This is a genomic window from Chryseobacterium sp. G0162 (assembly GCF_003815715.1).
Taxonomy (GTDB): Bacteria; Bacteroidota; Bacteroidia; order Flavobacteriales; family Weeksellaceae; genus Chryseobacterium.
Genome location: NZ_CP033922.1, coordinates 3,073,014 through 3,303,699, shown reverse-complemented (window position 1 = coordinate 3,303,699; position 230,686 = coordinate 3,073,014). Strand labels below are relative to the sequence as shown.

The 230,686-nt window shown below is 35.2% G+C and carries 209 protein-coding genes, 10 tRNA genes, 1 other RNA gene and 1 riboswitch (2 of these 221 only partly in view); of the genes, 110 read left to right on the top strand and 110 right to left on the bottom strand.

The window, feature by feature from the left end; translation table 11 throughout:
• On the bottom strand, positions 1 to 569 hold the 5' portion of the coding sequence (locus tag EG344_RS15010; RefSeq protein ID WP_123910106.1) for an alpha/beta fold hydrolase. Its footprint begins 1,087 nt before the window's first position; 569 of the gene's 1,656 nt are visible here — the first part of the coding sequence; the start codon lies at positions 567 to 569; the stop codon falls past the left edge of the window.
• Between the two features lie 149 nt (positions 570 to 718).
• Positions 719 to 1,231, bottom strand: coding sequence for a 5' nucleotidase, NT5C type (locus EG344_RS15005; RefSeq protein WP_123910105.1), 513 nt, complete (start codon positions 1,229 to 1,231; stop codon positions 719 to 721).
• A gap of 208 nt (positions 1,232 to 1,439) precedes the next feature.
• Between EG344_RS15005 and EG344_RS15000 the strand changes: the two genes are divergently transcribed.
• Entirely contained in the window at positions 1,440 to 3,335 is a 1,896-nt protein-coding gene (locus EG344_RS15000; protein WP_123910104.1) for an ABC-F family ATP-binding cassette domain-containing protein, read from the top strand.
• Positions 3,336 to 3,457: 122 nt separating this feature from the next.
• On the opposite strand, the gene EG344_RS14995 is transcribed toward EG344_RS15000, so the two are convergent.
• Positions 3,458 to 4,513 (bottom strand): Gfo/Idh/MocA family oxidoreductase, encoded by a 1,056-nt coding sequence (locus EG344_RS14995; protein WP_123910103.1) that lies wholly within the window; start codon positions 4,511 to 4,513, stop codon positions 3,458 to 3,460.
• Positions 4,514 to 4,696: 183 nt separating this feature from the next.
• Here EG344_RS14995 and EG344_RS14990 point away from each other — a divergent pair, with 183 nt between their 5' ends.
• The 3 genes from EG344_RS14990 to EG344_RS14980 all read left to right on the top strand — a co-directional run bounded on the left by EG344_RS14990 (position 4,697) and on the right by EG344_RS14980 (position 8,495).
• On the top strand, positions 4,697 to 6,982 hold the full coding sequence (locus tag EG344_RS14990) for a TonB-dependent siderophore receptor (protein WP_123910102.1): 2,286 nt from the start codon (positions 4,697 to 4,699) through the stop codon (positions 6,980 to 6,982).
• Between the two features lie 92 nt (positions 6,983 to 7,074).
• On the top strand, positions 7,075 to 7,590 hold the full coding sequence (locus tag EG344_RS14985) for a hypothetical protein (RefSeq protein WP_123857600.1): 516 nt from the start codon (positions 7,075 to 7,077) through the stop codon (positions 7,588 to 7,590).
• Between the two features lie 314 nt (positions 7,591 to 7,904).
• A complete protein-coding gene (locus EG344_RS14980; protein ID WP_123910101.1) occupies positions 7,905 to 8,495 on the top strand; it encodes an outer membrane beta-barrel protein in 591 nt (196 codons plus the stop codon).
• Between the two features lie 97 nt (positions 8,496 to 8,592).
• Here EG344_RS14980 and EG344_RS14975 read toward each other — a convergent pair whose 3' ends face one another.
• Positions 8,593 to 9,228, bottom strand: a complete 636-nt coding sequence (locus EG344_RS14975; protein ID WP_123910100.1) for a peroxiredoxin — start codon at positions 9,226 to 9,228, stop codon at positions 8,593 to 8,595.
• A 96-nt stretch (positions 9,229 to 9,324) separates the two neighbouring features.
• Here EG344_RS14975 and EG344_RS14970 point away from each other — a divergent pair, with 96 nt between their 5' ends.
• Positions 9,325 to 10,209: a mechanosensitive ion channel family protein gene (locus EG344_RS14970; protein ID WP_123910099.1), complete on the top strand. Its 885-nt coding sequence runs from the start codon at positions 9,325 to 9,327 to the stop codon at positions 10,207 to 10,209.
• Positions 10,210 to 10,588: 379 nt separating this feature from the next.
• Here the strand turns inward: EG344_RS14970 and sucC are convergent, their stop codons facing one another.
• Positions 10,589 to 11,779, bottom strand: a complete 1,191-nt coding sequence (gene sucC, locus EG344_RS14965) for an ADP-forming succinate--CoA ligase subunit beta (protein ID WP_034694875.1) — start codon at positions 11,777 to 11,779, stop codon at positions 10,589 to 10,591.
• Between the two features lie 572 nt (positions 11,780 to 12,351).
• Here sucC and EG344_RS14960 point away from each other — a divergent pair.
• Genes EG344_RS14960 through EG344_RS14950 form a run of 3 tightly spaced genes read left to right on the top strand, consistent with a single transcriptional unit; the run spans position 12,352 to position 16,727 of the window.
• Entirely contained in the window at positions 12,352 to 14,025 is a 1,674-nt protein-coding gene (locus tag EG344_RS14960; protein WP_123910098.1) for a peptidase domain-containing ABC transporter, read from the top strand.
• Position 14,026: 1 nt separating this feature from the next.
• The gene (locus EG344_RS14955) at positions 14,027 to 15,340 is read left to right on the top strand and encodes an HlyD family secretion protein (RefSeq protein ID WP_123910097.1); all 1,314 of its coding nucleotides are present in this window, start codon (positions 14,027 to 14,029) and stop codon (positions 15,338 to 15,340) included.
• Positions 15,324 to 16,727, top strand: a complete 1,404-nt coding sequence (locus tag EG344_RS14950) for a TolC family protein (protein ID WP_164464445.1) — start codon at positions 15,324 to 15,326, stop codon at positions 16,725 to 16,727. Before EG344_RS14955 ends, EG344_RS14950 begins: the two co-directional genes overlap by 17 nt.
• 85 nt (positions 16,728 to 16,812) lie before the next feature.
• On the opposite strand, the gene EG344_RS14945 is transcribed toward EG344_RS14950, so the two are convergent.
• From EG344_RS14945 to EG344_RS14930, 4 genes are all read right to left on the bottom strand, one after another.
• A complete protein-coding gene (locus EG344_RS14945) occupies positions 16,813 to 18,090 on the bottom strand; it encodes a chloride channel protein (protein ID WP_123910095.1) in 1,278 nt (425 codons plus the stop codon).
• 2 nt (positions 18,091 to 18,092) lie between these two features.
• Entirely contained in the window at positions 18,093 to 18,479 is a 387-nt protein-coding gene (locus EG344_RS14940; RefSeq protein ID WP_123857609.1) for a DUF423 domain-containing protein, read from the bottom strand.
• 1 nt (position 18,480) lies between these two features.
• Positions 18,481 to 19,566 (bottom strand): hypothetical protein, encoded by a 1,086-nt coding sequence (locus tag EG344_RS14935; protein ID WP_123910094.1) that lies wholly within the window; start codon positions 19,564 to 19,566, stop codon positions 18,481 to 18,483.
• 166 nt (positions 19,567 to 19,732) lie between these two features.
• Positions 19,733 to 21,061, bottom strand: a complete 1,329-nt coding sequence (locus EG344_RS14930) for a hydroxymethylglutaryl-CoA reductase, degradative (protein WP_123910093.1) — start codon at positions 21,059 to 21,061, stop codon at positions 19,733 to 19,735.
• A gap of 156 nt (positions 21,062 to 21,217) precedes the next feature.
• Here EG344_RS14930 and EG344_RS14925 point away from each other — a divergent pair, with 156 nt between their 5' ends.
• Both EG344_RS14925 and EG344_RS14920 read left to right on the top strand, forming a co-directional pair.
• On the top strand, positions 21,218 to 22,477 hold the full coding sequence (locus EG344_RS14925) for a putative DNA modification/repair radical SAM protein (protein ID WP_123910092.1): 1,260 nt from the start codon (positions 21,218 to 21,220) through the stop codon (positions 22,475 to 22,477).
• A gap of 26 nt (positions 22,478 to 22,503) precedes the next feature.
• Positions 22,504 to 23,265 (top strand): TIGR03915 family putative DNA repair protein, encoded by a 762-nt coding sequence (locus EG344_RS14920; protein ID WP_317126474.1) that lies wholly within the window; start codon positions 22,504 to 22,506, stop codon positions 23,263 to 23,265.
• Positions 23,266 to 24,417: 1,152 nt separating this feature from the next.
• Here EG344_RS14920 and EG344_RS14915 read toward each other — a convergent pair.
• Together EG344_RS14915 and EG344_RS14910 are read right to left on the bottom strand one after the other, a co-directional pair.
• The gene (locus EG344_RS14915; protein ID WP_123910091.1) at positions 24,418 to 25,218 is read right to left on the bottom strand and encodes a DNA alkylation repair protein; all 801 of its coding nucleotides are present in this window, start codon (positions 25,216 to 25,218) and stop codon (positions 24,418 to 24,420) included.
• Complete coding sequence (locus tag EG344_RS14910; protein ID WP_123910090.1) at positions 25,215 to 25,853, bottom strand: peroxiredoxin-like family protein; 639 nt, start codon at positions 25,851 to 25,853, stop codon at positions 25,215 to 25,217. The genes EG344_RS14915 and EG344_RS14910 overlap by 4 nt, the downstream gene beginning before the upstream one ends.
• A gap of 97 nt (positions 25,854 to 25,950) precedes the next feature.
• Here EG344_RS14910 and EG344_RS14905 point away from each other — a divergent pair, with 97 nt between their 5' ends.
• From EG344_RS14905 to gap, 4 genes are all read left to right on the top strand, one after another.
• Positions 25,951 to 26,337 carry a winged helix-turn-helix transcriptional regulator gene (locus EG344_RS14905; protein ID WP_123910089.1) on the top strand — a complete coding sequence of 129 codons (387 nt, stop codon included), beginning with the start codon at positions 25,951 to 25,953 and terminating at the stop codon, positions 26,335 to 26,337.
• A 316-nt stretch (positions 26,338 to 26,653) separates the two neighbouring features.
• Entirely contained in the window at positions 26,654 to 27,532 is an 879-nt protein-coding gene (locus EG344_RS14900) for a DUF4846 domain-containing protein (protein WP_123910088.1), read from the top strand.
• Positions 27,533 to 27,615: 83 nt separating this feature from the next.
• Complete coding sequence (pfkA, locus tag EG344_RS14895; RefSeq protein ID WP_123910087.1) at positions 27,616 to 28,602, top strand: 6-phosphofructokinase; 987 nt, start codon at positions 27,616 to 27,618, stop codon at positions 28,600 to 28,602.
• A gap of 33 nt (positions 28,603 to 28,635) precedes the next feature.
• Positions 28,636 to 29,640, top strand: coding sequence for a type I glyceraldehyde-3-phosphate dehydrogenase (gene gap / locus EG344_RS14890; protein WP_065399227.1), 1,005 nt, complete (start codon positions 28,636 to 28,638; stop codon positions 29,638 to 29,640).
• A gap of 102 nt (positions 29,641 to 29,742) precedes the next feature.
• Here the strand turns inward: gap and EG344_RS14885 are convergent, their stop codons facing one another.
• Positions 29,743 to 30,513, bottom strand: a complete 771-nt coding sequence (locus EG344_RS14885; RefSeq protein ID WP_123910086.1) for a hypothetical protein — start codon at positions 30,511 to 30,513, stop codon at positions 29,743 to 29,745.
• A 191-nt stretch (positions 30,514 to 30,704) separates the two neighbouring features.
• Between EG344_RS14885 and EG344_RS14880 the strand changes: the two genes are divergently transcribed.
• On the top strand, positions 30,705 to 31,517 hold the full coding sequence (locus EG344_RS14880) for a response regulator transcription factor (protein ID WP_228412744.1): 813 nt from the start codon (positions 30,705 to 30,707) through the stop codon (positions 31,515 to 31,517).
• A gap of 80 nt (positions 31,518 to 31,597) precedes the next feature.
• Complete coding sequence (locus EG344_RS14875) at positions 31,598 to 32,782, top strand: oxygenase MpaB family protein (RefSeq protein ID WP_123910085.1); 1,185 nt, start codon at positions 31,598 to 31,600, stop codon at positions 32,780 to 32,782.
• A gap of 33 nt (positions 32,783 to 32,815) precedes the next feature.
• Here EG344_RS14875 and EG344_RS14870 read toward each other — a convergent pair whose 3' ends face one another.
• A complete protein-coding gene (locus EG344_RS14870; RefSeq protein WP_123910084.1) occupies positions 32,816 to 34,030 on the bottom strand; it encodes a DUF3329 domain-containing protein in 1,215 nt (404 codons plus the stop codon).
• A 370-nt stretch (positions 34,031 to 34,400) separates the two neighbouring features.
• Here EG344_RS14870 and recA point away from each other — a divergent pair, with 370 nt between their 5' ends.
• Positions 34,401 to 35,402 (top strand): recombinase RecA, encoded by a 1,002-nt coding sequence (gene recA / locus EG344_RS14865; protein ID WP_123857667.1) that lies wholly within the window; start codon positions 34,401 to 34,403, stop codon positions 35,400 to 35,402.
• A 60-nt stretch (positions 35,403 to 35,462) separates the two neighbouring features.
• Here recA and EG344_RS14860 read toward each other — a convergent pair whose 3' ends face one another.
• Entirely contained in the window at positions 35,463 to 36,920 is a 1,458-nt protein-coding gene (locus tag EG344_RS14860; RefSeq protein WP_123910083.1) for a hypothetical protein, read from the bottom strand.
• 152 nt (positions 36,921 to 37,072) lie between these two features.
• Entirely contained in the window at positions 37,073 to 39,961 is a 2,889-nt protein-coding gene (locus EG344_RS14855) for an alpha/beta hydrolase family protein (RefSeq protein ID WP_123910082.1), read from the bottom strand.
• Positions 39,962 to 40,115: 154 nt separating this feature from the next.
• On the opposite strand from EG344_RS14855, the gene htpG reads away from it, so the two are divergent.
• Entirely contained in the window at positions 40,116 to 42,008 is a 1,893-nt protein-coding gene (gene htpG, locus EG344_RS14850; RefSeq protein ID WP_123910081.1) for a molecular chaperone HtpG, read from the top strand.
• A 427-nt stretch (positions 42,009 to 42,435) separates the two neighbouring features.
• On the top strand, positions 42,436 to 42,837 hold the full coding sequence (locus EG344_RS14845; protein WP_123910080.1) for a helix-turn-helix transcriptional regulator: 402 nt from the start codon (positions 42,436 to 42,438) through the stop codon (positions 42,835 to 42,837).
• Between the two features lie 513 nt (positions 42,838 to 43,350).
• Here the strand turns inward: EG344_RS14845 and EG344_RS14840 are convergent.
• Entirely contained in the window at positions 43,351 to 43,647 is a 297-nt protein-coding gene (locus EG344_RS14840; RefSeq protein ID WP_068944649.1) for an MGMT family protein, read from the bottom strand.
• 88 nt (positions 43,648 to 43,735) lie between these two features.
• Here EG344_RS14840 and EG344_RS23975 point away from each other — a divergent pair, with 88 nt between their 5' ends.
• Entirely contained in the window at positions 43,736 to 43,882 is a 147-nt protein-coding gene (locus tag EG344_RS23975) for a hypothetical protein (RefSeq protein ID WP_164464444.1), read from the top strand.
• 512 nt (positions 43,883 to 44,394) lie between these two features.
• Here the strand turns inward: EG344_RS23975 and EG344_RS14835 are convergent.
• From EG344_RS14835 to EG344_RS14815, 5 genes are all read right to left on the bottom strand, one after another.
• Positions 44,395 to 45,369 carry a deoxyhypusine synthase family protein gene (locus tag EG344_RS14835; protein WP_045500886.1) on the bottom strand — a complete coding sequence of 325 codons (975 nt, stop codon included), beginning with the start codon at positions 45,367 to 45,369 and terminating at the stop codon, positions 44,395 to 44,397.
• A 571-nt stretch (positions 45,370 to 45,940) separates the two neighbouring features.
• The gene (locus EG344_RS14830; protein ID WP_123910079.1) at positions 45,941 to 46,321 is read right to left on the bottom strand and encodes a GreA/GreB family elongation factor; all 381 of its coding nucleotides are present in this window, start codon (positions 46,319 to 46,321) and stop codon (positions 45,941 to 45,943) included.
• Between the two features lie 298 nt (positions 46,322 to 46,619).
• On the bottom strand, positions 46,620 to 47,258 hold the full coding sequence (locus tag EG344_RS14825) for an outer membrane beta-barrel protein (RefSeq protein WP_123910078.1): 639 nt from the start codon (positions 47,256 to 47,258) through the stop codon (positions 46,620 to 46,622).
• Positions 47,259 to 47,307: 49 nt separating this feature from the next.
• Positions 47,308 to 47,700, bottom strand: a complete 393-nt coding sequence (arfB, locus tag EG344_RS14820; RefSeq protein WP_123910077.1) for an alternative ribosome rescue aminoacyl-tRNA hydrolase ArfB — start codon at positions 47,698 to 47,700, stop codon at positions 47,308 to 47,310.
• Between the two features lie 57 nt (positions 47,701 to 47,757).
• Complete coding sequence (locus EG344_RS14815) at positions 47,758 to 48,786, bottom strand: AMP-binding protein (RefSeq protein ID WP_123910076.1); 1,029 nt, start codon at positions 48,784 to 48,786, stop codon at positions 47,758 to 47,760.
• A 99-nt stretch (positions 48,787 to 48,885) separates the two neighbouring features.
• Here EG344_RS14815 and EG344_RS14810 point away from each other — a divergent pair.
• Positions 48,886 to 48,956, top strand: a tRNA-Gln gene (locus tag EG344_RS14810).
• Between the two features lie 153 nt (positions 48,957 to 49,109).
• Positions 49,110 to 49,180, top strand: a tRNA-Gln gene (locus EG344_RS14805).
• A gap of 104 nt (positions 49,181 to 49,284) precedes the next feature.
• Here EG344_RS14805 and EG344_RS14800 read toward each other — a convergent pair.
• The 12 genes from EG344_RS14800 to EG344_RS14745 form a co-directional block, all read right to left on the bottom strand.
• Complete coding sequence (locus EG344_RS14800) at positions 49,285 to 49,491, bottom strand: hypothetical protein (RefSeq protein WP_123910075.1); 207 nt, start codon at positions 49,489 to 49,491, stop codon at positions 49,285 to 49,287.
• A gap of 146 nt (positions 49,492 to 49,637) precedes the next feature.
• Positions 49,638 to 49,838 (bottom strand): hypothetical protein, encoded by a 201-nt coding sequence (locus EG344_RS14795; protein ID WP_123857683.1) that lies wholly within the window; start codon positions 49,836 to 49,838, stop codon positions 49,638 to 49,640.
• A 67-nt stretch (positions 49,839 to 49,905) separates the two neighbouring features.
• Positions 49,906 to 50,220 carry a hypothetical protein gene (locus tag EG344_RS14790; RefSeq protein WP_123910074.1) on the bottom strand — a complete coding sequence of 105 codons (315 nt, stop codon included), beginning with the start codon at positions 50,218 to 50,220 and terminating at the stop codon, positions 49,906 to 49,908.
• 52 nt (positions 50,221 to 50,272) lie between these two features.
• Positions 50,273 to 50,560: a hypothetical protein gene (locus tag EG344_RS14785; RefSeq protein WP_123910073.1), complete on the bottom strand. Its 288-nt coding sequence runs from the start codon at positions 50,558 to 50,560 to the stop codon at positions 50,273 to 50,275.
• 120 nt (positions 50,561 to 50,680) lie between these two features.
• Entirely contained in the window at positions 50,681 to 51,127 is a 447-nt protein-coding gene (locus EG344_RS14780; protein WP_164464443.1) for a hypothetical protein, read from the bottom strand.
• 287 nt (positions 51,128 to 51,414) lie between these two features.
• Entirely contained in the window at positions 51,415 to 52,047 is a 633-nt protein-coding gene (locus EG344_RS14775) for an HdeD family acid-resistance protein (RefSeq protein WP_123857686.1), read from the bottom strand.
• Between the two features lie 363 nt (positions 52,048 to 52,410).
• Positions 52,411 to 53,514, bottom strand: coding sequence for an agmatine/peptidylarginine deiminase (locus EG344_RS14770; RefSeq protein ID WP_123910072.1), 1,104 nt, complete (start codon positions 53,512 to 53,514; stop codon positions 52,411 to 52,413).
• 4 nt (positions 53,515 to 53,518) lie between these two features.
• Positions 53,519 to 54,133, bottom strand: coding sequence for a hypothetical protein (locus EG344_RS14765; RefSeq protein WP_123910071.1), 615 nt, complete (start codon positions 54,131 to 54,133; stop codon positions 53,519 to 53,521).
• A gap of 102 nt (positions 54,134 to 54,235) precedes the next feature.
• Positions 54,236 to 55,024, bottom strand: coding sequence for a GyrI-like domain-containing protein (locus EG344_RS14760; protein WP_123910070.1), 789 nt, complete (start codon positions 55,022 to 55,024; stop codon positions 54,236 to 54,238).
• Positions 55,025 to 55,150: 126 nt separating this feature from the next.
• Complete coding sequence (locus tag EG344_RS14755; RefSeq protein ID WP_123910069.1) at positions 55,151 to 56,110, bottom strand: DUF2268 domain-containing putative Zn-dependent protease; 960 nt, start codon at positions 56,108 to 56,110, stop codon at positions 55,151 to 55,153.
• 85 nt (positions 56,111 to 56,195) lie between these two features.
• Positions 56,196 to 57,614 (bottom strand): amino acid permease, encoded by a 1,419-nt coding sequence (locus EG344_RS14750; RefSeq protein ID WP_123910068.1) that lies wholly within the window; start codon positions 57,612 to 57,614, stop codon positions 56,196 to 56,198.
• 228 nt (positions 57,615 to 57,842) lie between these two features.
• Entirely contained in the window at positions 57,843 to 58,142 is a 300-nt protein-coding gene (locus EG344_RS14745) for a helix-turn-helix domain-containing protein (protein ID WP_228412743.1), read from the bottom strand.
• 180 nt (positions 58,143 to 58,322) lie between these two features.
• On the opposite strand from EG344_RS14745, the gene ccoN reads away from it, so the two are divergent.
• The 5 genes from ccoN to EG344_RS14720 all read left to right on the top strand — a co-directional run bounded on the left by ccoN (position 58,323) and on the right by EG344_RS14720 (position 70,091).
• A complete protein-coding gene (gene ccoN, locus EG344_RS14740) occupies positions 58,323 to 60,602 on the top strand; it encodes a cytochrome-c oxidase, cbb3-type subunit I (RefSeq protein WP_123910067.1) in 2,280 nt (759 codons plus the stop codon).
• A gap of 18 nt (positions 60,603 to 60,620) precedes the next feature.
• Positions 60,621 to 61,508: a cbb3-type cytochrome c oxidase N-terminal domain-containing protein gene (locus EG344_RS14735; protein WP_123910066.1), complete on the top strand. Its 888-nt coding sequence runs from the start codon at positions 60,621 to 60,623 to the stop codon at positions 61,506 to 61,508.
• Between the two features lie 291 nt (positions 61,509 to 61,799).
• Positions 61,800 to 66,827 (top strand): translocation/assembly module TamB, encoded by a 5,028-nt coding sequence (locus tag EG344_RS14730; protein ID WP_123911826.1) that lies wholly within the window; start codon positions 61,800 to 61,802, stop codon positions 66,825 to 66,827.
• Complete coding sequence (locus tag EG344_RS14725) at positions 66,827 to 69,154, top strand: BamA/TamA family outer membrane protein (RefSeq protein ID WP_123910065.1); 2,328 nt, start codon at positions 66,827 to 66,829, stop codon at positions 69,152 to 69,154. The genes EG344_RS14730 and EG344_RS14725 overlap by 1 nt, the downstream gene beginning before the upstream one ends.
• A gap of 1 nt (position 69,155) precedes the next feature.
• Complete coding sequence (locus EG344_RS14720; RefSeq protein ID WP_123910064.1) at positions 69,156 to 70,091, top strand: YihY/virulence factor BrkB family protein; 936 nt, start codon at positions 69,156 to 69,158, stop codon at positions 70,089 to 70,091.
• Between the two features lie 57 nt (positions 70,092 to 70,148).
• Here the strand turns inward: EG344_RS14720 and argS are convergent, their stop codons facing one another.
• Positions 70,149 to 71,909 (bottom strand): arginine--tRNA ligase, encoded by a 1,761-nt coding sequence (gene argS / locus EG344_RS14715; protein ID WP_123910063.1) that lies wholly within the window; start codon positions 71,907 to 71,909, stop codon positions 70,149 to 70,151.
• 163 nt (positions 71,910 to 72,072) lie between these two features.
• Between argS and EG344_RS23970 the strand changes: the two genes are divergently transcribed.
• The gene (locus tag EG344_RS23970; protein ID WP_164464442.1) at positions 72,073 to 72,228 is read left to right on the top strand and encodes a hypothetical protein; all 156 of its coding nucleotides are present in this window, start codon (positions 72,073 to 72,075) and stop codon (positions 72,226 to 72,228) included.
• A gap of 87 nt (positions 72,229 to 72,315) precedes the next feature.
• Here the strand turns inward: EG344_RS23970 and EG344_RS14710 are convergent, their stop codons facing one another.
• Genes EG344_RS14710 through EG344_RS14700 form a run of 3 tightly spaced genes read right to left on the bottom strand, consistent with a single transcriptional unit; the run spans position 72,316 to position 77,255 of the window.
• The gene (locus EG344_RS14710) at positions 72,316 to 72,765 is read right to left on the bottom strand and encodes a lipocalin family protein (protein WP_123910062.1); all 450 of its coding nucleotides are present in this window, start codon (positions 72,763 to 72,765) and stop codon (positions 72,316 to 72,318) included.
• A gap of 55 nt (positions 72,766 to 72,820) precedes the next feature.
• Positions 72,821 to 74,290 carry a SusD/RagB family nutrient-binding outer membrane lipoprotein gene (locus EG344_RS14705; RefSeq protein ID WP_123910061.1) on the bottom strand — a complete coding sequence of 490 codons (1,470 nt, stop codon included), beginning with the start codon at positions 74,288 to 74,290 and terminating at the stop codon, positions 72,821 to 72,823.
• A gap of 4 nt (positions 74,291 to 74,294) precedes the next feature.
• A complete protein-coding gene (locus tag EG344_RS14700) occupies positions 74,295 to 77,255 on the bottom strand; it encodes a SusC/RagA family TonB-linked outer membrane protein (RefSeq protein ID WP_123910060.1) in 2,961 nt (986 codons plus the stop codon).
• Between the two features lie 623 nt (positions 77,256 to 77,878).
• Here EG344_RS14700 and EG344_RS14695 point away from each other — a divergent pair.
• Complete coding sequence (locus EG344_RS14695) at positions 77,879 to 78,463, top strand: ribonuclease HII (RefSeq protein WP_123910059.1); 585 nt, start codon at positions 77,879 to 77,881, stop codon at positions 78,461 to 78,463.
• 78 nt (positions 78,464 to 78,541) lie between these two features.
• On the opposite strand, the gene yidC is transcribed toward EG344_RS14695, so the two are convergent.
• From yidC to EG344_RS14675, 4 genes are all read right to left on the bottom strand, one after another.
• Positions 78,542 to 80,335: a membrane protein insertase YidC gene (gene yidC, locus EG344_RS14690; RefSeq protein WP_123910058.1), complete on the bottom strand. Its 1,794-nt coding sequence runs from the start codon at positions 80,333 to 80,335 to the stop codon at positions 78,542 to 78,544.
• A gap of 255 nt (positions 80,336 to 80,590) precedes the next feature.
• Positions 80,591 to 82,201: a CTP synthase gene (locus EG344_RS14685; RefSeq protein WP_123910057.1), complete on the bottom strand. Its 1,611-nt coding sequence runs from the start codon at positions 82,199 to 82,201 to the stop codon at positions 80,591 to 80,593.
• Between the two features lie 189 nt (positions 82,202 to 82,390).
• Complete coding sequence (locus EG344_RS14680; RefSeq protein ID WP_123910056.1) at positions 82,391 to 84,043, bottom strand: right-handed parallel beta-helix repeat-containing protein; 1,653 nt, start codon at positions 84,041 to 84,043, stop codon at positions 82,391 to 82,393.
• 163 nt (positions 84,044 to 84,206) lie between these two features.
• On the bottom strand, positions 84,207 to 84,776 hold the full coding sequence (locus EG344_RS14675; RefSeq protein WP_123910055.1) for a YceI family protein: 570 nt from the start codon (positions 84,774 to 84,776) through the stop codon (positions 84,207 to 84,209).
• A 140-nt stretch (positions 84,777 to 84,916) separates the two neighbouring features.
• On the opposite strand from EG344_RS14675, the gene radA reads away from it, so the two are divergent.
• The 5 genes from radA (at position 84,917) to EG344_RS14650 (ending at position 89,435) form a co-directional block, all read left to right on the top strand.
• On the top strand, positions 84,917 to 86,266 hold the full coding sequence (gene radA / locus EG344_RS14670) for a DNA repair protein RadA (RefSeq protein ID WP_123857706.1): 1,350 nt from the start codon (positions 84,917 to 84,919) through the stop codon (positions 86,264 to 86,266).
• A 12-nt stretch (positions 86,267 to 86,278) separates the two neighbouring features.
• Complete coding sequence (locus EG344_RS14665) at positions 86,279 to 87,385, top strand: AraC family transcriptional regulator (RefSeq protein ID WP_123910054.1); 1,107 nt, start codon at positions 86,279 to 86,281, stop codon at positions 87,383 to 87,385.
• An 84-nt stretch (positions 87,386 to 87,469) separates the two neighbouring features.
• The gene (locus tag EG344_RS14660) at positions 87,470 to 88,141 is read left to right on the top strand and encodes a class I SAM-dependent methyltransferase (protein ID WP_123910053.1); all 672 of its coding nucleotides are present in this window, start codon (positions 87,470 to 87,472) and stop codon (positions 88,139 to 88,141) included.
• A complete protein-coding gene (locus tag EG344_RS14655) occupies positions 88,138 to 88,845 on the top strand; it encodes a VanW family protein (protein WP_123910052.1) in 708 nt (235 codons plus the stop codon). The genes EG344_RS14660 and EG344_RS14655 overlap by 4 nt, the downstream gene beginning before the upstream one ends.
• A complete protein-coding gene (locus EG344_RS14650) occupies positions 88,842 to 89,435 on the top strand; it encodes an ACP phosphodiesterase (protein ID WP_123910051.1) in 594 nt (197 codons plus the stop codon). The genes EG344_RS14655 and EG344_RS14650 overlap by 4 nt, the downstream gene beginning before the upstream one ends.
• Here EG344_RS14650 and EG344_RS14645 read toward each other — a convergent pair.
• Both EG344_RS14645 and EG344_RS14640 read right to left on the bottom strand, forming a co-directional pair.
• Positions 89,432 to 89,953, bottom strand: coding sequence for a DUF6702 family protein (locus EG344_RS14645; protein WP_123910050.1), 522 nt, complete (start codon positions 89,951 to 89,953; stop codon positions 89,432 to 89,434). The two genes, EG344_RS14650 and EG344_RS14645, sit on opposite strands and share 4 nt — an antisense overlap.
• Positions 89,954 to 90,037: 84 nt before the next feature.
• Entirely contained in the window at positions 90,038 to 93,271 is a 3,234-nt protein-coding gene (locus tag EG344_RS14640; RefSeq protein WP_123910049.1) for a S8/S53 family peptidase, read from the bottom strand.
• A 150-nt stretch (positions 93,272 to 93,421) separates the two neighbouring features.
• On the opposite strand from EG344_RS14640, the gene EG344_RS14635 reads away from it, so the two are divergent.
• Positions 93,422 to 94,000: a HupE/UreJ family protein gene (locus EG344_RS14635; RefSeq protein WP_123910048.1), complete on the top strand. Its 579-nt coding sequence runs from the start codon at positions 93,422 to 93,424 to the stop codon at positions 93,998 to 94,000.
• Between the two features lie 67 nt (positions 94,001 to 94,067).
• The gene (locus tag EG344_RS14630; protein WP_123910047.1) at positions 94,068 to 96,452 is read left to right on the top strand and encodes a M1 family metallopeptidase; all 2,385 of its coding nucleotides are present in this window, start codon (positions 94,068 to 94,070) and stop codon (positions 96,450 to 96,452) included.
• 113 nt (positions 96,453 to 96,565) lie between these two features.
• Here EG344_RS14630 and EG344_RS14625 read toward each other — a convergent pair whose 3' ends face one another.
• The gene (locus EG344_RS14625) at positions 96,566 to 97,264 is read right to left on the bottom strand and encodes a LytR/AlgR family response regulator transcription factor (RefSeq protein ID WP_123910046.1); all 699 of its coding nucleotides are present in this window, start codon (positions 97,262 to 97,264) and stop codon (positions 96,566 to 96,568) included.
• Positions 97,264 to 98,292: a sensor histidine kinase gene (locus tag EG344_RS14620; protein ID WP_123910045.1), complete on the bottom strand. Its 1,029-nt coding sequence runs from the start codon at positions 98,290 to 98,292 to the stop codon at positions 97,264 to 97,266. Before EG344_RS14620 ends, EG344_RS14625 begins: the two co-directional genes overlap by 1 nt.
• A gap of 229 nt (positions 98,293 to 98,521) precedes the next feature.
• On the opposite strand from EG344_RS14620, the gene EG344_RS14615 reads away from it, so the two are divergent.
• The 13 genes from EG344_RS14615 to EG344_RS14565 all read left to right on the top strand — a co-directional run bounded on the left by EG344_RS14615 (position 98,522) and on the right by EG344_RS14565 (position 111,659).
• Positions 98,522 to 99,214 (top strand): DUF2490 domain-containing protein, encoded by a 693-nt coding sequence (locus EG344_RS14615; protein WP_123910044.1) that lies wholly within the window; start codon positions 98,522 to 98,524, stop codon positions 99,212 to 99,214.
• A gap of 19 nt (positions 99,215 to 99,233) precedes the next feature.
• On the top strand, positions 99,234 to 100,520 hold the full coding sequence (locus EG344_RS14610) for a CitMHS family transporter (protein ID WP_123857718.1): 1,287 nt from the start codon (positions 99,234 to 99,236) through the stop codon (positions 100,518 to 100,520).
• A gap of 88 nt (positions 100,521 to 100,608) precedes the next feature.
• Positions 100,609 to 101,829 (top strand): dicarboxylate/amino acid:cation symporter, encoded by a 1,221-nt coding sequence (locus tag EG344_RS14605; protein ID WP_123910043.1) that lies wholly within the window; start codon positions 100,609 to 100,611, stop codon positions 101,827 to 101,829.
• 81 nt (positions 101,830 to 101,910) lie between these two features.
• Complete coding sequence (locus EG344_RS14600) at positions 101,911 to 102,633, top strand: hypothetical protein (protein ID WP_123910042.1); 723 nt, start codon at positions 101,911 to 101,913, stop codon at positions 102,631 to 102,633.
• 362 nt (positions 102,634 to 102,995) lie between these two features.
• A complete protein-coding gene (locus EG344_RS23965; protein ID WP_164464361.1) occupies positions 102,996 to 103,169 on the top strand; it encodes a hypothetical protein in 174 nt (57 codons plus the stop codon).
• A gap of 289 nt (positions 103,170 to 103,458) precedes the next feature.
• Positions 103,459 to 103,593: a hypothetical protein gene (locus EG344_RS24390; protein WP_262484685.1), complete on the top strand. Its 135-nt coding sequence runs from the start codon at positions 103,459 to 103,461 to the stop codon at positions 103,591 to 103,593.
• 181 nt (positions 103,594 to 103,774) lie between these two features.
• Complete coding sequence (gene groES, locus EG344_RS14595) at positions 103,775 to 104,053, top strand: co-chaperone GroES (RefSeq protein WP_045500963.1); 279 nt, start codon at positions 103,775 to 103,777, stop codon at positions 104,051 to 104,053.
• 54 nt (positions 104,054 to 104,107) lie between these two features.
• Positions 104,108 to 104,464, top strand: a complete 357-nt coding sequence (locus EG344_RS14590; RefSeq protein WP_123910041.1) for a four helix bundle protein — start codon at positions 104,108 to 104,110, stop codon at positions 104,462 to 104,464.
• A gap of 68 nt (positions 104,465 to 104,532) precedes the next feature.
• Complete coding sequence (groL, locus tag EG344_RS14585; RefSeq protein ID WP_123910040.1) at positions 104,533 to 106,158, top strand: chaperonin GroEL; 1,626 nt, start codon at positions 104,533 to 104,535, stop codon at positions 106,156 to 106,158.
• Between the two features lie 214 nt (positions 106,159 to 106,372).
• A complete protein-coding gene (locus EG344_RS14580; RefSeq protein WP_123910039.1) occupies positions 106,373 to 108,250 on the top strand; it encodes an ATP-dependent nuclease in 1,878 nt (625 codons plus the stop codon).
• A 474-nt stretch (positions 108,251 to 108,724) separates the two neighbouring features.
• Entirely contained in the window at positions 108,725 to 109,126 is a 402-nt protein-coding gene (locus EG344_RS14575; protein ID WP_123910038.1) for a hypothetical protein, read from the top strand.
• Positions 109,127 to 109,381: 255 nt separating this feature from the next.
• The gene (locus tag EG344_RS14570; RefSeq protein WP_123910037.1) at positions 109,382 to 110,368 is read left to right on the top strand and encodes a GTP pyrophosphokinase family protein; all 987 of its coding nucleotides are present in this window, start codon (positions 109,382 to 109,384) and stop codon (positions 110,366 to 110,368) included.
• A 406-nt stretch (positions 110,369 to 110,774) separates the two neighbouring features.
• A complete protein-coding gene (locus tag EG344_RS14565; RefSeq protein WP_123910036.1) occupies positions 110,775 to 111,659 on the top strand; it encodes a restriction endonuclease in 885 nt (294 codons plus the stop codon).
• Positions 111,660 to 111,783: 124 nt separating this feature from the next.
• On the opposite strand, the gene EG344_RS14560 is transcribed toward EG344_RS14565, so the two are convergent.
• Entirely contained in the window at positions 111,784 to 112,041 is a 258-nt protein-coding gene (locus EG344_RS14560) for an XRE family transcriptional regulator (RefSeq protein ID WP_123910035.1), read from the bottom strand.
• Between the two features lie 260 nt (positions 112,042 to 112,301).
• Between EG344_RS14560 and EG344_RS14555 the strand changes: the two genes are divergently transcribed.
• Together EG344_RS14555 and EG344_RS14550 are read left to right on the top strand one after the other, a co-directional pair.
• On the top strand, positions 112,302 to 112,535 hold the full coding sequence (locus tag EG344_RS14555; RefSeq protein WP_123910034.1) for a hypothetical protein: 234 nt from the start codon (positions 112,302 to 112,304) through the stop codon (positions 112,533 to 112,535).
• A 26-nt stretch (positions 112,536 to 112,561) separates the two neighbouring features.
• A complete protein-coding gene (locus tag EG344_RS14550) occupies positions 112,562 to 113,116 on the top strand; it encodes a hypothetical protein (RefSeq protein WP_123910033.1) in 555 nt (184 codons plus the stop codon).
• Between the two features lie 23 nt (positions 113,117 to 113,139).
• On the opposite strand, the gene EG344_RS14545 is transcribed toward EG344_RS14550, so the two are convergent.
• Positions 113,140 to 113,487, bottom strand: a complete 348-nt coding sequence (locus EG344_RS14545) for a winged helix-turn-helix transcriptional regulator (protein ID WP_123910032.1) — start codon at positions 113,485 to 113,487, stop codon at positions 113,140 to 113,142.
• Positions 113,488 to 113,572: 85 nt separating this feature from the next.
• Here EG344_RS14545 and EG344_RS14540 point away from each other — a divergent pair, with 85 nt between their 5' ends.
• From EG344_RS14540 to EG344_RS14390, 31 genes are all read left to right on the top strand, one after another.
• The gene (locus EG344_RS14540; protein ID WP_123910031.1) at positions 113,573 to 114,082 is read left to right on the top strand and encodes a dihydrofolate reductase family protein; all 510 of its coding nucleotides are present in this window, start codon (positions 113,573 to 113,575) and stop codon (positions 114,080 to 114,082) included.
• Positions 114,083 to 114,297: 215 nt separating this feature from the next.
• Complete coding sequence (locus EG344_RS14535) at positions 114,298 to 115,269, top strand: Kelch repeat-containing protein (protein WP_123910030.1); 972 nt, start codon at positions 114,298 to 114,300, stop codon at positions 115,267 to 115,269.
• Between the two features lie 100 nt (positions 115,270 to 115,369).
• Positions 115,370 to 115,936, top strand: coding sequence for a hypothetical protein (locus EG344_RS14530; RefSeq protein WP_123910029.1), 567 nt, complete (start codon positions 115,370 to 115,372; stop codon positions 115,934 to 115,936).
• A 71-nt stretch (positions 115,937 to 116,007) separates the two neighbouring features.
• Positions 116,008 to 116,517 (top strand): YegJ family protein, encoded by a 510-nt coding sequence (locus EG344_RS14525; RefSeq protein WP_123910028.1) that lies wholly within the window; start codon positions 116,008 to 116,010, stop codon positions 116,515 to 116,517.
• Positions 116,518 to 116,683: 166 nt separating this feature from the next.
• Positions 116,684 to 117,244, top strand: coding sequence for an SHOCT domain-containing protein (locus tag EG344_RS14520; RefSeq protein WP_164464441.1), 561 nt, complete (start codon positions 116,684 to 116,686; stop codon positions 117,242 to 117,244).
• 211 nt (positions 117,245 to 117,455) lie between these two features.
• Positions 117,456 to 118,628, top strand: a complete 1,173-nt coding sequence (locus EG344_RS14515; RefSeq protein WP_123910026.1) for a T9SS C-terminal target domain-containing protein — start codon at positions 117,456 to 117,458, stop codon at positions 118,626 to 118,628.
• A gap of 96 nt (positions 118,629 to 118,724) precedes the next feature.
• On the top strand, positions 118,725 to 119,384 hold the full coding sequence (locus tag EG344_RS14510) for a DUF2461 domain-containing protein (RefSeq protein WP_123910025.1): 660 nt from the start codon (positions 118,725 to 118,727) through the stop codon (positions 119,382 to 119,384).
• 123 nt (positions 119,385 to 119,507) lie between these two features.
• Positions 119,508 to 120,419: a serine hydrolase domain-containing protein gene (locus EG344_RS14505; protein WP_262697350.1), complete on the top strand. Its 912-nt coding sequence runs from the start codon at positions 119,508 to 119,510 to the stop codon at positions 120,417 to 120,419.
• Between the two features lie 26 nt (positions 120,420 to 120,445).
• Positions 120,446 to 120,850 (top strand): NUDIX hydrolase, encoded by a 405-nt coding sequence (locus EG344_RS14500; RefSeq protein ID WP_123857736.1) that lies wholly within the window; start codon positions 120,446 to 120,448, stop codon positions 120,848 to 120,850.
• 57 nt (positions 120,851 to 120,907) lie between these two features.
• Complete coding sequence (locus tag EG344_RS14495; RefSeq protein ID WP_123910023.1) at positions 120,908 to 122,278, top strand: hypothetical protein; 1,371 nt, start codon at positions 120,908 to 120,910, stop codon at positions 122,276 to 122,278.
• A gap of 8 nt (positions 122,279 to 122,286) precedes the next feature.
• On the top strand, positions 122,287 to 122,712 hold the full coding sequence (locus tag EG344_RS14490; RefSeq protein ID WP_123910022.1) for a DUF1801 domain-containing protein: 426 nt from the start codon (positions 122,287 to 122,289) through the stop codon (positions 122,710 to 122,712).
• Between the two features lie 19 nt (positions 122,713 to 122,731).
• Positions 122,732 to 123,499, top strand: a complete 768-nt coding sequence (locus EG344_RS14485; protein WP_123910021.1) for a hypothetical protein — start codon at positions 122,732 to 122,734, stop codon at positions 123,497 to 123,499.
• Entirely contained in the window at positions 123,480 to 124,244 is a 765-nt protein-coding gene (locus EG344_RS14480) for a phosphodiester glycosidase family protein (RefSeq protein ID WP_228412742.1), read from the top strand. Before EG344_RS14485 ends, EG344_RS14480 begins: the two co-directional genes overlap by 20 nt.
• Positions 124,245 to 124,338: 94 nt before the next feature.
• Positions 124,339 to 124,878, top strand: a complete 540-nt coding sequence (locus EG344_RS14475; protein ID WP_123910020.1) for a dihydrofolate reductase family protein — start codon at positions 124,339 to 124,341, stop codon at positions 124,876 to 124,878.
• Positions 124,879 to 124,891: 13 nt separating this feature from the next.
• Complete coding sequence (locus EG344_RS14470) at positions 124,892 to 125,341, top strand: nuclear transport factor 2 family protein (protein ID WP_123910019.1); 450 nt, start codon at positions 124,892 to 124,894, stop codon at positions 125,339 to 125,341.
• Between the two features lie 45 nt (positions 125,342 to 125,386).
• Entirely contained in the window at positions 125,387 to 125,761 is a 375-nt protein-coding gene (locus tag EG344_RS14465; RefSeq protein WP_123910018.1) for a VOC family protein, read from the top strand.
• 89 nt (positions 125,762 to 125,850) lie between these two features.
• The gene (locus EG344_RS14460; protein WP_123910017.1) at positions 125,851 to 126,633 is read left to right on the top strand and encodes a hypothetical protein; all 783 of its coding nucleotides are present in this window, start codon (positions 125,851 to 125,853) and stop codon (positions 126,631 to 126,633) included.
• Positions 126,634 to 126,674: 41 nt separating this feature from the next.
• The gene (locus tag EG344_RS14455) at positions 126,675 to 127,193 is read left to right on the top strand and encodes a hypothetical protein (protein ID WP_123910016.1); all 519 of its coding nucleotides are present in this window, start codon (positions 126,675 to 126,677) and stop codon (positions 127,191 to 127,193) included.
• Between the two features lie 339 nt (positions 127,194 to 127,532).
• Positions 127,533 to 129,143 carry a serine hydrolase gene (locus EG344_RS14450; protein WP_123910015.1) on the top strand — a complete coding sequence of 537 codons (1,611 nt, stop codon included), beginning with the start codon at positions 127,533 to 127,535 and terminating at the stop codon, positions 129,141 to 129,143.
• A 108-nt stretch (positions 129,144 to 129,251) separates the two neighbouring features.
• Positions 129,252 to 129,635 (top strand): 5-carboxymethyl-2-hydroxymuconate Delta-isomerase, encoded by a 384-nt coding sequence (locus tag EG344_RS14445; protein ID WP_123910014.1) that lies wholly within the window; start codon positions 129,252 to 129,254, stop codon positions 129,633 to 129,635.
• Positions 129,636 to 129,667: 32 nt separating this feature from the next.
• Positions 129,668 to 130,171 (top strand): DinB family protein, encoded by a 504-nt coding sequence (locus EG344_RS14440; RefSeq protein WP_123911824.1) that lies wholly within the window; start codon positions 129,668 to 129,670, stop codon positions 130,169 to 130,171.
• A gap of 179 nt (positions 130,172 to 130,350) precedes the next feature.
• Positions 130,351 to 131,409: a hypothetical protein gene (locus tag EG344_RS14435; protein ID WP_123910013.1), complete on the top strand. Its 1,059-nt coding sequence runs from the start codon at positions 130,351 to 130,353 to the stop codon at positions 131,407 to 131,409.
• 41 nt (positions 131,410 to 131,450) lie between these two features.
• A complete protein-coding gene (locus EG344_RS14430; protein ID WP_123910012.1) occupies positions 131,451 to 132,440 on the top strand; it encodes a DUF2268 domain-containing putative Zn-dependent protease in 990 nt (329 codons plus the stop codon).
• A 428-nt stretch (positions 132,441 to 132,868) separates the two neighbouring features.
• Positions 132,869 to 133,624 carry a CHM family subclass B1 metallo-beta-lactamase gene (blaCHM, locus tag EG344_RS14425; RefSeq protein ID WP_123910011.1) on the top strand — a complete coding sequence of 252 codons (756 nt, stop codon included), beginning with the start codon at positions 132,869 to 132,871 and terminating at the stop codon, positions 133,622 to 133,624.
• A 108-nt stretch (positions 133,625 to 133,732) separates the two neighbouring features.
• A complete protein-coding gene (locus EG344_RS14420; protein WP_123910010.1) occupies positions 133,733 to 134,509 on the top strand; it encodes an alpha/beta fold hydrolase in 777 nt (258 codons plus the stop codon).
• 18 nt (positions 134,510 to 134,527) lie between these two features.
• On the top strand, positions 134,528 to 134,878 hold the full coding sequence (locus EG344_RS14415) for a DUF2200 domain-containing protein (protein ID WP_123910009.1): 351 nt from the start codon (positions 134,528 to 134,530) through the stop codon (positions 134,876 to 134,878).
• 129 nt (positions 134,879 to 135,007) lie between these two features.
• A complete protein-coding gene (locus tag EG344_RS14410; protein WP_123910008.1) occupies positions 135,008 to 135,961 on the top strand; it encodes a DUF2157 domain-containing protein in 954 nt (317 codons plus the stop codon).
• Positions 135,951 to 137,021 carry a DUF4401 domain-containing protein gene (locus tag EG344_RS14405; RefSeq protein WP_123910007.1) on the top strand — a complete coding sequence of 357 codons (1,071 nt, stop codon included), beginning with the start codon at positions 135,951 to 135,953 and terminating at the stop codon, positions 137,019 to 137,021. Before EG344_RS14410 ends, EG344_RS14405 begins: the two co-directional genes overlap by 11 nt.
• A complete protein-coding gene (locus tag EG344_RS14400) occupies positions 137,008 to 137,496 on the top strand; it encodes a GDYXXLXY domain-containing protein (protein ID WP_123857755.1) in 489 nt (162 codons plus the stop codon). The genes EG344_RS14405 and EG344_RS14400 overlap by 14 nt, the downstream gene beginning before the upstream one ends.
• Before the next feature lie 207 nt (positions 137,497 to 137,703).
• Positions 137,704 to 137,829: riboswitch (FMN riboswitch) on the top strand.
• Between the two features lie 92 nt (positions 137,830 to 137,921).
• A complete protein-coding gene (gene ribB / locus EG344_RS14395; protein WP_123910006.1) occupies positions 137,922 to 138,569 on the top strand; it encodes a 3,4-dihydroxy-2-butanone-4-phosphate synthase in 648 nt (215 codons plus the stop codon).
• 133 nt (positions 138,570 to 138,702) lie between these two features.
• A complete protein-coding gene (locus EG344_RS14390; protein WP_123910005.1) occupies positions 138,703 to 139,701 on the top strand; it encodes a T9SS type A sorting domain-containing protein in 999 nt (332 codons plus the stop codon).
• A gap of 122 nt (positions 139,702 to 139,823) precedes the next feature.
• Here the strand turns inward: EG344_RS14390 and EG344_RS14385 are convergent, their stop codons facing one another.
• Positions 139,824 to 141,908 (bottom strand): TonB-dependent receptor plug domain-containing protein, encoded by a 2,085-nt coding sequence (locus EG344_RS14385; RefSeq protein ID WP_123910004.1) that lies wholly within the window; start codon positions 141,906 to 141,908, stop codon positions 139,824 to 139,826.
• 183 nt (positions 141,909 to 142,091) lie between these two features.
• Here EG344_RS14385 and EG344_RS14380 point away from each other — a divergent pair, with 183 nt between their 5' ends.
• The 5 genes from EG344_RS14380 (at position 142,092) to EG344_RS14360 (ending at position 147,717) form a co-directional block, all read left to right on the top strand.
• Positions 142,092 to 142,844, top strand: coding sequence for a DUF3575 domain-containing protein (locus EG344_RS14380; protein ID WP_228412741.1), 753 nt, complete (start codon positions 142,092 to 142,094; stop codon positions 142,842 to 142,844).
• Positions 142,845 to 142,944: 100 nt separating this feature from the next.
• The gene (locus tag EG344_RS14375; protein ID WP_123910002.1) at positions 142,945 to 143,622 is read left to right on the top strand and encodes a response regulator transcription factor; all 678 of its coding nucleotides are present in this window, start codon (positions 142,945 to 142,947) and stop codon (positions 143,620 to 143,622) included.
• The gene (locus tag EG344_RS14370; protein ID WP_123910001.1) at positions 143,619 to 144,899 is read left to right on the top strand and encodes a sensor histidine kinase; all 1,281 of its coding nucleotides are present in this window, start codon (positions 143,619 to 143,621) and stop codon (positions 144,897 to 144,899) included. Before EG344_RS14375 ends, EG344_RS14370 begins: the two co-directional genes overlap by 4 nt.
• A gap of 91 nt (positions 144,900 to 144,990) precedes the next feature.
• Positions 144,991 to 146,403 carry a porin gene (locus EG344_RS14365; protein ID WP_123910000.1) on the top strand — a complete coding sequence of 471 codons (1,413 nt, stop codon included), beginning with the start codon at positions 144,991 to 144,993 and terminating at the stop codon, positions 146,401 to 146,403.
• 21 nt (positions 146,404 to 146,424) lie between these two features.
• The gene (locus tag EG344_RS14360; protein ID WP_123909999.1) at positions 146,425 to 147,717 is read left to right on the top strand and encodes an MFS transporter; all 1,293 of its coding nucleotides are present in this window, start codon (positions 146,425 to 146,427) and stop codon (positions 147,715 to 147,717) included.
• Positions 147,718 to 147,827: 110 nt separating this feature from the next.
• Here EG344_RS14360 and EG344_RS14355 read toward each other — a convergent pair whose 3' ends face one another.
• The gene (locus tag EG344_RS14355; protein WP_123909998.1) at positions 147,828 to 148,043 is read right to left on the bottom strand and encodes a hypothetical protein; all 216 of its coding nucleotides are present in this window, start codon (positions 148,041 to 148,043) and stop codon (positions 147,828 to 147,830) included.
• Between the two features lie 435 nt (positions 148,044 to 148,478).
• On the opposite strand from EG344_RS14355, the gene EG344_RS14350 reads away from it, so the two are divergent.
• Genes EG344_RS14350 through EG344_RS14330 form a run of 5 tightly spaced genes read left to right on the top strand, consistent with a single transcriptional unit; the run spans position 148,479 to position 152,837 of the window.
• Positions 148,479 to 149,330, top strand: coding sequence for an alpha/beta fold hydrolase (locus EG344_RS14350; RefSeq protein WP_123909997.1), 852 nt, complete (start codon positions 148,479 to 148,481; stop codon positions 149,328 to 149,330).
• Complete coding sequence (locus EG344_RS14345; RefSeq protein ID WP_123909996.1) at positions 149,330 to 149,800, top strand: RNA polymerase sigma factor; 471 nt, start codon at positions 149,330 to 149,332, stop codon at positions 149,798 to 149,800. The genes EG344_RS14350 and EG344_RS14345 overlap by 1 nt, the downstream gene beginning before the upstream one ends.
• Positions 149,790 to 150,383, top strand: coding sequence for a hypothetical protein (locus tag EG344_RS14340; protein ID WP_123909995.1), 594 nt, complete (start codon positions 149,790 to 149,792; stop codon positions 150,381 to 150,383). Before EG344_RS14345 ends, EG344_RS14340 begins: the two co-directional genes overlap by 11 nt.
• Positions 150,380 to 150,994: a class I SAM-dependent methyltransferase gene (locus EG344_RS14335; RefSeq protein WP_123909994.1), complete on the top strand. Its 615-nt coding sequence runs from the start codon at positions 150,380 to 150,382 to the stop codon at positions 150,992 to 150,994. The genes EG344_RS14340 and EG344_RS14335 overlap by 4 nt, the downstream gene beginning before the upstream one ends.
• A 58-nt stretch (positions 150,995 to 151,052) precedes the next feature.
• Positions 151,053 to 152,837 carry a M43 family zinc metalloprotease gene (locus EG344_RS14330; RefSeq protein WP_123909993.1) on the top strand — a complete coding sequence of 595 codons (1,785 nt, stop codon included), beginning with the start codon at positions 151,053 to 151,055 and terminating at the stop codon, positions 152,835 to 152,837.
• Positions 152,838 to 152,900: 63 nt separating this feature from the next.
• Here EG344_RS14330 and EG344_RS14325 read toward each other — a convergent pair whose 3' ends face one another.
• The 3 genes from EG344_RS14325 to truA form a co-directional block, all read right to left on the bottom strand.
• Complete coding sequence (locus EG344_RS14325; RefSeq protein WP_123909992.1) at positions 152,901 to 154,661, bottom strand: ABC transporter ATP-binding protein; 1,761 nt, start codon at positions 154,659 to 154,661, stop codon at positions 152,901 to 152,903.
• Positions 154,662 to 154,834: 173 nt separating this feature from the next.
• A complete protein-coding gene (locus tag EG344_RS14320; RefSeq protein ID WP_123909991.1) occupies positions 154,835 to 155,188 on the bottom strand; it encodes a hypothetical protein in 354 nt (117 codons plus the stop codon).
• Between the two features lie 22 nt (positions 155,189 to 155,210).
• Positions 155,211 to 155,963: a tRNA pseudouridine(38-40) synthase TruA gene (gene truA, locus EG344_RS14315; protein ID WP_228412740.1), complete on the bottom strand. Its 753-nt coding sequence runs from the start codon at positions 155,961 to 155,963 to the stop codon at positions 155,211 to 155,213.
• Between the two features lie 87 nt (positions 155,964 to 156,050).
• Between truA and lpxK the strand changes: the two genes are divergently transcribed.
• The 6 genes from lpxK (at position 156,051) to EG344_RS14285 (ending at position 161,938) form a co-directional block, all read left to right on the top strand.
• Positions 156,051 to 157,076: a tetraacyldisaccharide 4'-kinase gene (lpxK, locus tag EG344_RS14310; protein ID WP_123909990.1), complete on the top strand. Its 1,026-nt coding sequence runs from the start codon at positions 156,051 to 156,053 to the stop codon at positions 157,074 to 157,076.
• Entirely contained in the window at positions 157,060 to 157,875 is an 816-nt protein-coding gene (locus EG344_RS14305; protein ID WP_123909989.1) for a purine-nucleoside phosphorylase, read from the top strand. Before lpxK ends, EG344_RS14305 begins: the two co-directional genes overlap by 17 nt.
• A 247-nt stretch (positions 157,876 to 158,122) precedes the next feature.
• A complete protein-coding gene (locus EG344_RS14300; RefSeq protein ID WP_123909988.1) occupies positions 158,123 to 158,638 on the top strand; it encodes a TlpA family protein disulfide reductase in 516 nt (171 codons plus the stop codon).
• A 77-nt stretch (positions 158,639 to 158,715) separates the two neighbouring features.
• Positions 158,716 to 159,171 carry a GNAT family N-acetyltransferase gene (locus EG344_RS14295; RefSeq protein ID WP_123909987.1) on the top strand — a complete coding sequence of 152 codons (456 nt, stop codon included), beginning with the start codon at positions 158,716 to 158,718 and terminating at the stop codon, positions 159,169 to 159,171.
• A gap of 151 nt (positions 159,172 to 159,322) precedes the next feature.
• Positions 159,323 to 160,417, top strand: a complete 1,095-nt coding sequence (gene dinB / locus EG344_RS14290) for a DNA polymerase IV (RefSeq protein WP_123909986.1) — start codon at positions 159,323 to 159,325, stop codon at positions 160,415 to 160,417.
• Between the two features lie 48 nt (positions 160,418 to 160,465).
• Complete coding sequence (locus tag EG344_RS14285) at positions 160,466 to 161,938, top strand: alpha-amylase (RefSeq protein WP_123909985.1); 1,473 nt, start codon at positions 160,466 to 160,468, stop codon at positions 161,936 to 161,938.
• A 51-nt stretch (positions 161,939 to 161,989) separates the two neighbouring features.
• Here the strand turns inward: EG344_RS14285 and EG344_RS23960 are convergent, their stop codons facing one another.
• The 3 genes from EG344_RS23960 to EG344_RS14275 form a co-directional block, all read right to left on the bottom strand.
• On the bottom strand, positions 161,990 to 162,157 hold the full coding sequence (locus tag EG344_RS23960; RefSeq protein ID WP_164464440.1) for a hypothetical protein: 168 nt from the start codon (positions 162,155 to 162,157) through the stop codon (positions 161,990 to 161,992).
• Positions 162,158 to 162,292: 135 nt separating this feature from the next.
• Positions 162,293 to 163,654, bottom strand: coding sequence for a carboxylesterase family protein (locus tag EG344_RS14280; RefSeq protein WP_123909984.1), 1,362 nt, complete (start codon positions 163,652 to 163,654; stop codon positions 162,293 to 162,295).
• A 165-nt stretch (positions 163,655 to 163,819) separates the two neighbouring features.
• Positions 163,820 to 164,722 (bottom strand): helix-turn-helix domain-containing protein, encoded by a 903-nt coding sequence (locus EG344_RS14275; protein ID WP_123909983.1) that lies wholly within the window; start codon positions 164,720 to 164,722, stop codon positions 163,820 to 163,822.
• 128 nt (positions 164,723 to 164,850) lie between these two features.
• Between EG344_RS14275 and EG344_RS14270 the strand changes: the two genes are divergently transcribed.
• On the top strand, positions 164,851 to 165,255 hold the full coding sequence (locus EG344_RS14270; RefSeq protein ID WP_123909982.1) for a cupin domain-containing protein: 405 nt from the start codon (positions 164,851 to 164,853) through the stop codon (positions 165,253 to 165,255).
• A 36-nt stretch (positions 165,256 to 165,291) separates the two neighbouring features.
• Positions 165,292 to 166,344, top strand: a complete 1,053-nt coding sequence (locus EG344_RS14265; RefSeq protein ID WP_123909981.1) for an NAD(P)-dependent alcohol dehydrogenase — start codon at positions 165,292 to 165,294, stop codon at positions 166,342 to 166,344.
• Between the two features lie 49 nt (positions 166,345 to 166,393).
• On the opposite strand, the gene EG344_RS14260 is transcribed toward EG344_RS14265, so the two are convergent.
• Complete coding sequence (locus tag EG344_RS14260) at positions 166,394 to 166,822, bottom strand: winged helix-turn-helix transcriptional regulator (protein WP_123909980.1); 429 nt, start codon at positions 166,820 to 166,822, stop codon at positions 166,394 to 166,396.
• A 168-nt stretch (positions 166,823 to 166,990) separates the two neighbouring features.
• On the opposite strand from EG344_RS14260, the gene EG344_RS14255 reads away from it, so the two are divergent.
• Positions 166,991 to 167,869 (top strand): NAD(P)H-binding protein, encoded by an 879-nt coding sequence (locus EG344_RS14255; RefSeq protein WP_123909979.1) that lies wholly within the window; start codon positions 166,991 to 166,993, stop codon positions 167,867 to 167,869.
• Positions 167,870 to 168,013: 144 nt separating this feature from the next.
• Here EG344_RS14255 and EG344_RS14250 read toward each other — a convergent pair whose 3' ends face one another.
• The 46 genes from EG344_RS14250 to rpsU form a co-directional block, all read right to left on the bottom strand.
• A complete protein-coding gene (locus EG344_RS14250; RefSeq protein WP_123909978.1) occupies positions 168,014 to 169,297 on the bottom strand; it encodes an ectonucleotide pyrophosphatase/phosphodiesterase in 1,284 nt (427 codons plus the stop codon).
• A 107-nt stretch (positions 169,298 to 169,404) separates the two neighbouring features.
• Positions 169,405 to 170,241: a GNAT family N-acetyltransferase gene (locus EG344_RS14245; RefSeq protein ID WP_164464439.1), complete on the bottom strand. Its 837-nt coding sequence runs from the start codon at positions 170,239 to 170,241 to the stop codon at positions 169,405 to 169,407.
• Positions 170,242 to 170,271: 30 nt separating this feature from the next.
• Positions 170,272 to 170,667 carry a cytidine deaminase family protein gene (locus EG344_RS14240; protein WP_123909976.1) on the bottom strand — a complete coding sequence of 132 codons (396 nt, stop codon included), beginning with the start codon at positions 170,665 to 170,667 and terminating at the stop codon, positions 170,272 to 170,274.
• 11 nt (positions 170,668 to 170,678) lie between these two features.
• Positions 170,679 to 171,281 carry a GrpB family protein gene (locus EG344_RS14235; protein ID WP_123909975.1) on the bottom strand — a complete coding sequence of 201 codons (603 nt, stop codon included), beginning with the start codon at positions 171,279 to 171,281 and terminating at the stop codon, positions 170,679 to 170,681.
• A 138-nt stretch (positions 171,282 to 171,419) separates the two neighbouring features.
• On the bottom strand, positions 171,420 to 172,166 hold the full coding sequence (locus tag EG344_RS14230; RefSeq protein ID WP_123909974.1) for a T9SS type A sorting domain-containing protein: 747 nt from the start codon (positions 172,164 to 172,166) through the stop codon (positions 171,420 to 171,422).
• A 3-nt stretch (positions 172,167 to 172,169) separates the two neighbouring features.
• The gene (locus tag EG344_RS14225) at positions 172,170 to 172,694 is read right to left on the bottom strand and encodes an ankyrin repeat domain-containing protein (protein WP_123909973.1); all 525 of its coding nucleotides are present in this window, start codon (positions 172,692 to 172,694) and stop codon (positions 172,170 to 172,172) included.
• On the bottom strand, positions 172,691 to 173,233 hold the full coding sequence (locus tag EG344_RS14220; protein WP_123909972.1) for a YceI family protein: 543 nt from the start codon (positions 173,231 to 173,233) through the stop codon (positions 172,691 to 172,693). Before EG344_RS14220 ends, EG344_RS14225 begins: the two co-directional genes overlap by 4 nt.
• 11 nt (positions 173,234 to 173,244) lie before the next feature.
• Complete coding sequence (locus tag EG344_RS14215) at positions 173,245 to 173,781, bottom strand: hypothetical protein (RefSeq protein ID WP_228412739.1); 537 nt, start codon at positions 173,779 to 173,781, stop codon at positions 173,245 to 173,247.
• A 1-nt stretch (position 173,782) separates the two neighbouring features.
• A complete protein-coding gene (locus EG344_RS14210) occupies positions 173,783 to 174,625 on the bottom strand; it encodes a DUF5777 family beta-barrel protein (protein ID WP_123909971.1) in 843 nt (280 codons plus the stop codon).
• Between the two features lie 126 nt (positions 174,626 to 174,751).
• Positions 174,752 to 175,399, bottom strand: coding sequence for a Crp/Fnr family transcriptional regulator (locus EG344_RS14205; RefSeq protein WP_123909970.1), 648 nt, complete (start codon positions 175,397 to 175,399; stop codon positions 174,752 to 174,754).
• A gap of 215 nt (positions 175,400 to 175,614) precedes the next feature.
• Entirely contained in the window at positions 175,615 to 175,920 is a 306-nt protein-coding gene (locus EG344_RS14200) for a DUF3467 domain-containing protein (protein ID WP_027375539.1), read from the bottom strand.
• A gap of 87 nt (positions 175,921 to 176,007) precedes the next feature.
• Positions 176,008 to 180,273, bottom strand: coding sequence for a DNA-directed RNA polymerase subunit beta' (gene rpoC, locus EG344_RS14195; RefSeq protein WP_123909969.1), 4,266 nt, complete (start codon positions 180,271 to 180,273; stop codon positions 176,008 to 176,010).
• A gap of 122 nt (positions 180,274 to 180,395) precedes the next feature.
• Positions 180,396 to 184,217: a DNA-directed RNA polymerase subunit beta gene (gene rpoB, locus EG344_RS14190; protein ID WP_123909968.1), complete on the bottom strand. Its 3,822-nt coding sequence runs from the start codon at positions 184,215 to 184,217 to the stop codon at positions 180,396 to 180,398.
• Between the two features lie 426 nt (positions 184,218 to 184,643).
• Positions 184,644 to 185,177, bottom strand: coding sequence for a hypothetical protein (locus tag EG344_RS14185; protein ID WP_123909967.1), 534 nt, complete (start codon positions 185,175 to 185,177; stop codon positions 184,644 to 184,646).
• A 13-nt stretch (positions 185,178 to 185,190) separates the two neighbouring features.
• Positions 185,191 to 186,429, bottom strand: coding sequence for a hypothetical protein (locus EG344_RS14180; RefSeq protein ID WP_123909966.1), 1,239 nt, complete (start codon positions 186,427 to 186,429; stop codon positions 185,191 to 185,193).
• 190 nt (positions 186,430 to 186,619) lie between these two features.
• Entirely contained in the window at positions 186,620 to 189,220 is a 2,601-nt protein-coding gene (locus EG344_RS14175; protein WP_164464438.1) for a T9SS type A sorting domain-containing protein, read from the bottom strand.
• Positions 189,221 to 189,255: 35 nt separating this feature from the next.
• Positions 189,256 to 190,410, bottom strand: a complete 1,155-nt coding sequence (locus tag EG344_RS14170) for a hypothetical protein (RefSeq protein ID WP_123909964.1) — start codon at positions 190,408 to 190,410, stop codon at positions 189,256 to 189,258.
• A gap of 130 nt (positions 190,411 to 190,540) precedes the next feature.
• Positions 190,541 to 191,029 (bottom strand): hypothetical protein, encoded by a 489-nt coding sequence (locus tag EG344_RS14165; protein ID WP_123909963.1) that lies wholly within the window; start codon positions 191,027 to 191,029, stop codon positions 190,541 to 190,543.
• A 273-nt stretch (positions 191,030 to 191,302) separates the two neighbouring features.
• Positions 191,303 to 191,671 carry a 50S ribosomal protein L7/L12 gene (gene rplL / locus EG344_RS14160; protein WP_123909962.1) on the bottom strand — a complete coding sequence of 123 codons (369 nt, stop codon included), beginning with the start codon at positions 191,669 to 191,671 and terminating at the stop codon, positions 191,303 to 191,305.
• A gap of 46 nt (positions 191,672 to 191,717) precedes the next feature.
• Positions 191,718 to 192,305 (bottom strand): 50S ribosomal protein L10, encoded by a 588-nt coding sequence (gene rplJ, locus EG344_RS14155; RefSeq protein ID WP_045501111.1) that lies wholly within the window; start codon positions 192,303 to 192,305, stop codon positions 191,718 to 191,720.
• 17 nt (positions 192,306 to 192,322) lie between these two features.
• On the bottom strand, positions 192,323 to 193,015 hold the full coding sequence (rplA, locus tag EG344_RS14150; protein WP_045501112.1) for a 50S ribosomal protein L1: 693 nt from the start codon (positions 193,013 to 193,015) through the stop codon (positions 192,323 to 192,325).
• 11 nt (positions 193,016 to 193,026) lie between these two features.
• A complete protein-coding gene (gene rplK, locus EG344_RS14145) occupies positions 193,027 to 193,473 on the bottom strand; it encodes a 50S ribosomal protein L11 (protein WP_027375531.1) in 447 nt (148 codons plus the stop codon).
• Between the two features lie 292 nt (positions 193,474 to 193,765).
• On the bottom strand, positions 193,766 to 195,388 hold the full coding sequence (locus EG344_RS14140; protein ID WP_123909961.1) for a T9SS type A sorting domain-containing protein: 1,623 nt from the start codon (positions 195,386 to 195,388) through the stop codon (positions 193,766 to 193,768).
• A 143-nt stretch (positions 195,389 to 195,531) separates the two neighbouring features.
• Positions 195,532 to 197,088 carry a tetratricopeptide repeat protein gene (locus EG344_RS14135; RefSeq protein ID WP_123909960.1) on the bottom strand — a complete coding sequence of 519 codons (1,557 nt, stop codon included), beginning with the start codon at positions 197,086 to 197,088 and terminating at the stop codon, positions 195,532 to 195,534.
• 169 nt (positions 197,089 to 197,257) lie between these two features.
• A complete protein-coding gene (locus EG344_RS14130; RefSeq protein ID WP_123909959.1) occupies positions 197,258 to 197,926 on the bottom strand; it encodes a hypothetical protein in 669 nt (222 codons plus the stop codon).
• 10 nt (positions 197,927 to 197,936) lie between these two features.
• Positions 197,937 to 198,584: a hypothetical protein gene (locus tag EG344_RS14125; protein ID WP_123909958.1), complete on the bottom strand. Its 648-nt coding sequence runs from the start codon at positions 198,582 to 198,584 to the stop codon at positions 197,937 to 197,939.
• A 15-nt stretch (positions 198,585 to 198,599) separates the two neighbouring features.
• Positions 198,600 to 199,211 (bottom strand): hypothetical protein, encoded by a 612-nt coding sequence (locus EG344_RS14120; RefSeq protein WP_228412738.1) that lies wholly within the window; start codon positions 199,209 to 199,211, stop codon positions 198,600 to 198,602.
• 679 nt (positions 199,212 to 199,890) lie between these two features.
• A complete protein-coding gene (nusG, locus tag EG344_RS14115) occupies positions 199,891 to 200,433 on the bottom strand; it encodes a transcription termination/antitermination protein NusG (protein WP_065395256.1) in 543 nt (180 codons plus the stop codon).
• Between the two features lie 18 nt (positions 200,434 to 200,451).
• Positions 200,452 to 200,658, bottom strand: coding sequence for a preprotein translocase subunit SecE (gene secE, locus EG344_RS14110; protein ID WP_002976410.1), 207 nt, complete (start codon positions 200,656 to 200,658; stop codon positions 200,452 to 200,454).
• A gap of 12 nt (positions 200,659 to 200,670) precedes the next feature.
• Positions 200,671 to 200,741: transfer RNA gene (locus EG344_RS14105), tRNA-Trp, on the bottom strand.
• A gap of 54 nt (positions 200,742 to 200,795) precedes the next feature.
• Positions 200,796 to 202,001 (bottom strand): elongation factor Tu, encoded by a 1,206-nt coding sequence (gene tuf, locus EG344_RS14100; RefSeq protein WP_045501120.1) that lies wholly within the window; start codon positions 201,999 to 202,001, stop codon positions 200,796 to 200,798.
• 266 nt (positions 202,002 to 202,267) lie between these two features.
• Positions 202,268 to 205,366, bottom strand: coding sequence for an efflux RND transporter permease subunit (locus EG344_RS14095; RefSeq protein ID WP_123909956.1), 3,099 nt, complete (start codon positions 205,364 to 205,366; stop codon positions 202,268 to 202,270).
• A gap of 62 nt (positions 205,367 to 205,428) precedes the next feature.
• Positions 205,429 to 206,514 (bottom strand): efflux RND transporter periplasmic adaptor subunit, encoded by a 1,086-nt coding sequence (locus EG344_RS14090; RefSeq protein WP_123909955.1) that lies wholly within the window; start codon positions 206,512 to 206,514, stop codon positions 205,429 to 205,431.
• Positions 206,515 to 206,516: 2 nt separating this feature from the next.
• Entirely contained in the window at positions 206,517 to 207,758 is a 1,242-nt protein-coding gene (locus EG344_RS14085) for a TolC family protein (protein WP_123909954.1), read from the bottom strand.
• 220 nt (positions 207,759 to 207,978) lie between these two features.
• Entirely contained in the window at positions 207,979 to 209,343 is a 1,365-nt protein-coding gene (locus EG344_RS14080; RefSeq protein WP_123909953.1) for an ATP-binding protein, read from the bottom strand.
• Entirely contained in the window at positions 209,344 to 210,024 is a 681-nt protein-coding gene (locus EG344_RS14075; protein ID WP_123909952.1) for a response regulator transcription factor, read from the bottom strand.
• 274 nt (positions 210,025 to 210,298) lie between these two features.
• Positions 210,299 to 210,370, bottom strand: a tRNA-Thr gene (locus EG344_RS14070).
• 40 nt (positions 210,371 to 210,410) lie between these two features.
• Positions 210,411 to 210,483, bottom strand: a tRNA-Gly gene (locus EG344_RS14065).
• Positions 210,484 to 210,572: 89 nt separating this feature from the next.
• Positions 210,573 to 210,653: transfer RNA gene (locus tag EG344_RS14060), tRNA-Tyr, on the bottom strand.
• A 20-nt stretch (positions 210,654 to 210,673) separates the two neighbouring features.
• Positions 210,674 to 210,747: transfer RNA gene (locus tag EG344_RS14055), tRNA-Thr, on the bottom strand.
• Between the two features lie 90 nt (positions 210,748 to 210,837).
• Positions 210,838 to 210,910 (bottom strand) — tRNA-Gly (locus tag EG344_RS14050).
• 87 nt (positions 210,911 to 210,997) lie between these two features.
• Positions 210,998 to 211,078, bottom strand: a tRNA-Tyr gene (locus EG344_RS14045).
• Positions 211,079 to 211,097: 19 nt separating this feature from the next.
• A tRNA-Thr gene (locus EG344_RS14040) sits at positions 211,098 to 211,171 on the bottom strand.
• 109 nt (positions 211,172 to 211,280) lie between these two features.
• Complete coding sequence (locus EG344_RS14035; protein ID WP_034693158.1) at positions 211,281 to 211,571, bottom strand: HPF/RaiA family ribosome-associated protein; 291 nt, start codon at positions 211,569 to 211,571, stop codon at positions 211,281 to 211,283.
• The gene (locus EG344_RS14030; RefSeq protein WP_123911821.1) at positions 211,568 to 212,455 is read right to left on the bottom strand and encodes a tyrosine-type recombinase/integrase; all 888 of its coding nucleotides are present in this window, start codon (positions 212,453 to 212,455) and stop codon (positions 211,568 to 211,570) included. Before EG344_RS14030 ends, EG344_RS14035 begins: the two co-directional genes overlap by 4 nt.
• A gap of 78 nt (positions 212,456 to 212,533) precedes the next feature.
• Complete coding sequence (gene rpsU / locus EG344_RS14025; RefSeq protein WP_045501128.1) at positions 212,534 to 212,731, bottom strand: 30S ribosomal protein S21; 198 nt, start codon at positions 212,729 to 212,731, stop codon at positions 212,534 to 212,536.
• Positions 212,732 to 213,047: 316 nt separating this feature from the next.
• Between rpsU and ssrA the strand changes: the two genes are divergently transcribed.
• Positions 213,048 to 213,449: a transfer-messenger RNA gene (gene ssrA / locus EG344_RS14020) on the top strand.
• A 56-nt stretch (positions 213,450 to 213,505) separates the two neighbouring features.
• Here ssrA and EG344_RS14015 read toward each other — a convergent pair.
• The gene (locus EG344_RS14015; RefSeq protein WP_123909951.1) at positions 213,506 to 214,066 is read right to left on the bottom strand and encodes an NADPH-dependent FMN reductase; all 561 of its coding nucleotides are present in this window, start codon (positions 214,064 to 214,066) and stop codon (positions 213,506 to 213,508) included.
• Positions 214,067 to 214,173: 107 nt separating this feature from the next.
• Positions 214,174 to 214,803, bottom strand: coding sequence for a type B chloramphenicol O-acetyltransferase (gene catB / locus EG344_RS14010; protein WP_123909950.1), 630 nt, complete (start codon positions 214,801 to 214,803; stop codon positions 214,174 to 214,176).
• Between the two features lie 394 nt (positions 214,804 to 215,197).
• Here catB and EG344_RS14005 point away from each other — a divergent pair, with 394 nt between their 5' ends.
• Genes EG344_RS14005 through pyk form a run of 5 tightly spaced genes read left to right on the top strand, consistent with a single transcriptional unit; the run spans position 215,198 to position 219,379 of the window.
• Positions 215,198 to 215,437, top strand: coding sequence for an acyl carrier protein (locus EG344_RS14005; protein WP_002976354.1), 240 nt, complete (start codon positions 215,198 to 215,200; stop codon positions 215,435 to 215,437).
• Positions 215,438 to 215,471: 34 nt separating this feature from the next.
• Positions 215,472 to 216,716, top strand: a complete 1,245-nt coding sequence (fabF, locus tag EG344_RS14000) for a beta-ketoacyl-ACP synthase II (protein WP_123857890.1) — start codon at positions 215,472 to 215,474, stop codon at positions 216,714 to 216,716.
• A gap of 9 nt (positions 216,717 to 216,725) precedes the next feature.
• Positions 216,726 to 217,490: a ribonuclease III gene (gene rnc, locus EG344_RS13995; RefSeq protein WP_123909949.1), complete on the top strand. Its 765-nt coding sequence runs from the start codon at positions 216,726 to 216,728 to the stop codon at positions 217,488 to 217,490.
• Positions 217,468 to 217,941 carry an IPExxxVDY family protein gene (locus EG344_RS13990; RefSeq protein ID WP_123909948.1) on the top strand — a complete coding sequence of 158 codons (474 nt, stop codon included), beginning with the start codon at positions 217,468 to 217,470 and terminating at the stop codon, positions 217,939 to 217,941. Before rnc ends, EG344_RS13990 begins: the two co-directional genes overlap by 23 nt.
• On the top strand, positions 217,934 to 219,379 hold the full coding sequence (gene pyk / locus EG344_RS13985; RefSeq protein WP_123909947.1) for a pyruvate kinase: 1,446 nt from the start codon (positions 217,934 to 217,936) through the stop codon (positions 219,377 to 219,379). The genes EG344_RS13990 and pyk overlap by 8 nt, the downstream gene beginning before the upstream one ends.
• 70 nt (positions 219,380 to 219,449) lie before the next feature.
• Here pyk and EG344_RS13980 read toward each other — a convergent pair whose 3' ends face one another.
• The 6 genes from EG344_RS13980 to hutI form a co-directional block, all read right to left on the bottom strand.
• Positions 219,450 to 221,387, bottom strand: a complete 1,938-nt coding sequence (locus EG344_RS13980; protein WP_123909946.1) for a WG repeat-containing protein — start codon at positions 221,385 to 221,387, stop codon at positions 219,450 to 219,452.
• 3 nt (positions 221,388 to 221,390) lie between these two features.
• On the bottom strand, positions 221,391 to 222,686 hold the full coding sequence (locus tag EG344_RS13975) for an aldehyde dehydrogenase family protein (protein WP_123909945.1): 1,296 nt from the start codon (positions 222,684 to 222,686) through the stop codon (positions 221,391 to 221,393).
• 138 nt (positions 222,687 to 222,824) lie between these two features.
• Positions 222,825 to 223,748, bottom strand: coding sequence for a formimidoylglutamase (gene hutG / locus EG344_RS13970; protein WP_123909944.1), 924 nt, complete (start codon positions 223,746 to 223,748; stop codon positions 222,825 to 222,827).
• 125 nt (positions 223,749 to 223,873) lie between these two features.
• Positions 223,874 to 225,889 (bottom strand): BCCT family transporter, encoded by a 2,016-nt coding sequence (locus EG344_RS13965; protein ID WP_123909943.1) that lies wholly within the window; start codon positions 225,887 to 225,889, stop codon positions 223,874 to 223,876.
• Between the two features lie 428 nt (positions 225,890 to 226,317).
• Positions 226,318 to 227,394, bottom strand: coding sequence for a DUF695 domain-containing protein (locus tag EG344_RS13960; protein ID WP_123909942.1), 1,077 nt, complete (start codon positions 227,392 to 227,394; stop codon positions 226,318 to 226,320).
• Positions 227,395 to 227,414: 20 nt separating this feature from the next.
• Positions 227,415 to 228,641 carry an imidazolonepropionase gene (gene hutI / locus EG344_RS13955; protein ID WP_123909941.1) on the bottom strand — a complete coding sequence of 409 codons (1,227 nt, stop codon included), beginning with the start codon at positions 228,639 to 228,641 and terminating at the stop codon, positions 227,415 to 227,417.
• A 251-nt stretch (positions 228,642 to 228,892) separates the two neighbouring features.
• Between hutI and ruvB the strand changes: the two genes are divergently transcribed.
• The 3 genes from ruvB to EG344_RS13940 form a co-directional block, all read left to right on the top strand.
• Entirely contained in the window at positions 228,893 to 229,915 is a 1,023-nt protein-coding gene (gene ruvB / locus EG344_RS13950) for a Holliday junction branch migration DNA helicase RuvB (protein ID WP_123909940.1), read from the top strand.
• Positions 229,916 to 229,981: 66 nt separating this feature from the next.
• On the top strand, positions 229,982 to 230,593 hold the full coding sequence (locus EG344_RS13945) for an FMN-binding negative transcriptional regulator (protein ID WP_123909939.1): 612 nt from the start codon (positions 229,982 to 229,984) through the stop codon (positions 230,591 to 230,593).
• A 12-nt stretch (positions 230,594 to 230,605) separates the two neighbouring features.
• Positions 230,606 to 230,686: the 5' end (the start) of an MBL fold metallo-hydrolase gene (locus tag EG344_RS13940; RefSeq protein ID WP_123909938.1), read on the top strand. It continues 786 nt past the right edge of the window; the window shows 81 of its 867 coding nt (coding positions 1-81); its start codon is at positions 230,606 to 230,608; its stop codon lies off the right edge, out of view.

The window sequence follows — 230,686 nt, the reverse complement described above, 5'->3', positions numbered from 1 at the left end:
AGATTTTTATCTGGAAAACCGTCTTTTTCACTATAGATACTATACCGCATCAAAACGGGTTCTGTGGAAGAATATTTGGCAATATTCAGATTAATGTTTTTGATCTTAGATCTTTTCTTTGTATTAAATTGCAAAGCAGTTTCTCCCAGGAAGCCCGCTTTGTCCCCCGCCGGATTAACAAAATACAAAACACTTTTGGTTTTCGTAGTGACACCCCAATTTTTATCTACTAGTTTTTTAGGCTTAATGGCGATCTCCTTGATTGCTTTTGTTTTCTCATTTAGAAATATTTTCTGGAGATTATGTGTTTTAAAATTCTGTACGGATTCCTCATACAGCTCATACCCCGGTACTTCTATTTTCACCTTTTGCTGCGGATCCAATCCCGTAAGATCTATTGAAAAATTTCCTTTTCCATCTGAAATGGTTCCGGTAGTCTTTTTTTCCACCCCAATTTTCACATAAGGAACGGGCTGGTTTTCATTTTTGGATATAATGGTTCCGGAAATCACCTGTGCGTTGAAGGCTGAAACCGCTAGAATAAAGGATAAAACGCTAAGTTTTTTCATGTTAAAAGTTTGATGCAAACTTATTTATTTTACAACCATCGATATTCATAAGGCATTATTAAATTTAATACGCATTTAGTTAAATTTATTCTAATTATTTTATGTTTTAGTGCATTAATTCTAAAAAACTTCTAAATGTTACTTTCTCCTTACAAAATCTCCATAATTTCTTCCCACGAATTCACTCTTTTATAGGTTTCATTTTCGATCAGTTCGTTATGAGGTTGTGTAAAAATCAATCGCTGTCCTGAAAAGTGATCTAAATTCTTTGGATAATCATCAATCATTACATCTCCTGATACTACTTTTTTACTGCCACACAGAACAATCTGCTCCCATGTAATGAATGGAAAATGTTCAGCCAGCCAGTCATATTTTTCTCTTAAGCTATTGGGAAATTCCATTCCCGCAGAAACAATGTACAGTTCATATTTGTTATTCAAGTACTCTATTGCCTCCCTACTTCCTTTCATTACAGGCAATGTTCTGAAAAACCCAATTTCATTTACATGTTGCTTTCCATTAGGAAAAGCTTCCAGTTCAGGTTTCCCTGCTATTCCATCCAGTTCAATATTTCTCCCGGTATCTCTTTTTTCAAATTGAATCAGCTGATGATATACATCCGCCATCACCCCATCCATATCAACAATCACTTTTTTCATTTGACTTTAATTATTTTTATCATTAGTTTAAGTTTAAATTGTATCAGCTCTCATCAAATTTACCAAATCATTTTTTGAGACAACGGACACAGTTTATTAATAAATTATAAATATTCATTTTTATAAAGAGGCTTGCAGAAAGTTTTATGGTTACATTTTCGTATTTTTGCGGCTCAGTTCAAAATTAAAATCAAACTATTAATTCCCAATGAATTACGTTTCTGCAGAAAATCTCACCAAATCTTACGGCATCAAAGTTTTGTTTGAAAACATTTCCTTTCACATCAATGAAGGAGACAAAATTGCCATTGTTGCCAAAAATGGAAGTGGAAAATCTACCCTTCTGAAAATTTTAATGGGTAAAGAAATTGCAGACAGCGGTACTGCGATCATTAATAAAGATATTCAGGTTGTTTTATTCGACCAGGAAATTGATTTTGATTCCAATCTAAGCATTGAGGAATTCATGATGGCCCTGGAATCTGAGCCTATTCTTGCTTTGAAGAACTATCACAAATCTCTTCATTCTACAGATCATGATTTCATTGAAAAGGCATTGGGTGATATGGAAGTCCACAAAGCTTGGGATCTGGAAAATGAGATGAAGCAAATCCTTTCCCAGCTTAAGATCACTGATCTTGATGCTAAAATGGGAACTCTTTCCGGAGGGCAAATTAAACGGGTTGCATTAGCTAAGCTATTGACAGAAACCAGAGCTGAACACAAGCACACACTCCTCATCATGGATGAGCCTACCAACCACCTGGATGTAGATATGGTGGAATGGCTTGAAAATTATCTGAACAAAGCAAAAATTACCTTGCTGCTTGTTACTCACGACCGATATTTCCTGGACAGCGTTTGTGATATTATCTGGGAAATGGAAGATAGAAATCTTTATGTTCATAATGGTTCATATGCAACGTATCTTGAAAATAAAATGATTCGTGAGGATAATCTTAACGCCACCATCGATAAGGCCAATAATCTTTACAGAAAGGAATTGGAATGGATGCGAAGACAACCTAAAGCAAGAACTACAAAATCCAAAAGCAGAATTGATTCTTTCTACGAAACAGAAAAAGTAGCCAAAACCGATACGAGAAAACAAGGTTTGGAACTGGATTTTGAAATGAAACGTTTAGGAAATAAAATTCTTGAATTGAAGCATATTGATAAAAGCTTTGGAAATAAAGTATTATTAAAAGATTTCAGCTACCAATTTCAACGGGGTGAGAAAGTAGGAATTATCGGAAAAAACGGAGCCGGAAAATCTACACTGCTGAATATTATTCAGGGATTGGAAAAGGTTGACAAAGGAGAAATTGAAACGGGAGAAACCATTTCTTTCGGGTATTTTGCACAGAAAGGTCTTACTTATAAAGAGGACGAACGTGTGATTGATTTCATTAAGGAAATTGCAGAATTCTATCCTTTAGCCAATGGAAAAAGTCTTTCTGCATCACAGTTCCTGAGGTTATTTTTATTTGACGATCAAACACAATACTCTCCTATTTCAAAATTATCAGGAGGTGAAAAGAGAAGACTTCATCTCATGTATATTTTATATCAGAATCCTAATTTCTTGATTTTTGATGAACCTACGAATGACCTGGATCTTCCTACATTAACCGTTCTTGAAAACTTTTTGCAACAATTTCAAGGGTCTTTAATCATCGTTTCCCACGACAGATATTTCATGGACAGAATTGTAGATCACGTTCTTGCTTTTGAAGGAGATGGAAAAATCAGGGATTTTGTAGGAAATTTCTCTGAATACCGTGAAGCGAAAAGCCGCGAAGAAGTTTTAGAAAAAAATACTGCTGTAAAATCTGAACCTGTAAAAGAAGTGGTTGCCGTTACAGAAAATCCTTCACCTTCTCATACTCCTAAAAGAAAATTAAGTTTTAAAGAACAAAGGGAATTGGAAACCATTGAAAAAGAGATGCCTGAACTTGAAGAACAGCGTGCAAAAATTCTAGATCAGCTCAATAATGAAACCGATTATGAAAAGATAGCCAAGCTTTCCTCTGAACTGGAAACCATTTCTGAAAAACTGGAAAACCATGAGATGAGATGGCTTGAACTTCAGGAAGTCATGTAAAAAATATAAGGGATGAATGAGTTCAAAGTTTAAGGTTTAAAGTTCAAGGTTAATAGTAGTCAGAAAGAGTACTATTCTTTCATTCTCAAACGCTTTGAATTCATTCATCACTCATCTTTAATTTATAATATAATTACCTTTTCTTCTTTTGCACTTTTCAGTGATGCCTCTATAATATTCATATTCTGAATCACTTCTTTTCCGGGTGAAGGTAAAGGATATCCGAAAACAATGTGTTCATAGATTTGCTGGTAATAATCCATGTAATTTCCGGCTTCGCTTGAAGTCAATATTCGCTCCGTTTCAGAGTTTTCATTCAAATAGTTTACAATCCCGTCTGTTTCTTTCAGAGGCTGCATCCATTCTTTTCCATAAACAGGAATGGCTCCTGCAACCAATTCGGTTTCCTGATTATCGGTTCTTTCCTGTAGAAAACTTCCTCTGTCGCCATGTATTTTATAAGCATAATGATCTTCTTTAGTGAAAACCGAAGATTTTAGCCGTACTCTCAGATCATTTTTATAGAATAACAGAATCTCAAAATAATCATTTGCAAACTCAGGCCCTTTCATAGAAAATACATCAGCAAAAAGTTTTTCAGGATACCCGAAGTACTGTACTGCCTGATCTACAAGGTGTGCTCCAAGATCATGCAATGAACCTGAACCTATCTGGTCCGGATTTTCCTTATGCTGCTTTCCACTAGGTGTAGTACGGAATCTGTCAAAACGGATTTCTACTTCTTTAATGTTTCCTAATTTCCCTTCATTTAAAACTTTTTGTACCTGCTGGAAGTCACGATCAAATCTTCTGTTCTGATATACACTTAAAAATAACCCTTTCTCTTCTGCCAGCTTTACCAGTTCTTCTGCTTCTGCTACATCTACTGTAAATGGTTTTTCAACAACAATGTTTTTTCCAGCTTCCAAAGCTTTTTTAGCATATTCATAATGTGTCTGAACCGGAGTATTGATAATCACCAATTCTATCTCTGCATTTTGAAGCATTTCTTCCACCGACCTATAGATATTAGCTTCAGGATACTTTTCTTTGGATTCTTCCTTGCTTCTTTCTACTACAGCAGAAATGAAAAATCCCGGATGTTCTTTTAAAAAAGGAGCATGAAATACTTTTCCACTCATTCCAAAGGCGCAAAGCCCAGCTCTTACCAGTTGCATATTTTAATTTTTCAACAAATATATTCATAAAAAACTTCGGATTATGAGTCCACAATCAGCATAGAAACAATCCATATATTTCACCCTTAAAAGACATGACGAAAATCATAAATTAATTTTTATTCATTCTAAACAAATACTTACATTTGCGCCTTATTTAAAACTGTTCTACATAAAAATAAAATGAAAAGACAACTACTTTCTTTAGGTCTTCTATTTGCCGCTGTTTCAGTGGGTGCACAGCTTAAAAACGTTGAAGCAGATACGATCAGAACTCAAACGATTGAAGACATCAATCTTCATAAAACGGGGAATCCAAACCAAGCAAGAACATTATCTACAAAGTCTAACCTGACGGTAATGGAAAACCCTCAGCCGATTGCTATCGTGACTCACGAAATCATTGAGCAGCAACAGGCAAAACAATTGAGCGATGTTCTTCAGAATGTCAACGGGGTATATGTTACTTCATCAAGAGGAAATTCTCAAGATAGCTTTGGTGGGCGTGGTTTTGCTTTAGGAAATGATAATATTTTCAAGAATGGTTCACGAATAAATAGTGGAATTTTCCCTGAAGTAAGTGGTCTGGAAAGAGTAGAAGTTTTAAAGGGAGCCAATGCTATGCTTTTTGGTAATACCGCTGCAGGTGGTGTTATCAATATGATTACCAAAAAACCTAAATTCAATTTTGGAGGAACTATAGGATTAAATGGAGGAAGTTGGAATTCTTATAAGCCAACCGTTGATATTTATGGACCTTTAGCTAAAAATATTGCATTTAGAGTAAATGGTGCTTATGAGTATGCAGAAAGCTTCAGAGATGTTGTACAATCAGAAAAATACTACTTCAATCCTTCATTTTTATTTAATTTAAGTGAAAAATCTCAGTTAATTGTTGAGGCAGATTATCTTAAAAATAATTTTACTCCGGATTTCGGAATTGGATCTATTACTGAAAAAGATCAAAGCTATAGATTAAATAACTCTGTTGCAAGAAGTACTTTCTTTGGAACTGACTGGCAATATCAAAATGTACAGCAAGCTTCTACAAATGTAACTTTCAACCATAAATTTAATGAAAGATGGTCTTTAAATGCTACTGCTTCTTATCAAAACTATACTAAAGACTATTTCTCTTCTGAAAGAGTACAGTGGATTTATGATACTAAAGATGCCAATGTAGACCCTAACAGATTATCTTGGAAAAGACCTTTTGGTAGAACCTACAATGAACAAAATTATACTTCTGCGCAAGTAAACATCAATGGTGAATTCAATACCGGAAAAATAAATCATAAGGTATTAATTGGTGCAGATGCAGATTATAGTCAGGCAGATGCTTATACTTATAATGTTACTGATCCAAAAAATCTTCTTTATTTAGATGATCCTTCAACATGGGGAAATATTGGTATGCCCAATTCTACTCTTAGTACGAGAAATAGAATCAACACGAGAAGAATTGGAATCTATGCACAAGATTTTATTAGTATAACAAAGCAACTTAAAGTAATTGCAGGATTAAGATGGTCATATGTAGAAAATATGCCAACCCTTACAACCCGTTTTACTTTAAATGATAAAATTGCGGTAGCAAATTCATCAACTTCTGACAACGCACTTTCTCCAAAAGTAGGTTTAGTGTATGCTCCAAATGATAACCTTTCAGTGTTCGCAACTTATACTAATTCATTTGCTTCGAATGCAGGATATACTTCAGATCAATTTGGTACGGTAAATACCAATCAATCTACTACACAAGTTCAAAATCAATTAAATAATTTATCAAAGCAAAGTATAAAACCTTCAACAGTTGATCAATATGAAATTGGTATAAAAAAGAACTTCTGGAACAATGCTTTAGCTGTTAACTTAACGGCTTACCAGATCATGTACAACAATTATTATCAAACGTATTGGTTTGCCTCCAGTTCAAACGGAGCACCTATAACCTCAACGGATACCAATCTTAAAGAATTTGCAGGTAATATGAGAAGCCGTGGTGTAGAATTAGACATTACAGGAAATCCAACGGAAAACTTATCTATAATCGGAGGTTTCTCATATAACAATTCTGTTTATATTGACACGCCAGATAAAGGATATGTTGAAAACCAAAGATTAGTAAGAACGCCAGCTACCACAGCAAATGCTTCTGTTTTCTATAAGTTTACGAATTATGTAAAAGGATTAAAAATTGGAGCCGGAGTATATTATATCGGAGACAGAATCGCTGGATGGAATGATACAAAATCTACAAACTCCAGTAGAAACAATGTAAGTAGAATGTTTGATCTAAAGGACTACACTACCGTCTCTGTATCAATTGGTTATGAATGGCAAAAATTCTCAATCCAAGGAAGAGTGGGTAACCTATTTGATGTTGTAAACTATAATGTTCACGAGAATTATTCAGTAAATCCGATTACTCCAAGAAATTATTATTTTACATTGACATACAAGCTGTAGAATTAAATATATAATTACTTCTTTATTAAAAGTGGAAGCTGCATTTTTGCAGTTTCCACTTTTGAAATTTAAAAACAAAACAAAAAAACGATATGGATAAGATTAAAGACACTAGAAGTTTCATGAGAATTACACACCGCTATCTGGGATATTTCCTGGCTGGTATTATGGCTGTGTATGCTGTAAGTGGAATTATTCTGGTCTACAGAGACACAGATTTTCTAAAGAGCGAAAAAAAGTATGAAAAGACTTTATCTGCTAATCTATCTGAAAAAGAACTGAAAAAAGAATTAAAGATGAAAGGCCTTGAAGTAGAAAAGACTGAAGGTACCGTTCTCCATTTTAAAAAGGGAACTTATGATTCTTCTACAGGAATCGCTAAGTATTCTAAAATGGAACTGCCTTTTGTGTTGGATAAAATGGTTTCTCTTCATAAATCACAATCTAAAGATGCCATAGCTCCACTAAGTGTATTTTTCGGAGTTGCTCTTTTCTTCTTTGTGATCTCAAGTTTCTGGATGTTTAATCCGAAGACAAAAGCTTTCAAACGCGGGATCAAGTTTACGATTGCAGGACTTGTTATCTCCATTCTTCTTTTACTTATTTAATTAATAGATAAAGATGAAAATAAAAAAACTGCAGATTTTATAAAATTATTAATAACATCCCTACTTTTTCTGTCTGAGTAATAAAAACAGAAATAATAATTCTTTGAGACTTTAGCAATTTTTCCTCCATCCCTTAAACTTTTATATTATTTAATTATGAAATATACAATAATAAAGTTATATATACATATCCTATCTTGTTGATATTATTAACATTAATTTAGAAAAATTGTCTAAAATTAAGACTCTGGCACATTTATTGTTTTTTCTATAATTCGTGAATAATAAACATTTAATTATTAAAATAATAAATTATGAAAAAACTTATTTTAACAGGGATATTAGCTGTAGCAGGTTTAACAGCAACTGCAAACGCTCAGATTCAGAAAGGTAATTGGATGGTAGGGGGTAACCTTGCAGGCGCCAACTTTGGATTAAACAAAGGAGGTGGTTATGATTTCAACATCCAGCCTAAAGGAGCTTACTTTATTGAAGATAACATTGCAGTGGGTGGATATGTAGATTTAGGCTTCAAAGGAGCTAAAGATGCGCCAACTACATTCACTTATAATGTAGGAGCATTAGGACGTTACTATCTTAACCCGGGAGAGCAGGGAGTAAACAACCTGTTACACCACGGAAGATGGTTCTTGGAAGGTAATTTAGGTGTTGGAGGAACATCAATCTCTAAAGGAGGTTCTTCTTCTAACGGTCTTAATTTTGGATTCGGTCCTGGTTATTCTTACTTCATTACACCAAATATTGGTTTAGAAGGTTTAGTTAAATATGATGCGAATGCTGGATTCGGAAACGGTGGATATACTAACAAAATTACTTTTGGTTTAGGATTCCAGATTTATCTTCCTACTTCTAAAGGAAAACAAATCATCAACGACGTTAAGTAATCACTGAAATACTTATAAAAAATTGAAAGCGCCCCGGAATTTTATTTCGGGGCGCTTTTCGTACAAATTAAAACTAAACTATAAAAAATCAAATAAATCATGTATTAGGTTGGGGCGTATATCTTAAATACGGTTTTATCTCAGTCACCCCTTTTGGAAATTTTTTGATGGCATCTTCTGTAGAAACTGTGGGTGGAATAATAACATCATCTCCGTTTTCCCAATTTACCGGAGTAGCTACCTGATAACGGTCCACCAACTGTAAAGAATCCAATACCCTCAGGATTTCATTAAAATTTCTTCCTGTAGAGGCAGGATAAGTAATAATAAGCCTCACTTTCTTAGCAGGATCAATAATCAATAAGGAGCGCACTGTTGCCGTGGCTGATGCGTTCGGATGGATAAAATCATAAAGCTCAGACACTTTTCTTTCCTTGTCAGCGATGATCGGAAACTGTACATCAGTATGCTGAGTTTCATTAATGTCTTTTACCCAATTCTGATGATCCTCTACCCCATCCACACTTAATGCAATCACTTTTGTATTTCTTTGAGCAAATTCGGATTGTAATTTAGAAGTAAATCCCAGCTCTGTAGTACATACCGGAGTATAATCTGCCGGGTGTGAAAATAAAATCCCCCAGGAATCTCCCAGATAATTATAGAATCTGATATCACCTACAGATGATTCTGCATGAAAGTCCGGCGCTGTATCTCCTAGTTTGATTGACATAATATTTCGTGTTTGTTAGTCTACAAATTTAGTAGACTTTTTGATACTGGCAAAATTTTTGTTGAAAATTTATATATTTAATGTAAAATTTTATTCATGGAGAAAACCGGACTCACCTACATAGACTTGGTGTATAAGGTATTAGAAAGTTGGTATGTAACGTTCGCAGAGCTTACTCCTAAACTGATTGTCGGCATTTTAGTATTTACATTTTTTCTTATTACAAGTAAATACCTGAGCCAGATTGCCGTAAAACTATTTCACAAATTCTTTCCCAAAAGTCAGAAAGAGAGCTCACTGGTTACCTTAATCAGTATATTCAGATTCCTGATTATGCTGATGGGAACATTTATTTCCCTTGAAATTATGGGCTTCAGTGGTTTCCTGTGGAAATTTATAGGAAGTCTGGGAGTAGCCGGGGTTATTGCCGGAGTTGCTTTGAAAGATCTTGTTTCCAGTATCTTTTCAGGAATGCTTATTGGTATTGACAAAGCTTTTAAAGTGGGGGATTATATTACCATAGGGAATCATTCCGGGACCGTACAGGAGATTGGATTTTTAACAACTAAAATCCTTACAGACGATGGAAAGAAAGCTTATATCCCCAATCAGGTGGTTTTTAATGCTCCGTTTTATAATATTACGGCATCCCCTCAGCGCAGAATTATCTTAAATTTTGAAATTCCTGCCGATGAAGACATTAGTAAAGCCCAGAAAGGAATCCTGGATGTGATAAAAAATCTTGATAATGTTGATAAACTGGATACTGCAGAGGTAATATTTACTGATTTGAAACAAGGATCTTTTAATCTTCAGGTAAAATTCTGGATCAAAATTGGAGCAAATCTGGCACAGGTAAGAAGTAAGGCCTATCTAAATATTAAAGAGCGATTTGATGTGGATAAAATTCTGCTGGTAACTCCTACAAGTATCAGTATTACAAATGGAGAAAGCAATCCACCTGAAAGCCAGGATAAATAGTTCATTTTTATTTCCCACAGACTTCACAGATGTTTGTGAATAAATTACTACTAAGCTACTTCGATTTGGAGTGGCTTTTTAGTAATGCAAAGATTTTAGGATATATGAATGTTTTTAAGGCGTGATGATTCTATCCCTATAAAATTATATAGTACTGATAATGGTTACAAAACGAGTCCATAAGCCTATGTGCCTATGTTGTTCCATTTTATATAATCAATAAAACAAACTCGTGCATTTGCAGCAAATAAATAGTGGACGTTAACCGAAAATTTTTGATTTTATTGCGCCTTCATTATTTACAACAAAAATTAGTTTTTAAGCACAAAAAAACCGTTCCAAAAATGAAACGGTTTCTTATTTATTTGAAAATTTTAGATTACGCTAAAACTTCTTTTACTTTGTTTGCAGCTTCTTCTAAAGTAATTGCAGAATGAACCGGAAGACCAGACTCATCGATCAATTTTTTAGCTTCTACAGCGTTAGTTCCTTGTAATCTTACTATTAATGGAACCGGAAGGCTACCCATAGCTTTGTAAGCGTCTACAACACCTTGAGCAACTCTGTCACATCTTACGATACCTCCGAAGATGTTGATTAAGATTGCTTTTACGTTTGGATCTCTTAAGATGATTCCGAAAGCAGTCTGTACTCTCTGAGCATCAGCTGTACCTCCTACGTCAAGGAAGTTAGCAGGGTTACCACCAGATAATTTGATGATATCCATAGTTGCCATTGCCAGACCAGCACCGTTTACCATACAAGCAACGTTACCGTCTAGTTTTACGAAGTTAAGACCAGCTTCACCAGCTTCAACATCCATTGGGTCTTCTTCTCTTGTATCTCTTAATTCAGCTAAGTCTTTGTGACGGAACAATGAGTTGTCATCTAAAGTTACTTTAGCATCTACAGCGATAATTTTGTTATCAGAAGTTTTCAACACTGGGTTGATTTCGAAAAGAGAAGCATCAATTCCTGTGTAAGCATTGTAAAGAGATGAAATAAATTTCACAAATTCTTTAAAAGCATTTCCTTCAAGACCTAAGTTGAAAGCTATTTTTCTAGCCTGGAATCCTTGAAGACCGATCGCTGGATCAATAAGTTCGTTATGAATTAAATGAGGAGTTACTTCTGCAACGTGCTCAATATCCATCCCTCCTTCAGTAGAATATACGATTGTATTTTTCCCTTCAGCTCTATCTAAAAGAATAGAAACATAAAATTCTTTAGTTTCAGATTCTCCAGGATAATAAACATCTTCTGCAACCAAAACAGAGTGTACTTTTTTACCTTCAGCAGAAGTTTGTGGTGTTACCAACTGCATTCCGATGATATTCTGAGCATTTTCTTTAAGCTTGTCCATGTTTGGAGAAAACTTAACACCTCCACCTTTACCACGACCACCTGCGTGAATTTGTGCTTTTACAACCCAAGCCTGAGCTCCAGTTTCAGCAGTCAATTTTTCAGCAGCTGCTACAGCTTCGTCTACGTTGTTTGCAACGAAACCACGTTGGATAGCTACTCCATACTTTGATAAAATCTCTTTTGATTGATACTCGTGAAGATTCATATTATTTTTATTATTTTATTTTAATATTTAAAGGTTGACAAATTTACTAAAAATGAACAAGGTTAAAAAGAAATTTGTTGAACTTTTAATTCATTCTTTAAGTTTCCTGCTGATCTTTTCAGATTCAAAGCGGTGAATCTATAAATAATATGATAACGATCATAAAAAAAACAAATCCAACCATCATATTCTAATGACATTTTAATCTCATTCTAATGTAGATAAGAATATTAACAAATTTCATCTTTTATCTTTGAAACCCCAAAATAAGAGATATACATTATATAATTTTTCAGATGAAATACAGAATCGAAAAAGGCTTTGTTTTTACAATTCAGAAAGAGTAGGCTTCGAAAAATGGGTAAAAAAAATACAAGATGAATCATTAAACCTGAATTCAAAAAATGTATTTATTACTTTTATCAACAGGGCATTTTCAAAAAATAATTTCATCTATCCTGTATAAGTATTCTAAAAAAGAAGAGCATCCAGTCTATCTTTTCCAAAACCAATCCGGTATTCATTGGAAAATCTAAAGATGGAAAAATCTGTAACCTCAGCAAAAAAGAAAAATGGAAATAACCGCAAATGAACAGGGCAAAAGACTGATCCGGTACATTACAAAAGAGAAAAAAGATGTCACTAATATTTATTTTTATGCTGTCCTCAACGGTCTTGTTTTATTGAGTGTTCCGTTGGGAATACAGTCTATAGTAAGTTTTGTAATGGGAGCTACCATGACGACTTCCATTTACCTCCTCATCTTCTTTGTAGTCATCGGAACATGGCTTGCCGGATATTTCAGGTTAAAGGTGATACAAATCATTGAAAAAATCCAGCAGAAAATATATGTAGAGTTTTCCATTGCCATCGCTGATAAGATTCCAAAGGTCGATCTTTCTTATACCAGAAAGTATTATCTCCCGGAGCTTGTTAACCGTTTTTTTGATATCCAAAATTTACAAAAAGGAATTTCAAAGATTTTGCTGGAGATTCCCACCGCGTTGATTCAGATTGTTTTTGGAATTCTTTTACTTTCTTTTTATCATCCCTGGTTTCTGGCATTTGGAGGGCTGGTGGTTATTTCTGTAATTATTATTTTCAGATATACGATGGAAAGCGGGATTAAATCCAGTATTGAAGAAAGTAACAAAAAATATGATACGGCGGCATGGATCGAAGATATTGCCGGATCGGTAAAAACCTTTAAGATGCATTCTGAAAATGATGCTCATCTAAAAGGAACCGATGAACGCGTTGTAGAATATCTTAAACATAGGACATCCCATTTTAAAGTTCTTGTTTTTCAGTACAAAACGATTATTGCTTTTAAAGTGATTATTACTTTAGCGATGCTTGCTATTGGAACTTATCTTCTGATTAATCAAAAACTGAATATTGGGGCTTTTATTGCTACAGAAATTGTTGTTCTAAGCATTATGTCTGCTGTAGAAAAACTGATTGTAAGCCTTGAAAGTTATTATGATCTTATCGCTTCTTTTGCCAAACTTTCTAAAATTACAGAGCTTAAAGAGGAACAAAACGGTGAAATTATATTATCACAGAAAGAAAAAGGGGCAGAGATTGAATTTAAAAATGTAAGTTTTTCATTCAACGAGCATAGCCCCATCCTTTCGGATGTGAATTTTAAAATTCGGGAAAATACCATTAATGTTTTAACAGGAAAGTTAGGAGCCGGAAAAACACTTCTCCTCAATATGATCACAGGTTTTTTTGACCCTAGCTCAGGAACCATTTTATTTGACAGAATTCCATTAAAAAACATTGAGAAACAACTGCTGAGAAACGACATAGGTCTTTATCTTGAAAATATGAAGATCATTCAGGGAACAGTGAAAGAAAATATCATATTGGGGAATAGTGAAAGCCATACGGAAGACATTCTGGAGCTTTCTGAAAATATCGGAATAGAAAATATTTCCAGTATGTTCAGCAGTGGATTTTTCACCGAAGTCAGTGAAACAGATCCTGAAATCACCTTCAGCTCAAAAAAGAAAATTCTACTTCTGCGGGCACTTTTGGGTGAAAAGAGGCTTATCATTCTGGAAAACCCTTTTGCAGGAATCCGTGAAGAATATCAGGATAGAATGATACAGTACCTTTTGAAGATCAAAGAAAAAACAACGATCATCATTGTTTCACAGGATGCAGAACTTTTGCAGCATGCGGATCAGCATATTCATCTGGAAGGGGGAACTTTAAGAACATCTCATAAAAATCAGTAAAATGGAACTACAGTCATTTGACAAAATATATCATATTCATAAGAAATCAAGGGTGAAAAGATGGTTTCTCTTCATTTTTATTGGAGGTATTATCACTTTATTTCTTCCCTGGACACAGAACATTAAAGTGAAAGGAAATGTAACTTCTCTTTATCAGGAACAGCGGCCCCAGCAACTCCATTCTCCTATTCCGGGAAAAATTATCAAGTGGTATGTAAAAAACGGGGATTATGTAAAAAAGGGAGATACCCTGATGCAGCTTTCGGAAATCAAAGAAGATTATTTGGATCCGCTTTTGGTACAGAGAACTCAGGAACAGGTGAATGCCAAAAAAGGAGTCCGGGATTTTTATGAAGCGAAAGTAGGAACGGTTAAAAGCCAGCTTCAGGCTTTACATTCGGCAAGAGACTTAAAGCTTAATCAATTAAAGGGAAAGATCAGTCAGCTTAATAACAAGCTTTCAGGGGAAGAGGCAGAACTGGCTGCTGCTACCAATGAAGTAAGACTTTCTGAGGATCAGTTTACCCGACAGAAAAAAATGTATGAAGAAGGTCTGGTTTCTCTGACTCAATTTCAACAAAGAAGTATTTCTTATCAAAATGCCATTGCTAAAAAAACAGCTTCGGAGAATAAAGTTGCTCAAACCCGCCAGGAAATTATCAATACCGGTATTGAGCAGAATTCAGTAATCCAGGATTATACAGAAAAACTAAGTAAAATAGAGGGAGAACGGTTTCAAAATATGGGACAAATTGAAGGCAGTGATGGAGATATTGCAAAACTTGAAAATCAGGTTGCCAATTATAAAGCAAGACAGGGTTTATATTTCATCATCGCTTCCCAAAACGGGCAGGTCATACAACTCAACAAAGCAGGTATTGGGGAGGTTTTAAAAGACGGAGAAAACATAGGAACCATTGTTCCTACTACGGTAGATTATGCAGTGGAAATTTATGTAAAACCGGTAGACCTTCCTCTTATCAAGGAAAAGCAGCGTATCATGTGTATTTTCGATGGTTTTCCTGCTATTGTATTTTCGGGATGGCCCAACTCCAGCTACGGAACATTTGCCGGAGAAATAGTTGCCGTAGAAAGCAATATCAGTGCTAACGGGCTTTTTAAAGCTCTGGTCATTGAGGATAAAGATGAAAAAAGATGGCCGCCAAAAATTAAGATGGGAGCCGGAGTACAGGGAATTGCCATCCTGAATGATGTTCCGATCTGGTATGAACTCTGGAGAAATATCAATGGTTTCCCTCCAGACTATTATGAAGTGAAAAATGACCAATCCGGAAAATATGAAAAAGCAAAGTAAAATTCTTTTTATCCTGATTCTATCTTTTTTCCAAGATGGTCTGGCTCAGGATTCTCTCACTATTTCGGCTCAGGAATTTATATCAGTGGTCAAAAATTATCATCCACTCGCATTGAAATATCAGCTGCAGAATAAAATTGCTCAATCTGAAATTACTAAAGCCAGAGGAGCTTTCGATCCTGTTTTGGGTGGAAAAATCGGAGAAAAAAATATTGATGGAACCCAATATTACAGACAGAAAAACCTGGAACTGGGCATTCCTACCTGGTACGGAATTGATCTTACCGCAGGATATCAAAATCTGAATGGTGAAAAACTAAATTCCAGTGACACTAAAGGTGGTTTGTACAGCATGGGAGTTACTGTACCTTTAGCCAAAAACCTTTTGTATGATAAACGTAGAGCGATCTTGGATCAGGCAAAATTTGCCGTAAAAATGACTGAAGCAGAACAGACTATTCTGACCAACGAACTTCTTCTTGAAGCTGAAAATACATATTGGGAATGGGTACAAAGTTTTGAGATTTATCAACTACAGGCTAAAGCGGTAGAAATCAATAAAAAACGTTTAAACCTCACCCAAAAGACCTTCGAATATGGAGAAAGAGCAGCGATAGATACAGTTGAAGCCAGCTCACAACTGCAAAGTTTTGAACTTCAGCAGAAAGAAGCCTATCTAAACTTTGTCAGAAACACACAGAAGCTGCAGTTATTTTTATGGAAAGATAAGCAAGAGATTTATGAAATCTCCAATATTATATATCCTTCCAATCATCTTTCGGATCATCCTGCTTATTCGGATTTTGAATTTCTCCTTCAGGAGCTTAGCACAAAGGAAATTGATACTCATTGGTCTGTTCTTTATTATGATCAGAAACACCAAATTTTAGAAAGCGAACGTAAACTGAAGTGGCAAAGTTTTCTTCCTAAACTCGATTTTACCTATAATTTCTTCAACAAAGAAAATTATCAGGCAGATTATCTTCCACTTTTTGACAATAATTTTCAATATGGCTTAAAGCTTGAAATTCCGGTATTCCAAAGAGAAGCCAGAGCGAATTATCAGATTGCTAAAATCAAAATACAGCAAAACCAGCTTGATACCCAAGTTAAAAAGAGAGAACTTCATACCAAGATTGAAACCTATAAAAACGAGCTTGTCAATTATCATACACAAATTAATCTTTCTAAAAACAATCTTGTGAATTATCAGAAATTACTTACTGCTGAAGAAATAAGGTACACGAATGGTGAAAGCTCTCTTTTCCTCATTAATTCGAGGGAAAATAAGATGATTGATGCTCAGGAAAAATATATTTCTCTACAGGCAAAGTTTCTGAAAAGCTTCACTAAGCTTAAGTGGATGAAAGAAAGTTTCTCTTTATAAAAATCAAAAAAAGCTCAGGAACTACCTGAACTTTTTTGATACCTTCTGATCTTAAAAATAGATCAGCATTTATTTATATAAGATATTATTCTTGTACTAACTTTTCCGACTGGGAACCAATAAACGGAATCCTAGGAGCCAGGAAATATCCTGTAAGACTTGCGAACAAAATCGGAACAAAATAAGTAAACCCCGTTAGTGTTCCCAGAATAATGGTAGTACTCATCGGAGTTCTTGTCACACAGGCATTGATTGCAGCCATGCAGCTTACAATGGCTAAGGTAGTATCTACACTCGGAAATAAATTATGAATAATTAATCCTAATGTAGTTCCCACAAAGAACAGCGGGATAATAAAACCACCTCTCCATCCTGAAGTTACTGTAATGGCAATAGCTAATATTTTAAAGACCAAAACCAGAATCAGGAAGTTCAATCCGAAATTCCCTCCGATCAACTGATTGATCTCGTTGTGTCCAAAATATCTTGTAATCGGAAAATTGTAAGCAATAATCCCTAAAAGAATCCCTCCTACTAATGTTTTGATATAGATCGGAAATTTTTTGTATTCAAAAATCTTTTTGAAAAACTTCACTACAAAGATGAAAATCCATCCAAAAAGAGTTCCCACAATTCCAAATAAGGTAGCATATAAAAAATCATATACTCCGGTGTAATGATAGGCTTTCAAATCCCAGGTTGCTCCAATTCCCAAATGGATAATCAAAGCAAACATCAGATAACTGAAACAACTTGCTACCAAAGCCGGAATAATGGCTTTATAATATTCAACCGCATGTTTATGATGCAGAATTTCCAGTGAAAAAAGACTTCCTCCAAGCGGAGCACCAAAAAGAGCCGTAAAACCTGAAGCCATCCCTGCAATACTTAGTGAGCGTAACTCTTCACCTTTTAATCTAAAAATTTTCCCTAGCCAGGTTCCTGTAGATCCGGTAACCTGTACCAAAGGTGCTTCCGGGCCTAAACTTCCTCCTGATGCCACACAAAAAAGTGAGGACAAAATCATGGATGGATTATTTTTTGGTTCCAGTTTTCCTTTATTAAACCTGATATTATTCACAATCAGATGGATTTCTCCCGGATCACCAATAAAATGGATCACCAATCCTGCCAGCAGGCCACAAATTGCCATCGTAGGAATTACCTGCCAGCCTTGAAAATGGGCTAAAAATTCAGTAAAATGTTCCAGTACAATCCAATATCCACCGGCAATAATGCCTCCTACAAGTCCTGTAAAAGCCCACATGAAAAAAGTACGGCTGAACACAAACGGATTAAACCTGATGGGCTGATCCAAAAGATTGAACGTTCTTATAAGCCGTCTTCTTCTATTGATTTTCATTCTTAGATTTTGTTTTTAACAAAATAAAGAATCAACATTCCCCAGCTTAAGATCATCATCAAGCCTCCAAGCGGAGTGATAGGTCCTAAAAATTTAAGATTCATTCCCAGATAATCCTGCATGCTCAGGAAATAGATACTCACTGAGAATAAAAGGGTACCTGCAATCATTAAAATTGAGGTCCATCTTTCAGCAGAAGTTTCAAATTTCAAGATATACCCGATAATCAGCAGGAAAAAGGCTGCATACATCTGATATCTTACTCCTGTTTCAAAACTTTCCAGTCTTTCCACAGCTAATATTTTCTTTAAAGCGTGTGCTCCAAATGCACCCAGGATTACAGACACCATTCCGTAAACCGCTCCAAAAACTAAAGTAATTGTTTTCATTTTATAACTCTTCTAATTCTAGGGTTAAATATTTTTTTGTTTTATAATCCTGCCAGGTTCCTGTAATTGTATTCCCTTTCATTTCTGCCTCTACAAAAGCTCTCGGAATCCATTGGCTTGTAACATCATCATACCGGTCATTTTCAGTGATAGAGATATGATTTCCTTTCAACTGTCCATCCCATTGGATGAGTTTTTTGCTTTTATCATACCAATATTCTGCATGAAAAGAACTTATTCCAGAGCTATCATTATTAGGATAAAACCTTGATACAAGAACTGTAATGGGATATTTTCCATCTATTTTTCCTTTATACAGTTTATTTCTGAAACTCGTTTTCTCTATTGTACCAGAGCCTTTCAATAAATTTCTTGCATAAGGACTCCAGTATTTATCAAGCTCCTTATAGGTAAATTTAAGTTCATGACTCCCAAGATCATCCAATGCTCTCATCGCATGATTGGAACATCTTCCAGCCACAAATGTCAGTTTATCTTTTCCAAAAAAATATCTGATATCATCCAGTGATTCTCCTGTAGAACAACCTTCATATATTCCGATCTGGTCTTCTGTTTCTGCCGACGGGTTTTTCTCAGACTTTAATTCAGCCAGATAATTATTAATTCTTTTCTTAACTTTTTGTTCAATCAAACGCTCTACAGCTTTAATTGAATTAGGTTGAAACAAATCCTGAGCATTAATGAAATTTCCGGTTCTCAAATCAAAATTTTTCCAGTCTGAGAACCCTTCCGGATAAGCTCCTGAAGCTTCACCCTCCATTCCGATAGTCAGAATGTTTTTAGGAGTTTCCAACTTTTCCCAACTATAGAAATAAACATAGTTAGCATAAGAAGTCGTTCCGGAAGAAACCAATTTAAAAGGATTAGGACCTGAGTTCGGAACATATTCCAATTCATTGACCTGTAGAAATGTATTTATTTTATTTTCAACTAAAGGATTTTCAGCATAGGAAACCACTGGAAAAGTAGAGTCTTCAGTCTTGGGCTGTAAATCCGATATCTTTAAATTTTTCTGTGAAAAACTTAAACCGGAAACCAACATGAAAAATAAAACACTTCTTTTCACTATTTCGACTTTAAATACATTAAAATAAACTTGGCCACCAAAGTAGAAATCCCCAGTATGATAAACATATTGGCAAATCTCTTGGAACTTTGAAAACCAGGTGATGTTGTTTTCTTTAAAAAGAATCCAAAGCAGAGAAATACGATAGGCAGTATGATCTGTAACATTAGTTTCCTCTCATTCTGTTAAACTCATTGATTACCTCATGGTGACTCACTGTTTTATCCTTAAAGTAAGTCACAAAATGCTGTTTTTCTTCTTCAGTAGCTCCCAGTTGGTTCAGAATGTTTAGTAAGTGCATTTTCATGTGTCCTTTCTGAATTCCTGTAGTTACCAATGAACGCAATGCCCCGAAGTTTTGAGCCAATCCTGAAACAGCCAAAATACTCATCAATTCCTGAGCAGATGGTTTTCCAAGTAATGCTAGAGAGAACTTTACCAATGGATGTAGGTTCGTTAAACCGCCTACTACTCCCACAGAAATCGGAAGATCTATCCAAAATCTGAAAACTCCGTTATCGGTTGTACAATGTGTCAAAGATCTGTATTGTCCATCTCTTGCAGCGTATGCATGAGCACAAGCTTCCGTTGCTCTGAAGTCATTTCCGGTAGCAATTACTACAGCATCTACTCCATTCATCACTCCTTTATTGTGAGTGGTGGCACGGTAAGGTTCAATTTCAGCAATCGTTACTGCCTGTTTAAATTTAGAAGCAAATTCTTCAGGAGAAATTCCGCTGTCATCTTTTAAGTCTTCCATTTTACAGGAAACCTCAGCTCTTACAATACAATCAGGGGTAAAGTTAGAAAGGATATTCATTACGATCTGTAATGAATTCTTTTCATCCTGAGTAAAATCCTCGCTTGTGGCAACTTCCTGCCTCAATGTTTTTCCAAACTGTTCAAGACATGAATTAATAAAATTAGCTCCCATTGAATCTACAGTATCAAAACTTGCTTTCAATTGGTAGTAATTCGGCATTTCTGACGTTTTATCCACAAGGCTGATATTCAGAATTCCACCTCCGCGTCTTCTCATATTAGCTGTAATGTCTTCTGTAGACTCAAGTAATTTTTTCTTTAAACTGAAATTAAAGAAATGTAATAATTTATGAGGTTCTACATTGAAGATAAAATGAGTATGCCCTAATTTTTCTGTGTTGATGATGGTTGTTTTGAAACCTCCTTTATCAATCCAGAATTTTGCAGCTTTGGAAGCGGCTGCAACTACTGAACTTTCTTCAACGGCCATTGGGAGTGCCAATAATTTTCCGTCAATTAAAAAGTTAGGCGCAATTCCGTAAGGCATATAGAAATTGGAAATTGTATTTTCAGAAAACTCTTCGTGAAGTTTCTGAAGATCTGCATCCTCATTCCAATATTGTTTTAATATATTTTGATATTCCTGATTACCTTCAAGATATTCGTTTACAAGCCAGTCGATTTTCCCATGCTTTGGAAGCTTAGAAAAACCTTCGATCGGTTTATGATTCATGATATAAACTTTAATGAGGCGTAAATATAATGATTTTGAGACTCTTTTTTGTTGATAACTTCTATGAAAAAAGGTTGACATTTATCAATTTTGGAACTAAATTTGAACACAATTAGAATACAATTCAGATACAAATAATATCAACCCCTTTACTATATGAATTTTGACCGCCTTAAAGAAAAACTTGAAATCCTGGCTGATGCTGCGAAGTATGATGTTTCGTGCTCATCAAGCGGAGGAACGAGAAAGAATAAAAAAGGGGCTTTGGGAGATAGTTCCATAAGCGGAATTTGTCATACTTATACCGAAGATGGCAGATGTGTTTCTTTACTCAAGATTTTATTGACTAATCATTGCATTTATGATTGTGCTTATTGTGTATCCAGAAGCTCAAATGATATAAAAAGAGCTGCATTTACGGTAGAAGAGGTGGTTGACCTGACGATTAATTTTTACCGTAGAAATTATATTGAAGGTCTGTTTTTGAGTTCCGGAATTTTCAAAAATGCAGACACAACAATGGAACGGCTTGTAAGGGTTGCCAAAAAACTGCGTCTGGAAGAGAATTTCAATGGATATATTCATTTGAAATCCATTCCAGGAGCCAGTGAAGAACTCATGCAGGAAGCAGCATTATATGCAGACAGACTTTCCATAAATCTGGAAATCCCAACTGAAAGCGGCCTAAAACTATTAGCCCCTGAAAAGAACCGGGAGGATATGATTAATCCTATGAGATATATTCAGAAAGGGATTGTTCAATATCAGGATGAAAAAAAGATTTTAAAGAAAGTTCCCAAATTTGCTCCGGCGGGACAATCTACTCAAATGATTGTAGGAGCTACCAATGAAAATGATCTACAAATTATCAAAGTTGCAGATCATTTTTATAAAAACTTTAACCTCAAAAGAGTCTATTATTCGGGATATGTTCCGGTTTTAGAAGATAACAGGCTTCCTTCTTTAACTACCGAAGTACCCATGCTTCGGGAAAACAGACTTTATCAATCTGACTGGCTTATGAGATTTTATGGTTTTAAAGCGGAGGAAATTTTAGACCCAAATGTTCCTTTCCTTGATTTGGAAATGGATCCAAAACTGAGTTGGGCACTCCGAAATTTACATCAATTTCCAGTAAACATCCAGACTGCCGATTACCAAATGATTTTAAGAATTCCGGGAATTGGAGTTAAATCTGCTCAGAAAATTGTAAGTGCGAGACGTTTTCAGATGTTAACACTGGATCATTTGAAACAATTGGGAGCAGCGGTCAACAGAGCCAAATATTTTATTGATTTCAATGCCGGGAATGCCTATCTGAAATATTTGACAGATAAAAATTTTAGAAAACTATTGGTTGGGGGAAGTTCTTCCAAATTCCACAATCAATTTTCGCAGCAACTGAGCTTATTTTAATATGAAAACAAAAATTCTATCTCCCAATGATAACAACCCTGCTCTATGATGGAAGTTTTGATGGTCTTTTCACTGCGATATTTGAAGTATTTGAATATCGTTATCAGGATGTGGAAATTGTCTGTAGAGAAAAATTCCATCAGGAAAATATTTTTGCTGAAATCCATGAAACCGTTACACAATCCGAAAAATCGGAAAGAGTTTTAAATAAACTGGAACAAAGTATTGGAAAAAAGGGTATTCATCAGCTTCTGAAAGTTTATTTATCTGAAAATACTGAATCCGAGAAAGTAATATTATCAGCAGTAAGACAATCTATAAAGTATCCTGAAAAAAACATTCTGGAAAATTATGCCGATGCTGACATCATGAAAATCTCCAAAATTTGTAAATCCGTAGACAGGGAAAGTCACCGAATGACTGCTTTTGTCCGTTTCGAGAAAATGCAGGATGATCTATTCTTTTCAAAAATAGATCCTGACTTCAATGTACTCCCTTTAATAAGAAAGCACTTTAGTGACCGCTACCAGGATCAGAAATGGATGATTTATGATTTACGAAGAAATTATGGAATTCTTTATAACCTGGAAACCTCTGATTTCTTTTATCCCGATGAAAAACTGGAGATTAAAAATTATCAGGAGAAGTTTCATAATGAGGAAAAGAATTATCAAACGCTTTGGCAACGGTATTTTACCAAAACCAATATTGTTGAAAGAAAAAATATTAAACTGCATGTACAACATGTCCCCAAAAGGTATTGGAAGTATTTAACTGAAAAGTGGTGAATTTAATTAAGCAATGCTTTTTTATCAAATTTCACTCATTATTCATCCACAAGCCTCTGAAAACCAAATCAAAAAATCATATTGTGGATAACTTTTTCAACCACAGATTGTACAGATTTACACAGATGATTTTTTCTTTTAAACTGATATTTTGATCTGGGAAATATTGATAGAATTCTTAATTCATATTCTCATATTGTGGATAACTTTTTCTTACTGTAAATTAGACTTATTTTCGAAAAACCTTTTCCACAGGCATATTTCATAACCTATTAAATTTGTGTTAGATATAACAGTATTTATTATACAATATCATATTGTGGATAACTTTTTCAACCACAGATTGTACAGATTTACACAGATAATTTTTTCTTTTAAACTGATATTTTGATCTGGGAAATATTGATAGAATTCTTAATTCATATTCTGACATTGTGGATAACTTTTTCTTACTGTAAATTAGACTTATTTTCGAAAAACCTTCTCCACAGGCATATTTCATAACCTATTAAATTTGTGCGAGATATAAAACTATTTATTATACAATATCATATTGTGGATAACTTTTTCAACCACAGATTGTACAGATTTACACAGATAATTTTTTCTTTTAAACTGATATTTTGATCTGGGAAATATTGATAGAATTCTTAATTCATATTCTCATATTGTGGATAACTTTTTCTTACTGTAAATTAGACTTATTTTCGAAAAACCTTTTCCACAGGCATATTTCATAACCTATTAAATTTGTGTTAGATATAACAGTATTTATTATACAATATCATATTGTGGATAACTTTTTCAACCACAGATTGTACAGATTTACACAGATAATTTTTTCTTTTAAACTGATATTTTGATCTGGGAAATATTGATAGAATTCTTAATTCATATTCTGACATTGTGGATAACTTTTTCTTACTGTAAATTAGACTTATTTTCGAAAAACCTTCTCCACAGGCATATTTCATAACCTATTAAATTTGTGCGAGATATAACACTATTTATTATACAATCTCATATTGTGGATAACTTTTTTAACCACAAATTGCACAGACTTACAAAGATGATTTTCCTTTTAAACTGATATTTTGATCTGGGAAATATTGATAGAATTCTTAATTCATATTCTGACATTGTGGATAACTTTTACTTACAAATGGTACGCAAGGCTTTCTTGACAATATATTGAGTTTCCTTTGTATTACTTTCCCGTAGCCATTCATCACAGATTTCCACTACAAATTCCGGCTGGGATTTACTGGCATCATTCAGCCAATTGCCGACACTATCCTGTACATATCTTGATGAGTCTGATCTTAATGGCTCTAAAATTTCCAGCCCTAGTCCTGGATTTTGTTTTAATGCTTCAATATGCTCACACCATACTCCTCTCGGTCTTGTTGATTCACTCGCAAAACGTCTGATATTTTCATTGTCGTGCTTCGTCCATTCTGATAAAATAGCTATACATTCTTTAAGATTTTTCGAAATATCCGGACGTACGGTCATCCAACAAATTTCTCTTACCCCAAAATGAGAGTCTGCAGCAAAAGACTGAATCTTTTTAATTTTTTCTACTGTATTAAGACCATTATTTCTTCCAATAGTATAAGCTGCCCAACAACGAACCAGATCAGACTGATGGGTAGATAACTTCGTCAGAAATTCTTCATCTTTGTTTTTAAGTGCAAGATCAAGAATTCCTAATCCAATTGCTTCATTGATGGTGTTGACCGTTTGTTTTTTCAATTGGTCTACATTTTTGAGGATAGGCTGGAAATATTCTGACCGATTATTCTGTATTAATAGATTTTCCAGCAACAGTCTTTGATCAACGGCCAGCCATTCTGTAAGATTAGCTGTTTCAATTTCACCTCTGTTCAATTGTATTAAAATATCAGCAGGAATATCTTTTATAGAACGGGCTCCTTTTCTTTTTTCTGTCATAATACTTTTATTAACTCTTCCACATCTACTCTATTCGTGTAATTTACATCTAAAAATTTATATGTGACGACTCTATTTTCATCCACAACCAAAACAGCAGGAACCGGTAAAACATTACCATTATTTTTATTGAAATCAGAAAGATTAATTCCAAGTTTATGATAATAAGGAAGTACAAAATCCTGCAATTTAAAAGTTATACCTAATTGTTTAGCAAAATGATTATCAGTATCTGTTAATACTTCAAACTCAAGGTCATTTTTCTGAACCATACTTAGAGAATGATCTGGATTTTGTGGAGAAATAGCAATTAAAGCAGCTCCTTTTTCTTTTATTCTGGAAAGATTGTCCTGTAAAAATTTTAATTCCAGATTACAATAAGGACACCAGCTCCCTCTGTAAAAAGCCAAAATTATTTTCCCCTTGTTAAGAAATTCTTTGGAACTTATTATTTTCCCCAAAGCATTGGACAATAGAAATGCTGGCATCTGATCTCCTATCTGAATACTATTTTCTTCAATCTTCCTTGTTTTTAAATCCTGAATAGATTTTCCAAATGTTTCCAATACCTCCTGTGGAAGCTGCGAAGATAATTGCTGATTCAACTGTTCGATCTGTTTTGCCAGTGTACTCATTCTTTTTAATTTTTATTATTTTTACAAAGGTCTAAAAGCCTCTATAAATAAGCAATAACGCATATTTTTCACCCATAGGGATAAAAAAGTCAATTTTATGGAAATAAAGGGAAGAGCTGAAGAAAATAAAATTTGTCCGTTGGAAGTTGCCGTCAATACCATCAGTGGAAAATGGAAAATTCCAATTGTTTGGCAAATTAATGAAGGAAAAAAACGTCCAAGTGAATTTTTGCGTGGAATCGCAAAAGTAGATCGCAGAGTTCTTAACCAACAGCTTACAGAAATGGTTGACGATGGTATTTTGACAAAACAGTCTTTTAATGAGCTTCCCCCTAGAGTTGAATATACCCTGACTGAGCTCGGTAAAAAACTGGTAACGATTCTTTGGCAGCTGAATGATTGGGGAAAACTGTTGATCCCTGAAGAGGAAAATGCAGATGATTATCTATTGGAACACTCAAAGACGCAAAAGTATTCTGAATAAGCAGTGTTTTAAGGTCCGCAGATTTTATCTTTGATAAAATTATATACTGCAAAAAAATCGCCACGAATGCGCGAATAATTTAATTTACACTTATCGTCTATGTACCTATTGGTTCATTTTTTTGCCACATAGACATATAGATCTTAGAGTTATCCTTATAAATATTAATAAAAATAAATTCGTGCATTCGTGGCTAAAAAACACTTGTAAATCTATTTGTTTCTTAGCGTTTTCCAACAAAACCAAAGGTAGGTCAACTCACAGTTTCAATATCTCACAAAAATTCTCATATTTGTAGCCTAATCAAAAAAACACCATGAAGAAAATCACATTGAGTCTTATCATTATCTTACTGGCCATAAGCTGTGGCAAAGAAAAATCCGGTGACAGACTTTTAGAAGAACCGGATAAGGATGAACATCTCATCACAGAGAATGCTGTAAAAATCAATAAAGATAAAAATACGATCAAGGAAAGATTCTCTTCTCCGAAAGATTATGAATGGATAGAGGAAAATCCGGATTCCTTCGGCTATTTCATTGAAAATTTTAAACTGAAACCTTATGGAAGCCAGATTTTGAGATATGACAACTCGCCTATTTCCACACAACATCTTCATGAAGCCGTTTTTGATATTGATACGGGAAATAAAGATCTTCAGCAATGTGCAGATGCAGTGATTCGTCTGAGAGCTGAATATTTATACAAAATAAAAAAGACGGATGATATTAAATTTCATTTTACCAGTGGACATCTCCTTAGCTGGAATGATTATAAAAATGGAACAAGAGCTTTTGTGAATGGGAATTCCGTAAGCTTTAGAAAAACGGCTGGTTTTGATGATTCTTATCAGGGTTTCCGGAATTATCTGGACCTCATCTTTAATTACGCAGGAACAATTTCTCTTAATAAGGAAACTCAACCGGTGACCAAAAGCTCAGATTTAAAAACCGGAGACATTCTGATCACCCCTGGAAGTCCGGGCCATGTAGTTTTTATTGCCGGAGTTTGTAAAAATAAAGAAGGAAAAAAATTATTTTTACTGGGAGAAGGGTTCACTCCTGCTCAATCTATACACCTGTTATCCAATCCTTTTCAGAAAAATATTTCGCCGTGGTATGATCTTGATGTGAATGCTCCTGAGACCAAAACAGCGCGATATATTTTCAAACCAACAAATTTCAGAAGTTTTTAATTCTATATATTCAAAACTAATGGAAAGTTACTACGATAATCTGAACTTGTTTTTGTAAATTTGTGTTCGAAATTTTTTACTAGATGAAAGAGAGTGCTGTAAAAAAGATTGCAGTTCTTACTTCAGGAGGAGACTCTCCAGGTATGAATGCAGCATTAAGAGCGGTAGTAAGAACCGCCAATTACTATAATATTGAATGCTATGGAGTAAGGGAAGGCTACAATGGCCTTATCTGCAATGATTTCCTAAAAATGGGAGCCCGTTCCGTAAAAAATATAATCAACCAGGGTGGAACGATTCTAAAGTCTGCCAGATCCGCTGAATTCAGAACCAAAGAAGGCCGTCAGACGGCTTATGATAACTGCGTAAAGCTAGGTATCGATGGTTTGGTGTGTATTGGTGGGGACGGAACTTTTACAGGTGCCAAGATCTTCAGTGAAGAATTTGGGATCAGAGTAATTGGTATTCCGGGAACGATCGATAATGATATCTTCGGAACAGATAATACCATCGGATATGATACTGCGTTGAATACCGCCATGGACGCGATTGACAAAATCCGTGATACGGCCACTTCTCACAATAGAGTTTTCTTTGTAGAAGTGATGGGTCGGGACGCAGGATTTATCGCTTTAAACAGTGGATTAGCAACAGGAGCTTTGGATATTTTAATTCCTGAGAAGAAAGACAGCACAGATGATCTTTTTGAGAAATTCAGAAAAGCTGGAAAAACAGGAAAGGCATCCAGCATTGTTGTAGTAGCAGAAGGAGAAAAACTAGCCAACGTTTATGAACTAGCAGAAAAGACAAAGCAAATATTCCCTGATTATGACATTCGTGTAGCGGTGTTGGGGCATATGCAAAGAGGAGGATCTCCTAGTTGTGCAGACAGAGTGCTTGCCAGCAGACTTGGATATGGTGCAGTAGTAGGATTAATGGATGGTCAAACGAATGTAATGGCTGGAATGCGTTCCAACGATGTGGTGTATACACCTATCGAGGAAGCTATTAAAAAACATAACGAAATCAATAAAGATTTAATGTTGATTTCAGAAATCTTAGCAATCTAATTATTTTTATAAATCTAATAAAAACAAACTATTATGTCAACAATTAAAGTAGGTATCAACGGTTTTGGTAGAATTGGACGTCTTGTTTTCAGAGCAATGACTGAAAGAGACAACATTGAAGTTGTAGGAATCAATGACCTAATCAATGCAGAATACATGGCTTACATGTTAAAATATGACTCTGTACACGGTATTTTCCCAGGTGAAGTTTCTGTAGAAGGAAATGATCTTGTAGTAAACGGAAAAAAAATCAGAGTAACTGCTGAGAAAGATCCTAACAACCTTAAGTGGGACGAAATTGGTGCTGATTATATCGTAGAATCTACAGGTCTTTTCTTGTCTAAAGATTCTGCTCAGGCTCACATCAACGCTGGTGCTAAGAAAGTAATCCTTTCTGCTCCTTCTAAAGATGATACTCCAATGTTCGTAATGGGAGTAAACCACAAGGAACTTACTGATGATATCAAAATTTTATCAAACGCTTCTTGTACTACCAACTGTTTAGCTCCTTTAGCTAAAGTAATCCACGATAAATTTGGAATCGTAGAAGGTTTAATGACCACTGTACATGCTACAACTGCTACTCAAAAAACTGTTGACGGTCCTTCAATGAAAGACTGGAGAGGTGGTAGAGCGGCTCTAAACAACATTATCCCTTCTTCTACAGGTGCTGCTAAAGCAGTAGGAAAAGTAATTCCTTCATTAAACGGAAAATTAACAGGTATGTCTTTCAGAGTACCAACTGTTGATGTTTCTGTAGTTGACCTTACAGTAAGATTAGAAAAAGCGACTTCTTACGATGAGATCTGTGCTGCAATTAAAGAAGCTTCTGAAGGTGAATTGAAAGGTATCCTAGGATATACTGAAGATGCAGTAGTATCTCAGGACTTCGTAGGAGATAAGAGAACTTCTATCTTCGACAAAGATGCTGGTATCATGCTTTCTCCTAACTTCGTGAAACTTGTTTCTTGGTATGACAACGAAATGGGTTACTCTAACAAGTTAGTAGATATGCTTGTACACGCTGCTTCTTTATAATAAGTAATGAGTAATCAGCAATAAGTAATATAAAGCCTTCCCGATGGGAAGGCTTTTTTGGTTACTATATATAATTTATTTAAATAACTTTTCATAAAGAGTTTAGGGATTTGATGTAGGTTTGGCTGTTTTCTCATTATCTTTAAAAATACTTATACCTACTCCAAAAGTTAACCACGGCTTTCCTTGATTTTTCCAATCATAAATGTTACTATCAAATATATTGTCAACTCCTCCTGAAACTCCAAATTGAACAAATTCATATTGATACATTAAATTCAAGGAGAATGTTACAGCGGCAACAGATATTTTATTATCTAAAGGCTTCTCTAATACTGTAGTATTATATTTATCCAAACTTACAGAAGAGGGTCCCACTCCAAACAATGCCGAAAAAACATGTTTATTTGTCCTCCACGGATTAAATTTCACACCACCTGCTATAGCTAATGCAAACGTTGGTTCAAAAGTACCATCATTTGGTCGCCATTTGAAAGGATAAACAAATGTTCCCCAAGCTGGGGCTATTCGATTATATATTTTTACTGAGGACACATCAATTAATTTTTTTTCGATTAAAAAGTATCTCTGCGCATCTGTTGTAATATTAAAATTATATTTATTATAGTCGGGAGAGCCTTTTTCCCAATCCCAAAAATATATTTTATAATATTCACCTTCTTCACCTACAATTGTAAATTTTGAATTACCATAAACAGAAATAGTGGATGCTGATTTTTTTGATGTTGAAGAGGCTTCATACTGATGTAAATCTGTGGGGCCATTCAACATTCTACTTTCATTTATTAAACTCTGCCCCAAAATTATTTCCACCCAGCCAAGTAGAAGAAGCAACATAATTTTTGTTTTCATGATTAATTGTTTTTCAGGTTAAAGTTTTTTTATTGGAAATAAAGAAGATAAAGAGAAAGCTTCAACCGTAAAACAAGAGGCTTTAGAAATTGAGCTTCCATGGTCATTAGTTTCACATAAAGCTACAATACTTTGAGGCTACATGAAATACCACAAAAGGGGGATTTTTTTATCAAAATTTTATTAATTTTATGAAAACATCAACCATGGATAAAAAATTTATACCCCAGGCTAAAAAGCCACATCTTCTGACAAGGGTCTGGAACAATTATCCGGAGCTCTTTCATAACGAAAGCACAATGATGACGATCCCTTCCATTGAACGTCTTATCGGAGAAGTCTTTGCTCCCGGAAGATTTTATCATTACATCATCAACTTTGCAGACAGCACGATCTACAACCACCATGAAGACATTCTGAAAATACATGGATTGAGTAAATATCCCATACATCTTAAGGAAATCATAGATCTCATCCACCCTGATGATCTGGAGTTTGTCATGGAAGCTGAAAGAATGTGCATGGCGAAAATGATAGAAATAAATGCTTCCGACCGACTTTCAGAACTGAAATTCAGCTATTGCTTTCGGATGAAGACCTTCAAAGGAAATTACGAACTTTTCCATCATCAGTCTTTACATGCTTATAGGGATGAAAGTGGCAGAATTTTGCAGGCTATTAATATCCATACCAATATTGAGCATATCACCCATCAGAATTCTTACACCGTTTTAATCTCCGGCATCAACGGCAGTGAAGATTTTCATCAAATGCAATGGCAAAAAAATGATAAAATAACCGAACCTCTCCTTGTCAACTTTACCAAAAGAGAGGTTGAAATTATTACCTATATCGCACAAGGCTATTCTGCCGGAAAAATCTCTGAACGATTGAATATTTCCGAAGAAACTGTAAGAACCCACCGAAAAAATATTTTAAGGAAAGCAAATTGCAAAAACTGTTCTGAGCTCATTAAAATGGCCTTTGAATGGGGATATTTATAGAATCTACTTCCCAGCCTGATAAATCTCACGATACCATTTCGGTGTAAAACTTGTACTTTTATATACCTAAGGAATGAACAATGATACAACCGCGGTTTAAAGATGCTCCACATTTTAGAAATTTTTGGGAAAAAGGTAATGGAAAACAGCTTATTGAGTTTTCCGGTGCTGAAGTAAGCTTTAAAAATTTTGAAAAATACGCTCCTTTCTTTTATCATGTAGATGAAACCGGAGATGATGTGGTAAAAGAGGTTTATTTTACTAAAAAGTTCCACGAAGCATCCAAAGAAATTGAAGGGTATATCCGAAATGGAATTTCTGAACATGATCCTGTGCCCGAAAGTGTAAAAAAATTGTTCGCTCAAACCCAAAGTATTCCAGATTGGCTGGATTATAACTTACTAAAAAGCGGTGCTGAGCTCTGCATGCGCAGCAACCTCGATTCATTGATTTCTTTAAGAGACTATTGCCTGATAGGAGGCTATGATTACGCTTACCTCAACAAACCGCTTATTGTTACAGAAGCATTAAAAAAAGGAGCGGTAAAACGTCTTTCTGAAACCTTAGATTTCTGGGTGAACGTTACCCGTTATCATGCATTGGAAATTCACGCCAAAGGCTATGAATTTGCTATCAAAACCCGCTTGATCCATTCCTATGCCAGACTTTCTATCAAAAAACATTATAAAGCATGGGATACTGAAAACTGGGGTGAACCCATCAATTCCTGGGATATGATGGCAACCTATATTGGTTTCAGTTTAGTTTTTCTTCACAGTCTTCAAAAATTAGGAAATACATTTTCCATTGAAGAAGAGCAGGGCATTTTTCACCTGTGGAAATATGTAGGATATCTTCTTGGAATCCCGGAGCAGCTTCTTCCTGATGATAAAAAACAGGCTACAGAATATTTTCATTTATGGACTTCCGTGCAGCCACCGTCAGATAAAGATTCTGTTCTCTTGGCTCATTCTCTATTAGATGAATCGTTGGAAAATCCGATTTTAAAATTTGAATTCCAAAGAAAAAATCTGAGATACCTTCACGTCTGTTGCACCTGGTTTCTGCTGGATGATGAAGTCTGCAAAAGACTACAAATCCCTGAAGTTTCCAACAGAATGTTGTTTCCAAAATCAAAAATACTTTTCAACAGAATTTATGATCGTCTTGTGAGCAGAGATTCAAGGATAAAAAGAGGAAATAAAGATCAGATGAAGGTATTGAAAGATTATCTGAACATTACTAAGAACTCAAATTTTCATTAAACTCAGCCTTTTAAGGAAACGAAAAGGGGAAAATTACATTTGTTCATCTTCCTTAACACTATCCGAAGAAAGTTTTCTGTTTCTGAAATTCCAGATCAGGTACAATAAAAACAAAATAAACCAGACACCAAAGACTGCACTAATGAAAAATCCCACAATAGAAGGGTGTAGATAGTTCGGTTTGTAAAACAGACGATCAAGGATTGCAAATTTTTCTTTTAACTGGCCTCTTTCGTAAGTATTTCGTATTGCATTAAGAGGTTCCTGCTGATGATCTCTGTAATAAAAAACATCTTTAGTCAGATCTTTCGGAACGATCTTCGTTTCTATATTATATTTTTTTAAAAGGACATCCAGTTTCTGAAATGAGGCAAGCAGTGAATCCTGGCTATATTTGTAAAGCAAATTGTATCTTTTTGTCGCATTTTGATACTTTTGTTTCTGTTCAGGAATGTTATGCAATGGAGAGAACAAAATATTATTTTTAAGAAAAATACACATTTTATCATCGTAATCGGGATGTACTACTGTTCCTTTAAATATAATTTGAGTACTATCCCCTATATTCTTTTTAGAAATAATCCTTTTTTCCATCTCACTGGTATCAAGTCCAAGAATGTCGAGTACTGATCTTGCTTTATCGCTTATTTTTTTGTGATCGGTACTTAGCACAGTTAATGTATCAATACTGTAATAAGTTGATTCTATTGAATAATAATCCTTATTGTCCGGATAATAATACAGGGTATCTCTCTGTTCTATCACAGGATAAGGTTTGGGATATAAAATATTTTCGGCGTTAAACAGTTTCTCTGAACTGTAGGAAGTATAGTTATATAGAAAAGGCTGTAAGACATTCAGCAGCGTTTTATCTTTATTAAGGTCCTTTTCAGGCAATTCAGTTCGAAGTTTTGCATTTAATCCGAAACTGTAACTGATGAAAAAAGTCAGGGACAAAAAGGATATCAATAAAAGCACAATACCTATTCCCAATTTTTTTGATAGATCATATTTCTTTTGGGAATGATTCCTAAGGAGAAAAATAACAAAGAAAAACAGAAAAAGACCTGATATGAAAACGTGAGAAATGGAAACGTCATCATAAAATTTGAACCTGTAAAATTCTGTATAAATATAAATTCCCTTAAGGCCCTCAAATTTTACATATCCGTAAATAAAGTAAGCCAGGTGGATGACAGCTAATACAGCAAAAGATTTAATCAGGAATAATTTTAATTTTCTGTCCATAAGAATGATCTTAAAAATAATGTTTTAAGATAAGCATTTTTTATATCAGACGGATGAATTTCTGGTTGAACCCATCAATATAAAAGTAATATAATCATTAAAAAATAGGCTAACTCAATAGGTTATAAAGACTATAACTCTTAGAAATTATCCGGTCAATATTAACTTCCAGCCTCCTGTTTCCTGCTTCCAACCCTAACTTTCTTTATTTTTTCAATATCTCCATACCACATTTTGCATCTCCTTCGTTATGAATAACATCAGTCTTAAAATTTTATCATTTTTTAACTCTAAAAACCGGTTTCAGGGATAAATAATATTAGTTTTTGATCTATAAATTATGTATTTTTGAGAAATTATTTTAATAGAGATGAGTAACATTGATGATAAGAAAAAAGCACTCGCATTGGTGCTTGACAAGCTAGATAAAACATACGGAAAGGGAACGGTAATGACTTTAGGTGATGATTCTATAGACAATACCATAGAAGTAATTCCTTCCGGATCTTTAGGATTAGATATCGCATTAGGTATAGGAGGATATCCAAAAGGAAGAATCATTGAAATATATGGACCTGAATCTTCAGGTAAAACAACATTAACACTTCACGCTATTGCTGAAGCTCAAAAAGCTGGTGGTATTGCCGCATTTATTGATGCTGAGCACGCCTTCGACAGAACTTATGCTGCGAAATTAGGAATTGATTTAGAAAACCTTATCATTTCTCAGCCAGATAACGGAGAACAGGCTTTAGAAATTGCTGATAATCTGATCCGTTCAGGAGCAATTGATATTGTTGTTATTGACTCTGTTGCAGCGCTTACTCCAAAAGCGGAGATTGAAGGGGAAATGGGAGATTCTAAAATGGGTCTTCATGCAAGATTGATGTCTCAGGCATTAAGAAAATTAACGGCTACCATTTCAAGAACGAAGTGTACTGTAATTTTCATCAACCAGTTAAGAGAAAAAATCGGTGTAATGTTCGGTAACCCTGAAACAACTACCGGTGGTAATGCTCTTAAATTCTATGCTTCTGTAAGAATTGACATCAGAAAAGCAAGTGCACCAATCAAGCAAGGTGATGAAGCCATCGGAAGCCGTGTGAAAGTTAAGATTGTGAAAAACAAAGTTGCTCCACCTTTCAAACAGGCAGAATTCGACATTATGTATGGAGAAGGAGTTTCTAAAGTAGGAGAAATTCTTGATACAGCGGTTGATATGGGAATTGTGAAGAAAAGCGGTTCTTGGTTCAGCTACGAAGAGTCTAAATTAGGCCAAGGGCGTGATGCTGTAAAAGATGTTTTAAAAGATAATCCTGAACTTGCCGAGGAATTGGAAAACAAGATCAAAGAGGAGTTGAAAAACAAATAATACATAAAAAACGGTCTGAATGTTCAGACCGTTTTTATTTTATATAGATATTATCTTATTTTATTCTGCAATCTTACCCTGTAACTGCATAGCTCCTGCAACCTGCATTCCTAGCCTAAGGGCAGCAAATCTCATATTTTCTTTACTTACAAAAGCATCAACTGTGAAGAAGTCTTCCACTTCTGTATTGGTAATCAGTCTTAGTTTCAGAATAAATCCTTTTACACTTCCATCCGGCAGCAATTCACTCTCTTTAATATCCAGTACTTTACCAATAAAGTCAATACATCCATAATCAGGAAGATCCTGGCTTGGTTTATAAGCGGTAAATTCTTCATCAGTCTTCGTACCATCCGGTAAATCAAAACTTTGATGGAGATCTAGCACGAAAATAATTCCACTCAAATTAATATTTAACTTATTCTGTGTCTGATATTGAGTTTTATTTTCTGAATAATCCGTAGGGAAAAACCAAAGTCCGAAAGTATCTCTTCCAAGACCTCCTACGATAGCTTCATTATTATCTACATTTTCCCATTCACGAATTTCTTTAGTCTCGAAATCAAGAGAGAAATTGGTTTTTACTTCCGGATAAATGGTATTAAAATCTTCAGAGATAATCGTTTTGAATCTTATATCTGCAAATTCTGTATGCTTAGCCTTTTCTTCCGCAGGTATTTCATCTACTCTGCACAAAGCCATCGTTTCCATCAAATATTGAGAATATTTTTCTTGAGTCTGGAAATTTTGAAAACCAAAAATCCCACCCCACATATTCGCAAGAGAATGAACATTTGATTTCTTCATGATAATTCCAGCCTCATTTGTACTTTCCGGGCTTTTGATCTCTTCTCTGTTTGTAAAATAATCTTTACCGTCTACCAGCTGGTTATTCATGATCTCATTGTTTTCTTCATGAGAGAATTCAGCAAAGCCTTTGAAAGTAACATTTTCATTCTCGAAAGCATAAGGCAATGCAATATTATTTTGTTCACCATCATTAAAATGGTAAGAAACTGTAATCGCTTTAAGATCTTCCGGGTTTACTGCCAATGCATGGTTACCATCATTATTGAACTGAGAATGATAAAGAATAGCATACGACTTGATTTTCCCTTCTTTCAACTCGTTTTCAAACTTTTCCTTCATGTTGCTAAGCACGACTTGTGGTGAAAGCCCATAAGTAGGATCTGTAATCATATAAGCAAATCCTTCTACTTGACCATCTTCTTTTTCAAACGCTGAAATTGGAGCAAAATCTCCTCTTAATTGAAGGGCAATAGAATACACGATATAATCACTATAAATCTTGATCTTTTCATATAATTCATTCACCTTTTTCTCTTCCATAGGTTGTGGTGGTACTGGCGTTTCCAATACTGGATCCTGTATTACCTCTACCACTTCCTCTATTTTCTCTTCTACTATTTTCTCCTCTGGCATTTCTTGCTGCTGAACCGGAGCACTGACATTTTCCTGTCTGTTGTCTTTCTTCTTAAAAAAATCAAAGATTCCCATATTGTTGTTAAAATTGGCGGTAAATATAATAAAAGCTCGCAATAGGCCCATCATAAAAAAAATGCCATTGTGTCAGTTTATTATTTGTTATGATATTCTCAAAATAGGATTAAAATAAACTCGGCGGAGCCTTTGGCTCCGCCGAGTTTATTTTAATTAGGTTTATCATCTGTTAACTCAAATCCCCAATCTTTTCCTTTTTGGGTCGCCGGAATTCCTTTAGTCATCCAGACCGGAGCTTTAGCTCCTTTAAGATAATAATCAAAAAACTGCTGTTCTCGAATTTGAATATCTTTTCTGTTCTGGCGTTTGATAAGGTTATGATCGTCACCATTATAATTCAGAAGCCATGCCGGTTTTCCGAGACGGCGTAATGCTGTAAACATTTCGATTCCCTGATACCATGGCACTGCACCATCCTGATCGTTACTCATAATAGCTACCGGAGTTTTTACTTTATCAATAGCAAAAAGCGGTGAATTTTTAATATAAAGATCCGGTGCTTCCCATAGATTCTTTCCAAGTCTGCTTTGCGATTTTTCATATTGAAACTGTCTGTTCATTCCTGAACCCCATCGGATCCCTCCATAGGCAGAAGTCATATTGACTACAGGAGCACCGCTCCAGGCAGCGGCATACATATCAGTATGCGCAATAAGATAAGCTACCTGATAACCGCCCCAGCTTTGTCCCTGAATTCCTATTTTAGTACCATCTACCCAAGCGTTTTGCTTCAGTTTTTCAACTCCGGAATTAATATATTCCATTGCTGATTCTCCGGGAAGTCCGTCTGTGTAAGAAATATCAGGTGTAAAAACCAAATATCCGTTGCTCACAAAATAAGAAATATTTAATCTTGAAGGGGTTGGTGAAGGAGCCACATAACGGTTCAGATTATCAGAAAGTTTTTCATAAAAATAGACAATCATAGGATATTTTTTGTTCGGATTGAAATCTTCCGGCTTGTATAAAACTCCTGTAGACGTGTTTCCTTTTGGTGTTGTCCAATGTACCAACTCGTCCGTTCCCCAATTATAAAGGTTTTGTTGCGGATTGGTGTCGCTTATTTTTTGTTGTTTTGAGAAATCTGATGTTGTAAAAATATTCGGTGAATCTGTATAGGATTCTTTTACTACAATATATTCTTCTGCATTTTTTGCTTTTTGAAGACTACGATATCCCCATACCTCTTCCATTTGAATTTTTACAGGATCTGTATTTGACTGGATAGAAGTTTTAAAAATCCCGTTTGCTTTAGTTGTATTATCAAATGCAGACAAATAGATAGAAGATTTTCGGTTTAGACTCTTAATATCTTTATCTAAATCGTAAGTATCAAATGTTACTTTATTTTTACGTCCAAATCCATTCGTAATATTTCTTGGTTTCTTTGAGCCGTTCAGGAAAAATTCCCAAAGGTCATAGCGGTCTCTGATAATGACAGACTCATCATTATCCGTCCAGGAAGCAATTCCGTAAGCGTTTGGAAAATCCGGCATATCAAACTCTTCATCCACAAAAGAAACCGGCAATCCACTAGTAAGAGGCAACGTTTGTTTTGTTTTAACATTATAGCTCAACCATTTTCCTTTTTCACTATCAAAAATTACAACGAATTTCCCCAATGGAGAGACAGCAACCGAACCATCTAAGTTTTTAATGATTTCTGTTCTTTCTCCTGTTTTGTTATCAATCACAAAATAGGTTTTCTTTGTTGAACCTTCCCATTGCGAAGAAATACGATTATTCAAGCTGGTAACTCCCAATGCAAAATCAGCATTTCCTTCGTTTACCAATCGTAAAGTATCCAGATCTGCCCCATCAATATTCCTAAAGAAATCAGGTTTCTCTGTTTGCATTACTGCAGCGTAAGATTTTTTCAAATCATTTTTCAATTCTTTAAGCTGTACCGTTTGTAGATAATCATCTCTGTAATTCCAGATATCCACCACAGCATGGTCATTCGCAATCATTGCGGTATCTTTTGCAATAGGTCTTGGAGCAACACCGAAATACAGTTGCTTTCCATTTTTACTGAATAGAGGTACACGATTTTCAGAAATTACCCAGTCTTTTTTCATTTGGGTATTTTGATTGGTGATTAACTCCTGCTTATTTCCTTTAAAATTAAAGTAATACAAATTGTACAGCTTTACTAAATCATTTTGTGCAGAAGAAGTGCCTACGAATGCCAATTGGCTTCCTACCTCATCAAAAGATAATTGTGAAAAATCACCTTCCATTTCCGAAATTTTAGTTACCGTTCCTTTTTGCAAATCTACTATCTGTACGGTTTCAAGAGTGTATTTCTTTGGTTTTGATTTATCAGTATCTTTATCTTTTTTATCTTCAGATTTTCCATCCGTTGAATCCTTTTCCTCTTTTTTATCCTTTTTCTCCTCCGGTTTCTTGGTCACAAAAGCGAGTTGCTTACCATTTTTACTGAACTCATAGCGGATTACATTATCATACGTTGTAATTTTTCCATCCAGAAGATTTCGTACTACCAGTTGCAATGGTTTTGCATTTTTATCTTCCTCCTTATTTTCGTCATTGTCATCCTTATCTGCAGATTTATCTTTGGTATCTTCCAGAAGATAGGCCACATAAGAACCCATTTTTTCAGGAATTTTAAATGTTTTTACATTAGGAATTTTCTCCGTCTTGCCATTCAAAACATCCATTATTGCAAGACTGTCTTTTGTGAGTTTATTCTTTTTAAGCTTTTTATCTTTTACCGCTTTTATATCTTTATACAATGGGCGGATCTGAAAAACAGCAAATCTGGAATCACCTGTAAAATCAACTTTTGTCCCTCTCTCAAATTTCTTTGAAATTTTATTTTTAACTGAATATAAAAAAAGGTTAGGATTTCCCTCCTGAACATCTACAGAATAGGCAATCCATTTTCCATCATCTGAGATTTTTCTCGCACCTATATTTTGCCAATTGTCATAGACAGAATGGTCCAAAGGCTTCTTCTGCCCATACAGACTGCAAGCCATGATGAACAGAATAAAAATTGTACATTTCAACTTCATTTTTAATTTTTTTTAAAGGATTAAAAATAGCGTATTTCTTTGACAAATCCACATCATTCCTCGTTTCTATCATTCAAAAAAATGTCATTCTGTCACTTTCTTCTTCGTGGTATTTTTTTTGAGAAAGATTTGAAAATTAAAAATCTAAAATATTATGACGAAAGGAAATATTAATGTATCGGTGGAAAATATTTTCCCACTTATTAAAAAGTTTCTTTACAGTGACCACGAAATATTCTTAAGAGAGCTGATTTCTAATGCTACGGATGCTACTTTAAAACTAAAACATTTAACAAGTATTGGTGAAGCAAAGGTAGAATATGGAAATCCTAAGCTTGAAGTTAAAATTGATAAAGAACAGAAAACGTTACGTATCATAGACCAAGGTATTGGTATGACCGGTGAAGAGGTTGAAAAATACATCAACCAGGTTGCATTCTCAGGAGCTGAAGAGTTTTTGGAAAAATATAAAGATACCGCAAAGGATTCAGGAATTATCGGACACTTCGGACTTGGGTTCTACTCTGCTTTTATGGTAGCTGAAAAAGTAGAAATCCTTACCAAATCTTATAAAGACGAACCCGCAGTAAGATGGATCTGCGACGGAAGCCCGGAATTCACCCTTGAAGAAACAACTGATAAAACTGATAGAGGAACAGAAATCATTCTTCACATTGCAGAAGATTCTGTAGAGTTTTTAGAAGAAGCAAAAATCCGTGAATTGTTATTAAAGTATAACAAATTCATGCCTGTTCCTATTAAATTCGGAACAAAAACACATACACTTCCTTTACCGGAAGACGCACCGGAAGATGCGGTTGCTGAAACTGAAGAAGTAGATAATATCATCAACAATCCTACTCCAGCATGGACTATCGCTCCAAGTGATCTGACCAACGAAGATTATATGAAGTTCTACCATGAATTGTATCCAATGCAGTTTGAAGAACCTCTATTCCATATTCACCTGAATGTTGATTATCCATTTAACCTTACAGGAGTTTTATTCTTCCCCAAATTAAGCAACAACTTAAATATTGATAAGGATAAAATCCAGTTATACCAAAATCAGGTATTCGTAACGGATGAAGTAAAAGGGATCGTTCCGGATTTCTTAATGCTTCTAAGAGGGGTAATTGATTCTCCGGATATTCCGTTGAACGTATCCCGTTCTTATCTTCAGGCAGATGGTGCAGTAAAGAAAATCTCTTCTTACATTACTAAAAAAGTAGCTGATAAAATGGCTTCTTTAATCAATGAAAACCGTGAAGACTACGAACAAAAATGGAATGACATTAAAGTAGTCATCGAATACGGAGTGGTTACAGAAGAGAAATTTGCTGAAAAAGCTGATAAATTCACATTATATCCAACAACAGACGGAAAATATTTCCTTTGGAATGAGTTAGTTGATAAAATCACGCCTACTCAAACTGATAAAGACAACAAGCTTGTAATTCTTTACGCAACCAATGCGGATGAACAGCACAGCTATATTCAGTCTGCAAAGGATAAAGGATATGAAGTCCTGTTATTAGATTCTCCAATCATTTCCCACGTTATCCAGAAACTGGAAACAACGAAGGAAAACATTTCATTCGCAAGAGTGGATGCAGATCATATCAACAATCTGATCAAGAAAGATGAGCCCGTTATTTCAAAACTGAATGAAACTGAAAAAGAATCTTTGAAAAAGAATGTAGAAGAAGCCATTCAGGATTCTAAATTCACGGTTCAGCTTGAAGACCTTGACAGCAATGATGCTCCATTTACCATTACTCAACCCGAATTCATGAGAAGAATGAAAGAAATGCAGGCAACCGGTGGTGGTGGCATGTTCGGAATGGGTGGGTTCCCGGAAATGTACAACTTAGTTGTAAATTCCAACAGTGAACTTTCTAATCAGATTTTAAAAACTGAGAATGCTGAAGAGAAACAAAGCTTAATCAAATACGCTTTAGATCTTGCTAAACTTTCTCAAAACCTACTGAAAGGAAAAGACCTGACTGATTTTATACAGAGAAGCTATAAGCAACTTGAAAAATAATTTACTGAAGACTGTTTCGAATGAAGCAGTCTTTTTTTGTATTAAATGTTGGAAAACGCTAAGGCGCAAGTTTTTTTCATACAGGATACTTTAAGGCGCAAAGATTTTTTCTACGATAAAATTGTATAACGCTGAAGACTGCCACTAATGCACGAATAATTTTAATTACATTTATAACCTATGTATCTATGTGGTAAAAAGATTTGAAACCACATAGGTACATAGAATATAATGTTTCATATCTGAGCATTAAAAAAAAAATCGAGTGTTTGTAGCAAAAAAATCAATGTAATTTTTGTTAAAGACGTGTTTTATCATAAAACTTTTGTGGTTTATCTTCCCACAATAGTGAAACTTCATCAGTATTTTTTCAGTTTTCTATTGTATACATTGTGCTTTTTTGCCATTTTTGTATAAAATGTCGGTCATGCAAAAAGAAAAATTACGTCTTATCAGAAAGCAAAAAGGCTATACTCAGCAGCAGGTAGCTGACTACATCGCTACGGATGTATCTAATTACAGCAGAAAAGAAAGTGGTGATGTAAGAATCGTCCAGGATGAATGGGATAAACTTGCCCGTTTCTTAGACGTTCCAGTTGAAGATATTTATGAAGATGAGACAGCTGCAGTAGTTGTTAATTATGACCATCCTGTTTTCAATGATAAATCTATTTCTGCAGGGGCCATCACTAACCAGAATAACTATGATAATATTCCAGGGGCTGTTATTGAAAACCTGCAAGGATATATTACTCTATTAAAAGAAGAAAACGAAAGGCTTAAAGAGGAACTAAAGAATTCTCAAGCTCCTACAAGAGCTAAGAAATAATACGGTTTTAAGCTGTAAAAATATTTGGGTCACTCATATCAATGATATGAGTGATTTTTTTTACTTATTTTTTCACGCAAGAATTAGCGATTCGAACGTTTTATTTTAGAAAACTAAGAGAGTTCAGCTTTGTTGCTGATTAAGCTTTATAGTTATGCGTTCGCTTAATAAGAATCAATTCCATTGATTCCCTCTTTGCTTTCTCAAAATATTGCGGGATAAAATTAGAAACTTTGCGTTACAATAGGCACTTATTTTTGACCACGAATGCACAAATCTATTTTGTATCTGATAGTGTTATGAAAAACTTATTATAAAGCCTGATTAAACTTAACCACAGATATACACAGATGATTGAGAATAATTTTTTACCCGCCGATCAATACTCAGACAAAAAATCTTTGATTTTTTTAACTTAAGTGCTCTTCTCAACATTTAGTTTGTCACTAAGACAGACTAAAGTGTCTAAAATCTTTTGTGCCTTTTGTGGTTTTATAAAAAGTTTAAGCAGCTTTATAGTTCGTTCATCGGGTCCCAAAATAATTTCTTGAAACCTTTTATTCTTAAGTTTTCTACAGTAATTCCTTCCGCTTCCAACTTCTTCTGGAACTCCGGAACAGATAATGTTCCTGAGCTTGAAATGACGCGGTGAGCTGGAACATCTTCAGGACAACCTCCCATCGCTTTTCCTACATGGCGGGAATGATTGGGATAACCTACAGCTTTTGCTATAGCTCCATAGGTAGAAACTCTTCCTTTTGGAATAAGTCTGGCTACTTCGTATACCTGTTGTTTGAAAATTTCGTCCATATCTAAAGTCTTATGAAAAAGAAGTTGAGCTTTTGCATCATTTTTGAACGCTTATAGCATTAATGATGTTTCATTAAAAGATAAAGATATGAAAAAATCGCTTTTCCGTTTACTGAATGTAATTAATAAAAAGGTTCTTCCGAAGCTGAGTAATAAGGACCCAAACACACTGACAAAGGTTGAAAAGGGAATTCTGGCGTACCGATATTTTGTACTGGTTAATTCTTTGGATTGATTTTATTTCAATCAATTTTCACAGATCTTGATTAGAATAAATCTATTGACTCGCAGATTTAGCGGATAATGCTGAGTTTATTTTATATTAATCTCAGTTTGTTGGAAATCGCTAAGACGCAATTTTTTTTTACCTACATAATGCTTTAAGGCGCAAGGATTTTATCTACGATAAAATTGTATAATGTCGAATATTGCCACGAATACACGAATAATAATACTTATTACCTATGTGGTTCAATTTTTTTAAACCACATAGGCACATAGAATATTACACTTCATATATTCGTGCATCCGTGGCAAAAATATCTACGTGGTCATTGCTGACATTAATTCTTATACTACTGATAAGATATTTGTGTCTTACAGTTTATAACTTATTAAAGAGAATCTGCTTCATCTGCAAAAGCTGCAAAAGCTGCAAAAGCTAAAAGAGCATCAGAGGTTTAAATAAAAAAAGCGCTCCAAAAAAAATGAAGCGCTCCTATCGTGATCTCGTAAAGAGTTTATTTATTAAGCATTCTCTAGGATATAAGAGAACATTAGTGGTGCACAAATTGTTGCATCACTTTCAACGATAAATTTCGGTGTAGTGATATCTAATTTACCCCAAGTGATTTTCTCATTTGGAACTGCTCCTGAATAAGAACCGTAAGATGTAGTAGAATCAGAGATCTGGCAGAAATAAGACCAGAAAGGAATGTCATGCATTTCCATATCCTGATATAACATTGGAACTACACAGATAGGGAAATCTCCTGCAATACCACCACCAATCTGGAAGAACCCAACTCCTTTTCCAGCTGAATTTTTAGTATACCAATCAGCAAGGTAAGTCATATATTCGATACCTGATTTCATTGTCGTAGCCTTAAGCTCTCCTTTGATACAGTATGAAGCAAAAATGTTACCCATTGTAGAATCTTCCCATCCAGGAACTACGATTGGCAAATTAGCTTCTGCTGCAGCAATCATCCAAGAATTTTCTCTAGGAATTTCATAATACTGCTCCAATACTCCTGAAAGAATCATTTTATACATGAATTCGTGTGGGAAATATCTTTCTCCTTTAGCTTCGGCATCTTTCCAGATTTCTACGATGTGCTTTTGTAATCTTCTGAAAGCTTCTTCTTCAGGAATACAAGTATCTGTAACTCTGTTTAGACCTCTTTCTAAAAGATCCCACTCGTCCTGAGCAGTCAAATCTCTGTAATGAGGAACTCTTTCATAGTGCGAGTGTGCTACAAGGTTCATTAAATCTTCTTCAAGATTGGCACCTGTACAAGAGATAAAATCTACTTTCCCCTGACGGATCATTTCAGCAAGAATCTTTCCTAGCTCAGCAGTAGACATTGCTCCTGCCAAAGTAATCATCATTTTTCCGCCATCTTTAAGATGTGCAACATATCCTTTAGAAGCATCCACCAATGCAGCTGCGTTGAAGTGCAGGTAATACTTTTCTATGAATTCAGTTATCGGTTTGCTCATTTTTTTAATTTTTGCAAAGATAAAACTTAAAAACGGAATGCAGCCCAAGCACTTGAAGAAAGTCTCATACCAAGATGCTTTTTTATCATTTGTTAAATAATCAGGCTAAAATTTGTACTAGAGTATATTTTATTGGATAAACGCGAAGGCGCAAAGGCCTTATCAGGATTATGTATATTTTAAGGCGCAAAAAGATCAAAGATCTTCAGCAAGAAAAATGCTTATTTTTAGCTACGAATGCACGAATTTCTTTTATAAATGCTTTTTATATTAAATCCAACAACTCCTTATCTTCTCTAAAATCTATGTGCCTATGTAGTTTAAAATCTTTCACCATATAGGCACATAGAATATTACACTTCATCTATGCGCCTCAATAAAAAATTCATGCATTCGTGGCATTTTTCAACAGCATACAATTTTATCGCAGATAAAATCCTTGCGCCTTAAAACATCATGCATGTAAAAAACTTGCGCCTTAGCGTTTTCCAACGTTTGTTCTCAAGAAACAGAAAACGCAGCCCAAAATGGACTACGTTTTCTTCGTAAATTCAACCCTATATGACAAAGTTTAGCCTTCCCAGGCTTCCACTTTTACAATTTCAATTTTTCTTTCGCCTTCTCTGAAAGGCCAGTCGATGATATCCCCTACTTTATATCCAACTACAGCCAGAGCTATATTGGAAAGAATGGAGTGCTTATTTTTTTTAAGCTTTTCTCTGGTAGAAGGCACAAAAATATATTCGTGTTCAACATCCAGTGTATGATCTTTTAAAGTTACTTTTCTGTTAACTGTTACGATATCTTCCGGCAGGTTTCTTCTCAGTACCTGTTTGGCTTTTCTCAATTCTTCAGTTAATCTTTTCTCTTCCCCGATGCTTACCTTTTTTCTTCTAAGTGTATCTTTTATAGCATCATAAATCCCTGTGGTTACCGTAATATGTTCGGACATTTTTTTAATTTTTAAGATTAAAAATGCAGTATTTCCCAAACGATCCAATGTAGAATCCAGACATCAATCTGCCTCCTTCTATAGAAAACCGCAAAAAAAACAATAAATAAAAAATCCGGAATAATTCCCTGTCTTGAATCCTGACAGGGCTTAATTGATAAAGTCCTTGGAACTTTTAAGAAAAGAATCAGTATGTAAATACAATAATGACAGCAACAATCCTGCTCGTCGGCGATCCTCAGATAAAAAGATGGTTGCTGTCATTATGATGTTGTTTTAATTCTAACAAAGATAGAACTTAAAAATGGAATGTAACGACTCCACTTAAAGAAACTCTGGTTAATCCTTCTTTTGCATCACCTAGCTCAACTGTTGTTCCATTAATTTTCATTTTGGTTAATGTTCCTGCTGTTACACTTAATTTAGGTCCTATAAAAATATGGTCAGACAATGCATATTGATAACCAAAACCTGCATCTAATCCTAGATTAGATCCGGTTCCTTTTACATTACCTGTTTTTGTAGTGTATGAAATAACCCCTAATGCAGCATCAAGAATCAATTTGTGTTTCGTTGGCTCACTATAATTGGAATACATGATAGAAGGTCCAATAAAGGTTATATTATCTGTTGTACTTATAGGTATGTAGATTGTATTCCTCTGAGAATTCTCTACAGATAGCATTCCATTGCTTGATGCGCTATAATTGGAAAATTTCACCCCGATTCCAACGTTGTTCACGTGATAATAAGCAGAAATATCAAAATGAAGTCCGCTTTTTAATCCTTTGATGTAATCTTTTTCCTGTTTTGAAAGTCCCGAAGGTGTTTCAGCAACTCTCCAACCATATCCTACAGAGGGGATAAATGAAAATTTTTGGGCGTAAGAAAGTAAAGAAGTCGAAATAGCTCCCAGTAGCATTAGTTTTTTTATCATTTTAAAAAAAAATTTCCGGCAAAAATAGGGCTTTCCGTGAAACGGACAACTAAAATTTAAATCTTCTATTTTCTTTTTTATCAGAAAGCTTCTTTTTGCTGTCCAACCGCTTTTGTTTTTGAGCTCTGGACGGCTTTGTAGCGGTTCTTTTTTTAGGAACAATAAGGGCTTTATTTACGATCTCTATTATTTTCTCAATAGCTTTGTTTTTATTCATTAATTGAGTTCTGCTTTCAGAAACAGTCAGGAATAAAAAACCTTCAGCGTTGATTCTATTTTTAAGTTTTTCCTGAATCAATGCTTTTTCATCTTCATTAAACAATTCAGAAGCTGTGACTTTCCAAAGTACAGTCACGGATGTCTCTACTTTATTGACATTCTGCCCGCCCGCTCCACTGCTTCGGGAAGTTTTGAAACTGAGTTCTTTTGAAAATTCTTTCATTGTTTAAAATTTTGATCATTTAGATCCCGAAGATCATAAATCGGGAAACAAACATTCTTAAATATTTTCTATAATAAGTTTATACAATTCCAGCCTGTTTACCTTTCCATTCGGCGTTCTTGGAATTTTACCTATAAAAATAATTTCTTTGGGTTTGTGAAAATTCTTATCAAAAGGAACTGTAGAAATTTTCTGAATAATCGCATCAGACTGATTTCCTTCAATGATTAAGACCAATTTCTGGCCTAAACTTTCATCAGGCAATCCTAAAAAGACGGCTTCGTTTGGAATTTCTTTTTTGATTAATGCCTCCAAAGCTTCCGGAAAAATTTTCGCTCCACCTGAATTAATTACATTATCTATTCTTCCCAAAAATTTAAACTGTCTATTATTTTTAATTTCAACTAAATCATTAGTTACCAATACTTCTGCATTCACATCAGGAGCAAAGATAGTCAGACAGCCTCTTTCATCTAAAGAAATGGAAACATTTTCAAAAACGGTGAAATATTCTTCCGGTTCAGGCATCAACTGTTTTAAACCAATATGTGAAAGTGTTTCAGACATTCCATAGGTTTCAAAAATCCGGTTTGAACGGTCCAGATTCATCTGAAGAATTTTATTTTTTAAACTCTCAGAAACGGCTGCTCCACCGATAATCAAATTTTTAATCAGATGTAGTTTATCCAATGAGTTTTCTACCTGAAGCGGAGTCATAGCACAAAAATCTACTTCCTGGTTCAGGTTTTCCACAGGACGTAACGATGGTTCTCTGACTATTAACTGTAATTTCCTTTCCATAGAACGCACCACCATCATTTTACCTGAAATATATTCTACAGGCAGGCATAATAATGCTACATTCCCGTCTTTTAAACCTAAAAAATTGCAGGTCATGACTGCGGAATTCATCATTTTTCTTTTTTCGATCCCGAAAATTTTAGGAACTCCTGTAGAGCCTGAAGTCTGTACTTTTACAGTTTCTCCTTCAGAAGCCCATTCTTCTAAAAAATTTTCAACTTTTTTTTCAAATTCCGAATGAAAGGATAATTGATTAATATTGAGATTATTGAAGTCTATCAGCATGTTTTCCGTAAATAAAATCCTCAGTAAATTTAAAAAAAAAATCAAAAAGTTCTTGCATCTAAAGAAAAAAGCTGTAAATTTGCACCACCAAAATAAAACAGACCTATAGTGTAACGGTAACACTCCGGTTTTTGGTACCGTCATTCGGGGTTCGAATCCCTGTGGGTCTACAAACCATCCTTTTTAAGGATGGTTTTTTTTACTTTATATATCTAATTTTCCTATAAAAATTAAATCCTATTTTAAATAAAAAATCAGAATTTTCAAGAAAGAAATTTGTAAATAAGAAAAAAATATATAAATTTGCAAAACCAAAATAAAGCAGACCTATAGTGTAACGGTAGCACTCCGGTTTTTGGTACCGTCAGTCGGGGTTCGAATCCCTGTGGGTCTACAAAACCACTCTTTAAAAGAGTGGTTTTTGCTTTTATCTATGTAATCTGAAAACAAATAAAAAACAGATACTACAAGCATCTGTTTTGGTTCTCCTTCAAATTTTCAGTTACATTTTCTACAATAACTCTTATCAACATATTCCTTATTTCCTCCGGAAGATAGATAATAGCACCCTCCTTTTTCACCCGTATAAAGTGTATGCCCATTATAGGTACAATATCCTGCAGATTCTGATTCCTCGTTACTTCCTCCACAAGAATAAACGACAGTAGTTGATACCAATACCAGCCATAATAAAACTTTTTTCATGTTTCTAGTTTTTAAATTTTCAACAAAACTAGAGTAAGGTTTAAATAAAAAAATACGGAAACCCATAACAAAAATAAACCCGGCTCGTTTTTAGAGTCGGATTTTTATTGATTGTTCGCGGCAGGCAGTATTAATGATAAGTACTTTTATGCAATGAAATCTATAGCATTCTTAAAAAGAGCTGCCAAAGAAACCACGATTAATAAAACAGCAACAACCCATCCTCTATAATAAAGCATTTCATCATACATAGAATCATCATATCTTTTCACGTTAAAGACATTTTCTTTAGAGCTTAATTTAAAATAAATAAGAACTAAACCTATCAATAATGTTATCAATGCCATTGTATTTAATCACTATTTTTTATTCTTGTTGTTTTTGATAATGGGTAATTTTACAAAAAATAAGATACTACTTTTTCTTCATAATATTATTCTTTCCCAGAAACTTTAATATTGAAGCTAATTTATACAAATCATAATCAATCATCTCCCGTCCTCCGCTTCGAAATTTTTGTAAGAATTCCCAATCTTCAGTAAGACTTCCTATTGTAAGTTTTGCAGGTTCATGGTAAGGATTATATAATTCATTATCCAGAATATTCCAATATAAATCATCATGTAATTCTACCCCATCTGCATCATCCAGTTTATTCAATTCATCTGAAAGATGCCTGATAAGATTTTTGATATCTGAAACTTTCAAAACCGGATTATTGTTTTCCATAAATGTATTCTTTTTTAAACAACTTATAAAGCCTTATCATTTATAAATAGGATCACTCACTTTCATCACTATCTGATTGGTCATAACAAGCTAATTGATATAAATATTGATCAAAATCTTCATTGAGATTATTTTCAAGAAAAGGTTTTAATTTCTCAACCTGCTCCATTGTTAACTCATATTGATCATAAATTTCATTTTCATCATCATCTTCATTGAGTACAAAATCATCTAAAACGTGTATAATTTCCTCTGCTGTAATAGTTAGTGGATAATCTTTATGGATATATCCATCATCTATACTATATTCTTCTATAGCTCTTTGTATTTTATATTTCATCTGCGTTTACCTTATCAACTATTATCATAAAAAATTACTTCAAAATGAGACTGATTTTTTTATTTTCAGATCTGCGGTGAGAAGATACTTTGATAGATCAGATAGTTTATTCTGTAATTATTAATTTTTATAACGAAACGGAATTCTCACAATATCTACCACTTTCTCTCCTTTACTATTCTTTCCTGCAACCCATTTTATTTTCTCTGTCGATTTTGTAGCAGCTATTTTTACTTCATTATTAAATATCTCATTTTTCCCATAAGTTGAAATATTGATAACATTACCCTCACCATCTACTTTTACAATCAGTTCTGTGGTAAGGCCTTTCGACAAGGAGATCAAAGCATCCTTATTTAAGTTTTGCTCAATCTTTTTTATAAATGCTTTATTTCCATCAGGAAACTGAGCTGGAAAAGGATTAACCGGTGGTGGGGGAACAGAGAAATCCTGAGGCTGTCTTGTTTCATATTTGTTGACCAGTTTAGTTTCTCCTTTACTTGAGGTTTTTTGAGAAAATGCTATTGTAGATATAGCCGTACAGGTTATTAGTACTATTTTTTTCATATTTCTATGGAGTATTTAAAAGTAGTTCATTTCTAACACTATCATCAAATAATTAGCTATTTCAGACTAAAGCTAATTTAATAAAAAACAAGGGAAAGAAAAGCCTGGAAAATAAGAATTAAAAATTCCGGCAAATTGCCCTTGAAAAAATATTTTAAGTATAGTGAAGATTCACTAGGAAAGACTCAATAGTCTTGTCAAGGCTATCGAGTTCAAAATCAAATTTTATTCTCATTAAAAACAAAAAAGACCTCCCTTGGAGATCTTTGTTATTATTTGCTAATCAGTTATTTTTTAAGGTCATCAATTTCATCCTGAATAGATTTTATCTTATCCCTAAGCTCCTGACTTACTTTTCCAGGAATCTTTTTAACTTTTCTAAGATCTAAAGCTAACATAATAGAAGCAATTCCCATAAAAATAAACGAAACACCAGTTAAGGTTACCAAAGAAATTCCTGTAAACACAGGATTGAATATCAACAATAAAGAAAAAATTATTCCTCCTACACTTGCCAAAGCAACATTTCCCCAGCTCATTATTTTCATACTTTTCAGATCAAAAGCGAATCCCAGTAGCTGAAAAGAACGGAATAAAAGGGTAAATCCTACTACAAACGGAAGAATAGACATTGAAATCTGTGGATAAGCGATCAGATAAATACCAATTGCTGTAGTCAAAAGTCCACTTACAAGAAACCAGCCCCATCCCTGAAGAGATTTGCTGTTTTGTATGGAAAAGAATATTTCCGTAATCCCCGAGAATAGGAATGAAACACTGAAAAAGATAGAAAGTGTTACATACGTTGCAAGCGGTACACTGAATACATAAAAACCACAGATCAAAAAAAGAATTCCAAAGATCAATGGAATATACCAATGTTTAACGGTGTTGGTAAGTGTTTGAAATAGATTAGCCATAGGAGTATTTTTTGGGTCTGCCTACTTTGTGATGCGGTGTTCGGCTTGTCCGCCGGAATTGAAAAAAAGGATTATAATTTTCACTTGAATTTGAATAACCCTTCATTACTAATTTACAAAAAAATAACAGACCAAATCATAAAACATTATGTAAATCATTGAATAACTGACATTATATCTTAAACATACAACCAACTTAACAACTAATTTCCATATCTTTTTACTAACATTTTCTACAAATAAAGAAAATGAAATAGGTAAATATATATTTTCCATAAAAAAATTAACACAAAAAAACATTATGATACACCCAAATTCATAATATTATAGGAGGTATCATAATGCTCTAATGAAGACCTTATCTTACTTCATCAACTTTCCGGCAGGCTGCTGTTGAGTAACACAATGTACCATACCACCATTTTCATATAAGTTTCTTACATCTATCCCTATTACTTTTCTGCCAGGATATTGCTTCTGAATAATCTGATTAGCTACCTGGTCATTAGGATCTCCATAATTAGGAACTAAAACTACGGTGTTGGCAACATAATAATTAACGTAAGACCCTTTTTCATCCAGCTGTTTACCATAAGCTGTCTTTACTTTATTTTTAGTAGCGGGCAAATATACTTTCTTGTACTCTTTCCCTTCAGTATTAGAAGCAGTATAAAGTGTATTAATATCTTTATCGGAAAGTCCGAGTTCTAAAAGGTCATCCTCATTCATGGTTATCATCGTAGAAGCGTTGACAAACTTCATGAAACCATCAATATGCATATCTGTAACATCTAATCCGGTAACACCATCCAGCCATATCACTTTAGATACTCCATAATAGGTTTCAAACATTTCTTCAGCTTCTTCCTGTGTAATCCCTTTATTTCTAGTAGCTCCTTTCTTCTGGCTGATTACTGAACTTTTACAAGCCATCAGAACTCCGTTTCCATCTGTTTCTACTGATCCGCCTTCGTTAACCATTTCTTCATTCAAATTAATAACCTTTACTCCGAGATCTGTCCCTATGCGTTGTGGAATTTCATCACAATTTTCAAAGTCAAACTTTTCGCCCCAGCCATTGAATCCCCAATCTTCAATCAATACATTTCCTTTATTATCCTTTACGAAGATCGGTCCGTTATCCCTGATCCATACATCATCAGTAGGATAAATTCTAAAATCCACATTCTTCATCGGAATCTTATTTTCTTCTAAAATCTTGATGATTCTTTTTTTCTCATCCTCATTATAAGCAATAATGTGGACCTTTTCCCCTGACTGTAATGCTTTTGTCATATCAACCCAGGTCTTTTCTACTCTTTCACGGTACGTATTACCATGCTGGTAATGATGAGGCCATTGAAGCCAGGTTCCTTCGTGCAGTGAAGATTCTTCAGGAAAATGATAGGTTTGTCCCATAGTATACATAAAACCTAATATAAAAGTAAGTGTGAATAATTTGTTCATATCGTTAAAATTTCTTTCCAATAAATACTCCGAAGTTGACATCAGTCTCATAACTGTTTCCTGTCTGGGAAATGTTACTTCCTATTCCGAACTGCATTTTCTTTTTATTCTCTAATCCCAGACGAATAACCTGGCTGCTAGCTTGATGTTCTTTAAAACTGAAATCAGCCTCTACAATCAACATGCTGTAAAAATTTAGCCTTTCATTAATCTTTGGAGTGTATTCCATTAAAGTATATAAACCTAATCCAAGTTCTTTTGCATCCGTAGAATACGTTAATGCTGGAAATACACTTATTCCAAAAACATCATTTGCTTTTCCGTACGCCAACCCAACAGAGGGCATAATATCTTTATCAGAAATATGGATACCCGCAGAAATCCCCAGATTCTTCCCAATTCCATAATTAATATTTTGATAGAGTTCAGGATTTACTTTTTTCAGAGTATAGTCATAACCTATAGTTCCCGATGCAAAATAATTCCATTTATTTCCGAAGTCTTTATCATAGATCCCCAATATCTCAGTTTCTTTATTGCCGGCATACGCCTGGATAGAAATCTGCGATTTGCCACTGAAAGGAATCAGCAAGATGAGGAGAAATACATATTTTTTCATTGTTTTTGTTTTTTAAATTTTGCTTGATAAACTCCCGTTACCGTCATTTACTGATGCAAAATTAAAGACTCAAAAAATCAATTCTTGTCCTAAAAGGACATCTTACTCATACAATGGAAAATAAATATGAGTAACCTCTGCGTCTTCATACTCTTCAATAACATCGGAATTATCCAACAAAAACTCCTTCCCGGAAAGCCACGATTGATAGAATGAACGATAAGTCTCCAAAATATTTCCATAAAGGCCATGGTGGGTGAACTTTGCATATTTCCCACCAAAAATTTCGTTTTTTACCAATCCTTTAATCTCTTCATCTGTAATTACTGCCGCACCATATCTACAGTGTGAATGACTGGTTATCAGAGGTTGGTCACGGATGATTCCATAAGCGGCTTCAAATATCTCAGCATCCGGTTCAATTTCTTTCCATAATGCATCAATTTCCTGATTATTATAATCTTTAGCCTTTATAAATTTACAATAAACGGATACTGTATCTTTATATTTGATCTCAATTTTCAGATCTGTATCATGGTTCTCTATAAATTCTTTGAAGATATCCTGTTTCTGTTTCCTTGCTTCTGCCGGAGAAATAGAATATTGTTTTTTAAATGCCTTTGAAAAGGATTGAATATTAAAATATCCCACCTGCCATGCTATTTCAGAAAGACTATCTTCTGTATAGATCAGTTTTTTATAAGCGTTCTCCAAACGCAGACGTTTTTGAAACCCGGAAATCGTTTCATTAAAAAGTTTAAAAAAAATGCGTTGAAAATTACGGTAAGAATAATGAGACATTGATTCTATCTCATGAGCAGTTACTTCCCTATCAAAATTGGCTTCAATATGGTCGATAATTTTTTGTATCTCATTAAAATTAACCTGCATACCATAAATTTTCGCTATGAAACTGTTTTAATCTCTATGAGGCTATTCATACAAGTATTACTATAGAAATAACAAACAGATCATATTATTCTTTTACTAAGGTAAGAAAAAGAGGTGTTTGCTATTTTACTTTGCTTCAGTTTTATATCCTGACTTATCTAAAAATTGCTCTGTTTCAGTTGTATTACTGAAATCCAGATTCATGATAGTATTGATCGCCAATTTTTTATTTCCAGATCTTTCATAAAATCTTTTGGTGATGATATATCCCATAAAATATCCCAGATCCGCAGGTCTGTCTTTGATGACAGCAGTATTGGATAACCAGTTTTGAAAATTATCAGCTTTCATTTCTTTTTGAAAATCATTCCACAGAGAATCTTGATGATGCATTCCATAATCTATATAAGGAGCTTCAACTTTTTTCCCGGTTAATAGCTCTGCTATAAAATCTGCAGATCCCTCTTTCAAGCAAAGCCCTAATAAATTGGTTTTTGTTCCTCTTAAATTTTGTTGAGTATGGACCAGTTCATGGGCAGTAAGAAAAATAATTCCTGAATTGATCTTCATCCTGTCCTGATAGTTTTTGGACAGCTCAGAATAGTCCACTGTCTTATCTGAAGCAGCCAGTTCAGAACCTATGATAAGATTCCCGTTGATTACTGTTCCGCCACCTTTAAGGTTTCCCATCGTAAAATAAATCTTAGGTGGTGAAAAATCAGCATATAACCAACTGAAATTTTGATAAAGGCTTTCTATATTTTTAAAATCTTTTTGAATTTGCTCTGTTTTACTTCTGATAGATTTCCAGAATTTTGGCTTTGATTCAAAAGATTCAATCCATTGCTCAGAAGTAAAGTTCCTTGATTGAACAAAATCTTTTAACCCGGGAGTTGCTTTATCAACATATAACTTTTGAAATGTGGATATCTTTTCTTCCGGATTATTAAACCTCTCAATCTCATCATAGGCTGTCCAGAAATTCCGGATATCGGAAGTCTCAATATAAGTATTAAAATCATGCTTCTGAGCAACAGCCAAAACTGAAAACAGGCAAATGAGCAGCAGACAGAATAAACGTTTCATCTAGGGTACTTTTAAAATAAAATATGGTTTCTGTACTACTTAAAAAGTTTCCAAAAACCATATCTTTTATTGTAATTTAAACCTGTTAACTCGGTTTATATAATTTATACATGGCGAATAGAAATCCTATCCAAATTGGAATCAGGATCACCTGGATTTCCATTCCTGTAATGCTCATTAACCCTAAAATCAACACTAAAAACGCAATACAAATGTAATTGGATATTGGGTAAAATATCGATGGAAACTTTGATTGAATTCCTTCTTTAGTGATTGATTTTTTAAATTTCAAATGGGTATAGCATATCATCAGCCAATTGATAATTAATGTAGACACCACAAGAGCCATCAAATACTGAAACGCTTTTTCCGGCACCAGTTTATTAATGATAATACAGATTCCTGCAAAACATGATGAAACAATGATCGCGTTAATAGGAACTGAGTTGTTATTCAATTTCTTCAGAAACTTAGGAGCATTTCCTTGTTGAGCCAATCCGAAAAGCATACGGCTATTGCTGTAAACACTGCTGTTATACACAGATAAAGCGGCAGTTAGTACAATAAGATTAAGAACATTCGCAATCAAAGTATTGAATTGAATCACTTTACCGAAAAGACTGAATTCTAATCCATTTAGATTCTGAAACACCATTACAAACGGGCTTGAACCTTCTGTAATTTCTCTCCAAGGGCTTAATGAGAAAAGAATTACTAAGGCTCCTACATAGAAAATCAGAATTCTGTAGATTACCTGATTGGTAGCCTGTGGAATTGTCTTCTCAGGGTTTTTAGCTTCAGCAGCAGTAATCCCAATGAGCTCCAATCCTCCGAAAGAGAACATAATCATGGCCATTGCCGCAAATAATCCGGAAAATCCGGTTTCAGTTTTATTAAATAGTCCTTTCGGAAAAAATCCACCGTCATTCCATAAATTTGAAACGGTAGCTTTTTCTCCTCCGGTTCCGCTAATCAACAGATAAACCCCGAAAACAATCATTGCAATGATTGCAATCACTTTAATAATGGAAAACCAGAATTCAGTTTCTCCATACACCTTTACAGAAGCAAGGTTAAGTGCAGTGATGACTATAAAAAAGAATAAACTGGACACCCAGAGTGGTATTTCCGGCCACCAGAAGTGAATATAATGACCAATGGCAGTAAGCTCGGCCATACTTACAAGAATATAAAGAATCCAGTAGTTCCAGCCTGAGGCAAAACCTGGAAAATTTCCCCAATATTTATAGGCAAAGTGACTAAAACTTCCCGATACAGGTTCCTGAACTACCATTTCACCAAGCTGACGCATGATAAAAAAGGCAATGATACCTGCTAAGGCATACCCTAAAATCACTGAAGGTCCAGCCAATACCGCTGCAGGCCCGATTCCCAGAAATAATCCGGTTCCTATGGCACCTCCAAGGGCAATTAATTGTATATGTCGATTTGTTAATCCTCTAACTAAAGTCTCGTTTTGTCCTGTTTTATTTTCGTTGCTCATTGAATGAATTATTCGGTCGCTAAATATATAAAAACTTTTCAGAGAAATTCACATTCCATGGGGTAAATTGAGAATTCAGGTAAAGCGAAACATGAAAAATAAATAGACTCCCCTTTCTATTGGAGGGGTTATCAGGAAACTGTTATAAAAAATAGCCCTAACATATTGTTAAGGCTTGTATAATAATTTATTGTATTAATTTCTATGGTATATATTTCCCAAAGTATCCTATAAATATTCTTTCGGAACTGAAATATTATTCTTTTTCATATACTCCAGAAGTCCCTGATATTTATCTTCATATCCATCATCAGTTCCACATTTATGGGAGATGCTGCAAATATCGGAAGGCTTAATCTCTAAAATATCTGAGATTTTAGTCAGGATTTCCAGATTGATCTTCACTTTGGAATTCTCAATATCGGAATACGCTTTTTGGGAAATCCCCATTTCAAAAGCCATATATTCCTGGGTAAGATCTTTGCCCCTACGGATTTTCCTGATATTTTGTCCACATATTTTCATCATTTCTGTTTTAGTAGTTTTCGGTATATTTTAGAAGATTATCTATTAGCCTCCAACAAAGTTAATAAATACCTTTGGCAAAACATTATACACGTTACATGATATTTACTTTTAATATAGAAAACGGCAAAAAATAAACCTTTTTCAGAGCAAATATCACCTCGGTAAACACTATTGGAATTTATGGAGACGCAAAAATTTAATTATGACAATAATATTGTCAGAGCATTCCTCTATGCAACAATCGCATTCGGACTTGTCGGATTTCTGCTGGGACTTACTGCCGCATTGATGCTTTTTTATCCTGAATTACCTGAATTTTTATTCGGTACAGATGATACAACTATTAAAAGTTTAGCTTCGGGCAATATTCAGGGACTAATCAATACTCAGGGAGCGATGGGCTTCGGAAGAATCAGAATGCTTCACACCAGTGCTGTAATTTTTGCCTTCGTTTGTAATTCATTCTTCTGTGGTGCTTACTATAGCATGCAGCGATTACTGAAAACAAGAATGTATAGCGATACGCTTTCATGGATTCACTTCTGGTCATGGCAGTTTATGATCGTTACCGTAGTGATTACCTTCTTAATGGGAATCAATACTTCTAAAGAATATGCTGAACATGAATGGCCTATTGATATATTAATTGCCTTCTCATGGATCGTATTCGGTATCAATATGTTCGGAACAATTGCGAAAAGAAGAGTAAGACATTTATATGTAGCGATCTGGTTCTACTTAGCCACATGGATTGCCGTAGCAATGCTCCACATCTTCAATAACCTGGAAGTTCCGTTATCTTTCACAAGCTGGAAATCTTATTCAGTATATGCAGGTGTAAAAGATGCATTAGTACAATGGTGGTATGGTCACAATGCGGTAGCATTCGTATTAACAACCCCTGTACTAGGTCTTATGTATTATTTTATGCCAAAAGCAGCTCAGCGACCGGTATTCTCATACAAATTATCCATTATTCACTTCTGGTCGCTGATCTTTGTATACCTTTGGGCTGGGCCTCACCACCTGCAATATACAGCATTACCAGCATGGGCACAAGCAGTGGGAACCGGTTTCTCTATCATGCTGATCGCACCATCTTGGGGAGGGATGCTAAACGGGCTTCTTACCTTAAGAGGAGCTTGGGATAAAGTAAGAGAAAATCCGATCCTTAAATTCTTCGTGGTAGCAGTTACCTGTTATGGTATGGCCACTTTCGAAGGACCATTACTAGCAACAAAATCTTTAAATAAAATTGGACACTATACTGACTGGGTTATTGGTCACGTACACTTAGGAGCTCTTGGATGGAATGGTTTCATGGCATTCGGGGTGGTATATTACCTGGTACCCATTATGTGGAAAACAAAACTTTGGTCTGTAAAACTTGCGAACTGGCATTTCTGGTTAGGAACATTAGGAATCATTTTCTATGCAGTACCAATGTATATTTCAGGATTCACACAAGGTTTAATGTGGAAACAGTTCAACCCGGACGGAACCCTCTTGTGGAAAAACTGGTTAGATACTGTTACAGCGATCATTCCTTACTTTAAAATGAGATTCTTAGGAGGTATCTTATATCTATCTGGAGCGATTTTAATGGTAGTCAATGTTATCAAAACCATTAAAGCTGGTTCATTCCAGAAAAATGTTCCTGCGGAAGCGCCTGCATTAGCCAATATCGGGGGATCAAGAAAAGAAGGCGAAGGCGTACACCTTTGGTTAGAAAGAACACCTACCCTACTTTCTATCCTGGCTTTCATCACCATAGCGATTGGTGGACTTGTAGAAATTGTTCCCACCTTATCACTGAAGCAAAGTGTTCCTACGATCACAGCAGTGAAACCATACACCCCCTTAGAGCTTGAAGGAAGAGATTTATATATCCGTGAAGGATGTAACTCCTGTCACTCTCAGATGATCCGACCTTTCCGTGATGAAGTAGTAAGATTTGAAGGAAAGAACGGACAGTACTCTAAAGCTGGAGAGTTCATCTATGACAGACCCTTCCTTTGGGGCTCTAAGAGAACAGGACCGGATCTTCACAGAGAAGGAGGCCGAAACCCGGATTCATGGCACTTTAAGCACATGTACAACCCAAGAATTACCTCTGCAGGTTCTATTATGCCACGTTTCCCTTGGTTAATTACCAATAAACTAGACCGTACTCAAATGGTGGATAAAATGAAATTAATGAAAAACTCATTTGATGTTCCTTACACAAAAGCGCAGATCGACTCTGCTAATCAATGGGCAGACAACCAGTCAAAAGCTATTGTACAGAGAATTTATTCTGAAGCTACCGATGTAAAAGATCAGATGGCTAAAGAAAAAACCACAAAAGGAGGAGCATATATCCCGCTTGAGCAAAGAGAAATCGTAGCAATGATCGCTTACCTGCAAAGATTAGGTACAGACATTAAAACGACACAGATCCAAACCGCAAGTGCAGAGTAATCATTAAAAATTGATGTAATGAAAACGAGAACCCCAATTTCAATATATATCGCAACAACCATTGGCTTAACAATCATGGCCTTTGAAATGTTCGCCAGTGATTCAGGATATTTTTCCTCCCCATTTTTCTGGGCACTGATATTGATTGCGATTATCCTTCTGATGATTATGAACTCCATTGGAGACATGATTGAAAACGAAAGCTTCAGCAGACTTTCGGAGGAAGAGAAAAAACAATACCTTGAAGAAAAAAGCGTTCCCTATTACCAAAAACTTTGGAATTCTGCCTTCAAAAAGCAATCTGCTACGGAAGAAAAAGATATTCTGATCGACCATGGTTTCGATGGAATTACAGAGCTTGACAACTCACTTCCAAAATGGTGGATAGGCCTGTTCTGGTTCGGATGTATCTTTTGTGTGGTATACCTGATGGCCTTTTCATTCACAGATTATGCCCATCCGGAAGCTGAATACACGAAAGAAGCCAAGACCATGCTGGCATCTATCGCAGAGTATGAAAAAACAGCTCCGCAGATCAATCTGGAAAGCGCAAAATATAGTGCAGATAATATCGCAGAAGGACAGGAATTATTCAAAACCAACTGTGTAACCTGCCATGGAGACGGAGGAAAAGGAGGTATTGGTCCTAATCTTACGGATACTCATTGGATCAATATTAAAGAAAAAAGTTTATTTAAAAATGTTTTCTGGATGCTTGAAAATGGTTCTCCAAATAATCCTACCATGAGACCTTTCATCAAAGAAGGAACCATTACCGGAAGAGATGCAGAAAAAATTGCAGCCTATATTTATCACATCAACCAGGAAACTGCTCCTATTACAGAAGCTCAAGGCGGTGCCGCACCACAGGGAGAAGATGTAAAATGGGAAAACGGAAACAACTAGAAATTTATTATTTCATATAAACCATGCCAAGCCCCCTTTGCAACTACACTAACATTTGAATTTTCATTTTTGCTAACTAACCTTTTCAACATTAAAAAATGATTTAAAAGGGGGCTTTTTTCAAATACAATCCACACCTTGGCTCGTCTTACTCAACTATTCACTTGACAACTACACAACTAAAAATTCCATAATAAGGCAGCCAAGGCAGGATTTTTGCATTCATAAGGGATACCACAACAAAGACAGAATAAAATAGTATTATTATCTTTGTTAGAAACCTTCTCACTTTTGAAACTGAAAATCAACACTAGCAAACTTTTAAGGCGTATTGCAATAACCTTTATTTCAATATTGGTTCTTCTTACCCTGTTGATCCTAAGCCTAAGACTTCCAGCCGTTCAAAACTTCATCAAAGATCGATTGATTGTTTACCTGGAGAAAAAAATTAAAACCAAAGTAAGTCTGGAGAGAGTCTACATTGGCTTTCCTAACAGTCTTGTGATGGAAAATCTCTACCTCAAAGGCAAGGATGTAGATACTCTTTTAGCCGTAAAAAAGCTGGATGTGGGTTTACATATGCTTAAGCTTATCAACTCTACTGCGGATATTACCTCTGTAGACATGGAAGGTGCCCGCGCCAACGTAGTCAGAAAACCGGATGGCAAATTCAATTTTGATTATATTATTGATGCCTTTGCGAGCAGTGATAAAGAAGAAAGTTCTTCCAAGCCTTTCATTATTTCTCTGGATAAAATCAATTTAAAAGATATTGGGGTTACCTTCAATGACCAACAGTCGAAGAATGATATTAATCTCTATTTTAAATCGTTTGATACCAGGGTCAAAAAATTCGACCTTAATAAAAATACCTACGCTGTCAATGATATTAATCTTGATGGGTTAAAATTAAAACTGAAACAGGGAATTGTAGAAGAAGTTTCTAAGAAGGTGGAGAAAAAAGTAGATTCCCTGAATCAAAAAAAACCGATGAATATTGGGTTGAGAGGAATCAAACTGACTCACTTTGATATTGATTATGGTGATGAAAACACCAAAACCTATGCTAAAGTTTTATTCAAAGAATTAAGTACAAAGGTCAACAAACTTGATCTTGAAAATAATGCTTTCAACGTTGGAAATGTATTCCTTTCAGGAGCAGATATCAATGCTAACCTTTATCTTCCTGCTCAAAATGCCAATCCAAAAAATAAAAAAGAACCTGAAGTTTCAAAAGTTTCCGAGCAGGATAAAGCAATGAGCCTTCTGTTAGGAAAACTGGTTTTAAATGATGTAAAGGTAGCCTACAATAATACCGCAATTGCCCCTACCAAACAGGGAATAGATTTCAACCACCTAAATTTCTCCAAAATGAATGTTGAGGTGAGAAGTTTTAAAATGGAGAATAATACTTTCGCGGGAACAGTTAATTCAGCAGAAATTCAGGAAGCAAGAGGACTGGATATTCAAAAATTCAATACGGATTTTGTGTATGCTGAAAAAGAAGCTTATCTGAAAGATCTGTACCTACAGACTCCAAAGACTTTATTACGCGATGAGGTTATTTTAAATTATAATTCCATCGATCAGCTGACTTCAAATTTAGGCGCAGTAAAAATTTCTGCCAATATCAAAGATTCAAAAATCGGATTTTCTGATATTTTAAATCTGGTTCCTACTTTAAAAAATACAGTTCCATTCAATAAATATCCAAACGCCATCCTGAATGTTAATGCCAATGTGAAGGGAAGTGTTAATGACCTTTTCATTCAAGACTTAAAAGTTTCAGGACTGGATCAATTGAGAGTGAATGCATCCGGAAGAGTTAAAAATGCAATGAATCCCGATCAGTTGTATTACGATCTGAGAATCGGAGAATTTTCTTCTAACGCTAAGACGATTTTCAATTTAGTTCCAAAGAATACGATTCCTTCTAATATTTCTCTTCCTTCAAATTTCAGTGTCAAAGGAAATGCCAAGGGAACTACAAAAATGGTCAATACAGACCTTAACCTCTACTCTACCCTTGGAAATGCAGCTATTGTTGCCAATGTGGATATGCGTAGAAAAAATCATGAATTATATGATGTAAAAGCTAACCTTCAGGGTATACAGGTTGGGAAAATCATTCAAAATAAAGACATTGGCCCTATCACAGCTCAGATTTCAGCTAAAGGAGAAAGCTTTGATTTCAAAAATGCCAGGGCTAACTTGAATGGACATGTTGCTTCCGCCGTGTACAAAGGGTATCGATATCAGAATATGAACTTAACAGGTAAGATCAATAAAGGGGCTTATGATGTTATTTTAAATTCAAAAGACCCGAATGCTGATTTACTTTTGACAGCATCGGGAATTTATGATGAAAAAAATCCTACCGTAAAAGTCAATGGGGAGGTGATCAAATTAGATGTCAACAAGCTTGGCTTCTACGAAAAACCAATGATCCTGGCCGGAAAAATAGATGGAGACTTTACAAGTCTTGATCCGAATAATCTGAATGGTTATTTAAACCTTAAAGATTTTGCTTTTTCTGATACCAAAGAAGTCTATCCTGTACAGGAAGTCAACCTGAAAGCCTCTTCTACTACAGATTCTACACAGATTATTTTCAACTCTCAGATTGCAGATGTTGAATTGAAGGGTAAATATAAACTTACACAGATCTTTGGAGCTTTAACGCAGACCATTAATCAGTATTATCAGTTCCAAAAACCGGATAAAACGCAAAAAATTACTCCGGGACAACATTTTACCTTTACGGCAAAGATTAAAAATGATGATCTGATCAGAAAATTTGTACCGGATCTGAAAAGTTTTGAAACCATTAATCTGGCAGGAAACTATGATGCCGATTCTCAAAAAATTGAAATTGATGGTCAGATTCCTCAATTATTATATGGTGAAAATACGATTGAAAAAGGAGCTTTAAAAGTAACTAATGAAAATCAGGCATTACAATATAACCTGAATGTTGCAGCTTTAAAAAGTTCAAGCTTTTCACTGAAAAAAATTAACATTGACGGGGATGTTGCTGATAATACCATCAACTATAATATCACTACTAAAGATGATAAAGATGCTACTCAATTCCTGATTGCAGGACATGCAAAATCACTTAACGACATTACAGAAGTTTCCCTGAATCCAAACGGTTTAAAACTAAACTACAGCGATTGGAATGTTGCTGAAAACAATAAAATCCAGATCAGCAGCAAAGGAATTTTGGCAGATAATTTCACGCTGAGCAATGGTGCAAGTGAAATTTCTATTCAGTCAGAAAGCAATAGCCCAAGTAGCCCTTTGAACATCGCTCTGAAAGATTTTAAAATCGAAACGATTACAGAACTTATCAAAAAAGATACGGTCCTGGCTAGAGGAACCATCAACGGAACAGCCCAACTTCGTGATGTGATGAAAAATATGACTTTCACCTCTGATTTAAATGTTTCCAACCTTATTGTTTATGGAAGTCCTGTTGGAAATCTGGCTGTAAAAGTAAATAATTCTTCACCGAAACTTTTAAATGCTGACATCGCCCTTTCCGGAAACAATAACGATGTAAGAATTCTGGGTGATTACAATACTGCTTCCAGCTCTTTTGACCTGAATATGGCGATCAATCAACTTCAGATGAAGAGTATCCAAGGATTCTCTATGAATGCCATTACCAATACAGAAGGTTATCTTTCCGGAAATCTGAAAATCACGGGAACAACAAGTCAGCCGAATATTCTTGGAAAAGTAAAGTTTAATGATGCAGGATTGGAAATTGCAAAAATAGGAAGTGACTTCAGAAACCTGAATGATGAAATTGATTTTACCAACCGAGGTATTGAATTTAATAATTTCAAGATCAAAGATAAGGATGGAAATGCTCTGGTTGTAGATGGCCAGGTTCTTACTCAAACTTACAGAGATTTCGCGTTTAATATGAACGTCAATGCCAAGGATTTCAAGGTAGTGAATTCACAGAAATCAAACGACGCTATGATGTATGGAGTTCTTGCAATTGACGCAGGTCTCCGTATCCGTGGAAACCTGGACTTACCAAAAGTAGATGGAAGACTGAGTGTTGCAGATAATACAGATTTCACTTTTGTTCTTCCTCAATCTAACCCTTCATTACAGGAAAGAGATGGAATTGTAGAATTTGTGGATCAGGATCAGGTGGTTTTAAACAAAACAATTAAAACAGATTCCCTGGATGCCCAAAGCCGTATTAAAGGAATGGACGTAAGCGTCAATATCGAAGTAAGTAAAGAAGCAAAACTATCCATCATCATTGATAAAGCCAATGGTGACTTTGTACAGCTTCAGGGAGAAGCGGAATTAACCGGAGGTATTGATCCATCAGGAAAAACAACATTGGTAGGAGTTTATGAAGTCAACAAAGGAAGTTATGATCTTTCGGTAAGTTTCCTGAAACGGAAATTTGATATCCAGAAAGGAAGTACCATCACCTGGACAGGAGAGCCTACAACCGCTATCATGGATATTACAGCGGTATATAAAACTGAAGCTGCTCCAATTGATCTCGTAGAACAACAGATCAGTGGTGAGAGTGCTTCCACAATGAATCAATATAAGCAGAGAATACCTTTTAATACCCTATTAAAAATGAAGGGAGAGCTGCTGAAACCGCAACTGACTTTCGATATTACCACGGAAGAGAAAAACAATGCGGTATCCTCCAATGTTAAGGATGTTATTGATCAGAAACTGGCTCAACTTAGAACTCAGGAATCTGAATTGAATAAACAGGTGTTTGCTTTACTGCTCCTAAACCGTTTCATCGGCGAGAATCCGTTTGAAAGTGGTGCCGGAATGTCTGCGGAAACTATGGCAAGACAGAGTGTGAGTAAAATTCTTTCTCAGCAATTAAATAATCTGGCATCTGGACTTATTAAAGGAGTAGATCTTAATTTTGGATTGGATTCTTCGGAGGATTATTCCACAGGACAAAAAAATACCAGAACCGACCTGAATGTTGATATCAGTAAAAAATTATTGAATGACAGACTGAAAGTAACCGTCGGAAGTAATTTTGGATTAGAAGGACAGGCCCGTCAGAATGAGAACATGACGAATATTGCAGGAAATGTCTCTGTAGATTATAGTCTGTCCAAAGATGGAAGATATATGTTACGAGCTTATCGTAAAGATGAATATCAGGTAGCTCTTCAAGGGCAAATCATAGAAACCGGAGTTGGATTTATCATTACTTTAGATTATGACAAATTCCGTGAGATTTTCCAAAAATCCAAAGAGAAGAAGCCTAAAAAGAATCAAAACAACCAAGTGGTAGAATTTAAATAATGAGTACTATATTTCCAACATACTGTAAATATCTGTTGATTTCCGGATTAGCTTCGGCAGTAGTTTCCTGCAGCAATACAAGGTTTCTGAAAGAAAACCAGATGTTGTATACAGGCGCTGAGGTAAAGATTGATAGTGACACTATTTCCAAAAAAGAAAAAAAGGATCTTCAGGCTGCTTTAGAAGCGAACCTTACTCCTAAACCAAATTCTACATTTTTAGGAATGCGTCCCAAGCTTTATTTCTACAATATTGCGAAAGAACCTAAAAAAGACAAAGGGTTTAATTATTGGCTTAAATATAAGATGGGTGAAAAACCTGTATTATTGGGAGATGTAGACCGTGAGTTTAATAAAGACATCATTGAAAACTATTCTGAAAACAAAGGATATTTCAATGCCCGAGCCACCTATGATACTGTTTCAAAAAATAAAAAAGCAAAGGTTATTTATACCTTAAAGCCAGGTGCGAGGTATCTGATTGATGGTGTAAAATTTCAAAAAGACTCTAGTCTTGTTAATCAGGAAATTCAGAATGTAGCCGGAAAAACACTTCTTAAAAATGGAAGACCATTTGACCTGGATGTTATTAAAGCAGAAAGAGAAAGAATTGATAACAGGCTAAAAGAAAGAGGATTTTATTATTTTCATCCGGATAATATCATTGTACAGGCAGATAGTACCGTCAACAAAAACCATAAGGTAGAGTTGAATGTAAAGCTTAAGGAAAACACTCCTGATCTGGCGACTCAACAGTTCAGCATTGATAAAGTTATTGTATTCCCGAATTATAATATTCAGGATGTAAAAGCTGGTAAATATAGCGTTCCTATGAACACAGATTCTTTGAGTAAATATGCATTTGATGATATTTACGTCATTGATCCGCAGCATAAATTCAAACCGAAAATTTTCGACAGAGCTTTATACTTTAAAAAAGGAGATCTTTACAACCGTTCCAATCATAATCTTACCTTAAACAGGTTGATTAGTTTGGGAGTATTTAAGTTTGTGAAGAATGAATTTGTAACTTCGGATTCTTTGAATCATAAATTTGACGCTTATTATTTATTAACTCCAAGACAAATTCAGTCTTTACGTCTTGAAGCATTAGGAAGAACCAACTCCGCCAATTATGCCGGTAGTGAACTTAACCTGAACTGGACACATAGAAATTTCTTAAGAGGGGCAGAACAATTTAAAGCTGCCATTTTTGGAGCTTTTGACTTCCAGATGGGGGGCGCTCAGAATGCGAATAATATCTTCCGCGCCGGAACTAATGTTCAACTTTCCATACCAAGAATTGTGGCACCGTTCCGCTTTCATTCTTCCAGTGAATTTGTTCCCAGAACAAATATTACATTAGGATATGAATTCCAGAACAGAACCCAATATTATACGCTTAATAATTTTACTGGTTCATTTGGATATGTGTGGAAGGAAAATGCCAGAAAGGAACATGATCTGAAAGTAATTGATATCACTCTTGTTTCACCACAAAAGGTTACTGCAGAATATGAAGCCATTGCAGCGACTAATCCTGCAATGAAGCGAATTGTTGAAAAACAGCTTATTTTTGGTCCTACTTATTCGTATACTTATACCAATACTATGTTTCCGAAAAAGAATACCTTTTATTATAAAGGAACTCTTGATCTGGCAGGAAATATCACTGGCTTGGTGACAGGGGCTAATGTAAAAGAAGATAAGCAAAAAAAGATTTTTGGAGTTCCTTTCAGCCAGTACGCTAAGATTGAAAATGACTTCAGATTCTACCATAAATTCACGGAAAAATCGTCATTGGCAACAAGAGTTATTGCAGGAATTGCTTATCCATACGGAAATTCAGAATTTGTTCCTTTTTCCAAGCAATTTTTCTCTGGAGGAAGTAACAGCATCAGGGCCTTCCGTGCAAGAACATTAGGACCGGGAAGTTTTGATCCGAGAACAATACAACAGGGTGCTTATTTTGATCAATCCGGAGATATTAAATTGGAATTAAATGCAGAATATCGCGCCAACTTATATAAATTTTTAAACGCAGCCGTCTTTGTGGATGCTGGAAATATCTGGTTATTAAATAGTGATCCAGACAGACCGGGAGCTAAGTTTTCAAAAGACTTTTTGAATGAAATTGCTGTAGGAGCCGGAGTTGGTCTAAGACTTGATTTCTCTATCCTGATCTTAAGATTAGACCTGGCTATGCCATTGAGAGTACCTTACTATGAGAAGGGAGACAGATGGGCCTTCGATAAAATCAATTTCGGAGATTCAAGCTGGAGAAAAGATAACCTTGTTTTAAATATTGCCATCGGATATCCTTTTTAATATGATTAATAATGCTAAATTTTTCTGGGAAGTTTTAAAAGAAACCTTTACTGAGTGGAACAGTTCTTCTGCATCCAAAGATTCAGCGAGCCTAGCTTATTATGCCATTTTTTCTATCCCGGGATTATTAATTATTATTATCTGGGTATTGGGTAACTTCTTTGGTGAAGAGGCTATCCGTGGACAAATCAGCACTCAGATCAGTGGGATTATGGGACCTGATGTAGCCAAAAGTATCGAAGGAATGCTTGCCGGAGCCTTAATTGACAAAAAAAATATCTTCATGAAAGCTGTAGGAGTAGGAGCGTTGGTTTTTGGTTCTACTACTCTATTCTTCCAACTTCAACATACCTTGAATTCGCTTTGGGATGTAGAGTCTGCTCCCAAAAAGGCCTTACTCAAGTTTTTACTGGATAGAGCTAACTCCTTAGGAATGATCCTGATTCTTGGATTCCTCCTTATGATTACCATGGTCCTTTCTTCATTAATCAGCCTTTTTAATACAATCATCACCCAATATTTTGGATTTGAAACGTATCTACTTGTTGAGGTCGTCAATTTTTCCATCGGATTTGGTCTTGTCATGCTTTTATTTGCCCTAATGTTTAAAGTGCTTCCGGATGTACAAATCACCTGGAAATCTGTTTGGCGAGGTGCTTTTTTAACAACAACATTATTTACGCTGGGGAAATTTTTACTGAGTCTTTATTTCAATCAGTTTAAACCTACTTCAGCATTTGGAGCTGCCGGAACAGTAATTTTAATCATGATGTGGATCAACTATTCTTGTATGCTCATATTTTTTGGTGCTAAGTTCACTAAAGTATACACCTATAAAAAAGGTTACAAAGTTATTCTCTCTAAGCATGCAAGATGGACTCCTGCAAAACTCTATGCGGATAGTTTGAAGCAGATGCATGGTGAGAAAAGTGAATGATTATTGTGCAGCTATCATTAAAATACAAAAAAGCCTCCTGAAATCAGGAGGCTTTTTTTACATTCTGTTTACTGTTCCAATTCCCAGTAATTCTAACGATTTTTTGATCGTCTTTGCTGTAAGGTCTGATAAATTCAGACGGAATTGTTTAATATTTTCATCATCCTGATTCAAAATAGGATTATTCTGATAGAATGAGTTATAAGATTTTACAAGGTCATACACATAGTTAGCCACTAAAGCAGGGCTCAATGTTTCTGCAGACTTAGCCACTACTGTTTTAAAGTTAGCCAATTGCATAATCAATTCTTTTTCAAACTGATTCAAAGTTACATCAGCAGTTTCTGCGTATGCGAACTCTGCCTTTGTCAACAATGACTGAATACGAGCATAGGTGTATTGAATAAACGGTCCTGTATTTCCATTAAAATCAATACTTTCTGCAGGGTTGAAAAGCATTTTCTTCTTAGGGTCCACTTTCAGCATGAAATACTTTAAAGCTCCCAAACCTACTGTTTCATAAGATGCTTCTTTATCTTCTTCAGAAAGAGATTCAAGTTTTCCTAGTTCCTGAGCTTTAGATTTTGCGGTTTCATACATTTCCTGCATTAAGTCATCCGCATCTACTACAGTTCCTTCACGGGATTTCATTTTTCCTTCCGGTAATTCAACCATTCCGTAAGAAAGGTGGAATAACTGATCTGCCCATTCATATCCTAATTTTTTCAGGATCTTAAATAAAACCTGGAAGTGATAATCCTGTTCATTACCTACGGTATAGATTAGCTTTTGGATATTGTTCTGCTTAAAACGTTCCACAGCCGTTCCTAAATCCTGAGTCATATATACTGAAGTACCATCAGAACGTAACAATAGTTTTTGATCAAGTCCTTCATCTGTAAGATCACACCAAACAGAACCATCTTCTTTTTGGTATAATACTCCTTTATCCAAACCTTCTTGGATAAGATCCTTTCCTAAAATATAAGTATTGCTTTCATACTGAACCTGATCAAAGTCAACCCCTAGTCTTTTATAAGTATCATTGAATCCTTTGTATACCCAGGAATTCATTTCTGCCCAAAGACTTCTTACCTTTTCATCCCCATTTTCCCAATCCAGAAGCATTTTTTGAGCATCTTTCATTACCGGAGCATCTTTTTTAGCTTGTTCTTCGGTTACTCCCTGGTTCACAAGTTCGGCAATCTCTTTCTTATAGTTTTTGTCAAATTCTACATAGTAGTTTCCGACAAATTTATCTCCTTTAGTATGGGTTGTCTCAGGCGTTGCTCCATTTCCAAATTTTTCCCAGGCCAACATTGATTTACAGATATGAATCCCTCTGTCATTAATGATCTGAGTCTTGATAACATCATAACCCGCCTCTTTTAAGATCTGAGCCACGGAAAACCCTAACAGATTATTTCTGATATGCCCTAAATGCAGCGGTTTGTTAGTATTTGGGGAAGAATATTCCACCATTACGGTAGCATTTTTCTTATCTATTGTTGAAAAACCATTGTGAACAGATCTAAAGTTATCTACAAACAGTTGATTTTTAACTTTAACATTAAGGAATCCTTTAACCACATTAAAGCTTTCGAAAAGATCCGTCTGCTCTGTTAAAGCTTCTCCTAATTCAACCCCGATACTTTCTGGGTTTTTCTTCAATTGTTTTACCAACGGAAAAGTAACGATTGTAAAGTCACCTTCAAATTCCGTTTTATTTTCCTGAATTTCCAGATTGATGTCTTTTAACTGAAATACATTTAAAATGACCTCTGAAAGTTTTTGTTCTATAATATCTTTAATATTCATCTCAAAATTTAAAGTACAAATTTAGTGAAATTAAAAAGACAAGTCTATAATGCAAAGACCTACATTCAATTATTTGATGATTTTTTTGAACAATTATTCTGAAAACCAAAATCTTATCTATATTTTCCATATATTTATTATAGTCATCAAACAAAACTTTATCATGAAAAATCTAAAAAAATTCACTAAAACTGACCTTAAAAAAATTACTGCCGGAAATGCACCATGCTGCGAACCATGGGGAAGATGTCCTGATGGGTACAAACAATGCCAGGAATGGGGAGCTTGTGTGCCTAAATCTGTAAATTGCGGTGGATAAAAAAGAGGTCATAAAGACCTCTTTTTTTGGTATCGATACAAAAAATAAAAACCGCCCGAGGGCGGTTTTTTAATTATCATAAGATTTTTATCCTTTTCTAAAAACTAAAGTTCCTTCATCATTTCCAGGTACATTATCTAAGTTTTTACTGTTGTCAAGTATTCTGAGTTCAGTCTCTGAAAATGTTTCGACTTCTTTTTTTAATGTTTTAGAAGTTCCTGCTTCCGTATAAGTAAGTGTAAGAATATGATTCATTTTATCATAACTCCACTTCCCTGGGTAAGATTCAACTTTATTACAGTTGCCGGTTGGTTCTACAATAGCATATCTTTCATATACTCCAGAGAAATCAGCATTGATCGCTAACTGTCCTTTACGATCACAGTCATTGAGCTGCACATCTTTACCCCTGTACTCATATTTATAAGGGATCCAGTTTCCATTAATCTGTACCTCCTGATTAATTACATTTGCATCATCATCACTTGAACATGATGCAACTCCTACTAACAAAAGAATTCCTATAAAAAATCTCATATATTTCTTTTACATTATTTAAACAAAACTCTTTTGTTTAAAACTATTATTTAATTTAAAATTTATCCCAAAATATTTTTGTGGTTACTTTATCACCGCCAATTTTAGCAGCAGCAGCCTTAACATTAGTGCTATTTACAAGATATTCATCAACAGGATAAAACATTCTGACAGGAACTCCCTCTACTCTTGAACCTGGAGGATTCACAAATACAGGAAAGTCTAGCCTTCTGGTAAAATTCCATGCCTGGAACCCTTTATTAAACATCGCCACCCAAGACTGTTCTCCGATAGATTTTTTCCAGTTCGCAGCATTAAATGGATTATTAGCAATAATGGTAGCAGCAACAGTATCAGGATCAGCCATCCCATATTCTAATACAGAAGCTTTAATTGCCGCGTTATATAAATTACCAGCAGAATCTCCAACGTTAAAATTTCTAGCAGCAGCTTCTGCTCTCAAAAACGTAATCTCAGTATAATCTAATAAAAATCCTTGAGCGTTTTCCCCTGAAATAACATCTGTAAAGTGAGAATACTTATCAAAAACATTATTTTCTCCATAAGGACCACCAACATATGCACCATTTAATTTAGTGAACCAAACATCTCTTCTTGGATCATTGGTAGCATTCATAAAATCAACCAACACATCTGAAGGTAAAAAGTCATTTCTACCAGACTGAATTACATCCTGATAAACTGGGTTAGATAATAATCCTGAAGGGAAAGTCTGCAAACCGAAGTTATCACTTTTATCAGTGAATAGCCCTCCGCTAAATGCAGCCTCTGCATAAGTCTTAGCAAGTGCCGGCTCTACGTCTGCCAATGTAACAGCCATTCTGAACTTTAAAGAGTTAGCCATTTTCTTCCACTTGTTCATATCTCCTTTGTAAATCAGATCTTTATCATATCCTTTTACAGAGATATCCATCATAGCAATAGCAGCATCAATTCTTTTGATAAGATCAAGATAGATCGTTTTAGCATCATCATAAGGAATTTCAGCAACATTATTTGGATTATCTGCTGTAGCTTTTAATGCTCCAAAATAAGGAATATCTCCAAAAGTATCTACTAAATTAGCCCATGCATACACATTTACCAATTCTATCATTGCGATGTTATTCTTTTTCTGAGCAGGATTTACATCTTCCCCATCAAGAAATCTTCTTGCATCTCTTAGTGCAGATAAAACTCCTGGAGAAGGGATTGTAGCAGATGCTGACGCCATCATACGATTGTAATGATTACCAGGAATTGGTCTTGCTGTCATATTGTAGTTCGTCTCATCCGGATATGTTGTTTCAGACCATTGCTGAGTAAAAAATCTGGAAATATTACGGTTCACACTTGCTGATAACATCTGATCCATCAAAGCCTGTTCAGCACTGGCGAAAAGTACTCCTGAAGGAACTTCTGTCGGGTGTTTTGGGTCTTCATTCAGAGAAGTAATGTCTCTTTCGCACGAAGTAAACGTTAATGCTAATGAAGAAAGCCCTATGATTAAAAATATTTTTTTCATTTTTTTAGAATTTTAAAGTTACATCAATACCAATATCACGAGTTGTTGGCAGCGATCCAATCGACTGTCCTTTAGCAGCCAATCCGTTACCAGTTCCCGTTTCCGGATCTGCATAAGGTAAATTTTTATGAATAATCCAAAGGTTTCTTCCTACAATAGAAATTTTTGCATCTCTGATACCTGTATTGGCTAAAACTGACTTTGGTAAATTATATCCGATACTAGCTTCTCTTAATTTCACATAAGAAGCGTCATATACAAATCTCTTATTTGGCATTGCGTTATACCCATCTACACGTCCTCCGATATTAGGTTGAGCTGTAGGGGTAGTATTTACGTTTCCATTTGGATTCACACCAGGATTCACCACTCCGCTTTCTCTATAATCTGCTGTTTCTACATAAAGCCCGGTTGCGATCCCATATCCCATATCCGGAGAGAAAACATCTCCACCTTGTTTAACATCAATCAGGAAGCTAAATGAAAAATCTTTATAACGGAAACTGTTTCTTACACCTCCTACCCAGTCTGGTGTAACATTTCCGATAATTTGATTTTCATTTTTCAAATATCTTCCGTTTGTTGCACTTACAATCTTTTGTCCATTAGCATCGTAAAGATAATCTGATCCTACAAGTGCTCCAAAAGCTTCTCCTACTCTAGCATTAAGGGTCACTCCATTTTGATATCTTGCCAATAGGTAGTTTTGGGAATTTCCATTCAATGCAATTACTTTGTTTTCATTCTTAGACCAATTAACATTAACCTCCCATGTAAAGTTATCTGATTTAAATGGTACACCATTTAATTGTACTTCAACCCCTTTATTATCAATTTGTCCAGCATTTACAAGGAATGTTCTATATCCTGTAGCTGGAGATACTGGTAAGTTGATGATCTGATCGAATGTTTTTGTTTTATAAATTGCCACATCAAATCCTAACCTGTTTTTGAAGAACTGTGCCTCCATACCAAATTCGGTTTCTTTTGATCTTTGTGGCTTCAAATTCGGATTGGCAAGGAAAGATGGCTGATCAAATAACCCTTCACCTCTAGCTTTAAATGTATTAACCAGTCTATAATTATCCGTAGAAGATCCTACTTCAGCATAGTTGGCTCTTACTTTCCAGAAGCTTAACCATGGTTCTTTTACTAATTCAGAAAGTACTACAGCTCCTGTTACAGATGGGTAACCATAGCTGTTATTTGCCTTAGGCAGGTTTGAAGACTGATCGCGACGATAAGTGGCATCTACGAATAAGAAATTTTTATAGCCGAAAGATGCTGTTGCATAAAAACTTGATGTTACCCATTTTGAGTAATTTTCATCCGGAGGAAGTATGGTTCTTACTGAATTGGAGATTGCAAACAATCCAGGTTTTGACAACCCACCTTCAGTACTCATATATACATTATCAATCAAATTTCTTCTAACATTCCCCCCTGCAATTCCACTCACATTCAAATCTTCAGTAATGTTGAATTTATAGTTGAAGAATAAATCGAAATTTAATTCGGAGTTTTTCACATTAGTTCTGGCATATCCGGAACCTACATTCAGTCCTGATGCTCCAAATACCTGTGGTAAAGATCCGTTCATTACTCTTTCCTCTACAACCATTTGTAAATCATCATAGGACAACTTCCCTGTGATTCCAAAATTCTTGGAAATATCATATTTTAACTGTGCATAGCTAAATATTCTGGTTCTGCTATCAGACTGATAGTTTTGATATCTTTGGAAATAAGGGTTATTCCAATACTGAGGCGTAGCTGTTTCAGATGACAATCTATTCCATGAGAAATTACTGTTCCCATTGTTTTGATAAGCATTTTTTAATGCCAGTACATCTACGTTAGTTTGCCACCATTGTCTGAAACCTGAAATAATATTATCAGAATATCCTGTTTCATTTCTACCTTTTGTGTCTTGTAACGTTAAAGTAGTGAAAACGGAAGCATGTAATTTATCTGTAAAGTCATGGTTAAACCTAGCCGATATGGTATTCTTTCTCAATTCTGAGTTTGGCATTAAACCATTAGAAAGCATATTGGAATAGGATAAAGAGAGATTTGAAGTTTTATTTCCTTTCTCTATAGTAACTGTGTTAACATAAGTTACTGGTGTTTCAAAAAATTTGATTGGCCCATTTTTCGCCGCAACCCAAGGCGTTGCTTTCCCAAAATTAGGAGAAGAAGGATCATAGTAATCCCATTGATATACTAATTGATTAGGATTAAATCTAGGTCCATAAGATGCGTCATCTACAAAATTGGCATAGTTATAACCTCCTGGACCAGGATCTTCATTCCATGAGTCACTTACATATCCTGCACCATATTTTGTTTGGTACTTAGGAAATGTAGATTTATCAATAAATCCAGCTGTTATTCCTGAAGTTAAAGTAACTCCCCAGCTACCATCGTCATTTCCTTTTCCGCTTTTAGTAACAATCAGGATTACCCCGTCACTACCTCTTTCTCCATAAAGAGCTGATGCTGCAGCACCTTTTAAAACGTTAATGGATTCGATATCTTCCTGGTTAATATCAGACAGGAAGTTTCCATAGTCAAAGGAAGCTCCTGTGGTAACCGTTGTGTTATTTACAGGCGAACCATCAATTACAATAAGTGGAGATCCTCCTGATAAGGATTTATACCCTCTGATCAAAAGGTTAGATGATCCACCAAAGTTGTTGTTTGTATTTACCTGTAGCCCGGCTACTTTCCCGGATAGAAGAGATGCTACGTTTCCTGTATTAGTAGTTCCGCCGGTTAATTCTGCTGCTTTTACTTCTTCTGAAGCATACCCCAGCGATTTTTTTTCTCTTTTAATACCAAGAGCGGTTACTACTACGCCCTCGATTTCTTTTGTCTTAATAGTGTCCTTCGTTTGCTGTGCATTTGCTACCGCAATAGAAGAAGTCAATACTAAAACAAGAAGACCTGTTGTTAGTTTCTTCATATCAAATTAATTTTGTACCCTACAAATTTGTAAAACTTTCCTAACAACACAAAGAATTTTTTAAAAAAAATATTAATTATTCAATAATCAAGAATAAAAACAGTCAACAAACTATTAAATTAAGTTAAAAAAACTCTTTTTAACAAAAACAAAAAAAATTAATCGATATTTTTTTTTGAATACATCAATGGTATCAATTATTGATATTTTCTATATATACATTTGCCTTACACCGCATTAACGCTTTGGTTTACAATAATATAAATCACTTTCATTGGAATAAATTTCATATTATTCACTCACATGCAATGTTGTGCATACTTTTTTTTCACTCCCAAAAAAGACCAAAAACGTCGAGCTACCAACGAAAAACAGTCTACAATTTCGATGAAAAATATGAATAAATTAATATAACAAAAGCATAAATAAACTCCTTTCAAAAAAACAGTTTTATATTTTATAATATCCTTGATTTTTCCGGCATTCACTATAAAATTCAGCTTTTGAATTTACACTCAACAGTCAATATTCCTTGTCCCTGAATGTTTTTATAAAAACTTCCAAAATATAAAGCTAATACATTCGTTTTTTTTAATTTTACACCTTGTATATCATATAAAAACATGGAATTATTACAAAAATGGACAGACCATTACCTCGAAGCAGGGTGTGATGAAGTAGGAAGAGGTTGTTTAAGTGGGCCGGTAGTTGCGGCAGCCGTCATTTTAGATGATGATTTCAAACAGAATCTGGTTAATGATTCAAAAAAGCTGACCTTTAAAACCAGAATGGACCTGGATAGCTATATTAAAGATAATGTAAAAAATTATGCCATAGCAGAACTTCCTCCTTCATTTATTGATGAACATAATATCCTTAATGCAAGTATTCATGCCATGCATCGTGCACTAGATCAACTCACCATAACACCGGAACTTATTCTTGTAGATGGGAATAAATTCCATCCCTATAATTATATTCCCCATCAGTGTATCATTAAAGGAGATTCAAAAGTTTTATCTATTGCTGCAGCGTCTATTCTTGCGAAAAATTACAGGGATAGATTAATGATTGAACTCCATAAAGAATATCCTGAATATGGTTGGAATACCAATTTCGGATATGCTACCAAAAAGCACCAGGAAGCGCTTATCAAGCATGGACCTACAATCCATCACAGACAGTCGTTCAGACTGAAATATGATTAATAAAATCTTTTGACAACTATACAAAACAAAAAAAGAGAAGCAGTTTGCTTCTCTTTTTTGATATATTGACTTAATCAATTATTTCTTTTTATTTTTTTCCTGAGTTTGCTGCTGCTGTTGAGCCTGCTCCATCATTTCTCTCATCTTCTTCTGGAATTTACCTTCTGTTTTCGGTTTTTCCTTGTTAGCCTGAATCTGAGCGTGAATTTTTTTCTCATCCAGAATAACATACTTAATCACCAAAATGATCAGGATATTAATCGCATTCGAAACAAAGTAATACCATGAAAGACCTGATGCTGAAGTGTTCAGGAAGAATAAGAATGTAATCGGGAAGATATACATTAATACTTTCATATTTGGCATTCCCTCCTGCTGCGGCTGTTGCATGTTTCCTGAAGTCATTACTGTATAAATCAAGATAACTACTGTACAAGCCAAAGCAAATATACTCAAGTGATCTCCAAGGAATGGAACTTTAAATGGTAATTTAATCAAATCATCATAAGCCGTTAAGTCTTTTGCAAACCAGAACCCTTGTCCTCTCAGATCAATAAAGTTCGGGAAGAAACGGAATAACGCATAGAAGATCGGAATCTGTACCAATGCCGGTAAACACCCTGCCATCTGATTTACTCCCGCTTTTCTATATACTTCCATCGTAGCCTGCTGCTTCTTCATCGGGTCTGCATCCTTGAACTTAGCGTTTACCTCATCAATTTCCGGACGAATCACCTTCATCATAGCACTCAACTTGTGCTGTTTGTACATAATGGGTGATAAAATCAATTTTACAATGATTGTCATTGCAAAAATTACCCAACCTGCTGATAATCCCCAGCCAGCAATAATGGCGTATAACCACATAAAGAAATAACGGTTCATTGCTCCGATGAAAGACCAACCTAACGGAAGAATTTCATCAAAGTTTTTATCGTAAGATTTCAATAATGGCAGATCCAATGGCATAAAATACCATGTAAAATCCTGGTTCAGCTCACTTCCGGTCATCTGAACAAAACCTTCATAGTTGAATTTCTTCAGATATTCTCCTTCTTCTACATTCTCCTGATTCCCTTTACTTTGAGTAAATCCGTTCTTAGCTTCGATAACAGAAGAGAAGAACTGCTGTTTTACTCCGATCCAGTTAAGGGTCTCTTTTTCCTCATCCATTGTGGTTCTTCCATCATAATCATAATCTTTATAATTATTGAAAGCATAAGAGAATTCTGAGTGAGATTGCTCCTGAGCTCTACCTTTTTCAAGGTTTCTTACATTATAATCCCAGATAAAGTCTGCTTTGTTATCAGAAGTAACTGCAGAAAGACCTTGAGTTCTTACTTTAAAGTCAAGAGTATATTTAGGAAGTAAAGTATAAATAAACTGGATTACAGCTCCATTATAGTTTGCTGTCATTGTTACAGCATTTCCATTAACAGTAGGTGAGAAAACTAAATCTTTAGTATTGATAACCTTTCCTGTTTTATCTTTAAACTGGAAACCGTAGTTTGAATTATTTTTATTGATAAGATAAAGCGGAAGGTCAGCCTGATCCGTTTTATTATTGTATGCTTTATATTCTGAAAGCTGAACTTTAGAAACCTGTCCTCCTAAGCTTGAGAATTCAATGTTCAATTCTTTGTTAGACAAATTAGCTGTCTGAATCGCATTCGGAGTTACATTTGGATTGATATTGGTGGCCTGAGTTGGTTTTACGGCATTTTTCACCTGTTCCGTTTTCTGCTGCTGAGCTTTTAACTCTTCTTCCTTCATCTGCTTGTTCTGGAAATAGAACATTGCACCGAAGAGAATCAGGCATAAAACCGCGAAACTAATCATCTGCTTCTTATCGATTCCGTTGTTTTGTTGCATTTTATTTTTGTTATAATTAAAATTTCCTATTTATTGGACCTTATAAGCATATAAAAAGCTTATCCATCTATGGTCAATTTGAGCTGACAAAAATACTGTTTTTTTATCAAAACTCTATACTATAATGCATTAGTATATAATAAACTCAGGCTGAGAAAAATCAACCTGAGTTTATCTATAGACGTTTATGGTAAAAAATTACCTTATTTGTTTTAGTTTGAGTGAATCTTGTACTCTTCCCAAACTTAAAATATCTTACTTAGAAGTTTCACAAGCTTTAATAAAAGCTCTGAATAAAGGGTGTGGTGTAGCTACCGTACTCTTGTATTCCGGGTGATATTGTACCCCAACATAGAATGGATGTCCTGGTAATTCCAACGCTTCTACCAATCCTGTTTCCGGGTTTGTTCCTGTAGCTAAGAAACCATTCTTTTCAAATTCCTGAAGATAATCACTGTTGAATTCATAACGGTGACGGTGTCTTTCAGAAATATTCTTGCTTCCATAGATATCATATAGCTTAGATCCGTTTTTCAAAGCACATTTCCAAGCTCCAAGACGCATCGTACCTCCTTTATCGATTACATTTTTCTGCTCTTCCATCAATGAAATTACAGGATCCGGAGTTGCTGTATCAAATTCTACTGAGTTTGCCTTCGTATGTCCTAAAACATTTCTTGCAAATTCAATTGTCATAATCTGCATCCCTAAACAGATTCCCAACATTGGAATTTTATTTTCTCTTGCGTATTTCGCAGTAAGAACTTTTCCTTCAATTCCTCGGTCTCCAAAACCTGGAGCTACAAGAATACCGTTCACACCTTTCAGTGTATCTTTGATATTTTCTTCTGTAATATCTCCACTGTATACCCATCTTACTTTTACTTCAGTTTCAAGGTCTGCTCCTGCATGTTTGAACGCTTCAGCAATAGAAATATAAGAATCCTGAAGGGATACGTATTTTCCTACTAATGCAATTTCAACTGTTTTCTTAGGATTCTGGAATTTTTTTACAAAGGTTTTCCAGTCTTTCAGATCAGCATCTTTATCACTTTTCAGATCCAGCTCTTTCAGGACTACATCATCAAAATTTTGTTTCTGAAGATACATAGGAACCTCATAAATAGTTTCCATGTCTTTACATTCGATAACGTTTTCTAATGGAACGTTACAGAACTGAGCCAGTTTTGCTCTCTGGTCTTTCGGAATTTTGTGTTCCGTTCTGCAAACCAATACATCAGCCATAATTCCGCTTTCCATCAACTGACGAACGGAATGCTGAGATGGTTTTGTTTTTAATTCTCCACTGGAAGCCAGATAAGGCAATAGGGTAAGGTGAATCACCATAGAATTTTTCTCTCCCAGTTCCCACTTCAACTGACGAACAGTTTCAATGTAAGGTAAAGATTCAATATCCCCAACTGTTCCTCCGATCTCGGTAATGATGATATCGTAGTTCTGTTTAGAAAGGATTTTAATTCTACGTTTAATTTCGTTAGTAATATGAGGAATTACCTGTACTGTTTTTCCAAGGAAGTCTCCTTTTCTTTCTTTTTCAATTACAGTCTGGTAGATTTTTCCTGTAGTAACGTTGTTGTTTTGGGATGTAGGAGCATCAAGGTAACGCTCGTAGTGACCTAAATCCAGATCCGTCTCCGCACCATCTTCAGTCACATAACACTCTCCGTGTTCATAAGGATTCAAAGTTCCCGGGTCGATATTGATATAAGGATCAAGTTTTTGGATCGTTACATTAAAACCGCGTGATTTTAGCAATAGTCCCAAAGAAGCAGAAACGATTCCTTTTCCCAAAGATGAAGTAACACCTCCTGTCACAAAGATGTATTTTGTATTCTTTTTACTCATTAGATTAGGTTTGTGCAAAGTTATGGGAAAAAGAAATACAAAGCAATCTTTTAGATTTTGAAAATAAGAAAACGGGCATCAAACCCCCATAAAACCTAGATAAATTTTATTTTTTCATTCGAAGCCGCCTTAATAAACTCAAATAAAAAGAGAGCATTTCTCAACGGAAACACTCTCTTTTAGTATTAATTATAAGCATGGATCCAACCACGTATCTCCCGGTGAATTCAGGATACATTTATAATTATCCCTCAGCATTCTCAATTTCGTTGATCCATTAACAAACCTGTAGTCAATATATTTCGAATTCAGGACCACATTATTTTCAATCTCATGAGTAGACTGCCCGACTCCCCCTTCTGAGAAAATTCCCCACGTCATCATTCCGTTTCCTCTGATCTTGTTGTGTCTGATGGCAATTTCATAATTATTTCCTTCCACCAGCTTGATCCCTGCTAATCTGCCTTCATTTCCTTGGTTTTTAATACCCGGATTTTCAACAATATTAAAGGATACGTTCAAAAGATTATTATTGGATTCAATCAGAATACCATTTTCTCCGGAGGTCTGAATATTGTTATGGGAAACATCCACCCCTTTGGCATGAGAAACATAAAGTCCCACATTCCCGATATCACTGATGACATTATTGGAAATAACACCACCTTCAACATGCCTGATATTAATTCCGTGCTGCTTTGCATTTCTCACTACATTTCCAGTGACCACCACATTGCTGGCAATAAGTTTATAAGGCGCTACTTTATTGGTATTGTTAATAAGGATACCGTCTCCCCCTGCCGGAATATAATCCTTTAGAGGATCAAGTGTTGCAACGAGCGCTTCATCAATTACTGTTCCTGCATTGTCTACGATATTATTTGAAATCACAATATTATGGCAGACATAATCCGGGTATTTCTCCTGATCATAATTCTGGACTTTGATTCCGATTCCTTTTGTATTGCGGACTCTGTTACCCAATACCGTCATATTTGAAATTCCGGCATCCAGGTACATTCCGTGTTCCAGGATGGTATTTTCGATATCATTATCAGAAATCATCACAAATTTTGAATTTTCAGCAATGATCATTCCTTGTGATGAATTTTCAAAATAGTTCTGAACAACGCTTATATTTTTTCCGCCAACAGCAATTCCGGCGTTGTCTTTTTTTCCGGTCCCAATCTTAGCCCAGGCTTCTGTGAATTCATTTTCAACACGGTTCTGTTTAAAGGTAAGGTTAACCATATTTCTTAAACCTGAAACTCCGGCATAGGTAAAGTTTTTAAACAGGTTTTTTTCGATGTTGATGTTCTGAGTTCCATAGCAATAAATCCCTACAGCTTTAGAACTGGACGCCTGATCATAATCATAATCCTCTTTAAACCCTTCCAGGAAAAATCCTTTTATTGATATATTCTTTTTTTCTTCACAATTAAAAATCTCGGTGTTCTTTTTATTCTGCTTTATCCTACATTGGTCAGATAATACCCTTTGATTATTCTGAAGAAAGAGTACCCCGGAAATTCCAATGTTCATTTTTCCAAAGAAGGTATCATAGCCCAGCTGCAAAATTGTATTGAGGCGGTCTGTTCTTAACTGATCTGAAAGCCCTTGAATACCCCACCATAAGACATTGACATATCCGGTCCATTGTCTTTTATAAAAGTCATTTCCTTTTTTACGGAAAACCGCACCATCTCCGTCTCCAGCAGCAGGCACTCCTACATTTGTCTTTTTATAAATAACAGGTTCAAAGGTATAACTGTCTATCAAGTTTACCTCATCATCATTAGGGAAAGTACTTCCTTGTGCAAAAAAAGCTTCTGTGTAAATCATATTTTTGTTGTTAAATGGTTAATCAATTCTTAAAAGAATCTGGAACAAAAATATCTATCCACAGCGCCAAACTATGACGTATTTTCTCTCAGAAAAAAAATATTTTCCACAAAAAAAGGCTTCCGCTTAATCGGAAGCCTTTTATTTAGCTATTGCCTTTCAATTATCTTTTAATCAATTCAAAATAAGTATTCATCTCTACCCACTTAGCGATACCTGCTGCTGTAGGATCATAATTCACATTATAATCGAAACGGTTAATCGTAAATTTAGCACGAAGTCCCATAATCTCTTTACCCTCCTTATTTTTTGTAATTCCTCCTAAGGTTACAGGTACATTAAATTCTTTTGTAACATCTTTAATGGTAAGTTTACCCTTAAATACATAGGTTCCATCTTTCTCTTTGGAAACAGAAGTTCCGGTAAATTTAATATTTGAATACTCTCCTGCATCAAAAAAATCTTTGCTTTTAAGATGTTTATCTCTCATCTCTACTCCTGTATTAATACCTTCAACATCAATATTGATATTAAATGCAGCATTATCAAGACTATTTCCTTTTGTGGTAAGGTCTCCGCCAAATTTATCAAACCTACCCTGAACAAAGCTGATCCCCATATGTTCAATGGTAAAATTTACTGAAGAGTGCATCTGATCTATGTCCCAAGTATTCTGTGCAAAAGAAAACGTACTTAGAAGCGCAAATACGAATGATAAAAATAGTTTTTTCATTATAATTATATTTTAAATTAATATTTTATTTCAGCAAAGCTAAGATATAAAGATATTTCTATCATTGATCTATGATAGTATTTCATATTTAAATCCATTTAAGTCTCGGAAAAAAAATGCTTTTTTTATAACTTCGCAGTATGGCAAAACTGAAAACGGCATATTTCTGTCAAAATTGCGGAACCCAATATTCCCAATGGATGGGACAATGTAAAAACTGTGGACAATGGAATACCCTGGTGGAAGAAGTGATAGAGAAGCCCAACAGCAAGTCGGTGCCCTTCTCTAAAACCAAGCAACATGTTATCAACATTATTGAGGTAGAAACCAGTGAAGAACCGAGATTAAAAACACCTTCCGAAGAACTGAACCGCGTTCTGGGAGGCGGAATTGTCTTAGGTTCCGTCACCCTGATTGGTGGAGAACCGGGAATCGGAAAATCTACCCTATTGCTTCAGCTTGCCTTAAAAATGAAGAAAAAGATCTTCTATGTTTCTGGGGAAGAAAGCGCTTCTCAGATTAAAATGAGAGCCGATAGACTAACGGACATTCAAAATCCGAATTGTTTTCTTTTTACAGAAACCTCCCTGGAAAAAATTCTTCATGAAGCAAAAAAACTGGAACCGGATTTCATGATTATTGATTCTATCCAGACGCTTCAGTCCCAACTGATCGAAAGTTCTCCCGGAACGGTTTCTCAAATCAGAGAATGCTCCAACGAGATCATTAAATACGCTAAAGAAAACAGTATTCCTGTATTTTTGGTGGGCCATATTACCAAAGACGGTCAGATTGCCGGTCCAAAGGTATTGGAACACATGGTAGATGTTGTTTTAAATTTTGATGGAGACCGAAATCACCTTTTCAGATTATTGAGAGCGAACAAAAACCGTTTTGGTTCTACTTCTGAAATTGGAATTTATGAAATGATCTCCCAGGGATTGAAGGAAATTAAAAATCCTTCGGAAATCCTTATCACTAAGAAATTTGAAGAACTTTCCGGAAACTCTGTTGCCGTAACCCTGGAAGGAAACAGGCCGATGCTTTTGGAGATCCAGGCATTGGTAAGTACAGCCGTGTATGGAACTCCTCAAAGAAGCTGTACAGGATTTGATTCAAAAAGACTGAATATGCTTCTGGCAGTGCTTGAAAAAAGAGCAGGATTCCAATTAGGAGCAAAAGACGTTTTCCTTAATATCACAGGAGGAATAAAAACAGATGACCCAGCGCTGGATCTGGCAGTCATAGCTTCTGTTCTTTCATCCAATGAGGACATCGCCATTTCAGAACATTACTGTTTTGCCGGAGAAATCGGGTTAAGTGGAGAAATACGTCCGATTGCCCAAGTCGAACAAAGAATTACTGAAGCTGAAAAGCTAGGTTATGAGAAGATATTCGTTTCCAATCTTAATAAAATTCCGAAAAGAAAATTTGGAATCAAGATTGAAGAGGTAAGCAAGATTGAAGATTTCCACGAAAGGCTTTTTTAAAAAATGTAAATAATGCAAATCGAAAACATCCAACAGTTTGTCTTGGTACTGCTTTATGGCGGCTTGACTTTGCTTTCATTCACAGTATTAATTAATCCTATGCAGGTTAATAAAAAGGCTAACTTTTATTTTGGAGTGTTTATATTACTCTGGTCCAGCTACTGGCTCCTCGATATTTTACATTTTTGTGGAATTGTGCCCAATTTATGGTTTATCCTTACGTTGTATGCTGCCCAAATCTTTACTCCGATTTTTCTGTTTTTCAGCGTTATCTTTTTTATCAATCCTAATTACAGGTTCCAAAAAAAAGATCTTATTTGCCTTATTACTCCGGTAATTTATTGGATATTACTTTTCAATATGGAAAATAATCCAATCATCCGAAGTACTGTAATGCTCATTGATATCGCTCATAATCTGCCCTACATTGCTCTTATTTATTTTAAAATCAGAAAACATCAGAAAAGGATTGAAACCATTTCATCCAATACAGAAAATATAGACCTCCAATGGTTGATCAGATTAAGCTTCCTTCTTTTCGTAACCATTGTTATTACTGTTGGTTATGAACTATTCAATACTTTCGTGTATAAAATGCATCAGCATTTGGTCATGGATCTGTTATTTTTATTTATTGTTTACAGTACACTCTATTATGTACTCAGACAAAAAGAGATCTATCCTGTAAATAAAAATCAACGTGAAGAACTTCTTTCTATTGAAGTGGAAAGTGAAGTAGAGGAAATATCAAGAAAAAAATTGATTTCCGATGATGAATTTGAGTCTTTAAGACAACAATTGATAATCATCATGGAAACCCAAAAACCTTATTTGGATGGAGACCTGAATCTATTAAAATTATCTGATCTTATTCAAATCAATGCGCATCAGCTTTCTTATCTTCTTAATACCGGTTTTCAGGAGAACTTCTTCTATTTTGTAAATAAGTACAGAGTAGAACATGCTAAAAAAATGCTTACAGAAGGTTCTTTTCACAAGCTTTCCATACTAGGAATTGCATTTGAGTCAGGCTTTAATTCAAAAACTGCCTTCAACACCATATTTAAAAAAATGACCGGCATGACCCCTTCCGAATTCAAGAAAGAACAATCCAGCTAATCTGGACTCATTAAAGGTTCAATAAATCGGAATAAAAATTGTAGAAGTCAATAAAATTAATAATCTTAACAGAAGATTTTTCAAATGATGAAAACAAGCATTCTGGAATATTACAGCAACCTTGCAGAATCCTATGATGAAAACAGATTCGGAAATTCTTACGGCCAATATATTGACCAGCAGGAAAGAACATTTTTAAGCTCTTTTTTCAAAGATAAAAAATATACAAAAGTTCTGGATCTAGGCTGTGGAACAGGCCGGCTATTGAATTTTGCAACTCATGGAACAGACTTCAGTGAAAATATGCTGAACATTGCCCGACAAAAATATCCTGAAAAAGTACTGGCTGTAGGGGAAATTTCGGAAATCCCTTTTCATGAAGAATTTGACTGTATTTTTTGTCTTCATGTTATCATGCATCAGAACCTGGAAGAAACGAAGGTATTTTTAAATGAATGTTATCAGAAATTAAATAAAAACGGAACTTTGATTTTTGATTATCCTGTAAAAAGCAGAAAAAGATCTGTCTCTCCACAGGAAGACTGGCATGCGGGCAATAGCTTTTCAATTTCAGATATTACAGAACTTTCAAAAGATCAATGGAAAATTAAAAATACAACCGGAATATTATTTTTTCCGATTCACAGATTACCGAAAGCGATAAGAAAATTCTTTCTGCCTGTTGATACTTTTCTTTGCCACACTTTCCTGAGAAATTGGGCATCATATCACATTACTGTTTTGGAAAAGAGATGAAACAGCAACTGAAAAATTGGATTCCTTATTCTTGGAAACTGCATATGAAACTTTTGCAGCGGTATTTTCATGAACAAAAAAACAATTATGTTTATTCTAAAGAATATTGTTCAGAAAATATTGGAGAATATTCTATTACACTCCGGCAAACTATCAAAACCGGAGCTTTTCATCATAATAAAATTCACAATTTAAAAGTTGTAGGTGGTAAGATCAATCATTTGGTCATTCGTCCCGGAGAAGTATTTTCTTTCTGGAAAATGATTGGAAAACCCAGCAAAAAGAATAATTTTAAAGAAGGACGAAACCTCATTAACAATGCTATTTCCAGTGATTTTGGTGGTGGAATCTGCCAGTTCTCTTCTATTCTATATCATCTGGCCCTTCAATCCGGACTAAAGATCCTGGAAAGATATCCACATTCTATGGATATTTATAAAGAAGAAGAGCGTTTTACTCCTTTGGGCTCAGACTGTACGGTTGTTTATGGCTATAAGGATCTCCGGATTCAGAATCTTTTTCCGTTTCCTGTACAGTTTAAATGTTTTATTCATGGGGATGAACTTCACCTCAGCTTAATTTCTTCGGAAGAGGTAGTTTTAAATAAAATTGAGTTTAAATATCTTGAAATCGAAAAAGGAGTTTGGGTAGAAACGGTAAGCAATAGTCAAACTTTGTTTAAAAATTTTTATATTCGTTTATGAATTATCTGGCCCATTCTTTTCTCACTTTCACTGATGGACAAATTGTTGGTCAGTTTTTGGAAGACTTTATCCGAAACAGGGATCGTTTTTCTTTTCCTAAGGATATTCAGGATGGAATTACTTTACATAGAGCCATTGATACCTTCACAGACTCCCACCCTGCCATTCATGAGGCTAAAAAAGTTTTTGCCCCTTTGGTAAGACTCTATGCCGGAGCATTTGTAGATGTTTCTATGGATTATTTTGTAGCCAATGATCTTTCTTTGCATTCCCTTGCGGAATGGAAGGCACATTCTTTACATGTCTACAGCGTTTTAAATGCTCATGATGAGTGGTTACCGGAAAATTTCAAAAAAATGCTGGTTAAAATGGAACAGGACGACTGGCTCTACAATTACCGTGAAGACTGGGGTATTAAATTCAGCATTCAAAATGTTTTGAACAAAGCAAAGTATCTGGATAAAGATATTCCTGTTTTTGAAGCTTTTCTAACTCATAAAGAGTTTCTTCAGGAATGTTATGATGATTTTTTTCCTGACTTACTCGCTCATGCAAAAGGAATCAACGCCCTTATTCAACTGGAAAGTTAAAACTGTTTATACAAATAGCGGTTAGGATACGTTAATTTTTCACTCTTTCTATCTCCATTCACAATGATATGCACAATATTTATCTGGTCATCGAAAAGGTTGTACAGGAAACTTACAGCTGTTTCTACTTTTTTAGGATTGACAACAGATTCTGATTCGAGATAGACATTTACAGATTCCTGGTCTTCCTCATATCCTATATAATTTACTTTAAGAAATTTATTGTCTGTTTTCAATTTAAAATATTCCTGACAATATTTGGACAGCGCTTCATTTAGTTTTGTCTTATATTTTTCATCATTAAAATGAAAAGTTCCACCATACTTTTTCGCAAGTCCATTTTCCAGATCATCGAGGAAAAACCGGCCTGTAACTTCAAAAGTTTTAGACTTAGAGTTATAGTTGACCTCTACGGATCCTACATGATAAGGATGTACATTCTCCTTATTTGCTTTTGTAAAGCTTAATAAAATGGTTGTTAATGATAAAAGGAATATAAAAAAAAATTTATGTGACATGAGTTCTTTTCTAATGACAAATATAAAAAAAGCAGCAGTTATAAAACTGCTGCTTTCTATAATGTGTATGGTAAGCAATTAAAATTATTCTTTAACTACTTTCTTAGTAATTGTAGTATCATTTAGCTTAATTGTAAACATGTATACTCCTTTTACCAATGATGAAACATCCATTCTGTTTAAGTTGGAATTCATAGATTCTGTTTTAATCAACTTTCCTGAAGCATCATAAATAGTAAGTGTACCTTTAGAATACCCTCCCAATGAGATATTTACAACATCTTTAGCTGGATTTGGTGTAATGTTCACTCCAGCATTCAATTTTGTTACTTCCCCTGTACCTAAAGTAGCATTTGTTTTAACAAAATATCCACCAAAACCTGTGGTCTGGAAGCTTACTTCCCAATATTGATAAGTATTATTCCAAACAATATCTGCAACATTAGGAGTAATAGCAGTTGGTGTGCCTCCAAAAGAAGCTACAGTTCCTACATTTCCAGCACTTGTTCCTGCATATTTTTCAACAACCAGGTTGAATTTATTAGCATCATCAGTAGGAGAGGTAGGAAGTTTAATACCACTTGTTAAATTATAAGCATCAAAATCAGCCTGCTTAAAGTATAATGTTACTTTTCCTGTAGCAGTAGTAGCATCTGCAGCTGGGTTAATTTCATATCTTCTTGAAACATAACCAGGCTGTACATTATCAACCCATACTTTTGAAGTTACATTTCCAGTCACAGTACTTGCCGTTTCTTTTTCTACTCTTGAAATTAACTGACAAGCATTTGTAAAATAATTATAACCAGCAGCAACAGCACTAGCTTTTGTTTGGTTGGAAGTTGCTAGGTTTTTCACTTCAGCTACATTTTCGTAAACATTCGCTCTCATTTTAAGATCAAAAGTTCTTGTTGTCCAGCTTGTACCATCTGTTGATGTTTTACTACGTCCACTTACTGCAGTAGCTTCATTTTTCATAGTCACAGTTCCGCCTAAACCATTGATAACAATATAGAAATCCTTCCCTGTTACCGCCTGAACATTTAAGCTGGATAAATCTACATAGTTCCATGTAAATCTTTGTATATTGGTATCCCATGATGCAATATTTTTTGTAGCAATAATGTCTCCAGGATCTCCGTTAGCATTTACCTTTCTTACTTGAATATCCACTGCTTGGTTGGCAGGAATTACACCTGAACCTGTTGTGAATGAAATACTTCCCAATTTACCAGTTAGGGTTGGAGTATAACGAACTGCCAATGCCGCATTGGTAAAAGTCGTATTAGCTTCTGCATTAATAGTGATATAAGGTTCATCATAAGTAATAGACTCAAAATTAGACTCTACACATCCTACTTCTTTAGTCACTGCTTTATAAATATCTAATCTTCCATATCCCCATCTTGTATTAGGAACATTTCCTGTTGCTGCATCTTTTCTTGCAGTGGAAGTAAGACGTGATTTAACTTGTGCAGCGGTCAATGTTGGATTTGCCTGAAGCAATAATCCTACAGCTCCGGCAACTCCCGGAGATGACATACTGGTTCCCTGATTCATCACATAATAGTTAGTATTTTCAATAATATTCGAAGCTGCTGGCGCAGAGCTACTAGATCTTGCAGAGATTACAGCCTGGCCTGAACCTGTGATATCCGGTTTTTGGAAATTATCAACTCTAGGCCCTTGTGCACTAAATGAAGAGATCGTTTCCTGTGGAGTATTACTATAGCCATATCCTCCTGCCGGAGCCATCCAGCTTACTCTACCCAAATAGGAAGCTACTGTAATAGCACTTGTTGCGTTGCCTGGAGATCCAACAATATATTCATTATCCCCATTTACCAGGGTAGTTGCTACTCCCTGACCATACAGCCAGCCATGCGTATTAATTGTCTGCGTTCCGTTATTGGTAATTTCCAGTGTATATGTTCCCTGGCAATTGGCCGTAGATCCCGCTACTCTATTTACAAGTAGCTGAACATATCGTTTATTATTATCATTCCCCCAATAATTATACATAGTAGCAGTGAAACCACCTCCTAATATACTATGAGTTGTATCGGTACTTACATTCTGTATATATTGCTGACCATCGGGAGCTGTTAATTTTGCTGTAACGGCTGTATTATCGTTAGCATACATCAGAAAACCAAATACAGATGCAGCAGAAGTATTACTTGCCACATTAAAAGTATAAGATTGTGTTCCACCTGCCTCTATATCTACTTTTCTATGGAGATTGGCACCATAATCATTACCCGCAGAAATAACGACTACTCTTCCAGGTCCTGACGATGTAAAATTATCAACAGCTACTTCATGAGAGGATGTACCATCATGAGCACTTCCCTGTCCACCAATACTCATATTTACTACGATCGGCTTGTTTAAGGCTGTTGCTACATTTTTAAAATAAGTCAATGCGTTGATTGTATTCGTTGTTGGAAAAGATCCGTTTCCTCCTTTTACAAAAACAATGTCTGCTTCCGAAGAAAATCCTTTATGTCTTTTGTTAGCAAAACCAGCTCCGTTTCCTGCAACAGTTCCTGCCACATGGGTTCCATGACCATTAATATCATTTTCACGGACAAAGTTAGTAGGACTTCCATCCAACTCATCTTCAATCTGTGCTCTGGTATATTCTACGCCAGTGGTAAATCCTGTAGGAGACGTTTCAGCTCCCTGAGGAGTTAAGGTCTGATCCCAAATTGAAACAATTCTACTTTTAGTCTGATCGTTAACTTGTCTGAAATCTGGGTGCTTCCAGTCTATCCCTGTATCAAAAATCCCCACAAGAATTCCTGTTCCGTTATAAGCTGTATTATTAAAAACACCATCCTGTAAAAGGCTTGCTCCGGACTGTGCTCTACTTACATCGTTATGAAGCTCATCAAATGTAGGCCCCATCACAGAGGTTACATAAGGAAGCTCCATCAACCTTTCAATATCTTCAAGGCTCACAAGTGCTGTTGAAAAAGTAGGCAGCTGACTCTGGATTATAAACCCATCAGATTTAAGTTTTTCAGGATTTTTGGTATAAATAATACATGAATACATTGTTTGCGCCCCCTTAGAAGTAACTACTAAATGTTTATCCAATTTCATATCTTCACGTTCCAAATCTTTTAAAACGTTTTCTCTATTCAGGCTCTCCTTATTCTTCAATAAATAGCTAAATCGGGAATCAAGTTTTTGTACCTGGCCATAAAATCCGTACGAATACAACCCCAAGAAAGCAACTGTAGCATTTCTAAGAAGCTTCGTTCCTCCATACGAAATGTTTACTTTTGTAAAAAATAGTTTTCTAATATCCATTGTCTTTTTTTTAAAATACAATTATACAATTTTTATCTAGAATAATAATAAGTAAAATTATTAATAATCAATACAAATAAAAAATAAACAAAAACACTACAATACCCTTATTTTAACACAATATTCAAAAACCAATAATCTATTATCAAAATGCAGGATTTTCTATTTTATTTAAACCTTGGATGGGAACACATTATTTCTCTTGATGCCTTAGACCATCAGCTCTTTGTCCTGGCTCTGATTGCCGTTTACTCTTTTAGTGACTGGAAAAAAATACTGATCCTTGTAACAGCATTCACTATTGGACATTCAATTACGCTAGCTCTAAGTATTCTTGATGTCTTCAGGGTTCCTTCTGATTGGGTAGAATTTTTAATCCCTCTCACCATTGTGCTGACATCTCTGGATAATATTATTATGAAAAACCAGAAGCAGACGCTAATGCGGGCTAACTACTATCTTGCTTTAATCTTTGGATTGGTTCACGGAATGGGTTTTGCCAATACGGCAAGAGTGATGATCGCCAAAAGCCAAGGCATTGCCATTCCACTATTAGGATTTAACATTGGATTGGAACTGGGGCAGATCGTTATTGTAGGTGCCATTTTGATATTCTTATTTATTCTGCTTACTATTTTTAAAGTCAATAAAAAGGACTGGATCCTTTTTGTCTCATCAGGGGTCTTTGCTTTATCTTTAAAAATGACATTAGAAAGAATTCCTTTCTAAATGTGAAATATTTTCATTATTTCAACTGCTTATTATTATCTTTGATAATTATTAAATCACTTCGGTTATGAAACTAAAAGTTATTATACTTTCACTTTCTGTATTTGCCTATACAGGTTTCACCGCACAAAATATTCAGAATAATCCAGGTAGCAACCACGGAAATAAATTTGAGCAACTGGGAAGTATTCTGCCAACACCCAACATTTATAGAACTGCCTCTGGTGCTCCAGGACACGGATACTGGCAAAATAGAGCCGATTACAATATTTCCGCTTACCTTGATGAGGATAAAAGAAATCTGAAAGGTTCGGAAACGGTTACTTATTATAATAATTCTCCTGATGAACTGGATTACATCTGGCTTCAGTTGGATGAAAATGAACATTCCAGTATAAGAAATGCAGGATATGATAACTCTTCTATTCTGCGTCCATCAACAACGGATCAACAGCTTAAGGTAACAGAACTTCCTGTAAAGGATAATGGTTATGGAGTGACCCTTGAAAAAGTAACGGATCCCTCAGGAAGTCCTTTAAAATATACCGTCAATAAAACCATGATGCGTATTGACCTTCCAAAAGCTTTGAAAAAAGGAGAAAAATTCATTTTCAAAGTAGACTGGAATTACAATATTGGAAACAGGATCAAAATGGGTGGCCGCGGAGGTTATGAAAATTTCCCGGAAGATGGCAACGACTTGTACACTATGGCACAATGGTATCCAAGAATGTGTGTATACAGTGATTTCCAGGGCTGGCAAAATCATCAGTTTACCGGAAGAGGAGAATTTGCCTTGGTTTTCGGAAATTTTAAAGTGTCTATGAATGTACCGGCCGATCATATTGTAGGCGGAACAGGAGAATGTAAAAATTATGATCAGGTATTAACTTCTGATCAGCTTTCAAGATACAGAAAAGCAGAAAATGCTTCTGAACCTATAGAAATTGTCACCTTAGATGAAGCTAAAAAAGCGGAAAAGAATCATTCAAAGCAAAGAAAGACATGGGTCTTTGAAGCAAATGATGTAAGGGATTTTGCCTGGACTTCTTCCAGAAAGTTTGTTTGGGACGGCATGCGCGTTACCATTCCTGAAAATAACAATAAGGTAATGGCTATGAGTTTCTATCCTAAAGAATCTTACGGACTTTACAGAAAATTTTCCACAAAAGCAGTAGCTCATACCATTAAAACGTATTCGGAATTCACCATTCCTTATCCATATCCTGTAGCTCAATCTGTAGAAGCAGCCAACGGAATGGAATATCCAATGATCTGTTTCAACTTCGGAAGAACGGAAAAAGATGGAACTTATTCTGAAGGAACTAAAAACGGAATGATCGGAGTAATTATCCATGAAGTAGGCCACAACTTCTTTCCTATGATTATCAATTCAGATGAAAGACAATGGGCATGGATGGATGAAGGGCTGAATACTTTCACAGAATATCTTACAGAAGAAAAATGGGATAATAAGTTTCCGTCTAAAAGAGGTCCTGCATGGACGATCGTAGATTATATGAAACTTCCCAAAGATCAGCTCGAGCCTATCATGAGCAACTCTGAAAATATTGTTCAGTATGGTCCGAATGCTTACTCAAAACCTGCTACAGGATTGAATATTCTTCGTGAAACCATTATGGGAAGAGAACTTTTTGATAAAGCTTTCAAAACATATGCAAAAAGATGGGCCTTCAAACACCCTGAACCGGCAGATCTTTTCCGTACTATGGAAGATGCCAGTGGTGAAGACCTTGACTGGTTCTGGAGAGGATGGTTTTATGGAACAGACCCTGTAGATATTGCGATTGATAAAGTAACCGTAGCTACTCCAAACCTTGAAACTAATCCAAAAGCAGCTGAGGAAATAAAATACCAGGTTGATAAGCCTTTAGTGAATAGTTTTGAAGACCTGTCAAAAATCAGAAACAGAGAAGACAAGAACATTACGTTCTATGTTGATAAAGATAAAGAAGCTCAGGATTTCTACTATCGATATGACAGAGGGCAAGAAAAAGTAAGCACTAAAGAATACACTACAAAAGTAGAGGCTACTCTTCCTTTAGATGCTAAGGATAAAGAGAAATTTAAAAATATTACAGCGTATCAGATCGATTTGCTGAACAAAGGTGGCCTGGTAATGCCAGTCATTCTTGAATTTACCTTTGAAGATGGTTCAAAATTATATGACAAATCTTCAGCACAGATCTGGAGGCTGAATGAACAAAAAGTTTCTAAGACCTATTATTTTGACAAGAAATTGAAATCAATTCAGTTAGATCCAATGAGAGAAACGGCTGATATTGACACTACCAATAACTTCTGGAGCAGCAATGCTTCCGGTGGTGAAACATCAAAATTCCAGCTCTTTAAACAGAAACAGGAAGGAGGTCCTGCAAGAGGAAGCTCCAATGGAAAAGTAAATCCTATGCAGGCAGCCGGAAAAAGCTAAATAGCATAATTATTGGCAATCATTGCTATTAAAATATAATTGAAAAAGCTCACTGAATCAGTGAGCTTTTTCTTTTTACATTAGAAATGTTTATAAAAGTTTAGCCTATTTTTTTACCCCAAATATTCTTTCAGGTGTTTTTTGTAAGTTCTTCCCAATGGGAGCTGCTCTCCTCCTTTCAGATAAATTGTATTCGAATCATATGAACTGATATGAGAAGAAAGAACAATATAGGATTTATGAATCCTGATAAATCCTAAATTTTGAAAATTTTCTTCAAAATTAGACATCCGCTCTAAGATCATATATTTTTTCAAATGGGTGATTAAAATAATATATTCTCCAAATCCCTGAACCCATTTTATATCTTGAAGAAGAACTTTATTCATGATATAATTAGACTTGAACATAATGAAATCTTCCTGTTTTTTATCTTCTGCAGATTGTTTAAACTGTAAAAAATCCTTTGCTTTATAGACTGCTCTTTTAAATGTTTCAAAGTCTACAGGTTTCACCAGATAATGCACAACATCCAATTCAAATGCTTTAACGGCATATTGAGTTTCCAATGTAAGAAATATACATAATGGTTTATAGGGAAGTTTAAGTAAAAGATCAATCCCATTGATATAAGGCATATTAATATCCAGAATAACCAGATCTACTCTATTCTTCTGCAAATATTGCAGCGCCTCTTCCGGGTTCTGAAATATCTCCAGCAAATCGATATCTTCTATCCGGTCACAATAGTGCCGGATAAGTTCTAACGCGGGATATTCATCATCCACTCCTACGATAGTGAGGTTAGCCATTATAGTTTAATTTTTAAAGTAGTTTCGTATGTATTATTCATAGCCGCTTCTGATATAAAAGTAAATCTTTCAGGGTAGTATTTTTCCAGAATGCTGATGACTGCTTCATTTCCCAATCCATTATCATTAACGTTATTCACAAGATTCCGGTTCTTTGCCACAGAATTTTTAATTTCAAATGATAGTTCCTGATCCTGTATTTTATAAAATACACTGATAAAGCTATTTCCTTCAATCCCCACTGCTGAATGTTTCAGGGCATTTTCAAATAAGGTAAGGCAAACTGATGGAGGTACTTCAATGAGCTCCAATGTTTCTTCATCTTTTATTTCAAAACTGATATCCAGTAGGTTATTATACTTTAACTGGTAAAGCCCAATTAATGATTTAATCGTTGAAAACTCCTGCATAAGCGTAATCTTTTCCTTATTGGTATCATAAATAACATACTGCAATAAGCGGCTTAACTGCAAGATAGACTCCGATGTTTTCTCAGATGGATTAAAGCTTTTCGAATAAATATTATTAAGGGTATTCAGTAAAAAATGAGGGTTTAATTTTGATTTTAAAAGGTCAAGATACAGTTGGTCTTTTTCTTCCCCTAAGTTTTTAAAATCCTGTTCAATCAGAAATTTATCCTTAGTAATTCCCAGAAATGAGGCTACCAATATAACAATACCCTGAGCAGTATACACATTGTAAAGGAATTTTGTGTTGGATAGTGTTTCATCAAATTTCATATTAAACACGGCAGGTTCCAGCAAAATTCTAAACAGGCTTGATACCAAAAAGCAGATAAATGCATACAGAATAAACTCCGGATACTTATTGGAAAGATAAAACCTGGGTACCAGATAAAAATAGACCAGATAGTAAATCCCAACATTGAAAATAATCACAAATAATACGGACCAAATGAGCTCCGGAACATCCAAAAAGTAGTTTTCGGTGAAAAAAGTGATGATAAAGAAGAAGAAAAAGAAGAAAATATGCTGAAACTTCAGCAAAAGCCCCCAATGATATTCCATCAGTCTCTTTAAAATCTTACCACTAAGTAAAACTCTAAAAATCAATAATATAAATACAATATTTATAATAAAAAACATCTAAAATATCCAATTTTCAATCTTCCAAATATAAGACCTTTTTCTCCCCGGATTGCAGTTTACTGATAAAAACTGCCATTGATTGAAAAATAAATTCACGGCTCCTTCTTATAAATATATTTGAGAAAGCAGGATATTAATTCAATTTTACATGAAAGTTAAATTATCATTAATCACCTTTTTTCTACTAGGTGCAAGTCAATTTGTGATGGCTCAAAGCCGGGACAGTTATAATATGTGGTTCCAATACCTTATGTCTGCAAAACTTACAGATAAAAGTACCTTGACAGCCCTTTCCCAATACCGGTCTTTTGACCTGGCCTATGACACCAGACTTTTTCTGGTTTCTGCTTACGTAGATTATGAAGTTGCTAATGAGGTAAGGCCTGCTGTAGGAGCCATGTTTCTTATTCTGGACTCTTACAAGTCTGATAATACCAAAAAAGAAAGGTATGAAAAAAGACCTTTCCAACAGGTGAGCCTGGGGGGCAATATCGGAAGAACTTCTATTTCTCACCGATTTCGTGTGGAAGAACGGTTCATAAGCAATCCGGATGAATTCATTGTAAGGCTTCGCTATCTTATTTCATTAAGAATCCCATTCAATAAAACCGGGGAGAAAGAAAGATTTTATGGGATCCTGAAAAATGAAATCCGAATGAATGCCAGCAAAGAAGAAACATTCGACAGCAACCGTTTAACCGCCGGGATAGGAATAAAAACAGGAAAAAACTCAGCCATAGAAGTTGCTTTTATCAACCAGCTGGAAACCGGATCTACCAGTAACTATGCCTATATCGGCTATCGAAACAATTTTGACTGGAGAAAAAATAAAAATAAATAACCTCAAATACAAACCATCTATGCTTACATTCCTTGGATTTTTGATGATCATCATTTTTATGGTGCTTATCATGAATAAAAAGATGACTCCTCTTACTGCCTTAGTCATTATTCCTGTAGCCATCGCATTTTTAGCAGGTTTTGGACCTCAGTTGGGAGAAATGATGAAAAATGGAGTCAAGGAAATAGCCCTTACAGGGGTTATGCTCATCTTTGCCATCCTTTATTTCAGTTTAATGATAGATACCGGGCTTTTTGAGCCATTAGTCAATCTTATTTTAAAAGCAGTTGGAGACAACCCTGTCAAAACAACGATTGGAACCGCTATCCTTACCACATTGGTTTCTCTGGATGGTGATGGTTCTTCCACTTATATTATTGTTGTTGCAGCCATGCTTCCTTTATATAAAAAACAAGGAATGAATCCATTAACGCTGACCTGCATCATCATGCTGGCTGGTGGAATTATGAATATTTTACCTTGGGGAGGTCCTACGGCAAGAGTGATGAGCTCCCTGAAACTGGGACACACCGAAATTTTTGTGCCTATGATTCCTATCATGGCTTTAGGTATTATCTGGGTAATTTTTGTGGCCTACATTCTGGGAAAAAAAGAAAAGAAACGCATTGCAAAATATGGGAAGTATACGAAATACAGTACAGGAGACATTGCGGGAGAATCTGATCCTCAGCTTCTTCGTCCAAAACTGATCTGGGTGAATTTAATATTGACTCTCGTTCTATTAACGGTAATGATATTAGACATTGTTCCTTTAGGGATTGCTTTTATGATTGCCTTTTGTATTGCCTCTGTCATCAATTATCCCAAGTTGAAAGACCAGCAGAAAATTATTTCAAAACATGCCGGAAATGCTTTGTCTGTAGCAGGAATGATCTTTGGAGCAGGAATCTTTACGGGGATTCTTAATGGAACCGGCATCATGCAGGCTATGGGAAATAGTATGATAGATATTGTGCCCAAAAGTTGGGGCAGTTATCTGAATATTATTACAGCAATTTTCAGTGTTCCTCTTACTTTCTTTCTTACGAATGATGCGTATTATTTTGGGATATTACCTATTATTGAGGCTACAGGACGTCAGCTGGATATTGCCCCTGAAATATTAGGAAGAGCAAGCCTTGTTGGTCAGGCTTCCCACTTATTAAGTCCGTTGGTTCCCTCCACTTATCTGTTGGTATCCTTAGCCGGTGTAGAATATTCTGACCACCTGAAGTATACTTTAAAATGGGCAATTGGATCATCAATTATTATGCTTTTAGGAGCATTAGTTCTTGGAACCATATGATAAAAATGTAATGAATAATGAGTATCTTCAATCTCAGAAATAATAATACAGCTTAAAAATTGTTTTGTAAAAACAGCTTATTTTTCAGATGAAATCCTTACAATCTCAAAAAACATTTACCGGAAAATATCTTAAAAATCTTACATTGTATGTGTTTACAGCAATGATAGGAGGCGTATTGGCTGGTCATTATGTTCCTGAGGAAAGTATAAGGATGGGAGTGGTGAGCCGGTATTTTTTCATGATCCTGGAAACACTGATCCTTCCTGTTATATTTATGGCAGTGGTATATGGAATCAGCCAGCTATCTGATCTCAAAAATGCCCGAAATATTGTATGGCAGACGATTTTATATTTTTTGGTAATCACTTCCATCGCTATTATCTTAGGTTTCGTTTTTGGGTTAATGATGCAGCCCGGTTCTGATACAGGAATAGATGTCACCAAAATCAATACAGCTTTACCCAAAACATTTGAAATTAAAGATGATAGTGTGCCCAACCTTATCTATCTCAACAGGCATGGTATTTTTCTATTCCTCTCTATTGTGATCGGAATTGCTATGAATTTTTCTTCAAAAAAAGAAAAATTCCTGAATATATTGGATCAGGGTGTGAATATTTTTTATACGGTCATTAAGTACCTTTACATCATTCTTCCCCTCATTATTTTCTGTAATATCGCCTATGGTGTTTCTGTATATGGTCTCAATACCCTTCTTCCCCTGAGTAAAGTAGTTGCCACTGTATATATAGCGGATATTGTATTTATTTTTGGAATTCTGGGGGCTGTTTCTTATGTTTTCAAGTTCAATCTTTGGAAATTTTTACTGAACATCAAAGAAGAAATTATCCTGGTAGTCAGTACCTCATCTTCTAAAGCAGCCTTCCCTCTCATTTTTGAAAAAATGGAATCTGAAGGATACAGCAGGAAAATTTTAAGGTTTATTATTCCTTTAGGATATAATTTTAATCTTGCCGGAGCCTGTATCTATCTTTCCGTGACTTGTTGTTTTCTGGTTCAGTTTTATGCGATTTCGTTAAGTCTCAATGATTATCTGTGGCTTTTTATCATCGTTTCTATTACCTCAAAAACAGCCTCCGGTGTGCCTGGTTCAGGATTTCTGGCTCTTATTTTCACCTTGAACAGATTCGGGAAAATTCCGTTGACAGATATTGCCCTTCTTTACAGTGTGGATCGTTTTATGAATGAGGCCAGATCGGTAACCAACTTTATAGGAATTGCCGTTTCCGGAGCTATTATTTCAAAGATCAATCAACAACAGAAAAGTAAAAAGATTTCTGTTTAATATTATTTAAAAAATTGTTATTAAAATGTATTCAATCCTGTAACTTTTTGAATTTCAACTCAACTAACTAATAAAAAGACCATGAGAACATTCTTATTCCTTTTATTAGTGAGCAGTGCGAATCTCCTTTCACAGCAGCTTCTTACTCCTGAAAATATACAGATCAATTCTAAATTAATCAAAGATGAAACATCAGAATCTGTATGGTATGCTGAAAATGCCGGTACAAAAATAGAAATCGGAAGTATTATTACAGAAATCAAAAAGCTGAACAAAACAGATCTTCTTATCAAAACAACAGTGAAAATGAAACAAGCTCCTGATGCTCAATGGACAGATTCTACTATTGTAAAAACCTCAAATTTCACCCCGGAATATCATTCTTCTTACAACTCCATGCGAGACATGGTTCTGAAGTCCGATAAAGATAAAGTGACCGGATATTATCTGGATAAAAAGACGCAGAAAAAAGATAATATTGATATTCCGGCAATTCAATATTTTGACAGCAGCAGTTATGCAATGTTGATAAGATTTCTTCCATGGAAAGAACACTATTCTGCCGAAATTTCTATTTTCGACTACAACCCAAAATCTGAGAAAAAAGGAATGATGAAAGCTTATATTCTGGATACCCAAAAGTCAGAATATAAAGGAAAAACGGTCTGGGTTGTGAAAACAAATGACGATATCAGTAACAAAACCACTACCACCACCTACTATATTGATCCTGTAACAAGAAAAATTGTGAAACAGGAAATGGATATGAATGGAAGAAAAATGTTTCTGGAGATGACCTCATAAAAAGACAGATATTAAAATATCAACAACAGCCCTCTGTCTACAAACGATTTAACAACCTGTATTAAAAACATTTACCTTTGAATCAACAATAAAAACACAAGCTGTCAAAAAAACTGATTGACATTAAATGTTCAGGATTAAAAAAAACAAAGGTATTATCTATGAAAAATGCAAAGTTACTAAACAGAGACACACAGAAATCCATTCGTGGAGGGTTATCTACTGCAAAACTTGTTTGTTGTGATTATGATGACCGTATGAAATGTATCCGCTGGATCGGACCAGGGCAATTTTGTCCATAGAATAAAGGGTAAGAATAAAAAATGATTTCAAAAGTATTATCCTGAACTAAATAAGAATACTTGAAGAATCATACAAATTCAACATCATTATCTATGAAAAATGCAAAACTATTAAACAGAGACGCTCAAAAAGTGATTTGCGGAGGAATTGTTACAGCCAAAATCAAATGCTGCGAAAAAGACAGAAATGGGAACTGTACTTTATGGATCGGACCGGGGCAATATTGTCCATAAATCCTAATAAAAAAGATGATATAGAAGCTGGAAATTTTTCCGGCTTCTTTTTTTATATTCTCCTTTGTTATAACGATCTTATCTCAATAAGTTTTATCATTCATTTTTTTAACCATATAAAAAGAACAGATAACAACTGATAACCAATTAATTAATTTTTAAAAAAAAATTAAAATATATCACACATAATGGAAAAAAACTTATCTTTGATTGATTTTATAACACCAAATGTCAAAATCCTGATTGACTTTAAACGCTCAGGAAGTATACAAATTAAATATTATTAACTATGAAAAATGCCAAATTACTAAGCAGAGATGCTCAGAAATCAATCAACGGCGGTGCGGCAGGACGCTTTTGCTGTGAGTACAATTACAAAGGACAATGTATCTTATGGATCGGACCGGGACAATATTGTCCATAAAAACAGGTTCCATAAAAATTAAACACCTAAAATAAAAGCCGGAATTTTCCGGCTTTCTGTTTTTTATTTTTCTGCCAAATTTTCACATTCCGTCATAAAAGTCTGCCATTTCAGCCGTCACCGTCTCATGGCATACATTTAGAGAATTACAACACAGAAATAATTAAAAAATAAATATATTATGTCAGTAAACTTTAAACCATTGGCAGACAGAGTTCTGGTAGAGCCAATCGCAGCAGAAACTAAAACAGCTTCAGGTATTATTATCCCGGATACTGCAAAGGAAAAGCCGCAAGAAGGTACTGTAGTGGCAGTAGGACCTGGTAAAAAAGATGAACCTACAACGGTTCAGGTAGGTGACAAAGTTCTTTATGGAAAATATTCAGGTTCTGAATTGAAGTTAGAAGGTAAAGATTACTTAATTGTAAAAGAAGCTGACTTATTAGGAATTATAGGGTAAGCTGCTGGCTATTGGCTTCTTGCAAATGGCTTCTTTCTACATAGAAATTAATTGATGAGAGATTTTAAAAAATTTGAAGTTTGGCAATTGAGCCATCAATTGACTTTAAAAATCTACACTTCAACCAAAAACTTTCCGAAAGAAGAAATTTTTGGACTGACCTCTCAGATCAGAAGATCATTTGCATCTATTGGATATAATATTTCAGAAGGAAGCGGCAGAAATTCAGATAAAGAATTTGCCAACTTCATCAATATTGCTCTGGGATCATCCAATGAAGCTGAAAACCAATTAATTCTTGCAAAAGACTTAGAATACATTCATGAAAATGATTATCAAAATCTTTTGGAAGAGTTAACAATACTCAAAAAGAAGCTTGTCGCTCTATGGAACAGGCTCAATGGAAATTAAAAAATAAAATTAAACACGCGAATTGCTAAGGCCAAAAGCCAGCAGCAAGTCGCCAAAAGCTAAACAACATGGCAAAAGAAATAAAATTCGATATTGAATCAAGAGACGCTTTAAAAAGAGGTGTAGATGCATTGGCTAATGCAGTAAAAGTAACTTTAGGTCCTAAAGGAAGAAATGTGGTTATCGAAAAATCTTTCGGTGCTCCACACGTAACTAAGGACGGGGTGTCTGTTGCAAAAGAAATCGAACTTGAAGACAGAGTAGAAAATATGGGAGCGCAAATGGTAAAAGAAGTTGCGTCCAAAACTAATGATATCGCAGGAGACGGTACTACTACCGCTACTGTTTTAGCACAAGCTATCGTAAGAGAAGGTCTTAAGAATGTAGCTGCCGGTGCTAACCCAATGGATCTTAAAAGAGGAATCGACAAAGCAGTAAGCGCAGTTGTTGAAAACCTTAAATCTCAATCTAAAACAGTTGGAGATTCTACAGAAATGGTAAAACAAGTTGCTTCTGTATCTGCTAACAATGATGAAACGATCGGTGCTTTGATCGCTGAAGCTTTCGGAAAAGTTGGAAAAGAAGGTGTAATCACTGTAGAAGAAGCTAAAGGTATCGATACAACAGTTGACGTTGTAGAAGGTATGCAGTTCGACAGAGGATACCAGTCACCTTACTTCGTGACTAACCCTGAGAAAATGTTAGCTGAACTTGAAAACCCATATATCCTTTTAGTAGAGAAGAAAATCTCTTCAATGAAAGAATTATTACCAGTTCTTGAGCCAATTGCACAAGGTGGTAAGTCTCTATTAATTATCTCTGAAGAAGTGGAAGGGGAAGCTTTAGCTACTTTAGTAGTAAACAAACTAAGAGGTTCTCTTAAAATTGCTGCTGTAAAAGCTCCAGGATTCGGAGACAGAAGAAAAGCAATGTTAGAAGATATCGCAATCCTTACAGGTGGACAGGTAATTTCTGAAGAGCAAGGTTTCACAATGGAAAACATCTCTTTAGATATGCTTGGAACTGCTGAGAAAGTAACGATTGACAAAGACAACACAACGGTTGTAAACGGTGGTGGTGACGAAGCGAAAATCAAAGGAAGAGTAGCTCAGATCAAGGCTCAGATGGAAACTACAACTTCTGATTATGACAGAGAAAAACTTCAGGAAAGACTAGCTAAGTTAGCTGGAGGTGTTGCTGTTCTTTATGTAGGAGCTGCTTCTGAAGTAGAAATGAAAGAGAAAAAAGACAGAGTGGATGATGCCCTTCACGCTACAAGAGCTGCAGTGGAAGAAGGTATTGTTGCAGGAGGTGGTGTTGCATTAGTAAGAGCAATCTCAGCTTTAGATAACCTTACCGGAATCAATTCTGACGAAACGACAGGGATCAAAATCGTAAAAAGAGCGATCGAGGAGCCATTAAGACAAATCGTTGCTAACGCAGGAGGTGAAGGTTCTGTAATCGTTGCTAAAGTAGCAGAAGGTTCAGGAGACTTCGGATACAATGCTAAAACTGACGAGTATGTTCACATGCTTGAAGCAGGAATCATTGACCCAACTAAAGTAACAAGAGTTGCCCTTGAAAACGCAGCTTCTGTATCTGGAATGCTTCTTACCACTGAATGTGTAATCACTGAAGTGAAGAGCGCTGAACCAGCTATGCCAATGGGTGGTGGAATGCCAGGAATGATGTAATAGTGTAAGCTAAGACAAATTTAATATATAAACCGTTCTGCTTTTTGTGGGACGGTTTTTTGTTTTTATGGTTTTCCGTAAGGAAATAATATATTTAATTTTTAAATTGACGATTGATAAATAAGTAACTAAAATCAAAACAACATTAGCGTAATTGTACATTAACACAACGCGTAAATTTGAATATTACCTGCAATTTAAATATAGACTAGGAATGATAAAAATACCAATAAATATTAATTTACCTGATCTTTGGACATCAAAAACATTTACTAAAAATGATTGGGGAGAAATTAACTTAATAGTCGGACCAAATGGAACTGGAAAATCACTTTTTGCGGATCAACTTAAAAGTCAGATTCAACTAAATGGCTATAATCCAAGACTTTTAAATGCTGAAAGGCTAAGTGGACTTGAGAAGCGAAATTATGACTACTTTGGAATTAGTAGAATAGATTCTGGCTTTAATATTTCAGATTTTAATCGTTTAAAGGCATATGGCGAAGAATTTGGATTATCATCATCTGCTTTTATTATACTAAAAGAAAGACTCGATATAAGAGTAAAAATCGAAGCTTTACTATCTGATATATTTAATAAAACAATTCGTTTAGTTGAAGAAGGTGGCTATCTTAAACCAAAAATTCAAAATAATTCAGGAGGTGAAGAATACGGTTTAAAAGAGAAGGAGTGCCACGGTTTAAAAGAATTGTTGACACTTCTTACATTTTTGTATGATGATAGTAAAAATTGCTTAATTTTTGATGAACCAGAATTACATTTACATCCTCAATTTCAATCATTCTTACTAAGTGAAATACGAAGATTTGCTGGCGACCCAAAGGTTGACTCTACCAAAAAATTATTTTTCATTATTACACATTCACCATACTTATTAGACTTACGAAGTCTTGATGATTTAAAAAGCATTCTTGTTTGTCATTATAATGAACCACCAAACTATGTGGACAATTTAGAAGCACAAGATGAATATATACTAAGAAAATTTTTACCTCGATTCAACACTCATCATAAACAATTTTTCTTTTCACCAAATCCAGTTTTTGTTGAAGGGTATACTGATCAGCAAATAATTACTTTACTTTTTGATAAATTAGATTATAACATTAGTGCTTCAGGTTCTAGCGTTATTGATGTTGGAGGAAAAGATGAATTAGCAGTTTTCTTTAGACTTTGTAAAACACTAAATATCAAAGCAAAAATAATAGCAGATTTAGATGCTTTATTTAAAGGTAAATTAAGAGAAGTTGCACAACAAGATGAAAATTGTACAAAATATATTCAAAATAATGGTTTAGGAACTGATTTGTCGCGACTAATTGGTGAATTAGATCAAAAATTAAAATCCATAGCTGATGAATTAATTACTAAAACAGTTTTGGATAAGGATATTAATCATATAATTGACTACTTAAAACCAATAATTGGAACTTCCGACAAAAGAAATTCTGTTATTACTTCAATGTTGATTGCTCTAGTAAAGTTTAAAGATAAAATATTAGTACAATTATCATCAAAACATCAAGGAGAAATACATTACATTCTTGCAAGATTTACACATTTACTAGAAGCCTTTAAAGCTGCAAGCATATTTATATTTCCAAAAGGAGAAATTGAGCATTATTACACTCAAACAGAAATAGATTATTTGAACTTTACAGACAAAGATAAAAATACTTCTTTTCATACTGAACGTGATTATATTTTATCTTCGACAGATTCCAATAAGCTAGAAGAAAACTATGGAGAACTTATTTCAATATTGAAATCTTCAGTTCCTCAAATTAAAGTTGATTTAAGCAAACATCTTAAATTTCAAATTGTAGAATGGTTACAAACAGTACAAAGAGCGATATCAAAAGGCGATATAACAGATATTACTGGTTTAAAAATTAATTCTAAGATTGATTACAACCTATTCAGTCAGATTATTGAAGTTGTAGACTTGAAAATTGAAGATGATAAAAGATTTGTATGTAAAATAAAAATAAATAAATCTTTAACAAGTATTCATCAAGAAATATACTTTTCGGAATCTACAATACCTCATAACTTTGAATTCAATATATAAAAAACTAGAATTAACAGGGATTGGGCGAAATAACTGAATAAGTACAAAAAACTTGAACATAATTGGAAACTAGAAAAAAATTGGTATCGGATAATGGAACGAAATTAGAATTTATTTAATCATAAATTATCTCACTTAATAAAGGTGCTAAACTTACATCAATAAAGCCAAGTAATCCAAACTTAGGAACCTCATACACAACGCAGCTTCTGTATCCGGAATGCTTCTGAATGTAGAGCACTGAAGTGAAGAGCGCTTAACCAGCAATGCCAATGGGTAGTGGAATGCCAGGAATGATGTAACAACGTGCCGTTGAGACAATTTAATATACTAACTGCTCTATTTTTATAGGGCGGTTTTTTTTGTTTTTATGGTTTTCCGTAAGGAGATAACAATCTAAAATTTTAATTTAGTTCAAAAGTTCTAGAACATTAATTATTACTTACAAAACTAAAAATTAAAACAAAAAAAATTATGTCAACAACATATCATGAAAATAAAAAAATTAAATGGTCAGACTCAGGAACTGCTTATCATGCCAATGGCAAAATAGCATACTCTTCAACTGGAACTGCTTATCATGACAATGGTAAAATAGCATACTCCTCAACTGGAACCGCTTATCATGACAATGGTAAAATAGCATACTCTTCAACCGGAACTGCTTATCATGATAATGGCAAAATAGCATACTCTCCAACTGGAACTGCTTATCATGACAATGGTAAAATAGCATACTCTTCAACTGGAACATTTTATGATGCTAACGGTAAAATTACAAAACAATCCAGTTTTAGTATAAGTTTGGGTAAAGGCATTATTTTACATATTATTCCAAATATAAAAATCACCGTTTATGGGAGAAAAATTAATTGACAAAACCGATCTTTTTTATAACTAAAGTAAATAACATAAAACTAGTGGAATGCCAGGAATGATGTAACAGTGTGTCGCTGAGGCAATTTATACTAACCGTTCTGCTTTTGTGGAGCGGTTTTTTTTGTACAGAATATGATTTCCCGTAAGGAAGCGATATTTTGATGTTTTAATTTAGCCAAAATTATTGATATCAATAATTTGAGAAGTTATATTTTTACTGTAATTTTAAATTATACAACTCATAAAAACGCCATGAACAAAGAAGACATTGAGAAACACTATAGCGAAAATAAATCTCAGTATGAAAATTTAGCTGATAATATTAAACAAGCTTTAAAAACATTCTTTGGAGAAAATAATATTTCTTTTCATTCAATTTCATCCCGAATAAAAGAACTGGAGTCATATATTGAAAAAATTGATAGAAAAGGATATGAAAATCCTATAGAGCAAATTGAAGATTTTTGTGGCGTAAGAATCATATGTTATTACCCATTAGATCTAGATAAAATAGCAACTATCATTAATGATGAATTCGAAGTTATCGAATCAATAGATAAATCTGCCAACATGGAAGCTGATAGATTTGGCTATAGATCTAATCACTATATTGTAAAAATAAAAAAAGATTGGTTAAAAGCACCAAATTATAGAGGACTTGAGCATTTAAAAGCAGAAATTCAAGTACGAACAATATTGATGCATAGTTGGGCTGATATTGAACACAAATTAGCTTATAAAAAGCAAGACGATATTCCAAAGGAATTTAGAAGAAAGTTATATCAGTTAAGTGCTTTATTAGAAATTGCAGATGCACAATTTCAAGAATTAAAGAATAATAAAGAAAACTTTAAATCTTCTTTAATAAAAAGTGATAAAGAAGGTAGTGATTTCTTTGATATTAAAAGTGATTTAAATTTGGACTCACTCCAAGCCTATTTAGACTTTAATTTTCCTGATAGAAAAAAAATTGATACCAGTGATTTATTAGAAGAGCTTAAAAAATTAGGAATTAGTTTGGAAGAAATTGAAAGATATAGAGTTGAAACGATTGATATCTTACCAAAAGTAGAAGAAGAAATTATGACAGAGGGTAGAATGTTTCAAATAGGTATTATCCGAGCCCTGTTAGACCTAAAATCTGATATTTATTGGAAAAAAAGACCTGAAAAAATGAAGGAATCGCATTGGGGGGAAGTAATGCAAAAATGGAGAAAAAAAATACCACTTTCCAACTAATGCAAATATAATATTTGTATTTTAAATTTTAATAATTATAGTCCCTCTCGTTCAGAGTACTTTATTTTTTATCCATTAAGAACCTCAGAACTCTACTCCAATTCTGAACCAATAAAAATAATCCTTAAAAACTAAGCTCCGATGCCTGAAGACTTCGGAGCTTAGTTTTTATTTTTTTTGTTAAGGACAAATCTAGGATTTCTCATCTATTTTAAAATCCAATAAGTCTTTAGGTGATACATTTAGACCTCTGGCCAAATCAATTAATGTAGTAAATGCAAAGTTTCCCCGCTGCGCAAAGTCTCCCGACTTTGCGCAATTAAAATAAATCGCCTAAACCACTTTACATATTGAGTGGTTTACTTTTTAATAATCCGTAAATTTATACTTCCTAATATTTATAATTATGTCAATCTTCGAATATGATCATTTTGATAGCCCATTAAAAGTTGGTGATGACAACCCCCATATGCAAGAATGTATCTTTTGTCGAAACAAATTAGAAGTGTTTTCAATAGATGATTATTGGGATGTAGATTTAAAAGAAATTTATAACTTTCATCAATTGGGAAAGAGCTGGTGTTATGAAGAAGGAATGGATGAAGAAATGTGGGAGCTTGATCTTTCTAGATATTCCTGTGAAGTATTTTTTCATCACTGTAATAAATGTGGTTGGTGGAGAATAATAAAAGATGTGACAGTTAGTGCTAAAGTATCACAGTTATGGCAATTTTTCTATGGTACTGCAGGTCTATTGAAAAAATTAGATTTGCATAATGTTGACGCTCCAATCAATGAAATTTCAAAATATCTTCTAGCTAAATATGAAGCAAGATTTAGTTTACATCCAAAGTTATTTGAAGATGTTACAGGACAGGTTTTTAAGAATCTTGGATATGAGACTATCGTGACAGGTTATTCAAATGATGGAGGAATTGATGTTATCCTAGAAAAGGAAGGAAAACAAATTGGTGTCCAAGTTAAAAGATACAAGAATAAAATAAAGGTTGATCAAATAAGAGAGTTAACAGGTGCTCTTTTTCTTTCTGGTATACCAAAAGGTATTTTTATTACTACATCAGATTTTCAAAGCGGAGCAAATAAAACCATTAAAAAGTCACATGATAGAGGTCTACCTATTGAACTTATAAACTCTAAAAGATTTTATGATATTTTAAAGTTAACTACTGAATCTAAAATTGACAAAGAAAATATTAGAAATAAACTTGAATCAGCTTTAAAAAACAAGCTACATAGTTACAATTGGGAGAATCCTATGAATAGTCTTTAAAAGATTAAACTTACCACAAATGCCTCTATTCCCAAGCTCCACAAAGTCCCCCTGATCTTGTCAATAAAATAAAACCAATCTATTAAAAAATAATCTCCGAAGTCTTCATACTCCGGAGCTTATTTTATTTATCTAATTCAGAATAGTATTCTTCAAAATCAAAAATAATATCAAATAATTCTTTTGGATGTATTCTTAATCCAGTTGCAATTTCAATGAAAGTACTGAGTTGGCAATCGATTTTGTTATTAGCAACATCACTAATCCTTGCAGCAGTAACATTACATCTTTCAGAAACCTTAGAATATGGAGTTTCACCTTTTATTTCTTTTATTTTTTCTGAGACCATTCTTTTGATTTCATCAGTTTTATACTCGTTCATAATTGCACTCTTTAGTGCAAATTGTAATTATTGATATAAATTACCATTACCGAATTCGGTAATATGAAAATATTTTTATTATATTTGTCTATAGATTACATATGAAGATGTAATTTTGCGATACTTCAAAGAAATATAGAAGCTATTGCTTAGAATCTCGCCATTGGAAACTGGTAATTTTTAGGAACGAGACGATAAGCTAGAAGCTCACGACCTAGGCGTGGGCTCTCTTATCTGTTCCCTGGTATACCAGTACCTCAATGGCAGATATTGTAGAGTCTATGCCGTTTTATTTTCATGCCATTCTGCTTTTCTACAATCATCTTTTTCTAAGCCTGCTTTACAATATAAAGTATTATGATACGGTACAATGGGGTGTACAATCCATTGCGGCTTTCGGGCTTTTAGAAAAACACAAATTCTATCATATTCATTCGGCTAGTATGAGAAGGAAGTTCAGGCATTGCAGGACTTACTTCTTTACTGCCGGGTAAAATCGTACAACAAAAAATACACACTCATGAAAAAAAACAGAACAGACTTTCAATCCCGGCTTGGGAAAGGCCGGAAGAAATATTGTGGCTTACAGCAGATAGAAACATTTTTTCAACTCAATGATCTGACAGCCACCAAAGAGCTGTTAAACAACATTATGAGCTATGCCCTTAAAAGAAATAGCTGGATAAAGGAAGAACCTTCTGTCATTTATCATTTTCACCAGGCAATGCGGTCATTCATCCGTGCAAGTTACTTCATCATGCTGAAAGAAAAGAAATATACAATCAATACTCAGTTGGAAGAGGTCTCTCCATTGGTTCTTGGTCTGCTTTCTGAGAAAGAATATCAAAATCCGCTGTTGGTCTTTAAAAAAGCTTTCAAAGAATACAGCATCAATGAATTTGATTACTTTATTTCTGGGATGGTCTACTTCTCAATGGGAATCTATGACAAGCTACCGGAAAGGAATATGATAAACCCCTACATTCATCTGATTAAAATGCTGGATGCAGCGCACCTTATTACTGAAAGAAGAGAAAATAAAGCTTTCAAAATCAAGAAAGGTGATTTGATGTAAACTCAACTTCTTAATGATATAAATCACTTCTCCTTTATTTTCTTTCTATGCTTCAACCCAAAATTAATTAAAGCATTGACAACCTCTTCAGTTTCTGCAGCGTGTGTGGTAAGTGCATACGAAACGGTGACAGGTTTGGTGTTATTAACTGTTCGGGTGATCAGTAAATTATCTTCCAGCTCCTGCAGCACTTTGGATAAAACTTTTGGACTTATTCCCAGAGCCGTTTCCTGCAGATCTTTGAACCGCATTGTTTCGTGATGATACAAATTATGCAGAATACAGAATTTCCATTTGCCACCCAACAATTCAATGGCATCTTTAAGGGCCAATATTTGTTCTTTACTGATGTCATTTTTTTTAGTACTCATACATACAATAGTTACTTTCCAAAAGGTAACGGATAGTAAAGGTAAAGTTTCTTTCAGATAATTTTACACAGTAAAAAAATTAAAAATGAAAGTAACAGTAATTGCCAACATTTCAGCTAATGGTAAAGTATTATTATCCGATCATCCACATCATCAATTACCACCAGAAGCAATGGATTTTTATTTAGAATTCGCGAAAAAAGTGGGGAACCTTGTCATAGGCTTTAAAACCTTTGAAAATTTTTTAACCTTCCCACAGGAAGTCAAAGACCATTTCAGCGGAATAGAAATCGTAATACTCTCAGAAAAACCTTACTCATCAAAAGACTACAAGACGGTTAAAAGTCCTGAAGAAGCTATTGAATATATGTCAGAAAAAGGTTGGCACGAAATGGCAATTGGCGGTGGAACAAGTGCTTTTAATGCCTTTATAGACAAAGATTTGGTAACGGACATTTATTTTAATATTCATCCACTCATCACAGGAGCTGGCGATGTTTTAGGAAACAGCAGTGAACTGAACTCAAAATTTAAACATAAAGAATATAACCTTAAAAACGGTTTCATTCAACTGCATCTAAGCAAAGAAGACTGAAATAACACCGAGCCAAAAAGGTGAATACAGTCTTGGATATATTCTGGATGAAAAAAATATTCTTCTGTCAATCTTACTAAAGAGGAAAAGAAAGAAGCTCATCAACTTTTCCTTATCTTTGAAATACGATTATTCTCTTAAAGAATCCGGTATAAAAAATAAACCTGAATCATTGAAAGAAAATCAAATAGAACCAAACACTAAAACGCCTTCCATTGAAAACAAAATTAGTATTCCTTTCTTTTTTAGGTACACTGTTCACCCAAGCTCAAACCCTTGCTTTTAAAAATTTTGCCAATATGTCTGTAGGCAGAGGTGCTACAGCCAGTGTAATCGTGGATGATAATATCTATGTGAGCAATGGATATCAGGAAAAGGGAGGTAATGCCAATTATATTGAGAAATATAATATTACTGATAACAAATGGAGTGTTCTCAATGCTAGTCTACTTACCAAAAAATTTGCTAACTCAGAGACTGACAATAATAAGATGTATATTTTTAACGGTTGGGGAAATAGCCATCTTGAAATTGTAGACCTTTCCACCAATACTATAACGAAAGGAGCTGTTAATCGTTCCTATACAGGAAATGCAGGTTCTGCCCTCTATAACGGCAAAATATATGTGTTTGGCGGAAGCGGACTCAATGGAGCGGCAACCACTGTATTTTCTAATAGATTCCAATATTATGATATTGCTACCAATACATGGCATTCATTACCCGATATGCCCACAGCCAGGGAAACAAAGGGCAAAATTGTGAATGACAAGCTTTATGTCATTGGTGGTTTTAACGGTACTCCCTCCCGTCTGATCAACGTTTACGACCTCAACACTAATCTCTGGATCAAGCAATATACGATGCCTGCCGGAATATCCGGACACTCATTAGCGGTATCCGGTAATAAGATTTTTATTGCAGGGGGTGTTAATAATCAAGCTTTTATAGCCTATTTTGATACGACAACCAATAAGTTACACCAATTATCATCCAATATGATTCCCAGAAGGCATGCCACAGCGGAAATATATAACAATAAACTATACATCATCGGCGGAAGTACAACGTCTGTTACCAGTTCAGCTATTAAAAGCATACAAGTGGCAGATATCAGCGAAAGTGTACTCGCTGCACAAAGTCACCCGACTTTAAACAAAAATTCCAAAGCATACTCCCAACACTAGAAAGCTTCAGATAGCAAAAAATAATATAATGGTAATGTAGTGGTGCATACATAATAGTAAAACAATGGATAAATTTGAATAGTAATAACCATACAATACCATGCAAACAGATTTTTTCGGAACAGTGGAGGATAAAAAATTAATATTGGATTTTATATTTTCAGAAACTAATTATCTCGTTTTTGATCATTATTCTGGATTTGGAGAAGAATTAAAACAGTATTTTTCAACCAACGAAATTCTGGAAAAATTTGATTTAGAAAACGGCAAACAAAATGCCGTTACATTTGGGCTTTGGAATCCGCTAGATAAAACAAAAAATATCGTTCGAAAAGTGACGTTAGATCCTAAATATTGTAACGGACATACGTTTCGATACACAAGTGAAGGCTGGGGAATCCAAAGATTATATTTTGGCGGAATCCAAAATGGTTTTCTCAATGCATCCCAGTTTATGGGATTTAACGAAAAAGGAGCTATAGCAAAAGATTCTATACATCCGGATCATGAACAAGAAGCTCATCAATTAGACTGGAAACTTATTCGCTCCGATCAAAGAAAACTTAAAAATTATATTGAGAAAAAACTTGGAGCTGAAAAGCATACTCGCGGAATCATTTTAAAGAATGCCAACCAACTCATTACCCATTACGAATTAAAAATATAATAATAAAGAGCAGAGAATAAGAACAATGGATAGCCATTTAGAAAATCAAATTAATATTATTAGATTAAATCATGCATTTTAAGTTTCCAATCTATCTACTTTCATGTCTTGCCCTACTAAACTGTCAGAAAAAAGATAAAATTGTAAAAGTAGATAATGAGCCCGGTATTCACATTTTACAAGGAGAAGACAGCGAAATGAATACCGCAATAGAAAACGCACAAAACTCTTTATATCAATTTAAACAAGCAATAGAAAGTCACAATCCGGATTATTATAATTTCGCATTGAAAGAAAGATTTGCCGCAGCAGATTCCAGTTATGAACATATCTGGATAAGCGAAGTGCAATATTCTGACCATAAGTTCTATGGAATCGTGGATGGAGACCCCATTTCAACAACGGAGGTTAAACTGGGAGACACTATTGAAATTAATTCTCAGAATATCACGGATTGGATGTATATTGATAAAAACATAGTAAAAGGAGCGTATACTACCAGAGTGTTAAGGAAAAGAATATCAAAGGAAGAGCGGGAGCAGATGGACAAGGAAAGTGGTTTTGTTTTTGAGAATGAGTAAACAAAACAATGACGTATTTGAGAAATGTAAAATTACTCTTAAAACGGCATTTTATTTGATGAAAGGGTTTGTTATATTTTGAAAAAACTAATAAGGATTCCCGTAAGGTAAGCTCTGCCCCATGTTTTATTTTTGGCTTTCAATTTTGATTATTAAAAATAAAACAATGAAAAGACTAGTCTTATTATTTACCATGCTGATTTTTGGAAGTTCTTACGCGCAAAACACTCCAACATTTGAAAATGATACCCTTACTACCTCAACAGGTTTTAAGGTGTATGAAGGTTTAGACCTGAAAATCGGCACAGGCTCTATGAATGATGGCGATTTTAAATTTATCAGGACCAATGCCTCTTCCCTATTCAATTATTCTTCAACTACAGGATATCAGGGACTGGCCAATCAGGCAAATTCTTTTAAAAGAAGCAACTCCGGGCTGTCATTCAAGGTTAAAAAAATAATGTCGAGAGGGAACAAAAAAAATGGTTTTGTGTATTATGCTAAAATCGGTAGCGGTCTCATGAATTATGAAATAGATCTTGAAAACGCTATCAGATCAGGTGAGCTGATTGTTCCGGATGAATTTTTACCTAAAGAAAAATCTCAGCGTCTGAATTCGGAAACGAAATATGACAGACTGAAGAAAATTAAAGAATTAAAAGAGTCCGGCGTCCTGTCTGAAGAAGAATTCCAAAAGGAAAAAGATAAAATAATGGCTGAAAAATAGCTTTCATGCATAACCGTTCTGTTCTCAGAGCGGTTTTTATTTTTTGAATTTAATCACATTATTATTTAATCTCACTCAAGGCAAAACGAAAAAATATTAAACTTTTCCCTATCTTTGAAAAACGATGTTTTATTACGATTCGGCACTAAAAAACAATCCCCGAATTGCTTCTATAACATCTATCAAAACCAAACACTAAATCTTAACACCATTGAAAACAAAATTATTTTTCCTTTCTCTTTTGGGTTCATTCTTAGCCCATGCCCAAAACCTTCACTTTCAAAAGCTGGCAGATATGTCTGCAGGCAGAGGCGCCACAACAAGTGTAATAGTAAATGACAACATGTATGTGACCAACGGCTATACCATCGAAGGAAATACTAATTATATTGAGAAATATAATATTACAGATAATAAATGGAGTATTCTCAATACTACTCTGGTTCCCAAAAGATTTGCCAATTCAGAAACGTACAACAATAAAATTTATATTTTTAACGGCGTAGGAAATAGTCAACTTGAAATTTTAGATCTTACCACCAACACTACAACACATGGAGCAGTTAATCCTTTTTATGCAGGAAATTCTGGTTCTGCAATATACAATGGTAAAATCTATGTGTTTGGAGGCAGTGGATTAAACGGAGCTGCAAACACTGTATTTTCTAATCATTTTCAGTATTACGATATTGCTTCAAATACATGGAATTCATTACCGGACATGCCTACAGCTAAAGAAACAAAAGGCAAAATTGTTAATGATAAACTCTATGTTATTGGCGGTTTTAATGGAACCTCCTCTAATCTGATCAATGTTTACGACCTTAAAACTAATCTTTGGACCGATCAATATACAATGCCAGCCGGTGTATCCGGGCATTCATTAGCCGTATCCGATAATAAGATTTTTGTGGTAGGTGGTTATGATAATCAAACTTTTTTAGCCTATTTTGATACTACGACCAATGAATTACATGAGTTATCTTCCAATATGATTCCCCGAAGGCACTCAGCGGTGGAGGTATATAATAATAAATTATACATCATGGGCGGAAGCACCACTTCTGTTGCCAACTCATCTATTAAAAGCACCCAGGTTGCAGATATTAATGAAAGTGCACTCTCTTCAAACGTAATCACTGAAGATTATGAAACTAAAACAAGGGTGTTTACCAATGTTCATAGAGACGGCTTTGTCATCAGTAATAAAAACAATAGCAATCAATTTGAATATACCATTTTTACAATGAACGGAAAGCAAATCGGGAAAGGGTTTGCCTATTATAATAGAAATATAGATTTAACAAAAGTACAACGGGGAACTTACATTTTTACTTATAAAAATGAGAAGGGGGTTTTGCAGAAGATTAGAGTGATGATATAATCACGAGCGTTCAAATATCAATCCCGAGTTAGAACAAACATTACATTTTATATTGATTTACATTTATTGTACAGATCAATAAATTCAAACACCTATATGAAAAAAGCATTTGAATTTCTTAAACAATTAGAAAAAAACAACAACCGGGAATGGTTTGCACAGCACAAATCTGAATATGATTTGATCGTAAAAGAAAACAAAGTTTTTTTCAACCAGATATATACTGAACTTCAGGAATATGATAATTTAAAAGGCATTCATATTTTCAGGATTTACAGAGATGTTCGATTTTCTAAGGATCAGACTCCTTATAAAAACAATTTTGGAGTTGGATTTTCCCGTTCAAAGCCCATGCTAAGAGGCGGATATTATATTCAGTTGGAACCCGGTAACAGTTTTGTAGGCGGTGGTTTTTGGGGACCTGATGCCAAGGATTTACTTCGTATCCGCAAAGAATTTGAAATCAGTACTAGGGAAATCGAAAAGATTACCGCTGATGAAACGTTTGTAAAATATTTTGAAGAACTCAAAGGGGATGCTGTAAAAACAGCTCCTCGAGGCTTTGATAAAAATCATCCGGCTATAGATCTCATCAGAAAAAAACAATACATCGTTATGCGAAAATTTACCGATAAAGAAGTTTTATCTGATAATTTTCAAAAAGAAGTAGTGTTGACCCTACTGGCCATGCGTCCCTTTTTTGATTATATGAGTGAAGTTCTGACAACGGATCTTAACGGAGAACCTTTATTTTAATTTCTCTGACATACAATAACCATGCATTACCATAAACAATTCTTTTTATTTTTCACCACACTCCTGCTCCTAAGCTGCTCTGCATTTGCCCAGACAAAAAAGGCAGCTCAAATTGATTCTTTAATGAAGCAGTTCAGTCAAAATGGGACTTTTAACGGAAATGTTTTGGTTTCAAAAAATAATAAAATCATTTACAACGCTTCCTTTGGCTTTACAGATGCTGCAAAAACAAAGAAACTATCCACTGATTACAGGTTTAATATCGGTTCTATTACCAAAGAATTCAGCGGTGTTGCATTATTACAGTTACAGGAAAAGGGCAAATTGAAAATAGAAGATCATATCTCCCAACACATTCCGGAATTACCCAAATGGGCCAATGAAGTCACTATAAAGGATTTATTACAATACACAAGCGGACTGCCCAATGTAAATTGGAAAAAAATTAAAAGTAATAAAGATATTTTCGATGATTTAAAATTAATCGACAAACTTGATTTTGTGCCGGGAACTCAATACGATTACAACATGAACAATGTTTTTCTAAGACAGTTTATAGTTGAAAAAATTACCGGAATGCCTTACAAAAAGTATGTAAGTAAAAATATTTTCCAGCCATGTAAAATGAATTCGTCTGAAATTACGCCTATTGTTGATGAAAAATTGATTGCAAAAGGATTTAATAACAAATTAACAGAAGATAAACCTGATTTTTTGGTGGGTGGAACTTTCTTACCTACAACTGATTTGCTAAAATGGTCAGATTGCCTCTATTCCAATAAAGTAATTAATGAAAATTCATTGTTTGAATTGGGACAGCAGTTTGATTTACCGGATACTCAATCTTCTTTGGGCGAAGCCAAATTTAAAAACAAAAAATTAGTTACTCACTCTCATGATGGAAGAGCCGGAAACTATGAAGCCCTTTTGGTTTCTGATCTGAATGAAAAGCTAACCATTATCTTACTGGGCAATAATTATAACGGAAAACTATTTGAAATTTCTGATGCGATTACAGTAATTTTAAAAAAATAAAAAATATAATACTCTAAAAAATAACAATGGAACACAAAATCATTGACAAACTAGCCTGGATCGAATTAAAAAACAAATCCATTTTGTCCACAAAAAGCTACGGAAAAGACAAATATTATATTCCTGGTGGAAAAAGAGAATCCGGAGAAACAGATGAACAGGCTCTGATTCGTGAAATAAGTGAAGAATTAAGCGTTACCATTGATCCTAAAACACTTCACTATATCGGAACTTTTGAGGCTCAGGCCCATGGACATGCTGAAGGTATCCTTGTAAAAATGACCTGTTATTCCGGAGAATATTCCGGGGAGCTAAAAACCAACTCTGAAATTGAAGAAATGAAATGGCTTCATTATTCAGACAAAGATAAAATATCAGAAGTAGATCAAATAATTTTTGACAGCTTACACGAAAATAATTTATTGGATTAGTAGCTGTTATTTTTTTATCCTTAAAATAGAAGCTGAAACATAAACGATAACAACACTATGAAACAAAGTTTTTTCGCATTATTTTTTTTGTTGTCCTTTTGGGCATTCGGGCAGAAAGTCAGCTTCAATATTAAGTATTCTGAGCAGTTGGCTGTCTTTGTTTTTATACAGAACCTTTCTGATCATTATCCGGAAAATGTATTTAAGACTGCATTCACTCAATCAAAGTATAATACTCAAAAGTACAAGGATCTTATTGTAAAGTTCGAGCGACTGCCAATCGATTACAGTTATTCATTTGATGAATATCCTTATGGTTCAAAAATACCCATGCAGTCCAGAGATATTCTGAAAAAGAATCTGATTGAAACAAATAATTTAAATGATTTTAAGCTTCGTTCCATCGGAATCCTGCCTAATGTAACTTTGCAGAGTATCTCTGAAATTATTTCAGCATTTACTCCGATTTACAATGAGCTTATTTATATTCCTAATAAAGATCAGTTTGAACCACAACTAAAGAAAATCAGCATGTACTCCAGGGAGAAAAACATGGAATATTATTTTCAGACAGGTTTATTGTTCTATAACTCAACCTGGGATGTTTCGATCCCTTTTGAAATCGCAATGTATCCTTTGCCCAATTCAATGGGGTTTACAGCCCAGGCTTTTTACAATAACTTTATAAGTGCCGTTCAAACCAATTTAAAAGATTACACAGGCTTTTTCAGTGTTATGCTGCATGAAACCTACCACATCCTTAATGATGAACAGTCTCTTGCTGTGAAAAAAGAGATTGCAAAAAACTTTAAGGACAATCCATCGAAATACAGCAACTATGCCTATCAATTAATGAATGAAGCACTGGCAACCGCTATGGGAAATGGATACGTCTATGAAAGCCTTAATGGGAAAACAGACACCAATGACTGGTATTACAGCCAATACGTTAATCTGATGGCAAAGAAAATATATCCGACAGTAAAGGAATATATCGCTCAGAAAAAACCTATTGATAAAAATTTTATTAATACTTATATCAGGATTTATGAAGAAAACTTTCCTGGATGGATCAACGAACTTGACCATATTATGACATACAGATATATCCTGTCTGAGAATAAAAAAGATTTTAATAAGATAGGTCAAATGTATCCTATGCGTTCAAGTGAGGAATCTGAAACACAAATTACCATGCTCAGTCTTGAAAAAATGAAGAAAACTCCTCTAACAAAAATCATTATTATCTCCCAAAACCATAACGAAAAACTTAACCTCGTTAAAAGCCAATTCAAAGAATTGAACCAGTGGAGCTTTAATCCTGATAAAGAATTTCAGTACAAGATTCTTTTGGATGACAAAAGCCAGCTTTTGATCATTAACCAACAGCAATCTCCTATTGAGACTTTTTTTGCCAATTCCAAATAAAATAAGACATGAACATCCAGGAACAGATCAAAGAATATATTGCAGCACAATCTGAACCCAAACGTTCCGAGATGTGGGAACTTCACCACATCATGCTCGAACTTATGCCGAATCGTAAATTATGGTTTCTGGACGGTAAAAACGATGAAGGTAAAACAGTTTCTAACCCCAATATAGGCTACGGGTCTCAGATCATGCAATATGCTGATGGAAAAAGCAAAGAATTCTACCAGATCGGAATGAGCGCCAATACCACAGGAATATCTGTTTATATTATGGGAATAGATGATAAAACTTATTTAGCCAGAACCTTTGGAAAAGGAATAGGGAAAGCCAGCATAACCGGATATTGTATTAAGTTTAAAACATTGAAAAATATCAACATTGAGGCTCTTAAAGCTGCCATACAATATGGCTACACTCAAAAATCCTAATTCCATTCAATAATCTAAAATGAAGTTCAAATTATTTATCTTATTTTTTACTTTTTCAGTCATAAAAATTCTAGCTACAGGTCAGGAACCGGACAGGATCATCATCAACAATAAAGAATATAAATTACTCAATAACCCACTAGAGAAATATTTTACAGACCATCCTGAGCACCATCCTATTTATGGATCTAAAAACACCATTAAAAAAGAGGGTAAAGAAGAAACGATTTTTATTGGTTCAACATCCAACCATCGTGGTTACATTGCGACATTTAAAATTGAAAACAATCTTTTAAGTCTTGTTGATATTAAGATTCAAAATCCGACCTCTGATGAATATGAATATATTTCTGTTTTTAAAAAAACATTTGGTGATAGGAAAATAGTCCTTAATTATACCGGAATATTAATCATTCCAATAGGCAAAATGCTTGAGGCTGCTAATTTTGGATATGCTTCACTATATGATAAATATCACCTTATAACGATTCAGAATGATAATATTATAAAAGAAAAAGAGTTGGATAAAGATGGTTTTATGGACTTTAAAGTCAGACAATTTATGGATTTCAAAAAAACTGAAGAATATAAAACTGAAGTAAAAAACTATTATGAAGGCTGGAATACAAGTAAAGAATGGGATCTATCAAGAAAAAATACCCGTGGAATGTCAAAAAAGGAGATTGCTCAGCTGAAAAAGAAATATGAGCTTCCACCCAATGAAGACTATATTTACAACTATCTTTTTGTAGTTTTGAACCCTGATTTTGTCATTACAAACTATTAGAAAACTGTTGTATCTTCATTATCCGATGCCAAAACAATATAATTATCTGCTCGCCCTCCTACTCTTTCTCATCATCTCCTGTAGCGAAAAGATACAGGATAAAAACAACTTTATCATGTATCAGGTGAATCCTAAAAAGCAAACGGTAAAATTGTATTGGAAAAACAGTAAAAATGAAATACTGAAAAGCATCGGCAATCTCAAAAATGAAGCGGAATCTAACAATGAAAAATTAATTTTCGCCATGAATGGCGGAATGTTTGAACCTGATAATTCACCAAAAGGACTTTATATAGAGAATTTCAAAATTCTAAAACCTATTGACCCATTGCAAGGCTTCGGAAACTTTTATCTTCAGCCTAATGGAATATTTTATATAACCCAAAACAATGAGCCGGGAATTGTTGATACTAAAAAATATAAACAAAATCCCACCATTAAATATGCCACTCAATCCGGACCGATATTGTTGATTGATGGAAAAATAAATCCCATCTTTCAAAAAGATTCTAAGAATCTTAACATCAGAAACGGCGTTGGAATGCTGGAAAACGGAGAAATTATTTTTGCCATGTCTAAAAAAGAAATTAATTTCTATACCCTTGCCCAATTTTTTAAGGAAATGGACTGCAAAAAGGCATTATATCTCGACGGTTATGTTTCCAGAACGTATCTTCCTGAGAAAAACTGGCTGCAAGTTGATGGAGACTTTGGAGTAATGATAGGAATTACAGAACCCCAATAAAAATACCTATCAATCAGTTTCTCTAAAAAGTAAAAATATACTATCTTTCGTTGGTATCAGAAAAATCACCCAACACTTCTTACTGACGATTATTATGAAAAAAGTTATTCTGGATTTAGCAACAACCTTAGACGGATTTATTGAAGGCCCCAACGGAGAAATCGACTGGTGCATTATGGATGATGATATGAATTTTGATAGCTTTATATCAGGAATTGACACCATTTTCTATGGAAGAGTAAGCTATGATGCATGGGGAAATTACCGACCTGATGAAAATGCAGCTCCGGAAGAACTGGAATTCTGGAAAACCATTCATGCAAAGAAGAAGTTTGTATTTTCAAGTCAAAACCGTGAAGATGAAAAGGCAACATTTATTCACTCCGATCTTGTGGAAAAAGTTTCAGAGATAAAAAAGCAGGGCGGAAAAGATATCTGGCTGTATGGCGGAGCAAGTCTTATCAAAACTTTCATTCAAAATAATCTCATTGATGTTTACCGAATTTCTGTACATCCGGTTGCTTTAGGAAGTGGAAAACCTCTTTTTGAAGATTTAAAAGAAAGATTAAATTTAAAACTTGTTGAAACCAATGTTTTCAAGTCAGGTGTGGTACAGCTTATTTATCATCCATAATAAATCATAGCATATGAAATATTATACTTCTTTTCTTCTGCTCTTTTTAACCATCCAATGGATGTCAGCACAAACGAAACAAGACACACTGAGCATCCGACAGGCAGCTCTTGATTATATAGAATCCCAGCACTCACCGGCTCCCAACAGAATGGAACGGGCCCTACATCCCCGCATGGTAAAACGTACCTTTTGGAAAGATAAAGCTACAGCTAAAGATTACCTCCGTGAGACCAACACAGAATCTATGGTTTTACTGGCTGAAAACTATAATAAAAACGGTGATAAATTTCCTGCCTCTCCCAAAAAAAAAATAAAACTGCTGGATATTTCTGACAATACAGCCTCGGTAAAATTAATGGCAGATGAATGGATAGATTATATGCATCTTGCCAAGCTAAACGGCACATGGAAAATAGTAAATGTTCTTTGGCAATACAATGACAGTAAACGTCATAACTAATCATTGAATTGCCTGCAATCTTTAATAAAAACATATTTCCCAACCATGAAGATAAAATTAGACTCCATCATCCTGTATGTACAAAATATCAGTTTACTCAAAAAATTTTATGTTGAAAACTTTAACTTAAAAGTGATGGAAGAAGATTCCATCTGGGTTTTGATGAATGCCGGAACTGCCAATATCGGACTTCACAAAATTGGAAATCAATATTTGGAGAAAATAGAAACCGGTTATCAATTTGATAACAATACCAAACTTGTTTTTGAAGTGGAGACAGATATTGAATCGGCAAGAAATGAACTGCTGTCAAAAAAAGTTGAGATGAGAGCCATCAAAACTTTTGAAAACTATGATTTCTGGTTGTGTGACGGCATAGATCCTGAAGGAAATGTATTTCAGCTGAAATGCAAAAAATAATAAATAGGATTAAAATTTTTCAACTTCATTTTTTAGCATTTAAGTTGATGGAAAATCAAACTACTTCTTAACAAACTAAATTTAATTCCATGAAAATAAAGAAAATATTTGGGGGTTTGTTGTGTATCACTACTCATTTCTTGTTCGGCCAAAATATGTCCGTTATTGAAAAACAACTGAATGAATCCTTCCAAAAGATTAATTATTGGTCTTCCGAAGGCAGAGATCATAAAGATTCTTATGATTCTTTAGCTGTTGCCAACACAAAGTTTGAAAAATTATTAGTACGATATACCTCTTCTCAACCTCAGACGATCAGTCATGATTTTAAATCTCTGGAGAAAAACGGGCTCATTGTAAAGACCTCAGAAGATGGTAAATTCCGGATATATTCATGGGATACATGGACAGGAGGAACGATGCATTTCTTTAAGAATGTCTTTCAATACGAAACCATTGATAAAAAAATATATTCTAAAGCTGTAGAAAGTCAGGGAGAAGGTGATCCGGGATGTTATTATTATCAGATCAATGATATTATTTCAGAGAACAAAAAATATTATCTTACTCAAAGTAAAGCAATACTAAGCTCCGGAATGAGCTACCATGTTATCAAAGTCTTTTCTATTGATAAACAGCAGCTGAATGATAAAGCTCAGCTCATCAAGACTCAAAGCGGAATAAAAAATCAACTAAGCTATGAAGTAGATCTTACAGCTTCAGCCAACAGAAACTATCAAGGCAGAGATTATGAGATTGAATATGATTCTAAAAATAAAATTATCAGTATTCCTTTAATACAGGCAGATTCTAAAGTCACCAATAAAAAGATCAGGTATCAGTTTAAGGGAAAATATTTTGAGAAAATGTAAATTCACGTTTGTATTAATGATGACCACAAATCCAACTCTTGATGAAAAAAATAATTACTGTTGACCTTCTTATTATAGCCTTAGTTTATTTTTATTATCCGGTTTTTGATAGTGAGAAAATATCTTATTTTATTATTTTTTCATGTTTTACTATTCTTTGTTTTTCGATAGCAAAAATGTATGCTCCAAGTGATAAAGAAAATTATGAATCTGTCGAAAAAAAAATGGATAAACTCCATACCTACAATGGACTTTTTCAATATAGTATTGATGGTTTTTATGTGAAACAGAAAAAAACATCAGAGTGGATTCAATGGAATCAAATTATTTCTGTACACTCATTCAGTATTCCGATATTAAACACTGCAAAACAAACTGGACTAGAAATAATTACTAGTGGAAACAGATATGAATTCACCTATGAAAATACTCCAGGAATTGAAAAACTCATAGACCAACTTGCTAAACATCTTCCGAATTGGAAAACTGATTCTCCAATTATTAGAAATAACTCTGGAGCTGAAAAAAGAATATTGTATCAACGAAAAGATATTCAATAGACTAAGTAACTTCAATTAAAAGGTAAAGGAAAAAATTATGGAGACTTTAAAGATTATAAAACCGAAAATTTCACTTTTGGAAAAATTAGTTTGAAACAGGAAAAAGAATTAAAATACTTTATTGAAATAGGAAAAGCCTCAATGGTAATGATTCAAGGAGTAAAAACATTAATACAGATTAAAGATACTCATTAATTTTTGAACATAAAATTCATTTTAAAGCATTGATGAACGCCACTATTTGAGATCAATAGGAAAATTGGTTAAATAAACTCCTATTTTATTGTAAAGTAAGATGTAATAACTCTTCTGTAACAATTGTCTTATAATAAAAATTACATGAGAACTATTTTAACCTGCCTTATGGTACTATTGGCAGTGAATCCTCTTTTTTCCCAAAAAACAAAACAGCTGGAACAATTATTAGCGGCTTACGATCAGGCTGGTCAATTCAGTGGTACTGTATTGGTTGCTGAAAAAGGAAAAATTATTTTTGAAAAAAGTTATGGTTATAGAAATGCTCCCAAAAAAGAGAAAAATACCAATAACAGTCTCTATCGGATTTTCTCTACCACAAAAATGTTTACGGCAACCGTTATTCTGAAACTGGAAGAAGAAGGAAAATTATCTGTCGATGATAAACTTTCAAAATATTATCCAAATTTTCCAAAAGGAGATAGCATTACGATAGCCAATCTTCTTTCCCATACTTCCGGAATTCCCAATGATACGGCATCAGAAAATACGGTAGATGAAGAAACATTCATAAAGTTCATTTCTGCAAAACCATTAGACTTTTCACCAGGGAAAAAATGGGATTATTCAAACTCTGGCTATTATATCCTAGGATATATCATCAATAAAGTGACCGGAATGGATTATGATAAAGCTATCGAAAGTTACATCCTGAAGCCTCTGCAAATGAATCACACAGGTTTTCATTTTAACAATGTTACTGATGAAAACAAAGCTTTCGGGTATGAATTTTTATCCGATAATACTTCCAACGAAGCCTTACGTTTTAAAACCGATCATCCTTTTGCTGCCGGGGCTATGTACTCTACCGTTGAGGACCTATTCAAATTCAATGAGTCTTTTAAAAGCAACACTATCCTTAAAAAAGAAACCATTGCAAAAATGTTTACCACGTATCTTAATGATCATTATGGATTGGGCAGTACTGTCTTAACCGTTGATGGAAAAAAAAGAATTGGACATGATGGTGGCGGACCAGGCTACCGAAGCAGATATTACAGAGTTCTGGAAGATGACATTTGTATTATTGTATTCTCAAATTCTGATTTATCACATACGGATACTATTGTTCCAAAAATTGAAAACATATTATACAATAAACCTTATAAGATCCCTACAGCCGTAAAAACTAATCCAAAGCAACTCAAAAAACTGGAAGGAATCTATTCTACAGGGGCTACTGATTTTTATGTAAAAGTTGTGGACGGACAAGTTCTTTTCAGGGAAAAGGGATATCCAACCTGTTCATTATTCCCTATCAGCAATACATCATTTCAATTGGATGAAAATTTCACTTTTACCTTTAAACCGGACCAAACAGGAAAAATGAATGCTCTTGTGGTTAAGTTTCGTGATGGAAGTATAAAAACAGGAACAAAAAAGAACGCCAATTATTTATGGGGAATCATCGGAAATGCAACTCCAGGCGGATGGGATGGAAAAGACACCCCATTACAGGTAGATTCCCATCATCCGAATCTTTATTTCCTTAAAAACTTTCATCTGAAAAAAGGGAATTTAAAATTCAGAGTAGATAACGACTGGGGATATAATCTTGGCCTTAACAATGATGGCAAAACCATAGCCCTTAATGCCTATGATTTCCCGATAGCAGAAGACGGCCAGTATGATATTGTATTGGATATGTCTGATCCTATAAAACCGCAATACAGTATTAAAAAATCTACTTTGTAAAAATTAATAGTATAAAAACCGTTCTATTTTGAGCGGTTTTTTATTTGAAATTCAATTCAAATTTTTCTTATTTTTACATGACAAAAATCATATCACAACATATTCCGTATGCCTCATTTCATTATAGAATGCTCGCAGGATATTCTCCAACAAAAAGCGCCGGATGAGATCATGGATGCTGTATACAGCGTGGCTGAATCAGCGGGTTTATTTGCAATGAATGACATTAAAGTAAGGCTTCAGCCTTATCAATACTATCGGCTGGGAGAGCATAAAAATAACTTTCTGCATGTCTTCGGATACATTATGCAGGGGCGCAGTACTGAGCAAAAAACTAATCTCTCAAAGCAAATAAGTACCCAGCTTACGGAATTACTTCCTGACATTTCATTTCTGTCTGTGAGTATCTATGAATTTGAAGCAGCAACTTACAGCAATAAAGCCCTGATTAATCCTGAAAATAAGAACCATGATCGACATTTTGGGCTTTGATTCTCATTTGTAAACCACCAAATATTAATATGATGAGCTTAAAAACTTTAATCAACAAAACCGTACAGTACAACAATTGGGTAGTCAATAAATACATTGACTGGTTATCCACAAAATCTGATGAACAACTCAATCAAGAAGTAATTTCCAGCTTTCCAACGATTCTAAAAACCCTGCATCATATCTGGCAGACTCAGGAATACTGGTGGAGTCATATTTCTGAAAGCAACGATTTCGATTTTGCCAAAACAGCCGCTGAGACCAGTAAAGAAGAAGTTTTCAACAACATAAAAAATAACTCTCAAAAGCTGGTAGATTATGTGGAAAGCTTATCCGAAGAGGATTTATCTAAAAATGTAAAGATAGAGTCTCAATGGTTTCAATGTGACTTTTCAAAATATGAATATATCCAACATGTAGTTCTTCACGGAACTTACCACAGAGGACAAATCGTGACAATGGGCCGTAATGTAGGAATTACAGATGCTCCTATGACAGACTTTAACTTCTGGAATATTTATAAAGATAAAATATGAATCTTTTGACCTTTAAAAAAGAGAAAATTTAAGAACATTGCTAATTCACAATCTGATATTGTGGATAACTTTTTCAAAGCTTTTTTCACGATGACCATTCAGAGATAAAATTCAACCATTCGGTCTATAAAATATCTTTCCATTCTCTTTTTTATAATATATTCGTCTAAAAATAACCCATGAAAAAAGTTTTCAAATTCTTCAAATACTTTTTACTCTCTGTATTTGTCATCATTTTAATTTCTATTTTGTACGTATTTATCAGTAACAAAATCTTTATCGGCGGAAAAGATTCTGAATTGACAGACTATCTGAAAAATAATCATACTTCACTTCATGATAAAATAGACGGTAAATTATTTGATGCTCCTTTTTATAATTCACAGGTTATCCTTTTAGGTGAAATTCATGGATATGCAGACAATCAAAAACTGGATCTGGATTTTTTAAAATTTTTAAACCAAAAAACAGGTATTAAATATTATATTGCTGAAATGGACAGTACTTATTCGCATAAGCTGAATCTGTTCCTTCATGGAAGTTCAAAAGACCAAAATTTGCTTAAGGAAGTGGTACTAGCCGTAAAAAAGAGAATTCCACAGCAATCCAGTAAAGAATTGATGGAAAAATGGAATGCCATCTATGATTATAACCAAACCCTAAAAAATTCTTTAAAGATATCCGTCATTGGAATTGATACGGATTTCAATGACAATTCCCGCAAAATCTCCAGGGATTCTGCCATGATTATAAATTTTAAAAACGCTGTAAAAAAACTGAACATTGAGCATGAGAAATTCTATGGGCTTTTCGGATTTTATCATGTTTTACAGCATGGAGTAAAAAAGAATGAGAAACCTTTCGCAGAAAGACTTAAAAACTCAGGTTTTAAAACCTCAAGCATTGTAAGCTTTCCTTTGGACAGTGAGATGTATCTTCCAAAAAATCCACAGTTCCCTACTCCAGAAGATGAGAAAATAGACTGGATCAATGCAGACGGCCCATTCATGCTGGTAAAAGGAATTAATGATTTTAAAGACTTCTCTCCATCTAATTCTGTAACACTATTCAAGCTCAATGCTAAGAATTCTCCTTACCAACAGGCCGATCAATTAATCTCTATAAAATCCAGAATGTTTGGAGAAAGCTTCACTCCACAACAAAATACTCATACACTTGATTATTTCCAATACGTTGTGATAACAAGAAATTCCAAAGCTTTAACGCCTATACAATAATCAGAGACCTTTTCCATGAAAAAAATATTCTATTTTTATCAATGTTTGTCATAATTTCTTGTTCTACAAGAAATTCATCCTCTATTGTTAATAAAAAATTTGATTATAGCAGATTAGAAAAAGTTTCCGATAGTGTGAAAGTTGAGAATGTTGTCATTAAAAACTTATTTAAGCATCAGCTTCTTGCCCATAAAAACCAACAATACGACTCTGCAAGGATTGTAAAAAATGTTTATTTACCTCATAAAAAATTATGGGACAGCTGCTATGGTGTTATTTTCGGAGATGAAAATGCCCAGCTTTTCAACAACCCTAAAGGCATGATTGCCTGGAACAAAACTTTATATGAAAAAAATAAGCAGGAGTTCGAAGAAAAAGCCAATATTATTTTGAATATTGATCTCCAAAAACATTTTCAGGAAACCCTTATCAGATTCAACAAACTGGTTCCTTATCAGCCTAAAGCTACAATCAGTTTAATTTTCACACCCATCACAGGAATTTCATTTGGGGGATGCAATGCAGAACAATTTGCATTAGAACTTAATGATAAAAATGTAGATATACCCTACACGCTTGAAAAAGGGCTTCCCCATGAATTAAATCATCTCGTTTATGAACATTTCAGAAACGCTGACAACAATGGAGGATCTGCGTTGAGCCAGACCATAGATGAGGGCTTTGCCTGCTACTTCACCTACGTTTTCTTTGCCCATAAAATAAAAAAATATGAAGCAGTGGAAAACATGACAAAGGAGAACTGGAACTGGTACCTCAACAACGAAAAAGAAATATTTACAAAATTAAAGCCTTATTTCTCTGATACTTCAGGAAATAATCCATTATTAAGAAATGATAAGCTTAAACTATTTCCGGATGCTCCAAAATCTATGAACTATTGGCTGGGATTCCGGATCATCGAAAAATATGTTGACAAAAACGGTCCGGATTCTTGGAAGGATGTCTATCATTTAAGTGCTAAAGATCTTTTGGAAAAAAGCGGTTACGAAAAATATATAGAAGGATTATAATAAACAGAATTCTCCAATCGTGTCGTTATTCCTTTCATTATAAGAATACAAAAATCTATGGTTTGTCAGGCTAAGAGCAAAACATGTGGATAACTTTATCTCAATTAATAAATGTTCATTAAAAAATGTGGATAACTTTTCGACACCTCTTTTAAACATTAAATAAATACTTAAAAATCAATAATTTAAAATAAATAAATATCCACATAAAGTTTTCCACAACCAACAATAAATGTGAATAAATTTATGTGGATAACTTTTTTATAGATCTATTATTGCCCCTTTATCTTGTGTAAAAACTTCTTATTTTCAAACTCAAAAATATGATGAATTGGATTAAAAAAAATCCTGACTTATTTTCATCAGTTAAAATTTTGTAATTTAAACTACAGAATATCAATCAAAAAGACCCTGTAAAAAATAAAACAATGAGAATCATTAAAAGTTTATTCATCATCTTATTTTCTTTTATCATCTTAAGTTGTGGTTCTCAACACTCCAACAACTTTACAGCAAAAGAAATTTATAAATCTGAAACCCTCATCATTACGCAGATTTCAGAAAATGCTTTTATACATACCTCTTTTAAACAAACTAATGACTTCGGGAACGTTCCCTGCAATGGGCTTATTGTAAAAAACGGTACAGAGACCATTATTTTTGATACTCCTACGAACGACAAGAGTTCCGAAGAACTGATCCAATGGATTAACCAAACACTTCATGCTAAAATCAATGCTGTTATTCCCACCCATTTTCACGATGACAGTTTAGGTGGCTTACAGGCATTTCACAATCATCATATTCCTTCGTATTCGTATTCTAAAACCATTGAATTAGCCCAACAAAATAATTTTGTGATTCCTCAAAACAGTTTTAGTGATTCCTTGATATTAAAAGTTGGGAATGAAAAAGCGATTACTAAATTCTTCGGAGAAGGACACACAAAAGATAATACCGTAGCTTATTTTCCCAGTGAAAATATTCTTTTTGGCGGCTGTCTGCTAAAAGAACTGGAAGCCAGCAAAGGATATTTGGGTGATGCCAATGTTTCTACATGGTCTGCCACTGTTGAAAAAGTAAAAAAGGAATACCCCAATGTAAAAATTGTTGTTCCGGGCCATGGTGAATATGGGAATCAGAAATTACTTGACTATACCATCACCTTATTCAAAATTCAATAAAAGAAAAAATATAAACAGGCTCTAAAAAAAGAAATAACCTTCCTTTTTGCAGTCTTTTTGTACCTTAGTTTTCTAATTATTCACCCACCAACATAAAATAAAATTTCAATGGAAAAATATGCAGTTTCTTCAGATAACCAAAAAATTCATTACAAGGAATCCGGAAACGGGAATACAGCCATAATTCTAATTCATGGCTGGCTTGGAAATACTGAATGGTGGGATGAGCAACAGAAATTTTTAGCTCCCAATTATCATATTATACAAATGGATCTTGCCGGACACGGAAAATCTGATTCTGCCAGAGAAAACTGGAACAGTTCTCGATATGCTGATGATATAAAAGCAGTAGCTGATGCTGTAGAAGCTCGGGAAATTATCCTTGTTGGGCATTCCATGAGTGGTGCTTATGTGCTTGAAGCTTCTTTAAAGATTCCAAAAGTTAAAGCTTTGGTTTTGATAGATACTTTAAAAGATCTGGATGAATCTTTTACCGCAGAACAGGTAGAAGAAATACTATCCATGTATCGTTCCGATTTTAAATATGCTGTAGAAAACATTCTTCCTCAATATCTTTTTGCAGAACAAACACCTCCTGCTGTAAAGGAAAGATTACAGCAAGAGTTTCTTCAAAATGAACCGGAAAAAGCAATCAATGTACTGAAACCTTTATACACAACTGATTTCAGAAATATTGCAAAGCAGGTTCAGATTCCTGTAATAGCTATTAATTCTGATGCATCTCCTACTCACGTTGAAAACAACCGTAAGTATTTAAAAAATTATAACTATGTAACGATTACAGGAGTGGGCCACTATCCTATGCTCGAAAAACCAGGAGAATTCAATATAATTCTTGATGAAGTATTAAAAAAGTTAATCTAAACATCCGATACAAAAGCCATGCAGAATACAAGAATCTTCACCACAGCTTTTGCCAGTGTTTATCCACATTATATTCAAAAAGCAGAAAAAAAGGGACGGACAAAATCTGAAGTTCATGAAATTATTCACTGGCTGACAGGCTATAATGAACAAGGACTTCAGGAACAACTGGATAATAAAAATGATTTTAAGACTTTTTTTGAACAAGCTCCTCAGATGAATCCTAATGCATCATTAATCAAAGGAGTTATTTGCGGATATCGTATAGAGGAAATAGAAGATGAACTGATGAGAAATATCCGCTATCTGGATAAGTTGATTGATGAACTGGCCAAAGGAAAAAAGATGGAAAAAATATTAAGGGAATAATTTTAGCTAACCTGTAATAATCACAACTAAAAACAAAAGACAGAAATAATTGCATACCTGATAGCAACATATAAAAATCAAAATAAGCAGATTGCAATTTATTAAGAAAAAAAACACTTAAACACCTCAATGAAAAACATACAGAGAGAAGACCTTCAAATCCTCAGCCGGCACAGCAACCTGAGTGAAGAAGATCTCAAAACATTACTTGAAGACAATATTTACAGCAGCGAAGAAGCATGGCAAAAATTTCTTAAATTATTTCTTATCAGCCTGGGAATCGGGTTTACCGTATCCGGGATTATTTTCTTCTTTGCTTATAATTGGGCAGATCTGCCAAAATTTGCTAAAATCGGACTTACGGAAGTACTGGTTATTGCAGCTACTGTCTTCGCATTATTGCCTAAAATTAACAACAATACCAGAAATATTATTCTCACTGGTGCCTCAGCCCTTGTAGGAGTTTTATTTGCTGTATTCGGTCAGATTTATCAAACCGGTGCAGATGCTTATGACTTCTTTCTGGCATGGACTATTTTTATAACACTTTGGGTCATTATATCAGATTTTGCTCCTTTATGGCTACTGTATGTGGTTTTAATCAATACCACTCTTATTTTATATTCAAATCAAGTGGCCAAAGACTGGGATGACAGTATTATTATTCTTTTACTTTTTGTTCTTAATGCAGCTATTTTGATAGGCTCGATCCTCCTTTCTCATTATAAAAAACTCAGCATCCCCAATTGGTTTACCAACATTCTATCTCTGGCCGTTGTGAGTGTATCCACCTTTGGACTTTGTCTTGATTTTGTTGATAGCCACAGAACATTATTATCCTTTTTAATTCCACTTAGCATTGTTACCTACACTTTAGGAATCTGGTACGGTTTCAAAACAAAAAACAGTTTTTATTTTGCCATTATTCCGTTGAGTATTGTCATTATTATCTGCTCTTTGCTATTCAAAATAGGAGATAATGAAGCCATATTCTTATTGGTTTTCTTCTTTGTCATCGTGAGTATCACGTTCATTATTAAAAACCTGATGAATCTTCAAAAAAAATGGAAAAATGAGAAATAAAGAAAATATCATAGAACTCATGAATCATCTTCGTACAGTAAGCAACAAAGAGATTCATTTTGATGAAGAAGCAATTATGGCTGATTATCAGGAAAAAGATACTAATCATCAATCATTATCTATTAAAATATTATCCATTTTTGGAGGAATAATGGCCTGTCTTGCTTTTTTAGGTTTTGTTTTCATGATGCAGATTTTCGATTCACAAATAGGAGCAGGAATATTGGGAGTCATCTGTATTGCCGGATCTTCTTTGATCAGTAGAATATCCGGAAAAACCATCATAGATACCCTGAGCGTCTCTTTTTTCATTACCGGATTTTCACTGCTGGGTCTTGCCCTCTCTACGGAAGGGGATACTATTTATCCTGTATTCATAGCCCTTGCATTATGCACTTTATTTTTGGTACAAAGCTATATTCTTTCCTTCATTTCCATATTAATTATCAACGGAAGCATATTTGCATTGGCTCAGGTCAACCATATTTATCATTTAACCTCTGCAATTATTATACTTCAGACGATCTTCACTACTTATCTGTTTCTTCAGGAATCAAAAATAATAACCAAAAGCAAAGTTCTATCTAAATTGTATGATCCGATTCGTACAGGAATGATTTTTTCATTTATATTGACCCTTGCATTTTTGGGATTTGGATCTTTTTTCCGTGTTACAGAATATTATTATGACTGGATACCGTCTGTTATGATTGTCATAACAATACTTTACGTGATATCTCTCCTGTTCAAAACATTACAGGTGACTAATACACTCTATAAAATCGCTATTTATGCATTAACGGTTCTGGTTTTATCACCCACCTTATTAACACCAACCATTGCGGGAGCTATTCTCATAATGCTGTTAAGTTTTTATACCCATTACAAAACCGGATTTGTTTTATCCATCATTGCCTTGATCTGCTTTATCGGAAGATTTTATTATGACCTTCAATTTACATTGTTGACCAAATCCATACTTCTGTTTGGATCCGGGATTTTCTTTTTGGCAATGTATTTCTTCGCTCACAAAAAACTGACAGCTCATGAAAAAATATAAATGGCTTATCATCATTTTCAACCTTGTTCTTTTATTAGTCTATTTCAATTATTCAGTGATGGAAAAAGAGACTTTATTAAAGAACGGACAGCCTATCTTATTAAAATTAGCACCTGTAGATCCCCGTTCACTGATGCAGGGCGATTATATGACCTTACGATATGATATTTCCAATACTGTTAATGCTGAAAAGATTCCAAAACGCGGTTACTGTGTTGTAAAACTTGATCCGCAAGGCGTTGCTCAACGGGTTCGTTTTCAAAAAGATGCCACTCCATTGAAAGCAGGCGAATACCTCATCAAGTATTCTTCACCCGACGATTGGAGAATTAATATCGGAGCAGAATCTTTCTTTTTCCAGGAAGGACAGGCAGAAAAATATAATAAAGCCGCCTATGGAGGAATAAAAACAGACAAAGACGGAAATAGTCTGCTCATAGGATTATACGATGAACAGCTAAAACAGATCAAGTAAAATCTATTCATATTAGAAAAAAACACATACAAAATCCGCTCCTATTATGGGAGTGGATTTTTATTTAAAAAACCAATCAGCCATTGAAAATTCCTATCGAAAAACCCTTTCTCATTTCAGAAAACTTTCCGAAATTAGCGGCCTGTGTATTAAATATTTTTAATGAAATAAAAATTTAAATCAAAACATACAGTAAAACTTAGTATAAGTTTTCTTCGGGGCAGGGTGTAATTCCCTACCGGCGGTTACAGTCCGCGACTCCTTTCATTTGAAGGGACTGATTTGGTGAAATTCCAAAACCGACAGTTAAAGTCTGGATGGGAGAAGAAAATGAGACATACGGTAAGATCCTTCATGGGCTCTTGCGGTATTGTATTTCATTTCCATGTACCGAAGACTATTTTAACTTTTAAAAGTAAAATAACATGGAAAAATTATTAGAACAATTCGGAGCAACCTCCAAAGAACGTGTAGAAAAAGCACTTTCAACATTACAACAGGGAAAAGGTATTCTTTTAGTAGACGATGAAAACCGTGAAAACGAAGGTGACATCATCTTTCCCGCTTCCACTATTACAGAACAGGATATGGCACTTCTGATCCGCGAATGCAGCGGGATCGTTTGCCTATGCATTTCCGAGGAAAAAAGCAAGCACCTGAACCTTCGTCCGATGGTGGAAAATAACAATTCAAAAAATCAAACAGCATTTACCATTTCTATTGAAGCCAGAGAGGGCGTAGAATCCGGAGTTTCAGCAAAAGACCGTGTAACAACCATCAGAACAGCTGTTGCAACAGATGCTATCGCTGAGCATATTGCAAGTCCGGGACACGTATTTCCTCTGATCGCTAAAAAAGATGGAGTATTTGACAGACGTGGACATACAGAAGGAAGTGTAGATCTTGTAAAGATGGCTAATCTTGGTGATGATGCCGTACTTTGTGAACTGACCAATGAAGACGGTTCCATGGCAAGACTTCCGGAAATCGTAGATTTTGCAATCAAAAAAGGGATGAGCGTGGTAACCATTGAAGACATCCACGCCTACCGTACAATGATTATGAGTAACTAGACTTAGCCTTATTTAATACACAGAATAACCGTCCAACAATGTTGGGCGGTTTTTTATTTAATTATTTCATTATAAACAACTTAATATAAAAATTATTTCATCTTTTTAACTAACTTTAATAAAAAAATTGACCATGAAAAAATCTATCCTTTTTCTATTGGGAACTTCTGCAATGTTTTCAGCTCAGATCACGCTTACAAAAGCATCCCATGATCCTATTCTCAATGATATTGTTGATAATAAACTTGTTACCGGAACTGTGGATAACTCTGCAATCGGAGCCAATGTCGTCTTTTCAAACGGCAGTCTTACCTTGGGAACTGCTTTACCTATGAATTATACAGCACCAACCGGTACTGAGATTAGCACTTTTCCTGGGTCTACTATTAAAATGTCTGATGGAACCAATACTATATTTTATAAAGCTTCTCCTACAAAGCTAGAAATTACAGGAGTTATAAATCCACAAGTCACTTTAAATTTAAGTATGGATAACGGAACTTATATCAATTATCCTACCACCTTCGGACCCGCACAGAATGATACTGCCAAAGGAACTTTCACCGCTTCTTTAGCCAGCGGAATATGCGTAGGTACCTTATCTACACAGGCTGATGCTTATGGCACATTGATTTTGAATGGCCAGACTTATAACAATGTCCTTAGGGTAAAATTTGTACAAAATTTTAATTTACACTTACCTATCGACATAACATTTACTAATCCTTTAGGCTCTGTTACCAATACCGCCTATTCGTATTATGATGCCACCCACAGATATCCGTTGCTTAGCGCTACTACCGTCAATTTATCAGTACCTGGATTAGGGATCAATCAGACGACTTCAAGTGCGGCAGCATTGAATATTACTACACTAGGAGTAAATAATATAATTAAAAAAGAAAACTTTAGTATATACCCTAATCCTGCACAGGATTTTATCAGGGTTAAAGGAAATACAGATCAGTATTTAAAAGCGAATATTTACAGCTTAGACGGAAAACTTATCAAAACAACTGATCTCAATTCCGGAAACATACAGATCTCAGAACTTCCACCAGCGTCCTATTTTATTGAAGTAAGTGGAAAAAATCATGAAACGAAAAAGAATATAAAATTTATCAAAAAATAACACTAAAAAACTCGTTCAAAGCTGATGAACGAGTTTTTTTAATCCTTTTGGTTGTAAAAGAAGTTCCTAAAGAATAGCGATATCTCTTTTTATACCTTTAAATAGCTTAGCTTGCTGCCTTTCTAAAAAGTAGCAGCCGGAGCTGTATCATTATTCAGTTTCTTCTGAATTTCTGTTTTCTTTCCTTTAGAAAAATCATAACTTAATCCCAGTACAAACATTGATTTATTGTTCATAATCTGGGTATGAATCTTATAATCCACCAGACTCTCAGATAAACTTTTTGTTTTATACTCCGAAGGCATGCCTATCCAGTACATCCCAGTAGAAAACGTCAGATTTTTATGTTTATAGCTGATAAAAATATTATTCTTGTTTTCATTCGTATTCAGAAAAGCTCCACTAAGGCTATACGTCGGGATATTGAACTGATACTGAAGAGAAAAATTTTTATACTCTGAAGCCAGCACAAAATTATTGCCGAGATAATCGTTTTTAATCACCGCTCCAGAACTTGTTTTCACCATTTCTGAAGTAGGAGTTAACACTACTTTCAGCACCAAAAAATTATTCCCAAAAGGTTTATAAGAACCTGTAAGCTGAACTCCATACTGCTGCGCATATTTTCCATTTTCATAAGTAAGCGCATATCCTCCAAATACATCATCCAATACATAATATTGATTAATAACCCGGTCTGTATAAGAATAGAATATATTGGCATTAAAATCAAAATACTTATTATTCAATGAATAGGTCAGGCTATTGGTCCATTTCTGCTGGGATGTAAGAAAAGGGTTCCCTTTTTGCACAATATTGGGGGCCAGCTGTACCACATTACTGCTGAGCGCATTACTCCATGGACTTATGGGCTTATAGCTACTCGTAAAACGAAGGCTCTGATTGTTTTTAAGCTGATAAGCCAATACTATTTTGGGAGTAAAAGACCATTCATCAAAGGTATTTTCTGCACTTTTATTGTGGATATTAGTCAGCCCTGCTCCGATACGATAGCTAAACTTATCTATTTTTCCTGCAAATTCAGTGTAAAAATATTGTTCCAGATAAGTGACCTTATATTGAGAATAGCCGGAAAGATTATTCAGATCATTGGCAATTGAAGATCTGGAGATACGATATCCTGACGAAAGTTTTCCTGCTGCAAAATCATGAACGTGTGCCAGTTCACCTACAAAACTTGTCTGCTTTGCCTTCAAAATCATGTCATTCTCATACACAGAAAGACCAGTTCCTGTCACCCATTCTTTAGCGGTTTCCGAAGTATTGGTTGTATAGTCTGAGCCTACAACATTAATACTCAGCTCATCTTTTACTCCTAGTTTTTTAGAATAATAAAGATCCAGCTTAGGAATTACATAATCAGAACCATTATTTTTAAACATACTATGCTCTTCACCAGTATTATCGACCGTAAAAACACTTTGTCCTGTTCCTTTTGAAAACCGGCTGAAAATATCCATATTCAGCTTTGCCTGAAAAGCATAATCATCAGCAACCAAACGGGTATATCGTAATGCTACACTCTGAAAAGTATATCCAAAGTGATCTTTTCTGTCTTCATTAGAGCGGTAATGCCGGCCATCCAATTGATAATCGTAGATACTGTTCACCCTTCTGTCTGTGTAATCCCTTAAGTTAATGGAATACTCAAAACCTATATCATTTTTACCCTTTGTATAATTAGCATAGGCAGATGCGTTAACAAAACCTGTATTCAATGCTGAAGACTCCTCTGCTCCAAAAACATAACCGGTTTCAGTAGATCTGGTCAGAATATTAACAACAGTATCTGATCTTGTTGCCCATCGTGCCGGTGGAATATCATAATACTCCACTTTTACCACTTCACCAGGAGCAATACTTCTGATCTGAAGGTCTGTAGCTTCAACTCCATTGATTAGAAATAAGGTAGTTCCCCCTTTTGTACTCATGATCGTATTGGAAACCGGATCCAGCTGCAGTTCCGGAAGTGTACCCAGCAAATCCTTTGCATACCGTGCTTTTTCCAATGCTTCTTTATCAAAAGTATATACCGCTTTATCAGCAAACTGTTTCTTACGTTGTGCCTTTACAATGATTTCCTGCAGTTCTTTTGTCCCGGAAGAACTTAAGGTATCATTTTTTACTTCCTGTGAAAAAGCCAGAACTCCGGAAAGAAAGCAAATGGTATATATCGTTTTTTTCATGTCAGAATGGTTATACTTTTAGAACAATCTATTGGTACAATCCATTACATTCATTTTAATTTCAACATAAAAAAACACCATTATCATTAAGAATTTTAATGTTTTCTTCTACAAATCCAAATTATTATGTTAAATTCAGCCCGTTTTTTGCTGTTCTTTTTCTACACCTCAAAATATAAGATTATGAAAAAAGTAATCCTATTCATCCCATTCCTTCTGTTCGCTGTATTTCAGGCACAGGAGAACCAGAACGTTTCGAATGAAAAGATGAATATCATCAAGACGAATGTTACTGCTTATGCATTCAGGAATATCAACCTGTCTTACGAACGAGCTTTTAATCAATGGTTTTCCCTAAATATTGGCTTCGGAACCATGCCGGAAGGAAAAGTACCTTTTATTAATGCTTTCCTGAAAGATAATGATGAAAAAAGATTTGAAAATCTAAAGGTAAAAGCTACCAATTTCACCATTGAACCAAGATTTTATATTGGAAAAGGGTTCGGTAAAGGATTCTATTTTGCTCCGTATTACCGGTATTCTGATGTTTCTTCCAATACCTTTGATTTCTACTATGATTATAATGGTCCGAATGGCATCACCTATCAGATTCCATTGAAAGGCCAGGGAAATACTAAAGGAAATAGTGGAGGACTTATGGTAGGAGTACAGTTTTTCCTTACCCGAAGCCAGAATCTGGTACTGGATTTCTGGATTGCCGGAGCCCATTACGGAAGTGGAAAAGGTGATTTTACAATGACTTCAGATTATGTTCTTACTCCGGATATGCAAGCCCAATTAAAAAAAGAAATAGAAAATCTGGATATTCCATTTGTGAAATACACAGTAGAAACCAATGCTAACGGAGCCAAAATAAAAGTAGATGGACCATGGGCCGGTTTCAGAAGCGGACTTTCTCTGGGATATAGATTTTAAGAATCGTAATAAAAATCCAAAATCATCACAAATTATTCTTTTGTGAACGGTTTTTTCTATCTTTAAACCAAATAATTGCTTATTTTGGATTAATACCGGTATGAAAATCCTTATCATAGAAGACCATAAAGAACTTGCAGCGAATACTATAGATTATCTCAAGAAAGAAGATTATATCTGTGAAGTAGCCTCTACCGCAAAAGAGGCTTTAGAAAAAATTGAACTTTTTGAATATGATTGTATTCTTCTGGATCTTATGCTGCCTGATGGTAATGGACTGGAAATTTTAAGACAGATCAAAAATGATCTTCCACAGGCAAGTGTGATTATAGTTTCAGCAAAAAATTCGTTGGATACAAAATTGACCGGATTAGACGACGGGGCTGATGATTATATAACCAAACCTTTTTCTCTTCCTGAGCTTCATTCGAGAATCAAGGCTGTTTTGAGAAGAAAAACTCCTGAAACCAATCGCCTTCTCATTTTTAATGAAATTACAGTAGATCTGGAATCCAAAGAATGTAAAATTAATGGACAGCTAGTTAATTTTACTAAAAAAGAATTACACCTTCTGATCTATTTTATCAACAATCAAAACAGGATGCTTTCAAAGCAGGCGATTGCAAGCCATCTATGGGGAGATTACACCTACAGTGTTGATAATATAGACTTTGTTTACCAGCATTTAAAAAACCTACGCAAAAAAATTCTTGATGTGGGAGGACGGGATTATCTTCATACGGTGTACGGATTAGGCTATAAATGGATTGATCAATGAATTTAAGTTTCCGTTTTGCCAGAGCATTTACCACCTTGGTATTTTTTGTCCTTATTACCGGCTTTGCTATTCTTTATTTCGCCTTTGAAAGAGCAACTATGCAATCTGCCATTCTTAAGCTTGAAGATTTGAATGCATATGTAACTAACAAGCTAGAACAAGACCCAAACTACGATTATCTTACAGCACATCATCGGCAAACCCGTGTAAAAATTCTTCCCTCTACTTCCCAGAATACAAAGGAAAAAATTATTGAAGAAAAATATATCTGGAATAAAAGCATCCAGTCTTATATCAACAGGATTACGGTGATTACATATCCCGTAATTCACCAAAAAAAACACGCCATAACAAGTGTGCGGTACATTACGATTATTGAAAACAATTTCTTGATCAGTATCATTATGGTTGTCGCATGGATTATGGTCTTTCTTATTATCCTCACTATTATTGTGAGTGTTTTGGTTTCCAAAAAAATTCTTGAACCTTTTTATCACGCAATGGACGAAATCAAAAAATTCAGTTTGAAAGACAGCCGGTCCATGAATCTAATGAAAACCCAGACAGAGGAATTTAAATCATTGAATACCTTTCTCATAAAAATGTCCGAAAGCTCTAAAAAAGATTATCACCTGTTAGAAGAACTATCAGAAAATACTTCCCACGAACTGCAGACTCCTTTAGCTTCTATCAAAGGAAAAATAGAACTATTAATGGACAGTGAACTTTCGGAAAACCAGCTTATCACACTTTCTTCAATGAATGATGAACTGGACAGACTCTCATCTATCAACCAGTCTCTTATCCTTTTGGCCAAACTGGACCACTTTGAAAAAAAAGATGTACACCTGATCAATTTTTCAGAATTACTGAAAGAAAGACTGCATTACTTTGAAGACCTGTTTGAAATTCAAAACCTTACACTGACAAAAGAAATTCAGGAAGAGGTATTTATTGATTTTGATAAAAACCTGGCAACCATTGTTATCAATAATCTCATCAATAATTCTAAAAGACACAATATACATCATGGTAAAATTTCTGTAGTCCTCACAAAGACTTATTTACAGATTTCAAATACCGGAAATCCACCTACTGTTTCTACGGATGAATTATTTAAAAGATTCAGGCGTGGAAACCCCAATCAAAACTCTATTGGGATCGGATTGGCACTTGTAAGAAAGATTTTGGAGATTTATAATGATGAAATCTCTTATCATTTTGAGAACAACCTGCACACCATAAAAATCATTTTCTCAAAACAAATCCCTGATTAACAAGCAAAACAATAACGAAAGTTTAAATTTTATACAAACTTCAAAATTTCTTCAGAATTTATATCTTGTTTAGGAGCAAACAAAAGCACCTATGAAAAAATTGCTCATTATTTTCAGTGTAATGGTCATACAAAACATTTATAGCCAGGATACGGTTAATATCAAAAAGAATCCTATGGAAAATACTTCAGAGAAAAGCCCTCTGGAGGTTGGAGAGCTTAAAATAAAGCTCAATTCCAAAGGTGACCAATGGCTTAAATTTGGTATTTCCAGCCAGATCTGGCTTCGAAGTATCGAAAATAATCCAGGCACAAGCGTCAATGGAGTGCCGCAGGAACAAACTTATGATGCAGGAATCCGGAGAATGAGATTAACGATTCAGAGTCAACTGACTCCTTTTTATTCTGTTTTCTTACAAATGGGGATTAATAATCAGAATTTTATTTCAGGTGGAGGGACCGGAACCGGTAATAATGGAGCCGGAAAAAAAGCATCCTTTTTTTTCCATGATGCCTATAATGAATTGGCTATTATTCCAAGAAATAATTTTCAGACTGGAAAACCCAATAAAAATAATCTCTATCTGGGAGCGGGTCTGCATTCCTGGAATGGGGTGAGCCGTCTTACCAGTGCCAGCACAACCAAAATGCTTGCAGGAGATATTCCTATTTTCAATTTCCCATCCATTGAAATTGCAGATCAGTTTTCAAGGCAATTGGGAGTCTTCATCCATGGAGAGTTTGACAGACTTAACTATAGATTCAGCATCAATAAACCTTTTGCCACGAACTTAAAGCCAGTGGTTGGAGGGCCTGCAGTAGACAATAATCAAAGTGGAAAATTGTCTTATTCAGGATATGCCTTTTATCAGTTCTTTAATAAAGAAACTACCGTCACCTCTTTTTTACCAGGAAATAACCTTGCAGTGAAAAAAGTCCTGAATATAGGCGCTGGTTTCTATACCAGTAAAGATGCTACACAAAGCCAACCTTCAGAAAATACTTTTGAATCTCATCCCGCCAATATTTTTGGAGCTGACATTTATTCGGAAATACCTTTAGGTAATAAAAATAAAGAAATGGGACTCACGCTCTATTCGGTATACTACAATTATAATTATGGACCCAATCACCTAAGGATGAGCGGACTCCTTAATCCCGGAACTCCGGATCAGACATTTACCGGTCAGAGGGCATTAGAAGGAGCAGGAAATAACAGGGTTTTAATGGGAACAGGAAATATCTGGTTTTCACAGGCGGGCTTCGTTATTCCAAAATTCAGTAAGGTTTTAAAAATTCAGCCCTTCTTCAACTATGCCCTGAAAAATATGGAAGCCCTTAACCAAAGCGGAAGTTATTATGATATAGGTGCCAATTTCTATTTATATGGTCAAAATGCAAGAATTGTTGCTCAGTATAGCAGCCGACCCTTATATGATATCACATCTAAAACTATTTTTGACAGAAAAGGTGAATTCCTTCTGTCTCTGCAAATCGTACTTTAAAAAATTTAATATCTTACTCTTATGAATACTACCTCAATTACTACTGCTCAAAGAATCAAAGCCATTGTAGGCGGATCTATAGGAAATCTTGTTGAATGGTATGACTGGTATGCCTATGCTGCCTTTGCTATTTATTTCTCCAATTCCTTTTTCCCGGATTCTGATCTCAATGCTCAATTAATGAATACTGCAGGGATTTTCGCTGTCGGTTTTCTTATGCGTCCTATCGGGGGATGGCTATTTGGAAGTATAGCCGACAAAATCGGAAGAAAAAAAGCAATGACTCTTTCCGTACTGCTGATGTCGTTTGGTTCCCTTCTTATTGCCCTTACCCCAACTTATAAAACCATAGGTATCCTGGCTCCTATTCTACTTTTAATTGCAAGATTATTACAAGGCCTAAGTGTGGGTGGAGAGTATGGTGTTTCAGCTACTTATCTCAGTGAGATGGCAACGGAAGACAGAAGAGGTTTCTATTCAAGTTTTCAATATGTTACTCTGATTGGCGGGCAGCTTATTGCATTAGGAATTCAACTGATTCTGCAAAAATTAATATTAACGGAAACTCAACTGGAAGAATGGGGCTGGAGAATTCCTTTCGTCATCGGAGCTATGCTTTCCATTATAGCGTTATATCTACGAGCTAATCTTCACGAAACGGAAGCTTTTGAAAATAAAAAAGATTTCAATGAAAAGAAAAAAGGAACCATTAAAGAGCTTCTTAAACATCCTAAAGCTTTGCTTACTGTGGTAGGTCTTACATTGGGAGGAACATTGGCATTTTATACCTATACCACCTATATGCAGAAATTTCTGGTAAATACAGTACATCTTAGCAAAGAACAGTCTACCTTAATTTCTTTTATCTCTTTATTTATATTTGCGTGTCTTCAGCCTGTCTTCGGAGGATTATCTGATAAAATAGGAAGACGTCCACTGCTTCTGGGATTTGGGGTTCTGGGAACTTTATGTACGGTTCCGCTTCTAACAGCACTCAGTACCACAACTTCAATGTGGGGTGCCTTTTTCCTTATTATGGCAGCACTCATCATTGTAAGTGGTTATACCTCCATTAATGCAGTGGTAAAGGCTGAACTTTTTCCGTCTGAGATCAGGGCGTTGGGGGTAGGTCTTCCTTACGCCATTACAGTAGCTATTTTCGGAGGAACTGCAGAATATATTGCCCTTTGGTTTAAAAAGATCGGTTCCGAAGAATATTTTTACTGGTATATTACTGGTTGTATCTTATTTTCTCTCATAGTGTATATCGGAATGAAGGACACTAAAAAGACGTCAACACTAGACAAAGATTAAAGGAGAGCTATGCTCAGGAACATTTTTCCGCTAATATTCTAACGTCTTCTATTCACGTTTGAACCTATAAAAAATCAGCGCCGCATATTTTCTGCGGCGCTGGTTATATTTTAATGATAAGCTTGTTTGAATTTTTCTATCATACTGTCCAGATTATGACGCTGAACATACACAGTCTTCACCTCTTCATATCGCGGCGATTTGTAGAAAACTTCATGAAAATCCATACTTCCATTTCCTACTTTTACTACTTTCTGTACTTCGATATTAAGTTTTTTTAGTTCGTCCTTAAAAACTTTAAATTCATCTTGAATATTATTACTCATTTATATTTTTTAGTTTTTAGTTAAAAATTCCATTTTTGTCTGCCTACCCCATCACTTCCCGGGGCAGCGACTTAAACTTTCAATAAATTTAATAATTTTTATCAATATAAATACTATTAAGTCATTATTTTTTAATTCTAAACACCCAAAACGTAAAAATTTAATTTATTTCATAACCACATTAATCACATACCAGAGAGGAAACACAGATAAACAGACCTAAACATCGCATGAATCATGATTTTTATCATATCTGTCTCTAAAAATCTAACCGTAGAGAAAGAATAATTATAAAATTTCAAATGGTATTTTTTCCCTTATCATAACGGATTGCACAGAAGAGATAATCTTTTTTCAAAAAAAGTAAAAAAATAGTGTAACATTTTAAAAAAGCAGGTCTCTAAAAGACAAATAAACCTTAAAACTTTAGAAATCATGAAAAAATTTACATTCCTTCTTATCATCATGTTATTTTTTGCAGCAGTATGTAATATATTTGGTCAGGAAAAAACATACCCGTTTGAGGTAAAGAAAACCGGAAAGGGAAAACAGTCTTTAATTCTTATTCCCGGATTTGCTTCTTCAGGAGAGGTATGGAATGAAACAACTGCAAAGTTTGAAAAAGATTTCACCTGCTACACGTTAACCATGGCGGGATTTGCAGGAGCAAAACCTGATGCTGATGCCAGCTTCAAAGATTGGGAAAAGGGAATTGCAGCTTATATAAAGGCTTATAAAATTGAAAAACCTGTTATCATTGGACACAGTATGGGAGGCGGTCTTGCGCTGGCCATCGCAGCAGATTATCCTGAGCTGGTAGGCAAAATTGTTATTGTGGATACTTTACCCTGCCTGGCTGCAATCTCTAATCCTAATTTTACACCCAAAGAAAACAACGATTGCTCATCAACCATTACTAAATTTACAACAATGACCGATGAAGACTTCCGTAAAATGCAGACTCAGTCTATTCCTCGCCTTCTGGCAGATACTTCTATGCAGAGTACCGTCATTGACTGGAGCATGAAATCTGACAGAAAAACATTTGCCAAAATGTACTGCGATTTCTCTAATACTGATCTAAGGGAAACCATCAAAAATATACAATGTCCTTCTCTTATTCTTCTGGAATCTTATTTTGTATTTATGAAACCATCAATTGAAGCACAGTATACAAATCTTAAAAACGCCAATTTTCAATATTCCACAAAAGGACTTCATTTCATTATGTATGATGACAAAGAATGGTATTTTAATCAGCTCAATAACTTTTTATCTTCGAAATAATGGTATTTGAGGACATTTACGAACTCTACTGGCAAAAGATATTCCGTTTGTGTATGGGATATGTCAATGATACCGATCTAGCTCAGGATCTAGCTCAGGAAACCTTCATCATCGTATGGCAGCAGCTCCCGAAATTTAGAAATGAATCCAACATCGGAACATGGATCTTCAGAATCGCTTCCAATAATTGTCTCCGACAGATTGAAAAGGAAAAAAGATTTTCCAAAACAGATCTCCCCATCAATCTGGAAGAAAAAAAACAGGAATCTATGGAACCGCAAATACAATTACTCTATCAGTTTATTTCAGAGCTTCCGGAAACGGACAGAATTATTATCTCTCTGGAACTGGAAGAAGTAAAGCAAGCGGAAATCGCTCAGATTACAGGGCTCTCGGAATCCAATATCCGGGTAAAAATTCATAGGATCAAAGAAAAATTAACACAAAAATTTAAGCACAATGGATACTAATATCGATTTTAAAAATATATGGAAACAACAGACTTCTCCAAAACCTAATATAGAAGAGCTCCTTAATAGACTGAAAAAGTTTAAAAATGAAAACCTTCGCAAACTGATCTTTACCAACCTCCTATTGATTGCAACCAGTTTATGCATTGCTTTTATATGGTATCGTTATCAGCCCCAGTTTACCAGTACAAAAATCGGGATTGTACTTGTCATTCTGGCTATGGTTATTTTTCTGCTGGCTTACAACAGAATGTTTATGATTTTTTATAAAATTGACAATACCCAATCTAACAGTGAATATCTTCAGAATCTATATCTGGTTAAGAATAAACAGAAATTCATGCAAACCACTATGCTTAATCTGTATTTCATTATGTTGTTCCTTGGAATATGCCTGTATATGTATGAATATGCCCTAAAAATGTCATCCGTTTCTGCCATTTTAGTATACGCCGCAACTTTGATATGGATAGGTTTCAATTGGTTTTATATCAGACCTAAAACTATAAAGAAACAACAAGGAAAAGTTGACGAATTAATTAATAAATTTGAACAAATAAATAATCAATTAAAGGACTCATGAATTCTTCCACCAATAAAAACCACTGGGAAAATGTGTATGAAACTAAAAATCCTGACCAGGTAAGCTGGACACAGGAAAAACCTCAAACGTCCCTTAATTTTATTCATTCTTTCGGATTGGGAAAAGAAGCTAAAATCATAGACATTGGTGGTGGAGATAGTACTCTGGTTGATTTTCTTCTTGAAGAAGGTTATGAAAATATTACTGTATTGGATATTTCTGCCAAGGCTTTGGAAAAAGCAAAAGAGAGGCTAGGAGACCAGGCAGAGAAGGTAAAATGGATTGCTACAGACATTACAGCATTTGAACCCACTGAAACTTATGATATCTGGCATGACAGAGCGGCCTTCCATTTCTTAACAACTCCGGAGCAGATTTCAGCATATATTGATATTGCAGAGAAAAATATAAATAAATTTTTAGTTCTAGGAACTTTTTCCAAAAATGGACCAACCAAATGCAGCGGACTGGATATTCAGCAATATGATGAGGCTTCTCTTTCTGAAAAATTTATGGAAAGTTTCGATAAGATCCAATGTATTACGGAAGATCACACGACTCCTTTCGAAACCACTCAAAACTTTGTTTTCTGCAGTTTTAAAAAGCACTGACCCTTATTGTTTTTTTATTTATTTTTGGTGGAGAAAAACAACACTTAAATAAATAACTTTGAAAAAACTATTATTTCTGCTTATTACAACAACTTTATCTTCAAATTTTTATTCACAGAATGTAGAATTTTTAGAATGTGGAACTGACGAATTAATGAGAAAACATTACGCCAAGTTCCCCAATGAAAAGGTTCAGGATGATACCTTCAATCTGGAATTATCAAAAATGGTCAAAAGCGGCAAATTAGCGGCGAAGAATGGTCAAAACCAGATCTATGAAATTCCAATTGTTATACACGTTGTAGGAGATGGAAGCCCAATAGGAAGTATTAATAACAAATCCGATGCTGATATCATTGCCTGGGTAAACTATACCAATGGTGTCTTTGCAGGAAATGCATCCAGTGGAATGGCCGCTACAAGTTCTCCTTTACCTGTAAAATTCGTTTTTGCGAAGGTAGATCCTAATTGCAATCCTACCAATGGTATTAATAGAATTGATGCTTCCAGCCTTCCAAAATACGTAAGTGGCGGAGTAAATGATGACAACACAACCAACGCAGTTCCAGCAACAGAGATTACCGCAATGGGACAATGGGACACCAGCAAATACTACAATATCTATGTTGTGAAAAAACTGACTTCAAACGCAGGGGCATTGAATGGATATGCTTATTATCCGGGCGGGAGCAACGATTATTCTTTTATGGCCACCAGTGCCTCAGCAGTCAATGCGCAGACTTTGGCTCACGAGTTTGGCCATGCTTTAGGCTTAAGACATACCCACGAAGGATATAATGCGACTACAGGAGATTGCCCTGTCAATACAGACTGTACCTTGAATGGTGATTTGGTATGTGATACTGAACCTATGAAAAGTCTTTATCATGCCTCTGTTCCCAGAAATTGTCAGACCGGACAAATCAACCCATGTACCAGTCAGCTATATGCTGGTGGAGAAAGAAATGTAATGGCTTATACCTTTTGCTTCAGAGATTTATTTACTCAGGGACAAACAGATCGTGCAACAGCACAACTTCTGAAGTACAGACAATCATTAATCAACTCTCCGGTTGCTGCAAGTACAACTCCTAATAACAGTGTATCTCTTACTAGCGCATGTACTCCAACAACAATAAATGCTCCTGGAAATTATAACATTGGAATTACTTCAGTAAAGTTTGGAAGCATCAATAACTCTTCCAACAGCTACAAACAGGCAATTAATAACTTCTATGAAAACTTTACCGGCAACTACTGTATGGGAATCAGCAAAACGACAATTCCCAGCAATACAGCCACTACCATTCAGGTGGCTCCGGGACTAAATAACAGCCACAGAATAAAAGCATATATTGATTACAACAATGATGGTCAGTTTAATGAAATTACAGAAGCGATTTTAAATCAAACGGGAGTAACCAGTGGTTCATTTGCGACTGCTTCTGTCACCCCTCCATCAGATGCTGTATTAAATACTCCTTTAAGAATGAGGGTTATCGGTGATTTGGCAGGTATTACCATTACGTCATGCTATACTCCAGAATATGGACAAGTGGAAGATTATTCCGTAACCATAGTACCGCAGGCTTCATTATCTGTAAATGATATAACTTCAAAAAATAATTCATTCATCACCAAGGATGAAAATTCAGTATATGTAAAAGGGGAATCAAAAATTGCTTCATTACATATCTATGATGCATCAGGAAAGCTATTGGTAAACAGAACAGACATCAATGCTTCTGAATTTAGATTTCCTGTCAATCAAAGGAGCACAATCATCACAGTGAATGTTGTTCTAAAAGATGGAAAGGTACTGACTAAAAAATTAAAATTCTAGATACCTTCAATAACAAAAAAGAGAGCATTTTGCTCTCTTTTTTTTATAGTTTTAAATACGCTTTTATTTTGATTCCTTTTCTTCTTCCAATTCCACTTCATGTCGAAGTTGTGCCTTGTATAAAGTAGCGTAGTATCCGTTTTTATCCAAAAGTTCCAAATGTCTTCCTTCTTCTACAATTTTACCATGCTCCATCACAATAATTTTATCTGCTTTTTCAATAGTGGAAAGTCTATGAGCAATAATAATGGACGTTCTGTTTTTAGTAATTTTTTCTGTGGCTCTCTGAATCAGTTTTTCACTTTCATGGTCAATAGAAGATGTGGCTTCATCCAGGATCAGAATTTTGGGATCAGATAAATAAGCTCTCAGGAACGACAGTAATTGTCTTTGGCCTAAGGAAATAGATGACCCTCTTTCACTTACCACATAATCATAGCCGCCCGGAAGCTGTTCAATGAACTGATCTACTTCAATTTCTTTAGCTCCGGCCTTTATTTTTTCAAGGGTAATACTATCGTCTCCAAACGCAAGGTTTTCAAAAATACTTCCATGGAAAAGAAATACATCCTGCAATACTACTCCGATATGACTTCTCAGATTATAAAGCTCATAGTCTTTTAAATCTACATCATCGATAAGAATATTTCCTGAATTGATATCATAAAGTCTTGTAATCAAACTGATAATGGTAGATTTACCCGCTCCGGTTGCTCCTACAATAGCAACGGTTTCTCCAGGATTTACTTTAAAGTCAATACCCTTCAGTACTTCCTGTTTTTCATCATAAGCAAAGCGTACTTTCTGGAATTCAATTTTACCGGCAAAGTGGTCTTTTTTCACAGTACCTGTATTGGTCATTGAATTTTCTTCATCCATTAATCCCAATACTCTTTCTGCCCCTACAATTCCTCGCTGGATATTATTGAATCGGTCTGCAATCTGTCTTAATGGACGGATCAACATGGAAATATACTGAATAAAGGCAATGACTACCCCAGCACTGATCGTAATATATCCACCATAAAACAGGATAAATCCTATAAATAATGAGGAAATAAGTTCTACTACCGGAAAGAAAAGTGAAAAAATGAAAACAGTTCTCAACAATGCTCCTTTCAAGGTAATATTGATATCATCAAATTTCTTAAATTCTGATTCCTGCCTGTTGAATACCTGGATGATAGACATTCCGGCCAATCTTTCCTGTACAAAAGAGTTTTGGGTAGCAGTCCAGTTTCTTTCGTCCCCAAAAGCTTTTTTAAGTCTTTTCTGAAAAAACCTTGTAATCACGACCATTAAAGGCAGAATAGCAAGCGTAATATAACTCAGGTGAACGTTCGTACTGAACATCATAACCAACACAAATACAATTCTCAGAATATCTCCGAAAACCATCAGGAACCCGTCTGTATATACTATAGCAATGGTTTCAACATCTCCTACTGCACGGGTTACCAACTGACCGATCGGTGTTTTATCAAAGAATGATGTTTTGAAATAAATCAGTTTAGAATATAGACGCTCTCTGATATCCCTGATTACATTCTGTGAGATAAAATTTGAGAAATAAACCAGGAAAAAGTTTAAAATGGTTTCAGCAAAGACCAATCCCACAAGAATATAGATATGCTTCATCATCAAAGCCTTATCCTGCAGCTTTGTAATGTCATTATCCACCACTTCCATGGTAAGGTATGGTCTGTAAGTAGAAACTATAGAGAGTATGACGGAAATTATTAAAGTAAGGATGAACCAAGAACGAAATTTCATTCCAATAAAGAACAGCCTTTTTACAATTCCCCAGGTATCTTGTTTTTTCATTATACGAATCGAAGAAAAGAATTAAAATTCTATGCAAAAATAAGACTTTCTAAATTCTCAGCCTGTACAACTTTTGCAAATCGTCATAGAAAATATAAGATGCCTGTCATTTACAGAATGAATATCTTTCGCAGCTAATCTCATTTTTATCAAACCTCTTGAACGCTTCAATTTCAATTCTGTGAATCATCCGAAACCTTACCGATCTGTTGAATTTCTATAGAGGGCTTTTGCAGATTTTCTTTTTTATATTTTTGTTCCAGAAGAAGATAAACTCCCCATACTGCAAGAAGAGAAAGTAACCAACCGACAAGGTTAGCGGCAGAAAAACCTGTATAATTTACATTATTCACAGCCTCTGGATCAGTTGAAGCTAAGTAAACTCCGTAAGACATTCCTAAAATGATCTGAGTACCCAAATAAACCCCTACCGCCAAAAGTCCCAGCTGCCATTTCACTTTTCCGAATTTTTCTGCTAATCTTGCATAATATCGATAAGCTCCAATGAGAATAAGAATTGATAACATGATTATAGTTTTTAGTTTTTATTTAAAATTCATAGCCTACATCTACAAGATATAATCCATGGGCAGGAGCAGAGGTTCCGGCAGCATTACGGTTTTTATCTTCAATGACTCTGCGAAGATCTTCCGGTTTTAATTTTCCTGTACCAATCTCTATCATTGTTCCTACAATCGCACGCACCATATTTCTCAGAAAACGGTTGGCAGAGACCGTGAACTTCAGTTCCGCTCCATTCTGTTCCCATTTTGCGATGTACATTTTGCAGATGTTCGTTTTATTGTCGGTTTTTAATTTAGCAAAACTTGTAAAATCTTCGTATTCAAAAAGAATTTTACAAGCTTCGTTCATTTTGTTGATATCCAAAGGTCTTTTCCAGTGCTGCCAGGCAGATTCCTGAGTAAACGGATTTTTTTCCAACGAAATATAATATTCATAGGTTCTGTAGGTCGCATCGAAACGGGCATGAAAATCATCCTTCACCCTAAAAATTCTTTCAATGGATATATCAGGAGGAAGAAAACTGTTTAGTCTTCGAGGAAGCTCATCATTCAGTTCCTGCTCCGTATCAAAATGAGCAAATATTTTTTTAGCATGAACACCAGTATCCGTTCTTCCGGCTCCTGTTGTTTTAATCTCTTCTCTTAAAATGGTGGAAAGTGCTTTTTCCAGTTCTTCCTGCACAGAAATAGCATCCGGCTGTATCTGGTAGCCGAAATAATTCTTTCCGTTGTAAGAAAATTCTATAAAGTATCTCAATGTATTGTAATAACTCCACAAAAATACTTTAATTTAACGAAATATTTGTTGAAAAGTCTTTGAGAATATTACTCTAATGCTTATGAAAATTCCTATTTTTGCAATCGTATGAAAAGATGGTACCTTTATCCTTTTTCCCTTGCTTATCATATGGTAACGGGTATCCGAAACACAATGTATGATTTGGGGATTTTTAAATCGACAAAATTCAAGACACCGATAATCAATGTCGGGAATCTCTCTGTGGGCGGAAGCGGAAAATCGCCGATGGTGATGTATCTTGCCCAGTATTTATCCAAACATTACAGAACCGGAGTCCTTTCACGAGGGTACGGAAGATTAACAAAAGGCTATGAAGTAACGAATTATGAAAGCAACTACAAGATTGTAGGGGATGAAGCGATGCAGCTTTTTGAGCGTTTCAAAAACCGTTTTGTGATTGCAGTTTCGGAAGAACGTGTTCCCGGCGCCAAAAAAGTGATTGAAGATATGGATCTTGGAGTACTGATTTTGGATGATGCCATGCAGCACCGTGCCATCAAAGCGGGATTCAATATTCTGATGACCGATTTTAATGATCCGTTTTTTAAAGACTATCTTCTTCCTGCCGGAGATCTTAGGGAATCCAGAGCCGGATCTAAAAGAGCAGATGTCATTATGGTCAGCAAATGCCCTGATGAGCTTACAGAGGAAACCAAAAGATATTATATTTCAAGGATCAGACCTTCTTATAACCAAAAAGTGTTCTTTTCATCTATCGGTTATGACGAAAATGTATACGGAAAAGATAAAATGCTTCCGGATAATAATCTAAACTACTATGATATTCTACTGATTACCGGAATTGCGAACCCTAAACCGCTTCTGGAACATCTGGCTAAATTTTCAAAAAGGGTAACTCATCTGAAATTCAGAGATCATCATAATTTCACGGATGATGATATTAAAAAAATCCTTGCGGAGTATAAAAAATTAGGAGAATATAAGCTGATATTAACCACAGAGAAAGATTACGTTCGTCTGAAAACTTTTGACTATCTTAGAGAAATTGTTTACTACTGGCCTATCAATGTCATTATTGATAAAAAGGAAGAATTCAATCAAATCATCTTAGATTATGTTAGAAAAAATTAAAGAGACAGCTGATTTCATCAGAAATATCATTCAGGACACTCCTGATTTTGCGGTTGTTTTAGGATCCGGACTTGGGAAACTGCAGAATGAAGTAGAACCGATCCATGTTTTAGAATACAAAGATATCCCCAATTTTCCACAAACTACAGTAGTAGGACATACAGGAAAGCTTATCTATGGAATACTGGAAGGAAAAAAAGTACTGATGATGAGTGGCCGTTTTCATTATTATGAAGGGCATTCTATGGAAACAGTAACCTTTCCTGTAAGGGTTTTTCATCTGTTGGGAATTAAAAATCTTATTCTTTCCAATGCATGTGGTAGTGTAAATCCATCCTACAGTATTGCAGATATCGTTATTTTAAAAGATCACATCAATATGATGCCTGAGCATCCGCTTCGAGGTAAAAATATTGACGAGCTTGGACCACGATTTGTGGATATGAGTGAACCTTACAGCAAAAAAATGATCGCTGTGGCGGAACAAGCTGCTGCAGACAACAATATTAAAATCCATCGAGGGATTTATGTAGCCTTACAAGGTCCTACTTTTGAAACTCCTGCCGAATACGGAATGATTAAAGCTATTGGCGGTGATATGGTAGGAATGAGTACCGTTCCTGAAGTGATCGTTGCCAGACATATGGGAATGGATGTATTCTGTATGTCCGTTATTACAGATCTTGGAGGACCGGACATTGCCTTTGCTGTTTCTCACGAAGAAGTTTTAAATGCAGCAAATAAAGCCATGCCGAATGTAATCACCGTAGTGAAAGGCTTGATAAAAAATTACCAATAGGAATTCTCAAAAAAATATTTTAAAAACTTATAAATAACCACGAATGCACGAATAAAATGAAAAAATTCATGCATTCGTGGCAAAAAATATTCTCACTAAAAAATAGAGTTTTCTCTTTGAGGCAATCTTCATCTATACTATAACAATATTCATAGAAATTGTCAATAATATAAATTTTTCCCAATTCAGAAAAAATAAATACAGAATTGCAATGCATTGCTTAGTTTTGTGTAAATGAAATTGTAGAATGAGAAAGTTGTTATTAATTTTTATGGTAGGTCTGTTTAGCTTTAGCTATGCACAAAAAATTCCTACTGCTCTTAAAACAGGATTTTCTAAGGAAGCCTTAAAACAAAAACTGGAAGATGAGGATGGAAAAACAATTACCATCCAGGAAATTCTGGATCAGCATAAAGGAAAAGTTTTAGTGATCGATTTTTGGGCCGGATGGTGCAGAGACTGTCTTCAGGCACTTCCAAAAGCCGAAATATTAGAAAAAAACAATCCAAATATTGACTTTGTGTTCTTATCGCTGGAAAGATCTAAAGAAGGATTTGATAAGAGTCTTGTAAGATTCAATATGAAAGAAAAAGACAATTATTGGTTTGCTTCAGGCTGGAAAAATGATTTCAACAATTATGTGGATCTCAACTGGATTCCAAGATATATGATTATCGATCAAAAATCAGCGATTGCAAAATATTATGCTATTTCTCCGGAAGATCCTGAGATTCAGCAGACCATAGACAAACTTTTAAAATAATTTTTAAAATATCAAAACCTTGAAGTTTAAACACTCCATCAAAGCGGAATGTTTAAACTTCATTTATTTTTTATACCATGATCACAAGAGAAGCCACAGAACAGGATTTAGAAATCCTTTTAACCTTTGAGCAGGGAATTGTTTCTGCAGAAAGACCTTTTAACAGTACATTGATTGATGGCGAAATCCATTATTATGATCTGAATGAATTCATACAATCTCCGGAGGCAACTTTAGTTGTTGTAGAAGACAATAATGAAATTATCGCATCCGGTTATGCTCTTATCAAAAATTCTGAGAAAGATTATAATAAATTTAAGAGCTATGCTTATCTGGGTTTTATGTATGTAAAACCTGAACACAGGGGAAAAGGTGTCAATAAAATAATTACTGATGCGCTTATCGACTGGGCAAAATCCAGGGGAATTTCAGAAATAAGACTTGATGTTTATGCTGAAAATGATTCTGCTGTAAAAGCTTATGAAAAAGCAGGTTTCGAACCTCATCTTCTTACAATGCGGCTAAAGTCGTGAAAAGGCTGGAGGCTGAGAGAGAGAAGCAGGAAATAATTTGAGACTTATGGTTATCAATTTCCTTACTGACCTCGTTAACTTCCTCCTTCAAGCTTCAAGCTTCCCGCTATAAAAAATTCACCATAAATACAGGAATCCATATCTTTGTGATATGGATTTTTCTTTGCCGCTTCGTAAAATTATTCACGTGGATATGGACGCATTTTATGCCTCTGTAGAACAGCATGATAATCCTGCACTGAAAGGAAAACCTATTGCAGTAGGTGGCCAACACAGAGGCGTAGTAGCTGCAGCAAGCTATGAAGCCCGAAAATATGGTGTCCGTTCTGCCATGCCCAGTAAAACAGCCAAAGAGAAATGCCCAGATCTCATCTTTGTTCCGCCCCGTTTTGCACGCTATAAAGAAATTTCAAAAATGATCCGTGAGATCTTCTATGAGTACACCGATCTTGTAGAACCGCTCTCATTGGATGAAGCCTATCTCGATGTTACCGAAAATAAAAAAGAAATAGAATCTGCCAACCAGATTGCAAGGGAGATTCGTCAGAAAATATTTGAACAAACGGGTTTAACTGCATCTGCAGGAATTTCTGTGAATAAATTTTTGGCTAAAGTAGCTTCTGATATCAATAAGCCTAATGGCCAGAAAACCATCCATCCCGATAAAGTGGAAAACTTCTTAGAAGAATTACCTGTGGAAAAATTTTATGGTGTAGGAAAGGTTACTGCTAACAAAATGTTTAGTTTAGGCATTTACAAAGGAAAAGATTTAAAGAAAAGATCGCTGGAAGAGTTGGTAAGAATCTTTGGAAAATCCGGAAAACATTACTACAATGTGGTTCGGGGTATACATACTTCTGAAGTTAAACCTCATCGGATCCAAAAAAGTGTAGCGGTAGAAAGAACTTTTTTTGAAGATCTTTTTGATGAACAGCAAATCAATGAAAAGCTGGAAAGCCTGGGGCAGGAACTTCATCAACGTCTACAGAAAAACAATATTCTCGGAAGGACTTTAACCTTAAAAATTAAGTATAAGGATTTCTCGCTTTTTACAAGAAGTGTAACCAGAGAGGAGTACTTTACGTCTCCGGAAGAATATTTCAATACAGGAAAAAAACTTTGGGAGCTACGCCCTTTTGATAAAGCTGTTCGCTTGCTTGGGCTATCACTTTCTCATTTGAACACGGAAGAAAAAAAGCTTGTCTCCGTTCAACTAAAAATCCCGTTTAAAGAATTTGAAAATTAACAGGTCATATTTTTTCGCTAACTTGTATTCCACAAATCAGCAAATTATATGAACCCAACAATGATTCAGTTTTTCCACTGGTATTCTGAAGGTGATGGAAAGCTATGGAAAGCAGCCGAAAAACAGTCCAAATACCTGGCGAAACTGGGAATAACTTCTGTATGGTTTCCTCCTGCTTATAAAGGAGCAAATGGTGGATACTCGGTAGGATATGATACCTACGATCTTTATGATCTCGGAGAATTTGACCAGAAAGGAACCCTGCCAACCAAATATGGTACTAAAAAAGAATATGCAAAAGCAATCAACGCTTTAAAAAAACAAAATATAGAGGTTATTGTAGATATTGTTTTGGGCCATAAAGCAGGGGGTGATGAACTGGAGAAGTTCAATGTGGTAAAAGTGGATGAAAACAACAGAGAAAAAGTGATTTCCGATATTATGGAAATAGAATCCTATACCAAGTTTACTTTTCCGGGAAGAGAAAAAAAATATTCTGATTTTGAATGGAATTTTACTTGCTTCAGTGGTGTAGATTATGCGGAGGGCATGGAGTCTCATATTTATAAAATACAATCTGAATATGGGGACGACTGGGAAGAAATGATCCATGATGAAAAAGGCAATTATGATTATCTGATGTACAATGACATTGAACACAGAAATCCTTTTGTACGCGAAGAGCTCAACACGTGGGCGAAGTGGTATTTTGACGAAACAGATTTTGATGGTGTTCGCCTTGATGCTTTAAAGCATATTTCCTTCGACTTTTATAAGGAATGGCTCACGCTGCTCCGCTCCAATACCGGAAAAAACATTTTTGCTGTAGGAGAATACTGGGCTCCCGGATATCTTCATCTGCTTCAAAAGTATATTGAAGTAACCGAAGGCTGTATGAGTCTTTTTGACAGCTCACTGCAAAACAATTTTCATAATGCATCTAAAGAAGGTGCTTCCTATGATCTCAGAAGAATTTTTGATGAAACCCTCACCCAAGCTGATCCTTTACATTCGGTGAGTATAGTTGCTAATCATGATACACAGCCGTTGCAGGATTTGGAAGCTCCTGTTGAACCTTGGTTCAAACCTATTGCCTATGCTTTGATTCTATTGCGAAAAGATGGGTATCCATGTGTTTTTTATCCGGATTTGTATGGTGCCCATTATACTGACAAAGATAAAGAAGGAAATGATCAGGAAATATTTATGCCTAAAATAGATGGTATTGAAGAGCTTCTGAAAGCTAGAAAAGATCATGCTTATGGAGAACAGCGAGATTATTTCGAGGATGCCAACTGTATTGGATGGATACGCGAAGGTGATGAAACTCATACAGGCTGTGCTGTAGTTCTTAGCAATAAAGAGGCTTACAACAAGCCGATGGAAATAGGAAAGCGATATGCCGGAAAAAAGTGTAAGGACCTATTAAAAAGGTTTAAAAATAAGATCCCCATCGATGAAAATGGTTGGGGAAATTTTCCTGTACCTGCCGGAAATGTAAGTGTCTGGATTCCGGAATAAATAATAAAGCGTACATGATGTACGCTTTATTTTTTTATCGTGTTGTAAATATTAGCATTTAATACCTCTACAACTCCATAGATCAGGAGCCCACTCACAACAGATATTGTCTTCGTTATAAAAGCAACAAGTTCTGTCTCTGATGATGATTCCACCATTTACATTTTTTAGTTCCTGACGGTCAATTTTTCTTGCATTGGAAGTTTTTCTGATTTTCATAATTATTATTTTTTTGAATTTGTAACTCAAATATAAACAATATATTATAATTATTATTAAATAAAACCTACCAACACCACGTTTTCATCTACCTAATTATTAAATAATAATGTACAATCTAAAATTATTGAAATTTTAGATTGTATTATTCTGCAGAACCTGAATTTTTCTGAGTTCTAAAATTTCAGGACGTTCTGATGCATCTGATATTGTTCCGGTTCTTGCAAACTCAGCCCACAGAGCCCTTAATTTTCTTCCGTGCTTTTGAATACGTTCCCAGGGAATATCTTTCAGGAGTTCAGAAGATTTCCAGGCAGATTCATTCCCGAAAATCAGAGGAAGATCAATGCAATGAGGAGCTCCAATAGGATTCTCTTTTAGTTTGGAATGTATCTTAAACAAATAAATATTCCCTCCTCCCCTTGCATAATTTTCTGCAAATTGCCTGGCTGGAGTTCCATAGATAATGTCCGTAGTTTTTTCAACCGTTTTATCCATAATCTTTAGCCCAAAGCCCTTTCCAAAATATTTATTTAAAGCTTCTGAAGTTTTTAGATAAAATGCGGTTTCATCTTTATTGAAACCAATCAGTACATCATATTTTTTAGCATTTTCACGCCATTTTTCAACAGATTCGTCTTCTCTACATAAAGGAGGAAATCCATATTGGATACCAAAAGGCATAGCAGCTTTTAAACCATATTTCATTACAGATGGCACTAATTTCCCATAATCATCCATCATTTTATAAATATCAACCTCATCTTTAATCTCTTCTGTTTTCTTTAAAAACTCAGCAGACATTTTCTGCCTTTTATGCCGCAATCCTAAAGGAGCACTTTGAATAATTACCCTATGAAATAAATTATCAACTCCTTTTGAGATCATCAAATGGGCAATAGCATCTCCTCCCGAAGACTGACCAAGCAGGGTAACATTTTCCGGATCTCCGCCAAAATCTGCAATATTAGCTTTGATCCATTTCAGGGCTTCCATTATATCCAACAGACCTAAATTAGGAGGTCTCTTTTCATCCCCTCCTAAAAAGCCAAAGAGCCCTAAACGATAAGATACTGTAACAACAATAATTTGTTGCTCTTTTACCCATTCTGCAGGATCAGCAGTGGGAAGGTCTCCACAACCAATCTCGTGGGAGCCACCATGAATCCAGACAATAACAGGAAGTTTTTCGTTTTCTAAGATATTTTCAGGACGTGTTATCGAAAGATATTGAGTAGATTCTTCAGGTTCAAATTCTTCAACCGGTGTTGCACCGATCATTTTTTCCACAAGCGGACTGAGTTTCTGTGGACAAACCGGAATTTTATCCTCAAACCTGTTGTCAAAGATAAAATGCTCAGCCGGAACAGGTTTTTGAAATCTTTCGGAATAGGCATAACGAATACTTTTAACTCTTATGATTCCTTCTTCCTTCAATCCAGTAATAGTGCCAAAGCGGATATTGAATACATGGGTTTCTTTATTCTGTGATTTCATTGTTGAGTGGTGAAAACTTCTACCTTTAAAGATAACCTTGTTTTCCGAGAATGGAAAATTTATATGAGTAATTAAACACTAATAGCGCTAATGAATGCATTAATTCCCACAAATAAATTCATTCGTGCTATTGTGAAAAAAGATTTGTGATAGTTGTGTTTAAACTCAGTTCAGGATTTTGTATTCACTTGGGGATATCCCTACTTTTGTTTTGAATAATCTTGTAAAATGCTGTGGATATTTAAAACCCAGATCATAGGAAATTTCACTGATTGATTTTCCATGATCTAATATCTGTACTTTCGCAATATCAATCAACTTATTGTGGATAAATTCCTGCGGAGAGATTCCTAATTCTTTTTTGATAAGGTCTCCGAAATAATTCGCTGAAAGATTCAGTTTTTCGGCAAAATAATTCACCATGGGAAAGCCTATATTTTTAGGATTGTCAGATTTTAAATAATCATCAACAAGATTCTCAAATTTCCCAATAACTCCCTGATTAATATGATCTCTGGTAATAAACTGACGGTCATAGAAACGCATACAGTAATTTAAAAACAGCTCAATATTATTTACAATTAATGATTTACTGTGTTTATCAATGGATTGTTCAAGTTCATGTTTTATATTTTTAAAACAATCCAGGATAATCTCTCTTTCTTTTTCCGAAAGGTGTAAGGCTTCATGTACATCATAGGAAAAGAAATTATATTCTTTTATATTTTTCCCAAGATTGGTTCCTTTTAAAAGATCGGGATGGAAAATTAACGCAAAACCTGCCGGCTGAACAGATTTATCTTTATTATAAATTCCATACGTTTGCCCTGGTGCGATGAAAACCAATGTTCCTTCCTGATAATCGTAACTATGCTTTCCATACTGCATATCTCCACACATCACATCTTTCAGGAAAACGGTATAAAAACCAAACTTCCTTCTGTATTGACAAATGGGATCTGATTTGGAAAAATCAATCACGCTCACCAACGGATGCAATGTTTCATGATGGGCCATTTTATTATATTCCGAAACCGTATTATAGATTTCAACCTCCTGATTTTCCATGAAGTATATTTTTACCATTCAAAATTACCAAATTCTGACATAACAGATATCGTGTCGGTAAAATTGGTAAGTAATTCGGTAATCCATATAAGTAAGGTTTCTCTGAAAGTTTCGAATTTTGTACCGTTATGGAAACTTTTAATACAACTATTTTTCCGAAGGGCGAAAAGGCTTCGTCGGATTATTTTTCAGGAGGAACTGCTTGGGTTCAAATCCTGAAACCTAATGAAGATCAACTGAACTGCCAAATCGGGAATGTAATTTTTGAACCCGGATGCAGAAATAACTGGCACTCTCATGGAGGTGGGCAAATTTTAATTGTAACTTCAGGAACGGGTTTTTACCAAGAGAAAGGAAAACCTGCACAGGCATTACATCCCGGAGATATTGTAAATATTCTTCCAAATGTGATTCACTGGCATGGTGCAGCTCCTGACAGTGAGTTCACGCACATCGCCATCAATACCAACACACAGAACGGTATTGTGGAATGGTTGAATCCTGTAACGGATGAAGAATATAACAATTTATAGCAACAATATATTAAACCAAATAAAATAAATAATCAAATGAGCACATTTACAGTAAAAGCTTTTGGGGCAGAGTCTACCACAGCAGATCTGAAAGAAATGAATATTGAAAGAAGAGAAGTTACTTCCAAAGATGTAGAAATTGAAATTCTATACTGCGGGGTATGCCATTCTGACCTTCATACAGCAAGAAACGATTGGGGTGGCACCATCTATCCTGCTGTTCCCGGACATGAAATTATAGGAAGAATTACCAAAGTAGGAAATGAAGTATCCAAATTCAAAGTGGGTGATCTTGCAGGTGTAGGATGTATTGTAGATTCTTGCGGACATTGTAACAGTTGCCAGCATGATCTTGAACAGTATTGTGAGAATGGATTCACCGGAACTTATAATGGAAAGGATAAACATTCGGGAGGTCATACTTTCGGTGGATATTCTCAAAAAGTAGTAGTAGATTCTCACCATGTACTAAAGGTACCTGAAAATCTTGATCCTGCTGCTGTAGCTCCTCTTCTTTGCGCAGGAATTACAACCTGGTCGCCTTTGAGACACTGGAATGTAGGTCCGGATTCTAAAGTAGCCGTTGTTGGTTTAGGTGGATTGGGACATATGGCAATTAAGCTTGCCAAAGGATTAGGTGCTGAAGTGACTTTATTCTCAAGAACACCCGGAAAAACTGAGGATGCTAAGCAGTTAGGGGCCGATCATGTTATTATTTCTACTGATGAAGAGCAAATGAAGTCAGTGAAAGGAAAGTTTGATGTGATTATTGATACCGTTCCTTATGTACATGATGTAAATCCTTATGTCACTACTTTAAATATCAGCGGAACTCATGTTCTTGTGGGATATTTAGGAGGTCTGGAACCTATTTTAAATACAGTTCCTATGATCCTGGGAAGAAAATCTGTAGCAGGATCTGTGATTGGAGGTATTGCAGAAACTCAGGAATTGCTGGATTTCTGTGGAGAACACAACATTGTTTCAGAAATTGAAATGATTAAAATGCAAGAGATTAATGAAGCGTATGAAAGAATGCTGAAAAGCGATGTGAGATACCGTTTCGTTATTGATATGCAGTCTCTATAATTTCTTCTACAGGATAAAAAGAGGTTCTTCGAATTGAAGAACCTCTTTTTTATTTTTTCAGGTTTTTACCAAAGCTATTCTGATTTTTATCAATCATGTATTGGTTTCCTTCAGCGCATTTGTAATCATTCCTTTCCATATCCTGAAAAGCCCATGCAGCCATTGCATCTATAACGGGAGCTAATTCATTGCCGGCATCACTCAATTTATAAGTCACATGAGGTGGTACTACAGGCTTAGCTGTTCTTATAATAAGCCCATCTGCTTCCAGTTGTTTCAGATGCTGAATTAACATTTTTTCTGTTACTGCAGGAATTGCTTTCTTCAGTTCACTGTATCTTTTTTCTCCTGTAGAAAGATTAAAAAGGATAATGGGTTTCCAGAATCCGCCAATTCTTTCCATAACGTACATTACAGGACAATCCTGCACTGTCTTTTTGTTCTCCTGGATCGTTGAACTTTCTTTGATGGCAGTCATAGTTACATACTTTAGGGTAAGTACTTGTATAAAAGTAAGTACAAATATAACTTTGTCTCAGGAAATAAAAAAATATTTGTTATGAAATCGCAATCATTTGCTCAATGGATAAAAATGAGTCAGTATTCGGTGATTTCATGACCATTAAAAACAATAAAATATTTACATATGAAAATTATTATCACAGGATCACTAGGAAACGTCGCCAAACCTTTAACAAAGCAATTGGTAGAACAAGGACATGACATCACTGTTATCAGCAGTAATGAAGAAAGAAAACAAGACATTGAATCTTTAGGAGCAAAACCTGCTATCGGATCTATTACAGATGTTGATTTCTTAACCCAGACTTTTACCGGAGCAGATGCTGTATTTGTGATGACACCACCTGCTATCAGTGCCGAAAATATCATTCAGAATACAATCAATGCCGGAAAGAATTATGCGGAAGCATTAAAGAAAACCGGGGTAAAAAGAGCAGTTATGTTAAGCAGTGTGGGAGCAGGATCTCCAGTAGAAAATGGTCCTATCAAAGGACTTCACCATATCGAAAAACTTTATCGTGAAATTGAAAACACCTCATTTACCTTTTTAAGAGCAGGCTATTTTTATACTAATTTCTTCAATGATATTCCATTGATTAAAAATGCAGGAATTATTGGTGGTAATTATTCTGAAAATACAGAAATTCCTGTGGTACATCCAGCAGATATTGCCAAAGCAGCTGCAGAGGAATTGGTAAACAATGACACAGGTAAAAATATCAAATACATTGTAAGTGACTCCCGAACAGCCTCTGATTTTGCCAAAGTATTAGGAGCTGCTATCGAAAAGCCAGCACTTCCTTGGGTAGAATTCACAGATGAAGATTCTTTAAACGGGATGCTACAGGCCGGTTTACCACAAGATATGGCCGAACTGTATGTTGAAATGGGAAAGGGAATGAAAACCGGAACCGTCCAAAAAGATTTTATTGAACACCATTCTCCTGTTACCGGAAATATTAAATTGGAGGAGTTTGCAAAGGAGTTTGTTAGTAAATTCTAACAATAATTTTGTTTAAGCCTCTGCTTTTAAGGCTGAAATAAAATTAACGAGTATCGGCGCACCTTTGGTGCGCCGATACTGTTTTGAAAATTCATAAAAAAATTGCAGTACATTTTTGTATTGCAATTCTATTAAACTTAAGATTTACTTTTTTTCTTTTAAAATTTTTCCTAAAACCTTCAGTTTTCCATCGATCGGCTGATCCGCTTTCAATCCTAAAACTTCAGCAACCAAGGGATAAACATTGATATTAGCAAATTCATCAATCTCCAGATTATTTTTGAATTCCGGCCCCCATGCGTAGAAGGTTGCCTTCATTTCAGGAACTGTTCTTGGATTGTACCCATGTTTCCCTACGGAAGTTTTCTTTCCTTTTTCCAGAAATATTTTTGGTGCTTTTGGAAGGAGAAGAATCTGTCCTATTCTGCTGTATTGATCATCTCTTGTCGCGAAATGCAGATATTTTGGTAGTTTTTTATCCAAATATACTTCGTAGTCATCTGTTTTTTGAGCTTTTAATTCTTTATAAACAGATTTCACCTCATCCGGATTTTTAACATATACTCTTAAAAGGGTCTGAGAATTGTAAAAATCAAATCTGTCTTTATCAAAAAGAAGAGCCGGAATTTCCAATGGAGTTCCACCATCAACCTTAATCATACCATGGTCGGAAACAAAAACAAAATTGACATTTTTCAACCCTAAATCGCTGACTTTCTGAACAAGATCTCCAATTGCTTTATCAATCAAATGAACAGCAGTTTCTGTTTCTTTAGTATCCGGACCAAAATGATGCCCGCTCCCATCTACTTCCGGGAAATATAATGAAATGAAATGGGGTCTTTTATCTTCCGGCAGCTTTAGCCAGTTCATCACTTTTTCTACTTTTTCTGATGGAGTAAATTTTTCATGATAAGGATAGTAGTACGTCGGTCTTAATCCTCCTGCATCACTCGCAGATCCTACCCACATTAAGGATGCTGATACCATTCCTTGTTTTTCGGCTAATCCCCAAAGCGGAGTTCCACCATACCAGCTTCCATCTTCTGCATTTTTTTTATTGCTCATCGCATAAGGTTCCTTTCTTTTGTAATCATAGAAAAAGTTATCAATCAAACCGTGATGAGAGGGATAGAGTCCGGTGATAAGGCTCCAATGATTGGGAAAAGTGATACTTGGGTAACTAGGAATCATAGCTTTTGCTTTCACTCCATTTTCAGAAAGTTTCAGGAGGTTTTCAGCATTGTATTTTTTCGCATAATCATATCGAAAACCATCTGTAGAAATCATGATAACATATGGTTTTGACTGGGCTTCAATACTATTCTGACGACCTGGTATTACTACCTGTGCTGTATCAATAGCTCCCTGTTGGGCAAAAACCGTTAAGGAAAGAAACAGCAGTAAAAAATGTATTCCTCGCTTCATTATTTTAAAATTTTCGGCAAAGTTACATTCTCTACTGCTCCCTGAAAAGTTTAAGAGGTTAAAAGTATATTAAAACCTTTTATTTTTAATGTCAATGGAAACGTTGGTTAAATACTCCGTTTCATTTCAAATTGTGATAACCAGTTTTTAAGGCCTATTTTTTTATCAAGAAATGCGCCTGCTTCTTTAGAAGTATCATCCACATTATTAATCGCAATTGGCTGTCCGTCAGCAATAGCTGTAAAAAGCCCGGAACCTATTCCTTGTTTTCTATAGTTTTTATGTACCGCAATCTGAAGCACTCTTCTCGTATCAGGATTGTAAACAATGTACCCAACCAACTTTTCATCTGAATAGGCTCCTAAAGTTTTATATGTATCCGGCATAGGATTCAAGACATAAACCGATCCCTGCCATGAAGGTTCAATATCCCAGAAGGAACGGAGATTATCCCACTGAAATGTATGCATATCTTTTATTGTTATATGGGAATTTCCGATTCCAGAATTGATATTTCCTTTAAAACAAAGCAATTTTCTAACTACCGTAAAGCCCAAGTTTTCATAAGCCCTAATAGCTCCTGAGTTTCCTTCAATCACTTCAAGCAGTAATACATTCGCTTGTCTTTCTTTTAAAACAGGAATGATAAAATCATACATTTTTCTTACCAGCCCTTGACCTCTGTTTCCAGGTACAACTCCTGTCCCGCCGTTATATATAATTTTCTGTCCATTCTCTAATTTTTCGGACTGAAGAATGAAGCTTACTAATTTTCCATCTTCAAAGGCACCTACTGAAATAGTCAAATCTAATTTTTCAGCAGCTATTTTAGAGGTAAGCATTTCCTTTGTAAGGTGAAAAGGAACAACATAGTCTGAAAAAGACAGGTTGAATACTTCTAAAAGCTCTTCTACATCTATATTGGCTAAGGTTTTGAACTCCATGATCTTCATTTTTTATTATTTAATCTATAATTACCAGTCTCTGTCAAGATCTTCTTTCCAGTCATAAGGCATCAGTTCTTTCAAGGATACAAAAACTCCGTTTTTCACTTCCACCACAGCATTAAGGTTTTCTTTGGACAACTGGCTCATCAATTCTCTGCAGCGTCCACAAGGTGGAACTGCATTTCCATCATTTCCCACCGCCACTACTGCTTTGATATGATACTCCCCATTCTTTAACATTTCCGCTACAGCACTATGTTTAGCACAAAAACCCATAGAACATGCGGTATCAATACTGATTCCTGTATATACATTTCCATCTGCAGTTTCTATAGCGGCAGCAACGCCTCCATATTCTATAAAGTCATTCAGCATTTTTGATTTTGCAAACTGGCTGGCTATCTCCTTTAAGTCTTTTCTCATTGGGTAAAGTATTAAAGTTTCTGATTATTTAAATACCATTGAACAGCATTTTTTTCTTCTCTTTTGATAAACGGATCTTTTCCTTTATTATAATCATTGCCGTCAAACCAATCCATTGTGCTGAGATTTTCTTTTAATTGCTGATATTCCTCTCTTACTTCGGGATGGGTACGAAGATAATCGCGGAATGCAATATGGCGAAGCCAATGTTCTGATGAAACAGGAATGGTATGAATATGAGCTAAACGAAGGTTGTGGTCGTGAAGTTCTTCAGGAATTTCATCTTCCGGATAAATAATTTCCGGAAATCCCAAGTTCTGAGGTTTATCCGTTAGCTTAATGAAAAAACGGCGATACGGCATATCTTCATTATACTTTTGGTAATAGATGTAATCTTTTCCCTGTAATAAAGGAGGAACTTTATCGAGTTCTGATTCATCTTTCACTCCAATCATAATGTCTATAATGGGTTTTGCTGATAAACCTTTTACAGAGGTGCTCCCGATATGTTCTATGCTGGGATTTAAGAAGCCTATACTTTCTTTCAGTTCGTTTTTAATGGATTCAAACTGATTTTTCCAGCATGGATTGTATTTTTCAAAACTAACTTTCATTGGCATCCGCTTACTATACAAATATATAAAAAAACAAGCAGGAAACCCTTGAATAAAGCCAACAAGCCCGCTCCAATCATAAAAAACAATACCTCCGAAAAATCAGAGGTATTATTAAAAATATTTGGATGTGTTTTTTTATTCTTTGATTAACTTTTCGTAGGACAGGGTTCCCTCTTTCAGTTTGATTTCAAAATAATAAATTCCCGGTTTAAGATCTTCAACACTTATATTTTCTCCATCCGGTTTTACAGATTTCATTTTTCTCCCTGTTGCATCATAAATCTCAAGAGAGCTTATCTTGTCAACATTTTTGAAATTCACAGTTGTCTTTGCCGGATTAGGATAAAGGGAAACTTTATTTTTTTCAGCAGCAGCAATTTCATTTGTTGATAAAGTGCTGGAAGCCATTGTTAAAGTGGCATAGTCTCTTCCTACATCATGATATCCTAAAGTATTACCGGTTTTACGTGCATAAAAGATATTGATTGTTCCTGCCGCATTCGCAATGGCAAAATCACCGGCTCCTCCGGAAAGACTTCTTGTTGCCACAATAGTTCTTGTACTTCCGGATACCGTATTAGAGGTTTCCGTCCAATCCTGACTAGGATCTGCATTTGGTGTTGTCTTCCCTATAAATGTATAATCCCTGTTAGCAGAAGCATTATAGATAAATCCATCTGACCCTGAGGCCATTCCTACAGTTCCAAACCCGATTCCAAGCATGGAATTACTATCCCCGGTTAACGTAAGAGTTACCCCCGTGGGGGTTGTATCTAATTTTACCGTCATACCCGTAACCGGAAGGGTTACCGTTCCTGACGAAAACTGCGCCCATGTAAAATTCGCGATGAGCAATCCTAGTGTAAGTAAAGTTTTTTTCATGCGTCATTTTTTTAAGATGTTAATAATTTCTTCTTTATGCGTTTGTAAAGCATATTCAAAAGGGGTCATTCCCATTGAATCTTTTATTGATTTATCGGCTTTATATTGAAGCAAGAGTTCAATGAGTTCTTTATTTCCGAATTTTACAGCCCAAAATAATGGTGTAGACCCCGTATCATCAGCAATATTAGGATCTGCATTTTTCTTCAGTAAATCTTCAGCCAGCTTTCTGTTGTATTTTACAGAAAGACCTGCCAGGGCTGTTCCTTCTTTGCTTTTATAGTTTACATCCTTTACATGGTGTATTAAAAATTCAGCCACTTCTACATTTCCTCTGTAGCAAGCCAGAATAAGAGGGGAAAAACCATTTTCATTGGTTTGATTGATGATATCAGGATTCTGTTTCATTAGGTCTTTTACTTCCGCTACGGTTCCGCTTCTGGCAATATCAAATATTGATTTTGCTTTTTCCTGGGCCAACAATAAAGATCCCAGAAATAGACTTATTGTTATAATCAGGCTTCTCATTTTATCAGTGTATAGGTATATTCAACATTTACATTTTCAGCAATTTTTTTAGTAACCATCTTAGGTATGGTTACTTTATAATCTGCTGGTTTTGCCACAAAGCTTCCTTGCATGTAAATTTTACCATCCTTTGTATACATTGAAGCGGCAGAGGTTATCGCTTTATCTACTCCATGGAAATTTAAGGTTCCCTGAACGGTATATTTCTGTGGGCTGGTTGTTAACTTTGACTTGTCAAAGCCTACAATTTTTCCTTTAAATGTTGTTTTAGGATATTTGGCAGATTCAGCATAACTTTCATTGAAATGTTCTTCCATTAATTTGGTTTTAAAATGAAAGTTTTTAACAACAGAAACAGATGCCATTTCCCCGGTATCGGCATTAAGAATAACCAGATTATTGTCATCCTGGGCATAGATATCATCAAAAAGGGGTACTGATGCTTCAAATGTTAGTTTACCGGTTTTGGAACTGTATTTCTGGGCAGAAATATAACCTGCAAATAATAGAAATACGCTTAATAGTGTTAATTTTTTCATATCAAATCTTTTTAGTTTTCAGTTAACCCATCAGATTTCCATTTGATGAACATATTAATTTGAGTTGCAGATAGTGAACCTCCTTTAGGCATTTTCAGTGGATCACCATTTGCCCTTTGAATGCGGTCTAAAATCCCGTCTATATTATTTTTCACCTGGTCATAAGTGACTAAAGGTTTAAAACTTCCTGCAGAATGACAGCCAATGCAGTTGTTATCCATAATCGGCTTTATATCTGTTGTATATTTCACTGGCAATATGATGGGGGTATTTTCTGAAATTTCTTCATAGGTTCTGCTTTCACAGGCAATAGTGATTGCTGCAAATGATAGAGCGAGCAGGTATATTACTTTTTTCATATTAAAAAGCTCTATAAAGGTTAAACCCAAAGAAATGCAGTTGTTATCCATAATCGGCTTTATATCTGTTGTATATTTCACTGGCAATATGATGGGGGTATTTTCTGAAATTTCTTCATAGGTTCTGCTTTCACAGGCAATAGTGATTGCTGCAAATGATAGAGCGAGCAGGTATATTACTTTTTTCATATTAAAAAACTCTATAAAGGTTAAACCCAAAGAAAATGTGTCCTTTTCCCCAATTTCCGGATGCATTGGTAAGATATCCGATATCTGAATTGATCTGGGAATTTGTAAATAAAAGCTGGAAAATATGTCCCCCGGTTTCTATATCCAGCCCTAAAGACAGTGGATTCTTATAGAAACTGTGATTGTCGAAATTCACAAAATATTCTGCATTTACAGAAACTCTTTTTGAAATTTTATAACGTCCACCCAAACCTGCTAAAAATTGGTTTTTATCTTCAATAGTTGGCTCATAAAGATTTTTATGTACATATGAAGGTGTAAATTGTAATGAAAGTTTATCACTAAACCCTCTGGAAATCAAAGCTTGTGTAAGGTAAGACAATCTATCACTAAATCGAAGATATGGATAAGTGTCTTTATCAAGGGCTGTATTGGCGCCCATTACGTGGTAGCCTACAATATCTACCGGAAAGTTCTCATTTTGTCTTACCAATCTATACTTTATGGCTCCTTCAAAGGTTTTCATATTGGTTTCACGGGACAAGCTTAAGGAGATGCCATCTGTAAGCCCATAAATAACGCCCAATTTAGTAGAGGCATTATCCAGCCCGAAAAAATCTTTAAATCCGGCACTTACATCCCCGAACCGGTGTGCCACCACCATATACCATTCTTTTTTGGCAGCAAGTTTAGTAGATTGCCCGGTCACAATCTGCAAGGCTTTAAAAGCAGGTTGTGAGGTATCCGTATTGGTTTTGATAGTATCGATATCTTTTAGCAGATCTTCCTGTGCAAAAGCAAAGACTGATGAAAGCATCGACAAAAATAAGAGAGCTTTTGTCATACTACAATTTGTATTAAATTATGATATAACAAATCTATCGTGTTATCAATTCAAATATATGTGATAAAAGTCACCAAGGGCATAGTTTTTATCAATCAAAACTAAAAACATTTATAACAATATAAATTAGAACAATCTAACATTTTCATTTACAGCGACTTTTATTCCTTCTCTTGTTTGTAAAATATCTCCATCACTTTCAATTTTTTTCAAAACCCTGCTTACAACTTCCCTGGAAGTTCCAAGATTATTAGCAATCTCTCTGTGTGTAATTTTTATAGGATTGTTTCCCGTAATGGAAATTTGTTGTTTGATATAATTAAGAACTCTTTTATCCAGACGGTGAAAAACGGCATCATTGACCATATTCATGACTTCGGAAAATCGTCTGTCATATTCATGATAAAACAATTTGTTAATCTCTGGAAATTTCAGCAGCCAACTATGCATGATGGAAACTGGAATTAATAATGCTTCAGAATCCTCTTCCGCTACAGCGTATACCCTACTTATGTAGTCTGTAAAAATAGATGAGAAAGTCATCAGACAGCTATCACTTTCTTTAATATAATAATAGATCAGCTCCCTTCCGTCATTGAGTGTAAAAACTTTGATAGACCCTTTTACTAAAAAGGGTACATATTTATTTTTTTGTCCCTCTCTTACTATTTCGGTTTTAGACTTTATTTCTGTTACAATAGCATGCCTCTGAAGCTCATCCACAAAGTCATTTCCCAAAAAACCGAATTTTTGAATAATAAATTGATTGCTCATATCCTTTTCTGTCAATATTTTATAACAAATATAAAAAATAGGGCAATTAATCCATCATTAAAATAAAATTTTACGATTATCAATAAACAAACAACACGAAAAAAGCTAATAACATAAATATTTTACTATGAAATAATTCACACTATTAATAATATGTAACAAAAAAAATACCCTGGCAAAAACCAGGGTATTCTTATTTTATTGTAAGAAAAATCTTAAGCTTGTACGTTGTTTCCTCCTAATACGAAAGGCTCAACTTCTTTGATTTCTCCAAACTGCTGCTCGTAGTTAGCAATGTTCTGTTGAAGAGCGCTTAATACTCTTTTAGCGTGAAGTGGAGCAAGAATTACTCTTGATCTTACTTTAGCTTGCTGAACACCTGGCATCAACTGAATAAAGTCTACTACAAATTCAGATGGAGAGTGGTTTACTAAAGCTAAGTTAGCATAGATACCAGCAGCTACCATTTCGTTTAATTCAATGTTGATGTTTCCGTCTTGTGGATTTTGATTGTTGTCCATTGTTATAAATTATGTTTTTAAAATTCGAAATTTGAGATTGTGAAAATATAAAAATAATTTCAAATCCCAAATTTCAAATCATTAATTTTAGTTAAGGTCTTCGAATTCTTTCTTAGAACCTACAATAACATTCTGATACTCTTTAAGACCTGTACCTGCAGGAATTCTGTGTCCTACAATTACATTTTCTTTAAGACCGTTAAGATCATCTATCTTACCAGCAACTGCCGCTTCGTTAAGTACTTTAGTTGTTTCCTGGAACGATGCTGCAGACATGAACGATTTCGTTTGAAGTGCTGCTCTTGTAATACCTTGTAGTACAGGAGTTGCCGTAGCAGGAAGAGCTTCTCTTACTTCTACTAAACTTTGATCTTCACGTCTCAACTTAGAGTTCTCATCTCTCAATTCTCTTGCAGTAATCATCTGACCTGGTTGGAATTCTTTAGAATCACCAGCATCAACTACTACTTTAAGACCGAATACTCTGTTGTTTTCTTCCAAGAAGTCATACTTGTGCTCAAGAGCTCCTTCCAGGAATTGAGTATCACCTCCATCTACGATAGATACTTTTGTCATCATCTGTCTTACGATGATTTCGAAGTGCTTGTCGTCGATTTTTACCCCCTGTAGACGGTAAACTTCCTGAATCTCATTTACTAAGTATTCCTGAACTGCTGTTGGACCTTTAATTCTTAAGATATCGTCTGGAGTGATTGAACCGTCAGAAAGTGGCGAACCAGCTCTCACGAAGTCATTCTCCTGTACTAAGATCTGGTTAGATAATTTAACTAAGTAAATTTTTCTTTCTCCAGTTTTAGCTTCAACGATCAATTCACGGTTACCTCTCTTAATTTTTCCGTAAGAAACTACCCCGTCGATTTCAGTAACAACCGCTGGGTTTGAAGGGTTTCTTGCTTCGAATAATTCGGTAACTCTCGGAAGACCTCCGGTGATATCCCCTGCTTTTGCAGATTTTCTTGGGATTTTGATTAAGACTTTACCAGCCTTAATTTTTTCACCATCGTTTACCATTAAGTGGGCTCCTACCGGTAAGTTGTAAGCTTTTTGCTCAACACCTTTAGAGTCTACCACCTTCAGGGTAGGTACGGCTTTCTTATTTCTAGATTCAGAGATTACTTTCTCTTCGAATCCTGTCTGTTCGTCAATTTCAAGTTGGAATGAAATACCCTGGATGATATCCTCGTATTCTACCTTACCTGAAGTTTCAGCAATGATAACCGCGTTATACGGATCCCATCTACAGATCATATCACCTTTCTTCACTTTATCACCTGGTTTAACAGATAATATAGATCCGTAAGGTACGTTAGCTACCATTAATGGAGTTCTAGACTCATTATCAGCAACTAATCTGAATTCTGTTGAACGAGAAACTACAACCTCAGCTGTATTACCGTTTTCATCTTCAGAAGTAATTGTTCTTACTTCGTCCATTTCTACGATACCATCTCTTCTTGCAACAATAGATGGGTTTTCTGATACGTTACCTGCAGTACCCCCTTGGTGGAAGGTTCTCAACGTAAGCTGAGTACCTGGTTCCCCAATTGACTGTGCTGCAATTACACCTACCGCTTCACCCATGTGAATTACTTTACCTGTTGCTAAGTTTCTACCGTAACATTTCGCACAGATACCTTTTTTAGCTTCACAAGTAAGTGGAGAACGTACTTCAACAGCTTCTAAACCTGCTTCTTCAATTCTCTTAGCTAATTCTTCAATGATTACCTGATCTGCACTAGCAATTAGCTCATCAGACTCAGGGTCATAAATATTATGAAGAGATACTCTACCTAAGATTCTTTCAGAGATTCTTTCAACGATCTCATCATTTTTCTTCAATGCAGTAACTTCTGTACCTCTTAAAGTTCCACAGTCGTCTTCTGTAACGATAACGTCCTGTGCAACGTCTACTAGTCTTCTCGTTAAGTAACCCGCATCGGCAGTCTTAAGTGCGGTATCCGCAAGACCCTTACGAGCACCGTGGGTAGAGATAAAGTATTCCAAGATGGAAAGACCTTCCTTAAAGTTAGCAAGGATCGGGTTTTCGATGATCTCCGCACCGGTAGAACCAGCTTTTTGCGGTTTCGCCATCAAACCTCTCATCCCTGATAACTGACGGATCTGTTCCTTAGAACCCCTCGCCCCAGAGTCAAGCATCATATATACAGAGTTGAAACCACCTTGGTCAGTTTTCATTCTGCTCATGATCATTTCAGTTAATCCAGCGTTGGTATTAGTCCAAACGTCGATTACCTGGTTATAACGTTCTGTATCGGTAATTAGACCCATGTTATAGTTAGCTCTAATTTCGTCTACAGTTTCAATTGAAGTAGCAATCATCTGCTTTTTCTCCACAGGTACTACGATATCTCCTAGAGAGAACGACAGACCTCCTTTGAATGCGTTTGAATATCCTAGATCTTTCATTGCATCCAAGAACTTCACTGTAGTAGGGAAATCTGTATCAGCAAGGATCTTACCGATAACGTTTCTCAATGATTTCTTAGTCAAAAGTTCATTGATATATCCTACTTGCTTAGGTACAATTTGGTTGAATAAGATTCTACCTACAGAAGTTTCGATCAATCTTGTTACGATTACACCGTCTTCTTTAACTGGTAGTCTACATCTTACCTTAGCATTTAATGAAACTCTACCTTCTGCATAAGCGATTTCCGCTTCTTCAGGAGAATAGAAAGCAAGACCTTCTCCTTTTACTTTCATATCTTCTGTAGAACTTAATTCTTTAGTCATGAAATAAAGACCAAGAACCATGTCCTGAGAAGGTACTGTAATTGGAGAACCGTTTGCAGGGTTCAAGATGTTCTGAGAACCTAACATCAATAACTGAGCTTCAAGGATCGCTTCTGGTCCTAACGGTAAGTGTACCGCCATCTGGTCACCATCGAAATCGGCATTGAAGGCCGTAGTTACTAACGGGTGTAGTTGGATAGCTTTACCTTCGATCATCTTAGGTTGGAAAGCCTGAATACCCAATCTGTGAAGCGTAGGTGCCCTGTTCAATAGTACCGGGTGACCTTTCATCACGTTTTCAAGGATATCATAAACTACTGGTTCTTTTCTATCGATAATTCTCTTCGCAGATTTTACTGTTTTTACAATTCCTCTCTCGATTAGTTTTCTAATGATGAATGGTTTGTAAAGTTCAGCTGCCATATCTTTAGGAATACCACATTCGTGAAGCTGTAAGTTTGGACCTACAACAATTACCGAACGCGCAGAGTAGTCTACCCTTTTCCCTAGTAAGTTCTGACGGAAACGACCTTGCTTACCTTTCAATGAATCAGAAAGTGATTTCAATGGTCTGTTTGATTCAGATTTTACAGCTGACGATTTTCTTGTGTTATCGAATAATGAATCTACTGATTCCTGAAGCATACGCTTCTCGTTTCTCAAGATTACTTCAGGAGCTTTGATCTCCAATAATCTCTTCAAACGGTTATTTCTGATGATAACTCTTCTATAAAGGTCATTTAAGTCAGAAGTTGCGAAACGTCCTCCATCCAATGGAACCAATGGTCTTAGTTCTGGTGGGATAACAGGAAGCACACGCATAATCATCCACTCTGGTCTGTTGATCATTCTTGTATTAGCACCTCTTAATGCTTCTACAACGTTCAATCTCTTAAGAGCTTCAGTTCTTCTTTGCTTAGATCCTTCATTGTGAGCTTTATGTCTCAAGTCGAAAGACAATGCATCAAGATCAATTCTTTTTAATAATTCCTCAACAGCTTCAGCACCCATTTTAGCGATGAATTTGTTTGGATCAGAATCGTCAAGATATTGGTTTTCTACAGGAAGAGTTTCCATGATGTCAAGGTACTCTTCTTCTGTAAGGAATTCCATGTTCTCGAAATCAGAACCGTCTAATTTCTTAGCAATACCTTGCTGAATCACTACATATCTTTCGTAGTAGATGATCATATCTAATTTCTTAGAAGGAATTCCAAGAAGGTATCCGATTTTGTTTGGTAATGAACGGAAATACCAAATGTGTGCAATTGGAACTACAAGGTTGATGTGCCCGATTCTCTCTCTTCTTACTTTTTTCTCAGTAACTTCTACTCCACAACGGTCACAAACGATCCCTTTGTAACGAATTCTCTTGTATTTACCACAAGCACATTCGTAATCCTTTACAGGACCAAAGATTTTCTCACAGAATAGCCCGTCTCTTTCAGGCTTATGAGTTCTGTAGTTAATAGTTTCCGGCTTTAAAACCTCCCCTCTTGAGTCTTGTAAAATAGACTCCGGTGAAGCTAAACCGATGGTTATTTTATTAAATCTACTTGATTTATTTTTATTTGACATAATTTTTTTTAGATTTTAGATTTCAGATTTCAGATTTCAGAGGAAATCATCATTCCAAATTCAAGGATTATAAAATTCTTAGAGTGTCATAGTCTGACATCTTGTGTCTGACATCTGATATCTTACTCCTCCAATCTTACGTCTAATCCAAGACCTTGTAACTCGTGAAGTAATACGTTGAATGATTCTGGAATACCTGGTTCAGGCATAGATTCACCTTTTGCAATTGCTTCATAAGTTTTTGCTCTACCAATCACGTCATCCGACTTCACTGTCAAGATCTCTCTCAAGATGTTAGATGCACCGAATGCTTCAAGTGCCCAAACCTCCATCTCTCCGAATCTCTGACCACCGAACTGAGCTTTACCTCCTAACGGCTGCTGAGTAATCAATGAGTAAGGACCAATAGAACGTGCGTGCATCTTATCATCAACCATGTGTCCTAGTTTCAGCATGTAGATAACACCCACGGTAGCTGCCTGTGTAAATCTTTCTCCGGTACCACCATCATAAAGGTGAGTGTGACCGAATTTAGGAAGGCCTGCTTTCTCAGTATACTCAGTAATCTGATCAAGACTAGCTCCATCAAAGATTGGCGTAGCGAACTTCATACCTAACTTCTGACCAGCCCATCCAAGAACTGTTTCATAAATCTGTCCGATGTTCATACGAGAAGGTACCCCTAGTGGATTCAATACAATATCTACTGGTGTTCCGTCTTCCAGGAATGGCATATCTTCTTCACGAACGATTCTTGATACGATACCTTTGTTACCGTGACGTCCTGCCATCTTATCCCCTACATTCAGTTTACGTTTCTTAGCGATGTAAACTTTAGCTAACTTCATGATCCCTGCTGGAAGCTCATCTCCGATTGAAATTGCAAATTTCTCACGGTTTTTAACCCCTTGGATGTCGTTATATTTGATTTTGTAATTGTGAATCAATTGTTTGATCAATTCATTCTTGTCAGCGTCTACTGTCCAGTCTGAACCGCTAACATTTACATAATCTTCAACTGAAGTTAATAACTTGTGAGTAAACTTCACCCCTTTACCGATAATCTCTTCATCAAGGTCATTTTGTACCCCTTGAGAAGTTTTACCGCTTACCAGTGTATTTAATTTTTCAATTAAAGTGTTTCTCAACTCGTCAAACTTAGCCTTGTAAGTGTTTTCAATCTCTTCAAGTTTAAGTTTTTCTTCAGTTCTTTTCTTTTTGTCTTTAATGTTTCTAGAGAACAATTTCTTGTTGATAACAACTCCTCTTAATGAAGAGTCAGCTTTTAATGATGCATCTTTTACATCACCAGCTTTATCACCGAAGATTGCTCTAAGAAGTTTTTCTTCAGGAGTCGGGTCAGATTCACCTTTTGGAGTAATTTTACCAATCATGATATCTCCAGGCTTCACTTCAGCACCGATTCTGATCATACCGTTCTCATCAAGGTCTTTAGTAGCTTCTTCAGATACGTTTGGAATATCAGCCGTAAGTTCTTCCATACCTAATTTAGTATCACGAACTTCCAGTGAATATTCATCTACGTGGATTGAAGTAAACCAGTCTTCACGTACAACTTTCTCGTTGATTACGATCGCATCCTCGAAGTTATACCCTTTCCAAGGCATGAACGCTACCACTAAGTTTCTACCAAGAGCTAATTCTCCTTTTTCAGTAGCATAACCGTCGCAAAGTACTTGTCCTTTTTCCACTACATCACCTACTCTTACGTTTGGTCTTAGGGTAATCGTTGTACTCTGGTTAGTTTTTCTAAACTTAGTAAGTTTATATGTTTTAGTAGCAGACTCGAATTGTACTAAATCTTCGTCTTCGCTTCTTTCATATTTAATAACGATTCTGTCAGCATCTACGTACTCTACAGTACCTGTACCTTCAGCGTTAATTAAGATTCTAGAGTCTCTTGCAACTTGTTGCTCAAGCCCTGTACCTACAACTGGAGCCTGTGGCTTCAATAGAGGAACGGCCTGACGCATCATGTTAGATCCCATCAATGCACGGTTCGCATCATCATGCTCCAAGAATGGAATTAGAGAAGCGGAAATACCAGAAATCTGGTTTGGTGCAACGTCGATAAGGTTAACCTGAGCTGGTTCAACTACCGGGTAGTCACCATCTAATCTTGCAATAATTCTGTCTGTTAAGAAATCACCATTATCACTCAATTCAACGTTTGCCTGAGCAATTACTTTGTCTTCTTCGTCTTCTGCATTTAGGTAAATAGGATCTGCGTTAAGATTAATCTTACCATCTTCTACTTTTCTATATGGAGTTTCTATGAAACCAAGGTTGTTGATTTTTGCATAAATCCCTAAAGATGAAATCAACCCGATGTTTGGTCCTTCCGGAGTTTCAATCGGACAAATTCTTCCGTAGTGAGTATGGTGAACGTCACGAACCTCGAAACCTGCTCTTTCTCTTGATAAACCACCAGGCCCTAGTGCAGATAATCTTCTCTTGTGAGTGATCTCTGATAGAGGGTTGGTTTGGTCCATGAACTGAGATAGCTGGTTGGTACCGAAGAATGAGTTAATTACAGAGGTTAAAGTCTTAGCATTAACAAGGTCAAGTGGAGTAAAGATTTCGTTATCTCTAACGTTCATTCTCTCCTTGATTGTTCTTGCAATTCTTGAAAGACCTACTCCGAACTGTCCTGCTAATTGCTCACCAACAGTTTTAATTCTTCTGTTTGATAAGTGGTCGATATCATCAACCTCAGCTTTAGAGTTCACAAGCTCGATCAAGTGTCTTACGATTGCAATGATATCTTCTTTTGTAAGAACCTCAGTTGTAGTTGGGATATTAAGACCTAATTTTTTGTTTAGTCTGTAACGTCCTACTTCACCTAATGAATATCTCTGCTCAGAGAAGAATAATTTTTCAATGATTCCTCTTGCAGTTTCCTCATCTGGTGGATCTGCGTTTCTTAACTGACGATAGATGTACTCTACTGCTTCTTTCTCAGAGTTCGTAGGGTCTTTTTGTAATGTATTCTGGATGATAGAGAATTCATTGCTGTTTTCTTTGTGAATCAGGATAGATTTCACCCCAGCATCCAAGATAAGATCTAAGTGTTCTTTTTCAAGGATAGTCTCTCTATCTAAGATGATTTCGTTTCTTTCGATAGAAACTACTTCACCTGTATCTTCGTCTACGAAATCTTCGAACCATGTGTTCAATACTCTCGCAGCCAATGTTCTCCCTTCTACTTTTTTAAGGGCAGCTTTAGAAACTTTCACCTCTTCAGCAAGGTCGAAGATCTGAAGGATATCCTTATCAGATTCGTAACCGATAGCTCTTAATAAAGTTGTTAATGGTAACTTTTTCTTACGGTCGATATACGCGTACATTACGCTGTTGATATCCGTTGTGAATTCCATCCAAGATCCTTTAAAAGGGATAATTCTTGAATAGTAAAGTTTGGTTCCGTTAGCGTGGTAAGTTTGTCCGAAGAATACACCCGGAGATCTGTGTAACTGAGTTACGATTACACGCTCTGCTCCATTGATAATGAATGAACCAGAAGGAGTCATGTAAGGAACCGGACCTAAATATACATCCTGAACCACTGTTTGGAAATCTTCGTGTTCCGGGTCAGTACAGTACAGTTTAAGTCTTGCTTTTAGAGGAACTGAATAAGTAAGTCCTCTTTCCACACACTCATCGATTGAATAACGTGGAGAATCTACCAGATAGTCTAGGAATTCTAATACGAATTGGTTTCTTGAATCCGTAATTGGGAAATTCTCTTGGAAAGTCTTGTAAAGAGCTTCTGTCTTTCTGGCTTCAGGAAGTGTATCAAGCTGGAAAAATTCTCTGAAAGACTCGATTTGGATATCCAAGAAGTCTGGAGTTACAATTTTTCCTTTCGCTGATGAGAAATTAATTCTCGGATTTCCTTGAGTTGTTGATTTTGTTTTACTCATAAAACTTTTAAGAAAGGGTTAAAAAATATTTTGATTCATTTAAAAATATCAGGACAGAAAAAGGGTAAAAGGCAATAAAAAAAAGAAAAAGTAAAGAAAATTTTGGCGCAATTATCGGCCTTTATTCTTCATTCTATGCTCTTTAGGTCTTTGATCTGATCCTAACTGCAACACTGGTATATCTTTTCACAGCGTAATGCAAAATATTTTTCTTACTTTTGAGACGGTATTACCGCAATATTTATAAATACGAAATCCCTTTCATGTTCTACACAATGAAAGAGTTGATTTTCAGTATTTTATAAACTTACAAACAATTTTTCGCGCCAAAAGAGGGGCAAAGATACAAAAAATCATTCATAATAACAAATAAAAACCACTTCATTTTGAAGTGGTTAAATATTTATATAATCTTTTTAGGATGTGTTATTGTTTCCAGAAAGTCCAGACATTTCCATTGAAGACTGCCAAGAGCTTAGTTACCGTATCGTAAACCATCATACCTGGTGCAGGATTGACAATGGTAAGCTGGGGATTGGCAACTTTAGGGAGAACCATAGCCTTATTAGTGTCTTCTAAAACCAATACTCCTGCAGTCGATGTCAATGTTCCAATAGCAACTTTGGCAGTAGAACTTTCGGTTGCAGAATTCTGAATAACAGCCCCGTCAATGCTTGTAAGGGGATCAACAGTAGTTCCTGATGTATTTACGGAAAGATCTTTCCATCCTGATGCATATTTCACCTTTACTTTTTTATCCGCGAGATCATATGTCATTGTTCCGTTAACAGCTCCCGTGACAGAGGCTACATTTGTAACCCAAGGTAAAATAACCCCTCTGTTACCTGCTCCAAAATCAAGAGATACAGATGGAGAAGCTACAGAGGTTTTACCAATAGCTACCTGCGCACTTGTGGATAAAGAAAATAAAAGGAACCCAATTAATATTATATTTTTCATTATTTTAAATTTATTAGTTAACATCTACACATGTTTGTGTATTAAAACATTTCCATCCTGCGGGGGTACCATCAATATTTATTTGAAGACAATCTGAAGTAACATTGTATACCATCATCCCCTCCACAAGATTGGCAGCAGGAATTGCTGAAATTTGCGCTGTAGTAAGTCTGTTCGGTACAAAACCTTTCGTTTTAGCTTCAAGTGCTATCCATCCTCCTTTTCTCACCATTGGCCAGTTACCACCATTTGTACCAGCTCTATTCAAAGCGGTAATTCCCTGATTTGTATTCAGAGCAGTCCCGGATGTTACTGATGGTTTATAACAAAGACAAGCATTCACCGCTGCATCTTGAGAAGAACCTATTCCTTGTCCCTGATCACCACCTATATCAGCTGCCCCGCCTGCATTGACAAGCTGTGGTACTCCCTGAGCATCTACTGCCCCTAGTATAACTCCCGATGAATTAATTTGAGAAAGTTTTACGTTTTCGTCTCCCTCAATAGAATCAAAACAGCCATCATTGTCTGAGTCCAGGTCTTGATAATTAGGAATTCCATCACCGTCTGTATCTAAGATATAAGCAGGAATAGATACATCATCAAGCTGCCAGTCATCTAAAGCCAACGTAGCCCTGAAAATCAGATCAGCTGTTCCCGGAGAATTGTACGGAATATTAATCGTAAAAGTACGCGTGGTATACCCGGTATTATTAGCTGTTGTAAAAGCCACAAAATTAGATGTTGCACCATTTGCCAATGTTATTGTAACATTATTAGTAGTGGTATTTCTTGTGGTACCGTTATTTATTGTTGCATACAGAGTGTTATTCAGAAGAATCTGCAGAGTTCCTGTGGAACCTGCTGCATTACTACCGTCCTGTGCCCCTAATGTCATGGTCAGCGCAACAATTCCATCTGTCCGGTTAAGATTATTGATAGTCTGCTTCAAATCTATATTAGAAACATTATTATCAGTAATACTCACATTTCCCCCAGCACTGTTATATACCCAGCTTGATGCCAGCACCCACGGAGCAGAAACACTGGTAAAAGAGCCGTTAACAACAGTATTAGACGGGGGACTTTCAAGAAGATCAGGAATACCATCATTATCGTCATCCAAATCAACAGAGTTAATAATCCCATCACCATCTAAGTCCTGATTAGGATTATACTGAGCCCTGACTGTACAGTAGCCAGATACCATAAAGAACAAAATAATTGTTTTTACTAATTGTGTGTTTTTCATAATAATTTATTAACAACGGCAACATTACAAAAAAAGCAATAATTAAAATAATTTTAAGTGTTAATATTCATTATAAGATGATATATTCTACATCAAAAAAAGAGTCTGAATAAAATTCAGACTCTTCTGTTTCTTTATTACTTAATCTTTATATTCAGTTGTAAGAGAGTGCTTTACATCTTTCTTATGATTATTTCACAATTACCTTATAAGATTTTATCGTTGATTTGGTTTCTATGTTAATGATATAAATTCCCGTAGGCAATGAACCAGTATCTACACCTGTACGTGCTGAGAATTTACCAGACTTTACAGCCTTTCCTTCTGCAGAGAATAATGTATAAGTTCCTTCCTCAGCTGCTGTAATCATAAGATTTTCTCCAGCTTTGATAGGATTAGGATAGATTTTCACATCATCTGCTGCCTCTCTTATTTCTGAAGATTCCCCCATTTTTGCAGAATTATTCAATCCATTTTTAAGCAATGAAGCATACGGTGAAAGTGGAGAATTCGGAGCTCCTCTTTTCACAAGATCAGTATCTACTACTGCCTGAATACCATCTTTATCACTATCATTGATTGTAGAAATAAATCCTCCACCTAATGTATCAAGATTTCCCTTGCCTATTTGATACAGATCAAAGTCTGAACCGTTAGAAGTGATATCAAGGAAGTCAGGAAGATTATCTCCATCGGTATTTCTAATCGGATATTTTAAAGTACCGGAATCAGGATACGTTTCCAAGATATCTGCTAACCCGTTTTTACCTACTTGAACACCACTATCAATAATACCATTATGGTCTGCATCGATCTGGTTAATCACTGAAACCGGAATACCTGATTCAAAAAGATCTAAAATTCCATCGTTATCAGAGTCCAAATCACGGTAATTTGGAATAGCATCGCCCAATATAGGAGTAATTAAGATATCTCCTTCCAAGTCATCGTCTTCAAATTTTCCATTTTTATCAAAGTCTTCCATAGAATCTGGAATACCATCATTATCAGAATCAAAATCACACGCATCTACAATTCCGTCTCCATCCGTATCCAATGTAGGCGATTTATCATTCACCACTGTACATCCTTCTGCACAATCCGGAATACCATTACCGTTATTATCAATACTGTCATCTCCTCCAGGACAACGATCGAAACAGTTTGGAACCCCATCATTATCATCATCTTTGCTGGCAAATGCGTTATAGATGTAATAGTTTTGAGGAATACGAACAGCAGTACCACTATTGAAGGTAATTTTCATTCTGTTAAAAGGTTTCGTAGCCTTTCCTCCTACATAAAATTTATTGGAGTTTGTTGTAAAGAAATTTCCGCTGATAAGACTTCCTGAGCTGGTAAAAGTATCTGTTACAGAGTTTCCATTATACAATGTTACACTAATATTTTCAAGAACGCTTACCCCAAGAAGATTTCCTGCTTTTTCCACAGTAAACCCCGCCATCGTATTAGCAGGAAGCATACTATTACTGCTTACGGTAGCAAATGCGGAGAAAATACTGAAGATAGAGGCAGCCGGAACTGTTGCCGTTGCGTAATTGGATGGATTATTATCAACAATGGCTTCCGGATTTGTCATTTTAGCTAAAATAAGACCAAGAAATCCAGGTCCTGATGTCCAGCTTGATCCTGTTACTAAATTTCCAGGTACCGCTGAACCGCTGGTCTGAATTTTATCATCACATTCACAAGAGACCGGCTCTTCAAAAGCATAATACACTTTAAGTGCTCCCAGGTTAAATCCTACCGTCTGGGTAATCTTCAATCTTACTTCATTGAAAGGCTTAGTGGTTGTTAAAGTTATTTTTTGTTTCCCTGAACCATATCCAATAACTTTAATATTAATCAATCCTCCACCGTCTGAAAGTTGTTTAGAATCTTGCAGCTGTCCAAATAAGTAAGTTTCAATCGTAATATTCTTTAAAAACTCAGCACTTAACAATTTCCCCTGATCGTCAGGCTCAATTACAAACCCAGTTCTGTTCCCTGCAGGATATACTTGATTTTTATCTAATACTCCTACCGAATAAGATCCTAATAATCCTATAGGAAGAACTATTTTCCCGAAGGAGTTTTTATTTCCATCACCGATATTCTCTTTATTCTGAACGTAAGAAAGCGGAGCAAGAAAACTGCTGCTTCCGGACACATTACCATCCACACCACTTCCTGCAATGATATCATCACAAATCCCATTGTTATCTACCGGTACTCTGGCAGGATCGAATGCAAATGCATAATACACGTTCATTGCACTGAATACGGAAAGAACATTGGTTTGATACAATCTCACTTCATCAAATTCCTTAGAAGTCTTAAAATGCAAGAATATTCTGTTTTTGCTTTCACCAAATGCAGGCACTGATAAAAGCGTACTGCTTGTTGTAGTTTCCTGAAGAACTCCATTTTTATATGTACTAATTCTTAATGAACTTAAAAGATCAATTGTAATAAAGCTTGTTCCAAGATCCACATTAAATCCGGTAATATATCCTGCCGGATAAGTGGTATTCTTATTTTTTACAGAGATTCCGTTCCCACTTATTAAAGAAGCGAAGTTCCCCATACTCACACTATTGTCCAGGCTGGCATCCACAACCGGATTCATGCTTCCGTTGTAACATGCCAAACAAATCCCGGAATTGTTTACCGGTTTTGCTTCCACTCCCATTCCACGGATCGGTTCATACCCTTGCTGTGCAAATACTACCGCAGACATCATCAATGTCATAAGCATTGCAGCTAGTTTCTCGAATAATTTTTTGGTCATTTTGTATTGTTTTATAAAGTTTGTGTTTTTCTCTATTAAAGGGTCTGCCATGTAAAGACACTGGCACCGGTCTGCTTACATCCAACAAAGCTCCCTACTGATAATGATACTTCGTATATAATAGTTCCAGCATTGGAGGCATCACAGGTGGGTCTCGTATTCGCTTTAATTTGTATTGCTTTACTCACTTCCAGATCTGCAAAGTTTACCGAACTGGGAATCATGTTGATTCCTACATCAGTAGTTGCTGCGTTATTCTCATTAAAAAACACCTGCGTTCCGTTTGTATATACTGTTTGTCCTGAATTAGCAGTTCCGGAAAACCCTACTACAAATGCTTTGCCTCCCACGGCCGAACTTGCTGAGCCCACAGCAAAGCTATTGGGATCTACTGTATTTCCGCTACCTATAGCAATTCCACCTTTGTTGTTATGTAGATTCCCTAGCGTAAGTCCTGTTGCACCACTCACTGTATTCGAATTTCCAAATACAAAATGATTGGCCCCAGTTGCCGTGTTGGAATTCCCAATAATTTTTGCACCACTGGTAGCCGAGTTATTGGCCCCGATAGCTACTGCTGGAAAATTAGCATTGATTGCAGTAGCTGTATTATTTCTTCCGATAGCAACATTGGAAGATGTTGAATTGGTTGTATTATTTGATCCCCAGGAAAAAGCGGCATAGGAGCCTGTTGCATCATTGGAGTTGCCCCCTTGCAATGTTCCGTTTATATCAAGTATTGCTTTGACATTTTTTTGAGTGGCCAATACAAGATTCTGTCCATCACTTGTTCCCAAATAATTTCCGGTAGAAATATCTGTTCCTAACGTTGAGGAAGTTGCTATTGTACCGCCGTTACCTACAGTACGCCAGTCTCCATTTAAATTTCCCCATTTTGTTCCGTCAAAATAATAGTAACCGGGAGCTATGACATTTACAGTTTGCCCGGTAGGAGCTGTTTCGGCAGAAGTTACATATACTATTGCTCCGGTTTGAGCAGCCGTATAATTTTTAGCTTTCAGCTGTACTCCTGTAAGTCTTGGAGCAATAACTCCATCAAGTTTATTAGTATTTGATGGAAAGCCCACCACATCAAGACTAGCCTGAGGCTGGTCGATGTTAATCCCAACCTGTGCAGATATGGAAAATCCGACAGATAAAAGTGCTAGAGTGAATAATTTGTTTTTCATTCTTAGTTTATATTTGTTGTTTTTTGTGCTTATTTTATAGAAAGGCCAATCCAATAACCGGTTTCAATTAAATATGTAAATGAAACAAGTGAAAAGACCATCAGGAATCTGAAAAAGTGAGAAATATTATTTAAAGGTCAGTATTCAGTTTATCCGGGATTTTAATGATAAACTTAAAACCATCAATCAGTTTGACAGAGTTAATATAAAAGTTCTTTATGTGTTCTACTATACTTAATCCTTCTGTGTGAACAGCAGCATTAAATATTCTCCATTTATACTCAACAGAAATGGACTTTAAGTTCTTTATAGGTAAAAGAAAAAAATTCCGGTCATTGACCATTGGAAGATTACTTTGTAAAGAGTGTTCTAAAAATATAGGTTGAGAATCAGCATTGATCTTTACATGAAGAGGTCTGCATTTCACAGAACTCAAAGGCTCCTGTGAAAAAGCATCATATAAGTGTGGGTAAAGTTTAGTATCTTTTGTATCTGTATAGTGCAGCAACTCAGACATACCCATTGTAGCAGATATGATTCTTGCGTTTAATTTTCCTATAGTCAACAGGAGCAGAAGAAATGCTATTTGACCATAGGAAAGAATATAATTTCTATCCAAGTTGTTGTGTTTTTTATTAGTGCAAATATAATACTTTTTCAAATAAAACAATATTTTAACATTAAAAATACACTGAAAAATAAAAATACATAAAATTAAAACAGAATATTATGTTAATTATTATTAAATCATCAACTATAATAAAATATAATAAAATACCCTGTAAAAATATTCAAATACACTTAGGAATAAAATGTAGAATTTATGGAGTATATTACAACAAAAAGCCTGAGCAAATTGCTCAGGCTTCTTATATTTATAATAAAATTGAAATTATTTCAATTCTACTTCAGCACCAGCTTCTTCTAATTGCTTCTTAAGAGCTTCAGCTTCGTCTTTAGAAACACCTTCTTTGATTGCAGAAGGAGCACCGTCTACGATATCTTTAGCTTCTTTAAGACCAGCACCAGTTAAATCTTTTACTAATTTAACGATAGCTAATTTAGATGCACCTGCAGACTTAAGAATTACGTCGAATTCAGTCTTTTCTTCAGCAGCATCACCTGCTCCACCTGCAGCAACTACTACAGCAGCAGCAGCTGGCTCAATTCCGTACTCATCCTTAAGGATAGTAGCTAATTCGTTTACGTCTTTTACAGTTAGGTTTACTAGCGTTTCAGCTAAATTTTTTAAATCTGACATTGTTGTAATGTTTTTGTTGATTATTTATTTAATTTTTTGAGTATAATTATTCAGCACTTGTTTCTTCAGTGCTTTCTGCAGCAGCTTCTGGAGCTTCAGCAGCAGGAGTTTCTTCAACTACAGGAGCAGCTTCTTCAGCTTTAGCTTCTACAGTTTCAGGTTTGTTTTGAAGAGCAGAAACAACTCTCTGGATTGGAGACTGAAGTAATCCGATGATTTCACCGATCATTTCTTCTCTAGACTTGATGTTAGCCAACATGTCTAGGTTGTTGTCACCTAAGTAGAAAGTTTCTTGAACAAAAGCAGACTTTAAAGCTGGCTTCTCTTCTTTCTTTCTGAATCCTTGGATTAACTTAGCAGGAGCGTTTGCTGTATCAGCAATCATCAACGCTGAGTTACCTTTGAAAGTAGGGAACATTTCAGAGTAATCTACTCCTTCGATTTGTTCCATTGCTTTCTGTAAAAGTGTATTTTTTACAACTTTTACTTTGATATTTTGCTTGAAAGCTTGTCTTCTGAAGTCAGAAGATTTACCAGCGTTCAAACCGTCTAAATCTGCTACGTATACTACTTTTGCATCCTGAAGCAAATCTTTGATCTCTTGTATTGCTACAACTTTTTGGTCTTTTGTCATTGTCTTAAGGATTATTATTAGTTAACAGATTTAGTATCAATTGCAATACCAGGGCTCATTGTAGAAGACAAATAGATTGACTTCACATAAGTTCCTTTAGCAGCAGTTGGCTTCATTTTGATCAATGTAGAGATCAATTCCTGCGCATTTTCTTTGATCTTAGCAGCATCGAAAGATACTTTACCAATACCAGCGTGGATGATACCATACTTGTCTACTTTGAAATCAATTTTACCTGCTTTCACTTCAGTTACTGCTTTACCAATTTCCATTGTTACAGTTCCTGATTTAGGGTTTGGCATTAAACCTCTTGGACCTAATACTCTACCTAATGGACCTAATTTACCCATAACAGCTGGCATAGTAACGATAACGTCAACGTCTGTCCAACCATCTTTAATTTTTTGTAAATATTCGTCAAGACCTACATAATCAGCACCAGCAGCTTTAGCTTCTGCTTCTTTATCTGGAGTTACTAAAGCCAAAACTTTAACATCTTTACCAGTACCGTGAGGAAGAGATACAACACCTCTTACCATTTGGTTTGCTTTTCTTGGGTCTACACCTAATCTTACAGCGATATCTACAGAAGCATCAAACTTTGCAGTGTTCACTTCTTTTACAAGAGCTGAACCTTCTTCAAGGTTATAGATTCTTCCTTTTTCTACTTTGCTTAAAGCTTCCTTTTGCTTTTTAGTCAATTTTGCCATTTCTAATAGTTTTAAGCGTTAAAAGTTGGTTTAGTTCCTGTTACTCTTAATCCCATAGATCTAGCAGTACCTGCAACCATAGAAACTGCAGAATCCATTGTAAAACAGTTAAGATCCGCCATTTTATCTTCAGCGATTTTCTTTACCTGATCCCAAGATACTGAACCTACTTTGTTTCTGTTTGGTTCACCAGAACCTCCCTTGATTTTAGCTGCATCCATTAGCTGGATTGCTGCAGGTGGAGTTTTAATAACGAATTCAAAAGATTTGTCTTCGTATACTGTAATTACTACAGGTAAAACTTGCCCTGGCTTATCTTGGGTTCTTCCGTTAAATTGCTTACAAAACTCCATGATGTTCACACCTGCAGAACCCAATGCTGGACCTACTGGTGGAGAAGGGTTAGCTGCGCCACCTTTCACCTGAAGCTTTACCATTTTAAAGACTTTCTTAGCCATTGTTTGTTTTTTAAATTTGAATAATTAATGAGTTTGGAAGCATTTATTATTCAGCAGGTTATCGCACTCACTTATGATAAGCCTACTTTTTGGACTGCAAAAGTATAAAATATTTTTGAAACTACAAACGGATATTGCTGATTTTTAAAAAGTTTTAAAAAAATAATTGATATTCAGAAGTTCCCATTTCAGATTTTCATATGCGTAAACGTATTTCGCTTTCTGACAAAAGAAAAGGAGAGCGAATATCCGCTCCCCTTCTCCCTAATTAAACTATTACTAATATGGAAAACTATTTTTTGATAAACTTCATATTTTCTTCTTTCACCTTTATAATATAAGCTCCTCTTATCAAATCACTAATATCAACCATTCCTTGCTTCATCAATCCCGTTTTTATCAATTGACCAACTGTATTATAGATTTTGAAATCCTGATCTTTTAATCCATCAATATGAATAATATCTGTTGCCGGATTCGGGTAAAGTTTACTGTTGATTTTTTTTCCTGAAATATCATTCGTTCCCATTGTACCATTAGGCAAGATCAGATTCTGCGCATAGATTCCCGTGGGAGCCTCTTCTGTATTTTTAGTTTCCTGAAATACAATTACTCCTTGCCCATTGATGGGTTTCAAAACAGTTGTATACCCTTTAGAGGCAGGAAAGGTTGCTATTGGAAGATAGTGCTGTGACCACTCAAAATCACCGCTATCCTTTAACAGAACAGCATTCAGAGATACATTAAGTGACGTACCTTCTTTTTTCTGTACCACAAAATATGGCTTATCATTTACAAGTTGCAGATTGCTATAATGGAACATTGATGTATTATCTACAGGAAATACCTGCTTGGCGTTATCCGTAAACAATCTGGCACCAGTATTTTTATCAAATTTTTGTACAAACTCTCCGTTTTCTCCCTGAGATGAAGAACTATAATTTGCAATAGACCAGATATAAGGAGATCCTGATTCAAAAGCGACTTTCATATCTTTTTCAAAATAGGTCTGATTGGTATCAAAATCTACCCCGGAAACGCCCCATGGCAGAGTACCATCGGCATTTACTCTTTGAAGATATCCATCAAACCTCATATTCTCGCCAGTGCTGTACCCGTAATACACTACACTCCCATCCACAGCTCCTGTATATTTTGCATTATAAGCAGTAGATTTAGCGGTAATCTGCTGGGGAGCATCCCAAAGTAAGGTCCCGCTTTTCAAATTGATCTTTTGGGCAAACAAGTAGCTTGTAGTACCAAAGGATACTTGCTTGTGGAAAATAATTTCACATTCATCCCCGTCCAATTTAAAGAGGTCGGCAGGAATTGTATTTTTAGCAACATCATTCGAAACGATCTGTGTGGGAGCTGTCCATACTGGTTGCCCGGCCTGGTTAAACATTTGGACTTTAGTATATTTTTGACTTGGAGGGAAATATCCAACCACAATATTCCCATCAGATAAGGGAAGAATTGTAGGTAAATAAGCTTCACCCAAGCTAATTCCGGTTGGCCATTCTGAGATACCCTGAGGAGTAATTTTAAAAATATATCCCGGAGTTCCTGCACCCGTTCCTGTTACACCAATGTAAAGATTATCTGATGTATCTACAGCTGTTTTTTCTACGACCGTGTAAGTTCCCATTGGTATTTGATCTGTAACTTTAATTCCATTGGGACCTAATTGTTTATTTCCGTTTTGATCCAAAATCTGAACCCAAAGTTCAAAATTCACTGGAGCGGGTACACTTTTCCAGAATCCAATATAAGTTTTCCCATCACTCATTGTTTCAGCAAAAGAACTTCCTTTTGCACTGGTTACCAAAAAATTTTGGTCCAGGATCGGATTCCATTGTGCTTTTCCCATAAAACTTATGGAAAGGCCTATAAAAAGAGTAAGTAATTTTTTCATTGCGGTATTGTTTTAAATAGGAGACAAAGGAATACAATGTCATCCAACCTTGTTAAAAATACCGCACACAATTACCACATAACAGAAAAAAAACACCACATTATCTCCACACACTAAAACACAAATGCTTAAATTACAAACAATTACAACTCATTCAAATATTGAGCAAGATCTTCTTTTGTATTGGTAAGATTCATCTTTTTCCTCAAGCGTGTTCTTGAATTTTCAATTGTTTTTGGAGTTACATTCAGTAGATTTGAAATTTCTTTTGTAGATAATTTAAGTTTCAGCATTGCTGCCAGCCGTTTATCATAATTCGTCAATCCGGGATGCTTGTCATCCAGATTTTCATAAAATGATTCATGGATATTCAGAAAATGATATTCAAAATCTCCCCATGAATCATTCTTAGTATTCAGTTTAATTTCATGGATAATTCTGGAAACTTCATTAATTTCGCTGTCTTTAAGCTTAGACTTCAGAACATTCACCTGCTCCAGCAATGATTTAAAGATCTCCTCAATTTTAGATTGTTCCATGGATTTATAGACCAGCATTTTTTCTTTCATCTGATTATCTATTTCAAGCTGTTTTTCACGGTTCTCAATCAATTTTTTTTCAAGACGAAGCTTTTCTGCTTTGTTCCTAAAATTAATCAACAATAAAATACTGATTACCACAACCAACAGGAGAATAATAACCAAAACTACATACAGCATATTCTTTTTATCCTGTTCTATTTTATCCAGCCTTTTTTGCAGTTCATAGTCATGTTGTACCTTCAATCGTTCTACATTCACTGCCTTTTCTTCTATATTCAGCAGATCCCGGATAGAATCATATTTTTTAAAGGTTTCTACAGAATGTTTGTAATCTTTATTGAGCTGATAGGCTTTATACAGAGTTCTTAGATAATTGGTATTATCAAAATTTACTCCATTAGAAGTTATATACTTCCCTACATTTTGAGCATAGAATAAAGCTTTCTCCGGATTTTGGGTTTCGATATAAAAATTGGCAAGGTTGTAATTAACCTGATAGTTTGATTTATGATCTTCAATGACATTTTTTTTTAAAATGGTATTGGCTTCAAGCAGATAATTTTCTGCCTTGATCTGATTTCCTTCAAGAAAGTTAAGTTTACCAAAGTTTGAAAACACAAATGCTTTTAACACCGGGTTATCATAGGTTTCAAAAGATTTCAGTCCTTCTTCAAAATAATATCTTGATGAATCCAGTTTAGACAAAACCAGGTAAGCATTTCCTAAATTATTAAATGCTTTAATGGTTTCTGTTTGTTTTTTTTGTTTCTGATAAAAGTTCAAAAGCTTTTTATAATAAGTAACTGCTTTTCTGGTGTCATTGAGCTGAGAATAAGTATAAGCGAAAATCCCATCTATCTTGGCTGTCTTTTCTTCGTCTTTACCCCAAAATATGTGATACGCCTTGTTAGAATAATCCAATGCCAAATCAAAATAGTTTACATCGCTGTAGATTTTTGCTGCTTCCAGATAAAAATCTCCCAAATTATTATCAGTAACTCTTTTTCTGGCCTGCTGTATATTAGCTTCTGCTTTTTTCCAATCCTTGAATTTTAGCTCGTTGGCTTCATTCATATATTGCCCATACTCTCCATTCTGCCCAAAGCACAATACAAATAAAAACAACAGCAGCCATGTAAAAGATAGTCTTTTTCCCATTTTAAGTATAATTCCCTATAAAATTATAAAATCATTTGAAAAAACTACAGTCAATCTTATATATACCTTTAAAATTGACAAAACACCCCAAAACATTGAAGAGTTCATTAAAATGAAAACCAGTCTATTTTTCAATAGACTGGTTTTTTATCTTCAATTTATTTTTATATTAAAAACCTGATGGCTTATTAATCGTTTGAGTAGAACCGTCAGTTCCTCCAAGATCAGCATTCACATCATTAATATTCTGCTTTGTGATCAATCTTTTATAGGCCATAAGGTACAGATCTACTGTAAAATTATTGTAGGTTCTGGCTGGATTGGCCGAACTCGCATTAATAATTCTGCTATCTGTAAATTTAGCTCTTATATGCCAGGTCCCGTTGCTTTTGAACGCTGCCACATCAGGAGATCCCTGCTTGTTATCATTAACCCCGTTATCTCCGTAATCAAGCATTACATTGGTAGAATTATCATTAAGCTTAAATGAATAGTTCTGAACAACTACAAGAAAGTTGTTAGCATCAATTTTAGTATCATAATCTGTAATTCCTGCACCAGAAACTCCGGTAAGCGAAAGTTTTAGATAATTGAACAAACCACTGCTTTCCAGATTAGGGTTATACAGTTGAAGACCGTTTTGAGAGGTTGCTAAAAAACTACCTCCAGTCATTGTAGGTTCTCCCGGATTTCTAAGATATAGAGCGTTTGTATATGACTTTCCGTTGACATCAAGTGTTTCAACAGGATTTTTTGTATTAATTCCTACTTTACCAAGTTGGGCATTTAAAAATAGTCCCAAAAAGGTAATCATAATGATATAAATTTTTCTTTCCATTGTTTTGTTTTTACTGAAGCCCTAAAGGCGTATTGGTTGAAACTCCTGAATAAACCGGTGAACCGGATGCAGATACAGATCCTGTAAAAGTACCCCAGTCTTTAACCAGCGATCTTTCAAAAACATTTAAAGTAAACGTCCATGTTCCATTCAGTGAACCAGTAGTTCCTGCCCCTTTAAATCCAAGATTAACAGCATGATAAGTTTTTCCTCCTCTGGTAACTTTGGTTACTTCCGCAGAATACGCCCCAAAAGATTTGGGAGTGGTCGTTGAAATAGTCGCTGATGTGGCTACACTAAAAGTCGCTCCGGTAATTGCAACCACATATTTGTCAGTCTCTAATCCTGTACTTAAATTAACCACTTCATCCTGATTAACATTTTTCAAAACAACATTATAAGTATTAACAGGAGCAACGTTACGAAGAGCAATATCTAATAACTTAACTTTCCCAACAGGAGAAGAATCCTTAGAACGGGTAATAAGTAAATAACTTCCATCAGCAAATGTATTCTCAGTATCTACCAAGTAAGATTCTACCAGTGTCTCTCCTTCCACATCTAAAGTTCCTTTGGGAGTTTTAGTATTGATTCCCACCTGTGCATTAACAGCAAAAAATGTGCATGCTGCAAAATATAGTGTGATAATTTTTTTCATTGCATTATTTGTTTTTTATTGTATTAAAGGAGCTGCGGCCGAGCCTGTTGTAGAGGTTGCAGTTGCTCCTAAACTTTGTGTAGAATTAAATTCTTTAGCATATGACCTATCAAACACCAGCAAATTAAGAGTCCATTCTCCGGTAGGAAAAGATGAATCCGGAGAGAATCCCTGATAATCGGCTTTCAATTTCCAGGTTCCTCCGGAAGAAAAAGCGAATATCTGTGGCATCGGAGTAAGCCAGTCTGCAGAATACGTTCTGATAGGCTGTGTAAAACCAAAAGAAGAAATTACAACCAGAAATTTCTGAGAGTTGATCTTGGTATCAAACTGGTTTACCCAGTCCTTGTCTGATGGGTCACAAGTAATTTTATACTGGATAAGGTTAATAGGAGCCGGGGAATTCGGGACGAAAGTATCGTTATATGCCGTAATTTTATTTTCCGGTGCCGGGGACTTGATAATAAACGTATAGTTTTCATTGGCACCCAGCTTTTCCATAGGTTTTTTGAAAACAATGCCGGATGTCTTCATCGTTCCGTTCACGGTAAGTTCCTTTTCAGGTTTGACAGTATTGATTCCAACTTGTGCACTCACTGATACTGCTGAACCTATTAAGAGGATCATCGAAATAATTTTTGTCATTGTCGGTTATGTGTTTGTAAGATTTCTATTACCCACGCCTTATTGCTCACAATTCAAGTTTTAATTAAAAAACATTAAATGTGCTGTACATCTGGAAACAGTGTACTTAATAAAAAAACAATAAGTTTTGTGGGTTAATTACGGGATAAGTTACAAGAAGTATGCCATCAAAAATGAATTGACCTTCGGGAATGCTATCAAACAGAGAAAAACCTATATTTTGTCCCACAGAAGTGATTATTACATTATAATAAACTGCCTTATAGAAGAAGCTAACACCAATTATTATTTTTACATTTTCAATAAAAAAATATATGAAAAATTATAAAAAATAAAATAAAAAAGTATAAAATAAGTTTTATTTTATCTATATCAAATTATTTGAAAAACATAGCCGAAAACTCTTGAAAGCTGATAGATTATATACAGTACCTACATCTATATTAGGTTTTAGCTAAGATCAATGATTGTTTAATCTAGGCGAGCCATAAATACAAACCCCTGCTTATTAAGATTTCTTTGAAACAATATAAAGTATGAGAAGGATGATTTATTATATATAAATATTCATAGCTGGTACTTTATTTCCTTAAGCATGATAGTAATAAAAACAAAAAAAGACTGCTTAATAGCAGTCTTTTATATTTTATATAAGTAAATATTATACTTTTTCTACTTGCATGTAGCTTAGTTCCATTGGAGTTTTTCTACCGAAGATCAATACAGAAACTTCAATTTTCTTTTTGTCTTCAAGAATCTTCTCAACTGTACCATTGAATCCGTTGAAAGGACCATCAATCACTTTTACGTTTTCTCCTACTACATATGGAATCTCAACATCGCTTGCGAATTCTGAAAGTTCATCCATTCTTCCAAGCATTCTGTTTACCTCTGATTTTCTCATTGGAACAGGATCTCCACCTTTTGTTAAACTTAAGAAAGAAATAACTCCAGGGATGTTTTTGATAACGTGAGGAATCTCTCCCATCAGCTCAGCTTCAATCATTAAGTATCCAGGATAGTAAGGTCTTTCTTTAGGAACTTTCTTACCGTTTCTAATTTGAATAACCTTTTCCATAGGAATAACCACTTGAGTAACGTACTGCTCAAACCCTAAACGTTTGATTTCTGTCTCAATATAGTTTTTCACTTTATTTTCCTGTCCGCTGATTGCTTTCAGCACATACCATTTCAATTCGCTCATTATGGGAAAATACTTTAATTAGTTGAACAAGTTGATTAGCATTCCAATGATGTTGCTGATTGCTTTTGAAAACAATTCATCAACTCCAAAAGTAAATAAAGCCAAGATCACTGTCGCAATAGTCACTACAATTGTAGACGACTGAAGGTCAGCCCATTTTGGCCATTCAACTTTATGTCTGAATTCGTTATAAGAACCTTTTAAAAAATCAACAAATGAACTCATAATTTATATTTGCACGGGCACAAGGATTCGAACCCTGATCAACGGTTTTGGAGACCGGTATCCTACCATTGGACGATGCCCGTAGTTAAAAAGCTTCCGAGAGTTTCCTTTCGGAAGCTTAATTTATTTTAAGATGATTAGTCTAAGATTTCAGTAACCTGACCTGAACCAACTGTTCTACCACCTTCTCTGATCGCGAATCTAAGACCCTCGTTAAGAGCGATTGGTTGTAACAATTCTACAGTGATCTCTAAGTTATCACCAGGCATTACCATTTCTACACCTTCTGGTAAGAAGATCTCACCTGTAACGTCAGTAGTTCTTACGTAGAACTGAGGACGGTACTTGTTGTGGAATGGAGTGTGACGTCCACCTTCTTCTTTAGAAAGGATATAAACAGATGCTTTGAATTTTTTGTGTGGCTTCACAGAATCTTTCTTAGCGATTACCATACCTCTCTTGATGTCAGTTTTTTCAATACCTCTCAACAATAGACCTACGTTATCACCAGCTTCACCTCTATCTAGGATTTTTCTGAACATCTCAACTCCTGTAATAGTAGAAGTTAATTTTTCTTCACCCATACCAACGATATCAACTGGATCTCCAGTGTTGATAACACCAGCCTCGATTCTACCAGTTGCTACAGTACCTCTACCTGTAATAGAGAATACGTCTTCGATTGGCATCAAGAATGGCTTATCAGTATCTCTTACTGGCTCGTCGATCCACTCATCAACTGCATCCATTAGAGCTTCAACAGTTTTGAACCACTTATCTTCTGAGTCACCGTTAGTAGCTGCAGTAAGTGCTCCAAGAGCTGAACCTTGGATTACTGGAGAGTTATCTCCATCAAAGTCATAAGTAGCTAATAGATCTCTAAGTTCCATTTCAACAAGCTCTAACAATTCTGGATCATCCACCATGTCAACTTTGTTCATGAAAACAACGATCTTAGGTACGTTTACCTGACGGCAAAGTAGGATATGTTCTCTAGTTTGAGGCATTGGACCATCAGTTGCAGCACATACTACGATAGCTCCATCCATCTGAGCAGCACCAGTTACCATGTTCTTAACATAGTCGGCGTGACCTGGACAGTCAACGTGAGCATAGTGTCTTTTTACAGTTTCATACTCGATGTGAGCAGTATTGATAGTGATCCCTCTTTCTTTTTCTTCTGGAGCAGAGTCAATTGAAGAGAAGTCTTTTTTCTCAGCAAGACCTTTGCTAGCTAATACAGCAGAAATAGCAGCTGTAAGAGTAGTTTTACCATGGTCAACGTGACCAATAGTACCAATGTTCAAGTGTGGTTTGTTACGATTAAACGTTTCCTTTGCCATGATTTAAAATTATTTATTTATTGTTTTTCAAATTTTCGGTGTGCAAATATAATGAATTTTTAAATACCAAAAACTTTTTATTCAAAAAACTTTCAATATTCTCATCCAATGAAGGACAAACCTTATATTTCGATGCATTGAGACTGCAAATTTACACATTTTTCCGGATTGAAAAAAACTTTCTGATACCTTTTACAGGCTCTTTCACGAAAGAGCCTGAAATACAGAATATTTCAGGCTCAATTAATATATAAAATGAAAGATAATCAGGCTTGGCTTACCCTTTTAGTCCTGTTAAAAATCCAGAAAATAATCGGAAAAATAAGCAAAGTAAGTATGGTGGCCGTTATAAGTCCTCCAATAATTACAATAGCTAAAGGCTTTTGAGACTCTGATCCGATCCCTGTAGATAATGCTGCCGGCATCAATCCTATAGAAGCCATAAGAGCGGTCATAATTACCGGTCTGGTTCTTGATTTCACTCCGGTTAATATTGCGTTATCTATATCCAACCCATTTTTAACGTTCTGGTGAAATTCTGTAATTAAAATAACTCCGTTTTGTATACATATTCCCAACAGGGCAATCATTCCTACTCCTGCGGAGATTCCGAAATTGATTCCGGTAACATGCAAGGCAATAATACCTCCAATCAGAGCAAATGGGACATTCGCTAAAACCAGAAGGGAATCTTTCATATTTCCAAACAGGATAAACAGAAGGAAAAAGATCATCAGAATACTTACGGGAACGACCTGGGCCAATCTGTGTGAAGCACGCTGCTGGTTTTCAAACTGCCCTGTCCAGCCTACTGAATATCCATCCGGCAGTTCAACAGTGGCTACTTTTTTCTGGGCATCTGCAATGGTACTTCCCAAATCACGATCCCGGATTGAGAACTTCACTCCAATATATCTTTTAATATTATCTCTGTAAATAAATGCAGCTCCATTATCTTTCACAATAGTACTGATCTCTTTTAAAGGGATTTTAGCACCATCCTGAGTAGGAACCATCAAAGCAGCAATGTCATTTTCATTGGTTCTATATTCCTGGGAATAACGAAGACGAATCGGAAATTTCCTTTCTCCATCAAACATTTCGGAAGCTGTTTTTCCTCCGAAAGCCATTTCCAGTACAGCCTGTGCATCAGCGGGCATTACTCCATAAGCTGCCATCTTATCTCTGTCCAAGACTACACTTACTTCCGGCTGACCGATATTTTTAATAATACCAGGATCTTTTACTCCGTCAACATCTTTAATCTTACCTAGAATCTCATGCGCTAACTTGTCTAAGGTTTCTAAATTGTCTCCATAGATTTTGATACCATTCTCGGCTTTAAAACCTGCGACAGCTTCTGCCACGTTATCTGAAATCGGCTGCGAATAATTAAAGGTAATTCCCTGGTAACTTCTAAGCTTTTGGTCTATTTCATTAATGAGTTCATCATAAGTGATTTTCCGTTTCCATTCATCTCTTGGTTTCAGGTTTACGGCAAACTGCACGAATCCGAATCCGTTCGGGTCTGTACCATCATTACTTCTTCCTGTTTGTGCCAGAACATCTGTTACTTCTGAGAAACTCATAATGTCTTTTTTCAAAAGATCTGCTGTTTTCAAAGATTCTTTTAAAGATGAACTCATTGGCATTTCTGCGGTGATCCAAAGTGAACCTTCATTAAGCTGCGGTAGGAATTCAGTTCCAAGGAATTTTCCGGAAAACAATGTTACTGCAAGGAATGAAATAGCAACAATCATACTTGTTCTTTTATGTTTAAAGGTTAGATTAAAACCTTTTAACACAATTCTATCCCAGAAATTAACAAACGGGTTATTTTTTTCCCTTACATTTTTATTTAAAAGGATATGAGAAAGAACAGGAACCAGTGTTAAAGTAAATATTAACGCTCCTATCAATGCAAATCCTAAAGTAAAGGCTAAAGGTGAAAACATTTTCCCTTCCACTTTCTGGAAAGAGAAAATTGGAATCAATGAAGTAATAATAATCAGCTTTGAGAAGAAAATTGCTTTTCCTAAACCAGTTCCGGTTTGTTTGATCCAGCCTCCTTTCGCTAATTTATTAAATTTCTCCATTCCGTACCGATGGGCTTTGTGGTCGAGCATTACAAAGAGTCCTTCCACCATGACGACCGCTCCGTCAATAATGATCCCAAAGTCTACGGCTCCAAGGGAAAGTAGGTTTGCGCTCATCCCAGCCAGTTTTAGACATAAAAAAGCAAATAATAAAGATAATGGGATGATGATAGAAACAATCAGCGTAGTTCTCCAGTCCGCCATAAAGATCAGAACGATTACAGTCACTAGTACAATCCCTTCAATCAGGTTATGCATCACAGTCTTAGTAGTAAAATCCATCAGGTTATCCCTATCGTAAAAGGTCACCATTTTTACATCTTTTGGAAGGATCTTTTCATTCAGCTCTTTAATTTTAGCTTTTACCCCTACCAAAACTTCTCTTGGGTTCTCCCCTTTTCTCATCACCACAATTCCCTCTACGGTATCGTCATGGTTATTTAGGGCTGCCTGTCCTACTCTAGGCATAGAGCTTTCATGAACTTCTGCCACATTTTTTACCAGAACAGGGTTTCCGCTATCATTCTGAATGGTGATATTTCCGATATCTGTAATAGATTTTACCAAACCTATTCCTCTTACCACATAAGCCTGTCCATTCTTTTCAATGACATCTCCTCCAACGTTAAGATTACTCTTGGTAACGGCATCATACACCTGGAGGGGGGTCAGATTGTATTTATCCAATGCTCTGGGATCGATACTTAATTCAAATACTTTGTCCTGTCCACCAAAAACATTGATATCCGCTACCCCAGGCACTCCTCTTAAGGCACGGTCTATCACCCAGTTTTGCAGGGTCAGCAGTTTACGGGAATCTTTTGTTTTACTTTCCAGTGTATATCTGAAAATTTCTCCGGTTGGCCCGTAGGGTGGTTGTACTTCAGGGTCCACCTCGTCAGGCAGGCTAATGGTTCTTAATTGGTTATTGACCTGATTTCTGGCAAAAGTATCATCCACCCCATCGTCAAACAGAATTTTCACAATGGAGAGACCAAACATCGTGGTACTTCTCACACTGGTTTTCTTTTGAACCGGGCTCATCGCCAATTCTATGGGAGTAGTAACAAAACGTTCTACTTCTTCTGCACTACGCCCATTCCATTGGGTAATGATTACAATCTGGGTATTGGTAACGTCCGGAAAAGCTTCAATAGGCATATTTTTGAAACTTATAAATCCGGCAATCGCTAAAATAGCCACCCAGATAAAGGTAAATGCTTTATTTTTTAATGAAAAAGCGATTATATTTTTTATGAATTTATTCATGATAGATACATTGATGACCTAAAAAAGCCGTTGAAAGAATTTATTTTAAATCACTACAATTTTCAGCTGTTTAGAGAGCGGTATATCAGAAGCTGGTTGTTAGTAATCACTTCTTCTCCTTCTTTAAGGCCATCTGCTATATAAGTAACATCACCTACCTGTTTCTGTACTTTCACTTCTCTTATTTTCACATCAGTTCTGGATTTAAAAATTACCACAAAACTTTTGTTATCATCAAAAATTACTGCTTTGGAAGGAACAGTCAGCATTGTATTGTTTTCAAGGCTGGAAACTTTTATAGTAGCTTTACTATCCGGAATTAATAATCCATTAGCATTATCCAGAACAACCCTTGCCTGCATGGCATTGGTTTGCGGATCAATGATTTTAAAAATCTTATCAATTTTTCCATCAAAGACCTTATCCGGATAAGAAAGTGTAGACACCTGAGCTTTCATTCCAAGGCTTATCTTTTCAATATCCGATTCATTAACATTCATAATGGCCCAAACATTGGTGGTATTGGCAACATCAAAAATATTATCACTTCGGTCACTTCTCAGCTGCATATCTTTATTGATACTTTTCTGTACAATATATCCGTTAATAGGTGCTACCACACTGTATATATTTCCTGACTTCACATTATAAACAGTACTTACAGCCGCAGCTCTCTGTAATTGATCTTCTGCTTTCTGCAGCTGGCTTTTTGCCTCCAATACATCTCTTTCTGTATTTAGTTTTCCTTCGTAGAGTTCCTTAGCAACTCTAAGGTTATTTTTAGCCACTACAAGGTCTGTTTTAGCATCACTCACATCTTTTTGAATTTCGGCAAGCTCCGTACTCCTGATAGTCGCCAGTACCTGACCTTTTCTCACATAATCCCCAAGTTCTACATTTACACTCATCACATTTCCTCCAACCAATGGATAAACATCTATATAGCTGTTCTTATCTGCGGAGATTTTTCCATAAAAACTATATTCATCTTCTATATTTCTTTGTTCAACCTTCGCCAGGGAAATAGATTTCAGCATGGTATTGCTGAGTTCAAAGCCTTTTTTAGCCGGATTGTTTTTTTCTTCCTCCTTTTTTGAGCAGGCCATCAATGATAAGATCATTAATACTGGAATAATATAAGTTTTCATGTTTAATAGAAGATTTTCGTTTGTACTAATTGGTTAAGTTGTTCTGCTGCCTGCATGATCTCGTTCTTCATATCATAAATCTGAAGAGCAGTTTCTCTGTAACTGTCCATGAAGTCTGTAAATTCAATAAGATTTACATTTCCTTTTCTGAAATTTGTCATCATACCGTTATAAACCAGATCCATGTTCTGAAGATCTGTTGTTTTGATATCTGCAAGCTGCTCGTATTGCGCTTTCCAGGTTTTATAAGCTGCCTGTACCTTTGTTTCAAGGGTCAGTTTCTGAAAGTCTGCGTTTTTCTGATTCTGCTGAATCGCATAATTAGCCTTTTCTACATTTCCCTGGTTCACTCTCCATAATGGTAAAGGAATTCCTAATGTCAGATTCGCTTCATTGTTAAAAGTTCCTCCAGCCTGATCCCATGCTGCACCCACATTAAGATCCGGTACATTCAATGATTTCTGCCATTGGGCATACAGCTTACTATTATCAATTAATTTTAAATTATATCGATAATCTGCATTATTTTCCAATGCCTTAGTTTTAAGTTCATCTTCATCTCCAAAAGGCTGAGTTGCCAGTGCTTCTTTGGCTTCAGATTCGGGCATCAAAGGTTCTATATCTTCTGAAATTCCGGTAAGAACTTTTAAATTCTGTTCAAAACCAAGTATATTTTTGTTGATTTCAAGCTTATCATGATTCAGCTGAATGACCAGACTTTGCAGTCTCACCGCATCTTTAAGGGAAACATTTCCTTTAGCTGACTGTACACGATAAGCGCTTAACAGGTCATTCATATACCCTAATTGCTTATCAGTGTTTTCAAGCTTTAATTTTTCGTAGTAAAGATTAAAATAAGTAGTACGGAGTTGGGCTCTCAGATCAACAAGAAGTTGAGAAAACTGAAGCTGGGCCAATTCTTTATTCGATTTTGCAAAAGCAATTTCATTTTTCTTTTTACCCCCCATATAAATTAGCTGGGTAATGCCTGCTCCTTTTGAATGACCAACATCAAAAAACTTTTTACCTTCAGGATTATAAGCATTGAACTGTCCACTCAATTGTGGCAATTCCCAGATTTTAGCCTGCAGGATATCAGCATCCGCCATGTTGATGTTGTATTGTTCCGCAAGCAGCTGAAGATTGTTCTTCTGGAAGGCTTCTTCGCAATCCAAAAGAGACATTTGCTGTTGTGCCGCCATGAATGAGGAAACGGCCAGGCACAGCACTGCAATTCTGTTCATTATTTTCTTTTTAAATTACAAAATTGCTTGGCTACAATTAAAAGAAACTTAAATGAGGATTAAAAAAATATTAAAATTACCTTAAATAGGAGCTTTAAGATAAGATCATGGAACTCTAAAACTTAAAATTTTTCTCCAACCTTTGATTTTTTTTAGAAAATTTAATCTGAAGTTTAACAAAAATGGTAACAGCTTTTGAGTAATAATTAGTTCTGAAAATTTATTTTTTAAAAATCACGGTGAACATATTCATGTATTCATCGGGAGAAGAATAAATAATTTCAGCATCATGATATTCAAGAATTCTCTTAACAATTCTTAGCCCTAAGCCGGAACCGGAAATATTTTGAGCATTATTTCCTCTTGTAAAAGCTTCAAATAACTTAGTCTGTTCTTCTACCGAAATAGTAGCTCCATGGGAAATTACATCAACACTAAGATTATGATTCGTTTCGGTTATCAATACTCTCACTTCTGTATTGTCAGAATAAACCGCTGCGTTTTTGAATAAATTAATGAAGACAATCACCAATAATGATTGAATGCCGCTAATGGTAAGAAAAGCATTTTCCGAAGTTTCTTCAGCAATAAGAAAATCCAGTTTAAGATCAGGATAACTTTTTTCCACTCCTTCGAAGGCTTCAAAGATCACTTCGTCTATTCTTACATCCTCGTAAATGCTTTGAATATTTTCTTTATCAAACTTCGTTAATAGCAGTAGTGAATTCGTCAGATCTGACAACTGATAAACATCCCGTTGAATTTGCTGTAATGAAGACAGTGTCTTTGGAGAATGTTCTTCAAATTTAATCAGGTTTTCCAATTGAAATGCCATTCTTGTAATAGGGGTCCTGATTTCGTGAGAAGCACTTGCTGTAAAATCTTTCTGCGACTGAAATACATCGTTAAGCCGTACAATCATTGTATTAAAAGATTTTGCAAGAACATTTACTTCATCATTAGATTCCTGAACGGGAATCTGAGTGGTTAATTTATGTGCTGTTACCTCTGAAATTTCTTTATTCAGATCTTCTAAAGGACGAAGAAACTTTTCTACAAAGTAATAACTGAAAAAGCCGATAAGAAGCGTGCTCATCACATAAGCAGTAATCAAAAGATATTTTAGAAAACCCAACTTTGATTTCCCGTTGGTATCAAAGGCACTGGTAAGAATATAATAATTCTCTCCATTAATGTTTCTTAGTGCTGCATAAATCTCCGGAACTGTTTTCTCTGTATAAATAATCTTCTTTTTATCCAGCTCCTTAAGCATGGCACTATCCCAGGTAACATTTCGGTCTTTAATCGTACTGTAGATCAGTTCTTTCTGTTCATTAAAAATTAAAATCTTTTCATTCAAAAGAATATTATCCGAATTTTCATTGAAAAAGATGGGTGCTTCTTCTTCAAAATCTTTAGACTTTGAAATAAAATGGGTCGTAAATTCCAGTCTTTGTCTGAATCTTTCCTTAAACTCATCCCTTCTGAAATCATTGAAAGATAAATAAATGACCGCCATCACCATTCCAAAAAGCAATGAAAAGGCGATACTAATTGTTAAAGCTATCTTTCTCTTTAAAGACATTTACAATGGACTTAAATAATATCCGAAACCGGAACGGGTATGGATCAGTTTTATTTTAAAATCTTTATCAATTTTTTTTCTTAAAAAATTAATGTATACTTCTACCGTATTGGTATTGGTATTAAAGTTGTGCTCCCAAACATGTTCAGTAATCTGCTGTTTAGAGACAGTCCTGCCCTGTGCTTCTGCCAGATAAACCAATAACTGAAACTCTTTTAAAGTAAGGGTTATTTCATTTCCGCCCCGATACACTTTTTGCTCCGTTTTGTTGATAATAAGGTCATCTATTCTGATAATATCCTGATCAGAGGTATCTGAAGGCATTTTTCTTCTCAACAGAGAATTGATCCTTAAAAGGAGTTCTTCAAACTGAAAAGGTTTTACCAGGTAATCATCAGCCAATCGGGTAAAGGCATCTTTTTTATCTGAAATATCTCCATAAGCAGAGATCATAATGATAGGCGTACTCTTATCAAAAGAACGAATCGTCTGACAAACATCCAGCCCGTTTATTTTAGGGACATTGATATCAAGCAAATACAGATCATAGGAATTATTTTTAATCTGACGAAGGAAAGTTTCTCCGTCATAGATTTTATCGCAGGTAAAATTATTGGATTCTAAAAATCGGCAAAGTTCCGCAGAAAGAATGAGATCATCTTCTAATAAAAGAATATTCATCAAAAATTATTTTACACGAATGTAACGAAAATTTTTATGATGATTACTGATTGGTGGTAAAAGTTAAGAAGAATAGAAGACTTTAAAGTTTTCGACACAAAAGATCACGAATCTGGTTTATCCATTGAAATTTCGAAAGAAGGATTCTTTTTGCTATTTTTTAAACAGTTGTATAACTATTTTACTTTATCAGCCTCGTGATTTTTTTCTTGACCTAAGATTAATAACAAAATTTGGGCAAAAAAAATTCCCGAAGAAATTCGGGAGATTCGAGAGCCAACTACGGGACTTGAACCCGTGACCTCTTCCTTACCAAGGAAGCACTCTACCGCTGAGCTAAGTCGGCATTAACTAAAAAAATCACACTAAGGAGCGTGATTTTATTGAGCGGAAGACGGGGGTCGAACCCGCGACATTCAGCTTGGAAGGCTGACGCTCTACCAACTGAGCTACTTCCGCAATTTTGTTTCCAAAATTATTGGTAAACGCTTTGCAAAACTAAGAATTAATTTTTAATTCTGCAAACTTTTTTCTAATATAAAATATAGTGGGGAGAGCAGGATTCGAACCTACGAAGCCGAAGCAACTGAGTTACAGTCAGTCCCATTTAGCCACTCTGGAATCTCCCCAGATATTTTATATTAAATTGAGCCTCCAGAGGGATTCGAACCCACGACCCCGAGATTACAAATCACGTGCTCTGGCCAACTGAGCTATGGAGGCAATTTAACAATTAGTCTGAAACCGATAGAGAAACTCTACTCTACACATTTCAGTGTTAAAAAAATCAACTTTAAATATTGATTTTTGTTGAGCGGAAGACGGGGGTCGAACCCGCGACATTCAGCTTGGAAGGCTGACGCTCTACCAACTGAGCTACTTCCGCGATTTTGTTTACAAAACCATTGGTAAACGCTGTGCAAAACTAAGAATTATTTTTTAATCTTGCAAACTTTTTTTTAAAAAATATAAGTGGGGAGAGCAGGATTCGAACCTACGAAGCCGAAGCAACTGAGTTACAGTCAGTCCCATTTAGCCACTCTGGAATCTCCCCAAAGATTTATATTTTTATGAGCCTCCAGAGGGATTCGAACCCACGACCCCGAGATTACAAATCACGTGCTCTGGCCAACTGAGCTATGGAGGCAAATATAAAAAAGAATTCAAAAGATCGCTGTTCCTTTTTTGCGAGTGCAAATATAGAACGGATTTTTTGAATTCTCAAATATTTTATAAACTTTTTTTAACTTTTTTTTCTACGCCATTTCTTTTTTCTTGATTAGTAGCTTTTTAGCTGTATCAACACAAAGGTCCAAACTTTCTTCAAAACTTGCAGATGTCTTCTTTACTACAATATCATCTCCCGGAACCGCTAAAATAATCTCAGCTGTTTTATTAGCTTTATCAGCATTGTTTTCTACTTTTAGAAATACTTTACACTCTTGAATTTTATCATAGAATGTATCTAGCTTGCTTACTTTTTTGTCGATGTGTGATTCTAGTGGTTCGTGTGGAGTTAAACCAATTGATTGTACTGAAATCTTCATAATTCTTCTTTTTTTGACGCTCGAGGGTGAGCCTGATTAAACACTTTTTTCAATTGTTCAATATTAGCATTCGTATAGACTTGAGTACTGGCAAGACTGGAATGCCCTAATATTTTTTTCACTTTGGAGATCTCCGCCCCATTATCCAAAACGTGTGTAGCAAAGCTATGACGAAGGATGTGAGGACTTTTTTTTTCTTTCGTTGTTATAAGACTAAGGTACTTATTAACTACCACATAAACAAATTTTTCATTGAGTTTTTTCCCTTTCTTATTGACAAAAAAACAGAACTGATATTCTTCCTGCGGTTTTCTTATTTCCAAATAGTTCTTAAGAAGTGCAGACAAGTCTTCAGAAATAGGAATCACTCTTTGCTTGTTTCCCTTCCCTATTACTTTTAACTCATTTCCGTCTATATTAACATTTTCAAATATCAGGCCACAAAGCTCCGCTTTCCTCATTCCGGTCTGATAAAGGACTTCCATAATACATTTTTCCAGGATATCAGGGGTGTACTCCAGGATCTTATCATTAAGATCTTCCATTTCTTCTTTAGACATGGGAATTTGCTTCTCAGCATAAAATTTCAGGGAAGATATACCTTCAGTAGGAGAAACCTTAATTTCACCTATCTTTAAAAGGAAAAGATAAAAACTGCGGAGAGAGGATAATTTTCTATTGATACTTCTTTTGGAAATATTGTTTTCACTTAAATCAACAATAAAGTTTCTGATGATCTTTTTATCAGCTTTAGAAATATCGTCGGAAGATTCTGTTCGGAGATAGAAATGGGAAAAGTCGTCAAGGTCTTTTTTGTAGCTTGTAATCGTATGAGGAGAGTACCTTTTTTCGAATTGTAAGTATTCTAAAAACTTTTCCAGCATCATGGGATATAAAATAAAAATTCACTCCTCAAATATAAGAATTTAAGAAGTGAATTAATATGTGTTTAAGAAAAATTCTTAAGCCTGCTCTTCCTTGCTAAGTGCTCTTTGCTTGTAAGCAGCTTTCAACTTAGATTGTCTCAAAGTTACAGAAGGCTTGATAAACGCTTGTCTAGATCTTAATTGACGAACTGTACCTGTTTTATCAAATTTTCTTTTGTATTTTTTTAAAGCTCTGTCGATGGATTCACCATCTTTAACTGGAATTATTAACATATTTTACATCTCATTTTGGATTGCAAAACTAGACATTTTTTCTTGAATTACAAAATATATTACATGAAACTATCACTATTTTTATCTTTATCTCCTAAAAAACCTAGCATTAAAAGGCATTACAATTAAAAATAATTTTATCCACAATCATTACACTTTATCAAGAGAAGTATTCTTCCGTCCTGACTTTACCCTATTAGGAAGAAACACCATAGACCCTTATTATAGCTCTTAGAATACAGTAGTAATCATCAAAAATAATCTACATGAATGAAATATGAACAAAAAGCACTATCTTTGCATTCACTTTATTCATGGGGTTGACTGGTTTCGACAGCAAGACCAATGGGTAAGTAAGCATGCAGAGAACCGTAGCGCGATCTCTATAATCCCTTGCTACAAAATTTTAACTGGCAACGAAGAGTTCGCTCTTGCAGCTTAATATCGAAGTATAGTAGATCAAGCGTTTTCCCGAAGATTTCAGTAGGGAAGCAAGATATTCCACAAATGCTCTGTTCTGCGGCATTTGATCCTGGGATATAGGAATGCGGAAATAAGGTTTCAGAAGCTTCGGCTGAAATTCGAAAAACTCAGAAGATAAGCTGGAAGTTGGGTGTCTATCCTCTGCCTTCAGTCGAAAATCAATGGTAGAATAAGCATGTAGAAAGCTTATGTATTGCTTGTTTGGACGAGGGTTCGAATCCCTCCAACTCCACTAAAATAAAAAAGCCACTGAATTATTCAGTGGCTTTTTTTATTCTAAATTCCAATCTATTACGAGCTACAATTCTTCTTAAACCACTCAATATAAGCATCCACAGCCTTCTGAAGAAAATCTTTTACCTCTTCATCATTTAGATTTCCGTTCTCATCCCATACTTTATCAATATGAGGAAGATAAACTTCTGGTTGCTGCATTGCCGGGACATTAAGAAACACAAGACTTTGTCTAAGGTGATGATTAGCCCCAAAAGCAGAAAGGTTTCCCGGCGAACTACTAAATACCGCACCTGGCTTTCCATCCCAAACATTTTTACCTGCCGGCCTTGAACCAACGTCAATTGCATTTTTCAATGCTGCAGGAACCGACCTGTTATGTTCTGGGGTAATAAAAATAACACCGCCGATAGTTCTTATTTCATCTCTGAATTTCGTATAAGATTCGGGGACCTTATTATAATCATCAAAATCCTGATTATATATAGGTAAATTGTCAATTGAAATAATTTTAAATTCAAAACCCTGAGGAGCCATAGGAAGTAATGCCTTCGCTATCTTTTTAGAGAAAGATTCTTTCCGCAAACTTCCTGCGATAAGCCCAATTTCTGTATTCATAATGATAATATTTAAGTGATTGATATTTTTTAAACAGCAAAAACGATGCGAAACATTAAATGATATTATTTATAAAATACAGAAGGTTCCGAAATGGAATCTTCAAATTATTTTATTTTTTTATAAAATTCGTAGAGCGCATCAATATCTGCTGAGCAAAGTATTGGAACAGCTTTTTCAAGAACATTTTCATCCCAATCCCACCATTTCATTTCAAGAAGTAGCGCGATATGTTGTTCGCTGAATCTTTTTCTGATAGGCTTTGCAGGATTTCCTCCTACAATAGTATAAGGTTCTACATCTTTTGTCACCAATGCACGGCTGCCAATAACAGCTCCATCTCCGATTTTAATTCCAGCCATTACCATAGCCTCCGTACCAATCCAAACATCATTTCCAATAACAGTATCTCCTGCCAATTCGAAAGCATCCTTGCTATTTTGGAAACACTCTACTTCTGACATATAATAGAATGGGAAACTTGAAATCCAGTCATAACGGTGTCCTTGATTTCCACACATGATAAAACTTGCACCACTTCCAATAGAACAATAGGAACCAATAATTAATTTATCTACATCATTTCTGTCAGGAAGCAGATATCGAGCACAGTCATCAAAAGAGTGTCCGTGGTAGTATCCAGAGTAATAGGAATATTTACCAGCAATAATATTGGGGTTTTGAATATGGTCTTGTATGATTTTGCCTTTAAAAGGACTTTCAAAGAAATTTTTCATTTTTTAGCTTTTTAAATATAACAATAGTGAGAAAGAGAACAGCTAATAAGCCATCCTTTATAGAAAAGAGATTTGTTAATTTAAAAAAGCTAACGTGTTAATTTCATAACACACAAATATAGGTAAAAAAGCATAGACTTTTCATTCATTTTTATTCCGAAAAAGTCAAATCTTGACCTTTTTCAACCTTTTTGTTTAGAAATTTTTTCGGTTCATTTGAAAATAAAAATTAAACCTCTCTAATACAATTAAATATAAATAGCTGAAAACTAAAACACTAAACCTAGCATATCTAAAATGAAAAGTCTCTGTCCACAAAAAAGACTAAAAAAATGTTTTATCGTAAAGAATTTTATATATTTGCAGCATCTAACAATTAAAAAAATAATTTACTATGTCAGACATTGCATCAAGAGTAAAAGCTATCATCGCTGATAAGCTTGACGTTGAAGAAACAGAAGTAACTCCTGAAGCTAGCTTCACTAACGATTTAGGAGCAGATTCACTAGATACAGTTGAGTTAATCATGGAATTCGAAAAAGAATTTAACATTCAGATCCCTGATGACCAAGCTGAAAAAATTACTACTGTAGGGCACGCTATCGCTTACATCGAAGAAGTAGTAAATAAATAATATTCTTCAACAAAAAAGAAATTAAACAAAGTTTATGGAATTAAAAAGAGTAGTTGTAACAGGTTTTGGAGCAATAACACCAATCGGAAATAATGCAAAAGAATACTGGGAAAATCTTGTGAAAGGTGAGAGCGGAGCCGCTCCGATTACTCTTTTTGATGCCACAAACTTTAAAACCAAGTTTGCTTGCGAGGTAAAAAATTTCGATCCATTACAGCATTTCGATAAGAAAGAGTCTAAAAAAATGGACCGAAATACTCAATTGGGACTTGTTGCTGCTAAAGAAGCAGTAGAACATTCTGGTATTATTGAAGATAATGTAGATAAAAACAGAGTTGGTGTAATTTGGGGCTCCGGAATCGGAGGTCTGGAAACCTTTGAAACGGAAGTTTTAGGATGGGCTAATACCGAAATTCCTAGATTTAATCCGTTCTTTATTCCTAAAATGATTGCTGATATGACTCCTGGTCAGATCTCAATTGAATATGGTTTCCACGGACCGAATTATACAACGGTATCTGCATGTGCATCTTCAGCAAATGCTATAATTGATTCCAAAATGCTTATCCAATTAGGAAAAGCAGACGTGATTGTATGCGGAGGCTCTGAAGCAGCCGTTACAGCAAGTGGTGTCGGTGGATTTAATGCGATGATGGCACTTTCTACAAGAAATGATGATCCTACAACAGCTTCAAGACCTTTCGACAAAGACAGAGATGGATTTGTATTAGGTGAAGGTGCTGGATGTATTATTCTTGAAGAATACGAGCATGCGGTAAAACGTGGTGCTACAATTTATGCAGAATTACTAGGAGGAGGTATGAGTGCAGATGCATATCATATGACGGCTCCGCATCCTGAAGGCCTTGGCGCTTATCTGGTAATGAAAAACTGTTTGGAAGATGCAGGTTTAACTGCTGATGAAGTAGATCATATCAACATGCATGGTACCTCTACTCCATTAGGAGACATCGCAGAATCCAACGCAATTTCGAAGTTATTAGGCGAGCATGCTTTTGACATTCAGATCAATTCTACAAAATCAATGACAGGTCACCTTTTAGGAGCAGCCGGTGTTATTGAAGCTATCGCTGCGTTAGGAACTATTATTCATGGTATTGTTCCTCCTACCATCAACCATTTTACTGATGATGAAAAGATTGACAGCAGACTAAACTTTACGTTTAATACTGCGGTTAAGAAAGATGTAAAAGTAGCCATGAGCAATACTTTTGGATTTGGCGGGCATAATGCTTGCGTTCTATTTAAGAAAATCTAAATTCAATGAATGGAGTTACAGAAATACTTTTCTAAATTCCTTCTCAAAAAAAGAAAAAGACAATTAACGGAAAGAGATTATTTTCTCAGCACTGAGCTTAAAAAAGTCTTGGGTGCAGAGGTACAAAATATTGCTCTTTACCGCGAAGCTTTTTCTTTAAAAAATTCTTCTAAAAATCAAGACATCAACTATGAAAGGCTTGAATTTTTGGGAGATTCTGTTTTGGGTACAATTATTTCTTGTCATTTGTTCCAGACCTATCCTCAAGCTAATGAAGGATATCTGACACAGATGAAATCTAAGATTGTTAATAGGAAAAATCTCAATAAATTAGGGGAAGACCTTAAGCTTACAGATCTTCTGCAAAAGCAGAATAATTCTTCGGCTCTAGGGGAAAATATCTCCGGGAATTTATTTGAAGCTTTAATTGGTGCCGTTTATTTGGACTTTCATTATGATGCTTGCAGAAAGATCATTCTGGAAAGACTTCTGACGCCTTCCGAAATTAACAAACTTGAAAATAAAATTGTCAGCTATAAAGGTCTCCTTCTCGAATGGAGCCAGAAGAAGAAGGTAAATATAAAGTACGAAACTTGCGAGGAAATACAGGCTAATAAAGCAGTCATGTTCCGTTGTCATGTATGGCTGGGAGATGAAAAAATTGCTAATGCTATGGAAACCTCCAAGAAAAAGGCTGAGGAAAAGGCAGCACAGAGAGCTTTTTATATTTTAAATAAAAAAGAAAATATACTTGGAAATTCAAAAACTTTATGATCTTGATGATATAGAATTTGAAGATATTGCCATAGGATTGGTAAGATTAGCAAAAGATATACCCGCTCATGAGTTTTTCTACAAAATAAATCAACTTAACAATCTCAGTTTTTCAAGAAAAAAAGATCTTGTCTTTCATGGAGATTATTATGATTATCTTTTTCCCAGGTTTGAGGCCTACCACAAGTTTTCCAAGACCTGTTTCACCTTCATTTCAAATAAATCTTCAGAAAGTAAACAAAAAAAAGTTCAGACCGAGCTCTTTACAGAAGAAGAAAACATTAAATTTTTATTAAATAATCAGGTAGGTGTGGAATATATTCTGCATAGTTCGGATCAGTTTCCTGATTTTTCCGTAATTTTGCTCCCTGAAAATCTTGTGTTTCCAATTCAAGACTATACACTGAGTTCTGATGAGGAACTTTATCAAATTATCCAGTATTATGAATAAGTATTTAAAGAAGACAAAAATTATCGCAACACTAGGGCCGGCTTCATCATCGAAGGAGGTAATGTTAGATCTAATGAAGGCGGGTGTTGATATTTTCAGAATAAATTTTTCCCATGCAGATTACGACTTAGTTCGAAACAATATTGAAATAATTAGAGAACTAAACAGCGAGTACGGATATTCAGTGGGTATTTTAGGAGACCTTCAGGGACCTAAGCTAAGAGTAGGTGTCGTGAAGGAAGGATCTTACCTGAATCCAGGGGATATTCTTACTTTTACCAATGAAAAGATCGAGGGAGATTCTACTAAGGTATACATGACTTACCAACAGTTTCCACAGGATGTAAAAGTAGGGGAAAGAATCCTTATTGATGACGGGAAACTGGTATTAGAAGTTACTGAAACCAATGAAGTAGATACAGTAAAGGCTAAAACGATTCAAGGGGGACCTTTAAGCTCTAAAAAAGGGGTTAATCTTCCTAATACATTGGTATCTCTTCCTGCATTAACAGAGAAGGATATTCAGGATGCTAATTTCATGCTTGATATGGAGGTAGACTGGATTGCTCTTTCTTTTGTACGTCATGCACAAGATATCATTGACTTGAAAGAATTAATTGCAAAACATCCAAACGGTAAATTCAAAACTCCGATTATTGCGAAGATTGAAAAGCCTGAAGGGGTTAAAAATATTGAAGAAATCTTATTGGAATGTGACGGACTAATGGTTGCCCGTGGTGACTTAGGAGTTGAAGTTCCAATGGAAGAAGTTCCAGCCATCCAGAAAAACCTGGTAGAAAAGGCAAGATTCTATTCTAAACCGGTAATCATCGCAACACAGATGATGGAAACAATGATCAACAGTTTAACGCCAACCAGAGCGGAAGTAAATGACGTTGCGAACTCTGTATTGGATGGTGCTGATGCAGTAATGCTTTCAGGAGAAACTTCTGTAGGAAGATATCCTGTACAAGTAGTAGAAAACATGGCTAAAATTGTGAAAAACATTGAAACCACTCACTTCTACCAACACAAGAATGAACCGATTGAAAAAGACTACAACTGTATCGATGAGAGATTCATTACCAACAGAGTATGTCTTGCAGCAGTAAGAATTGCTAAAACAACGAATGTTTCTGCTATTGTTACATTGACTCATTCAGGGTATACGGCTTTCCAGCTTGCAGCACACAGACCAAATTCTCACATCATTGTTTACAGTGGTAACAGAAGAGTAATTACGATGCTAAACCTTCTTTGGGGTGTTCACGCTTACTACTATGATATGAAGAAGTCTACTGATGAAACGATTATCCAGGTAAATATGTTAACGCATAACTACGGTTATATTGAAACTGGTGACTTCGTTATCAACATCAATGCAACTCCGTCATATGAAGGTGGAAAAACGAATACGTTGAGATTAACGACAGTTTAAAAGCAATAAGCAAAGTTACTTTTTGCCAAAGCATACAAAAAACTCCCGGAAATTGATTTCCGGGAGTTTTTTACTTAAAATCATTACTGATAAATCTATCTTTGTAATAATATTCATAGTTGTTTTTGTAGAGATCAAATAAAATCCCATCAGTAGAAATTCCTATTCCGTTAGAATAAGACCAAACTTTATTGTAAAACTTCAAGAATTGGCTTCCATTAAGATTCAATATATAAGAAGTATCCTGATCTCTTAAATATATTAACCGCTCATCAAGAACAATTGGTTCTGCAAATTTCGGATAGCTAAGAATAAAATCTGTTTTAAAAACCATATTATTATTTTCATCAATACCAACAAGGTTTTTATCTTTAAACAAATAATAAATACCGTTTTCAAGCAAAGCATAACTTTTATTATATTCTGCAGGAATTACTTTCCCATTCTTTGTCATAATCCCCATTTTAGAATTCTTACCATAGGCAATAAAATTCTCGTAAGGCTCCTGAAAATCAAATTCAAAAGGATCTATTGTCTTATTAGCATAATCAATAGTCCCCACTTTATCATTTATTTTCCAGATAAAAAAATAAGATTTTATATTATTAATCTGAGTCGTATCTTTAATGTAATAGATATCCCTTGAAGCAGAATATTCGTTGGTAAAAGGAAGAATAGTTGTATTATTAGCACTAATCAGACCTGTCTTAAGACCTAAATTAGTAGCGAGAAAGTAACCTGTATTATCAACAGGATTAATATCCTCATAAATATAAGGAACTAATAATTTTCCATTAAAATCAAGAACGCCTTTCTTCTTATTCTTACCTATTGCTACAAAATATTTATTTTCCAGAATTGACTTTTTATCAGTAAAAGAAACTGTTTCTGACAAGTTATTTAAGTATATAGCATCGGTTTTTTTTAATTTCACCTTTTTTATATCAATAAAATTCAGGGTTCCATCTTTTTTTTCAAAAACATAAACCGGAGAATCAACAGTATCTCTTAATGCATGACTTTCAATGTAAATATTCGGAGATTTTAAAACCTCTTTCCCCTTCAAATTTAATAATCCAATATTTTCTTTATCCAAAAATAAAATTGAACTGCCATATTGTTTAAGATAGTCATATTGTTTAGACTTTACAAAACCATTATTATTAATCAGAAAGTATTTTTCTTCATTTCTTACAATAACGGTATTACTACCTTTAATACTCTCAGAAATATAATCTATTAAAAGATTATTATTAAAAGGGATTTTGGTATAAGGGTTAAGCAGGGTATACTTTGTTACTTCACTGTTAATATATAATCCCACAAAAAGGAATCCATTACGAGAATCTATTGATTTGTATTTAAAACCGGTTAAAGGCTTGCCTTCCTTATCTAAAAAGTCCTCTCTATTATTTGTATAAGCCTTCAATCGATAATCATTCCCTCTATTTAAAATCAATATTCTATATTCTCCTTTTGAATCTGCTACAACCTTTAAAGAAGACGCATCAAGTATCTTTTGAATGTTATTTATACGACAGTCATAAAAATCACCACTTTTATCTTTTTTCACCTCATCAAAATAATCAGAAACTTTTTTATTTTGACTGTCAACAAAGTAATAATATGCTTTTCTCTCCTGTCTAACACAAGGTTTCTGGCTGCCACACTTGTATTCTGTACTGATTTCAACGTTATCTTTGACTAATATATATCCGTTCTCAAAAGGTGAAACAGATAGATATTTTGGTGGGATTATTTCTTCCTTCTTTAGATTAATATACCCCCAATAAGGAATCCCACTACGATCTTCTTTTAAAATACGAGCATATTTCACTTCAGACTTTGGAGAGACCTTGTGAAATACGCCTATAATTTTATATTCTTTCTTTAGATATTTAATCTCCACAGAATCTGTAACCACTCCCAATCTATCTATAGTAAGCTGCTTTTGGGCAAAGCTTAAAATAAATCCAAACAGAAAAGATAATAAGAGTGATTTCTTCATATATCAATTATTACCTACAATAGTCTTCGCTGTTACAAACTCTTTTAAAGCGTGTAAAGAAAGCTCTGTTCCGTATCCTGAAGCCTTTGATCCACCAAAAGGGAAACGCGGGTCAGAACTGGTCATTCTGTTGATATTAACCGTTCCTGACTCAAGATTTTCAATAAAGAATAACTGACGGTCTTTATCTTTAGTCCAAACCGAATTGGAAAGTCCGAAAGGAATATCGTTAGCAATTTGTAATGCTTCTTCAGCATTTTTAGCAATCATCACCATCCCAAGAGGTCCAAAAAGTTCTTCTTTTAAAATTGGATTTCCTTCCTGAACTCTGATTAAACCAGGTTTAAATTCATTATCAGAAACTCTTTCCAAAGGAAGGATAATTTCTGCGCCATTTTCCAATGCTCTGTTAAATTGAGCTTCCAACTCATCGGCTAAGTCAGGTCTTGCCATCCCAGCTAATTTTGTGTCTTTATTCAAAGGATCTCCAATTTCATACTTCTTATATTCCTCAATGAAAATGGGTAGAAACTGATCTTCAATCTTTTCATCAATAATAAATCTTTTAGCTGCAGTACAGGTTTGTCCACAGTTCTGCAGTCTTGATTTTGCACCAGCTTTTGCCGCTGATTCAAGATCTCCATCTTCAAAAATGATGAATGCATCACTTCCTCCTAATTCAAGTAAAGATTTTTTGATGTTTAAACCTGCAATAGAGGCTACTTCACCTCCAGCTTTACCACTACCGGTAAGACTTACTCCTTTTACGGCATCATGTTCAAGGATCTCTTTTACCGCTTTGTGACCTACTTCAAGATTTTGAAATACCCCTTCCGGAAAACCTGCTTCTAAAAGAACTTCTTCTATTGCATTTCCACTTCCGAAACAAATTGAAGCATGTTTTAGAACCACTGTATTTCCTGCTAAGATTGCAGGGACCGCAAACCTCAACACCTGCCAGAACGGAAAATTCCAAGGCATTACTCCCAGGATGACTCCTTTCGGAGCATAATGAACTTCAGAATAGGTAAATTCGGATTCTATTTTTTCAGGTTTCAAAATATTTTCAGCATCAGCATAATAATGCATCATTAAAGCACATTTCTCTACCTCAGCAATGGATTCCGAAATAGGTTTATTCATTTCAGTAGTAATGATCCTTCCAAATTTCTCTGAATTATTTTTTAGTATTTCTGCCGCTTTTCCAATTAACTTCTGCTTTTCTTCAAACGGCACTTTGCGCCACACTGAAAACACGTCATCTGCTTTAATAAGCTTGTTTTCAATAAATTGTTCCATAATATAATTTCTGTTTTTAAATTCAGCTAATGAATTTATGAGTGCTTTTATTTTAAAAGCACGATAAAGTCAGCAAATTCTATTCCTTAAGGGTCAATAAAAGAATGATTTTCTCTATCGGAAGAATATAGCTTTATCTTAAATCATCAGCCATTCATTCACCAGACAAGCTGCCAGCCTTGCCGTCCTGTCCTGAATATCGAACGACGGATTGACTTCTGCCACGTCCAGTGCAACCAGTTTTTTGTTTTTTAAGATATGCCTGTAAAAATGCATAAAGGTTGCATCTGCAAAGATACCATTATATGCTGAAGCTGAAACCCCCGGAGCGATAGATGCATTAAAAACATCCATACAAATAGTGAGATAGGCATAATCCACGTTCTCCAGCAAGTCATCGATGCGTTGATAAATGGAAGGAAGGTTTTCAAAAAACAATTCGTCCGAAAGGATATACTTCATTCCATATTGATGTGCGGTATCAAAGAGTTTCAAGGTGTTTGAGTTTCTTTGAATCCCAATGTGAAGAGAATTGATAGGGCCTTCCTGAGCAATTTGCCAGAATCCTGTTCCTGAGCTTGGTCCTACTCCTTTTTCCGGCTGTCTGTTATCAAAGTGAGCATCAATATTGATAATTCCTATTTTTTGCTCCGGAAAGGCTGTTTTAATCCCTAAATAATGAGCATAGGTCACTTCATGTCCACCACCCAGAACAAGCGATTTTCCTCCTTTTAAAAGTACTTTTGAAACATTTTTAGCCAAATTATTCTGAGCATTCTCAAGATTACCGTCTTCACAGGTAACGTTTCCAAAATCCAGCATAGAGAAATTGGGAAGAATCACCGGAAAATTAGACATATTTTTTCGGATCACGTTGGAGGCATCTTTAGCACCCTGACGGCCTTTATTCCTCCTGACTCCTTCATCCACGGCAAAACCATGCAATGCAAAATCATTCGTTAAAATATTGTCGTAATTCTGTTCTTCCTTTACTCTCTGAAATAGTCTGTGGAAAAGAAGCTCTTCCCCATCTAATCTACCCTGCCAAATATTTTGAAGCATAATCCTTTAAAATTCAATTTTAGTCACATCATTCTATTCAGTAAAGCTAATTAATATTGTTTACATATAAAAACTCCTTTCATATATTACCTAAAGAATTTATTGTAAGATGAATAGCTTATTTTTTAATCCTTATTCTGATTGGCATTGCTGCTGATAAACATTTCGTTTCGTTCTTCTGAAATAATTTCTAAAAACCGTTCGTAATGTTTCAGTACATCAGAAATCAGTTCATTTTTGGTAAAATACTGAACATCATAACCTTCTCTTCCATCTCCAAAATAGGATCTTGGATAATGTGTTTTATTATCGTCAAGATCCGGAAGGTTCTCTTCATTCATGATATATTCAGAAACTGTTTTTATTTTATTTTCCACTCCATAAACGAAGTTATTAACAACTCCCTGATGGATTTCGATTTCTATTCTGACAGGATTTTGATGATGATTTATTTTAGCTTCAATTCCATTAGCTGCAAATTCCTGCTGTAAATCTGTAAAGGCTTCTTTTGCTTTCACATTAATAAAACGGTCTACAGAAGCATTATCTTTAAAAGAAACGATATTTTTTAATCGTTCTTTCCAGAATTCACCAGACCATGGCACTGTAGAGGCTGAAAAATTTGTATCGTAATATTTCTGGTCAATCACTAATCCTTTCATCAAGCTTACAATGAACAAAATAACCACAATAGAAAACGGCAATGCGGTAATTAAGGTCATACTTTGCAGTGCTTTCAAACCTCCTACATTCAGTAATAAAAGGGAAAGAACAGCCAGTAGTACTCCCCAGAATACAATTTGCCATTTTGGAGATTTACTGGCATTTTTAGTGGCAATACTGTTCATCACAAATATCCCAGAATCTGCTGATGTTACAAAAAAGATAAGAATGATAAGGATGACGAAGAATCCTGTAAACTCTGATAAGGGTAAATAATCCAGGAAACGGAACATTAAGGCATCCGGATCTGTTGCAAATTGGCTTAATTGCCCATTGGCAACATTTAAATCGAACCAAATAGCACTGTTTCCAAATACGGACATCCATATAAAATTGAATAATGTAGGAAGTATTAAAACTGCCAGAATAAACTCTTTGATAGTTCTTCCTTTAGAAATTCTTGCAATAAATAAACCTACGTAAGGGGACCATGAAATCCACCATGCCCAATATAAAATCGTCCAGTCGTAAAACCATGGCAATGCATTTTTCTCATAAACATGGGTATTGAAGGTAAGATTGAAGAAGTTATTGATATAGTTTCCCAGCCCTTCTGTAAAGCTTCCAATCAGATAAACTGTTGGCCCCAATATTAATACAAAAAGAAGGAGACCGATCACACTGACTACATTAATATTACTTAAAATCTTTACTCCCTTCCCTACTCCTGAAATGGCGGATATAACGGAAAGAGTGACAAGAGTAACTACAATGATAATCTGATACGTAAAACTATTCTCCGGAGTAACGTGAAGAATATTTAATCCTGAACTAATCTGTACGACTCCAAAACCTAAGGTTGTTGTAATTCCGAAAAAAGTACAACATAAAGCAAAAACGTCAATGGCATTTCCCCATTTTCCGTTAATTTTATCTTTTAACAGTGGATAAAAACAGCTTCTTAATGAAAGAGGTAATCTGTAACGGTATGCAAAATAAGACAAAGAAAGTCCTACTACTCCATAAATTGCCCACGCATGAATTCCCCAATGGAAAAAGGTATAGAGCTGCGCCTGCTTAGCCCGGCTTACATAATGATTGTCTGCGAAAACTTCTGAGGAATAGTGCTGCATAGGTTCTGCCACACTGAAATAAATCAATCCGATCCCCATTCCAGCGGCAAACAACATGGAAATCCAGGAAAAGAAAGAATATTCCGGTTTACTGTCATTAGCCCCAAGCTTTATATTGGCATATTTACTGAATAACAAGTATACCAGAAAAATAACGAATAACGTTACAGACCATACATACACCCAGTTTAAGTTGACAAATATAAATTGTTTAATCTCATTCAGGATGCTTTCAGTCGGTTTTGGATATACCGCTGAAAGAAAACAGGTTCCTATAATAAATATCAAACTCGGAATAGTAACCCCTTTGTTAAAAGTAGATCTAATATTTTTAAAATTCATCATTTTTATGTTCGTTTATAATATTGACAAGTTTTCCTTGTACGGGATATAGCTGTAAAAAAAGTACTGAGAAATAATAAAATATCCAGTTTTTCCGGTGCACTTAAGAACTATAGAAAAATGCGTTATTTATCTAAAAATCAACGCTAATTGCAGCGCAAGATAAGAAAACTTATAGAAAATATGAAAAATATGGAAGATTTTATGATTTGGCCCTATGGCTTTCTATCGTTGTCGACCAACAGAACTTCCCTTTGGTATTTATGTGATTTCCCTTAGATGTCACAAATTACACAGATCATTGTAAACATTAGACTACCATGCTTTTAAAACACATAGTTTTTAGCTTAGGGCTCTATGATTTTAAGGAAGTGGGAGAGATAATTTTATCCATAAAAAATGTGGAAAAAAAATTCTTCCACATTCTAATTTTAAACAGCATTATTATAGTATTTAAAATACTGCCAATATTTATCTTTAAAGATTCTGAATGAAATTTGATATTCAGGATTATTATCTTTTATGGCTTTAAAAGCTTTAGAGATTTCTCTGAAATCTTTACCGGCAAAATAGCTTTCTTTGCTATTATCTGCCGTTTCTCTGCCTATATACAAATATCCTTTCTCTTTTAGATCTTCAATGACTTTATCTTCAATATCACTTAATTTTTCAAAATCTTCTTTTTCAGGAAGTCCATCATTGTTCTCTCCGTGATAATGAAATGTAAGAACTGAAATCCATGGATAGGAAGCCTTTGCATCATAATTCAGTAAAGGAAGATTCATACAGGCGATAAGAGGTTTCTCATTATCTAAAGTAGCTCTGAGAACAGAAAATTCTTCTTCCACATCAGCTCTCTTTACGCTCTTATACTTTTCTGTAAATTCTCTTTCCCTCCATAGTAGAAAATCTTTCAGCTTTTCAATAGGGACAAGTTCTTGTTTGGCTTGCTCTCTTCCTACAACGGTAAATGTATCAATTTGTGTGGCAAAATTTAATTCCCCTAAAAAATTATCTAAAAAGATGCAGACACCTGTTGTGATAGCCTCTTTGTTTTCGGCATTTCCATCGTAAACAAAGACAAGGTCTATCTCATCAGGATATTCTTCCTGTTCATTGGAATAGAAAAAAATATTATCCTTTGTAAACCTGTAATCCCCCATCGTAACGTTTACATTCTTTGCATCCATTGCCGGTTTTAAAGCAGTAAACTTCCAATGATTGAGCTGGGGAGCAGCTTCAATAAGTTCTTCAATAAAAACAACATTCCTGATCTCTCCATCTGCTGTTAAAACTAATTCTGCTGTAGAATCATCGCTCATTCCGGTCAGAAAGTAATATCCTTCATTGATCTGGCTGAGTCTGGGAGCAATATGGTCAAAAAAATCTTTTTCAATAGATTCCTGACCTCGGTTTTTAACGGCATCATAAAAGTCTTTTTCTTTTGTTAAGAACCAATCCCAAAAACCTTTATAGTCAAATTCTTTTCCCAACTGCTTTTCTTCCATTTGAATTAATCTTTTATATTCTAGTCAACTAGTTCTCCATCAATATAAACGTGTTCAGTGCTCAGGCTTCCCTGATTATAAAGAACATTCTGGAAATTATCGGTTTTAAAAGTCACAAAATCGGCTTTTTTACCTGTTTCAAGTTTTCCTCTGTCTTCCAAATTAAGGGCATAAGCTGCTCGATAAGTCATTCCGGCTAGTACCTCAGCTGTTGTCAACTTTTGGAAAGTCGCTAAAATAGATGCTTGAGTGATTAAGTTCCCCATTGGGGCTGATCCCGGATTCCAGTCACTTGCGATCGCTACGATGGCTCCTGCATCCAATAATTTTCTTGCCGGTGTAAATTTTTCACCCAATCCTAAGCTTGCTCCCGGGAGTGCTGTTGCTACAGTATCAGATTGTGCAAGGAAGTCTATATCTTCATCAATGGTTGCTTCCAAATGATCTGCCGATTTTGCTCCTACTTCTACAGCAATTCTTGAACTTCCGGGGGTAAACTGATCGGCATGAACAGTAATTTCAAAACCTAAATCTTTAGTTTTAAGTAAAAACGCTTTACTCTCTTCAGGCTGGAACGCTGATTTTTCAATAAAGATATCTACACGGTTAGCCAGGTTTTCATCTTTTACTTTTGGAAGAATCTCGGTAAGAATATAGTCCAGATACTCCGGATTGCTTCCTTCAAAATCTCTTGGTTTTAAATGTGCCGAAAGACAGGTAGGAACTAATGTTGCCCTTGTTGACTCCTGTGCCTTTTTGATCATTCGAAGCATTTTCAGCTCGTTTTCTACATCCAGTCCATATCCACTTTTAATCTCAATAGTTGTAATTCCAAGATCAACCAGGAACTTTATCCTTTCCAATAATGTCTTCAGTAATTCTTCTTCTGAAGCATTTCTTGTATGCTGTACGGAGCTCCAGATTCCGCCGCCACTTTCAGCGATTTCCAGGTACGTTTTCCCTGCGTTACGCATGGCAAAATCATTGGCACGGTTTCCTCCGAAGCAGATATGAGTATGTGAATCTACAAAGGCAGGAAGAACTACCTGTTCTCCTTCAATGGTTTCTATTTCTATTGTTGGATTTTCATTTTTTAACAGTTCAAAATCACCAATTCTCTGAATGGTACCATTTTCAACAATTATTCCTCCATCCACAATAATTTCTAATTGTTCGTCAGTAAGTTTTCCTCTTAATGGAAGATTGGCAAGTGTTACAACCTGCTTAAATGGGCCTATTAATTTCATTTATTTAGGTTAAAGGTTAGAAAATGACTGATCTCTGTTGACAATTTTCATCAAGCAAATTATTCATTCAAAATGAAATCAATCAAATTTTAATTTTCCTCTCAAAAATACTTAAAATATCTCAATTCTGTTCTTAATCTCAGTCTAAACCTCAGCTCTAATCTTAATCTCAGTTTCAAATTCACCTTTTCTCAATCTTCATTTCAATCTTAGTCTAAATTTGCTATCTTTGAGGTAAATGAAATGAATTAATGCCAGATTTTTTACATCCAGATAAGGAAAACTACTCACGAGAGGAGCTGATGCAGGAAGAACAAATTCGCCCCCAAAGCTTTAAAGATTTTGCGGGACAGAGAAAAACGCTGGAAAATCTTGAGGTTTTTGTGACTGCTGCCAAGAGGCGTGGCGGTGCACTAGATCATGTGCTTTTGCATGGTCCGCCAGGGTTGGGAAAAACAACTTTAGCTAATATTATTGCTAATGAACTTGGGGTAAACTGTAAGATTACTTCCGGTCCTGTATTGGATAAACCGGGAAGTTTAGCCGGATTACTGACTAATCTGGAAGAAAATGATGTTCTTTTCATTGATGAAATTCACCGTCTTTCTCCTGTTGTAGAAGAGTATCTGTATTCTGCCATGGAAGATTATAAGATCGATATCATGTTGGAAACAGGTCCTAACGCAAGAAGTGTACAAATCGGACTAAATCCTTTTACTCTTGTGGGAGCTACTACCAGAAGCGGAATGCTGACTAAGCCGATGCTTGCGAGATTTGGTATTCAAAGTAGACTTGAATATTACTCTATTGAACTTTTATCTATGATTATTCAGCGAAGTGCTAGAGTTTTAGGCGTAGTAATTTATGAAGATGCTGCTATTGAAATTGCCAGAAGAAGTCGTGGAACTCCAAGAATTGCGAATGCATTGCTGAGAAGAGTCCGTGATTTTGCTGAAATTAAGGGAAATGGTGAAATTGAGATTAAGATTACCAAATATGCACTAGATTCTTTAAATGTAGATGAGTTTGGGCTGGATGAAATGGATAATAAAATCATGCGTGTCATGATTGAAAACTTTAAGGGAAAACCTGTTGGAATTTCTGCTTTAGCCACCTCTATCGGAGAAAATCCGGAAACCCTTGAGGAAGTTTATGAACCATTTTTGATTCAGGAAGGTTTTATCATCAGAACGCCGAGAGGTAGAGAGGTTACCGATAAAGCGTATACCCATTTGAATATTTCCAGATCTAAAAATCCGGGAGAACTTTTTTAGTTTAAAGTTCAAGGTTTTGGATTCAAAGTTTTGAGTTTAAGATTTTAAAAGAAGAGTTGTTAATATATGTTTATACCTAAACTGTATAGAAGTGAAGATATGGAGGTGATGAGAGAAATTATCAAGGTAAATTCTTTTGCATTACTCATTTCTTCTGTTGATAAAATCCGTGCTACCCATTCCATGATGATGCTGAATGAAAGTGATCCGGAAAATTCTTATATTGAAACTCATATTTCCAGAGCTAATCCTCAGGCAAAAACTCTGAAAAACGGCGATGAGGTATTGTGTGACTTTTTAGGAGCGCATACTTATATCTCCAGCAGCTGGTATGACCATATCAATGTTTCTACGTGGAACTATGAAGCGGTCCAGATCTATGGAAAGGTAGAATTAATGAATCAGGAAGAGCTATATACACATCTGGATACATTAACCTCAAAATATGAGCAGTTTCAGCAATGCCCTATGATGGTAAAAGATATGGGAAAGGAATTTGTAGAAAAGGAAATGAAGGGAGCTTTTGGAATTAAGGTGATTCCTACGGAAATATTTATCAAACAAAAACTGTCTCAGAACAGAAAGGAAAATGATTTTAACACGATCATTTCGCATCTGGAACAATCGGATGAAGATGCTAAAAAAATTGCTGAGAAAATGAAATTAATAAAGAAATAAATCAAAATATATATGAAGTTATATCCAATACAATGTGGAAAATTTAAACTGGACGGCGGTGCTATGTTTGGTGTCGTCCCAAAGAGTCTGTGG

What these genes read in the sequence shown, in the direction of transcription:
- EG344_RS14250 (WP_123909978.1), bottom strand. Translation starts at nt 169,297, where the DNA reads ATGAAGCGAGGAATACATTTTTTACTGCTGTTTCTTTCCTTAACGGTT.
- EG344_RS14555 (WP_123910034.1), top strand. Translation starts at nt 112,302, where the DNA reads ATGGCAGATATTGTAGAGTCTATGCCGTTTTATTTTCATGCCATTCTG.
- EG344_RS14240 (WP_123909976.1), bottom strand. Translation starts at nt 170,667, where the DNA reads ATGAGAAAAGACTTAAAGGAGATAGCCAGCCAGTTTGCAAAATCAAAA.
- EG344_RS23960 (WP_164464440.1), bottom strand. Translation starts at nt 162,157, where the DNA reads ATGAAAATCAGAAAAACTTCCAATGCAAGAAAAATTGACCGTCAGGAA.
- EG344_RS14545 (WP_123910032.1), bottom strand. Translation starts at nt 113,487, where the DNA reads ATGAGTACTAAAAAAAATGACATCAGTAAAGAACAAATATTGGCCCTT.
- EG344_RS14255 (WP_123909979.1), top strand. Translation starts at nt 166,991, where the DNA reads ATGAAAATTATTATCACAGGATCACTAGGAAACGTCGCCAAACCTTTA.
- EG344_RS14185 (WP_123909967.1), bottom strand. Translation starts at nt 185,177, where the DNA reads ATGAAAAATATAATATTAATTGGGTTCCTTTTATTTTCTTTATCCACA.
- EG344_RS14360 (WP_123909999.1), top strand. Translation starts at nt 146,425, where the DNA reads ATGAATACTACCTCAATTACTACTGCTCAAAGAATCAAAGCCATTGTA.
- EG344_RS14950 (WP_164464445.1), top strand. Translation starts at nt 15,324, where the DNA reads ATGAAAAAGCAAAGTAAAATTCTTTTTATCCTGATTCTATCTTTTTTC.
- catB (WP_123909950.1), bottom strand. Translation starts at nt 214,803, where the DNA reads ATGAAAAATTTCTTTGAAAGTCCTTTTAAAGGCAAAATCATACAAGAC.
- EG344_RS14015 (WP_123909951.1), bottom strand. Translation starts at nt 214,066, where the DNA reads ATGAATACAGAAATTGGGCTTATCGCAGGAAGTTTGCGGAAAGAATCT.
- EG344_RS14200 (WP_027375539.1), bottom strand. Translation starts at nt 175,920, where the DNA reads ATGGACAACAATCAAAATCCACAAGACGGAAACATCAACATTGAATTA.
- EG344_RS14900 (WP_123910088.1), top strand. Translation starts at nt 26,654, where the DNA reads ATGAAGAAAATCACATTGAGTCTTATCATTATCTTACTGGCCATAAGC.
- EG344_RS14355 (WP_123909998.1), bottom strand. Translation starts at nt 148,043, where the DNA reads ATGAGTAATAATATTCAAGATGAATTTAAAGTTTTTAAGGACGAACTA.
- EG344_RS14860 (WP_123910083.1), bottom strand. Translation starts at nt 36,920, where the DNA reads ATGGGAATCTTTGATTTTTTTAAGAAGAAAGACAACAGACAGGAAAAT.
- EG344_RS14955 (WP_123910097.1), top strand. Translation starts at nt 14,027, where the DNA reads ATGGAACTACAGTCATTTGACAAAATATATCATATTCATAAGAAATCA.
- EG344_RS14705 (WP_123910061.1), bottom strand. Translation starts at nt 74,290, where the DNA reads ATGAAAAAAATATTTTTAATCATAGGGCTTTCTTCATTAGCATTAACG.
- EG344_RS14530 (WP_123910029.1), top strand. Translation starts at nt 115,370, where the DNA reads ATGCAAACAGATTTTTTCGGAACAGTGGAGGATAAAAAATTAATATTG.
- EG344_RS14210 (WP_123909971.1), bottom strand. Translation starts at nt 174,625, where the DNA reads ATGACAAAAGCTCTCTTATTTTTGTCGATGCTTTCATCAGTCTTTGCT.
- EG344_RS14920 (WP_317126474.1), top strand. Translation starts at nt 22,504, where the DNA reads ATGATAACAACCCTGCTCTATGATGGAAGTTTTGATGGTCTTTTCACT.
- EG344_RS14120 (WP_228412738.1), bottom strand. Translation starts at nt 199,211, where the DNA reads ATGATCCTCTTAATAGGTTCAGCAGTATCAGTGAGTGCACAAGTTGGA.
- EG344_RS14345 (WP_123909996.1), top strand. Translation starts at nt 149,330, where the DNA reads ATGGTATTTGAGGACATTTACGAACTCTACTGGCAAAAGATATTCCGT.
- EG344_RS14400 (WP_123857755.1), top strand. Translation starts at nt 137,008, where the DNA reads ATGAAAAAATATAAATGGCTTATCATCATTTTCAACCTTGTTCTTTTA.
- EG344_RS14410 (WP_123910008.1), top strand. Translation starts at nt 135,008, where the DNA reads ATGAAAAACATACAGAGAGAAGACCTTCAAATCCTCAGCCGGCACAGC.
- EG344_RS14295 (WP_123909987.1), top strand. Translation starts at nt 158,716, where the DNA reads ATGATCACAAGAGAAGCCACAGAACAGGATTTAGAAATCCTTTTAACC.
- EG344_RS14755 (WP_123910069.1), bottom strand. Translation starts at nt 56,110, where the DNA reads ATGAAACGTTTATTCTGTCTGCTGCTCATTTGCCTGTTTTCAGTTTTG.
- EG344_RS14880 (WP_228412744.1), top strand. Translation starts at nt 30,705, where the DNA reads ATGAAAACATCAACCATGGATAAAAAATTTATACCCCAGGCTAAAAAG.
- EG344_RS13960 (WP_123909942.1), bottom strand. Translation starts at nt 227,394, where the DNA reads ATGGAAGAAAAGCAGTTGGGAAAAGAATTTGACTATAAAGGTTTTTGG.
- EG344_RS14570 (WP_123910037.1), top strand. Translation starts at nt 109,382, where the DNA reads ATGAACAAAGAAGACATTGAGAAACACTATAGCGAAAATAAATCTCAG.
- EG344_RS14305 (WP_123909989.1), top strand. Translation starts at nt 157,060, where the DNA reads ATGTTAGAAAAAATTAAAGAGACAGCTGATTTCATCAGAAATATCATT.
- EG344_RS14405 (WP_123910007.1), top strand. Translation starts at nt 135,951, where the DNA reads ATGAGAAATAAAGAAAATATCATAGAACTCATGAATCATCTTCGTACA.
- EG344_RS23970 (WP_164464442.1), top strand. Translation starts at nt 72,073, where the DNA reads ATGAAAAATCTAAAAAAATTCACTAAAACTGACCTTAAAAAAATTACT.
- EG344_RS14140 (WP_123909961.1), bottom strand. Translation starts at nt 195,388, where the DNA reads ATGAAAAAATTACTTACTCTTTTTATAGGCCTTTCCATAAGTTTTATG.
- EG344_RS14500 (WP_123857736.1), top strand. Translation starts at nt 120,446, where the DNA reads ATGGAACACAAAATCATTGACAAACTAGCCTGGATCGAATTAAAAAAC.
- EG344_RS14170 (WP_123909964.1), bottom strand. Translation starts at nt 190,410, where the DNA reads ATGAAAAACAAATTATTCACTCTAGCACTTTTATCTGTCGGATTTTCC.
- EG344_RS14915 (WP_123910091.1), bottom strand. Translation starts at nt 25,218, where the DNA reads ATGACAGAAAAAAGAAAAGGAGCCCGTTCTATAAAAGATATTCCTGCT.
- EG344_RS14600 (WP_123910042.1), top strand. Translation starts at nt 101,911, where the DNA reads ATGAGAACATTCTTATTCCTTTTATTAGTGAGCAGTGCGAATCTCCTT.
- EG344_RS14785 (WP_123910073.1), bottom strand. Translation starts at nt 50,560, where the DNA reads ATGAAATATAAAATACAAAGAGCTATAGAAGAATATAGTATAGATGAT.
- EG344_RS14460 (WP_123910017.1), top strand. Translation starts at nt 125,851, where the DNA reads ATGAAAATAAAGAAAATATTTGGGGGTTTGTTGTGTATCACTACTCAT.
- EG344_RS14320 (WP_123909991.1), bottom strand. Translation starts at nt 155,188, where the DNA reads ATGTTATCAATTCTTATTCTCATTGGAGCTTATCGATATTATGCAAGA.
- groL (WP_123910040.1), top strand. Translation starts at nt 104,533, where the DNA reads ATGGCAAAAGAAATAAAATTCGATATTGAATCAAGAGACGCTTTAAAA.
- EG344_RS14945 (WP_123910095.1), bottom strand. Translation starts at nt 18,090, where the DNA reads ATGAAAATCAATAGAAGAAGACGGCTTATAAGAACGTTCAATCTTTTG.
- EG344_RS14765 (WP_123910071.1), bottom strand. Translation starts at nt 54,133, where the DNA reads ATGAAAAAATATGTATTTCTCCTCATCTTGCTGATTCCTTTCAGTGGC.
- EG344_RS14700 (WP_123910060.1), bottom strand. Translation starts at nt 77,255, where the DNA reads ATGAAGAAACTAACAACAGGTCTTCTTGTTTTAGTATTGACTTCTTCT.
- EG344_RS14605 (WP_123910043.1), top strand. Translation starts at nt 100,609, where the DNA reads ATGAAATCCTTACAATCTCAAAAAACATTTACCGGAAAATATCTTAAA.
- ccoN (WP_123910067.1), top strand. Translation starts at nt 58,323, where the DNA reads ATGGAGACGCAAAAATTTAATTATGACAATAATATTGTCAGAGCATTC.
- EG344_RS14710 (WP_123910062.1), bottom strand. Translation starts at nt 72,765, where the DNA reads ATGAGATTTTTTATAGGAATTCTTTTGTTAGTAGGAGTTGCATCATGT.
- EG344_RS23975 (WP_164464444.1), top strand. Translation starts at nt 43,736, where the DNA reads ATGAAAAAATCGCTTTTCCGTTTACTGAATGTAATTAATAAAAAGGTT.
- EG344_RS14275 (WP_123909983.1), bottom strand. Translation starts at nt 164,722, where the DNA reads ATGGAAAATCAGGAGGTTGAAATCTATAATACGGTTTCGGAATATAAT.
- EG344_RS14990 (WP_123910102.1), top strand. Translation starts at nt 4,697, where the DNA reads ATGAAAAGACAACTACTTTCTTTAGGTCTTCTATTTGCCGCTGTTTCA.
- EG344_RS14215 (WP_228412739.1), bottom strand. Translation starts at nt 173,781, where the DNA reads ATGAAAAAAGTAATATACCTGCTCGCTCTATCATTTGCAGCAATCACT.
- EG344_RS14270 (WP_123909982.1), top strand. Translation starts at nt 164,851, where the DNA reads ATGGAAACTTTTAATACAACTATTTTTCCGAAGGGCGAAAAGGCTTCG.
- EG344_RS14075 (WP_123909952.1), bottom strand. Translation starts at nt 210,024, where the DNA reads ATGAATATTCTTTTATTAGAAGATGATCTCATTCTTTCTGCGGAACTT.
- EG344_RS14940 (WP_123857609.1), bottom strand. Translation starts at nt 18,479, where the DNA reads ATGAAAACAATTACTTTAGTTTTTGGAGCGGTTTACGGAATGGTGTCT.
- EG344_RS14960 (WP_123910098.1), top strand. Translation starts at nt 12,352, where the DNA reads ATGGAAATAACCGCAAATGAACAGGGCAAAAGACTGATCCGGTACATT.
- EG344_RS14970 (WP_123910099.1), top strand. Translation starts at nt 9,325, where the DNA reads ATGGAGAAAACCGGACTCACCTACATAGACTTGGTGTATAAGGTATTA.
- dinB (WP_123909986.1), top strand. Translation starts at nt 159,323, where the DNA reads ATGGATTTTTCTTTGCCGCTTCGTAAAATTATTCACGTGGATATGGAC.
- EG344_RS14675 (WP_123910055.1), bottom strand. Translation starts at nt 84,776, where the DNA reads ATGAAAAAACTATTTTTATCATTCGTATTTGCGCTTCTAAGTACGTTT.
- EG344_RS14080 (WP_123909953.1), bottom strand. Translation starts at nt 209,343, where the DNA reads ATGTCTTTAAAGAGAAAGATAGCTTTAACAATTAGTATCGCCTTTTCA.
- EG344_RS14280 (WP_123909984.1), bottom strand. Translation starts at nt 163,654, where the DNA reads ATGAAATCACAGAATAAAGAAACCCATGTATTCAATATCCGCTTTGGC.
- yidC (WP_123910058.1), bottom strand. Translation starts at nt 80,335, where the DNA reads ATGCAACAAAACAACGGAATCGATAAGAAGCAGATGATTAGTTTCGCG.
- EG344_RS14235 (WP_123909975.1), bottom strand. Translation starts at nt 171,281, where the DNA reads ATGAAAGTTAGTTTTGAAAAATACAATCCATGCTGGAAAAATCAGTTT.
- pyk (WP_123909947.1), top strand. Translation starts at nt 217,934, where the DNA reads ATGAATAAGTATTTAAAGAAGACAAAAATTATCGCAACACTAGGGCCG.
- EG344_RS14975 (WP_123910100.1), bottom strand. Translation starts at nt 9,228, where the DNA reads ATGTCAATCAAACTAGGAGATACAGCGCCGGACTTTCATGCAGAATCA.
- groES (WP_045500963.1), top strand. Translation starts at nt 103,775, where the DNA reads ATGTCAGTAAACTTTAAACCATTGGCAGACAGAGTTCTGGTAGAGCCA.
- EG344_RS14090 (WP_123909955.1), bottom strand. Translation starts at nt 206,514, where the DNA reads ATGAAAACTTATATTATTCCAGTATTAATGATCTTATCATTGATGGCC.
- EG344_RS14445 (WP_123910014.1), top strand. Translation starts at nt 129,252, where the DNA reads ATGCCTCATTTCATTATAGAATGCTCGCAGGATATTCTCCAACAAAAA.
- EG344_RS14005 (WP_002976354.1), top strand. Translation starts at nt 215,198, where the DNA reads ATGTCAGACATTGCATCAAGAGTAAAAGCTATCATCGCTGATAAGCTT.
- EG344_RS14030 (WP_123911821.1), bottom strand. Translation starts at nt 212,455, where the DNA reads ATGCTGGAAAAGTTTTTAGAATACTTACAATTCGAAAAAAGGTACTCT.
- EG344_RS14135 (WP_123909960.1), bottom strand. Translation starts at nt 197,088, where the DNA reads ATGGGAAAAAGACTATCTTTTACATGGCTGCTGTTGTTTTTATTTGTA.
- EG344_RS14225 (WP_123909973.1), bottom strand. Translation starts at nt 172,694, where the DNA reads ATGAGAAGCCTGATTATAACAATAAGTCTATTTCTGGGATCTTTATTG.
- EG344_RS14130 (WP_123909959.1), bottom strand. Translation starts at nt 197,926, where the DNA reads ATGGAAAGAAAAATTTATATCATTATGATTACCTTTTTGGGACTATTT.
- EG344_RS14285 (WP_123909985.1), top strand. Translation starts at nt 160,466, where the DNA reads ATGAACCCAACAATGATTCAGTTTTTCCACTGGTATTCTGAAGGTGAT.
- EG344_RS14325 (WP_123909992.1), bottom strand. Translation starts at nt 154,661, where the DNA reads ATGAAAAAACAAGATACCTGGGGAATTGTAAAAAGGCTGTTCTTTATT.
- EG344_RS14930 (WP_123910093.1), bottom strand. Translation starts at nt 21,061, where the DNA reads ATGAATCATAAACCGATCGAAGGTTTTTCTAAGCTTCCAAAGCATGGG.
- EG344_RS13980 (WP_123909946.1), bottom strand. Translation starts at nt 221,387, where the DNA reads ATGAAGAAATCACTCTTATTATCTTTTCTGTTTGGATTTATTTTAAGC.
- EG344_RS14875 (WP_123910085.1), top strand. Translation starts at nt 31,598, where the DNA reads ATGATACAACCGCGGTTTAAAGATGCTCCACATTTTAGAAATTTTTGG.
- EG344_RS14465 (WP_123910018.1), top strand. Translation starts at nt 125,387, where the DNA reads ATGAAGATAAAATTAGACTCCATCATCCTGTATGTACAAAATATCAGT.
- EG344_RS14085 (WP_123909954.1), bottom strand. Translation starts at nt 207,758, where the DNA reads ATGAACAGAATTGCAGTGCTGTGCCTGGCCGTTTCCTCATTCATGGCG.
- htpG (WP_123910081.1), top strand. Translation starts at nt 40,116, where the DNA reads ATGACGAAAGGAAATATTAATGTATCGGTGGAAAATATTTTCCCACTT.
- EG344_RS14520 (WP_164464441.1), top strand. Translation starts at nt 116,684, where the DNA reads ATGAAAAGACTAGTCTTATTATTTACCATGCTGATTTTTGGAAGTTCT.
- EG344_RS14630 (WP_123910047.1), top strand. Translation starts at nt 94,068, where the DNA reads ATGAAACTAAAAGTTATTATACTTTCACTTTCTGTATTTGCCTATACA.
- EG344_RS13965 (WP_123909943.1), bottom strand. Translation starts at nt 225,889, where the DNA reads ATGATGAATTTTAAAAATATTAGATCTACTTTTAACAAAGGGGTTACT.
- EG344_RS14620 (WP_123910045.1), bottom strand. Translation starts at nt 98,292, where the DNA reads ATGGAATATCATTGGGGGCTTTTGCTGAAGTTTCAGCATATTTTCTTC.
- EG344_RS14885 (WP_123910086.1), bottom strand. Translation starts at nt 30,513, where the DNA reads ATGAAAACAAAAATTATGTTGCTTCTTCTACTTGGCTGGGTGGAAATA.
- EG344_RS14540 (WP_123910031.1), top strand. Translation starts at nt 113,573, where the DNA reads ATGAAAGTAACAGTAATTGCCAACATTTCAGCTAATGGTAAAGTATTA.
- EG344_RS14775 (WP_123857686.1), bottom strand. Translation starts at nt 52,047, where the DNA reads ATGGCTAATCTATTTCAAACACTTACCAACACCGTTAAACATTGGTAT.
- EG344_RS14625 (WP_123910046.1), bottom strand. Translation starts at nt 97,264, where the DNA reads ATGGCTAACCTCACTATCGTAGGAGTGGATGATGAATATCCCGCGTTA.
- EG344_RS14760 (WP_123910070.1), bottom strand. Translation starts at nt 55,024, where the DNA reads ATGCAGGTTAATTTTAATGAGATACAAAAAATTATCGACCATATTGAA.
- EG344_RS14490 (WP_123910022.1), top strand. Translation starts at nt 122,287, where the DNA reads ATGAACATCCAGGAACAGATCAAAGAATATATTGCAGCACAATCTGAA.
- argS (WP_123910063.1), bottom strand. Translation starts at nt 71,909, where the DNA reads ATGAATATTAAAGATATTATAGAACAAAAACTTTCAGAGGTCATTTTA.
- EG344_RS14830 (WP_123910079.1), bottom strand. Translation starts at nt 46,321, where the DNA reads ATGTCCGAACATATTACGGTAACCACAGGGATTTATGATGCTATAAAA.
- EG344_RS14720 (WP_123910064.1), top strand. Translation starts at nt 69,156, where the DNA reads ATGATTAATAATGCTAAATTTTTCTGGGAAGTTTTAAAAGAAACCTTT.
- EG344_RS14370 (WP_123910001.1), top strand. Translation starts at nt 143,619, where the DNA reads ATGAATTTAAGTTTCCGTTTTGCCAGAGCATTTACCACCTTGGTATTT.
- nusG (WP_065395256.1), bottom strand. Translation starts at nt 200,433, where the DNA reads ATGAGCGAATTGAAATGGTATGTGCTGAAAGCAATCAGCGGACAGGAA.
- EG344_RS14205 (WP_123909970.1), bottom strand. Translation starts at nt 175,399, where the DNA reads ATGAGCAATCAATTTATTATTCAAAAATTCGGTTTTTTGGGAAATGAC.
- EG344_RS24390 (WP_262484685.1), top strand. Translation starts at nt 103,459, where the DNA reads ATGAAAAATGCCAAATTACTAAGCAGAGATGCTCAGAAATCAATCAAC.
- EG344_RS14825 (WP_123910078.1), bottom strand. Translation starts at nt 47,258, where the DNA reads ATGATAAAAAAACTAATGCTACTGGGAGCTATTTCGACTTCTTTACTT.
- EG344_RS14035 (WP_034693158.1), bottom strand. Translation starts at nt 211,571, where the DNA reads ATGAAGATTTCAGTACAATCAATTGGTTTAACTCCACACGAACCACTA.
- EG344_RS14835 (WP_045500886.1), bottom strand. Translation starts at nt 45,369, where the DNA reads ATGAGCAAACCGATAACTGAATTCATAGAAAAGTATTACCTGCACTTC.
- EG344_RS14475 (WP_123910020.1), top strand. Translation starts at nt 124,339, where the DNA reads ATGAAAAAAGTTATTCTGGATTTAGCAACAACCTTAGACGGATTTATT.
- EG344_RS14260 (WP_123909980.1), bottom strand. Translation starts at nt 166,822, where the DNA reads ATGACTGCCATCAAAGAAAGTTCAACGATCCAGGAGAACAAAAAGACA.
- EG344_RS14365 (WP_123910000.1), top strand. Translation starts at nt 144,991, where the DNA reads ATGAAAAAATTGCTCATTATTTTCAGTGTAATGGTCATACAAAACATT.
- rpoB (WP_123909968.1), bottom strand. Translation starts at nt 184,217, where the DNA reads ATGAGTAAAACAAAATCAACAACTCAAGGAAATCCGAGAATTAATTTC.
- EG344_RS14430 (WP_123910012.1), top strand. Translation starts at nt 131,451, where the DNA reads ATGTTTGTCATAATTTCTTGTTCTACAAGAAATTCATCCTCTATTGTT.
- hutG (WP_123909944.1), bottom strand. Translation starts at nt 223,748, where the DNA reads ATGCTTCAAAATATTTGGCAGGGTAGATTAGATGGGGAAGAGCTTCTT.
- EG344_RS14125 (WP_123909958.1), bottom strand. Translation starts at nt 198,584, where the DNA reads ATGAAAAAAATTATCACACTATATTTTGCAGCATGCACATTTTTTGCT.
- EG344_RS14335 (WP_123909994.1), top strand. Translation starts at nt 150,380, where the DNA reads ATGAATTCTTCCACCAATAAAAACCACTGGGAAAATGTGTATGAAACT.
- EG344_RS14845 (WP_123910080.1), top strand. Translation starts at nt 42,436, where the DNA reads ATGCAAAAAGAAAAATTACGTCTTATCAGAAAGCAAAAAGGCTATACT.
- EG344_RS14725 (WP_123910065.1), top strand. Translation starts at nt 66,827, where the DNA reads ATGAGTACTATATTTCCAACATACTGTAAATATCTGTTGATTTCCGGA.
- EG344_RS14650 (WP_123910051.1), top strand. Translation starts at nt 88,842, where the DNA reads ATGAATTATCTGGCCCATTCTTTTCTCACTTTCACTGATGGACAAATT.
- EG344_RS14265 (WP_123909981.1), top strand. Translation starts at nt 165,292, where the DNA reads ATGAGCACATTTACAGTAAAAGCTTTTGGGGCAGAGTCTACCACAGCA.
- EG344_RS14660 (WP_123910053.1), top strand. Translation starts at nt 87,470, where the DNA reads ATGATGAAAACAAGCATTCTGGAATATTACAGCAACCTTGCAGAATCC.
- EG344_RS13945 (WP_123909939.1), top strand. Translation starts at nt 229,982, where the DNA reads ATGTTTATACCTAAACTGTATAGAAGTGAAGATATGGAGGTGATGAGA.
- fabF (WP_123857890.1), top strand. Translation starts at nt 215,472, where the DNA reads ATGGAATTAAAAAGAGTAGTTGTAACAGGTTTTGGAGCAATAACACCA.
- EG344_RS14350 (WP_123909997.1), top strand. Translation starts at nt 148,479, where the DNA reads ATGAAAAAATTTACATTCCTTCTTATCATCATGTTATTTTTTGCAGCA.
- EG344_RS14220 (WP_123909972.1), bottom strand. Translation starts at nt 173,233, where the DNA reads ATGAAAAAATTAACACTATTAAGCGTATTTCTATTATTTGCAGGTTAT.
- EG344_RS14440 (WP_123911824.1), top strand. Translation starts at nt 129,668, where the DNA reads ATGAGCTTAAAAACTTTAATCAACAAAACCGTACAGTACAACAATTGG.
- EG344_RS14495 (WP_123910023.1), top strand. Translation starts at nt 120,908, where the DNA reads ATGAAACAAAGTTTTTTCGCATTATTTTTTTTGTTGTCCTTTTGGGCA.
- radA (WP_123857706.1), top strand. Translation starts at nt 84,917, where the DNA reads ATGGCAAAACTGAAAACGGCATATTTCTGTCAAAATTGCGGAACCCAA.
- EG344_RS14610 (WP_123857718.1), top strand. Translation starts at nt 99,234, where the DNA reads ATGCTTACATTCCTTGGATTTTTGATGATCATCATTTTTATGGTGCTT.
- EG344_RS14385 (WP_123910004.1), bottom strand. Translation starts at nt 141,908, where the DNA reads ATGAAAAAAACGATATATACCATTTGCTTTCTTTCCGGAGTTCTGGCT.
- EG344_RS14925 (WP_123910092.1), top strand. Translation starts at nt 21,218, where the DNA reads ATGAATTTTGACCGCCTTAAAGAAAAACTTGAAATCCTGGCTGATGCT.
- EG344_RS14735 (WP_123910066.1), top strand. Translation starts at nt 60,621, where the DNA reads ATGAAAACGAGAACCCCAATTTCAATATATATCGCAACAACCATTGGC.
- EG344_RS14380 (WP_228412741.1), top strand. Translation starts at nt 142,092, where the DNA reads ATGAAAAAAGTAATCCTATTCATCCCATTCCTTCTGTTCGCTGTATTT.
- EG344_RS15005 (WP_123910105.1), bottom strand. Translation starts at nt 1,231, where the DNA reads ATGAAAAAAGTGATTGTTGATATGGATGGGGTGATGGCGGATGTATAT.
- EG344_RS14505 (WP_262697350.1), top strand. Translation starts at nt 119,508, where the DNA reads ATGAAGCAGTTCAGTCAAAATGGGACTTTTAACGGAAATGTTTTGGTT.
- secE (WP_002976410.1), bottom strand. Translation starts at nt 200,658, where the DNA reads ATGAGTTCATTTGTTGATTTTTTAAAAGGTTCTTATAACGAATTCAGA.
- EG344_RS14750 (WP_123910068.1), bottom strand. Translation starts at nt 57,614, where the DNA reads ATGAGCAACGAAAATAAAACAGGACAAAACGAGACTTTAGTTAGAGGA.
- EG344_RS13975 (WP_123909945.1), bottom strand. Translation starts at nt 222,686, where the DNA reads ATGGAACAATTTATTGAAAACAAGCTTATTAAAGCAGATGACGTGTTT.
- EG344_RS14560 (WP_123910035.1), bottom strand. Translation starts at nt 112,041, where the DNA reads ATGAACGAGTATAAAACTGATGAAATCAAAAGAATGGTCTCAGAAAAA.
- EG344_RS14770 (WP_123910072.1), bottom strand. Translation starts at nt 53,514, where the DNA reads ATGAACAAATTATTCACACTTACTTTTATATTAGGTTTTATGTATACT.
- pfkA (WP_123910087.1), top strand. Translation starts at nt 27,616, where the DNA reads ATGAAAGAGAGTGCTGTAAAAAAGATTGCAGTTCTTACTTCAGGAGGA.
- EG344_RS14575 (WP_123910038.1), top strand. Translation starts at nt 108,725, where the DNA reads ATGTCAACAACATATCATGAAAATAAAAAAATTAAATGGTCAGACTCA.
- EG344_RS14985 (WP_123857600.1), top strand. Translation starts at nt 7,075, where the DNA reads ATGGATAAGATTAAAGACACTAGAAGTTTCATGAGAATTACACACCGC.
- EG344_RS14470 (WP_123910019.1), top strand. Translation starts at nt 124,892, where the DNA reads ATGAAATATTATACTTCTTTTCTTCTGCTCTTTTTAACCATCCAATGG.
- ribB (WP_123910006.1), top strand. Translation starts at nt 137,922, where the DNA reads ATGGAAAAATTATTAGAACAATTCGGAGCAACCTCCAAAGAACGTGTA.
- recA (WP_123857667.1), top strand. Translation starts at nt 34,401, where the DNA reads ATGAGTAACATTGATGATAAGAAAAAAGCACTCGCATTGGTGCTTGAC.
- EG344_RS14745 (WP_228412743.1), bottom strand. Translation starts at nt 58,142, where the DNA reads ATGATGAAAATATGTGGACAAAATATCAGGAAAATCCGTAGGGGCAAA.
- EG344_RS14800 (WP_123910075.1), bottom strand. Translation starts at nt 49,491, where the DNA reads ATGAAAAAAGTTTTATTATGGCTGGTATTGGTATCAACTACTGTCGTT.
- EG344_RS14635 (WP_123910048.1), top strand. Translation starts at nt 93,422, where the DNA reads ATGCAGGATTTTCTATTTTATTTAAACCTTGGATGGGAACACATTATT.
- EG344_RS14840 (WP_068944649.1), bottom strand. Translation starts at nt 43,647, where the DNA reads ATGGACGAAATTTTCAAACAACAGGTATACGAAGTAGCCAGACTTATT.
- EG344_RS14550 (WP_123910033.1), top strand. Translation starts at nt 112,562, where the DNA reads ATGAAAAAAAACAGAACAGACTTTCAATCCCGGCTTGGGAAAGGCCGG.
- EG344_RS14910 (WP_123910090.1), bottom strand. Translation starts at nt 25,853, where the DNA reads ATGAGTACACTGGCAAAACAGATCGAACAGTTGAATCAGCAATTATCT.
- arfB (WP_123910077.1), bottom strand. Translation starts at nt 47,700, where the DNA reads ATGAAAGAATTTTCAAAAGAACTCAGTTTCAAAACTTCCCGAAGCAGT.
- EG344_RS14565 (WP_123910036.1), top strand. Translation starts at nt 110,775, where the DNA reads ATGTCAATCTTCGAATATGATCATTTTGATAGCCCATTAAAAGTTGGT.
- lpxK (WP_123909990.1), top strand. Translation starts at nt 156,051, where the DNA reads ATGAAAAGATGGTACCTTTATCCTTTTTCCCTTGCTTATCATATGGTA.
- EG344_RS14655 (WP_123910052.1), top strand. Translation starts at nt 88,138, where the DNA reads ATGAAACAGCAACTGAAAAATTGGATTCCTTATTCTTGGAAACTGCAT.
- EG344_RS14815 (WP_123910076.1), bottom strand. Translation starts at nt 48,786, where the DNA reads ATGCTGATAGACTTCAATAATCTCAATATTAATCAATTATCCTTTCAT.
- tuf (WP_045501120.1), bottom strand. Translation starts at nt 202,001, where the DNA reads ATGGCAAAGGAAACGTTTAATCGTAACAAACCACACTTGAACATTGGT.
- EG344_RS14415 (WP_123910009.1), top strand. Translation starts at nt 134,528, where the DNA reads ATGCAGAATACAAGAATCTTCACCACAGCTTTTGCCAGTGTTTATCCA.
- EG344_RS14525 (WP_123910028.1), top strand. Translation starts at nt 116,008, where the DNA reads ATGCATTTTAAGTTTCCAATCTATCTACTTTCATGTCTTGCCCTACTA.
- EG344_RS14590 (WP_123910041.1), top strand. Translation starts at nt 104,108, where the DNA reads ATGAGAGATTTTAAAAAATTTGAAGTTTGGCAATTGAGCCATCAATTG.
- EG344_RS15000 (WP_123910104.1), top strand. Translation starts at nt 1,440, where the DNA reads ATGAATTACGTTTCTGCAGAAAATCTCACCAAATCTTACGGCATCAAA.
- blaCHM (WP_123910011.1), top strand. Translation starts at nt 132,869, where the DNA reads ATGAGAATCATTAAAAGTTTATTCATCATCTTATTTTCTTTTATCATC.
- EG344_RS14175 (WP_164464438.1), bottom strand. Translation starts at nt 189,220, where the DNA reads ATGACCAAAAAATTATTCGAGAAACTAGCTGCAATGCTTATGACATTG.
- EG344_RS14340 (WP_123909995.1), top strand. Translation starts at nt 149,790, where the DNA reads ATGGATACTAATATCGATTTTAAAAATATATGGAAACAACAGACTTCT.
- rpoC (WP_123909969.1), bottom strand. Translation starts at nt 180,273, where the DNA reads ATGTCAAATAAAAATAAATCAAGTAGATTTAATAAAATAACCATCGGT.
- gap (WP_065399227.1), top strand. Translation starts at nt 28,636, where the DNA reads ATGTCAACAATTAAAGTAGGTATCAACGGTTTTGGTAGAATTGGACGT.
- hutI (WP_123909941.1), bottom strand. Translation starts at nt 228,641, where the DNA reads ATGAAATTAATAGGCCCATTTAAGCAGGTTGTAACACTTGCCAATCTT.
- rplL (WP_123909962.1), bottom strand. Translation starts at nt 191,671, where the DNA reads ATGTCAGATTTAAAAAATTTAGCTGAAACGCTAGTAAACCTAACTGTA.
- rnc (WP_123909949.1), top strand. Translation starts at nt 216,726, where the DNA reads ATGGAGTTACAGAAATACTTTTCTAAATTCCTTCTCAAAAAAAGAAAA.
- EG344_RS14435 (WP_123910013.1), top strand. Translation starts at nt 130,351, where the DNA reads ATGAAAAAAGTTTTCAAATTCTTCAAATACTTTTTACTCTCTGTATTT.
- EG344_RS14615 (WP_123910044.1), top strand. Translation starts at nt 98,522, where the DNA reads ATGAAAGTTAAATTATCATTAATCACCTTTTTTCTACTAGGTGCAAGT.
- EG344_RS14980 (WP_123910101.1), top strand. Translation starts at nt 7,905, where the DNA reads ATGAAAAAACTTATTTTAACAGGGATATTAGCTGTAGCAGGTTTAACA.
- EG344_RS14300 (WP_123909988.1), top strand. Translation starts at nt 158,123, where the DNA reads ATGAGAAAGTTGTTATTAATTTTTATGGTAGGTCTGTTTAGCTTTAGC.
- EG344_RS14485 (WP_123910021.1), top strand. Translation starts at nt 122,732, where the DNA reads ATGAAGTTCAAATTATTTATCTTATTTTTTACTTTTTCAGTCATAAAA.
- EG344_RS14780 (WP_164464443.1), bottom strand. Translation starts at nt 51,127, where the DNA reads ATGAAAAAAATAGTACTAATAACCTGTACGGCTATATCTACAATAGCA.
- EG344_RS14455 (WP_123910016.1), top strand. Translation starts at nt 126,675, where the DNA reads ATGAAAAAAATAATTACTGTTGACCTTCTTATTATAGCCTTAGTTTAT.
- EG344_RS14640 (WP_123910049.1), bottom strand. Translation starts at nt 93,271, where the DNA reads ATGGATATTAGAAAACTATTTTTTACAAAAGTAAACATTTCGTATGGA.
- EG344_RS14665 (WP_123910054.1), top strand. Translation starts at nt 86,279, where the DNA reads ATGCAAATCGAAAACATCCAACAGTTTGTCTTGGTACTGCTTTATGGC.
- rplA (WP_045501112.1), bottom strand. Translation starts at nt 193,015, where the DNA reads ATGGCAAAATTGACTAAAAAGCAAAAGGAAGCTTTAAGCAAAGTAGAA.
- rplJ (WP_045501111.1), bottom strand. Translation starts at nt 192,305, where the DNA reads ATGACAAAAGACCAAAAAGTTGTAGCAATACAAGAGATCAAAGATTTG.
- ruvB (WP_123909940.1), top strand. Translation starts at nt 228,893, where the DNA reads ATGCCAGATTTTTTACATCCAGATAAGGAAAACTACTCACGAGAGGAG.
- EG344_RS14180 (WP_123909966.1), bottom strand. Translation starts at nt 186,429, where the DNA reads ATGAAAAACACACAATTAGTAAAAACAATTATTTTGTTCTTTATGGTA.
- EG344_RS14855 (WP_123910082.1), bottom strand. Translation starts at nt 39,961, where the DNA reads ATGAAGTTGAAATGTACAATTTTTATTCTGTTCATCATGGCTTGCAGT.
- EG344_RS14230 (WP_123909974.1), bottom strand. Translation starts at nt 172,166, where the DNA reads ATGAAAAAAACTTTACTTACACTAGGATTGCTCATCGCGAATTTTACA.
- EG344_RS14390 (WP_123910005.1), top strand. Translation starts at nt 138,703, where the DNA reads ATGAAAAAATCTATCCTTTTTCTATTGGGAACTTCTGCAATGTTTTCA.
- EG344_RS14420 (WP_123910010.1), top strand. Translation starts at nt 133,733, where the DNA reads ATGGAAAAATATGCAGTTTCTTCAGATAACCAAAAAATTCATTACAAG.
- EG344_RS14645 (WP_123910050.1), bottom strand. Translation starts at nt 89,953, where the DNA reads ATGTCACATAAATTTTTTTTTATATTCCTTTTATCATTAACAACCATT.
- sucC (WP_034694875.1), bottom strand. Translation starts at nt 11,779, where the DNA reads ATGAATCTTCACGAGTATCAATCAAAAGAGATTTTATCAAAGTATGGA.
- EG344_RS14995 (WP_123910103.1), bottom strand. Translation starts at nt 4,513, where the DNA reads ATGCAACTGGTAAGAGCTGGGCTTTGCGCCTTTGGAATGAGTGGAAAA.
- EG344_RS14695 (WP_123910059.1), top strand. Translation starts at nt 77,879, where the DNA reads ATGGAATTATTACAAAAATGGACAGACCATTACCTCGAAGCAGGGTGT.
- EG344_RS14870 (WP_123910084.1), bottom strand. Translation starts at nt 34,030, where the DNA reads ATGGACAGAAAATTAAAATTATTCCTGATTAAATCTTTTGCTGTATTA.
- EG344_RS14245 (WP_164464439.1), bottom strand. Translation starts at nt 170,241, where the DNA reads ATGGAGTTCAAAACCTTAGCCAATATAGATGTAGAAGAGCTTTTAGAA.
- EG344_RS14375 (WP_123910002.1), top strand. Translation starts at nt 142,945, where the DNA reads ATGAAAATCCTTATCATAGAAGACCATAAAGAACTTGCAGCGAATACT.
- EG344_RS14510 (WP_123910025.1), top strand. Translation starts at nt 118,725, where the DNA reads ATGAAAAAAGCATTTGAATTTCTTAAACAATTAGAAAAAAACAACAAC.
- EG344_RS14095 (WP_123909956.1), bottom strand. Translation starts at nt 205,366, where the DNA reads ATGAATAAATTCATAAAAAATATAATCGCTTTTTCATTAAAAAATAAA.
- EG344_RS14580 (WP_123910039.1), top strand. Translation starts at nt 106,373, where the DNA reads ATGATAAAAATACCAATAAATATTAATTTACCTGATCTTTGGACATCA.
- rplK (WP_027375531.1), bottom strand. Translation starts at nt 193,473, where the DNA reads ATGGCTAAGAAAGTCTTTAAAATGGTAAAGCTTCAGGTGAAAGGTGGC.
- EG344_RS14685 (WP_123910057.1), bottom strand. Translation starts at nt 82,201, where the DNA reads ATGAGTAAAAAGAATACAAAATACATCTTTGTGACAGGAGGTGTTACT.
- EG344_RS14795 (WP_123857683.1), bottom strand. Translation starts at nt 49,838, where the DNA reads ATGGCATTGATAACATTATTGATAGGTTTAGTTCTTATTTATTTTAAA.
- EG344_RS14680 (WP_123910056.1), bottom strand. Translation starts at nt 84,043, where the DNA reads ATGATTTACACAGAAGCTTTTTTTGCACAAGGAAGTACTTTCCCTAAT.
- EG344_RS14450 (WP_123910015.1), top strand. Translation starts at nt 127,533, where the DNA reads ATGAGAACTATTTTAACCTGCCTTATGGTACTATTGGCAGTGAATCCT.
- EG344_RS14790 (WP_123910074.1), bottom strand. Translation starts at nt 50,220, where the DNA reads ATGGAAAACAATAATCCGGTTTTGAAAGTTTCAGATATCAAAAATCTT.
- rpsU (WP_045501128.1), bottom strand. Translation starts at nt 212,731, where the DNA reads ATGTTAATAATTCCAGTTAAAGATGGTGAATCCATCGACAGAGCTTTA.
- EG344_RS14905 (WP_123910089.1), top strand. Translation starts at nt 25,951, where the DNA reads ATGGAAATAAAGGGAAGAGCTGAAGAAAATAAAATTTGTCCGTTGGAA.